This window comes from Jannaschia rubra, from assembly GCF_001403735.1.
Lineage (GTDB): Bacteria > Pseudomonadota > Alphaproteobacteria > Rhodobacterales > Rhodobacteraceae > Jannaschia > Jannaschia rubra.
Window position 1 is genome coordinate 277,894 of sequence record NZ_CXPG01000020.1, and the last position, 222,946, is coordinate 500,839.

The 222,946-nt window shown below is 68.9% G+C and carries 223 protein-coding genes, 2 tRNA genes, 1 pseudogene and 1 riboswitch (2 of these 227 running past the window's edge); of the genes and pseudogenes, 129 read left to right on the top strand and 97 right to left on the bottom strand.

What is annotated here, in order from left to right:
- Nucleotides 1–64, top strand: the end of a protein-coding gene (locus tag JAN5088_RS11005; protein WP_055682856.1) for an error-prone DNA polymerase. 3,254 nt of this gene lie to the left of the window's left edge; only the last 64 of its 3,318 coding nucleotides appear in the window; the start codon falls outside the window, past its left edge; it ends in the stop codon at nt 62–64.
- 174 nt (nt 65–238) lie between these two features.
- Nucleotides 239–367: a hypothetical protein gene (locus JAN5088_RS19445; protein WP_267885378.1), complete on the top strand. Its 129-nt coding sequence runs from the start codon at nt 239–241 to the stop codon at nt 365–367.
- A gap of 21 nt (nt 368–388) precedes the next feature.
- Here the strand turns inward: JAN5088_RS19445 and gyrB are convergent, their stop codons facing one another.
- From gyrB to mutM, 8 genes are all read right to left on the bottom strand, one after another.
- Entirely contained in the window at nt 389–2,803 is a 2,415-nt protein-coding gene (gyrB, locus tag JAN5088_RS11010; protein WP_055682857.1) for a DNA topoisomerase (ATP-hydrolyzing) subunit B, read from the bottom strand.
- Nucleotides 2,804–2,916: 113 nt separating this feature from the next.
- Nucleotides 2,917–4,023 carry a DNA replication/repair protein RecF gene (gene recF / locus JAN5088_RS11015; protein ID WP_233489767.1) on the bottom strand — a complete coding sequence of 369 codons (1,107 nt, stop codon included), beginning with the start codon at nt 4,021–4,023 and terminating at the stop codon, nt 2,917–2,919.
- A complete protein-coding gene (gene dnaN / locus JAN5088_RS11020; RefSeq protein WP_055682859.1) occupies nt 4,016–5,134 on the bottom strand; it encodes a DNA polymerase III subunit beta in 1,119 nt (372 codons plus the stop codon). Before dnaN ends, recF begins: the two co-directional genes overlap by 8 nt.
- A 56-nt stretch (nt 5,135–5,190) precedes the next feature.
- Nucleotides 5,191–6,534 carry a chromosomal replication initiator protein DnaA gene (gene dnaA, locus JAN5088_RS11025; protein WP_055683330.1) on the bottom strand — a complete coding sequence of 448 codons (1,344 nt, stop codon included), beginning with the start codon at nt 6,532–6,534 and terminating at the stop codon, nt 5,191–5,193.
- A gap of 35 nt (nt 6,535–6,569) precedes the next feature.
- The gene (locus JAN5088_RS11030; RefSeq protein ID WP_055682860.1) at nt 6,570–7,016 is read right to left on the bottom strand and encodes a rhodanese-like domain-containing protein; all 447 of its coding nucleotides are present in this window, start codon (nt 7,014–7,016) and stop codon (nt 6,570–6,572) included.
- Between the two features lie 220 nt (nt 7,017–7,236).
- Nucleotides 7,237–7,506 carry a 30S ribosomal protein S20 gene (gene rpsT, locus JAN5088_RS11035; protein ID WP_055682861.1) on the bottom strand — a complete coding sequence of 90 codons (270 nt, stop codon included), beginning with the start codon at nt 7,504–7,506 and terminating at the stop codon, nt 7,237–7,239.
- A gap of 170 nt (nt 7,507–7,676) precedes the next feature.
- On the bottom strand, nt 7,677–8,453 hold the full coding sequence (locus JAN5088_RS11040; protein ID WP_055682862.1) for an enoyl-CoA hydratase-related protein: 777 nt from the start codon (nt 8,451–8,453) through the stop codon (nt 7,677–7,679).
- Nucleotides 8,454–8,523: 70 nt separating this feature from the next.
- Nucleotides 8,524–9,375 (bottom strand): bifunctional DNA-formamidopyrimidine glycosylase/DNA-(apurinic or apyrimidinic site) lyase, encoded by an 852-nt coding sequence (gene mutM, locus JAN5088_RS11045; protein ID WP_055682863.1) that lies wholly within the window; start codon nt 9,373–9,375, stop codon nt 8,524–8,526.
- Between the two features lie 69 nt (nt 9,376–9,444).
- Here mutM and ubiE point away from each other — a divergent pair, with 69 nt between their 5' ends.
- Both ubiE and ubiB read left to right on the top strand, forming a co-directional pair.
- Nucleotides 9,445–10,197, top strand: coding sequence for a bifunctional demethylmenaquinone methyltransferase/2-methoxy-6-polyprenyl-1,4-benzoquinol methylase UbiE (gene ubiE / locus JAN5088_RS11050; protein WP_055682864.1), 753 nt, complete (start codon nt 9,445–9,447; stop codon nt 10,195–10,197).
- 13 nt (nt 10,198–10,210) lie between these two features.
- The gene (gene ubiB / locus JAN5088_RS11055; protein WP_055682865.1) at nt 10,211–11,749 is read left to right on the top strand and encodes a 2-polyprenylphenol 6-hydroxylase; all 1,539 of its coding nucleotides are present in this window, start codon (nt 10,211–10,213) and stop codon (nt 11,747–11,749) included.
- Nucleotides 11,750–11,756: 7 nt separating this feature from the next.
- Here ubiB and JAN5088_RS11060 read toward each other — a convergent pair whose 3' ends face one another.
- Entirely contained in the window at nt 11,757–12,419 is a 663-nt protein-coding gene (locus tag JAN5088_RS11060; RefSeq protein ID WP_055682866.1) for a flagellar hook capping FlgD N-terminal domain-containing protein, read from the bottom strand.
- A 10-nt stretch (nt 12,420–12,429) separates the two neighbouring features.
- The gene (locus JAN5088_RS11065) at nt 12,430–13,233 is read right to left on the bottom strand and encodes a flagellar hook-length control protein FliK (protein ID WP_158448483.1); all 804 of its coding nucleotides are present in this window, start codon (nt 13,231–13,233) and stop codon (nt 12,430–12,432) included.
- A 433-nt stretch (nt 13,234–13,666) separates the two neighbouring features.
- On the opposite strand from JAN5088_RS11065, the gene JAN5088_RS11070 reads away from it, so the two are divergent.
- Nucleotides 13,667–13,924 carry a hypothetical protein gene (locus JAN5088_RS11070; protein WP_055682868.1) on the top strand — a complete coding sequence of 86 codons (258 nt, stop codon included), beginning with the start codon at nt 13,667–13,669 and terminating at the stop codon, nt 13,922–13,924.
- 10 nt (nt 13,925–13,934) lie between these two features.
- Here the strand turns inward: JAN5088_RS11070 and JAN5088_RS11075 are convergent, their stop codons facing one another.
- Nucleotides 13,935–14,513 carry a transglycosylase SLT domain-containing protein gene (locus JAN5088_RS11075; protein ID WP_055682869.1) on the bottom strand — a complete coding sequence of 193 codons (579 nt, stop codon included), beginning with the start codon at nt 14,511–14,513 and terminating at the stop codon, nt 13,935–13,937.
- 283 nt (nt 14,514–14,796) lie between these two features.
- On the opposite strand from JAN5088_RS11075, the gene hspQ reads away from it, so the two are divergent.
- Both hspQ and JAN5088_RS11085 read left to right on the top strand, forming a co-directional pair.
- Entirely contained in the window at nt 14,797–15,123 is a 327-nt protein-coding gene (gene hspQ, locus JAN5088_RS11080; RefSeq protein ID WP_055682870.1) for a heat shock protein HspQ, read from the top strand.
- A gap of 96 nt (nt 15,124–15,219) precedes the next feature.
- A complete protein-coding gene (locus JAN5088_RS11085) occupies nt 15,220–17,289 on the top strand; it encodes an ATP-binding protein (RefSeq protein WP_055682871.1) in 2,070 nt (689 codons plus the stop codon).
- Here the strand turns inward: JAN5088_RS11085 and JAN5088_RS11090 are convergent.
- Nucleotides 17,268–18,263 carry an asparaginase gene (locus JAN5088_RS11090; protein ID WP_055682872.1) on the bottom strand — a complete coding sequence of 332 codons (996 nt, stop codon included), beginning with the start codon at nt 18,261–18,263 and terminating at the stop codon, nt 17,268–17,270. The genes JAN5088_RS11085 and JAN5088_RS11090 overlap by 22 nt on opposite strands.
- Before the next feature lie 161 nt (nt 18,264–18,424).
- On the opposite strand from JAN5088_RS11090, the gene JAN5088_RS11095 reads away from it, so the two are divergent.
- Nucleotides 18,425–18,958, top strand: a complete 534-nt coding sequence (locus JAN5088_RS11095) for an invasion associated locus B family protein (RefSeq protein ID WP_055682873.1) — start codon at nt 18,425–18,427, stop codon at nt 18,956–18,958.
- Nucleotides 18,959–19,041: 83 nt separating this feature from the next.
- Complete coding sequence (gene rlmN / locus JAN5088_RS11100) at nt 19,042–20,241, top strand: dual-specificity RNA methyltransferase RlmN (RefSeq protein ID WP_055682874.1); 1,200 nt, start codon at nt 19,042–19,044, stop codon at nt 20,239–20,241.
- On the opposite strand, the gene JAN5088_RS11105 is transcribed toward rlmN, so the two are convergent.
- On the bottom strand, nt 20,238–20,996 hold the full coding sequence (locus JAN5088_RS11105; protein WP_055682875.1) for a TSUP family transporter: 759 nt from the start codon (nt 20,994–20,996) through the stop codon (nt 20,238–20,240). The genes rlmN and JAN5088_RS11105 overlap by 4 nt on opposite strands.
- Complete coding sequence (gene serB, locus JAN5088_RS11110) at nt 20,989–21,864, bottom strand: phosphoserine phosphatase SerB (protein WP_055682876.1); 876 nt, start codon at nt 21,862–21,864, stop codon at nt 20,989–20,991. The genes JAN5088_RS11105 and serB overlap by 8 nt, the downstream gene beginning before the upstream one ends.
- A 139-nt stretch (nt 21,865–22,003) precedes the next feature.
- Between serB and JAN5088_RS19055 the strand changes: the two are divergent.
- Together JAN5088_RS19055 and serA are read left to right on the top strand one after the other, a co-directional pair.
- A pseudogene (locus JAN5088_RS19055) lies at nt 22,004–23,131 on the top strand (phosphoserine transaminase); the annotation flags it as partial.
- Between the two features lie 60 nt (nt 23,132–23,191).
- Nucleotides 23,192–24,784, top strand: coding sequence for a phosphoglycerate dehydrogenase (gene serA / locus JAN5088_RS19060; RefSeq protein WP_055683331.1), 1,593 nt, complete (start codon nt 23,192–23,194; stop codon nt 24,782–24,784).
- Nucleotides 24,785–24,870: 86 nt separating this feature from the next.
- Here serA and JAN5088_RS11120 read toward each other — a convergent pair whose 3' ends face one another.
- The gene (locus tag JAN5088_RS11120) at nt 24,871–25,317 is read right to left on the bottom strand and encodes an ATP-binding protein (RefSeq protein ID WP_158448484.1); all 447 of its coding nucleotides are present in this window, start codon (nt 25,315–25,317) and stop codon (nt 24,871–24,873) included.
- Between the two features lie 26 nt (nt 25,318–25,343).
- Nucleotides 25,344–25,688, bottom strand: a complete 345-nt coding sequence (locus JAN5088_RS11125) for an STAS domain-containing protein (RefSeq protein ID WP_055682878.1) — start codon at nt 25,686–25,688, stop codon at nt 25,344–25,346.
- Nucleotides 25,689–25,781: 93 nt separating this feature from the next.
- Here JAN5088_RS11125 and msrC point away from each other — a divergent pair, with 93 nt between their 5' ends.
- Genes msrC through pheT form a run of 4 tightly spaced genes read left to right on the top strand, consistent with a single transcriptional unit; the run spans nt 25,782 to nt 29,690 of the window.
- Nucleotides 25,782–26,282, top strand: a complete 501-nt coding sequence (msrC, locus tag JAN5088_RS11130; RefSeq protein WP_055682879.1) for a free L-methionine (R)-S-oxide reductase MsrC — start codon at nt 25,782–25,784, stop codon at nt 26,280–26,282.
- Nucleotides 26,283–26,305: 23 nt separating this feature from the next.
- On the top strand, nt 26,306–26,773 hold the full coding sequence (locus JAN5088_RS11135; protein WP_055682880.1) for an MOSC domain-containing protein: 468 nt from the start codon (nt 26,306–26,308) through the stop codon (nt 26,771–26,773).
- The gene (locus tag JAN5088_RS11140) at nt 26,770–27,270 is read left to right on the top strand and encodes a GNAT family N-acetyltransferase (RefSeq protein WP_055682881.1); all 501 of its coding nucleotides are present in this window, start codon (nt 26,770–26,772) and stop codon (nt 27,268–27,270) included. Before JAN5088_RS11135 ends, JAN5088_RS11140 begins: the two co-directional genes overlap by 4 nt.
- A 29-nt stretch (nt 27,271–27,299) precedes the next feature.
- Nucleotides 27,300–29,690: a phenylalanine--tRNA ligase subunit beta gene (pheT, locus tag JAN5088_RS11145; RefSeq protein ID WP_055682882.1), complete on the top strand. Its 2,391-nt coding sequence runs from the start codon at nt 27,300–27,302 to the stop codon at nt 29,688–29,690.
- A gap of 12 nt (nt 29,691–29,702) precedes the next feature.
- On the opposite strand, the gene JAN5088_RS11150 is transcribed toward pheT, so the two are convergent.
- The 16 genes from JAN5088_RS11150 to JAN5088_RS11220 all read right to left on the bottom strand — a co-directional run bounded on the left by JAN5088_RS11150 (nt 29,703) and on the right by JAN5088_RS11220 (nt 44,299).
- The gene (locus JAN5088_RS11150) at nt 29,703–30,746 is read right to left on the bottom strand and encodes a succinylglutamate desuccinylase/aspartoacylase family protein (protein ID WP_055682883.1); all 1,044 of its coding nucleotides are present in this window, start codon (nt 30,744–30,746) and stop codon (nt 29,703–29,705) included.
- On the bottom strand, nt 30,746–31,651 hold the full coding sequence (rimK, locus tag JAN5088_RS11155; RefSeq protein ID WP_055682884.1) for a 30S ribosomal protein S6--L-glutamate ligase: 906 nt from the start codon (nt 31,649–31,651) through the stop codon (nt 30,746–30,748). The genes JAN5088_RS11150 and rimK overlap by 1 nt, the downstream gene beginning before the upstream one ends.
- Entirely contained in the window at nt 31,648–32,115 is a 468-nt protein-coding gene (locus JAN5088_RS11160) for an ATP-dependent zinc protease family protein (protein WP_233489768.1), read from the bottom strand. Before JAN5088_RS11160 ends, rimK begins: the two co-directional genes overlap by 4 nt.
- A gap of 73 nt (nt 32,116–32,188) precedes the next feature.
- The gene (locus tag JAN5088_RS11165) at nt 32,189–33,346 is read right to left on the bottom strand and encodes a phenylacetate--CoA ligase family protein (RefSeq protein WP_055682886.1); all 1,158 of its coding nucleotides are present in this window, start codon (nt 33,344–33,346) and stop codon (nt 32,189–32,191) included.
- Nucleotides 33,343–34,359: a phosphatase domain-containing protein gene (locus JAN5088_RS11170; protein WP_055682887.1), complete on the bottom strand. Its 1,017-nt coding sequence runs from the start codon at nt 34,357–34,359 to the stop codon at nt 33,343–33,345. Before JAN5088_RS11170 ends, JAN5088_RS11165 begins: the two co-directional genes overlap by 4 nt.
- Before the next feature lie 41 nt (nt 34,360–34,400).
- Entirely contained in the window at nt 34,401–34,946 is a 546-nt protein-coding gene (gene thpR / locus JAN5088_RS11175; protein ID WP_055682888.1) for an RNA 2',3'-cyclic phosphodiesterase, read from the bottom strand.
- A gap of 25 nt (nt 34,947–34,971) precedes the next feature.
- Complete coding sequence (locus JAN5088_RS11180; RefSeq protein WP_055682889.1) at nt 34,972–35,817, bottom strand: ABC transporter ATP-binding protein; 846 nt, start codon at nt 35,815–35,817, stop codon at nt 34,972–34,974.
- 67 nt (nt 35,818–35,884) lie between these two features.
- The gene (locus JAN5088_RS11185; protein WP_055682890.1) at nt 35,885–37,177 is read right to left on the bottom strand and encodes an ABC transporter substrate-binding protein; all 1,293 of its coding nucleotides are present in this window, start codon (nt 37,175–37,177) and stop codon (nt 35,885–35,887) included.
- 85 nt (nt 37,178–37,262) lie between these two features.
- Complete coding sequence (locus JAN5088_RS11190) at nt 37,263–38,339, bottom strand: branched-chain amino acid ABC transporter permease (RefSeq protein ID WP_055682891.1); 1,077 nt, start codon at nt 38,337–38,339, stop codon at nt 37,263–37,265.
- A gap of 64 nt (nt 38,340–38,403) precedes the next feature.
- Complete coding sequence (locus tag JAN5088_RS11195; RefSeq protein ID WP_055682892.1) at nt 38,404–38,712, bottom strand: hypothetical protein; 309 nt, start codon at nt 38,710–38,712, stop codon at nt 38,404–38,406.
- Between the two features lie 107 nt (nt 38,713–38,819).
- Entirely contained in the window at nt 38,820–39,830 is a 1,011-nt protein-coding gene (locus tag JAN5088_RS11200; protein WP_055682893.1) for a branched-chain amino acid ABC transporter permease, read from the bottom strand.
- Nucleotides 39,831–39,887: 57 nt separating this feature from the next.
- On the bottom strand, nt 39,888–40,346 hold the full coding sequence (locus JAN5088_RS11205; protein ID WP_055682894.1) for a hypothetical protein: 459 nt from the start codon (nt 40,344–40,346) through the stop codon (nt 39,888–39,890).
- Between the two features lie 80 nt (nt 40,347–40,426).
- Nucleotides 40,427–41,245, bottom strand: a complete 819-nt coding sequence (locus tag JAN5088_RS11210; protein WP_055682895.1) for an ABC transporter ATP-binding protein — start codon at nt 41,243–41,245, stop codon at nt 40,427–40,429.
- Nucleotides 41,242–41,883 (bottom strand): hypothetical protein, encoded by a 642-nt coding sequence (locus JAN5088_RS11215; protein ID WP_055682896.1) that lies wholly within the window; start codon nt 41,881–41,883, stop codon nt 41,242–41,244. The genes JAN5088_RS11210 and JAN5088_RS11215 overlap by 4 nt, the downstream gene beginning before the upstream one ends.
- Before the next feature lie 95 nt (nt 41,884–41,978).
- Nucleotides 41,979–42,356 (bottom strand): hypothetical protein, encoded by a 378-nt coding sequence (locus JAN5088_RS18665; protein ID WP_143114644.1) that lies wholly within the window; start codon nt 42,354–42,356, stop codon nt 41,979–41,981.
- On the bottom strand, nt 42,353–44,299 hold the full coding sequence (locus JAN5088_RS11220) for an AMP-binding protein (protein WP_055682897.1): 1,947 nt from the start codon (nt 44,297–44,299) through the stop codon (nt 42,353–42,355). The genes JAN5088_RS18665 and JAN5088_RS11220 overlap by 4 nt, the downstream gene beginning before the upstream one ends.
- A 141-nt stretch (nt 44,300–44,440) precedes the next feature.
- Between JAN5088_RS11220 and JAN5088_RS11225 the strand changes: the two genes are divergently transcribed.
- Complete coding sequence (locus JAN5088_RS11225; RefSeq protein ID WP_055682898.1) at nt 44,441–46,339, top strand: hybrid sensor histidine kinase/response regulator; 1,899 nt, start codon at nt 44,441–44,443, stop codon at nt 46,337–46,339.
- The gene (locus tag JAN5088_RS11230) at nt 46,336–47,040 is read left to right on the top strand and encodes a response regulator transcription factor (protein WP_055682899.1); all 705 of its coding nucleotides are present in this window, start codon (nt 46,336–46,338) and stop codon (nt 47,038–47,040) included. Before JAN5088_RS11225 ends, JAN5088_RS11230 begins: the two co-directional genes overlap by 4 nt.
- A gap of 6 nt (nt 47,041–47,046) precedes the next feature.
- Here JAN5088_RS11230 and JAN5088_RS11235 read toward each other — a convergent pair whose 3' ends face one another.
- From JAN5088_RS11235 to dnaE, 5 genes are all read right to left on the bottom strand, one after another.
- Nucleotides 47,047–47,604 carry a DUF6151 family protein gene (locus tag JAN5088_RS11235; protein ID WP_055682900.1) on the bottom strand — a complete coding sequence of 186 codons (558 nt, stop codon included), beginning with the start codon at nt 47,602–47,604 and terminating at the stop codon, nt 47,047–47,049.
- Nucleotides 47,605–47,819: 215 nt separating this feature from the next.
- Nucleotides 47,820–48,149, bottom strand: coding sequence for a CopM family metallochaperone (copM, locus tag JAN5088_RS11240; RefSeq protein WP_055682901.1), 330 nt, complete (start codon nt 48,147–48,149; stop codon nt 47,820–47,822).
- Between the two features lie 74 nt (nt 48,150–48,223).
- A complete protein-coding gene (locus tag JAN5088_RS11245) occupies nt 48,224–49,396 on the bottom strand; it encodes a hydantoinase/carbamoylase family amidase (RefSeq protein WP_055682902.1) in 1,173 nt (390 codons plus the stop codon).
- Nucleotides 49,383–50,261 (bottom strand): HNH endonuclease, encoded by an 879-nt coding sequence (locus JAN5088_RS11250; RefSeq protein ID WP_055682903.1) that lies wholly within the window; start codon nt 50,259–50,261, stop codon nt 49,383–49,385. Before JAN5088_RS11250 ends, JAN5088_RS11245 begins: the two co-directional genes overlap by 14 nt.
- Nucleotides 50,262–50,333: 72 nt before the next feature.
- Nucleotides 50,334–53,852, bottom strand: coding sequence for a DNA polymerase III subunit alpha (gene dnaE / locus JAN5088_RS11255; protein WP_055682904.1), 3,519 nt, complete (start codon nt 53,850–53,852; stop codon nt 50,334–50,336).
- Between the two features lie 184 nt (nt 53,853–54,036).
- Between dnaE and xdhA the strand changes: the two genes are divergently transcribed.
- The 12 genes from xdhA (at nt 54,037) to JAN5088_RS11315 (ending at nt 66,791) form a co-directional block, all read left to right on the top strand.
- Complete coding sequence (gene xdhA, locus JAN5088_RS11260; protein ID WP_055682905.1) at nt 54,037–55,413, top strand: xanthine dehydrogenase small subunit; 1,377 nt, start codon at nt 54,037–54,039, stop codon at nt 55,411–55,413.
- Complete coding sequence (gene xdhB, locus JAN5088_RS11265) at nt 55,410–57,695, top strand: xanthine dehydrogenase molybdopterin binding subunit (protein ID WP_055682906.1); 2,286 nt, start codon at nt 55,410–55,412, stop codon at nt 57,693–57,695. The genes xdhA and xdhB overlap by 4 nt, the downstream gene beginning before the upstream one ends.
- Nucleotides 57,692–58,576 (top strand): xanthine dehydrogenase accessory protein XdhC, encoded by an 885-nt coding sequence (xdhC, locus tag JAN5088_RS11270; RefSeq protein ID WP_055682907.1) that lies wholly within the window; start codon nt 57,692–57,694, stop codon nt 58,574–58,576. Before xdhB ends, xdhC begins: the two co-directional genes overlap by 4 nt.
- The gene (locus JAN5088_RS11275; RefSeq protein WP_055682908.1) at nt 58,573–60,105 is read left to right on the top strand and encodes an ABC transporter ATP-binding protein; all 1,533 of its coding nucleotides are present in this window, start codon (nt 58,573–58,575) and stop codon (nt 60,103–60,105) included. The genes xdhC and JAN5088_RS11275 overlap by 4 nt, the downstream gene beginning before the upstream one ends.
- Nucleotides 60,106–60,138: 33 nt before the next feature.
- The gene (locus JAN5088_RS11280) at nt 60,139–61,224 is read left to right on the top strand and encodes an ABC transporter permease (protein ID WP_055682909.1); all 1,086 of its coding nucleotides are present in this window, start codon (nt 60,139–60,141) and stop codon (nt 61,222–61,224) included.
- Nucleotides 61,221–61,478 carry a hypothetical protein gene (locus JAN5088_RS11285; RefSeq protein ID WP_055682910.1) on the top strand — a complete coding sequence of 86 codons (258 nt, stop codon included), beginning with the start codon at nt 61,221–61,223 and terminating at the stop codon, nt 61,476–61,478. Before JAN5088_RS11280 ends, JAN5088_RS11285 begins: the two co-directional genes overlap by 4 nt.
- A complete protein-coding gene (locus JAN5088_RS11290) occupies nt 61,478–62,407 on the top strand; it encodes an ABC transporter permease (RefSeq protein WP_055682911.1) in 930 nt (309 codons plus the stop codon). Before JAN5088_RS11285 ends, JAN5088_RS11290 begins: the two co-directional genes overlap by 1 nt.
- Nucleotides 62,408–62,437: 30 nt before the next feature.
- Nucleotides 62,438–63,526, top strand: coding sequence for a BMP family ABC transporter substrate-binding protein (locus JAN5088_RS11295; protein ID WP_055682912.1), 1,089 nt, complete (start codon nt 62,438–62,440; stop codon nt 63,524–63,526).
- 83 nt (nt 63,527–63,609) lie between these two features.
- Complete coding sequence (locus JAN5088_RS11300; protein WP_055682913.1) at nt 63,610–64,542, top strand: aldo/keto reductase; 933 nt, start codon at nt 63,610–63,612, stop codon at nt 64,540–64,542.
- Between the two features lie 3 nt (nt 64,543–64,545).
- Nucleotides 64,546–65,007, top strand: coding sequence for an OsmC family protein (locus JAN5088_RS11305; protein ID WP_055682914.1), 462 nt, complete (start codon nt 64,546–64,548; stop codon nt 65,005–65,007).
- A 69-nt stretch (nt 65,008–65,076) separates the two neighbouring features.
- Nucleotides 65,077–66,141: an NAD(P)/FAD-dependent oxidoreductase gene (locus JAN5088_RS11310; protein ID WP_055683332.1), complete on the top strand. Its 1,065-nt coding sequence runs from the start codon at nt 65,077–65,079 to the stop codon at nt 66,139–66,141.
- Entirely contained in the window at nt 66,138–66,791 is a 654-nt protein-coding gene (locus tag JAN5088_RS11315) for a DUF938 domain-containing protein (RefSeq protein WP_055682915.1), read from the top strand. Before JAN5088_RS11310 ends, JAN5088_RS11315 begins: the two co-directional genes overlap by 4 nt.
- On the opposite strand, the gene hisG is transcribed toward JAN5088_RS11315, so the two are convergent.
- The 3 genes from hisG to hisS are packed head-to-tail and all read right to left on the bottom strand — an operon-like array spanning nt 66,788 to nt 70,049.
- The gene (hisG, locus tag JAN5088_RS11320; protein ID WP_055682916.1) at nt 66,788–67,474 is read right to left on the bottom strand and encodes an ATP phosphoribosyltransferase; all 687 of its coding nucleotides are present in this window, start codon (nt 67,472–67,474) and stop codon (nt 66,788–66,790) included. The two genes, JAN5088_RS11315 and hisG, sit on opposite strands and share 4 nt — an antisense overlap.
- Nucleotides 67,471–68,559: an ATP phosphoribosyltransferase regulatory subunit gene (locus JAN5088_RS11325; RefSeq protein ID WP_055682917.1), complete on the bottom strand. Its 1,089-nt coding sequence runs from the start codon at nt 68,557–68,559 to the stop codon at nt 67,471–67,473. Before JAN5088_RS11325 ends, hisG begins: the two co-directional genes overlap by 4 nt.
- Nucleotides 68,556–70,049 (bottom strand): histidine--tRNA ligase, encoded by a 1,494-nt coding sequence (gene hisS, locus JAN5088_RS11330; protein ID WP_055682918.1) that lies wholly within the window; start codon nt 70,047–70,049, stop codon nt 68,556–68,558. The genes JAN5088_RS11325 and hisS overlap by 4 nt, the downstream gene beginning before the upstream one ends.
- A gap of 67 nt (nt 70,050–70,116) precedes the next feature.
- Here hisS and JAN5088_RS11335 point away from each other — a divergent pair, with 67 nt between their 5' ends.
- The gene (locus JAN5088_RS11335) at nt 70,117–70,311 is read left to right on the top strand and encodes a SlyX family protein (RefSeq protein WP_055682919.1); all 195 of its coding nucleotides are present in this window, start codon (nt 70,117–70,119) and stop codon (nt 70,309–70,311) included.
- Nucleotides 70,312–70,378: 67 nt separating this feature from the next.
- On the opposite strand, the gene JAN5088_RS11340 is transcribed toward JAN5088_RS11335, so the two are convergent.
- Both JAN5088_RS11340 and nth read right to left on the bottom strand, forming a co-directional pair.
- On the bottom strand, nt 70,379–71,365 hold the full coding sequence (locus tag JAN5088_RS11340; protein ID WP_055682920.1) for an adenosine kinase: 987 nt from the start codon (nt 71,363–71,365) through the stop codon (nt 70,379–70,381).
- Nucleotides 71,362–72,042, bottom strand: a complete 681-nt coding sequence (gene nth, locus JAN5088_RS11345) for an endonuclease III (RefSeq protein ID WP_055682921.1) — start codon at nt 72,040–72,042, stop codon at nt 71,362–71,364. The genes JAN5088_RS11340 and nth overlap by 4 nt, the downstream gene beginning before the upstream one ends.
- Before the next feature lie 111 nt (nt 72,043–72,153).
- Here nth and JAN5088_RS11350 point away from each other — a divergent pair, with 111 nt between their 5' ends.
- From JAN5088_RS11350 to rsgA, 3 genes are all read left to right on the top strand, one after another.
- Complete coding sequence (locus JAN5088_RS11350; protein ID WP_055682922.1) at nt 72,154–73,017, top strand: methylated-DNA--[protein]-cysteine S-methyltransferase; 864 nt, start codon at nt 72,154–72,156, stop codon at nt 73,015–73,017.
- A 151-nt stretch (nt 73,018–73,168) separates the two neighbouring features.
- Nucleotides 73,169–73,819, top strand: a complete 651-nt coding sequence (locus JAN5088_RS11355; protein ID WP_055682923.1) for a YiaD family glycine zipper/OmpA-like lipoprotein — start codon at nt 73,169–73,171, stop codon at nt 73,817–73,819.
- Nucleotides 73,820–73,991: 172 nt separating this feature from the next.
- Complete coding sequence (rsgA, locus tag JAN5088_RS11360) at nt 73,992–75,014, top strand: ribosome small subunit-dependent GTPase A (protein ID WP_055682924.1); 1,023 nt, start codon at nt 73,992–73,994, stop codon at nt 75,012–75,014.
- A 4-nt stretch (nt 75,015–75,018) separates the two neighbouring features.
- Here rsgA and JAN5088_RS11365 read toward each other — a convergent pair whose 3' ends face one another.
- Together JAN5088_RS11365 and JAN5088_RS11370 are read right to left on the bottom strand one after the other, a co-directional pair.
- A complete protein-coding gene (locus JAN5088_RS11365; protein ID WP_055682925.1) occupies nt 75,019–77,250 on the bottom strand; it encodes a putative PEP-binding protein in 2,232 nt (743 codons plus the stop codon).
- A gap of 122 nt (nt 77,251–77,372) precedes the next feature.
- The gene (locus JAN5088_RS11370) at nt 77,373–78,620 is read right to left on the bottom strand and encodes an aspartate kinase (RefSeq protein WP_055682926.1); all 1,248 of its coding nucleotides are present in this window, start codon (nt 78,618–78,620) and stop codon (nt 77,373–77,375) included.
- A 172-nt stretch (nt 78,621–78,792) separates the two neighbouring features.
- On the opposite strand from JAN5088_RS11370, the gene JAN5088_RS11375 reads away from it, so the two are divergent.
- Both JAN5088_RS11375 and JAN5088_RS11380 read left to right on the top strand, forming a co-directional pair.
- Complete coding sequence (locus JAN5088_RS11375) at nt 78,793–79,569, top strand: DUF2189 domain-containing protein (protein ID WP_055682927.1); 777 nt, start codon at nt 78,793–78,795, stop codon at nt 79,567–79,569.
- A 70-nt stretch (nt 79,570–79,639) separates the two neighbouring features.
- Nucleotides 79,640–80,110: a nucleoside deaminase gene (locus tag JAN5088_RS11380; RefSeq protein ID WP_055682928.1), complete on the top strand. Its 471-nt coding sequence runs from the start codon at nt 79,640–79,642 to the stop codon at nt 80,108–80,110.
- An 8-nt stretch (nt 80,111–80,118) separates the two neighbouring features.
- Here the strand turns inward: JAN5088_RS11380 and JAN5088_RS11385 are convergent, their stop codons facing one another.
- From JAN5088_RS11385 to glmU, 3 genes are read right to left on the bottom strand one after another with little or no spacing between them, the layout of a single operon-like run.
- Nucleotides 80,119–80,772 (bottom strand): DNA alkylation repair protein, encoded by a 654-nt coding sequence (locus JAN5088_RS11385; protein ID WP_158448485.1) that lies wholly within the window; start codon nt 80,770–80,772, stop codon nt 80,119–80,121.
- On the bottom strand, nt 80,769–82,574 hold the full coding sequence (glmS, locus tag JAN5088_RS11390) for a glutamine--fructose-6-phosphate transaminase (isomerizing) (RefSeq protein WP_055682929.1): 1,806 nt from the start codon (nt 82,572–82,574) through the stop codon (nt 80,769–80,771). The genes JAN5088_RS11385 and glmS overlap by 4 nt, the downstream gene beginning before the upstream one ends.
- Complete coding sequence (glmU, locus tag JAN5088_RS11395; protein WP_055682930.1) at nt 82,574–83,923, bottom strand: bifunctional UDP-N-acetylglucosamine diphosphorylase/glucosamine-1-phosphate N-acetyltransferase GlmU; 1,350 nt, start codon at nt 83,921–83,923, stop codon at nt 82,574–82,576. The genes glmS and glmU overlap by 1 nt, the downstream gene beginning before the upstream one ends.
- A gap of 82 nt (nt 83,924–84,005) precedes the next feature.
- Here glmU and JAN5088_RS11400 point away from each other — a divergent pair, with 82 nt between their 5' ends.
- The 3 genes from JAN5088_RS11400 to JAN5088_RS11410 all read left to right on the top strand — a co-directional run bounded on the left by JAN5088_RS11400 (nt 84,006) and on the right by JAN5088_RS11410 (nt 86,523).
- Nucleotides 84,006–84,677, top strand: a complete 672-nt coding sequence (locus JAN5088_RS11400; protein ID WP_306455472.1) for an HAD family hydrolase — start codon at nt 84,006–84,008, stop codon at nt 84,675–84,677.
- Between the two features lie 73 nt (nt 84,678–84,750).
- Nucleotides 84,751–85,305, top strand: coding sequence for a hypothetical protein (locus JAN5088_RS11405; protein ID WP_055682932.1), 555 nt, complete (start codon nt 84,751–84,753; stop codon nt 85,303–85,305).
- Nucleotides 85,306–85,353: 48 nt separating this feature from the next.
- Nucleotides 85,354–86,523, top strand: a complete 1,170-nt coding sequence (locus tag JAN5088_RS11410) for a DegT/DnrJ/EryC1/StrS family aminotransferase (protein WP_055682933.1) — start codon at nt 85,354–85,356, stop codon at nt 86,521–86,523.
- Here the strand turns inward: JAN5088_RS11410 and JAN5088_RS11415 are convergent, their stop codons facing one another.
- The 9 genes from JAN5088_RS11415 to JAN5088_RS11455 all read right to left on the bottom strand — a co-directional run bounded on the left by JAN5088_RS11415 (nt 86,524) and on the right by JAN5088_RS11455 (nt 97,393).
- Entirely contained in the window at nt 86,524–87,024 is a 501-nt protein-coding gene (locus tag JAN5088_RS11415; protein WP_055682934.1) for a hypothetical protein, read from the bottom strand. It lies immediately after the preceding gene.
- A 1,857-nt stretch (nt 87,025–88,881) separates the two neighbouring features.
- On the bottom strand, nt 88,882–89,619 hold the full coding sequence (locus JAN5088_RS11420) for an SDR family NAD(P)-dependent oxidoreductase (protein ID WP_055682935.1): 738 nt from the start codon (nt 89,617–89,619) through the stop codon (nt 88,882–88,884).
- Between the two features lie 80 nt (nt 89,620–89,699).
- Nucleotides 89,700–90,944 (bottom strand): amidohydrolase family protein, encoded by a 1,245-nt coding sequence (locus tag JAN5088_RS11425; protein ID WP_055682936.1) that lies wholly within the window; start codon nt 90,942–90,944, stop codon nt 89,700–89,702.
- A 56-nt stretch (nt 90,945–91,000) separates the two neighbouring features.
- Complete coding sequence (locus JAN5088_RS11430) at nt 91,001–92,194, bottom strand: MFS transporter (protein WP_055682937.1); 1,194 nt, start codon at nt 92,192–92,194, stop codon at nt 91,001–91,003.
- A 145-nt stretch (nt 92,195–92,339) separates the two neighbouring features.
- Entirely contained in the window at nt 92,340–92,645 is a 306-nt protein-coding gene (locus JAN5088_RS11435; RefSeq protein ID WP_055682938.1) for a type II toxin-antitoxin system RelE/ParE family toxin, read from the bottom strand.
- Nucleotides 92,646–93,029: 384 nt separating this feature from the next.
- Complete coding sequence (locus tag JAN5088_RS11440) at nt 93,030–93,986, bottom strand: MBL fold metallo-hydrolase (RefSeq protein WP_055682939.1); 957 nt, start codon at nt 93,984–93,986, stop codon at nt 93,030–93,032.
- A gap of 3 nt (nt 93,987–93,989) precedes the next feature.
- The gene (locus tag JAN5088_RS11445; protein ID WP_055682940.1) at nt 93,990–95,234 is read right to left on the bottom strand and encodes an alpha-hydroxy-acid oxidizing protein; all 1,245 of its coding nucleotides are present in this window, start codon (nt 95,232–95,234) and stop codon (nt 93,990–93,992) included.
- 66 nt (nt 95,235–95,300) lie between these two features.
- Nucleotides 95,301–96,458, bottom strand: a complete 1,158-nt coding sequence (locus JAN5088_RS11450; RefSeq protein WP_055682941.1) for an N-acetylneuraminate epimerase — start codon at nt 96,456–96,458, stop codon at nt 95,301–95,303.
- A gap of 38 nt (nt 96,459–96,496) precedes the next feature.
- Nucleotides 96,497–97,393, bottom strand: a complete 897-nt coding sequence (locus tag JAN5088_RS11455; RefSeq protein WP_055682942.1) for a dihydrodipicolinate synthase family protein — start codon at nt 97,391–97,393, stop codon at nt 96,497–96,499.
- 151 nt (nt 97,394–97,544) lie between these two features.
- Here JAN5088_RS11455 and JAN5088_RS11460 point away from each other — a divergent pair, with 151 nt between their 5' ends.
- The 45 genes from JAN5088_RS11460 to JAN5088_RS11680 all read left to right on the top strand — a co-directional run bounded on the left by JAN5088_RS11460 (nt 97,545) and on the right by JAN5088_RS11680 (nt 140,136).
- Nucleotides 97,545–98,306, top strand: coding sequence for an FCD domain-containing protein (locus JAN5088_RS11460; protein ID WP_233489769.1), 762 nt, complete (start codon nt 97,545–97,547; stop codon nt 98,304–98,306).
- 2 nt (nt 98,307–98,308) lie between these two features.
- Nucleotides 98,309–99,268: a sialic acid TRAP transporter substrate-binding protein SiaP gene (locus tag JAN5088_RS11465; RefSeq protein ID WP_055682943.1), complete on the top strand. Its 960-nt coding sequence runs from the start codon at nt 98,309–98,311 to the stop codon at nt 99,266–99,268.
- A gap of 58 nt (nt 99,269–99,326) precedes the next feature.
- Entirely contained in the window at nt 99,327–99,806 is a 480-nt protein-coding gene (locus JAN5088_RS11470) for a TRAP transporter small permease (RefSeq protein WP_055682944.1), read from the top strand.
- Nucleotides 99,803–101,077: a TRAP transporter large permease gene (locus tag JAN5088_RS11475; protein ID WP_055682945.1), complete on the top strand. Its 1,275-nt coding sequence runs from the start codon at nt 99,803–99,805 to the stop codon at nt 101,075–101,077. The genes JAN5088_RS11470 and JAN5088_RS11475 overlap by 4 nt, the downstream gene beginning before the upstream one ends.
- Nucleotides 101,077–101,769 carry an N-acetylmannosamine-6-phosphate 2-epimerase gene (locus tag JAN5088_RS11480; RefSeq protein ID WP_233489770.1) on the top strand — a complete coding sequence of 231 codons (693 nt, stop codon included), beginning with the start codon at nt 101,077–101,079 and terminating at the stop codon, nt 101,767–101,769. The genes JAN5088_RS11475 and JAN5088_RS11480 overlap by 1 nt, the downstream gene beginning before the upstream one ends.
- Nucleotides 101,766–102,674: an ROK family protein gene (locus JAN5088_RS11485; protein WP_055682946.1), complete on the top strand. Its 909-nt coding sequence runs from the start codon at nt 101,766–101,768 to the stop codon at nt 102,672–102,674. Before JAN5088_RS11480 ends, JAN5088_RS11485 begins: the two co-directional genes overlap by 4 nt.
- On the top strand, nt 102,671–103,453 hold the full coding sequence (gene nagB, locus JAN5088_RS11490) for a glucosamine-6-phosphate deaminase (RefSeq protein WP_055682947.1): 783 nt from the start codon (nt 102,671–102,673) through the stop codon (nt 103,451–103,453). The genes JAN5088_RS11485 and nagB overlap by 4 nt, the downstream gene beginning before the upstream one ends.
- Nucleotides 103,440–104,627 carry an N-acetylglucosamine-6-phosphate deacetylase gene (gene nagA, locus JAN5088_RS11495; protein WP_055682948.1) on the top strand — a complete coding sequence of 396 codons (1,188 nt, stop codon included), beginning with the start codon at nt 103,440–103,442 and terminating at the stop codon, nt 104,625–104,627. Before nagB ends, nagA begins: the two co-directional genes overlap by 14 nt.
- Nucleotides 104,628–106,324: 1,697 nt before the next feature.
- Entirely contained in the window at nt 106,325–107,488 is a 1,164-nt protein-coding gene (locus JAN5088_RS11500) for an isovaleryl-CoA dehydrogenase (RefSeq protein ID WP_055682949.1), read from the top strand.
- Nucleotides 107,489–107,525: 37 nt separating this feature from the next.
- Nucleotides 107,526–107,939: a DUF1622 domain-containing protein gene (locus JAN5088_RS11505; protein WP_055682950.1), complete on the top strand. Its 414-nt coding sequence runs from the start codon at nt 107,526–107,528 to the stop codon at nt 107,937–107,939.
- Complete coding sequence (locus JAN5088_RS11510) at nt 107,936–108,448, top strand: lysozyme inhibitor LprI family protein (RefSeq protein WP_055682951.1); 513 nt, start codon at nt 107,936–107,938, stop codon at nt 108,446–108,448. Before JAN5088_RS11505 ends, JAN5088_RS11510 begins: the two co-directional genes overlap by 4 nt.
- A 37-nt stretch (nt 108,449–108,485) precedes the next feature.
- The gene (locus JAN5088_RS11515) at nt 108,486–110,084 is read left to right on the top strand and encodes a carboxyl transferase domain-containing protein (RefSeq protein ID WP_055682952.1); all 1,599 of its coding nucleotides are present in this window, start codon (nt 108,486–108,488) and stop codon (nt 110,082–110,084) included.
- A gap of 58 nt (nt 110,085–110,142) precedes the next feature.
- A complete protein-coding gene (locus tag JAN5088_RS11520) occupies nt 110,143–110,568 on the top strand; it encodes an ASCH domain-containing protein (RefSeq protein ID WP_055682953.1) in 426 nt (141 codons plus the stop codon).
- On the top strand, nt 110,568–112,499 hold the full coding sequence (locus JAN5088_RS11525; protein WP_055682954.1) for an acetyl-CoA carboxylase biotin carboxylase subunit: 1,932 nt from the start codon (nt 110,568–110,570) through the stop codon (nt 112,497–112,499). Before JAN5088_RS11520 ends, JAN5088_RS11525 begins: the two co-directional genes overlap by 1 nt.
- A complete protein-coding gene (locus JAN5088_RS11530) occupies nt 112,496–113,140 on the top strand; it encodes a glutathione S-transferase family protein (RefSeq protein ID WP_055682955.1) in 645 nt (214 codons plus the stop codon). The genes JAN5088_RS11525 and JAN5088_RS11530 overlap by 4 nt, the downstream gene beginning before the upstream one ends.
- Complete coding sequence (locus JAN5088_RS11535) at nt 113,133–113,987, top strand: hydroxymethylglutaryl-CoA lyase (protein ID WP_055682956.1); 855 nt, start codon at nt 113,133–113,135, stop codon at nt 113,985–113,987. The genes JAN5088_RS11530 and JAN5088_RS11535 overlap by 8 nt, the downstream gene beginning before the upstream one ends.
- Nucleotides 113,987–114,472 carry a DUF6653 family protein gene (locus tag JAN5088_RS11540; RefSeq protein WP_055682957.1) on the top strand — a complete coding sequence of 162 codons (486 nt, stop codon included), beginning with the start codon at nt 113,987–113,989 and terminating at the stop codon, nt 114,470–114,472. Before JAN5088_RS11535 ends, JAN5088_RS11540 begins: the two co-directional genes overlap by 1 nt.
- Nucleotides 114,469–115,251: a crotonase/enoyl-CoA hydratase family protein gene (locus JAN5088_RS11545; protein WP_055682958.1), complete on the top strand. Its 783-nt coding sequence runs from the start codon at nt 114,469–114,471 to the stop codon at nt 115,249–115,251. The genes JAN5088_RS11540 and JAN5088_RS11545 overlap by 4 nt, the downstream gene beginning before the upstream one ends.
- 106 nt (nt 115,252–115,357) lie before the next feature.
- Nucleotides 115,358–116,479, top strand: a complete 1,122-nt coding sequence (locus JAN5088_RS11550) for a lytic murein transglycosylase (protein WP_055682959.1) — start codon at nt 115,358–115,360, stop codon at nt 116,477–116,479.
- A 93-nt stretch (nt 116,480–116,572) separates the two neighbouring features.
- Nucleotides 116,573–117,232 carry an SH3 domain-containing protein gene (locus tag JAN5088_RS11555; protein WP_055682960.1) on the top strand — a complete coding sequence of 220 codons (660 nt, stop codon included), beginning with the start codon at nt 116,573–116,575 and terminating at the stop codon, nt 117,230–117,232.
- Between the two features lie 33 nt (nt 117,233–117,265).
- Entirely contained in the window at nt 117,266–117,631 is a 366-nt protein-coding gene (locus JAN5088_RS11560; RefSeq protein ID WP_055682961.1) for an NADH-quinone oxidoreductase subunit A, read from the top strand.
- 441 nt (nt 117,632–118,072) lie between these two features.
- Nucleotides 118,073–118,606 carry a NuoB/complex I 20 kDa subunit family protein gene (locus JAN5088_RS11565; protein ID WP_055682962.1) on the top strand — a complete coding sequence of 178 codons (534 nt, stop codon included), beginning with the start codon at nt 118,073–118,075 and terminating at the stop codon, nt 118,604–118,606.
- Complete coding sequence (locus JAN5088_RS11570; RefSeq protein ID WP_055682963.1) at nt 118,606–119,211, top strand: NADH-quinone oxidoreductase subunit C; 606 nt, start codon at nt 118,606–118,608, stop codon at nt 119,209–119,211. The genes JAN5088_RS11565 and JAN5088_RS11570 overlap by 1 nt, the downstream gene beginning before the upstream one ends.
- Nucleotides 119,212–119,386: 175 nt before the next feature.
- The gene (locus JAN5088_RS11575) at nt 119,387–120,628 is read left to right on the top strand and encodes an NADH-quinone oxidoreductase subunit D (RefSeq protein ID WP_082429969.1); all 1,242 of its coding nucleotides are present in this window, start codon (nt 119,387–119,389) and stop codon (nt 120,626–120,628) included.
- A 31-nt stretch (nt 120,629–120,659) separates the two neighbouring features.
- Nucleotides 120,660–120,845: a hypothetical protein gene (locus tag JAN5088_RS11580; protein ID WP_055682965.1), complete on the top strand. Its 186-nt coding sequence runs from the start codon at nt 120,660–120,662 to the stop codon at nt 120,843–120,845.
- Between the two features lie 28 nt (nt 120,846–120,873).
- A complete protein-coding gene (locus JAN5088_RS11585) occupies nt 120,874–122,205 on the top strand; it encodes an NADH-quinone oxidoreductase subunit E (protein ID WP_055682966.1) in 1,332 nt (443 codons plus the stop codon).
- 49 nt (nt 122,206–122,254) lie between these two features.
- On the top strand, nt 122,255–123,103 hold the full coding sequence (locus JAN5088_RS19065; RefSeq protein ID WP_177220049.1) for a helix-hairpin-helix domain-containing protein: 849 nt from the start codon (nt 122,255–122,257) through the stop codon (nt 123,101–123,103).
- 60 nt (nt 123,104–123,163) lie between these two features.
- Nucleotides 123,164–123,391 carry a DUF5337 family protein gene (locus tag JAN5088_RS11595; RefSeq protein WP_055682968.1) on the top strand — a complete coding sequence of 76 codons (228 nt, stop codon included), beginning with the start codon at nt 123,164–123,166 and terminating at the stop codon, nt 123,389–123,391.
- Between the two features lie 5 nt (nt 123,392–123,396).
- Nucleotides 123,397–124,692, top strand: coding sequence for an NADH-quinone oxidoreductase subunit NuoF (gene nuoF / locus JAN5088_RS11600; protein WP_055682969.1), 1,296 nt, complete (start codon nt 123,397–123,399; stop codon nt 124,690–124,692).
- On the top strand, nt 124,689–125,180 hold the full coding sequence (locus JAN5088_RS11605) for an MAPEG family protein (RefSeq protein WP_233489771.1): 492 nt from the start codon (nt 124,689–124,691) through the stop codon (nt 125,178–125,180). The genes nuoF and JAN5088_RS11605 overlap by 4 nt, the downstream gene beginning before the upstream one ends.
- A gap of 46 nt (nt 125,181–125,226) precedes the next feature.
- Nucleotides 125,227–125,610 carry a hypothetical protein gene (locus tag JAN5088_RS11610; protein ID WP_055682970.1) on the top strand — a complete coding sequence of 128 codons (384 nt, stop codon included), beginning with the start codon at nt 125,227–125,229 and terminating at the stop codon, nt 125,608–125,610.
- A gap of 102 nt (nt 125,611–125,712) precedes the next feature.
- Nucleotides 125,713–126,105: a DUF5333 domain-containing protein gene (locus JAN5088_RS11615; protein ID WP_055682971.1), complete on the top strand. Its 393-nt coding sequence runs from the start codon at nt 125,713–125,715 to the stop codon at nt 126,103–126,105.
- Between the two features lie 100 nt (nt 126,106–126,205).
- Nucleotides 126,206–128,218, top strand: a complete 2,013-nt coding sequence (gene nuoG, locus JAN5088_RS11620; RefSeq protein ID WP_055683337.1) for an NADH-quinone oxidoreductase subunit NuoG — start codon at nt 126,206–126,208, stop codon at nt 128,216–128,218.
- Between the two features lie 2 nt (nt 128,219–128,220).
- Nucleotides 128,221–128,616: a YNQ4 family lipoprotein gene (locus JAN5088_RS11625; RefSeq protein ID WP_055682972.1), complete on the top strand. Its 396-nt coding sequence runs from the start codon at nt 128,221–128,223 to the stop codon at nt 128,614–128,616.
- Between the two features lie 9 nt (nt 128,617–128,625).
- Entirely contained in the window at nt 128,626–129,675 is a 1,050-nt protein-coding gene (gene nuoH / locus JAN5088_RS11630; protein WP_055682973.1) for an NADH-quinone oxidoreductase subunit NuoH, read from the top strand.
- Nucleotides 129,676–129,745: 70 nt separating this feature from the next.
- Nucleotides 129,746–130,243, top strand: coding sequence for an NADH-quinone oxidoreductase subunit NuoI (gene nuoI / locus JAN5088_RS11635; RefSeq protein ID WP_055682974.1), 498 nt, complete (start codon nt 129,746–129,748; stop codon nt 130,241–130,243).
- Nucleotides 130,240–130,635: a carboxymuconolactone decarboxylase family protein gene (locus JAN5088_RS11640; RefSeq protein WP_055682975.1), complete on the top strand. Its 396-nt coding sequence runs from the start codon at nt 130,240–130,242 to the stop codon at nt 130,633–130,635. Before nuoI ends, JAN5088_RS11640 begins: the two co-directional genes overlap by 4 nt.
- Nucleotides 130,632–131,246 (top strand): NADH-quinone oxidoreductase subunit J, encoded by a 615-nt coding sequence (locus JAN5088_RS11645; RefSeq protein ID WP_055682976.1) that lies wholly within the window; start codon nt 130,632–130,634, stop codon nt 131,244–131,246. Before JAN5088_RS11640 ends, JAN5088_RS11645 begins: the two co-directional genes overlap by 4 nt.
- A gap of 102 nt (nt 131,247–131,348) precedes the next feature.
- Complete coding sequence (gene nuoK, locus JAN5088_RS11650) at nt 131,349–131,654, top strand: NADH-quinone oxidoreductase subunit NuoK (RefSeq protein WP_055682977.1); 306 nt, start codon at nt 131,349–131,351, stop codon at nt 131,652–131,654.
- Nucleotides 131,655–131,870: 216 nt separating this feature from the next.
- The gene (gene nuoL / locus JAN5088_RS11655; protein WP_055682978.1) at nt 131,871–133,955 is read left to right on the top strand and encodes an NADH-quinone oxidoreductase subunit L; all 2,085 of its coding nucleotides are present in this window, start codon (nt 131,871–131,873) and stop codon (nt 133,953–133,955) included.
- 3 nt (nt 133,956–133,958) lie between these two features.
- Nucleotides 133,959–135,506 (top strand): NADH-quinone oxidoreductase subunit M, encoded by a 1,548-nt coding sequence (locus JAN5088_RS11660; RefSeq protein ID WP_055682979.1) that lies wholly within the window; start codon nt 133,959–133,961, stop codon nt 135,504–135,506.
- A 9-nt stretch (nt 135,507–135,515) separates the two neighbouring features.
- A complete protein-coding gene (nuoN, locus tag JAN5088_RS11665) occupies nt 135,516–136,949 on the top strand; it encodes an NADH-quinone oxidoreductase subunit NuoN (RefSeq protein ID WP_055682980.1) in 1,434 nt (477 codons plus the stop codon).
- Between the two features lie 27 nt (nt 136,950–136,976).
- The gene (locus tag JAN5088_RS11670) at nt 136,977–137,699 is read left to right on the top strand and encodes a biotin--[acetyl-CoA-carboxylase] ligase (protein WP_233489772.1); all 723 of its coding nucleotides are present in this window, start codon (nt 136,977–136,979) and stop codon (nt 137,697–137,699) included.
- Nucleotides 137,690–138,463, top strand: coding sequence for a type III pantothenate kinase (locus JAN5088_RS11675; RefSeq protein WP_055682982.1), 774 nt, complete (start codon nt 137,690–137,692; stop codon nt 138,461–138,463). The genes JAN5088_RS11670 and JAN5088_RS11675 overlap by 10 nt, the downstream gene beginning before the upstream one ends.
- Nucleotides 138,460–140,136, top strand: coding sequence for a ribonuclease J (locus tag JAN5088_RS11680; RefSeq protein ID WP_055682983.1), 1,677 nt, complete (start codon nt 138,460–138,462; stop codon nt 140,134–140,136). Before JAN5088_RS11675 ends, JAN5088_RS11680 begins: the two co-directional genes overlap by 4 nt.
- 92 nt (nt 140,137–140,228) lie before the next feature.
- Here the strand turns inward: JAN5088_RS11680 and fdhF are convergent, their stop codons facing one another.
- The 5 genes from fdhF to JAN5088_RS11705 all read right to left on the bottom strand — a co-directional run bounded on the left by fdhF (nt 140,229) and on the right by JAN5088_RS11705 (nt 146,465).
- Nucleotides 140,229–142,997, bottom strand: coding sequence for a formate dehydrogenase subunit alpha (fdhF, locus tag JAN5088_RS11685; protein ID WP_055682984.1), 2,769 nt, complete (start codon nt 142,995–142,997; stop codon nt 140,229–140,231).
- A 94-nt stretch (nt 142,998–143,091) separates the two neighbouring features.
- Nucleotides 143,092–143,829: an SDR family NAD(P)-dependent oxidoreductase gene (locus JAN5088_RS11690; RefSeq protein ID WP_055682985.1), complete on the bottom strand. Its 738-nt coding sequence runs from the start codon at nt 143,827–143,829 to the stop codon at nt 143,092–143,094.
- 42 nt (nt 143,830–143,871) lie between these two features.
- A complete protein-coding gene (locus tag JAN5088_RS11695; RefSeq protein WP_055682986.1) occupies nt 143,872–144,234 on the bottom strand; it encodes a hypothetical protein in 363 nt (120 codons plus the stop codon).
- Nucleotides 144,235–144,411: 177 nt separating this feature from the next.
- Nucleotides 144,412–145,176, bottom strand: coding sequence for a DUF1365 domain-containing protein (locus tag JAN5088_RS11700; protein WP_055682987.1), 765 nt, complete (start codon nt 145,174–145,176; stop codon nt 144,412–144,414).
- Nucleotides 145,173–146,465, bottom strand: a complete 1,293-nt coding sequence (locus JAN5088_RS11705; RefSeq protein ID WP_055682988.1) for an NAD(P)/FAD-dependent oxidoreductase — start codon at nt 146,463–146,465, stop codon at nt 145,173–145,175. The genes JAN5088_RS11700 and JAN5088_RS11705 overlap by 4 nt, the downstream gene beginning before the upstream one ends.
- Nucleotides 146,466–146,685: 220 nt before the next feature.
- Here JAN5088_RS11705 and JAN5088_RS11710 point away from each other — a divergent pair, with 220 nt between their 5' ends.
- Both JAN5088_RS11710 and JAN5088_RS11715 read left to right on the top strand, forming a co-directional pair.
- The gene (locus tag JAN5088_RS11710) at nt 146,686–147,267 is read left to right on the top strand and encodes a sigma-70 family RNA polymerase sigma factor (protein ID WP_370736414.1); all 582 of its coding nucleotides are present in this window, start codon (nt 146,686–146,688) and stop codon (nt 147,265–147,267) included.
- A 4-nt stretch (nt 147,268–147,271) separates the two neighbouring features.
- Entirely contained in the window at nt 147,272–147,913 is a 642-nt protein-coding gene (locus tag JAN5088_RS11715) for a ChrR family anti-sigma-E factor (RefSeq protein WP_055682990.1), read from the top strand.
- A 3-nt stretch (nt 147,914–147,916) separates the two neighbouring features.
- Here JAN5088_RS11715 and JAN5088_RS11720 read toward each other — a convergent pair whose 3' ends face one another.
- Nucleotides 147,917–148,369 (bottom strand): CreA family protein, encoded by a 453-nt coding sequence (locus JAN5088_RS11720; protein WP_055682991.1) that lies wholly within the window; start codon nt 148,367–148,369, stop codon nt 147,917–147,919.
- Between the two features lie 91 nt (nt 148,370–148,460).
- On the opposite strand from JAN5088_RS11720, the gene JAN5088_RS11725 reads away from it, so the two are divergent.
- From JAN5088_RS11725 to JAN5088_RS11740, 4 genes are all read left to right on the top strand, one after another.
- Nucleotides 148,461–148,703, top strand: a complete 243-nt coding sequence (locus JAN5088_RS11725; RefSeq protein ID WP_143114649.1) for a hypothetical protein — start codon at nt 148,461–148,463, stop codon at nt 148,701–148,703.
- A gap of 38 nt (nt 148,704–148,741) precedes the next feature.
- Nucleotides 148,742–149,398 carry an RluA family pseudouridine synthase gene (locus tag JAN5088_RS11730; protein ID WP_055682993.1) on the top strand — a complete coding sequence of 219 codons (657 nt, stop codon included), beginning with the start codon at nt 148,742–148,744 and terminating at the stop codon, nt 149,396–149,398.
- 72 nt (nt 149,399–149,470) lie between these two features.
- Nucleotides 149,471–150,127, top strand: coding sequence for a peroxiredoxin (locus JAN5088_RS11735; protein WP_055682994.1), 657 nt, complete (start codon nt 149,471–149,473; stop codon nt 150,125–150,127).
- Nucleotides 150,128–150,137: 10 nt separating this feature from the next.
- Complete coding sequence (locus JAN5088_RS11740; protein WP_055682995.1) at nt 150,138–150,812, top strand: class I SAM-dependent methyltransferase; 675 nt, start codon at nt 150,138–150,140, stop codon at nt 150,810–150,812.
- A gap of 55 nt (nt 150,813–150,867) precedes the next feature.
- Here the strand turns inward: JAN5088_RS11740 and ykgO are convergent, their stop codons facing one another.
- Together ykgO and JAN5088_RS11750 are read right to left on the bottom strand one after the other, a co-directional pair.
- Nucleotides 150,868–150,993, bottom strand: a complete 126-nt coding sequence (gene ykgO / locus JAN5088_RS11745) for a type B 50S ribosomal protein L36 (protein WP_005850168.1) — start codon at nt 150,991–150,993, stop codon at nt 150,868–150,870.
- Nucleotides 150,994–151,067: 74 nt separating this feature from the next.
- A tRNA-Val gene (locus tag JAN5088_RS11750) sits at nt 151,068–151,142 on the bottom strand.
- A gap of 143 nt (nt 151,143–151,285) precedes the next feature.
- Here JAN5088_RS11750 and JAN5088_RS11755 point away from each other — a divergent pair.
- Nucleotides 151,286–152,143 (top strand): N-formylglutamate amidohydrolase, encoded by an 858-nt coding sequence (locus tag JAN5088_RS11755; protein WP_055682996.1) that lies wholly within the window; start codon nt 151,286–151,288, stop codon nt 152,141–152,143.
- A gap of 3 nt (nt 152,144–152,146) precedes the next feature.
- Here the strand turns inward: JAN5088_RS11755 and JAN5088_RS11760 are convergent, their stop codons facing one another.
- On the bottom strand, nt 152,147–153,400 hold the full coding sequence (locus JAN5088_RS11760) for a DNA polymerase IV (protein ID WP_055682997.1): 1,254 nt from the start codon (nt 153,398–153,400) through the stop codon (nt 152,147–152,149).
- A gap of 93 nt (nt 153,401–153,493) precedes the next feature.
- Here JAN5088_RS11760 and JAN5088_RS11765 point away from each other — a divergent pair, with 93 nt between their 5' ends.
- The 4 genes from JAN5088_RS11765 to JAN5088_RS11780 all read left to right on the top strand — a co-directional run bounded on the left by JAN5088_RS11765 (nt 153,494) and on the right by JAN5088_RS11780 (nt 155,333).
- A complete protein-coding gene (locus JAN5088_RS11765; protein WP_055682998.1) occupies nt 153,494–153,760 on the top strand; it encodes a hypothetical protein in 267 nt (88 codons plus the stop codon).
- A 74-nt stretch (nt 153,761–153,834) separates the two neighbouring features.
- Complete coding sequence (locus tag JAN5088_RS11770; protein ID WP_055682999.1) at nt 153,835–154,728, top strand: SPFH domain-containing protein; 894 nt, start codon at nt 153,835–153,837, stop codon at nt 154,726–154,728.
- Nucleotides 154,728–155,012 (top strand): NfeD family protein, encoded by a 285-nt coding sequence (locus tag JAN5088_RS11775; RefSeq protein ID WP_055683000.1) that lies wholly within the window; start codon nt 154,728–154,730, stop codon nt 155,010–155,012. Before JAN5088_RS11770 ends, JAN5088_RS11775 begins: the two co-directional genes overlap by 1 nt.
- Nucleotides 155,013–155,096: 84 nt before the next feature.
- Complete coding sequence (locus JAN5088_RS11780) at nt 155,097–155,333, top strand: hypothetical protein (RefSeq protein WP_055683001.1); 237 nt, start codon at nt 155,097–155,099, stop codon at nt 155,331–155,333.
- 9 nt (nt 155,334–155,342) lie between these two features.
- On the opposite strand, the gene pyrF is transcribed toward JAN5088_RS11780, so the two are convergent.
- The 6 genes from pyrF to tsaD form a co-directional block, all read right to left on the bottom strand.
- Nucleotides 155,343–156,044: an orotidine-5'-phosphate decarboxylase gene (gene pyrF, locus JAN5088_RS11785; RefSeq protein WP_055683002.1), complete on the bottom strand. Its 702-nt coding sequence runs from the start codon at nt 156,042–156,044 to the stop codon at nt 155,343–155,345.
- 61 nt (nt 156,045–156,105) lie between these two features.
- Nucleotides 156,106–156,294 carry a hypothetical protein gene (locus tag JAN5088_RS11790; RefSeq protein ID WP_055683003.1) on the bottom strand — a complete coding sequence of 63 codons (189 nt, stop codon included), beginning with the start codon at nt 156,292–156,294 and terminating at the stop codon, nt 156,106–156,108.
- A 53-nt stretch (nt 156,295–156,347) separates the two neighbouring features.
- The gene (locus JAN5088_RS11795) at nt 156,348–156,767 is read right to left on the bottom strand and encodes an EVE domain-containing protein (RefSeq protein ID WP_055683004.1); all 420 of its coding nucleotides are present in this window, start codon (nt 156,765–156,767) and stop codon (nt 156,348–156,350) included.
- Nucleotides 156,764–157,039 (bottom strand): YciI family protein, encoded by a 276-nt coding sequence (locus tag JAN5088_RS11800; protein ID WP_055683005.1) that lies wholly within the window; start codon nt 157,037–157,039, stop codon nt 156,764–156,766. The genes JAN5088_RS11795 and JAN5088_RS11800 overlap by 4 nt, the downstream gene beginning before the upstream one ends.
- A gap of 2 nt (nt 157,040–157,041) precedes the next feature.
- Entirely contained in the window at nt 157,042–157,992 is a 951-nt protein-coding gene (locus tag JAN5088_RS11805) for an NAD(P)H-dependent glycerol-3-phosphate dehydrogenase (RefSeq protein ID WP_055683006.1), read from the bottom strand.
- Nucleotides 157,989–159,068 (bottom strand): tRNA (adenosine(37)-N6)-threonylcarbamoyltransferase complex transferase subunit TsaD, encoded by a 1,080-nt coding sequence (gene tsaD / locus JAN5088_RS11810; protein WP_055683007.1) that lies wholly within the window; start codon nt 159,066–159,068, stop codon nt 157,989–157,991. Before tsaD ends, JAN5088_RS11805 begins: the two co-directional genes overlap by 4 nt.
- Before the next feature lie 98 nt (nt 159,069–159,166).
- Here tsaD and JAN5088_RS11815 point away from each other — a divergent pair, with 98 nt between their 5' ends.
- The 4 genes from JAN5088_RS11815 (at nt 159,167) to JAN5088_RS11830 (ending at nt 163,143) form a co-directional block, all read left to right on the top strand.
- Entirely contained in the window at nt 159,167–159,853 is a 687-nt protein-coding gene (locus tag JAN5088_RS11815) for a uroporphyrinogen-III synthase (protein WP_055683008.1), read from the top strand.
- An 83-nt stretch (nt 159,854–159,936) separates the two neighbouring features.
- Nucleotides 159,937–161,409, top strand: coding sequence for a COG4223 family protein (locus tag JAN5088_RS11820; protein ID WP_055683009.1), 1,473 nt, complete (start codon nt 159,937–159,939; stop codon nt 161,407–161,409).
- Between the two features lie 9 nt (nt 161,410–161,418).
- Complete coding sequence (locus tag JAN5088_RS11825) at nt 161,419–162,990, top strand: heme biosynthesis protein HemY (protein WP_074962470.1); 1,572 nt, start codon at nt 161,419–161,421, stop codon at nt 162,988–162,990.
- 77 nt (nt 162,991–163,067) lie between these two features.
- Nucleotides 163,068–163,143, top strand: a tRNA-Thr gene (locus JAN5088_RS11830).
- 235 nt (nt 163,144–163,378) lie between these two features.
- Here JAN5088_RS11830 and JAN5088_RS11835 read toward each other — a convergent pair.
- The 6 genes from JAN5088_RS11835 to JAN5088_RS11860 are packed head-to-tail and all read right to left on the bottom strand — an operon-like array spanning nt 163,379 to nt 173,644.
- Nucleotides 163,379–163,924 carry a PqiC family protein gene (locus JAN5088_RS11835; RefSeq protein ID WP_055683010.1) on the bottom strand — a complete coding sequence of 182 codons (546 nt, stop codon included), beginning with the start codon at nt 163,922–163,924 and terminating at the stop codon, nt 163,379–163,381.
- A gap of 4 nt (nt 163,925–163,928) precedes the next feature.
- The gene (locus JAN5088_RS11840) at nt 163,929–166,061 is read right to left on the bottom strand and encodes a PqiB family protein (RefSeq protein ID WP_055683011.1); all 2,133 of its coding nucleotides are present in this window, start codon (nt 166,059–166,061) and stop codon (nt 163,929–163,931) included.
- A complete protein-coding gene (locus JAN5088_RS11845; RefSeq protein WP_055683012.1) occupies nt 166,058–166,714 on the bottom strand; it encodes a paraquat-inducible protein A in 657 nt (218 codons plus the stop codon). The genes JAN5088_RS11840 and JAN5088_RS11845 overlap by 4 nt, the downstream gene beginning before the upstream one ends.
- Nucleotides 166,672–167,316, bottom strand: coding sequence for a paraquat-inducible protein A (locus JAN5088_RS11850; protein ID WP_055683013.1), 645 nt, complete (start codon nt 167,314–167,316; stop codon nt 166,672–166,674). Before JAN5088_RS11850 ends, JAN5088_RS11845 begins: the two co-directional genes overlap by 43 nt.
- Nucleotides 167,316–171,866 carry a translocation/assembly module TamB domain-containing protein gene (locus JAN5088_RS11855; RefSeq protein WP_055683014.1) on the bottom strand — a complete coding sequence of 1,517 codons (4,551 nt, stop codon included), beginning with the start codon at nt 171,864–171,866 and terminating at the stop codon, nt 167,316–167,318. The genes JAN5088_RS11850 and JAN5088_RS11855 overlap by 1 nt, the downstream gene beginning before the upstream one ends.
- The gene (locus JAN5088_RS11860) at nt 171,866–173,644 is read right to left on the bottom strand and encodes an autotransporter assembly complex protein TamA (protein ID WP_082429977.1); all 1,779 of its coding nucleotides are present in this window, start codon (nt 173,642–173,644) and stop codon (nt 171,866–171,868) included. The genes JAN5088_RS11855 and JAN5088_RS11860 overlap by 1 nt, the downstream gene beginning before the upstream one ends.
- A 310-nt stretch (nt 173,645–173,954) precedes the next feature.
- On the opposite strand from JAN5088_RS11860, the gene JAN5088_RS11865 reads away from it, so the two are divergent.
- The 20 genes from JAN5088_RS11865 (at nt 173,955) to JAN5088_RS11965 (ending at nt 195,014) form a co-directional block, all read left to right on the top strand.
- Nucleotides 173,955–175,382, top strand: coding sequence for a circularly permuted type 2 ATP-grasp protein (locus JAN5088_RS11865; RefSeq protein WP_055683016.1), 1,428 nt, complete (start codon nt 173,955–173,957; stop codon nt 175,380–175,382).
- Entirely contained in the window at nt 175,382–176,323 is a 942-nt protein-coding gene (locus tag JAN5088_RS11870) for an alpha-E domain-containing protein (protein WP_055683017.1), read from the top strand. Before JAN5088_RS11865 ends, JAN5088_RS11870 begins: the two co-directional genes overlap by 1 nt.
- On the top strand, nt 176,320–177,132 hold the full coding sequence (locus JAN5088_RS11875) for a transglutaminase family protein (RefSeq protein ID WP_055683018.1): 813 nt from the start codon (nt 176,320–176,322) through the stop codon (nt 177,130–177,132). The genes JAN5088_RS11870 and JAN5088_RS11875 overlap by 4 nt, the downstream gene beginning before the upstream one ends.
- 86 nt (nt 177,133–177,218) lie before the next feature.
- The gene (locus JAN5088_RS11880) at nt 177,219–177,950 is read left to right on the top strand and encodes a proteasome-type protease (protein WP_055683019.1); all 732 of its coding nucleotides are present in this window, start codon (nt 177,219–177,221) and stop codon (nt 177,948–177,950) included.
- Nucleotides 177,951–178,002: 52 nt separating this feature from the next.
- A complete protein-coding gene (locus tag JAN5088_RS11885) occupies nt 178,003–178,656 on the top strand; it encodes an ABC transporter ATP-binding protein (protein ID WP_055683020.1) in 654 nt (217 codons plus the stop codon).
- Nucleotides 178,653–181,028 carry an FtsX-like permease family protein gene (locus tag JAN5088_RS11890; RefSeq protein ID WP_055683021.1) on the top strand — a complete coding sequence of 792 codons (2,376 nt, stop codon included), beginning with the start codon at nt 178,653–178,655 and terminating at the stop codon, nt 181,026–181,028. The genes JAN5088_RS11885 and JAN5088_RS11890 overlap by 4 nt, the downstream gene beginning before the upstream one ends.
- Entirely contained in the window at nt 181,018–182,034 is a 1,017-nt protein-coding gene (locus tag JAN5088_RS11895; RefSeq protein WP_055683022.1) for a lipocalin-like domain-containing protein, read from the top strand. The genes JAN5088_RS11890 and JAN5088_RS11895 overlap by 11 nt, the downstream gene beginning before the upstream one ends.
- On the top strand, nt 182,027–182,569 hold the full coding sequence (locus JAN5088_RS11900) for a PNPOx family protein (protein WP_055683023.1): 543 nt from the start codon (nt 182,027–182,029) through the stop codon (nt 182,567–182,569). The genes JAN5088_RS11895 and JAN5088_RS11900 overlap by 8 nt, the downstream gene beginning before the upstream one ends.
- 54 nt (nt 182,570–182,623) lie before the next feature.
- The gene (locus JAN5088_RS11905; RefSeq protein ID WP_055683024.1) at nt 182,624–183,430 is read left to right on the top strand and encodes a flagellar motor protein MotB; all 807 of its coding nucleotides are present in this window, start codon (nt 182,624–182,626) and stop codon (nt 183,428–183,430) included.
- A 108-nt stretch (nt 183,431–183,538) separates the two neighbouring features.
- Nucleotides 183,539–184,840, top strand: a complete 1,302-nt coding sequence (locus JAN5088_RS11910) for a flagellar hook protein FlgE (RefSeq protein WP_055683025.1) — start codon at nt 183,539–183,541, stop codon at nt 184,838–184,840.
- Between the two features lie 25 nt (nt 184,841–184,865).
- Entirely contained in the window at nt 184,866–186,305 is a 1,440-nt protein-coding gene (locus JAN5088_RS11915; RefSeq protein WP_055683026.1) for a FlgK family flagellar hook-associated protein, read from the top strand.
- A 1-nt stretch (nt 186,306) separates the two neighbouring features.
- A complete protein-coding gene (locus tag JAN5088_RS11920) occupies nt 186,307–187,308 on the top strand; it encodes a flagellin (RefSeq protein WP_055683027.1) in 1,002 nt (333 codons plus the stop codon).
- A gap of 68 nt (nt 187,309–187,376) precedes the next feature.
- Nucleotides 187,377–188,435, top strand: a complete 1,059-nt coding sequence (locus JAN5088_RS11925; protein ID WP_233489786.1) for a flagellar basal body P-ring protein FlgI — start codon at nt 187,377–187,379, stop codon at nt 188,433–188,435.
- 352 nt (nt 188,436–188,787) lie between these two features.
- Nucleotides 188,788–189,543, top strand: coding sequence for a S49 family peptidase (locus JAN5088_RS11930; protein WP_055683338.1), 756 nt, complete (start codon nt 188,788–188,790; stop codon nt 189,541–189,543).
- A gap of 181 nt (nt 189,544–189,724) precedes the next feature.
- Entirely contained in the window at nt 189,725–190,651 is a 927-nt protein-coding gene (locus JAN5088_RS11940; protein ID WP_055683030.1) for a calcium/sodium antiporter, read from the top strand.
- Nucleotides 190,648–191,424: an SDR family oxidoreductase gene (locus tag JAN5088_RS11945; protein ID WP_055683031.1), complete on the top strand. Its 777-nt coding sequence runs from the start codon at nt 190,648–190,650 to the stop codon at nt 191,422–191,424. Before JAN5088_RS11940 ends, JAN5088_RS11945 begins: the two co-directional genes overlap by 4 nt.
- A gap of 305 nt (nt 191,425–191,729) precedes the next feature.
- On the top strand, nt 191,730–193,598 hold the full coding sequence (gene uvrC, locus JAN5088_RS11950; RefSeq protein WP_055683339.1) for an excinuclease ABC subunit UvrC: 1,869 nt from the start codon (nt 191,730–191,732) through the stop codon (nt 193,596–193,598).
- 33 nt (nt 193,599–193,631) lie between these two features.
- A complete protein-coding gene (gene pgsA, locus JAN5088_RS11955) occupies nt 193,632–194,300 on the top strand; it encodes a CDP-diacylglycerol--glycerol-3-phosphate 3-phosphatidyltransferase (protein ID WP_055683032.1) in 669 nt (222 codons plus the stop codon).
- On the top strand, nt 194,297–194,548 hold the full coding sequence (gene moaD, locus JAN5088_RS11960; RefSeq protein WP_055683033.1) for a molybdopterin converting factor subunit 1: 252 nt from the start codon (nt 194,297–194,299) through the stop codon (nt 194,546–194,548). The genes pgsA and moaD overlap by 4 nt, the downstream gene beginning before the upstream one ends.
- Nucleotides 194,541–195,014: a molybdenum cofactor biosynthesis protein MoaE gene (locus JAN5088_RS11965; protein WP_055683034.1), complete on the top strand. Its 474-nt coding sequence runs from the start codon at nt 194,541–194,543 to the stop codon at nt 195,012–195,014. The genes moaD and JAN5088_RS11965 overlap by 8 nt, the downstream gene beginning before the upstream one ends.
- Before the next feature lie 7 nt (nt 195,015–195,021).
- Here JAN5088_RS11965 and JAN5088_RS11970 read toward each other — a convergent pair whose 3' ends face one another.
- Nucleotides 195,022–196,098, bottom strand: coding sequence for a Hint domain-containing protein (locus JAN5088_RS11970; protein WP_082429979.1), 1,077 nt, complete (start codon nt 196,096–196,098; stop codon nt 195,022–195,024).
- Nucleotides 196,099–196,158: 60 nt separating this feature from the next.
- Here JAN5088_RS11970 and JAN5088_RS11975 point away from each other — a divergent pair, with 60 nt between their 5' ends.
- Nucleotides 196,159–196,938 (top strand): SDR family oxidoreductase, encoded by a 780-nt coding sequence (locus JAN5088_RS11975; RefSeq protein WP_055683036.1) that lies wholly within the window; start codon nt 196,159–196,161, stop codon nt 196,936–196,938.
- On the opposite strand, the gene JAN5088_RS11980 is transcribed toward JAN5088_RS11975, so the two are convergent.
- From JAN5088_RS11980 to JAN5088_RS12000, 5 genes are all read right to left on the bottom strand, one after another.
- Nucleotides 196,883–197,623: a TspO-related membrane protein gene (locus tag JAN5088_RS11980; RefSeq protein ID WP_055683037.1), complete on the bottom strand. Its 741-nt coding sequence runs from the start codon at nt 197,621–197,623 to the stop codon at nt 196,883–196,885. The two genes, JAN5088_RS11975 and JAN5088_RS11980, sit on opposite strands and share 56 nt — an antisense overlap.
- A gap of 62 nt (nt 197,624–197,685) precedes the next feature.
- Nucleotides 197,686–199,143, bottom strand: coding sequence for an ABC transporter substrate-binding protein (locus JAN5088_RS11985; RefSeq protein ID WP_055683038.1), 1,458 nt, complete (start codon nt 199,141–199,143; stop codon nt 197,686–197,688).
- A gap of 69 nt (nt 199,144–199,212) precedes the next feature.
- Nucleotides 199,213–199,857: an endonuclease III domain-containing protein gene (locus JAN5088_RS11990; protein ID WP_055683039.1), complete on the bottom strand. Its 645-nt coding sequence runs from the start codon at nt 199,855–199,857 to the stop codon at nt 199,213–199,215.
- Between the two features lie 6 nt (nt 199,858–199,863).
- Nucleotides 199,864–200,226 (bottom strand): YigZ family protein, encoded by a 363-nt coding sequence (locus tag JAN5088_RS11995; RefSeq protein WP_055683040.1) that lies wholly within the window; start codon nt 200,224–200,226, stop codon nt 199,864–199,866.
- A gap of 3 nt (nt 200,227–200,229) precedes the next feature.
- Complete coding sequence (locus tag JAN5088_RS12000) at nt 200,230–201,501, bottom strand: acetylornithine deacetylase/succinyl-diaminopimelate desuccinylase family protein (RefSeq protein WP_055683041.1); 1,272 nt, start codon at nt 201,499–201,501, stop codon at nt 200,230–200,232.
- 219 nt (nt 201,502–201,720) lie between these two features.
- On the opposite strand from JAN5088_RS12000, the gene JAN5088_RS12005 reads away from it, so the two are divergent.
- Both JAN5088_RS12005 and JAN5088_RS12010 read left to right on the top strand, forming a co-directional pair.
- A complete protein-coding gene (locus JAN5088_RS12005) occupies nt 201,721–202,026 on the top strand; it encodes a hypothetical protein (protein ID WP_233489774.1) in 306 nt (101 codons plus the stop codon).
- Between the two features lie 80 nt (nt 202,027–202,106).
- Entirely contained in the window at nt 202,107–202,370 is a 264-nt protein-coding gene (locus JAN5088_RS12010) for a hypothetical protein (RefSeq protein WP_055683043.1), read from the top strand.
- A gap of 8 nt (nt 202,371–202,378) precedes the next feature.
- On the opposite strand, the gene mnhG is transcribed toward JAN5088_RS12010, so the two are convergent.
- From mnhG to JAN5088_RS12045, 7 genes are read right to left on the bottom strand one after another with little or no spacing between them, the layout of a single operon-like run.
- Nucleotides 202,379–202,741, bottom strand: a complete 363-nt coding sequence (gene mnhG, locus JAN5088_RS12015; protein ID WP_055683044.1) for a monovalent cation/H(+) antiporter subunit G — start codon at nt 202,739–202,741, stop codon at nt 202,379–202,381.
- Entirely contained in the window at nt 202,738–203,088 is a 351-nt protein-coding gene (locus JAN5088_RS12020; protein ID WP_233489775.1) for an MrpF/PhaF family protein, read from the bottom strand. Before JAN5088_RS12020 ends, mnhG begins: the two co-directional genes overlap by 4 nt.
- Entirely contained in the window at nt 203,085–203,564 is a 480-nt protein-coding gene (locus tag JAN5088_RS12025) for a Na+/H+ antiporter subunit E (RefSeq protein ID WP_055683045.1), read from the bottom strand. The genes JAN5088_RS12020 and JAN5088_RS12025 overlap by 4 nt, the downstream gene beginning before the upstream one ends.
- Nucleotides 203,561–205,060, bottom strand: coding sequence for a Na+/H+ antiporter subunit D (locus JAN5088_RS12030; protein ID WP_055683046.1), 1,500 nt, complete (start codon nt 205,058–205,060; stop codon nt 203,561–203,563). Before JAN5088_RS12030 ends, JAN5088_RS12025 begins: the two co-directional genes overlap by 4 nt.
- Entirely contained in the window at nt 205,057–205,416 is a 360-nt protein-coding gene (locus JAN5088_RS12035) for a Na+/H+ antiporter subunit C (protein WP_055683047.1), read from the bottom strand. Before JAN5088_RS12035 ends, JAN5088_RS12030 begins: the two co-directional genes overlap by 4 nt.
- A 1-nt stretch (nt 205,417) precedes the next feature.
- Entirely contained in the window at nt 205,418–205,837 is a 420-nt protein-coding gene (locus tag JAN5088_RS12040; protein ID WP_055683341.1) for a Na+/H+ antiporter subunit B, read from the bottom strand.
- A complete protein-coding gene (locus JAN5088_RS12045; protein WP_055683048.1) occupies nt 205,834–208,074 on the bottom strand; it encodes a putative monovalent cation/H+ antiporter subunit A in 2,241 nt (746 codons plus the stop codon). The genes JAN5088_RS12040 and JAN5088_RS12045 overlap by 4 nt, the downstream gene beginning before the upstream one ends.
- 101 nt (nt 208,075–208,175) lie before the next feature.
- On the opposite strand from JAN5088_RS12045, the gene JAN5088_RS12050 reads away from it, so the two are divergent.
- Complete coding sequence (locus JAN5088_RS12050) at nt 208,176–209,102, top strand: LysR substrate-binding domain-containing protein (protein ID WP_055683049.1); 927 nt, start codon at nt 208,176–208,178, stop codon at nt 209,100–209,102.
- An 8-nt stretch (nt 209,103–209,110) separates the two neighbouring features.
- Here the strand turns inward: JAN5088_RS12050 and JAN5088_RS12055 are convergent, their stop codons facing one another.
- The 4 genes from JAN5088_RS12055 to JAN5088_RS12070 all read right to left on the bottom strand — a co-directional run bounded on the left by JAN5088_RS12055 (nt 209,111) and on the right by JAN5088_RS12070 (nt 213,616).
- Nucleotides 209,111–211,420 (bottom strand): aldehyde dehydrogenase family protein, encoded by a 2,310-nt coding sequence (locus tag JAN5088_RS12055; protein WP_055683050.1) that lies wholly within the window; start codon nt 211,418–211,420, stop codon nt 209,111–209,113.
- Nucleotides 211,421–211,486: 66 nt separating this feature from the next.
- Entirely contained in the window at nt 211,487–212,440 is a 954-nt protein-coding gene (deoC, locus tag JAN5088_RS12060; protein ID WP_055683051.1) for a deoxyribose-phosphate aldolase, read from the bottom strand.
- Nucleotides 212,441–212,559: 119 nt separating this feature from the next.
- On the bottom strand, nt 212,560–212,775 hold the full coding sequence (locus tag JAN5088_RS12065; RefSeq protein WP_055683052.1) for a hypothetical protein: 216 nt from the start codon (nt 212,773–212,775) through the stop codon (nt 212,560–212,562).
- 46 nt (nt 212,776–212,821) lie between these two features.
- Nucleotides 212,822–213,616 carry an inositol monophosphatase family protein gene (locus JAN5088_RS12070; RefSeq protein ID WP_055683053.1) on the bottom strand — a complete coding sequence of 265 codons (795 nt, stop codon included), beginning with the start codon at nt 213,614–213,616 and terminating at the stop codon, nt 212,822–212,824.
- 334 nt (nt 213,617–213,950) lie between these two features.
- Here JAN5088_RS12070 and radC point away from each other — a divergent pair, with 334 nt between their 5' ends.
- Nucleotides 213,951–214,751 carry a RadC family protein gene (gene radC, locus JAN5088_RS12075; RefSeq protein ID WP_082430012.1) on the top strand — a complete coding sequence of 267 codons (801 nt, stop codon included), beginning with the start codon at nt 213,951–213,953 and terminating at the stop codon, nt 214,749–214,751.
- A gap of 9 nt (nt 214,752–214,760) precedes the next feature.
- Here the strand turns inward: radC and JAN5088_RS12080 are convergent, their stop codons facing one another.
- Nucleotides 214,761–215,678 carry a LysR family transcriptional regulator gene (locus JAN5088_RS12080; RefSeq protein WP_055683343.1) on the bottom strand — a complete coding sequence of 306 codons (918 nt, stop codon included), beginning with the start codon at nt 215,676–215,678 and terminating at the stop codon, nt 214,761–214,763.
- A 110-nt stretch (nt 215,679–215,788) separates the two neighbouring features.
- On the opposite strand from JAN5088_RS12080, the gene metF reads away from it, so the two are divergent.
- Nucleotides 215,789–216,658 carry a methylenetetrahydrofolate reductase [NAD(P)H] gene (metF, locus tag JAN5088_RS12085; protein WP_055683054.1) on the top strand — a complete coding sequence of 290 codons (870 nt, stop codon included), beginning with the start codon at nt 215,789–215,791 and terminating at the stop codon, nt 216,656–216,658.
- A gap of 63 nt (nt 216,659–216,721) precedes the next feature.
- Nucleotides 216,722–217,126 (top strand): PaaI family thioesterase, encoded by a 405-nt coding sequence (locus JAN5088_RS12090; RefSeq protein ID WP_055683055.1) that lies wholly within the window; start codon nt 216,722–216,724, stop codon nt 217,124–217,126.
- 9 nt (nt 217,127–217,135) lie between these two features.
- Here the strand turns inward: JAN5088_RS12090 and JAN5088_RS12095 are convergent, their stop codons facing one another.
- A complete protein-coding gene (locus JAN5088_RS12095) occupies nt 217,136–217,864 on the bottom strand; it encodes a DsbA family protein (protein ID WP_055683056.1) in 729 nt (242 codons plus the stop codon).
- Between the two features lie 139 nt (nt 217,865–218,003).
- On the opposite strand from JAN5088_RS12095, the gene JAN5088_RS12100 reads away from it, so the two are divergent.
- Nucleotides 218,004–220,016, top strand: coding sequence for a protein-disulfide reductase DsbD family protein (locus tag JAN5088_RS12100; RefSeq protein ID WP_055683057.1), 2,013 nt, complete (start codon nt 218,004–218,006; stop codon nt 220,014–220,016).
- Here JAN5088_RS12100 and JAN5088_RS12105 read toward each other — a convergent pair.
- Nucleotides 220,013–220,588: a gamma-glutamylcyclotransferase family protein gene (locus JAN5088_RS12105; RefSeq protein ID WP_055683058.1), complete on the bottom strand. Its 576-nt coding sequence runs from the start codon at nt 220,586–220,588 to the stop codon at nt 220,013–220,015. The two genes, JAN5088_RS12100 and JAN5088_RS12105, sit on opposite strands and share 4 nt — an antisense overlap.
- A 28-nt stretch (nt 220,589–220,616) precedes the next feature.
- Nucleotides 220,617–220,704: riboswitch (glycine riboswitch) on the top strand.
- A gap of 107 nt (nt 220,705–220,811) precedes the next feature.
- On the opposite strand from JAN5088_RS12105, the gene gcvT reads away from it, so the two are divergent.
- The 3 genes in view from gcvT to gcvP are tightly spaced (at most 54 nt apart) and all read left to right on the top strand, a layout consistent with a single transcriptional unit that may run on beyond the window.
- On the top strand, nt 220,812–221,921 hold the full coding sequence (gene gcvT, locus JAN5088_RS12110) for a glycine cleavage system aminomethyltransferase GcvT (RefSeq protein WP_055683344.1): 1,110 nt from the start codon (nt 220,812–220,814) through the stop codon (nt 221,919–221,921).
- A 15-nt stretch (nt 221,922–221,936) separates the two neighbouring features.
- A complete protein-coding gene (gene gcvH, locus JAN5088_RS12115) occupies nt 221,937–222,293 on the top strand; it encodes a glycine cleavage system protein GcvH (RefSeq protein WP_055683059.1) in 357 nt (118 codons plus the stop codon).
- A gap of 54 nt (nt 222,294–222,347) precedes the next feature.
- On the top strand, nt 222,348–222,946 hold the beginning of the coding sequence (gene gcvP / locus JAN5088_RS12120; RefSeq protein WP_055683060.1) for an aminomethyl-transferring glycine dehydrogenase. The gene runs 2,236 nt beyond the window's last position; 599 of the gene's 2,835 nt are visible here — the first part of the coding sequence; it begins with the start codon at nt 222,348–222,350; the stop codon falls past the right edge of the window.

The following is a 222,946-nucleotide window of genomic DNA, read 5'->3' on the forward strand; positions in this document are numbered from 1 at the left end:
CGGCCATGTGATCCGCCATCCGCGGGACGTTCAGGTCATCCCGAAATCGCGGGACTTTCACTGAGATGAGTCGAGCACCGATTCTGCCGCAATTCGCGTCTCGTGCGGGCCTATTGTGCGCCGTCCGTATCCAAATCGTCGCACGACCATCCATTCCAGCGACTCGAAAAACGATCTTGACATATTCCTGCCGCGAACGTCGGGCAATTGAGGCAGAATGAAGTTGGAGACCTGAACAATGCCGATCATCGACGCAGTCATCCTGGCCGCCTGCCTTGCCGGACTGGCCGGCATCATCCGCCTTTCGGTCCTGATCTTCATACCGGACAGCGCCGCCGCGCGCCTGCTGTCGCGGACGGTCCGCTAGGCAGCGCGCAGCGCGTGGTGGTCAGAAATCCAGATGTTCGACCGACAGGGCGTTGTCCTGGATGAACTCACGCCGGGGTTCGACCACATCGCCCATCAGCTTGGTGAAGACGTCATCGGCCTCGGTCACATCCTCGATCCTGACCTGCAGCAGGGTCCGCGCCTCGGGGTCGAGCGTCGTTTCCCACAACTGCTCGGGGTTCATTTCGCCCAGACCCTTGTAGCGTTGCAGCGTCAAGCCCTTCTCCCCTTCGGCCAGCACGGCGTCCAAAAGGTCCGTGGGGCCGTGGACGACGTTTTCGCGATCCTTGCGGACAAGCCGCGCCGGGTCGGCATAGACGTCGCGCGTCTCGGCCGACACCTGCGCCAGCTTGCGTGCCTCGCCTGACCGCAGGACGGCGCCGTCCAGCGTTCGCACCTCCTCGACCCCGCGCAGGACGCGCGCGAGGCGAATGCCGTGATCCTGCGTGATGCGCCCGGTCCAGCCACGCTCGTATTCCGCAGCCACCTGGTCCAGCCGCCGTGCGACGGCGTCCGCCACCCCCTGAAGGTCGGCATCGGCCTGCCCAGCCTCGAAGGCGCCGGCCAGCGCGGCCTGTTCCAGGATGTGGCGCGGATAATGGGTCGGAAAGGCATCGAGGATGCGCTTGAACGTCCGTGCCGCCTGAACCACGCGGTCTAGGTCACGACCGGCCAGTTCCTCGCCGCCCGGCAGGCGCAGGACCGCGCCTTCGGTTCCCTGCTGGATCAGGTAATCCTCCATCGCGGTCTGGTCCTTGAGATAGACCTCGGACTTGCCGCGACCGACCTTGAAGAGCGGCGGTTGCGCGATATAGAGATGCCCGCCCTCGATGATCTGGGGCATCTGGCGATAGAAGAACGTCAGCAGCAGCGTACGGATATGCGCGCCGTCGACGTCGGCGTCGGTCATGATGACGATCTTGTGGTAGCGCAGCTTGGCCAGGTCGAATTCGTCGCGCCCGATGCCGGTGCCCATCGCGGTGATGAGCGTGCCGATCTCCTGGCTGGCGAGCATGCGGTCGAAACGCGCGCGCTCCACGTTCAGGATCTTGCCCTTGAGCGGCAGGATCGCCTGGTTCTGGCGGGAGCGGCCCTGCTTGGCCGAACCGCCGGCGCTGTCGCCCTCCACCAGGAACAGCTCGGCCTTCGACGGATCCTTCTCCTGGCAGTCGGCCAGCTTGCCGGGCAGGGAGGCCACGTCCATCGCCGTCTTGCGCCGCGTCAGTTCTCGCGCCTTGCGGGCGGCTTCGCGCGCGAAGGCCGCCTCGATGATCTTGCCGACGATCTGGCGGGCCTGCTGGGGGTTTTCCTCGAACCACTCCGCCAGCTTCTCGTTCACCAGGTTCTCGACCGCCGGACGCACCTCGGAAGACACCAGCTTGTCCTTGGTCTGACTGGAGAATTTCGGGTCTGGCACCTTGACCGACAGCACACAAGTCAGTCCCTCGCGCGCGTCGTCTCCGGTGAAGCTGACCTTCTCCTTCCGCGCGATGCCGCTGGACTGGGCATAGAGGTTGATCGTCCGCGTCAGCGCGCCGCGCAGGCCCGCCAGATGCGTGCCGCCGTCGCGCTGCGGGATGTTGTTGGTGAAAGGCAGCACCATTTCGTTGTAGCTGTCGTTCCACCACATCGCGACCTCGACGCCAATGCCGTCGCGCTCACCCTCCATGTAGATCGGGTCTGGCATCACCGCGGTCTTGGAGCGGTCGATGTAGCGCACGAATTCCCGTACGCCGCCTTCGTAGAACAACTCGGTCCGCAGGGCCTCGACCGGACGCTCGTCCTCGAGCACGATGCGGACGCCGGAGTTCAGAAAGGCCAGCTCGCGCAGCCGGTTCTCCAGCGTCTTGAAGCTGTAGTCGCGGTTCGAGAAGGTGTTGAGCGAGGCCATGAACCGAACCTCGGTTCCCGTCCGGTCGGTGTCGCCGACCACTTTCAGATGTTCCACCGTGTCGCCGTGCTCGAAGCGGGCGACATGTTCCTTGCCGTCGCGCCAGATCCGAAGCTCCAGCCAGTCGGACAGGGCGTTGACCACCGAGACGCCCACGCCGTGCAGGCCGCCTGAGACCTTGTAGGAGTTCTGGTCGAATTTTCCGCCGGCGTGCAGCTGTGTCATGATGACCTCGGCCGCGGACACGCCCTCCTCCTCGTGGATGCCCACGGGAATGCCACGGCCGTTGTCGCGGACCGATACGCTGGAATCCGCGTGAATCTTGACGCCGACCTCGGTCGCGTGGCCGGCCAGAGCCTCGTCGATGCCGTTGTCCACGACCTCGTAGACCATATGGTGCAGGCCAGACCCGTCGTCGGTGTCGCCGATGTACATCCCAGGACGCTTGCGAACCGCCTCCAGACCTTTGAGAACCTTGATGGAATCAGCGCCGTAGTCGCTGGACTTCGCGTCTTGCTCGGACATGTGTGCTTCTTTCGGTATCGTTGCCCCAGATATATCCATCCGGGGGGGCATTGTCACGGCGATAGCCCCATATTTTGTGGGTCAGCGCGATGTGGCGCGGCCCGGGATGCAGGTCATGGATCGACCTCCTCCGTCCGGCTCTCGCCCGCCCCGTCGGTCACGCGCAGGTGGCGGGCGGCATCGCCGAGTTCGCGGAACAGCCGGGGGTCGGTCCCCGTGAGGAACGCCTGCCCCCCGATCCCAAGCAATTCGCCGTAGAGCGCGGCGCGGCGGTCGGCGTCGAGATGCGCCGCGACCTCGTCGAGCAGAAGGATGGGGGCGGTCCCATCCTCGGCCCGGAGCGCGCGCGCGTTGGCGAGGATCAGCGAGATCAGCAGGGCCTTCTGCTCGCCGGTGGAGCAGAGCCGCGCCTCCATCCCCTTCGCGGCATAGACGGCAGTCAGGTCGGCGCGGTGCGGCCCCGTCAGCGTGCGTCCCGCCGCCATGTCGCGGCCCCGACCGGTGGCCAGCGCCTCGCGCAGCGTATCCTCCGTTGTCGCATCGTCGGGGCCGGTCAGGGTCAGGTCGGCGGTGGGAAAGGGGCCATCGCCGTCCTGCGCGGCGGTAAGCCGGGCCAAGGCGTCTGTCCGGCGGGCGTGGATGGCGGCGCCGTGCCGGGCCATCAGCACCTCCAGTGCCTCGAACCATCGGGCATCGCGCACGCCGTCCTTCAGCAGGCGGTTGCGGTCGCGCATGGCCTTCTCATAGGTCAGGACTCCTTCCGCATGGTCAGGCAGGAAGCTGAGCGTCATGCGGTCGAGAAACCGCCGGCGACCCTCCGCTCCCTCCAGCCAGAGCCGATCCATCGACGGCACCAGCCACAGGATGCGGGCGATCCGGGCCAGTGCCACCTGCGGCGCGGGCTTGCCGTCGATTGCCGTGGTGCGCGGCGCGCCGGGTTCGGCGCGAAGCTCGACCTCGTGCCCGCCCAGCGTGGCGGAGACCTTCCAGCCGATGCCTTCGGGACGGCGGATGATTTCCTCGGCCCCCGCACGGCGCATCCCCCGGCCGGGCGAGAGGAGCGATACGGCCTCCAGCAGGTTGGTCTTGCCGGCACCGTTGTCGCCATGGATCGCCACAGGCCTCGTGTCCAAGGTGAGCCGGGTCCGGCGATGCGACCGGAAATGCGACAGCGCCAGTTCGGTCAGGCGGACCGGATCCGGAGCCCTGTCGTCAGACACGCATCGGCATGACGACATAGATCGCCGAATGATCGTCGCCTTCGCGCATCAACGTCGGATCGCCCGCGTTGTTGAACAGGAAGGTGGCCATTTCCAGATCGACCTGTGCCGCGATTTCCTGAAGATACTTGGCGTTGAACCCGATCTCGAGCTTTTCGTCGCCATAGGCCACGGCGAGTTCCTCCTCGGCGGCGCCGGCATCGGGGGCGTTCACCGACAGGGTCAGGCGATCCTCGTCCAGCGTCAGCTTGACGGCGCGGGAGCGTTCGGACGACACGGTCGCCACGCGGTCCACGGCCTTGGCGAAATCCTTGGCGTCGACCTTGAGCTCGCGCGTGTTGCCCGTGGGAATGACGCGCGCATAGTCTGGAAAGGTGCCGTCGATGACCTTGGAGGTCAGCGTGATCTGCGGCGTGACGAAGCGGATCTTGGTTTCCGAGACCGATACGGCGATCTGCATGTCGTCGTCCGACAGGAGCTTGCGGACTTGATCGACCGTCTTGCGCGGGACGATGACGCCGGGCATGTCCTCCGCGCCTTCGGGCAGGGGCGCATCGACGCGGGCCAGGCGGTGCCCGTCGGTGGCGACGGCGCGCAGCGTGCGGCCGCCCTCGGCTTCGGCCACATGCATGTAGACGCCGTTCAGGTAGTAGCGCGTCTCCTCGGTCGAGATGGCGAAGCGGGTCTTGTCGAACAGGCGCCTCAACACCTTGGCCGGGCAGCTGAAGTTCGCGGCATAATCCGAACTTGCCATCACGGGGAAATCCTCGCGCGCGAGCGTCGCCAGCGAGAAATGCGACCGCCCGGCGGTGACTTCCAGCCGGCCCTGCGCCTGATCCTCGACCAGTTGAACCAGCGCGCCGTCGGGCAGCTTTCGGACGATCTCATGCAGCAGGACGGCCGAGACGGTACTCCCGCCCGGACGTTCGACCTGGGCCTCGGCCTTGTCGATCACCTCGATGTCGAGGTCCGTCGCCTTGAAGCTGACGCCCTCGGGCGTCGCTTCCATCAGGACGTTGGCCAGGATCGGAATGGTGTTGCGCCGTTCGACCACGGCCTGCGCCTGGCTGACGGCATCAAGAAGCGCGGCGCGCTCGATCGAAAACTTCATGGGGCGAACCTCGGGCGGTGGAAGCGGCACAATAACGACGCGCCGCCCTGTTGCAACTAGCCTTCGAGCTTGCGCTGCAGCAGCTGCGCGTCCTCTGCGATCTGGGTGTCCTGGGCGATCAGCTCCTCGATCTTGCGCACGGCATAGAGAACCGTGGTGTGATCGCGGCCGCCGAACTTGCGTCCGATCTCGGGATAGCTGCGTGGCGTCAGGCGCTTGGCGAGGAACATCGCCATCTGCCGGGGCCGTGCCACCGTGCGCGACCGCCGCGCCGAGGTCATGTCGGACATCCGCAGGGCATAATGCTCGCAGGTGACCTTCATGATCTCGTCGATGGTCAGCTTCTTCTCGGAGGCGCGCAGCAGGTCCGACAGCGCATCCTGCGCCTGCTCCAGCGTCACCACCTGCTTGATGAGGTCGGCATAGGCGAAAAGCCGCATCACCGCGCCTTCGAGCACTCGGATCGACGCCGTGATCCGGCTGGCCAGGTATTCGAGCACGCCGTCCTCGATCTGGAACTCGGGGTTCTGGGCGGCGAACATGTCGACCCGGTGCTGCAGGACGCCCAAACGCAACTCATAGTCGGCAGGATGCAAATCGACCACCAGCCCGGACTGGAGTCGCGAGGTGATCCGTTCCTCCAGATCCGAGATGTCGGCGGGGCTGCGGTCGGCGGAAATGACCACCTGCTTGCCCTGGTCGACCAACGCATTGAAGGTGTGGAAGAACTCCTCCTGCGTGGACTCCTTGCCGGCGATGAACTGCACGTCGTCCACCAGCAGGACGTCGACGGTGCGGAACAGCTGCTTGAAATCCATCGTGGCCTTTTCGCGCAGCGACTGCACGAAGCGGTACATGAACTGCTCGGCGGACAGGTACATCACGCGCTTTTCCGGATGCGCTTCCTGAATCTCCCAGGCGATGGCCTGCATCAGGTGCGTCTTTCCAAGGCCCACGCGGCCATGCAGGAACAGCGGGTTGAAGCTGACCGTGCCGTCGCTGGCGACCCGCCGGGCGGCGGCATGGGCCATCTCGTTCGACTTGCCGACGATGAAGCTGTCGAAGGTGAACCGCTTGTCGAGCGTGTTCTCCTGCCGCGCCCGCGACCGGGGGGTCGATTCGTCGGGCGTCTCGCGCGGGGACGGGCGGGCGGACGAATGGGCCTGCGCGCCGCAGACGAGGCGCGAGGCGGCATGGCCGTTGCCGGCGACATGACGCAGGATCACGTCCTGGAAGTTCTGCATCACCCACTTGCCGATGAACTCGGTGGGCGACGAGAGGCTCAGCGTGCCATCCTCGAGCGAGCGGAACGACAAGGGCTCGATCCATGTGGTGTAGTTGTGGGCACCGATATCCTTGCGGATATGTCCACGGGCCAGATCCCATGCGTCGTTCGTCATTCTTTCGGCCCCATCCGCTTGCTCGTTCGTTGCGTTCAGGACTGGCGCCATGCCAGCCCCCGGGCCTTCCATCCGTTGAGGCCCCCCCGGTGATCGTCCGCGTCCAGATCGCCTTCGAACCCTTCGGCCACGTTGATGCAGGGCACCGCTTCCCCCCTGGCAGAGAGGGCATCGGCGACGGCCTCGGCCGCATGCATCGAGCGTGCGCCGGAGCGGCAGATGAACAGGAAACGGGATGGCAAACCCCCTGTCCGGTCCATCAGCGCCCCGACGAAAGCCGGGTTCGGGGACATGTCGGGCCAGGACTTCCATTCGATCCGAATGACATCCTTGCCGAGGTCCGACAGATCGGCCCCGCCCACGAACGACCATTCGGGCCCGGTCCTGACGTCGACGAGAACGGCATCCTTGTCGCCAGACAATATGTTCCACGCCTCCCGAGGCCCCACCTCGGAAATCAGCGGATTGTGATCCGTCTTCATCGATGTCCCCACAAGAGCGATATGACTCGCAGGACATGGGATAGCGCCGGGGCCGCGGGGGCTTCAACTGATCTTCTGCCTTGACTTCGGGCGGGGGCTAAAAGAATCCGCCGAAAGGGCACAAGGTCTTGATCTAAAATGGCAAAAAAGCCCGCCAGGGGCGGGCTTCCGAATCTCTTGACCTGTGGCCGGGCAAATTGGCAGCCCCGCCGGGAATCGCTCAGGCGGTCTCGAGCGCCTTCACGCGAGCCGACAGCCGCGACATCTTCCGCGCGGCGGTGTTCTTGTGAAAGACGCCCTTGGTGACACCGCGCATCAGCTCGGGCTGGGCGGCGCGCAGCGCCTCCGTCGCCTGCTCCCGGTCACCGGAGGCGATGGCCTCCTCGACCTTGCGAAGATAGGTGCGGATGCGCGAGCGGCGGGCCTTGTTGACGGCGAATCGACGCTCATTCTGGCGGGCGCGTTTCAGGGCTTGGGGTGAATTGGCCATTGTAATCCGGTCCTTACGGGTCAGCTCATGTTTCGACTGCGCCCGAGGGCCGACCGGTGGACCCCGCACTGAGCGGGATCGGGTCAATTCCGGCCAAAGCGGGCCTCACACGCATGATCGGCGCGATCTAGACGAGACGTCGCACGGCGTCAACAGGCGCTGACCGACCCTCAGCGGTCGCGGAACTGCGGCTCGCGCTTCTCGACGAAGGCCTTCATGCCCTCGACCCGGTCCTCGGTGTTGAACAGCGCGTGGAACATCCGCTTCTCGAACAGCAGGCCATCGGACAGCCCGACCTCCTGGCTCTGGTTGACGGCTTCCTTGATGGCCGTGACGGTGACCATGGATTTCTCGGCGATCTTTCCGGCCGCGCCCATCGCTTCGTCCATCAGCTTCTTCGCCGGCACGACCCGCGACACGAGGCCCGCCTTCTCGGCCTCGGCCGCATCCATGAAACGGCCGGTCAGATGCATGTCCATCGACTTGGCCTTGCCCACGGCGCGCGTCAGGCGCTGGGTGCCGCCGATGCCGGCGATCACGCCCAGGTTGATCTCGGGCTGGCCGAACTTCGCGGTGTCGGCGGCGATGATGATGTCGCACATCATCGCCAGCTCGCATCCGCCCCCCAGGGCATAGCCGGCAACGGCAGCGATGATCGGCTTGCGGATCCGCAGGAACTGGTCGACCTCGTCACCGAACAGGTCGCCCATGAAGACGTCCACGAAGGATTTTTCCGACATCTCGCGGATGTCGGCACCGGCGGCGAAGGCTTTCTCGGACCCGGTCAGCACGATGCAGCGGACCTTGTCGTTGGCCTGCGCGGCCTTCAGCGCCTTGGCAAGCTCGCCCAGAAGGGTCGAACTGATCGCATTGAGCGCTTCGGGGCGGTCCAGCCGGATGACGGCAACGTGGTTCGACGTCTCGACGTTCAGTGTCTCGTATCCCATGGGCCGCTCCGCTGGTTGTCCGCTGATTGACAGAAGATCAGGCCTGCCCCGAACCGGGATGGGTTTCAAGTCACCTCTGACAGGCCGGGCAGTGGAATGTGGACCTTCCCGACTGGACGATGCGGCGGATGTTGCCGCTGCAATCCGGGGTAGGGCAGGGGCGTCCCTCGCGGTCGTAGACGCGGAAGCTGTGCTGGAAATACCCCAGTTCCCCGTCGGCCTGCCGGTGATCGCGCAGCGACGATCCGCCCGCCGCGATCGCCTCGGTCAGCACGTCGCGGATCGCCGGCACCAGCGCCGCGACCCGCGGCCGCGCGATGCGACCGGCCTTGCGGGTGGGGGCGATGCCCGCCCGGTGCAGCGCCTCCGAGACGTAGATGTTGCCCAGACCGGCGACCACCCTCTGATCCAGAAGCGCAGCCTTCACGGAGGTCTTCCGGCCCCCGAAGGCCTGCACCAGATGATCGCCGTGGAAAGCATTGCCCAAAGGCTCCGGACCCAGCTTCGCGATCAGCCAGTGGTTCTCGATGTCGTCTGTGGGCCACAGATCCATCGCGCCAAATCGTCGCGCATCGTTGAAGACGACCCGCGCCCCGGCTTCGGTGTGAAAGACGACGTGGTCATGCTGCGGCAACCAGCCCGCCGGATGATGAAAGGCGCCCGGCGTCCGGTCGTCCACCACCATGCGGCCCGACATCCCCAGATGCACGATCAGGGTCTCGCCCGTGTCGAGATGCATCAACAGGTACTTGGATCTGCGCCCAAGCCCCGTGATCGCCGTGCCCGTCAGTCGCGCGGCCATGTCCTCTGGAAAGGGCCAACGCAGATCGGGGCGATTCACCTCGACCCGCGACAGGCGCGCACCGGCGAGCGCGGGGGTCAGGCCGCGGCGGACCGTCTCGACTTCGGGAAGCTCCGGCATGGATGCCCTTCATTGCAGGCGGGCGCGACCGCCCTATAAGTCAGCCCGACACATGAGGAGCCAAGGCCGATGACGCAAGACACCGGACGCACCACACATTTCGGCTTCGAGACCGTCCCCGAGGAGGAGAAGGCCGCCCGCGTCCACGGCGTCTTCACCAACGTCGCCTCGAAGTACGACGTGATGAACGACGCGATGTCGATGGGGGTCCACAGGCTCTGGAAGGATGCGATGATGGACTGGCTCGCGCCTCGGTCCGGCCAGCGCCTGCTCGATGTCGCAGGCGGCACGGGCGACATCGCCTTCCGCTTTCTCGACCGCGCGCCGGGGGCAACAGCCGTGGTCTGCGATATGACCGAAGGGATGCTCGTCGCCGGGCGCCAGCGGGCGGAGGCTGCCGACATGGCGGACCGTCTCGACTGGGTCACGGGCGACGCGATGGCGCTGCCCTTCGCCGACGGCAGCTTCGACGTCTACACCATCAGCTTCGGCATCCGGAACGTCACGCGGATCATCGACGCCCTGCGCGAGGCGCACCGCGTCCTGCGGCCCGGTGGTCGTCTCATGGTGCTCGAGTTCAGCCAGCTGCCGAACCCGCTGATGCAGAAGGCCTACGACCTCTACTCGTTCAACGTGATCCCGCGCATGGGGCAGGCCATAGCGGGCGACCGCGAATCCTATCAGTATCTGGTCGAGAGCATCCGCCGCTTTCCGGATCAGGATCGGTTCGCCGGGATGATCGTGGATGCGGGGTTCGCCAACGTGAAGTACCGCAACCTGTCCATGGGGATCGCCGCGCTGCATTCGGGATGGAAGATTTGACGGGCCGGCGATCGTGAGGGGCCCCCACAACATCTGGCGGTTGATCCGCACCGCCGGCACCTTCGAGAAGACGGGTGCGATGGACGTCGTGCTCGAACAGGCCAGTGCGCCGCGCGAGCTGCGGATCGCGGCGCGGGTGCTGGGCTGGCCGTTCAAGTGGCTGGGCTATTCCGGCGATCCGGCCTTGCCGCCGGTCACGCGTGCGCTGACGGCGCTTGGCCCTAGCTACATCAAGCTGGGCCAGATCCTGTCGACGCGGCCGGACTTCGTGGGCAGCGACCTCGCCATGCAGCTCCGCGTCCTGCAGGACAAGCTGCCGCCGTTTCCCACCGCGCAGGCGCGCGCCATGGTCGAGGTCGACCTGGAGATGCCGGTCGACGTCCTGTTCTCGGAGTTTTCGGAACCTGTGGCTGCCGCGTCCATCGCTCAGGTGCATCAGGCCCGGCTGGCGACCGACGGGCGCAAGGTCGCAGTCAAGGTCCTGCGACCCGGCATCGCCCGCGCGTTCCGGCGCGATATCGACGCCTTCTATCTGGCCGCCAGGCTGATCGAATGGCTGTCACCGCAGGCCCGGCGCCTTCGGCCGATGGACGTGATCGCCCATTTCGACGAAACCGTGCAGCAGGAACTGGACCTGCGGACCGAGGCCGCCGCGGCGGGCGAATTCGCCGCCAATACCGCGCGGGACGAAGGTTTTTCGGTGCCGGCGGTGGAATGGTCCCTGTCGGGGCGCGCTGTGATGACGCTCGACTGGGCCGAGGGGATCGCGATGGGCGACGTCGACGCCCTGGACGCGGCGGGCCATGATCGCGCCGCACTGGCCGACCGGGTGATGCGGATGTTCCTGCGTCACGCGCTGCGTGACGGATATTTCCACGCCGACATGCATCAGGGAAACTTGAAGGTCGCTCCCAACGGCGACATCGTGGCGCTCGACTTCGGCATCATGGGTCGCCTCGACGAATACACCCGCCGGGTCTACGCCGAGATCCTGATGGGCTTCATCCGCAAGGACTACCGCCGCGTGGCCGAAGTGCACTTCGAGGCCGGTTATGTGCCCCCGGACCGCGACATCGACCTGTTCGCGCAGGCGCTCCGCTCGGTGGGCGAACCGATCTTCGGGATGGATTCCTCGCGCATCTCGATGGGGCGGCTCCTGTCCTATCTGTTCGAGGTGACGGAGAGGTTCGGCATGGAGACGCGGACCGAACTGATCCTGCTGCAACGCACGATGGTGGTGGTCGAAGGCGTGGCACGCACGCTCAACCCGCACATGAACATCTGGCAGGCCGCACGCCCCGAGGTCGAAAGCTACATCCGCGGAAACCTCGGGCCTCAGGCCTTCGCTCGCGATCTGGCTCGGACGGTCCGCGTCATGGCACGCTTCGGTCCCCACCTGCCCCGCGCGGTGGAGGCGGCCCTGGTGCGCCATCGCCCCGACCGCGCGCCGCTGGATGGGGCCGACCGGAAGCCCCGTGTGCAGGGCGGCATCTGGTTCGCCGCCGGCGCGTTTACCGTGGCGCTCGTCTGGGGGCTGGTCGCCCTGGCGTGACCGAAGCTCAGGTGGCGGGCCGCCGGATCGACTGCATGTCACCCGCGGGCAGGCGCACGCCGCCGGGCAGGATCATTTCGGCGCCGCCGTTGGCCAGGACGACTTCGGTGACGCGCGCGTAGTGGTCCACGGTCGTGGGCTCGAGCTGCCGGTCCCCCGCCCAGGCATCGACGTGCAGACGATATTGACCGGCCGGCACTGTCCCGCCCTGTCCGCTGGCGGGCCAGCGGAGCGTTTCGGCCTTGGGGTCGATTGGGTGGCGCGCGACCTCCTTGCCGTCGATGCCCATGATGACCAGTTCCGCGCGGTCGGCAACCGGGTTGACCTTCGCATGCAGGACGGTGGAGCCGCCATCGTGCGCGACCGGCCCCGCGTGCCGCACTTCCATCCCGATCCAGCCGGCCGCGCCGCTGACCTGCTGGCTGTCGAGCCGCTGGATCATCTGAGACAGCAGGTCGTTCGTCTTCACCGACTGCTCCACGTTCGAAAAAGTGGCGAGCTGTGCCGTGTAGGCGGTGGAGTCCGCAGGCTCCAGCGGGTCCTGATTGCGGATCTGCGCCGTCAGCAGACGCAGGAAAGTGTCGAAGTCCGACGTGGGCGACGTCCCCGATGCGGGAGCGGCGATCGAGGCGGTGGCGGCGGACCCGAGGGTCGGTGCGGTGACATCCATGAAGGTGCTCCTAGAGGCTGAGGTCGAGACGGCCGTCGGCGACGGGTCTTCGCAGGCGAATGTCGGCGGGCGGCGGCGGAGGGCCGTCTTCATCGGGGCTGCCGATGCGCCCTGGCGCTTCATGGCCAGGGACCGTCCGTTCGCCGCCCCGGCCGTGGTTTTCCGCCCCGATGTCGATGCCGTCCAGCGTGACGCCGTCCGCGAGGAGCGATCGATGCAAGCCGTCCAGGTGCCGTCTCACGGCATCAAGCGATTCCGGTCGTTCCACCGCGACCGTCAGGTGCAGGCCCCGTTCGCCGGTCTGCAGGACGATGCGCAGCTTGCCGAGTTCCGCAGGCGCAAGTTCCAGTTCCGTGGACAGGCTTCCATCGGCCCCCCGCGTGGTCGAGGCTTCGGCGGCGAGCGCCTGCACCTGCCGGGCGAGGACGTCGCGCAGGCCCGAGAGTGGGACCGAGGGTGGAGGCGAAGCGCCCTCGGCTGACAAGGCGGGCAGACTGGCAAGGGCCTGAGGGCCGATCTCCGACAGGCTGTCCGGGATTGTCGAGGCGGACAAGGCAGGGGCGGCGGACGGGTCGGACGCGGCGAACGTGGCAAGCAGATCGGCGATCCGGTTGGTGGCGTTCCCCTCGCCGACGTTCTTCGTCGGCGAGGGGACAGGGTCGTCGGACTGTATCGATGGGCCGTCGCCTTCCGCCGAGAGCATCGCCGGCAGGGCGTCCAGCGCCTCCTCCCCGCTCGAGATACCGGCAGGGGGCATGTGATGCGAAGCGGTGCCGAAAGCCTTCACGCCCGCGTTTCCCGCGAGTGGGACCACGACTTCCCCTGCCTCTGCAGAGCCTGACGCGGTCGTCGCGCCGGGGCGCGGTCCTGCCAGGGCCTGGACGAACCATTCGGGCAGCTCGCCGTCTCCGGTAGTGCCCGCCATCAATTCGGCCAGCGGATCCGTCGCGGCGTCTTCCGTATCCTCATCCGACGTTTCGTCCCGGAGGCTGGGCTCCCCGGGAGAGCGGTCCTCCACGAGAAAGCGGAACGCTGACGGATCGGACGTCCGTCCATCGGAGGGACCGGTCGCCGACGGCGATGCGCTTGCCGGACGGGCGGGGCCGGACATCGGCAGGAAATCTGGCGTCATCGCCCCTCCGGCGGTCGGGAATCATCTCTCCCCACCGGACCTAAAGCCTTCGCGTTACCGAATCCTTTACCCCGCCATGATCAATTCCGAATCGACCGGATCGAAAGGACCTCCGATGCAGATCGACGCATTGCCTGCCGCCAGACCCCCCGACCCGCGTGAGGACCCGCTCCGCGCCCAGGCCGTCGAACTGGAGGCGTTCCTGTTCGCGGAATTGTTGCGGGTATCGGGCACGGGATCCCCTTCGCCCGCGGGGGGTGGGGCGACGCAGTTCGACAGCTTCCTGCGGCAAGCCCAGGCCGAATCAGTCGCGTCCAGCGGTCAGACGGGTCTGGCGGAGACGATCTGGCGGTCCCTTTCCAAGGGCGAATGACCCTGCGGACTCAGCGGCAGCGGGGAAGCTGCTGCTGGTACATCGCCGCGCGCGTCTCGATCTCGCCCGCGATGCGGACAAGCCAGGGCTTGGAGTTATAGGTGCCCCGGCGGTAGCCATTCCGCCCATCGTGATAGGCCAGGTATTGATTGCGCGCATCGGCGAGCGAGATGCCCAGCGTCCGCTGCGTCTCGGCCATGTACCAGCCCATGAAGTCGGTCGCATCGTTGATGTTGTCGCGCTTCTTGCGACGACCGCCGTGCTTTTCCTGATACTCCTTCCAGGTTCCATCGAGCGCCTGGGAATAGCCGAAGGCGCTGCTCTGCCGACCGACGGGAATGACGCCGAGGGAGTAACGCAGCGGGGTCCGCGCGTCCGATATGAACTTCGACTCCTGATAGATGGTCGCCATCTGCACGTGGACAGGAACGCCCCACTTGCGCTCCGTCGCGCGGAAAGCCCGCAGGTAGCCCGGACGTTGCGACAGGATGGCGCAGGCATCGTCGAGGTTACGAGGAGCACTGCCGCTTCCGCCTCCGCCACAGGCGGCCAGAACGAGCAGACAGGAGATCTGCAGAAGTCTTTTCATGAATCACTGCCCGGTCGTTCGTTGCCGATTTTGATCGTAGCCTACACCAGATCAGACCCGCGTGCCAATCGGATCAGACGAAGAACACCGCAAACCGGTGAAGACCGCCCATTCGATCCCGTCCGCGGTCGGGAACATTCACGACGGACCCATCCCACCGGCACGTCCCCCAGGGCCGACTGTGTGGGGCGGATTCACACAGTGTTTCCACCGAATCAGGCGGGCGCCGATTTACAATCCGGAGGTTGCGAGGGTAGTATCGAACAGGGAAAAGGGCAGTCCGATGCTGAAAAACGAAGCGAAATACGCGCTGGGCGAAGTCGTGCGCCACAGGAAGCATCCGTTCCGCGGCGTCATCTTCGACGTCGATGCCGTCTTTTCCAACAGCGAGGAATGGTACGACGCCATCCCCCGCGACAGCCGGCCCCGGCGGGATCAGCCGTTCTATCACCTGCTCGCGGAAAACGACGAGAGCTATTATGTGGCCTACGTCTCGGAGCAGAACCTCGTGCCCGACCGCACTGGCGAGCCGGTGACTCATCCCGACATCGACGACCTGTTCGGCGCTTTCGACGGGCGGCAATACCCCTTGCAGGTCGACCTGAACTGACCGGCGCCCCGTCCGTTTAATTCGATCTTCACCTTCACCTGCAAGGCAGGACGCCGGTTGCCCCACGGGGCGCAGGTGGCGAGGGCGAGTTCCGGGATGGATGGTGCGGTTCCCGATGCGATGTATCTCGATGAACGACGTCGCAGGTTGGCGGCGGAACGAACGCTCGACCATACGCGTCGGGAGCTCGCGCGAGCGCATTCCGCGCTGGTGGCGAACGCCGATCGCCTGTCGCGGCGCTATCTCGCGGAACGCGACCAGAACCTGTCCCTGACGGAGCGTCAGCACGCTCTCCTGGCCCAGCGCAAGGAGGCGGCGGACCGCGCCGACCGCGCGCGGCGAAGGCTCTGGCACGCGCTCGAGACGATGCGCGACGGTTTTGCGCTGTTCGATGTCAGGGGGCACCTCGTCGCGGCCAACAGCGTCTACCTCGACCTGTTCGACGCGACGTCCGAGATCGGCCCGGGGGCTCATGCGACCGAGATATTCGAGATGGCGGCGGACGAGGGCGCATTCGACATCGGCGACCTGAGCCCCGCCGAATGGGCCGCCGAACAGGTCGCCCGCTGGGACGCCCCCGTGATCGAGCCGCTGGTGCTGCATCACTACGATGGCCGTGTGCTGAGGTTTCAGGACCGCCGCGCCCCGGATGGAGATCTGGTGTCACTGGCGCTCGACATCACGGAACACCGGCAGCGCGAGAGCTCGCTCACCGCCGCCCGCGACACCGCCGAACAGACCGCTCGCGCCAAGGCGGAGTTCCTGGCGCGGATGAGCCATGAGATCCGAACGCCGATGAACGGCGTCCTGGGTCTGTCCCGGATGCTGGTCGATCGGGCAGAGGATGCGGAAACGGTGCTCTACGCGCGGACGATCCGCGATTCGGCCGAGGCGCTTCTGGTGATCGTCAACGATACACTCGATGTCTCGCGGATCGAGGCGGGGCGGCTCGATCTGCGGATCGCGCCGCTCGACCTGGAAGCACTGCTGACCGACTGCCTGAGGCTCGCCATGGCGTCCGCGGCGCCGGATGTGCAAATGGCCATGGATTACCCGCTCGGGGCGCGGACGATGTTCGCGGGCGACGCGGGACGGCTGCGTCAGATCGTGATGAACCTGCTTGGGAATGCGCTCAAGTTCACGGACTCGGGCTCGGTCACGGTCACAGTGGACGTGGGTGAAGGCGAGCCGGCGCAGGTCGCCATCGCCGTCCGCGACACCGGGCCGGGCATCCCGGCGGAAAGCCATGAGACCATCTTCGGAGTCTTCGAGCAGATGGCCGAAGCCGACCGCCCGGCCCGCGAAGGCACGGGGCTGGGGTTGACGATCTCGCGCGGGTTGGCCCAGCGGATGGGCGGGACGCTGACCATCGACAGCAGGGAAGGGGACGGCGCCACGTTCATCCTGTCCGTTCCGCTGCCCCACGCGGGCACCTCCGATCCCGACCCGTTCCTGCCGTCCCGCGTGGCCCTGCCAGAGGGTGGCGGTGCGCAGGCGGAAATGGCCGCTGCCGCCCTTTCAGCCGCCGGGGTGGACGTCGCGCGCACCGTCTCGACGGAGGAGGCCGTCGTGATCCTGCCGCTGTCCCTGACGCCGCAGGCGCAGTCCGATGTCATGGAACGAACGGGAGCATCCACCCGCCTTGTCCTGCTGGGTCCCATTGCGGATGCTGTGCCGCAGGTCGCTGAACGCGCCGATGCCGTGGTCGCCGTACCTTTCGCCGGACGCGAGCTTCTGGCGGCCCTGGCTGCGGACGACCCGCTCCCCGCAATCCGGCGGCCCCGGCTGCTTCTGGCGGACGACAACGGGACGAACCGGCTGCTTCTGGACCGGATGCTGCGCGACGGGGCGTATGATCTCGACCTCGTGGCGGACGGCTTGCAGGCGGTCGAGGCTTACGGGCGCCACCGGCCCGATGCCGTCGTCCTCGACATCTCCATGCCGGGCCTCGACGGGTTCGGCGCCGCCCGGGCCATGCGCGCCCTCGATGCCGAACAGGGGCGCAACCCGGTGCCGATGCTCGCGCTGACCGCCCATGCGGGCGAGGACATGGGGGCGCGGCTGCGCGACACGGGCTTCGTGGCGCATCTGACCAAACCGGTGGACAAGGGGGATCTGCTGACCGCCCTGACCGCCGCGCTGGATCAGGCCAGCCGCACCTCGTAGCCGCCGGTCACCTTGCCCCGCGCATTGGTGATCGGGCCTTGCGTCAGACGGCGGGCCACCGGCGCCTCCGCCGGCAAGACACCCAGCCTGACCAGAAGCGTGGCAATCACCGCTTCCGACGCGCGGGTGCCACCGTCCACGATCTTGACGGCGATGCCGCGGTCCAGTTCCGGAATGATGGCGATGAACACGGCTTCGGCACCCGTCTTGACGGCTGCCTTGCCCCCCATCGCGCGCATGAGGTCCGTGCAGGCGCGGCCTTCGCCCGCCACCAGAACCGGCTCGGCCGCCATGGCCGCCGTCAGCCGGGCCATCGCATCCTCGCGCGGGTTGCCGCCTTCGCGGGCGCGGGCGAACCGGCCCATGGCCGCGCCCAGAGCGTCGAGCCGGGTGGCGAAGTTCGGGGCCGAACAGCCGTCGATGCCGTATCCGGGGCTTTCCATCCCCGTCACCTCCTCGAAGGCGCGGCGGACGGCAAGCTGCACGGGATGGTCCGGCTCGACATAATCCGGGCCCGCTCCCAGATGGCGCGACAGGGTCAGGAACCCCGCATGCTTGCCGGAGCAGTTGTTGTGCAACTGGCAGGCAGCCTCGCCCGCGCGGATCAGGTCGGCCTTCGCATCGTCGGAATAGGGCATATGCGCCCCGCATCGCAGATCGCTCTCGCCCAGTCCCAGATCGTGCAGCCAGGCCGCGACGGTACTCGTATGCACCGCGGCCCCCTGATGCGACGCGCAGGCCAAGGCGAGCTGCCGCTGCGTCAGGTCGCGTCCCGCTCCCGATTCGAGCAGCGGCAGCGCCTGCATCATCTTGCAGGACGACCGCGGATAGATGATGACCGACGGATCGCCCCAGGCTTCGACGATTTCGCCGGCTCCGTCGCAGATCACCGCATGTCCCCGATGCACGGATTCGACACGCCCGCCCCGGATCATCTCCACGAGATCGACGGCACCTTCGTTCACTTCGGTCATGATCGTGCCTCCTGCGCGGAAAGTTGCCGGTCGGGGTTTCGACCGGTACCTTGCTGCGCTACCATCTCGCCGCAATATTGGGAACCACGTGCGTCCGGGGTTTCAAGTCCGGGCCAACCGGGCAGCCGGGTCCGCAGATGATGAGACAGAGGCAGACACAGATGACATTCAAGGCGATCGGCCGATTCCTTTCCCTCGGCGCGCTTCTTGCCGTGACGGCGCTTCCGGCTGCGGCCCAGGACAGCGCCAACCGCGTCAACACCGAGACGGACTGGTCCGTCTTCGTCGAGGACAATCCCACCCAGTGCTGGATCGTCTCGGCACCCAAATCCATCCGCAACAGCCGCGATGGTCGCGAAGTCGCCGCGCAGCGGGGCGACATCCGCCTGTTCGTCAGCTACTGGCCCGGCGCGGAGAAGAAGGGCGAGGTTTCGGCGACCGGCGGATATCCCTATGCCGAGGGATCGACCGTGACGATCGAGGTGGGATCCGACAGGTTCGAGATGTTCACCGACGGCGAACTGGCCTGGGCTGCATCCCCCGCCGATGACGAGCGGATCATCAACGCGATGAAGCGCGGGTCCGACGCCAAGGTGACGGGCCGCTCCGGCCGGGGCACCCAGACCGAGGACACCTTCAGCCTCTTGGGCTTCACCGCCGCGGTCGCCGACGCGGAGAAGCGTTGCGGCGGCTGATCCGTTCCTGTTGGTAATTCGGCACGGGCGCCTCTATATGGGGCGCCCGTACCCGTTTCAGACCCCGCGCTCCGGAGGACGCCATGACCGATGCGCCACGACAGCCCGTCACCGCGCCCGTGACGCAGGACGTGATGACCCTTCCGCGCAAGCAGGCGGAGGGCGCGCGCCCGAACCTGATCGGCATGACCCGCGAGGCGATGCGCGATGCGCTGATCGCCATGGGCACGCCCGAGCGGCAGGCGAAGATGCGGGTCAACCAGGTTTGGCAGTGGCTTTATCACTGGGGGGTGCGGGACTTTGCGCAGATGACCAACCTCGCCAAGGAGTTCCGCGCGAAGCTGGCCGAGACCTTCGTGATCGAACTGCCCGAGGTCGTGACGCGCCAGGTGTCGGAGGACGGCACACGCAAGTACCTCGTCCGGATCAACGGCGGCCATGAGGTCGAGGTCGTCTACATCCCCGAGGAGGGCCGCGGAACGCTCTGCGTGTCGAGCCAGGTGGGCTGCACCCTGACGTGCAGCTTCTGCCACACCGGCACGCAGAAGCTGGTGCGGAACCTGACGTCTGCGGAGATTGTCGGCCAGGTGATGCTGGCGCGTGACGATCTGGGCGAATGGCCCGAGAAGGGCGCGCCGAACGACCCGACGGGGCGGCTTCTGTCGAACATCGTCCTGATGGGCATGGGTGAGCCGCTCTACAATTTCGAGAACGTCCGCGATGCCATGAAGATCGTGATGGACGGCGAGGGGATCGCGCTGGGCCGCCGCCGGATCACGCTGTCCACCTCCGGCGTCGTGCCCAAGATCGCCCGCACCGCGCGCGAGATCGGCTGCCTTCTGGCCGTCAGCTTCCATGCGACGACGGACGAGGTGCGCGACGCTCTGGTGCCGATAAACAAGCGGTGGAACATCGCGACTCTCCTGGATGCGCTGCGCGACTATCCCAAGGTGTCCAATTCGGAGCGGATCACCTTCGAATACGTCATGCTCGATGGGGTGAACGACAGCGACGAGGATGCGCGCCGCCTTGTGGGCCTGCTCGAGGGGATTCCGGCCAAGGTGAACCTGATCCCCTTCAACGAATGGCCCGGCGCGCCCTACCGGCGCAGTTCGAACAACCGCATCAGGGCTTTCGCGACGATCCTGATGCAGGCGGGCTATGCCTCGCCGATCCGCACGCCGCGGGGCGAGGACATCATGGCCGCCTGCGGCCAGCTCAAGTCTGCCACCGAACGGGAGCGCAAGTCACGCGCCCGGATCGAGGCCGAGGCCGGTCTCTAGAGCCAGTCCCACATCATGCGCAGCGCCATGGCGGTCGTGACGACGACCAGGAGCGGCTTGATGATGCGCGCGCCCCGCCCGGCCGCCAGCCGGGCACCCAGTTGCGCGCCAAGGATCTGTCCCGCGCCCATGCAGAGCCCCGTGACCCACCAGGGCGACGCGATGAGCGCGAAGGCACAAAGGCCGCCCGCATTGCTTGCCGCGTTCAGGAGCTTCGTGTGCGCCGTGGCCTTGAGGACCCCGCGCCCCGACAGCATCACGAAGGCCAGCATGTAGAACGCCCCCGCGCCCGGCCCCAGCAGCCCGTCGTAGGCCGCGATGGCGGGTACGGCGGTGATGTTGAACACGAATGGTCGCATGCGCTCCGCCCGGTCCAGGTCGTCGATGCCGGGCTTGAGCGCGAAGAACACCGCGACCGCGATCAACAGGATCGGAAGCCCCAGCCGCAGCGTGTCCGTCGGCAACAACGACACGCAGAGCGCGCCGCCGATGCTGGCCACGAAGGCGATCGCAGCGGGAAGCACCTGTCTGCGCGGATCGACCAGCCCGCGGCGGGCATAGGCCACGGCCGCGCTGACGGCGCCGAAGACCCCCTGCACCTTGTTCGTGGCGATCGCCGTGACCGGCGGTGCGCCTGCAAGGACCAGCGCGGGCAGGGTGATGAGCCCTCCGCCACCCGCAATGGAATCGACGAAACCCGCGAAGACCGCGGCCATGACCAAAAGGCCCAGCAGGTCGAAGGTGACTTCAGGCAACGAAATCGTCCTCGTGATAGCCCTGCAGATACAGCAGCGCTGTCAGGTCGCCATGGTTGATCCGACATCCGGCCTGCGCCTGCACGGCCGGCTTTGCGTGCAGCGCGACGCCCAGACCGGCGCGGCCAAGCATGCCCAGATCGTTGGCCCCGTCGCCCACGGCGATCGCGTCCTCCTCGGCGATCCGCAGGTCCGCGCAAAGCTGCACCAGCGCGTCGACCTTGGCCTGCCGTCCGAGGATCGGCTCGGCAACCGCGCCGGTCAGGACACCGTCCTCGACCAGGAGGGTGTTGGCGCGGCTCCAGTCGAAGCCCAGCTTCGCCGCGACGGCATCGGTGAAGGCGGTGAAGCCCCCGGACACCAGCGCTGCCGTGGCGCCCTGCGCCTTCATCGTGGCGACAAGAGTCCGGCCGCCAGGCATCAGTGTGATGCGGTCCTGCAACACCCGGTCGATCACCGTCGCATTCAACCCGGCCAGCAGCGCGACCCGTTCGCGCAGCGCGCCCTCGAAGTCGACCTCGCCGTTCATGGCCCGCGCCGTGATCGCGGCCACATGGGCACCCACGCCCGCCTCGTCCGCCAGTTCGTCGATGCACTCCTGACGGATCATCGTGCTGTCCATGTCCGCCAGCAACAGGCGCTTGCGCCGCTCCTGCGTAGCCAAGACGTTCAGGTCCACGCCCATCGCATCCATGTCGGCGCGCGTGGCTTCCAGCGTGTCGGGCAAGCGGTCCATGTCGAACTCCGCCGCCACTCCGCGCGCCAGCCACCGCGCCGATCCGCCGCCCCAGCCGTTGCACAATGCCTCCATCAGGGTGGCGTCGATCCGGGGCCTATCCGGCGAACAGGTCAGGACGGTCGTGAACATAGGCTTTCCCAAGTTGGACGTCGCGCGGCATTTGCGGCGCCTTAGCCGCATTATCCGGCTTGCGCGACCCCCCGACCGGCATTAGCCATGTCGGCGGGACACCCTTCCCCAACGAAGGGCGCTTATCTGGAAGGATAGCATGAGCGATCTGACGACCCCGGCCACGCGGCCGGTCAATCCGCGTTTCTCGTCCGGCCCCTGCGCCAAGCATCCGGGCTTTTCCCTGACCGATCTGTCCGACGCGCCGCTGGGCCGCAGCCACCGCGCCGCCGCGGGCAAGGCAAAGCTGCAATCCGCCATCGACCGCACCCGCGTTCTGCTGGGCGTGCCCGAGGACTACCGTATCGGCATCGTGCCGGCGTCCGACACCGGCGCCTATGAAATGGCGATGTGGACGATGCTGGGCGCGCGCCCCGTCACCATGCTGGCGTGGGAATCCTTCGGCTCGGGCTGGGTCACGGATGCGGTGAAGCAACTCCACCTCGACGTCGAGGTGCGGACCGCCGACTACGGCCATCTACCCGACCTCTCCATCGATTCCGACCGCGACATCTGCTTCACCTGGAATGGCACCACGTCTGGCGTCCGCGTGCCGGATGCGGACTGGATCGCGGACGACCGGGGCGGTCTGACCCTTTGCGATGCGACCAGCGCCGCCTTTGCGATGGACCTGCCCTGGGACAAGCTCGATGTGACGACCTTCAGCTGGCAGAAGGTGCTTGGCGGCGAAGGCGCGCATGGCATGCTGATCCTGTCGCCCCGTGCGGTGGAGCGGCTCGAATCCTACACGCCGGCCTGGCCCCTGCCCAAGATCTTCCGCCTGACCAAGGGCGGCAAGCTGATCGAGGGGATCTTCCGCGGCGAGACGATCAACACCCCCTCCATGCTCTGCGTGGAGGACTATCTGCGCGCGCTCGACTGGGCCGAAACGCTGGGTCTTCGGGGGCTGGTCGCCCGTGCCGATGCCTCCGCCCACCACATCTGGGACTTCTGCGACAGCCACGACTGGATCGCGAACCTTGCCGTCGATCCGGCCACGCGGTCCACCACTTCGGTCTGCCTGCGGTTCACCGACGACAGCCTGCCGGAGGATTTCGCCAAGCGCGTGGCCAGGCGGCTGGAGGCGGAGGGCGTGGCCTTCGACGTTGCCAACTACCGCGACGCGCCCGCGGGCTTGCGGATCTGGTGCGGCTCGACGGTCGAGCCCGCGGACGTCGCGGCCCTCCTGCCCTGGGTCGAATGGGCATACCGCGCCGAGCGCGCCGCCTGGTCCACGGGGCCGGCCGTGCCGCCCCACCGTCCTTTTCCGATTTCAAAGGAGCCCACCATGGCCCCCAAGGTTCTCATTTCCGACAGCCTGTCGGACGCCGCCGTCCAGATCTTCCGCGACCGCAGCATCGACGTCACCTTCGACCCCTCGCTGGGCAAGGACAAGGACAGGCTGGCGCAGGTCATAGGCGACTATGACGGTCTGGCGATCCGTTCCGCCACCAAGGTCACCGAAAAGCTGCTCGCAGCCGCGCCCAACCTCAAGGTCGTCGGACGTGCCGGGATCGGCACCGACAACATCGACAAGGATGCCGCCAGCCGGCGCGGCGTGATCGTGATGAACACGCCCTACGGCAACATGATCACGACCGCAGAACACGCCATCGCCATGATGTTCGCCGTCGCCCGGCAGATCCCCGAGGCGAACGCCTCGACCCATGCCGGAAAGTGGGAGAAGTCGCGCTTCATGGGGGTTGAGCTGTCCGGCAAGACCCTGGGCGTAATCGGCGCCGGCAACATCGGCGGCATCGTCTGCGACCGGGCGCGCGCGCTTCGCATGAAGGTGGTGGCCTACGATCCCTTCCTGTCGGAGGAGCGGGCGACGCAGTTGCAGGTCGAGAAGGTCGAACTGGACGACCTGCTGAAGCGCGCAGATTTCATCACCCTGCACGTCCCGCTGACCGACCAGACGAAGAACATCCTGTCGGCCGAGAACATCGCGAAGACGAAGCCCGGCGTTCGCATCGTCAACTGCGCGCGCGGCGGGCTGGTGGACGAGGAGGCGCTGGCCGAGGCGTTGAAATCCGGCCATGTGGCGGGCGCGGCCTTCGACGTCTTCGCCACCGAGCCCGCGACCGCATCTCCGTTGTTCAACCTGCCCAACGTCGTCGTGACACCCCATCTGGGCGCCGCGACCACCGAGGCCCAGGAGAACGTGGCCCTTCAGGTGGCCGAGCAGATGTCGGACTACCTGCTCACGGGTGCGGTGACGAACGCGCTCAACATGCCGTCGGTCACCGCGGAGGAGGCCAAGGTGATGGGCCCCTGGCTGAAGGTCGCGGAGCACTTGGGCGCCTTCGTCGGGCAGATGACGGACGAGCCGATCCAGGCGATCGAGGTCATCTATAACGGGTCGGTGGCCGCGATGAACCTCGACGCGCTGAACTGTTCGGCGATAGCAGGGGTGATGAAGGCCACCAACCCGGACGTGAACATGGTGTCCGCTCCCCTCGTCGCGCGCGAGCGGGGGGTCGAGATCAGCACGACGCGGCAGGACAAGACAGGGGCCTTCGACGGCTATATCAAGCTGGTGGTCCGGACGGACCGGCGCGAACGGTCCGTCGCCGGAACCGTCTTTTCGGACGGCAAGCCGCGATTCATCCAGATCAAGGGCATCAACATCGACGCCGAAGTGGGCGAGCACATGCTCTATACCACCAACCATGACGAGCCCGGCATCATCGGTGCGCTTGGGGTGACCATGGGCAAGAACGGCGTGAACATCGCGAACTTCACCCTGGGCCGGTCGGACAGGGACAAGGATGCGATCGCGCTTCTCTATCTCGACGAACAGCCGTCCGCCGGCGTGCTCGACCAGCTTCGCCAGACAGGCCTGTTCCGGAACATTTCGCCCTTGCGCTTCAACGTCTGAGACAAGGGGGGAAGCCGCGACCGGCTTCCCCTTCAGGGAGAGGGCCCCCGACGAAGGCGCGGACCCGGTCCACAATCTGTCCAGGCTCAGTGAATGACGGCCCCGGCCGGCGGTCTGTCCGTCTGCCCGCAGAGCGAAAAGCTCAGCCGGTTCTGTCCCTCCGCGCGTTCATAGACCATGTCGTCGGTCAGGCTGTGGATGATGAACCAACCGAAGCCGCCCTCGGGCAGATCTTCCGTCGTGGTTCCATGCCGCGGCAGGTCGCCCGAGGTCAGCAGGCCGGGCGGCAGGGGACGCCCCTCGTCCCGCGTCTCGACATGCAGGCAGCCGGCATGGCGCCGCACCTTCAACGCGATCCAGGCATCGTCCCGCCCGGCAAGCGCATGTTCCACGATGTTGTTGAGGATCTCGCCCAGGACGATTGCGACGTTCGCGCCCAGCGCCGCATCGAAGCCCCGCGCCGAAAGGAGGCCACGAAGCCGGTCGAGTTCCGTGCTGACGCCGTCCGGGGTCGCCCGAAGACGGAGTCGCACCACCTCCTCCGACATCGCAGGCCCCATCAGGCCGCCGTCCGGCCCCGGTGCGGCCCCGGGGGCAGCGTGTCGTGCAGTACGAAGACACCGTCCATGCGCGTCAGCATCAGCACCTTGCGGACGATGGCCCCGCAGTTCGCAAGCTCCAGCCGCCGGCCGCCGCCCAGCATCTTCATCACCGCGACAAGGGCGCCGAGGCCGCTGCTGTCGAGAAAGTCGACCTCCGCCATGTCGATCACCACGCGCTCCGCATCCGCTCGCAGCAGGCTGTGCACGCATTCCTTGAACGTTACCGCCCGCGCCGCGTCGAGGCGCGGCGACCGGACGGTCAGCACGAGCATCCCGTCCTCGACCCGACTGTCGATATCCATGTCCACCTCCGCCCGTTGCAGCGCCCACTGGAATCCCGGGCGATCGGCTGGCAGGGTACGGCCGAGGTCTTACCAGAAGGTGAACAGGGTCAGATGACACGACTCGACAGCGAAACGGCGCATCCCCGCTCGGCGGTCATGGTGGATTACCCCACACTCCACGCGGCCGTCGCTTCGCTCACCGAAGGCGAGGACGACCCTGTCGCCCTCATGGCCACCGTCGCCTGCGAGGTGCACCACGCCGACGACCGTTTCGACTGGACGGGGTTCTACCGCGTCGTGGCGCCGGACCTTCTGAAGATCGGCCCGTATCAGGGCGGGCACGGCTGTCTGGTCATCCCTTTCGACCGGGGCGTCTGCGGGGCCGCGGCGCGAACCGGTCAGGTTCAACTCGTCCCCGACGTCGATGCCTTTCCGGGCCACATCGCCTGCGCGTCCTCCACCCGGTCGGAACTGGTGCTTCCGGTGTTCGATGCGACGGGTCGGATGATCGGCGTTTTCGACATCGACAGCAACCGACCGGATGCCTTCACCCGGACCGACGCCGAGGAACTCGCGCGGCTTCTGGCGCAGGTCTTCGGTCGACTGGGCTGACGTCCGTTGCGAAAGGCGCCTTCATGCGAACCCTGAGGGATCTGATGGCCACGCATACGCGCGACGGTCGCCTCGACTGGATCGGCCTGCGTCCCGCGCGCCGCGAACCGATGGTCCCGGTCGACCGTGCCGAGGTGGAGGAGCGGGGCCTTTCCGCCGACCGGCATCCCAGCCCCGGCAAGCGCGCCGTGACGCTGATCCAGTCCGAACACCTGCCGGTGATCGGCGCGCTCTGCGCCGGGCCTGTTACACCGGAAAACCTCCGCCGCAACCTTGTCGTCTCGGGCATCAACCTCGCGGCGTTGCGCGGCGGCGACATCCGCATCGGCACCTGTGTCCTGCATCTGGAAGGCCCCTGCGCGCCCTGTTCGCGGATGGAGGAGACACTGGGCGGGGGCGGGTATTCCGCCGTTCGCCACCATGGCGGCTGGTGCGCGTCGGTCGTGCGTCCGGGCACCGTTGCGCTGGGCGATCCGGTGGTCCCGGCATGATCCGGCGAGCGACCCCCGCCGACCGGCAGGCGATCCGCGACCTGCATCTGGCGTCCTGGCGCGATAGTTACGGGGCGGAACTGCCGGCGGACTACATGGCGGACGGGCTGGCGCGCGACATGGACGCGAAGTGGGCGGCGCGCAGTTTCGACAGACCGGAGCTGACGCTGGTGGCCTATACCGACACCGAACTCACCGGCTTCGCCTGCGCGATTCTCGACCGCGATCCGCCGCTGATCGACAACCTGCACATCCGGCCGGAGCTTCGGGGCGGCGGGACGGGCGGCAAGCTGCTTCTGGCGATGAAGGTCGCGCTGCGGCAAGCGGGGTTCGACCGCGCCTATCTGACCGTGCTGGAATCGAACCCGCGGGCACGGGCCTTCTATCTGTCGCACGGAGGCATCGACGAAGGCCCGGTCGAGGACGTGATGGTGGGCCGCAGGGTGCGCGCCCGGCGCATCGGCTTCGATCTTCAAACCCGCGACGGGATGGGGTAGGCGGGCGCGACACTTCCGATAGGCGCGACATGAAATTCACCCTCTCCTGGCTCAAACGGCATCTCGACACCTCCGCCTCGGTCGATGAGATCGCCGAGACGCTGACCGACCTCGGGCTGGAGGTCGAGGGCGTGGAGGATCGCGCCGCCCGGCTGCGGGACTTTACCATCGGCAAGGTCCTGTCGGACGAGAAGCATCCCGATGCCGACCGCCTGAAGGTCTGCCAGGTCGAGACGTCGGACGGGGTCCAGCAGATCATCTGCGGCGCGCCCAACGCGCGCGCGGGCATAACCGTCGTCGTGGCGAAGCCAGGCGTCTATGTGCCCGGCATCGACACCACCATCGGCGTGGGCCGCATCCGGGGCATCGAGAGCTTCGGCATGATGGCGTCCGAGCGGGAACTGGAACTGTCGGACGAACACGACGGCATCATCGAACTGCCCTCGGGCAAGGTGGGCCAGCGGTTCACCGACTGGCTGGCCGAGAACGACCCCGCCAAGGTCGATCCGGTGATCGAGATCGCCATCACCCCCAACCGCCCCGATGCCCTGGGCGTGCGCGGTATCGCGCGCGATCTGGCCGCGCGCGGTTTGGGCACGCTGAAGCCGCTGCCCGCGCCCAAGGTGGACGGCACCTTCGACAGCCCCGTCACCGTGACAATCGACGACGATACCAAGGACGGCTGCCCCGTCTTCGCGCTGCGGATGATCCGGGGCGTCAGAAACGGCCCGAGCCCGCGGTGGTTGCAGGACTACCTGCGCGCCATCGGGCTGCGGCCGATCAGCTTCCTCGTGGATGTCACCAACTGGTTCACCCATGACCTGAACCGCCCGCTGCACGTCTTCGACGCCGACGCGGTGCGGGGCAACCTGCGTGTCCACCGCGCGGCGGGGGGCGAGACGATCGCGGCGCTTGACGACAGGACCTACACCTTCCCCGAAGGCGCCATGGTGATTTCCGACGCGACCGGTCCCGAGAGCATCGCAGGCATCATGGGCGGCGCCGGGACGGGCGTGACCGAAGACACCGTGAACGTGTTGGTGGAAAGCGCCTGGTGGGACCCTGTGCAGATCGCGCTGACCGGGCGGGCGCTGAAGATCAACTCCGACGCGCGCTACCGCTTCGAGCGCGGGGCCGATCCGGCCTTCACGCCGGAGGGGCTGGACCATGCGACCGCCATGATCCTGGAGCATGCGGGCGGCGAGGCGTCGCACGCCGTCATCGCCGGCGCGGTGCCCGACACGTCGCGGGCGTACCGCCTCGACACCGACCGGATCGAAAGCCTGGTGGGCATGTCCATCCCGGCCGAGACGCAGCGCGCCACGCTGACCGCGCTGGGCTTCACGCTCGACGGCGACATGGCGCAGGTTCCGTCCTGGCGGCCCGACGTGCAGGGAGAGGCCGACCTGGTCGAGGAGGTGGCGCGCATTGCCTCGCTCACCCGGCTGGAGGGGCGGCCGATGACGCGGGCGCCGGGTGTCCTGCGCCCCGTCCTGACGCCGGCGCAGGACCGCGAGCGGATCGCGCGGCGCACGGCGGCCAGCCTCGGCTACGACGAATGCGTGACCTATTCCTTCATCGACAGCGCTTCCGCCGCGCTGTTCGACGGGGGCACCGACGCGACGCGGCTGGAAAACCCGATTTCGACCGACATGAGCCACCTGCGCCCCGCGCTGCTGCCCGGCCTGTTGCAGGCGGCGGCCCGGAACCAGGCGCGGGGGATGGCCGATCTGGCGCTGTTCGAACTGGGCGCCGCCTTCCATGGGGGGGAACCGGGCGAGCAGCGGCAGATGCTGTCGGGCATCTTGACCGGCCACTCCGGCCCCCGGTCCGTCCACGGCGACCGGCGAGCGGTCGATGTCTTCGACGCCAAGGCCGATGCCGAAGCGGTGCTCGCGGCCATCGGCGCGCCCGCCTCGGCGCAGGTCCTGCGCGGGGCGGCGGACTGGTGGCATCCCGGGCGGTCGGGCCGCATCTGCCTAGGCCCGAAGAAGGTGCTGGCCGTCTTCGGTGAGTTGCACCCCCGCGTGCTTCGGGCGATGGGCGTGAAGGGCACGGTCGTTGGCTTTACCGTCTTTCCGGGCGAGGTGCCCCTGCCGCGCAGCACCGGCAGCGCCCGCGGGCCGCTTGCGCTGTCGGGCTTTCAGGCGGTGGAACGGGATTTTGCCTTCGTCGTTGCCCCCGAGGTCGAGGCGCAGACGCTGGTGAACGCCGCGCGGGGGGTCGACAAGGCGCTGATCGCGGATGTGCGGGTGTTCGACCAGTTCGTCGGCGGATCGCTGGGCGAGGCGAAGTCGCTGGCATTGACGGTGCGTTTGCAACCTACGCAGGCCACCCTGACCGACAAGGAAATCGAGGCGGTCAGCACCCGCATCGTGGACAAGGTTGTTCAGGCGACGGGCGGCAGGCTGCGGGGCTGACGGCACGGCGGCTCAGATGATCTCATCCTCGTCGAACATCGGGTCGTCGGCGATCTGCGCGCTCAGGTCGTCGACGGCGGTCTCCGCCCGCGCGACCGAGGCGACGCGCGCCAGGTGAAACACCGCGTCGCCCTCGTTGACGACGGGCATGACCGCGCGGCCCACGATGATGCCGTCGAAGGGGGCCGTGATTTCGCGCTCCTGACGGCCGAAGGGGTCGGATACGGCGGCGAGCGCCGCGCCCTGGCTCACCACGTCTCCGTCGCCGCGCCAGGTCCGCAAAAGGCCGCCGGCGGGCGCGCGCAGCCATCTCGACGAGGTGCAGACCTGCGACGGTGTCTTTGCCGCGGCGATCCCGCGTCCGCCGATCATGCCCTTGTAGCGGAGCACGCGCAGGATGCCCGCGACCCCGGCCCTGACCGAGTATTCGTCGAACCGCAGCCCTTCGCCCGCCTCGTAGAGCAGGACGTCGCGCCCCATGTCGCGCGCCGCGCCGCGCAGGCTGCCGTCGCGGAGGGGGGACTTCAGGATGACGGGCGCGCCGAAGACCTGTGCCAGATCCATCGTCACCGCATTGTCGGGCGAGATGCGGATCTGCGGCAGGTTGGTGCGGTGGACCGCCGCCGAATGAAGGTCGATGCCCAGATCGCTGCGCGCCACGATTTCGGTCAGGAACAGATGCGCCAACCGCGCGGCAAGCGACCCGCCGGGCGAGCCGGGAAACGAACGGTTCAGGTCGCGCCGGTCGGGCAGATAGCGCGAGTGGTTCATGAAACCGAAGGCGTTGACGATTGGAATGACCAGAAGGGTGCCCCGCAGCCCGCGCAACTGCGACGCGCGCAGCAGGCGTCGCACGATCTCCACGCCGATCACCTCGTCCCCGTGGATGCCCGCGCTGACGAAGACGGTGGGGCCGTCGCGGCGGCCATGGATGACCTCGACCGACATCGACACCGGCGTGTGGTCCGACAGGTGGCTGACCGGCAGGTCGACCGTCCCCCGCGTGCCCGCGGGCACGACAGCCGGGCCCAGCGTGAAGTCCTGCCGTGCGGGCATCAGCCCTTGCCCTTGGTCTTGGTCGCGCCGGGTTTCGCATTCTTTTCCAGATGCTCGATGATGCGTCCCGCGACGTCGAGGCCGGTGGCCTTCTCGACCCCTTCGAGACCGGGCGAGGAGTTGACCTCCATCACCACGGGCCCATGGTTCGACCGCAGCATGTCCACCCCGCAGACGGCAAGCCCCATGGATTTCGCCGCCCGGATCGCGGTCGAGCGTTCCTCCGGCGACAGCTTGATCACCTGCGCCGATCCGCCCCGGTGCAGGTTCGACCGGAAATCGCCTTCGGCCCCCGTCCGCTTCATCGCGGCGATGACCTTGCCCCCCACCACGATGGCGCGGATGTCGGTGCCGCCCGATTCCTTGATGAACTCCTGCAACAGGATGTTGACGCCTGCGCCGCGGAACGCCTCCACGACCGACTTGGCCGACCGCTTGGTGTCGGCCAGCACCACGCCGATGCCCTGCGTCCCCTCCAGGAGCTTGATGACCACCGGCGCGCCGCCCGCAAGCTCCAGCACCTCCTCGGTCTGCTTCGGGTCATGGGCGAAGGTCGTCACCGGCAGGCCGATCCCGTCGCGCGCCAGAAGCTGCATCGACCGCAGCTTGTCCCGCGACCGGCCGATGGCGACGCTTTCGTTGAGGGGATAGACGCCCATCATCTCGAACTGGCGCAGCACGGCGAGGCCGTAGAACGTCACCGACGCGCCGATGCGGGGGATGACGGCGTCGAAGCCTTCGAGTTTCTCGCCGTTGTAGTAGATTTCGGGACGCCGGCTGGCGATGTTCATGTAGCAGCGCAGCGTGTTGACGATATGCAGTTCATGCCCCCGCGCCTCGGCCGCTTCCTTCAGGCGCCGGTGAGAGTAGAGACCCGCGTTCCGGGCCAGCATCGCGATCTTCATGAAAGGTCCCTTTCCCGCCCGGCGGGCGGCGTTGCCGGCTTCTGCCGGAGCTTGACGCGGCGGGTATGGACCGCGACGTTATGTGCGCTGAGCGCGGTGCGGCCCACGATCATGGCGCTTCGCATATTCGCGCGGTCGGCCAGCGACAGGTCGATGCGCCAGCGGTGTCCCGCGATCAGAAGATCCGTCCGGATCACGATGCGGTCCTCGGGAACGCCGCTGGTGTTCTTGATCGACCGGATGTCGTGGACCGGATGTTCGGTCACGACGCGGCCCTTCGTGCCGTCGTGCTGGACGCGGAACCGGACCCATCGGGCACCGTCCCGCTCGAACGTCTCGATCCGGTCGGCATGCAGTGCCGAGGTGCGCGCCCCGGTGTCCACCTTGGCCTTGATGTCGTGCAGCCCGAGCCCCGGCAGGCTCACCCGCTCCATCCAGCCGACGACGATCAGTTCCTTCGGCACGTCCCGTCCCCCTGCTGGCGCCTCGCGCGCCCGGCCCATCTAGCCGATGCGCCGGGTCCGGGGGAAGGGAGGTTCAGCCATAGTCGCGGCGGTCGTCGATGACCTTGCCGTCATTGGGCAGGTCGTCGACCCGCTCGACCCGTCCCTTGAGCTTCAGCAGATCCGCGATCGAGGCGGCCCAAGCGCCCTCGTCGCCCCCCTCCGCCGTGACCTGGACGGTCATCGCGTCCATCTCGCCCTCGCGGTCCACGACGACGCGGGCGGCGCGGATCTCGGGGTGACGGGCGACCAGCGCCGCCACCTGCTCGGGACGCACGAACATGCCCTTGATCTTGGCGGTCTGGTCGGCCCGCCCCATCCATCCCCGGATGCGCCCGTTGGTCCGGCCGCAGGGCGAGACGCCGGGCATCATCGCCGAAAGGTCGCCCGTCGCGAAACGGATCAGCGGGTAGTCGGGGTTCAGCGTGGTGACGACGACCTCGCCCACCTCGCCCTCGGGCAGGGGGTCGCCGGTTCCGGGGCGCACGATCTCGACGATGACACCCTCGTCGAGGATCATTCCCTCCATCGCCGGGGATTCGTAGGCGACGTTGCCGAGGTCGGCAGTGGCATAGCATTGCAGCGTGGCGATGCCCCGGTCCGCGTATTCCTTGCGCAGGCTGGGAAACAGCGCGCCGCCGCCCACGGCCGCGCGGGTGAACGACAGGTCCACCCCCGACTCGTCGGCGCGGTCGAGGATCACCTTCAGGTAGTCCGGCGTCCCCGCATAGGCCGTGCAGCCGATGTCGCGCGCGGCGCGCACCTGCAGGTCGGTCTGACCGGTTCCGGCCGGCAAAACGCGCGCGCCCACCGCCCGCGCGCCGTTCTCGAAGATATGGCCCGCCGGGGTCAGGTGATAGCCGAAGCAGTTCTGCACAACGTCCGAAGGGCCGATGCCGCAGGCGTGCAGGAACCGCCCCATGCGCCACCAGTCATGGGTGGTCCCGCCGGGTTCATAGATCGGACCGGGGGACTGGAACACATGGGCCACGGGGCCGACGTGCATGCCCCCGAAGGGCGGGTTCGCCGCCTGTCGCGCCGACAGGTCGGATTTCCGCAGCACCGGCAGGCGCGACAGGTCCGACAGGTCGCGCAGGTCGGCCGTGACCCCGCCGAGCGCCCGAAGCGCCGCGAGCTGCGCCGCGTGACGCTCGTCGGAGGAGCGGGTTTCCAGGTCGTCGAAATGGCTCATGTCGCGTCTCCGTCCTGCAGGTTCAGATAGTCCGCCGCCCCGTCGAAGGTCGGACCGTGGAAGCACGGAACGCCCGCCGCCTCGATCGCGGCGATGGCTTCCGCGTCGTCGTCGCTCGCGCCGGGCACCGGCTCCCGCAGGGCCACGCCCAGCACCCGGCCGGGGTGGCGCAGCACCGCGTCGCGATAGACGGTCGCGTCGTGCTGGCCCGTGTCGCCCAGAAGCCAGCAGGACAGGCCGGGGTTCGCGGCCAGGATCGCGTCGATGGCCGCGCCCTTGTGGTCGTGGTGGCTGTCGCCGATCCCATCGTCGCCCACGCCCAGGTCGCGCAGGAACATCGGCCCGCGCGGAACGCAGTTGAGCGCGAAGATCCCCTCCAGGAACCGGTGCAGGTTCCAGGGGCTGGACGAGACGTAGAAGACCGGGTTGACGTCGCCCCGCGTCAGCTGCCGCATCAGGGTCGCGGCATCCTCATGCACGCGACGGGTCAGGGCCGATCCGGTGAAGGTGGTCCAGAGGTTGCGGATCAGCGACTGCGCCCCCGTCTCGATCATCGTGTCGTCGACGTCTGATATCACGATCCATTCCGCCCGCGCCGGGGTCAGCCGCACGGGAAAGGCGATCTCGGTTCCGGGGTCGTCGTCGATGCGCACGGGGACGCCGGCCCAGGGGGCGCCGGCGGCGAAGTCGGCCGCTCCGGCCGCGACGGTCAGGGTGACATAGCCCTCGGCGTCGCTGACCGCACGCGTGCCGCCACCGGTGACGGTGACCTCCGCGACCTCGTCGGTCAGGAACAGCGACAGCATCTGGCGCAGGTTCACCCATTTCGACTGGCGCGGATCGGGCTGCACCCCGCGCAGGTGCGTCAGGACCCGGCCGCGCAGGATCAGGCCATCGGGCGTGGAGTAGCCGCAATAGGCCTCCAGCACGGGTGCAGCACCGGGCCGCGCGCCGATCCGCTCCAGCAGGTGTTCGACCCGCCGGGCAAGGCGCAGGGCAAGGGATCTGGGCATCGACGGCTCCGGCTGCGTCGGTGGGAGGCGAACCGCGACGGTCACGCAGCCACCAGCGGGTAGGTGGCCACCTGATCGTAGATCGGGCCGGAGGGCGTCAAGCGCGAAGTCCACATCGCCACGGCGGGCGCGGGAGCCGGCGTGATCGCGGGCGCCCCGAGGCCCGTCAAGGCACGCATCAGCCGGTCGCCCTCGGGTGGGGCGGAGGCGGGATAGCGCAGCAGCGTCACATGGGGGCGGAACCTCTCACGCGGGAGGTCGATGCCCGCCCGGCGCACCGCGTTCCGCACGCCGTCGCGCAGTGCCGAGAGGTCGGGCGTCGCGCGGAGGTCCAGCGCCACCAGCCGCGCACGTCCGGCCCCGAAGACGGCGAAGGCCAGCGGTTCCAGCACGGCGGCCCTGTCGCGGCGCGCGTCCAGAAGGTCGTGCAGCGCCTCCAGCTTGTCCTCCGTCTGATCGTCGAGGAAGGCGAGCGTCAGGTGCAGGTCGTCCTCGGGCACCGGACGTCCGCCGGGGAGGCGCGACTGCGCGCGCAACAGCGGATCGATCCAGGGTTCGGGCAGGGGAAGGCCCACGAAGGCCCTCATGCCCGCCGGTCCCGTGGCTCCCCCGTCACGACAGCCACCGCTTGCGTCGGCGATAGCTGCGGACGTCGCGGAACGACTTGCGGCCTTCTTCGGACATGCCGAGGTAGAACTCCTTGACGTCGGGGTTCTCGCGCAGGGCGGCGGCGGGGCCGTCCATGACCACGCGGCCCGATTCAAGGATGTAGCCGTAGTGCGCGAAGCGCAGCGCCACGTTGGTGTTCTGCTCGGCCAGCAGGAAGGTCACGCCCTGTTCCTCGTTCAGACGCTTCACGATGTCAAAGATCTGCTCGACCAGTTGCGGGGCAAGGCCCATCGACGGCTCGTCCAGCAGGATCATCTCCGGGCGCGCCATCATCGCGCGGCCGATGGCGCACATCTGCTGTTCCCCGCCCGAGGTATAGCCCGCCTGGCTTTTGCGTCGCTCGCGCAGGCGGGGGAAGTAGTCGTAGACCATTTCCAGATCGTCGGCCGTGGCCTTGCTGCCGTCGCGGCGGGTATAGGCGCCGGTCAGCAGGTTTTCCTCGATCGTCAGATGCTCGAAGCAGTGGCGGCCCTCCATCACCTGCACGACGCCGCGCCCCACGAGGTCGGCGGGCGACAGATCCTGGATGCGCTCGCCTCGATAGGTGATCGAGCCCTTGGTGACATGGCCCCGCTCCGACCCGAGCAGGTTGGAGATCGCCTTGAGTGTCGTGGTCTTGCCGGCCCCGTTGCCGCCCAGGAGCGCGGTGATCCCGCCCTGCGGCACGGTCAGGCTGACGCCCTTCAGCACGAGGATGACGTGATTGTAGATCACCTCGATGTTGTTCACCTCGAGCAGGGTGTCCTGCGCGTCGGTGCGGTCTCGGGTCTCCGGGCGTGCATCCAGCATGACTTGTCTCCGTCGTGGCGGCCTCTGGCGGGGGTGTCCCGGCCCCCCGCGGGGCCGGGACGGTGGATCACTCGGCGCAGCCGGGCTCGATCCCGGACTCGGCGGCATAGGCCGCGGAATCCTCCGCGATGAGCGCGTCGATGACCTCGTTGTCGGGCGCGATGAAACCCGTCACAGGCTCGAACACACCGTCGGCGGCATTCCACCGCTGGACCAGCCCTTCGCCCGATCCGCCGTGGTTCTGGCACGAGATGGAGAACTCCGGCCCGATCTCCGGGGCGCCCAGTTCCTCCATCCGGGCGTTGGTCATCTCCAGCGCCTCCATCCCGTCGCGCATCTGTGCGGCGGTGATCTCCGTGACGCCGTGGATCTCCTGCGCCTTGGCGATGGCTTCGGCGGCCAGCATCGCGGCGTACATGCCCCGCGTATAGAGCACATTGCCCACGTTCGACCCGTCGCCCGCGCCCTTGCCCTTGTCGATCACGTTGGTGCGGATCTCGTCGAAGATCGGCGCCTCCGGGTTGATCGTGTTCATGTTGAGCGACAGGTAGCCATCGGCGGCCGCGCCCGCGGGGGCCACGTCATGTTCGGCCCCGGCCCACCAGTTGCCGATGAACTGGTCCATGGGATAGCGCACGTTCGCCGCTTCCTGGATGGCGGCCTGGTTCATCACGCCCCAGCCCCACATGATGACGTAATCGGGACGCTCGCGCCGGATTTGCAGCCATTGGGATTTCTGCTCCTGTCCCGGAGGCTCGACGGCGAGGGTGGTCAGGGTGAACCCGTGCTTCTCCGACAGCTCCTCGAGCGTGCGGATCGGCTCCTTGCCGTAGGCTGAGTTGTGATAGAGCAGCGCGATGGTCTTGCCTTCGAGCGATCCGCCGTTCTGCTCCAGCAGGTGATTGATCGCCACCGATGCCGCATCCCAGTAGTTCGCGGGATAGTTGAAGACGTTGTTGAACACTTCACCGTTCGACGCGGAGGTCCGGCCATAGCCCATGGTGTGCAGGGGGATGCCGTCGGCGGCCGTCTTGGGGATCAGCTGATAGGTGATGCCCGTGGACAGCGGCTGATAGACCAGCGCGCCTTCGCCCTTGGTCGACTCGTAGCACTCGACGCCCTTCTCGGTGTTGTAGCCGGTCTCGCACTCGATCAGGCGGATCGGTTCGCCCCCGATGCCGCCGTCGCGTTCGTTGAGCAGCGTGAAGTAGTCCTGATAGCCGTCCGAGAACGGGATGCCGCCCGCCGCATAGGGTCCGGTGCGATAGCTGAGGTCGGGGATCACCAGCTCGGCCATCGCCGGGCCGGCCAGCGTCGCGGCGCAGAGCGCGGCCGCGGCGAGGGGTCTGTGTTTCGTCATGGTCGTATCCTCCCTGGATATGATGCGGCCTTGTGCGGCCTGTCGTTCGCGCCCTTTCGGGAACGCGTTTGGATTGGTGGCCCCGTCAGTGCGGAAAGGGCCACAGGCGGAGCTTCTCCTTGGTCAGCCGCCAGAGCTGCGCCAGCCCGTGCGGCTCGACCACGAGGAAGAAGATGATGAGCGCGCCCACGATCACGAGGTTCAGGTGGGCGACCACGTCCGTGGGCCAGCCCAGGAGGTCGACGCCAACGGCCTTGAGCGCGACCGGCAGCAGCACCAGGAGTGCCGCGCCCGCGAAGCTGCCGAAGATGGAACCGAGGCCGCCGATGATGACCATGAACAGGATCAGGAACGACTTGTTGATGCCGAACGCCTCGTTCACCTCGACCGCGCCGAGATAGAGCGTGAAGAACAGTGCCCCGGCGATGCCGATGAAGAACGACGACACCGCAAACGCCGACAGCTTGGCTCGCAGCGGGTTCACCCCGATGATCTCGGCCGCGATGTCCATGTCGCGGATCGCCATCCATTTGCGCCCCACCGTCCCCCGCGTCAGGTTGCGGGCCACCCAGGCCAGCGCCACGACGAAGACCAGGCAGAAGAGGTATTGCGCCCAGGCCTCGGTGTTCGGGCCGGTGACGGTGATGCCGAAGACCGATCGCTCCGGCGCCGTGATCTGCCCCGAGGCAGAATAGTTGTAGAACCACGGCACCTTGTTGAAGAGCCAGGTCAGGAAGAACTGCGCGGCCAGCGTCGCCACGGCGAGGTAGAACCCCTTGATCCGCAGGCTGGGCAGGCCGAAGAGCGCGCCGACGGCCGCCGTGATGAGCCCCGACAGCAGCGTGATCGAGATCATGTCGAGCCAGGGGAACGCGGTCATCAGCTTGTAGGAGGAGTAGGCACCCACAGCCATGAACCCGCCCGTGCCGAGACTGACCTGCCCGCAGTAGCCCGTCAGGATGTTCAGCCCGAGCGCCGCGATCGCATAGATCAGGAAGGGCACGAGAAGCGAGCTGGCCCAGTAGTCGTTGATGACGAAGGGGATGACAAGGAAGGCCACCCCGAGCAGCACCCAATAGGCCCAGCGGTCGAAGCGGATCGGAAAGGTCTGGTTGTCGGCGCCGTAGGACGTCTTGAAGTCACCGGCTTCACGATAGAGCATCAGTTGGACTCCTTGAAGTTCGGGCCAATGCAAACGGCTGAGAAAGCGTGCTGGGGCCCCTTCGTCAGGCAGCCCGGTCGCGTTGCAGTTTCGGCTCGGATCGCCCGGTAAGGTCTCCGGTTCCGCGACCGGCAATCCGATCGATCACCTCCCGCTGGCTCATCCGGATTTCTTCCAGAACAAAGGCCACCCACGCGGAGAACATCGAACCGATAAAGGAGCCGACATAAAGTCCGATGACCGCCGCCGTGAGTTCCTGTCCGAACGGCATGAACATCACGCCCGTCCGCCGCAGCCATACGAGATCCGATATCAGGAACAGAAGAGACAGCCCGGCGCAGACCATGAAGAAACATCCGATCGGTCGTCCCATGAGCCCGGACCCTTCCGTATCGCGCAGAGCGTATGAAACGGGTCGCCTTGGATTGAGCCTTCGCCATGACGAGACCGCGCCAATTCGGGGGCACCGCGTCGCAGAAATCAAACCCGCTCAATGATCTTCTCCCCGAACAGGCCCTGCGGGCGGAACACCAGGAAACCGAGCGCCAGCACGTAGGCGAACCAGGTCTCGGTGGCGCCGCCAAGGTCGATGATGCCGCCGAAGCACTGCCCGTTGCCGAAGCAGAACTCGAACAGCTTCTCGCCCACCCCGATGATGAGGCCACCGACGATGGCGCCGGGGATCGAGGTGAAGCCCCCCAGCATCAGGACCGGCAGCGCCTTGAGCGCGATGAGCGACAGGCTGAACTGCACGCCCGACTTCGCCCCCCACATGATGCCCGCGACCAGCGCCACGAAGCCCGCGATGGACCAGACCAGCACCCAGATGAAGTTGAGCGAGATGCCCACCGACAGCGCTGCCTGATGGTCGTCGGCCACGGCGCGTAGGGCCCGGCCCTGTTTGGTGTACTGCGAGAACATCACCAGCCCCGCGACCAGCAGCCCCGCGATCACGGTCGCCACGATGTCGAGGTTGTCGATGAAGAAGCCATAGCCGAACAGGTCGAACGTCGCCGTATCGACCCAGTCGTTGATCCCCTGCGGCAGGCCCACGTCCAGCGTCTTGATCTCGGACCCCCACATCAGGTCGGCCACCCCTTCGAGGAAATAGGCCAGACCGATGGTCGCCATGAACAGGATGATCGGCTCCTGGTTGACGAGGTGGCGGAAGACGAAACGGTTCACGGCCCAGGCCAGACCGACCATGACCACCACGGTCAGCGCGATGGCCGCGAGCGCCGGAACCGACCAGCCGAAATGGTGGATGTCGGTGCCCAGGGCCGCGTTGATCATGTGGCTGAACGGCACCTGGCCGTTCTGGATGCCCACCAGCGTCATCGCGGCGAACAGCGCCATGACGCCCTGGGCGTAATTGAAGATGCCCGACGCCTTGAAGATCAGGACGAACCCCAGGGCCACGAGCGAATACATCACCCCCGCCATCAGGCCGTTGAGCGCGACCTCCATCGCATAGAGAAGCTGGTCAGGCATCGCATCCTCCGGTCACGGCAAAGGGCCCGCGACCGCGGAATGCGGTGCCGGGCAGCGTCAGTAGGGCAAGGGATCGTCCGGTGTGGTCGGATCGGACCTGTCGAGCGCCGATTCCACCGGTCTGCGGGCCGACGATCCGCCGTCGATCCCGGGGTTGGGTCCGACAGCCGCGGGGCAGGTGCATTCCGACAGAAGCTGCGTGGCCTTCTGCGACCGCTCGCCCGCAGGAATGGCCTCCAGCGCCGCCTTGGCCGCCCGCAGGCCCCAGTCCATGTCGCCATCCACATAGGCGGGCCGGTCCTCGCCCTCGCCCAACTCTCCACCGCGCGCATCGCGCGACTGATGGGCGACGCGGCGGAAGGCATCCCACACCGCCTGCCTCTCGTTCGTTCGCAACTCCGACAGGTCGTCGGGCCGGAACTTCCGCATCCGGTCGATCATGTAGTCGGGAATCCCCCGATCCTCGCCCAGGATGTCGGCGAGCGTCTTCTTCAGCCAGGTTTCGTGTTCGGACATGGTTGGATCTCCTCTTGCAGGAAAGACCCAACAGGCTGGTGCGGCCGATGTTCCCCTCGGCCCTTGCGGCGTGGCAGAGATCAATCATGCGCGACCCCCAGATAGGCGTCGATCACGTCCTGGTTGCCGCGCACCTCGTCCGGGGTGCCGTCGCCGATCTTGCGGCCGTAGTCCATGACGACCACCCGGTCCGACAGGTCCATGACCACGCCCATGTCGTGTTCGATGAGCGCGATGGTCGTGCCGAACTCGTCGTTCACGTCCAGGATGAAGCGGGACATGTCCTCCTTCTCTTCCACGTTCATGCCGGCCATCGGCTCGTCCAGCAGCAGGAGGCTCGGCTCGGCGGCCAGCGCGCGGGCAAGCTCCACCCGTTTCTTCAGGCCGTAAGGCAACCGCCCCACCGGCGTCTTGCGGATCGCCTGGATCTCCAGGAAGTCGATCACCCGCTCCACCGCCGCGCGGTTCTCCTCCTCCTCGCGGGCGGCGGCCCCCCACCACAGCGCCTGCGTCAGGATGTTCGTCTTCATATGGGCCAGCCGCCCGGTCATGACGTTGTCGAGAACGCTCATCCCCTCGAACAGGGCGATGTTCTGGAAGGTCCGCGCGATGCCCTGCTGCGCCACCTCGTAGGGCTTCATCGCCGGACGCGGCTTGCCGCGGAACCAGACCTCGCCTTCCTGCGGGACATAGAAGCCCGAGATGACGTTCAGCATCGACGACTTGCCCGCGCCGTTCGGCCCGATGATCGCGCGGATCTCGCCCTCGCGGATGTCGAACGAGATGTCCTTGATCGCCTCGACACCCCCGAACCGCAGCGTGATGTTGCGAAGGTCGAGGACGGTGGGCCCGATGGTGCGGCCGTCCTCGGTGACGAAGCTCTGGGATTGCGCGTTCATTCTGTCGCCTTCCTCTGAAGGGCGCGGCGGCCCGTTAAAAGCGACTGCCCACCGCAGCCGGGATCGCCCGCCGCCTCGGCCACGGACGACCGGAAATAGCCGTCTGCCGGATCGACGGTCATGCTGGCCGTCACGATGCAGCCGCGCGAGTTGGGTGCGGCAAGCTGCATCCCCGTCCTCGTCGTGCCGACGCCTGCATCGAGATCGAGTTCCTGCCAATCGCCGTCCGCGAGGCGGTCGCCGACCAGATCGTCGAATGCCACGAGAAGTGCCTCCGCCTCCGCATCGTCCAGCGCGGAGGCGTCATGCGCCACGACCACCTCGCAGATGGCGCGGGTTCCGTTGCGTGCGGGATACTCCAGAAGCTCAACTTCGAAGCGTCCGCCCTCCACGCCCCAGATCGCGGGAACGATCCGGCCCGAGGTGGCGAGCGTCCGGTAGTCGATCCGGTCGCGGAACGGCGCCTGCTCCACCACTTCGCCGACGACCGGGGGAGGGCGGGACGCGAGGCCGGTCGCGTCGAACGGCATGTCTGCGACGACGGCCGTCTCGCAACGCTCATACAGGTCGCGCCACTCTGGCACGGCGTCGGCGGCGGCCGCGTTGGCAAGGAGGAGGGTGAAGGTGAGGATTTTCACGCCGGGGCCTGCGGGAGCGCGAGGTTGCGCAGGCCCATGACTGTGCCGCTGATGGTGCGACCATTGCGGGTGGTGAATGGGGTGGTATCGAGCATCTACTTCATCCGAGAATGGAAAAGTTGAAAGAGTTCGGCTTCCACACCGACGATAAAATCTCCGCGGCGGACACCTTCCAAGTACCGCCGAAGATGTTGGGAAAACGTTCTGTCAAACAAAAAGGCTGCTTGTGCTTCCAGTTCCGAAGGCGCTCGGAGTACAAAGTTCTCGCTCTTTCCGCCTTCTGGATTAGAAGTAAACTGAGCGAAGTACTGAGCGTCTTGGAACAACGCATATCGTCGATCAAAAAGATCGTCAGCGCGCCGCTTTATGCCAAGCCACAGGTTTGCGCAGGCGATAACGAGGCCACCGAAGGCAATCGCAGGAACGGCCAAAGCCCGAAGCCATTCGATCCAAACGGGAAGCTCCTCACTCACTCCGCCGCCTCCAGCGTCGTCGTCTCGACGGGGACGACCTCCGCGTCGCACATCTTGACCGTCGCCTTGATCTTGCCCTTTCGCCCGTCCTCGTAGGTCACGTCGGTCTCGGTGTAGACCTCCTCCGCGCCGCCATAGAGCCCCTCGATCAGGTCGGCGTATTTCGTCTCGATCAGACCACGCTTGACCTTCTGCGTCCGCGTCATCTCGTCGTCGTCGGGGTCGAGTTGCTTGTGAAGCACCAGGAAGCGATGGATCTGGCAGCCCGACAGCATGCCGTCGCGGGCGACCAGCTTGTTCACCGCGTTGACGTGGTCGGTGATCGTCGCCAGCACGCGGGGGTGCTGCGCCAGTTCCTGATAGGAGGCATAGGCGATGTTGTTGCGTTCGGCCCAGTTGCCCACGGCCGTCAGGTCGATGTTGACGAAGGCCACGCAGCGATCGCGGTTGTTGCCGAAGACGACGGCCTCGTGAATGTCGGGGTAGAACTTCAGCTTGTTCTCGACGAACTTGGGCGCGAACAGGGCGCCCGAAGCCATCTTGCCGACGTCCTTTGCCCGGTCGATGATGCGCAGGTGGCCGGTGCCTTCCTCGATGAACCCGGCGTCGCCGGTGGCGACCCAGCCCTCCGGGTCCTTGGTCGAGGCGGTGCTTTCGGGGTTGTTGTAGTATTCGACGAAGCTGCCGGGCGAGCGGTAGAACACTTCCCCGTTCTCCGCGATCCGCAGCTCGACCCCCGGCGTGGGCGTGCCCACGGTGTCGGAGCGGACCTCGTTGTCCTTCTGCTGGGTGATGAAGACCGACGCCTCGGTCTGGCCGTAGAGCTGCTTCAGGTTGATCCCGATGGAGCGGTAGAAATCGAACAGTTCCGGCCCGATGGCCTCGCCCGCGGTATAGCCGACGCGCACCCGGCTCAGGCCCAGCGTGTTCTTGAGCGGCCCGAAGACCAGCGCTTCGCCCAGCCGGTATTTCAGGCGGTCGAAGGTTCCCACCGGCTCGCCGTCCAGAAGGCGCGGACCGACGCCCTTCGCATGGTCCATGAAGTGACGGAACATCGCCTTCTTCACCCGCCCCGCATCCTCCATGCGGATCATCACCGACGTCAGTTGCGTCTCGAACACGCGGGGGGGCGCGAAGTAGTAGGTCGGCCCGATCTCGCGCAGGTCCTGCAGGATGGTATCCGCACTCTCGGGGCAGTTGACGCAGAAGCCCGTCACCATGGCCTGCCCGATGGAAAAGATGAAATCGCCGACCCAGGCCATCGGCAGATAGGCCAGCACCTCGTCGCCTTGCCGCAACCGGTCGAATTCGGACGAGGCCTTCGACGTGGCGACGATGTTGTCGTGGCTCAGCACCACGCCCTTGGGCTTGCCCGTGGTGCCCGAGGTATAGAGCATGACGCAGGTCGTCGCCCCGGTCTGCTGCGCGCGCCGGCGGTCCATCTCGTCGCGGGGGGTGTCGCGGCCGGCCTTGCGGATCGTCTCCATCGACGACATCGCGGAGTGGTCGTATTTCCGCAGGCCCCGTCCGTCGAGATAGACGATGTGGCGCAGCCCCTCGATCCGGTCCTGCACCTCCAGCACCTTGTCGACCTGCTCCTGATCGCCCGCGATCACGAACTTGGCGGAGCAATGGCCCAGCACATAGGCGATCTCCTCGCCCACGGCATCCTGGTAGAGCGGCACCGGGATCCCGCCCGCGCATTGAACGGCCACCATCGCCATGTAAAGCTGCGGCCGGTTGCGACCGATGACGGCGACATGCTCCCCGATCTCCAGCCCGCCCGCGATCAGGCCGAGCGCCATCTCCGCGATCTCCTCGCGGGCCTGCGCCCAGGTCCACTCCTGCCAGATGCCGAACTCCTTTTCGCGATAGGCGGGCGCCCCGGCGAAGCGGTCGGCGTTGCGATCCAGGAAATCCGGGATGGTCCGCAGGTCGGTCATCGGCTGGTCCTCCGCCGCGCCCCTCCCCGGACGCGGCCTCTGCGGGAACCCTCGGCCCCGATTCCTGCACTGGTGTTTCCCAATTCCAACGAATTGTAACCGCTTGCCCGGACGCCCGCCCGTGATACCGTCACGGGCGACATGACCGACCGCCGTGCCTCCACGCCGCCCCTGACGCAGGCCGGGCTGAACCTGATCGGTCAGGCGCTGTCGATCTATGACGCCGACCTGCGGCTCGCGGTCAGCAACCGCATGTATCAGGCGATGTTCGACCTGCCCCCGCGCCTGACCCGCCCCGGCGTCACCTTCGCCGAGACGATCCGCTTCCTGGTCGAGCGCGGCGAATACGGACCGCCCGACGACCCCGACCGCATGGTGGCCGAACGCGTCGAACAGGCCATGGCGTTCGAGCCGCATTACCTGGAGCGCACCCGTCCCGGCGGGCAGGTCATCGCGGTCGAAGGCTCGCCCCTGCCGCAGGGCGGCTGGGTCACCGTCTATACCGACATCACCGCCACCCGCGCGCAGGAACGGCTGCTGCGGGCCCGGTCCGAGGTGCTGTCCGAGCAGCTTCTGACCCGGCACGAGGAACTCGCCCAGACCAACCGCAAGCTCGCGGCCACCAACGCCGCGCTGGAGGAGGCCCGGCGCGAGGCGACCGAGATGGCCGCCCGCATCCGGCTGACGACCGAGATGCTGCCCGCGCATATCGCGCGCCTCGGGCCGGACCGGCGCTATACCTTCTCGAACCGCAGGCTGGGGGCGGTCATGCCCGACGCCCCCTCGGACATCGTCGGCCTGACGATGGAACAGGCGCTCGACCCCCGCACCTATGCCCAGATCGCACCGCATCTCGACCGCGCGCTCGGCGGCGAGCCGTCGGTCTTCGAGATCACGCACCACCCTTCCAGCCGCCGCATCCGCGTCAGCTTCACGCCCGATACGAAAGGCGACGGCGGGCTTTATGCCCTGTCGGTCGACATCACCGAGGAGGCGCAGGCCCGCGCCGCCGTGGCGCAGGCCGCCGGGCGGCAGGTCGCGGCTCAGCTGACGTCGGGCATGGCGCATGACTTCGCCAACCTCCTCACCGTCATCATGGGCCTCAAGGAGAAGCTGGGGCAGATGGATCTGCCGGCGGCGGCCGTCGACGCGGTGCAGGCCATCGGCATCGCGGCCGCCCGCGGGGGGATGCTGATCGACCAGATCGCGGGCCTGTCCGGTCCGCGCGACCTGCGCCCCCGCGCGACCGATCTGCGCGCGTTCCTCGCCGAGGTGACGATGCTGGGCGGCGCCTCGCTGCCCGAGGGGACCACACTCGACTGGCAGGTGCACGGGCTGGAGGCGCCGGTCCTCCTCGACCCCGAGGCGCTGCGCGACGCGATGCTGAACCTCGTCATCAACGCGCGCGACGCCATCGGGTCCGGGCCGGGGACCATCACCATCACCGCGCGCGCGCTCCGCGACACATGGGTCGAGATCGACTTCGACGACAGCGGTCCCGGCTTCAGCGCCGAGGCGCTGGACAAGGCGCTGGAGCCCTTCTTCACCGAAAAGGGCGGAGACGGGACGGGGCTGGGCCTGTCCATGGTCTATGACGTGGTGAAGCTCGCCGGCGGACGCACCCGGCTGGGCCGGGCCCCCGGCGGCGGGGCACGGGTATCGCTGCGCCTGCCGCTGCGGCAACCGCCCCCCGGTCCGCCCCCCACGACGATCCTGCTGGTCGAGGATGCCGTCCACATCCGCGAGGCCGTCCGCGATACGCTGGTCGCCGCGGGCCATTCCGTGCTCGAGGCGGCGACGGTGGCCGAAGCGCGCGACCTTCTGGCCATCGACGGGATCGGCCTTCTGCTGTCGGACATCATGCTCAAGTCCGACGAGACCGGGCTCGACCTCGCCCGGCAGGCGCAGGCGCGCGCCATGCCCGTGGCCCTGATGACCTCGCTGCCGCCCGATGCGCCGCTCCACCGCGAGGCGGCGGCGCTCTGGCCGGTGATCCGCAAGCCGTTCAGCGTGGAGAAACTCGCGGCGGCACTGGCATGACCGCGCGCGTGGCCATCCTCGACGACGACCCGGCGATCCGCACCCTCCTCGCGGATGCCATCGCAGCCGCCGGGATGGAGGTTGCGACCTACGCCCGGGCCGATGCCTTCGAGGCGGCGCTGCGGCAGTCACTGCCCGACGTCTGCCTCGTGGACCTGGGCCTGCCCGACCGCGACGGGCTGGCGGTCGTGTCGCGGCTGGCGCTGGAAGGCGGGGCGGCGATCATCATCATCTCGGGTCGCGGACAGGTGCAGGACCGCATCACCGGTCTGGAACTGGGCGCCGACGACTACGTCGTCAAACCCTTCGAGCCGGCGGAGATCGTCGCACGTATCCGCGCCCGTCTGCGCAAGGCCGCGCCCCCCGCGCGCAGCATCGCCCGCTTCGGACCCTTCATCGCCGATTTCGACCGCTTCACCCTGACCGGACCGCCCGACCGCGTGAAGGATGGCGAAGTCGCCTTCAGCCAGGCGGAAGCCGAGATCCTGCGTCTGTTCCTCGACCGCCCCCGCCGCCTTCTCAGCCGCCCCGAGATGCAGGAGGCACTGGGCGGTGCCTCGTCGGAAAGCTTCGACCGCGCGATGGACGTCCGTATCAGCCGCCTGCGCGCCAAGCTGGGCGAAGATCCCCGGAACCCCGCGCTGATCAGGACGATCTATGGCGCGGGCTATATTTTCCTCGGCGACGTGGACTGGTCCTGACGCGCCTCACAGCGGTCGGGGCGGCACGATCGGCGTCACGTTGTCGGGTTCAAAGAAGGGCGAGTGCCTTTGCTTGCCGCCGATGAAGCCCCGGATCACGAAAGGCAGCACCGCCAGCATATCCTTGACGCCCAGCCTGCCGGAGATCGGAAAGGGCGGTTCACCCTTGGCGTCGCGACCGTATATGCGGCTACGCACGGGCCCGAGACGGCCGAGGCACTCCGGGTCCGCGGCACGATAGGCGCTGTGAAGGATGCCGAACCACGGGAATCCGGCGCGGGTATTGCCCACCGGCGAGTTGCAGCAACCTGTTGACCAGCGAAGCAGTCCTTCGGGAGCGAGCTGATTGCAGACAAGGAGATCCTTTCCCCTCAGGATGCGGATCTCGCTCGGGTATGCGGGGACGATCTCGGTGCCGCCATGGGGGTCGAGCAGGTCTTCACGGCCCAGCCGTTCCAGAAAGCGCTGGCAGTCGGCACAATAGCACATCAGACGACCGGGTGAATGCGCCGGAAAATGCGTCAATTCCGCCTGAAAGGCCCCGCAATCGCATTGGATCCGCATGCCCGGGACTCCTGCTGCATGGCTCCGGGTCCCACGACGGGAACAGGACCACCCGCAGGATAGCTTGCCGGCGACCTTCTACAAAGCGCTCGTTCCACGATCTCGCAGCGATCCGCACGCAGGGGATCACTGCCGCCATGCCTTTCATCCGGGTTCCGTCCATGACGCGAAGGTCAGGTCACCGTCTTCACCCTGCCGATCCGGCACGCCGGGCGTCAGTCCTGGCGGGCGAGCCAGTCCTGCATGAAGGCGATCTCCTGCTCCTGCGCGGCGATGACCTCCTCGGCCATTGCCCGCATCTCCGGATCGTCGCCGGATTCGAGCAGGATGCGCGCCATGGCGACCGCTCCTTCGTGGTGCGCGATCATCCCGCGCGCGAAATCGACATCCGCGTCACCTGTCGGTTCCAGCATCATGCCTTCCATCATGATCTCCATCGCCGGAGCGTAGATATCGGGCGTGCCGTGATCCATTCCGGAATGGTCCTGGGCGGCCACCGGCGCGGCAAGGAAGGCAAGGGCGAACGACATCGGTCGGAGTATCATGACGGGAGAGCCTCTTGCAGGAATGTGCCTGTCGATCTGGGGCCGCTTCCGCCGCGGTGCAAGGGCCTGTGCCATCATGCCGTCAGACGCGCTGCCGCATCCGCCAGGATACGCAGGCAGGCGGTCAGATCCGCTTCGTCCGTGTCTTCGGCGAAGTCGTGGCTGATCCCGCCGATCGAGGGGGCGAACAGCATCGCGACCGGCATCAGGCGGGCCACGTTGCTCGCGTCGTGGATGGCCCCCGACGGCAGGTCGCGCCAGCGCCCGGGCGCGACTCCCTCGGCCGCATGGGACAGCGCGCGTCGCATGTCGCCGTCCATCTCCACCGGGGCGAGGGCGACAGGGTCGGAAACCTCGATCTGAAAGCCGGCCCTGGCCGCAACCTGTTCCAGAGCCTGCGCGATCGCCGCCTCCATCGCATCGAGGCGCGGCACCTCGGCGTCGCGCCACTGCACCGTGAACCGCACACGCCCCGGCACGGCCGACGGCGCGTTCGGATGCAGCGCGACATGGCCGATGGTCCAGACCGACGCCGGGGTCACGATGTCGCGCAACGCCGTGCGGATCGCGTGGTCCGCATCCGACAGCCCGCGCAGGGCATCAGCCCGCAGCGCCATGGGCGTCGTGCCCGCGTGGTTCTGCCGCCCCTGCAGCGTCACGGTGACCTGGCGCATCCCCACGATGGCGGTGACGACGCCCGCGACCAGCCCCTCCGTATCCAGCACCGGGCCCTGTTCGATGTGATGTTCGAGAAAGCCCGTGAACCGGGACGGGTTGGGGAAATCCCCGGTCGCGAGAAGGGCGCGGCGTGCGGCGCCGAAGGTCAGCCCATCCAGATCGGTCAGCGCGTCCGCCTGCGCAGGTGTCAGGGCGCCCGACCAGAGTTCGGAGCCGGTGGTCGCTCCGAAACGGCCTTCCTCGTCCTGGAACGACACGACGCTCACACCGGGGTTGCCGCGTGCCACCTCCAGTGCCGCAATGACGCCCAGGGCGCCGTCGAGCCATCCGCCTTCCGGCTGCGTATCGCTGTGACTGCCCATCAGAAGCGGGCCGCGCAGGCCCCAGACGTTGCCCGCCGGGTCGATCCGCGCCTCGAGCCCCGCCTCGGCGAAGCGGCCGGCGAGCCACCGGCGGGCGCGCACATCCTCGGCGTCGAAGGCCCGGCGCACGACCCCCGTGCCCCGCGCCCCGATGGCGCGCAGGGCTTGGAGGTCGGACAGGAAGCGGTCGGTGTCAGGCACGGCCATAAATTTCCTCGCGGTGGTATCGCAGATAGTCGGGGTGCGGATGGTGTCGTGGATCGGCCGGCAGCATCAGGCGCCGGTCGGGGTGGATCAGGCGGGCCACCGTCTCAAGATCGACCTTGTTATGCGATACCATGATGGAATGATCCTCGGCCACGGCGATCAGCCCCCGGTCGAACATCCAGTGCAAGGTCCCCGACAGGGCCAGCCCGTTGCGCACCGCGTCGGGGCCGCCGTGGGCGACGGGGCGGATGTGCGCGGCCTGAACCTCGGCCCGCCCGCCGCCGTTTCGCAGCCGCAGTCCCGAAATCGCGCAGCGCCCGCCGTAGGCCCGGCGCACCATCCGACCGAAGGCCGCGTCCCGCGCCGCGCGCGACGTCAGCACCACGCGGCGGTCGATGGTGAAGGCGGCCTGATCCTCGGCCAGATCGTGGAGCGGCCCCGTGCGCGGATGGGCCTCGATGTCGGGCACCTCGCGCAGGCCTTCGTTCACGATGGCGGCGAAGTCCGCCTGGGACAGGGGGCGCACGCTGTCCTGATTGTTTCCGCCCATCGGGGCGAGCGTCGACTCGTAAAGCTGCCCGGAATGTTTCGCGCGCGAAACAAATCGCTCGAAGTCGAGGGCGGACCCCGGGTCCAGTTCGGCGAAGGAATGGGTCGGGTCATTTGGATCGGGCCGAACCGCGATCACTTTCCGGACGCAAGAATAGCCCATCCCGCCGCCGCTGCGCCGACCCTGATAGAAGACGACCCAGTCCCCGACCGTTTCAAGAACGCGCGGCAGAAGCTTCCTGTTGGGGAAGTGATACCGTTCCCCGCGCGTGTCGCGGTAGATCGACTTCGGGTTCTGGATGAAGACGGCGTGCATGGGGCGATCAGGTCATCGCCGGTCGGGGCCGGCAAAGGGCTTCCGTCGGCCGGATGACTGCTTGCACCGTCATCACACTTCCTCGACCGCCTCGATGCCGGCCAGGGACCGCAGGGCGCTCTTGACCTGCGGGTTCACGGGATACTCGCCGGGCAGGCTGATATCGACCTCGCCCGGTAGATCGTCGCTTCTCAGGCAAACGAGAAGCGGGCCGCGTCCGCGCGCGCCCGACTCGCCTGCTAACCGGCCCAGCAGCCCCTTGAGGCGCCCCACCGCCTCGCTGTCGTCGACGAAGATCCGCAACCCGACCTGCGGCGCGCCGTCCACGGCCTCATCCATGGGCGTCACGGTCCGGCAGAGCAGCTTGAGCTGGTCGGCCTCCTGCGTCGCCTCGACCTGCAGGATCACGCGGCAGCCCGCTTCCAGATGCTGACGCGAGGCGTCGAGCGTGTCGGAGAAGACCATCGCCTCATAGGCGCCGGTCGGGTCGCTGGCCTGCACGAAGGCGAAGCGATTGCCGCGCGCCGACTTGCGTTCCTGCCGCGACGAGACGATGCCCGCCATCTTGGCCACCATCGGCCCGTTCATCGTCCGGGCCTGGACGTCGGCCAGCGTCATTACCTGCTGGCGCTTCAGCGCGACCATGTAATCGTCGAGCGGATGGCCGGACAGGTAGAAGCCGATGGCCTTGAACTCCTCCGCCAGACGCTCCGCCGGCAGCCAGTCGTCGCGGAAGGGCAGGCGGGGTTCCGGCAGGTCCTCGCCCGCCTCGCCGAACAGCGACACCTGGTTCGACGCGCGCTGGTCGTGGATCGCCGCAGAGTATCCGACCAGCGCATCGAGCGCTTCCAGCACGCGGGCGCGGTTGCCGTCGATGCCGTCGAAGGCACCCGCGCGCGCCAGCATCTCGAGCGGGCGCTTGCCCACCCGTTTCAGGTCGACGCGGCGGGCGAAGTCGAACAGCGTGGCGAAGGGCCGGTCGCCGCGCCCGTCCACCACGAGGCGCATCGCCTCGACGCCGACGTTCTTGAGCGCGCCGAGGCCGTAGACCAGCTTGCCGTCGGACACGGTGAACCGCGCGCGCGACCGGTTCACGCAGGGCGGCACGATCTCGAGGCCCAGGCCGCCGCGGTCGGTCGCCTTGCGGACCTCCTCGGCATAGACGGCGAGCTTGTCGGTCAGGTGGATGTCGGAGTTCATGATCCCGGCCATGAACTCGACCGGGTGGTTCGCCTTGAGCCAGGCCGTCTGGTAGCTGACCACGGCATAGGCGGCAGCGTGGGACTTGTTGAAGCCGTAGTTGGCGAACTTGTCGAGGAGGTTCCAGACTTCGAGCGCCTTCTCCTTGCCGACGCCGTTCTTCGCCGCGCCGTCAAGGAACAGCGGCCGCTGGGCATCCATCTCGGCCTGGATCTTCTTGCCCATGGCGCGGCGCAGCAGGTCGGCGCCGCCGAGCGAATAGCCCGCCATCTCCTGCGCGATCTGCATCACCTGTTCCTGATAGACGATGATGCCCTGCGTCTCGTCGAGGATGTGGTCGATGCTGGGATGCAGCTTGTCGCGCTGCGACAGGCCGTTCTTGACCTCGCAGTACTTCGGGATGTTCTCCATCGGGCCGGGCCGGTAGAGCGCGACCAGCGCCACGATATCCTCGATGCAGGTGGGTTTCATGCGGCGCAGCGCGTCCATCATGCCCGTCGATTCCACCTGGAACACCGCCACGGTCCGCGCCGCGGAATAGAGCGCATAGGCCCCCTCGTCGTCGAGGGGGATGGCGTTGATGTCGTTCTCGGTGCCGGGGGCGGGGGCATAGATGGCGCGCCCGTCGGCGGCGGTGTGGATGTCGCGACCCTGCGCGCGGATAAGCTCGACCGCGTTCTGCACCTGCGTCAGGGTCTTGAGACCGAGGAAGTCGAACTTCACCAGCCCGGCCTTCTCGACCCATTTCATGTTGAACTGGGTCGCGGGCATGTCGGACCGGGGGTCCTTGTAGAGCGGCACGAGACGGTCGAGCGGCCGGTCCCCGATCACCACGCCCGCCGCATGGGTCGAGGCGTTCCGCAGCAGACCCTCCAGCTTTTCCGCGTAATCCAGCAGGCGCTTGACGGGGTTCGTGCGTCCGTCCCGCCGGTCCTGCTCGGACTCGCGCGCGGCCTCGCGCAGGCGGGGCTCATCCGTCAGGGCCTTGGTGATGCTGACCGGCTTGACCCCCTCCACCGGGATCATCTTGGAGAGCTGATCGCACTGGCCGTAGGGCATGCCCAGCACCCGGCCCACGTCCCGCACGGCGGCCTTGGACAGCATCGCGCCGAAGGTGATGATCTGTCCCACCCGGTCGCGGCCATAGCGGTCCTGGACGTAGTGGATGACCTCCTCCCGCCGGTCCATGCAGAAGTCGATATCGAAGTCCGGCATCGAAACCCGCTCCGGGTTCAGGAACCGTTCGAACAGCAGGCCGTAGCGCAGCGGGTCGAGGTCGGTGATCGTCAGCGCATAGGCCACAAGGCTGCCGGCCCCCGACCCCCGCCCCGGACCCACGGGGATTTGCTGATCCTTGGCCCATTTGATGAAATCGGCGACGATCAGGAAGTAACCGGGGAACCCCATCCCCTCGATCACGCCCAATTCGTAGTCGAGCCGTTTCTCGTAGTCCTCCACCGGGGCGGCATGGGGGATGACGGCCAGACGCGCGCGCAGACCCTCGACCGACTGACGGCGCAACTCCTCCACTTCGTCCTCGGCGAAGCGCGGCAGGATCGGATCGCGGCCATAGGCGCGGAAGGCGCAGCGGCGCGCGATCTCGACGGTGTTCTCCAGCGCTTCGGGCAGGTCGGCGAAAAGCGCGGCCATCTCGGCTTGCGTCGCGAAGTTGTGGCGGGGCGTCACCCGGCGGCGGGGGGCCTGCTGATCGACATAGGCCCCCTCGGCAATGCAGAGGAACGCGTCGTGCGCCTCGTGCATGGCGGCATCGTCGAAATAGACGTCGTTCGTGGCGACCAGCGGGATGCCCCGCGCATAGGCCTGCTCGACGTGGAACCGCTCGGTCGGCTCGGGCACGCGGTGGCGCTGAAGCTCCATGTAGAGACGGTCGCCGTAGATCGCGTGCAGGTGGCCCAGCACCGCCTCGGCCTTGGCCTCCTGCCCGTCGGCCACCAGCCGTCCGATGGCGCCGTCCGGGCCGCCGCTGAGGCAGATCAGCCCCTCGCCATGGGCCGCCAGTTCCTCCAGCGTCACTTGGGGCACCATCTCGGGCCGCGCGAGGTAAAGGCAGGAGTTCAGCTTCATCAGGTTTCCGTATCCCGTCTCGTCCTTGGCGAGCAGGACGATGGGCGCGGGGCGGCGGGGCTTTTCACCAGGAGCGGCCGGGTCGTGCATCACGTCGATCTGGCAGCCCATGATGGGCTGGATGCCCCGCCCGGCCAGCGAGGTCGCCGCCTCCAGCGCGGCGAACATGTTGTTGGTGTCGGTGACGGCCACGGCGGGCATCCCCGCCCGCGCCACGAGGTCGGGCAGGGTCTTGAGCCGCACCGCGCCTTCGAGCAGCGAATATTCGGTGTGGACACGCAGGTGGATGAATCGGGGATCGGCCATGCCAGAGGTCTAGACGCGCCGGGCCCGCGCCGGAAGGGCCTGCGCGCACGCCCTGCCGGAAAGCCCGCCGGGGGCTTGCCAAAGACCCCCTCCGGCCTTTCTACTGAAGGAACGGCCCGCCCCTTCTACGCCGCATCGAAGGGGGTTTCGCGGGCGCATCCGTACCGCGGCGGGCTGACCTTCGATGGAGATCCCCTTTCGCCTGAACGGCGAGGACGTCACCGCAACCACCGACGACCCGACCGCCACGCTGCTCGACTGGCTGCGCGGCAGGCATGGTCTGACCGGCACCAAGGAGGGCTGCAACGAAGGCGATTGCGGCGCCTGTTCGGTGATCGTGACCGGGGCCGACGGCGCGCCGCGTGCGCTCAATGCCTGCATCCTGTTCCTGCCGCAACTCGCCGGCCGTGCCGTTCGCACGGTCGAGGGGCTGGCGGAGCCCGACGGCACGCTGCACCCCGTGCAGCAGGCGATGGTCGACCTGCACGGATCGCAATGCGGCTTCTGCACGCCGGGTTTCGTCACCACGATGGCGGCGGCCCATGCGCGCGGCGACACCGACGATGCCGACCAGATCGCGGGCAACCTGTGCCGCTGCACCGGGTATGCGCCCATCCTGCGCGCGGCCCGCGCGGCCCGCGACGCACCCGTGCCCGACCTGATGCACGAACCGGCGCTGCCCGCGTCCCCCGTGCGCGGATCGGACCATTTCCACCCGCAAAGCGGCGATGAGCTGGCCGAATGGTATGCCGCCCACCCCGATGCGACGCTGGTGGCGGGGGCGACGGACGTCGGCCTCTGGGTGACAAAGCAGTTCCGGCCGCTGGGCCGCCTCGCGTTCCTTGCGGGCTGCGATGACCTGCGCGGCGTGACGGTGGCCGAGGACGCAATCGAGATCGGCGCGATGTGCGACATGGAAACGCTGCGCCATGCCATCGCGCCGCATTTCCCGGCCTTCGCGGAACTGCTGCGCCGCTATGGCAGCGTGCAGGTCCGCAACGCCGCCACCATCGGCGGCAACATCGCCAACGGCTCGCCCATCGGCGACAGCCCCCCGCCGCTGATCGCGCTGGGGGCGACGCTGCACCTGCGCCGGGCTGACGACCGCCGGTCGATGCCGCTGGAGGATTTCTTCCTCGACTACGGCAAGCAGGACCGCGCGCCGGGCGAATTCGTGGAGCGTGTGACCATTCCCCGCCAACCCGATACCCTGCGGTGCCACAAGCTGTCCAAGCGGTTCGATCAGGATATTTCTGCCGTCTGCGGGGCGTTCAATCTGCCCCTGGTCGACGGCAGGTTCGCCACGCCCCGCGTGGCCTTCGGCGGCATGGCCGGCACGCCGAAACGCGCGCCGTCGGCCGAAGTTGCCCTGGCCGGGCAAGCGCCTTCGGCCGACACCTTCCGCCGCGCGGCGGAGGCGCTGGCGCAGGACTTCGAGCCCCTGACCGACATGCGCGCCAGCGCGGACTACCGCATGCGGGCGGCGCAGGGGATGCTGCTGCGGCTGGCCTACGACGGCGACGACACGGTCGCCCACGACCTGATAGGGGTGCGGGCATGAGCGTCGCCAAACCCCTGCCGCACGAATCCGCGCGCCTCCATGTCACCGGCACGGCGCGCTATACCGACGACATCCCGGCTCCCGCCGGATGTCTGCACCTGGCTTTCGGCCTGTCCGAGGTGGCACATGGCACGCTCGATGCGCTGGACGTCTCGGCGGTGCGCGCGGCGCCGGGCGTGGTGGCGGTGCTGACGGCCGAGGATCTCGACCCGATGCCCGACTGCTCGCCCTCGCTGCACGACGAGCCGCTGCTCTGCACCGGCGAGATCCACTATGCGGGCCAGCCGCTGTATCTGGTGGTGGCCGACAGCCACCTCGCCGCCCGCCGCGCCGCCCGCCTGCACCGCGCCGAGGTGACGGAGCGTGATCCGGTACTTACCATCGAACAGGCCCTGGCCGCCGAGGCGTGGTTCGACGGCGGCCCGCGTGTCTGGGTCGACGGCGACGTGGATGCCGCGCTCACGGCCGCGCCGCATCGCCTGTCGGGGCAGATCGAGATGGGCGGGCAGGAGCATTTCTACCTGGAGGGTCAGGCGGCGCTGGCCCTGCCGTCCGAGGCGGGCGAGATGCATGTCCTGACCTCGACCCAGCATCCGACCGAGATCCAGCACAAGGTGGCCGATGCCCTGGGCCTGCCGATGCATGCCGTCCGGTCCGAGGTGCGGCGCATGGGCGGGGGCTTCGGCGGCAAGGAAAGCCAGGGCAATGCGCTGGCCGTCGCCTGTGCCGTCGCCGCGCGGCTGACCGGGCGGGCCTGCCGGATGCGCTACGACCGCGACGACGACTTCGTGGTGACGGGCAAGCGCCACGACTTCCGCATCGCCTACGACGTGGGCCACGACGACCGGGGCCGCGTCCTCGCCGTGACCTTCCGCCACTGGACGCGCTGCGGCTGGTCGCAGGACCTGTCGCTGCCGGTCGCGGACCGGGCGATGCTGCATGCCGACAACGCCTATGACATCCCCGTCATGCGGATCGAAAGCTGGCGGCTGCGCACCAACACCCAGTCCGCCACCGCCTTCCGCGGTTTCGGCGGGCCGCAGGGGATGCTGGGGATCGAGCGGGTGATGGACCATGTGGCCCATGCCGTCGGTCGCGACCCGCTGGAGGTGCGGCGCTTGAACTTCTATGCGGACGCGCGGGACGCATCGAAGGGGGGGCGCACCCACTACGGCCAGCAGGTCACCGACTTCTGCCTGAACGCGATGGTCGGGAAGCTGGCCGAAACCTGCGACTATGACGCCCGGCGCAAGGCGATCGCCGACTGGAACGCCGCCAATCCGCTGCTCAAACGGGGCATCGCGCTGACGCCGGTGAAGTTCGGGATCAGCTTCACGCTCACCCATCTGAACCAGGCGGGGGCGCTGGTGCATGTCTATGCCGACGGGTCGATCCACCTGAACCACGGCGGCACCGAGATGGGGCAGGGGCTTCATTCCAAGGTAGTGCAGGTCGCGGCGGACCGCTTCGGCTGCGACGTCGCGCGGGTGAAGATCACGGCGACGGATACCGGCAAGGTGCCCAACACCTCGGCCACGGCGGCGTCCTCGGGGGCCGATCTGAACGGGATGGCGGTCAAGGCAGCCTGCGACACGATCCGCGCGCGGATGGCCGACCATCTGGCCGCAATCCATCAGGCCGACCCTGCCGACGTGGTCTTCGCGGAGGACGCCGTGCGCGTGGCCGGGGCGGAATACCCCTTCGAGAAGGCGGCGGCCATGGCCTATGTCGCGCGCGTGCCGCTGTCGTCGACGGGGTTCTACGCGACCCCCGACATCAGTTGGGACCGCGAGGCGGGGCAGGGACGGCCATTCTTCTATTTCGCCTATGGCGCGGCTTGTTCCGAGGTGGTGATCGACCGCCTGACGGGCGAGAACCGCATCCTGCGGACCGACATCCTGCACGACGCCGGCGCCTCGCTGAACCCGGCGCTGGACATGGGGCAGGTGGAGGGCGGGTTCGTCCAGGGGGCGGGCTGGCTCACGACCGAGGAGCTGGTCTGGGACCACGCGGGCCGCCTGCGGACGCACGCCCCCTCGACCTACAAGATCCCCTGCGCGTCTGACGTGCCGCCGGTGTTCAACGTGACGCTGTGGGACGATCCGAACCGGGAGGAGACGATCTATCGCTCCAAGGCCGTGGGCGAGCCGCCGTTCATGCACGGCATCAGCGTCTTCCTCGCGCTCTCGGACGCGGTGACGGCCTGCGGGGAGGGTTATCCCGCGCTCGACGCTCCGGCGACGGCGGAACGGGTGCTGGGCGCGGTGCACCGTCTGGAATGACGCTGGACGTCGCCCGCCTGTCCGCGCTGATCGCCGCCCACGGCCCCGTGGCCCGCGTCGTGCTGGCCCGGACGCGCGGGTCGGTGCCACGCGGGGCGGGCACCTCGATGACGGTCTGGAGCGACGGCTTCGACGGCACCATCGGGGGCGGGGCTCTCGAATGGCGGGCGCTTTCCGTGGCGCGCGAGGTGCTGGCCAGCGGCGCGCCGCGGGTCGAGAAGATGCCGCTCGGCCCCGCGCTCGGCCAGTGCTGCGGCGGGTCGGTGACGATGGTGATCGAACGGCTGGACGCCACGCCCCCGTCGCCCTGGCTGCGGCGCGTCGAAGGCGCGGCAGCCCCGCCCGACCTGACCGGCTTCGCCTTCCGCGACGGCTGGCTGAGGGAGGAGGAGGCGACCCCCGCCCGCGCGATCTGGATCTGGGGCGCGGGGCACGTGGGGGCGGCGCTGGTGTCGGTCCTCTCGCCTTTGCCGGACATTGCGCTCACTTGGGTGGACACGGCTGCCGACAGGTTTCCGGCGGTGCCCGAGGGCGTCACGGGGCTGGTGGCCGCGGATTCGGCAGCGGCCATGCTGCATGCGCCGATCGCCGCCGAACACATCATCCTCACCTACAGCCACGACATCGACCTCGCGCTCTGTCACGCGGCGCTCGGGCGCGGGTTCCGGTCGGTCGGGCTGATCGGATCGGCGACGAAATGGGCGCGCTTCCGGTCGCGTCTGGCGGCGCTCGGCCACGCACCCGCGCAGATCGACCGCATCCGTTGCCCGATAGGCGATCCGGCCCTGGGCAAGCACCCGCAGGCCATTGCCGTGGGCGTCGCCGCCGCGCTACTGTCGCAGGGATCGTCCGCAGAGGCGACGGGAGGACGAACCGCTTGACCGCACTTCTGGAGCTTCGGGGCCTGACCAAGGCCTATCCCGGCGTGGTCGCCAACGACGGCGTGTCCTTCACGGTGGAAAAAGGCGGTGTCCATGCGCTGCTGGGGGAAAACGGCGCGGGGAAATCCACGCTGGTCAAGACGATCTACGGGTTGGTCCGGCCCGACGCCGGCACGATGCGGCTCGACGGCCAACCCTATGCCCCGGCCGAGCCGCGCGCCGCGCGAGCCGCGGGCGTGGCGATGGTGTTCCAGCATTTCAGCCTGTTCGATGCGCTCTCTGTAGCCGAGAACGTGGCTTTGGGGATGGAAAACCCGCCCGGCCTGCGCGACCTGAGCCGGCGCATTCGCGAGGTGTCGGATGCCTATGGCCTGCCGCTCGACCCTCTGCGCCGGGTGGGCGACCTCTCGGCGGGGGAGCGCCAGCGGGTCGAGATCGTGCGCTGCCTGCTGCAGGACCCGCGCCTTCTCATCATGGACGAGCCCACGAGCGTCCTGACCCCCCAGGAGGTGGAGATCCTGTTCGCGACACTTCGGCAGTTGTCGCAGGAGGGGGCGTCGATCCTCTATATTTCGCACAAGCTGGAGGAGATCCGGACGCTGTGCGATGCGGCGACGGTGCTGCGCGGCGGCAAGGTGGTGGGTGACGCCGACCCCCGGCAGGCCACGGCATCCGAGCTGGCCGAGCAGATGGTCGGCGCGAAGCTGACCGCCCCCAGGGCGCGCGCCCATGAACCGGGCGCGGCGATGCTGACCATGAAGGCACTCTCCATGCCGCCCGCCTCGCAATTCGGCACGCCCCTGCACGACCTGTCGTTCGAGTTGCGCGCGGGCGAGGTGCTGGGCATCGGCGGCGTCGCCGGCAATGGTCAGGACGAATTGCTGGCGGCCCTGTCCGGCGAGCGGCCGTCCGCCGCCGGAACCCTGTGGCTGGAAGGGCGCGACATCTCGCGCCTGCGGCCGACCCCACGGCGGGCCGCGGGCCTTCTGACCGCGCCGGAGGAACGGCTGGGCCATGCCGCCGCCCCGGACATGTCGCTCACGGAAAACGCGGCTATGACCGGTGCGGCCCGGCGCGGGATGCTGCGGCACGGATTTCTCGACTGGGGCCGCGCGCGGGCCTTCGCAACCGACATCATCGGCGCCTTCGACGTCCGCACGCCCGGCCCCCATGTGGCGGCGCGCGCACTGTCCGGGGGAAACCTGCAGAAGTTCGTGATCGGCCGCGAGGTCTTGCAGGACCCGCGCGTCCTCGTGGTGAACCAGCCGACCTGGGGCGTGGACGCGGCTGCCGCCAACGCCATCCGTCAGGCGCTGTTGGACCTTGCGGCCGACGGCGCGGGGGTCATCGTCATAAGTCAGGATCTCGATGAACTTCTGGAGGTGTCGGACCGCTTTGCCGCGCTGAACGCTGGTCGCCTCGGCGCGCCCGTCCCGGCCGCCACCCTGACGATGGAGCGGATCGGTCTGATGCTGGGCGGGGCGCACGACCTGAAGGGGTCGCGGGGAGAGGACGTGGCGCATGTCTGACCGGGTCGGAGCGGCGGCGGGCGCGGTGTGCCGATGATCCGGCTGGAGCGTCGCCCTACCCCGTCGCGTTTCTGGAGCGCGGCCGCGCCCATCCTTGCCGTGGCGCTGACGCTGGTGGTGGGCGCGCTGATGTTCGCGGCCTTGGGAAAGGACCCGTTCGAGGCGCTGCGCGCGATCTTCTGGGACCCGGTCTTCGGAGAGTTCGCCTTCTACTTCCGCGGCCAGCTGCTGGTGAAGGCCGGGCCGCTGATCCTGATCGCCGTGGGGCTGGCCCTGGGGTTCCGGGCGGGCATCTGGAATATCGGGGCGGAGGGGCAGTACATCGTCGGCGCGCTGGCCGGAGCGGCGGCGGGGCTGGCGTTCTACCCCTCCGACTCCTGGCTGATCTTTCCGCTGATGGTGGCCTGCGGCGCGCTCGGCGGGTTCCTCTGGGCGATGATCCCGGCGCTTCTGAAGGTGACGCTGGGGGTGAACGAGATCCTCGTGTCGCTGATGCTGGTCTATGTGGCCGAACGCAGCCTGCTGGCCTCGGCCGCCGTGGGATGGCTGCGGAACCCGGATACGGTGGGCTTTCCCGGCTCGCGCAACCTGTCGCGGTGGGAGGCGTCGGCCAACCCCGAGCTGATCGCGGGCACGGGCGCGCACTGGGGGGTGGCCGCGGCGCTGATCGCGGTGATCTTCGCGCATGTCCTGCTGACGCGGCACCTGACCGGGTTCCACATCCGCCTGACCGGCGCGGCCCCCCGCGCGGCGCGTTTCGCGGGCGTCGTGCCCGGCCGGCTGGTGATCTTCTGCATGGGCTTCTCCGGCGCGCTCGCGGGGCTGGCTGGCCTCTTCGAGGCGACGGGCCCAGCGGGCCAGATCAGCATCGACTTCGCCTCGGGCTATGGCTTCACGGCGATCATCGTGGCCTTTCTCGGGCGGCTCAACCCGCTGGGCATCGTGGCGGCGGGCCTTCTCATGGCGGTGACCTACGTGGGCGGCGACAATGCGGCGACGAATCTCGGGTTGCCCGCCGCCGCGATCAGCGCCTTCCAGGGGATGCTGCTGTTCTTCCTGCTGGCGGTCGACGTGTTGACGAACTTCCGCCTGCGGGCGGGGAAAGGGGTGACGGCATGAAGGGATCCACGGTCTTCACGATCTGCCTGCTGGCGGGGGCGGTGATCGGGTTTCTGGTCTGGCCTGCGGCGGCCGACACGGTCACGCTGCTGGTGGCGCCGCCGGTGGCCTTCGCGCTCGTCGTGCTGGTGTCGGTCGTGGCAGGGGTCCTGGGTCAGATCCTGCGCCAGCCGCTTCTCGGGCCCGCGGGTTTCGGCGTCGCCGCGGGGTTGAGCGTCGGCGCGGCCCTGTCGGTCTTCGTGGTGGCGGCCTGATGGACCTCTCCTCGATCTCCCCCACGCTCCTCATCGCGTCGCTCATGGTGGCGGCGACGCCGATCCTGCTCGCCGCAATCGGCGAGATGGTGGTCGAGAAATCCGGCGTCCTGAATCTCGGCGTCGAAGGCATGATGATCATGGGCGCCGTCACCGGCTTCATCGCCGCGATCGAGACGGGGTCGCCCTGGGCCGGGTTCCTCGCGGCGGCCGCCGGGGGCGCGGTCGTGGCGCTGCTGTTCGGTTTCCTCACGCAGGTCCTGCTGTCGAACCAGGTGGCGACGGGGCTGGCGCTGACGCTGTTCGGGCTGGGGGTGTCGTCCCTGATCGGGCAGGGATACGTGGGCATCAAGGCCAACGGTCTGCGGCGCATCGATCTGGGCTGGCTGACGGACCTGCCCTTCGTCGGGCGTGTGATCTTCGGGCACGACCCGATGGTCTACCTGAGCCTCCTCCTCGTGGCGCTGGTCTGGGGTTTCCTGAAATACACCCGCGCGGGCCTGATCCTGCGCGCGGTCGGCGAAAGCCACGATGCGGCCCATGCGCTCGGCTACCACGTCCGCCGTGTGCGCCTGATGGCGATTGCCTTCGGCGGCGCCTGCGCGGGTCTGGGCGGAGCGTATCTCTCGCTCGTCCGGGTCCCGCAATGGACCGATGGCATGACGGCGGGGGCGGGCTGGATCGCGCTGGCCATCGTCGTCTTCGCAAGCTGGCGGGCCGGGCGCGTTCTGGTGGGGGCGTATCTGTTCGGCGGCATCACGGTGCTGCAACTCAACCTGCAGACGGCGGGTGCCAAGGTCTCGGTCGAGCTTCTGTCGGCGGCTCCCTATCTTGTCACCATCCTCGTCCTCGTGCTCATATCGTTCCGCGCTGGACGGGGGGGCGACGCGCCCGCCGATCTGGCCCGGCCATTCCACGCATCCGGCTAGGGCTGCGGGATCACCAAGGGGGAGAACCACATGAAACTCAGGACACTTCTTGCGGGCGCCATGGCGCTCGGCCTCGCCACGGGCGCACAGGCGCAGGACGACCCGGTGAAGGTCGGGTTCATCTACGTCGGTCCCGTGGGCGACGGCGGCTGGACCTATCAGCACGACCAGGGCCGTCTCGCCGTGGAGGAGGAGTTCGGCGACAAGGTCGAGACCGTCTATCAGGAATCGGTGCCCGAAGGCGCCGACGCCGAACGCGCGATCACGCAGATGGCGCTGCAGGGCGCGGACATCATCTTCACCACCAGCTTCGGCTTCATGGAGGCGACGAACGCCGTCGCCGCCAAGTTCCCGGACGTGAAGTTCGAGCATGCCACCGGCTTCATGCGCGAGCATCCCAATGTCTCGACCTACGACGCCCGCTTCTACGAAGGCCGCGCGGTGCTGGGCACCATCGCGGGCCATCTGACCGAGACGAACAAGATCGGCTACATCGGCTCCTTCCCAATCCCCGAGAACATCCAGGGGATCAACGCTGCCTATCTCCACGCCAGGAAGGTCAACCCGGAGGTGGAGATGGTCGTGACCTGGGCCTATACCTGGTTCGACCCCGCCAAGGAGGCCGACGCGGCGCGCGCCATGATCGACCAGGGTGTCGACGTCATCCTTCAGCACACCGATTCCACCGCGCCCCAGGCGGCCGCGCAGGAGGCCAACGAGAACGGCGGCCGCGTCTTCACCTTCGGCCAGGCGTCGGACATGGAAGCGTTCAAGCCCCTGCCCCGCGTCGCCTCGATCATCGACAACTGGGCGCCCTACTACATCGAACGTGTGGGGGCGGTGATGGACGGCACCTGGGAACAGCAGGCCACCTGGGCCGGCATCGCGGGGGGCGAGGTCGAGATCGGCGAGATCACCGACGCCGTGCCCGCCGACGTCAAGGCCGAGGCGGAGGAGCTGATCGCCGCCATGGCCGACGGCAACTATCACCCGTTCACCGGTCCCATCAACAAGCAGGACGGCTCGGTCTGGCTGGAGGAGGGCGAGACGCCCGACGATGGCGAACTGGCCAGCATGGACTTCTACGTCGAGGGGATCTCGGGCGGCATTCCGAACTGATTTCGCGGCAACCGGCGCCCGGCGGAGCGATCCGCCGGGCGTTCGCCGTTGTGCGGCGCGCCCGATGCGGGCATCGTGACGCCATGACAACCCTCACAGCCATCGACGGCACCCCCGCGTCCTCCCTCTGCTTCGGCTGCATGCAGTTCGGCGGCACCGCGGACGAGACCGCCAGCCGCGCCATGTTCGACGCCTGCCGCGCGGCGGGCGTGACCTTCTTCGATACCGCGCATGTCTATACCGACGGCCGGTCCGAGACGATGCTGGGCACCTTCGCGGAGCCCGAGCGCGACGGCCTCGTGATCGCGACGAAGGCGAACTACGCGCGGGGAGCCGGGCGCGAGAATATCCTGGGAAGTCTCGACGACAGCCGCAAGCGGCTCGGGACAGAGGTCATCGACCTTCTCTACCTGCACCGCTGGGACGCGGAGACGCCGCTGGAGGAGAGTTTCGAGGCGCTGGCCAGGCTCAGGGATCAGGGCACGATCCGGTACGTGGGCGTCAGCAACTTCGCCGCCTGGCAGGTGATGAAGGCACAGGCTGTGGCCGCGACCTTCGGCATCCGCATCGACGCGATCCAGCCGATGTACAACCTCGTCAAGCGGCAGGCCGAGGTCGAGATCCTGCTCATGGCGCGCGATCAGGATATCGCCGTCGTTCCCTATTCGCCCTTGGGCGGGGGACTTCTATCGGGCAAATACGCCCGCGGCGGCAGCGGGCGCCTGACGCGGGACGACCGCTATGCCGCGCGCTATGCGCCCGACTGGATGCACGACGCCGCGCGGGGTCTTGCCGATCTGGCCGATGAGGTGGGGATGCATCCCGCGACGCTCGCCGTGGCCTGGGTCGCGGCGAACCCGGCCGTCACGGCTCCGATCGTCAGCGCCCGCGATACGGATCAGTTGGGCCCATCCCTGGCCGCCGCCGACGTGGCGCTGGACGACGATCTGCTGGCGCGGATCACCGCCCTGTCGCCCGCCCCGCCGCCCGCGACCGACCGGCTGGAAGAAGCCTGAGACGTGGCGCACGGGGCGACGGTCGAGTGGGACCGCGGCGGAGCCCCGTTCACCGACAACCGCTATTCCCGCGCGCATCGCTGGACGTTCGACGGCGGCACCGTGATCGCGGCCTCGTCCTCTCCGGCCGTGGTGCCGCTGCCCATGTCCGACGCAGGCGCCGTGGACCCGGAGGAAGCCTTCGTCGCCAGCATCGCCGCCTGCCACATGCTCTGGTTTCTCGATCTCGCACGGCAGGCCGGCCGCGTGGTCGACAGCTACCGCGATGCGGCGCGGGGCACGATGGCGCGGCGCGGGGACGGCATGCTCTGGCTCGCGCACGTCGATCTGCATCCGGCCGTGACCTGGGCCGGACCCGCCCCCGGGGCCACGGCCCTGCGCGACCTGCACGATACCGCCCACCGGCACTGCTTCATCGCCAATTCCGTGCGGACCGAGATCCGGCTTCACGCGCGGAACGGCTGACGGCCGGAAACGATGCGTTCGTTCCATCCCGCTTGAGGGGGGTGGGCTTGCTGTGACAATGTGGGCGTCGTGGATTGCGACTTTCTCATCATCGGCGGCGGAATCGCCGGAAGTGCCGCAGGGGCAGCACTGGCGGACCACGGACGCGTCGTCCTGTGGGAGGCCGAGGATGCCTTTGCGTATCACGCATCCGGCCGGTCCGCTGCGCTCTTCGAGGAAAGCTATGGCCTGGCCCCCGTCGTAGCTCTCAACCGCGCGTCGCGGCCCGCGCACGAGGCGGGGGGCTGGATGTCGCCGCGGGGGTTCCTGCTGGTCGCCACCAAGGGGCAGGAGGAGGCCTTCGACCGCGATTGCGACCAGATGTGCCTCGGCGCCATGCCGCCGGACGAGGCGCGCGCCATGGTGCCGATCCTGTCCGATGCGGTGGTCCGGGCGGCGCATGATCCGTCGGCCATGGACCTCGACACCGATGCGATGGTGCAGGCGGGCTTGCGGGCGATCCGGGCCGGCGGTGCGGCGCAGACGGGCAGGCGAGTGACAGCCATCGACCGTCTGCCCGGCGGGTGGCGGGTGCGGGCGGGGGAAGCCGAGATCACGGCGCGCCAGATCGTCGATGCCGCCGGACCCTGGGCCGACGCGGTGGCGCGGCTGGCGGGCGTCGCCCCGCTGGGCCTGACGCCCTTCCGTCGCTCCATGGCCCGGCTCGCCGCGCCGGGCGGGCATGACGTGCGGCACTGGCCCATGCTGATGGGGCCGGGCGAGGCCTGGTACGCGAAGCCCGACGCCGGTGCCTGGATCGTCTCGCCTGCCGAGGAGGAGGCCTTCGAGGCTTCCGACGCCTTCGCCGACGACATGGTGCTGGCCGAGGGGCTCGACCGCTACCAGCAGGCCGTCACGGTGCCGGTCACACGCCCGCTGGCGACCTGGGCCGGGCTTCGGACCTTTGCGCCGGATCGCTGCCTCGTCATCGGGCCGTCCGGAGTCGACGGGTTCTGGTGGTGCGCGGGGCAGGGCGGCTATGGCTTCCAGACGGCGCCCGCCGCCGCGCGCCTGCTGGCCGACCGTGTGGCGGGACGGGTGCCGGAGCTGGCCCCGGACGTGGTCGCCGCGCTCGACCCGCGGCGGTTCCATTGATCCGCCGGATCGTGACGACGGGCGCGGCGGCGACCCCGGATGCGGAGGGGCGGCTGGTCGCGCCCGCCGCCGCCCGGAACCTCGACCCGATCCTGTCGGTCCTGCTGCCCCGGATGCCCCGTGCGGGCGACGTGCTGGAACTGGCCTCGGGCACCGGCCAGCACATCGCCGCGCTGGCCGCGCACCGGCCCGACCTGCGCTTTCACCCCACCGACCCGGACCCGTCGCGGCGCGCGTCGATCGACGCCTATTGCCGGGGCCTGGGCAACGTGTCCGATGCGGGCGACATCGACGCGGCGCAGCCCGGTTGGGCGGTCGAGGCGGCGTCGGACATGGTGCTCATCGTGAACCTTCTGCACCTGATCTCGGACGCGGAACTGGCCGTCGTGCTGGACGAGGCCCGCCGCACGCTGGCGCCCGGCGGCCTGCTGGCGATCTACGGCCCTTTCCTGCGCGACGGGCAACCCGCAGGGGACGGCGACAGGGCCTTCGATGCCGACCTCCGCCGTCAGGACCCGGCCATCGGCCTCAAGGACCTGGGCATGGTCGAGACGGTGCTGACGGTGCTGGGCCTCAAGGTCGAGCGCGTCGAGATGCCCGTGGGCAACCTGATGATCCTCGGTCGCGCCGGTGCGGTGCCGGGTCTCTAGGCCAGCCGCTCCCTCAGATCCTCCAGCACGGCCTTCGCCGCCTTGTCCCAGGGCGCGTCCAGCGCGCGGAACAGGGTGGCCTGGCTCGCGTGGATCAGGCCGTCGTCCAGGACCTTGAGGTGGTTGGCCCGCATCGTCTCGCCGGTCGAGGTGATGTCCGCGATCGCCTCGGCCGTATGGTTCAGTACCGTCCCCTCGGTGGCGCCCTGGCTGTCGACCAGTTGATAGTCGGCCACGCCGTTCTGGCGCAGGAAATCGCGCACGAGCCGGTGATACTTGGTCGCGATCCGCAGGCGGTGGCCGTGGGTCGCGCGGAACTGCGCGCAGGCGGCGTCGAGGTCGTCGAGCGTGTCCACGTCGATCCAGACCTTCGGCACGGCCAGGATGAGGTCGGCGTGGCCGAACCCCATGGGCGCCAGAGCCTTGACCCTGGTGTCCCAGCGGGTCAGGCGCTCCCGGACCAGGTCGCTGCCGGTGACGCCGAGGTGGATGCGGCCGGCGGCCAGCTCACGCGGGATTTCCCCCGCCGACAGCATGACCAGCGCGATGTCCGCGCCTTCCACATGGCCCGCGTATTCCCGGTCGGACCCGCTGCGCGTCAGGGTCAGCCCGCGCTTTCCGAACCAGTCGAAGGTCTTGTCCATCAGCCGCCCCTTGGACGGCACGCCCAGACGCAGCATCAGAGCCTCCCCAGAAGGCCGGGGCGCACCACGCCGCCCACCGCGGGGATCGAGCGGCCGCGCCCCAGCACCGCCGTCAGCGCGTCATAGCGCCCGCCCGTTGCCAACGGCGGCAGGTCGGGCCGGCCGGGGGCCGACAGGGTGAAGACGAAGCCATCGTAATATTCCATCGCCGTGCGCCCCCGTGCGGGCGCGAAGGACAGGGCAGCCGGGTCATGGCCGCGCCGCGCCAGCGCCTCGGCCCGCGCCTCCAGCCGGTCGGCGGCCGGACCGAGGCCCGGCAGGTCCACTCCCATGTCGCGCAGCGGCGGGATCGCCAGCGTCATCGTCGTGTCGAGCGACAGGAGGCTGTCGATCACGTCGGCCTCGGTCCGGGTGATCGGCTCCGTCGCGGCGTCCTCCGCCAGGGCGTTCAGCCGGGCCGCGATTTCCGCCCTGTCGCGCAGGCCCACGGCGGGGCCGGCGGCGGCGATCAGCGTCTCGGCCGGCGTGTCCGCCAGTTGCGCCAGCAGCGTCGCGCGGGTCGCGGGGGTCGGCGTGGTGCCGGTGAAGCGGTCGATCAGGCGGCGGAACCGGGTCGGCCGCCAAATGTGCCGGCGCAGCGCCGCGCGCCGGCGGTCCGATGTCGTCAGCGCATCGACGGCGGCGATCAGCACGCCCAGGTCGCCCGTCGCCGCCACCGGAGCGGCGGCGGAGACCGCCTGCGACAACAGGTCGAAGACCTCCGCATCGGCCCCGGCCGGGTCGTCGCGGTCGAAGGCCTCATAGCCCACCTGAAGGTATTCGCGGGGGCGGCCCTCGTCGACCTCCTGGCGCCGGAAGACCTCGCCCGCGTAGCAGTAGCGCGCGGGTTCGGCGCCGTTTTCCATGTGGGCCTGCACCACGGGAACGGTGAAGTCGGGGCGCAGCATCATCTCCCCCGCGAGCGGATCCTGCGTGGTGAAGGCGCGGGCACGGATATCCTCGCCATAGAGGTCGAGAAGCGCCCCCGCCGGTTGCAGGATCGGAGTCTCGACCATCTGCGCGCCCGCCGCGCGGAACCGCGCCAGAAGGTCGGCCGCCCGCGCCCGGTCCTCGGCCGAGATCATCCGAGCAGCTTCCGCAGGAAAGGCACCAGATCGTCCAGCGCCACCTCGGTCTGCGAGGGGTTCTCCTTCCACTCGTCCAAGGTGGCATCCTGCGCCAGCCTGGCTCCCAGGATCAGGTCCTTGACCTGCACGACGCCGCGCGCGGCCTCGTCGGTACCCTGGATGACCGCCGCCGGGCTGCCGCGCCGGTCGGCGTATTTGAGCTGGTTGCCGAAGTTCTTCGGGTTGCCCAGATAGACCTCCGCCCGGATGCCGGCCTGCCGCAGCGTGGCGCAGATCGACTGGTAGTCTGCCATGCGGTCCCGGTCCATCACCGTCACGACGACGGGCCCCACGGCCGTTCGGTCGACGCGCCCCTTGGCGATCAGGGCGGCCAGCAGGCGGTCCACCCCGATGCTGACGCCGGTGGCGGGCACCGCCTGCCCCGTGAACCGCGTCACCAGGTCGTCGTAGCGCCCCCCGCCCGCGACCGATCCGAACTGCCGCGGGCCGCCCTTCTCATCGGTGATCTCGAAGGTCAGATCGGCTTCGTAGACAGGGCCCGTGTAATAGCCGAGGCCCCGCACGACCGAAGGGTCGATGACGATGCGGTCGGGGCCGTAGCCCTGGGCTTCGAGGAGGGAAGCGATCTGTTCGAGTTCGCTGACGCCTTCAAGGCCTGTCGCGCTGTCGGTCACGATGTCTCTCAGTCGTCCGCAGGTGGCCGCTCCGGTGTCGCGGCGGGCGTCCATGAAGGCCATGACCGCATCCGCCTGCGCCTCGTCCAGCCCCGCTCCCTCGGTGAAGTCCCCGCTCTCGTCCTTCCGTCCCTTGCCCAGCAGCGCCCGGACCCCTTCGACCCCGAGGCGGTCCAGCTTGTCGATGGCGCGCAGGACGATCCCGCGTTCGGCTTCCTTGTCGTCGCCGGACAGCCCCGCGACCTCCATCACGCCGTTCAGGACCTTCCGGTTGTTGACCCGGACAACGTAGTCGCCGCGCTCGATCCCGACCGCCTCCAGCGTGTCGGCCAGCATTGCGCAGATTTCCGCGTCGGCGGCCACGCTCGCTGTGCCGACCGTATCCGCATCGCATTGATAGAATTGCCGGAACCGTCCCGGTCCGGGCTTTTCGTTGCGCCAGACGGGCCCCATGGCATAGCGGCGGTAGGGGGTGGGAAGGTCGTTGCGGTGCTGGGCATAGACGCGGGCCAGCGGGGCGGTCAGGTCATAGCGGAGCGCCAGCCAGTCGCCGTCGGCCTCCGTCTCCTCCGGACCCGCTTCCCGGAACGCAAAGACGCCCGCGTTGGGTCGGTCCACGTCGGGGAGGAACTTGCCAAGCGCCTCGACCGTCTCGACGGCCGAGGATTCGAGCGCCTCGAACCCGTAAAGGTGGTAGACATGCGCGATCGCATCCAGCATGGCCTTGCGCTGCGTCACCTCGGCGCCGAAATAGTCGCGGAAGCCCTTGGGCGTCTCGGCGCGAGGGCGGCGAACCTTGTCTTTCCTGGCCATGTCGAACGGTCCTTTCGTCGGCTCGCCTCTTACGTCCCGCGCCCCGCGCGCACAACCGGGAAGCCCCATGCAGCACCTCGAAGAACGCATCGCTCACCTGACCCGCGCGGTCGAAGACCTGTCGGACGTCGTGGCCCGCCAGTCCGCCGAGATCGCGATGCTGGAACGGCGTGTCGGGATGCTGATGCAGCGGGCGGGCGATGCCGACGCGGCGTCTGGGACGTCGATCCCGCTGGCCGACCAACGACCGCCGCACTGGTGAGGGCGGGGCGCCTGCGGCCGGAGGCTTCCGGCCTTTCCACAGGCACGGTCGCCCGAAACGGAACGCGTCAGATCAGCCCTTCGGCCCGGAACAGGTCCGCCACGTCCACGGCGGGGCGCGGGCCGATGTGGCCGATGACCTCCCGCGCACAGACGACGCCCATGCGGCCGGAAGTGGCCGCGTCACGCCCGGAGGCGAGGCCGAACAGGAAGCCCGCCGCGAACTGGTCGCCCGCGCCGGTGGCGTCGACCACGCGCACCTGCCGCACCGGCACGTCGATCCGCTCTCCCTCCGTACGGATCCAGACCGACTGGCCGGACCGGGTGCAGACGACCGTCCGGCAATGTTCCGCCGCCCGGTCCAGCGCCTGTTCGATATCGTCGGTCTGATAGAGCGTCGTCCATTCGGCGGCATTGCCGATGGCGATGTCCATGTCCTCGCGGATGAGGCGCTGGAAATCGTCCCGGTGGCGGTCGGCGCAGAAGGGGTCGCTGATGGTGATGGCGGAGCGCCCGCCCGCCTCCTTCATGCGGCTCGCGGCACGGGCGAAGGCGGTCTTGCCCTCGTCCTTGTCGAACAGATAGCCCTCGAGGAACAGGATGCCGCCGCCGCCGAAGACATCCGGCACATCCTGCGACCCGAGGTCCGCCCCGGCGCCCAGATAGGTGTTCATCGACCGCTCGCCGTCGGGCGAGACGAAGATCATGCTGCGCGACGTGGGCAGGTCCGCGGCCTTGGGCGGATTGGGGAAGGCAGTGCCCGCGCCTTCCATCGTGCGGGCATAAAACTGGCCCAGGGCGTCGTCCCGGACCTTGCCGATGAAGGCCGTCGACAGGCCCAGGGCGCCGATGCCGGCAAGCGTATTCGCGACCGATCCGCCCGGCGCCTCGACCCGTTCCGACATCGCCTCGTAGAGGGTCTCGGCCCGGTCGCGCTCGATGAGCTGCATGATGCCCCTCTCGATGCCCATCTCCTCCAGGAACCCTTCCGGGGCCGGGGCGATCACGTCGACGATGGCATTGCCGATGCCGATGACGTCGTAGCTGGCGGTCATGGGGCGGATCTTCCTTCGGTCCTGGGTGTGGGTTCCAAGGTCTTGTCGTCGTAGGGGCAAAGATCGCGGATCAGGCAGGCGGGGCACTTCGGCTTGCGCGCGACGCAGGTATAGCGCCCGTGCAGGATAAGCCAGTGATGCGCGTGGCGCTGGTAGCGGGCGGGGACGTTGTCCTCGACCGCGCGCTCCACCGCCTCGACCGTCTTGCCGGGCGCGATGCCGGTGCGGTTGCCGACGCGGAAGATGTGGGTGTCGACGGCCTGCGCCGGATGCCCGAACCACATGTTCAGGACCACGTTGGCGGTCTTGCGCCCCACGCCGGGCAGCGATTGCAGCGCCGCACGGCTGTCGGGCACCTCGCCGCCGTAGTCGTCCACCAGGATCCGGCTCAGCCGAATGACGTTCTTCGCCTTCTGCCGGAACAGACCGATGGTGCGGATGTGGTCGGTCACGCCCTCCAGCCCCAGGTCGAGCATCTTCTGCGGCGTGTCGGCCACGGCGAACAGGGCGCGCGTCGCCCTGTTGACGCCCGCGTCCGTGGCCTGCGCCGACATGGCCACGGCGACGACGAGGGTAAAGGCGTTGACGTGCTCGAGCTCGCCCCGCGGCTCGGGCTCTGCTGCCTCGAAGCGGGCGAAGACCTCGCGCATCGTGGAATAGGGAAGCTGCTTCGCCATGCCCCGCTTTTGGCCCGCGCCCCCGCCGACGACAAGCAGGTTCCCGCAAGAAGCGGGTCGCGGCGGGACGCGCCCTGTCCTAGCGTGAGGCGCAGAAGACGAGGTGCCGCCATGACCCATGCCCAGCCCATCCCCGATGTCGAAGGCAGCTATCACTATGCCCTGATGCGCCGGGCCATCGAGCTGATCGACGCGCGCGCCGACGCGCCCCCCTCGCTGGAGGAGCTGTCGCGGGCCATGAACATGTCGCCCGCGCATTTCCAACGCATCTTCTCGGCCTGGGCCGGGGTCAGCCCCAAGCGCTTCCAGCAGTATCTGACGCTGGGGCACGCCAAGGCCCTGCTGCGTGACCGCTGCACCCTGCTCGACACGGCGATGGGGGCGGGGCTGTCGGGCACCGGGCGGTTGCACGACCTGTTCCTGCGGTGGGAGGCGATGTCGCCCGGCGATTACGCGCGGGGCGGCGAGGGACTGACGATCCGCCATGCCACCGCTTCCGGCCCCTTCGGCGAAATGCTGGTGATGGTGACGGAACGCGGCATCTGCGGGCTGGCACTCGTCGCCGAGACGGGGCTTGCGGCGGCGATGGAGGACATGACGGCCCGCTGGCCCCGCGCGACCTTCGTCGAGGACCAGGCCGCCGTCGCCCCGCACCTCTGCGCCCTGGCCGAAATGCGGGGTGAGGCGCGGCTGCACCTGATCGGCGCTCCGTTCCAGATCAAGGTGTGGGAGGCGCTGATGCATGTCCCCTCCGGCCACGTCACGACCTATTCCGGCATCGCCGCCGCCATCGGAAATCCGCGCGCGGTGCGGGCGGTCGGCACGGCGGTGGGGCGCAATCCGGTCGCCTGGCTCATCCCCTGTCACCGGGCGCTGCGGAAGTCGGGCGGGATGGGGGGCTATCACTGGGGCCTTCCGATGAAACGCGCGATGCTGGCCTGGGAAGGCGCGCGGAGCGAGGCGCAGGACGCCTGATCCCGACATGCTATTGCCTATCCCGCCGCCGCACGCCCAATAGCGGCGGAGCCCCGCGCATTCGCCCGTCGAGTCGCGGCCGGGGTGGAACAGACGGACCAGCCGTGTGTTGTGACACGGCACAATCACGGACCATTTTGGGAAGACAGACATGACACTCATCAAATCCCCTCTCGCGATCGCCCTCGCCGGAAGCCTCGTTCTCGCCGGATGCGTCGACGCCACCACGGGTGAGCCGAACCGCACCCGCAGCGGCGTCCTGATCGGCGCGGGCCTCGGCGCCGCGACCGGCGCGCTGGCCGGCAGCGGCAGCCGCGCGGACGAGATCGCGGCCGGCGCCGTCGCGGGCGGCCTGATCGGCGGGGCCGTGGGATCGCGTCTCGACCGGCAGGCGGCTGACCTCCGCAACCAGCTGGGCGACGACCGCATCACCATCAACAACACCGGCAGCCAGCTCATCGTGACGATGCCGCAGGACATCCTGTTCGCCACCGACAGCGCCAACCTGCGCCCCGACCTTCAGGGCGACATCCGCGCGCTGGCGGGCAACCTGCAGCAGTATCCCGACACCACGGTCCAGGTCATCGGCCATACCGACAGCGACGGCTCCGCTGCCTACAACCAGGACCTGTCCGAGCGGCGCGCCCGCGCCGTTGCCGGCGTCTTGCTGGAGCAGGGCGTGAGCAGCGCCCGCATCGTGCCGATCGGACGCGGCGAATCGCAGCCCATCGCGTCGAACCAGACGGCCCAGGGCAAGCAGCAGAACCGTCGCGTGGAAATCGTCATCACGCCGAACCGCTGATCGCCGCAGATCGCGGCAAGCGCCCGTCGGAGCATCTCCGGCGGGCGTTTCGCGTTGGCATCGCCGGGTGCCGCGCCTATTCTGTCGCCAGTCGCGGCGGAACCGACATGCACCAGCACCAGACCATCCACCAAGGCGCGAGCCCCGGTCATCGACCCGCGGAGCCTGTCCATTGAGCAACGGCGACCGACTGGCGGCGCTCGGCTGGCGCGCGTTCTTCGCCGATCAGGTCGATCCGGAGGTCCTGGCCGCCACGCCGCCCGCGCGTGTCGTTCGCGTGGACCGGACCTCGGTCCGTGTGACAGGGTCCGATTTCGACGCGGCGCTGCCTTTCGGGCCCGACATCGCCGTCGGCGACTGGGTGCTGGTGGACCGCGGGGCGGGCACGGTGGCCTGCGTGCTCGACCGTCACACCGTGATCAGCCGCCGGGCCGCGGGGCTGGACCGGCAGGTGGTCACGCAACTCATCGCCGCCAACATCGACACGGCCTTCATCGTCACCTCCTGCAACCGCGATTTCAACGTGGCGCGGCTGGAGCGGTATCTGGTGCTGACGATGGATGCGGGGATGGAGGCAGTCATCGTGCTGACCAAGGCCGATCTTTGCGACGACCCGGAGGCCTATGCGCGGCAGGCAGGCGCGATTTCCGACCGGGTGCCCGTCGTCATCCTCGATGCGCGGGACGAAGGCGCGATGACGACGCTTGCGCCCTGGTGCGGCGCGGCGCGGACGGTCGCGTTCCTCGGCTCTTCCGGCGTCGGGAAATCCACGCTGGTCAACGCGCTCTCCGGCGGGCTGGTCGGGGCCGAGACCGGTGCCATCCGCGAAAGCGACGCGCGCGGCCGCCATACGACGACGCGGCGGGAGCTGCATCCGCTGCCGCAGGGGTTCTCCGTCCTCGACACGCCGGGGATGCGGGAGTTGCAGCTGACCGACGTGGCGGGCGGCATCGACGACCTGTTCCCCGACCTCGCGGAACTGGCGCAGGCCTGCCGGTTCTCGGACTGCGCGCACCTGGCCGAGCCGGGATGCGCACTCCGCGCCGCCGTCGACGCCGGAGAGGTGGACCCGGACCGCCTGGCCCGCTGGCAGAAGCTGGCGGCGGAGGATCGCGGAAACACCGAACGCCAGACGGCCCGGCGCAAGCCGTCGGGCCGGCGCCCGCAGGGCGGCCCCCGTCGCAAGGGTCGCTGAGGCGTCAGCGGCTGCGAAGGTACTCCATCACCGCCTCGCGCACGGTCTGGTCGCCCGCTTCGCGTGTTTCGTCGATGATCCGCCGGACCGCTCCCAGATCGGCGCGCAGCAGGATGTGCTTGACCGGCCCGATGCTTGCCGGCCGCATCGACAGGCAGCGCAGTCCCATGGCCGCGAAGCACAGGGCCTCGACCGGGCGGCCGGCATCCTCGCCGCAGAAGGACACGGGCGTCGCCGTCTCGGCGCAGCGGCCGACGATCTGTTCGATCAGCGACAGGAAGCTGACGTTGAGCGTGTCGTAACGCCGCCTGACCCGCTCGTTCTCGCGGTCGGCGGCGAAGAAGAACTGCTTGAGGTCGTTGCCGCCGATGGAGATGAAATCCGCTTCCTCGAAGAAGCGGCGCGGCGCGAAGGCCATGGACGGCGTCTCCAGCATGGCGCCTACGCGCAGCGTCTCGGGCAGGCGGTGGCCCAGCGACTTCTCGCGGTGGATCTCGCGCAGCAGGTGGGCGCGGGCCTCCAGAAACTCCTCTACCTGAGCGATGAAGGGGAACATGATCTGCAAGGGCCGTCCATCCGCGGCCCGCAGCAGGGCCTGAAGCTGCATCCGCATCACGCCCTTCTTGTCGAGACCGACCCGGATCGCGCGCCAGCCCATCGCGGGGTTCGGCTCGTCCTCCGCCTTCATGTAAGGCAGCACCTTGTCGGACCCGATGTCGAGGGTGCGGAAGACCACCGGCTTGTCGCCCGCCGCCCCCATCACCCGCGCATAGAGGTCGGCCAACTCCCCCCGCTTCGGTACCTTGTTGCGCGTCAGGAACTGCAATTCCGTGCGGAACAGGCCCACCCCCTCCGCGCCCGAGGTGGGCAGCGACGGCAGGTCCGCCATCAGCCCCGCGTTCATCATCAACTCGATCCGCTGGCCGTCCTGCGTGACGCAGGCGGTGTCGCGGATCGTGGCATAGCGGCTCTGCGCCTCGGCCGCCATGGCGAGCTTCTCGCGGAAGGCGCCGCGCACGCGGTCGTCGGGGCGCAGGTGGACGATCCCCTGGTCGCCGTCCACCAGGATCGGATCGCCCGACAGCGCCTCGGTCGTGATGCCGCGCGCCTGAAGGACCAGCGGCACGGCCCAGGCGCGCGCCACCACGGCCGCATGCGACCCGACGGACCCCTCCTCCAGCACCACGCCGCGCAGCTTGCGCCCGTATTCCAGCAGCTCTCCCGGCCCGATGTTGCGCGCGACCAGCACGGCGTTGTCGGGCAGGGGGCCGCCCTCGCGCCCCTGGCCCGTCAGCAGGCGCAGGAGGCGGTTCGACAGGTCGTCCAGATCGGCGAGCCGGTCGCGCAGATAGGCGTCGGCACCGTCCATCCGGGTCCGCGCGGCGGTCTGTTCCTTTTCCACGGCGGCCTCGGCGGTCAGGCCCGCGTTGATGTCCTCCTCCATCCGGCGCAGCCACGATCGGGAATAGGCGAACATGCGGAACGCCTGGATCACCTCGGTCTGGGCGCGATCGCCCGACACCTGCGACAGCATCCGGTCCACCGTCCCGCGCAGCTTCTCGACCGCGGCGTTCAGGCGGCGGCATTCGCCTTCGGGGTCGTCGCTCACCGGATTGGTGATGACGACGCGGGGGTTGTGCAGGTGGACGACGCCCTCGGTCGCCCCTTCCTGCCCGGTGATGCCGCGGAACATGACCTGCTGCTGGTGACGGGGCTTCAGCGCTTCGCCCTCGCCGGTGAAGGCGCCCAGTTCGGCCATCTCGGCCAGGACCATCGCGACGACCTCCAGCGCGTAGACCTCGTCCTCGGAATATTCCCGCGCCTCGCGCGACTGCACCACCAGGACGCCCAGCCGTTCGCCAAGCCGTTGCACCGGCACGCCGAGAAAGCTGGAGAACACCTCCTCGCCCGTCTCGGGCATGTAGCGGAAGCCCTTGGTCGACGGCGCGTCGGCGGCGTTGACGGGGGTCCGCCCGCGCGCCACCCGGCCCACCAGCCCCTCGCCCACCCTCAGGCGCGTGACGTGGACCGACTCGGGCTTCAGCCCGTGCGTCGCGCAAAGCTCCAGCGTCTGCTCGTCGCGGTGCAGGTAGATCGAGCAGACCTCCGCCTCCATCGAGGACGCCACGAGGCTCACGACGCGGTTCAGCCGCTCCTGCCCGTCGCCGGCCTCGGCCAGCACATCCTTCAGCCGTCGCAGAAGCTTGCGGCTGTCGCTGTCCTTCGACGCTGACATCTGCTGGGCGATCCTCCCTGATCGGCGCCTTTCTAGCGGAGGCCCGCAGGAAAGGGGAGGGGGATGCGCGGCGAATTGCGTCCCTGTCCTCCGCCGCAAGCCATCCCCCGCCGGGGCGGGCGCTAGGCCTTCTCCAGCCCGAACTCGTCGTGCAGGGCCTGGACCGCCAGCTCCATGTACTTGCGGTCGATCAGCACGCTGATCTTGATCTCGGAGGTGGTGATGACGCGGATGTTGATGCCCTCGTTCGACAGCGCGCGGAACATGCGCGCGGCGACGCCCGCGTGGCTCCGCATGCCGATGCCCACGACCGACACCTTGCTCACGTCGCGGTCGGCGATCAGGTCGCGGAACTCGATCTGGCCGGCCGCCATCGCGTCGCGCACGGCCCTGTCGGCGCGGGCCACCTGATCGACGGGCAGCGAGAACGTCATGTCGGTGCGCCCGTCCTCGGCGATGTTCTGGACGATCATGTCCACGTTCACCCCCGACTCGGCCAGAGGGCCGAAGATCGCGGCGGAGACACCCGGCCGGTCGGCGACCGACACCAGCGTCATCTTGGCCTCGTCGCGCACGAAGGCGACCCCGGCGACCACATTCGATTCCATGATGTCCTCCTCGGCGCAGACGAGCGTTCCCGCGTCGTCGGATGGTTCCTCGAAACTCGACAGCACCCGCAGCTTCACCTTGTAGCGCATGGCCAGCTCGACCGAGCGGGTCTGCAGGACCTTGGCGCCCAGCGAGGCGAGCTCCAGCATCTCCTCGAAGGCGATGCGATCCAGCTTGCGGGCCTTCGACGTGATCCGTGGATCGGTGGTATAGACGCCGTCCACATCGGTATAGATGTCGCAGCGTTCGGCCTCATGGGCCGCGGCGAAGGCCACGGCGGTGGTATCGCTGCCGCCGCGGCCCAGCGTGGTGATCCGGCCCTCGGCGCTGATCCCCTGGAAGCCCGCGACGACGGCGACCTGCATCCCCTTGTCGAAGCGGTCGTCGAAATTGGCGGTGGGAATGTCCTCGATCCGCGCGCTCGAATGGGCGGACGAGGTCAGGACCGGCACCTGCCAGCCCTGCCACGACCGCGCCTCGACGCCGTTCTCCTGCAGGATCAGCGCCAGAAGGCCCGCGGTCACGTTTTCGCCGGAACTCACGACCGCATCGTATTCGCGCGCATCGTAGAGCGGCGATGTCTCGCCCACCCAGCCCACCAGCTCATTGGTCTTGCCCGCCATGGCCGAGACGACGACGATCACGTCGTAGCCCTTGGCCACCTCGACGCCCACGCGCTTGGCCACGCGCCGGATCCGTTCGAGGTTCGCGACGGAGGTGCCGCCGAATTTCATGACGAGGCGTGGCTTCTGGCGGGTCATCGGCGTTCCCGGTGGTTCGGATGCGCCGTGGAATAGGCAAGGCGGTTCGCGGGGGCAAGACCGCGCCGCCGAATCGTCCGCCCGGCGCCCGCCGCCATGACGCAGATCATTGCGCGGCCAGGCCCGACCGGGCAATCATCGCGCGACCGCCCCGACCGGAAGGACCGCGCCCATGACAGCGACCCCCGATCTCGCCGCCTCGCCGCTGCCCGATGTGCCGCGTCTCGACCGGGGCGACCTGGCCGCCGCATTGCGCGCGGGCTGGGCCGACTATCGCGCCGCGCCGCTCTATGGGCTGTTCTTCAGCGCGGTCTATGTGCTGGGCGGGCTGATCCTGACGCAGGTGGGCGCGGGGCTGTTCCTCTGGACGCTGACGCTGTCGCTCGGCTTTCCGCTCCTCGCGCCCTTCCTCGCCGTGGGCCTCTACGAGGCGAGCCGGCGGCTCCACACCGGCGAGCCGCTGTCGTTTTCCGCCGTCCTCGGCGTCGTCTGGCGGGAACGCGCGCGGCAGATCCCCTGGGCCGGCGCGGTCATGGTGCTGTTTTTCCTGTTCTGGAGCTTCCTCGCCCACATGCTCTTCGCGCTTTTCATGGGGCCCTCGGCCCTGCTCGGGCCACCCGACGACCTGCAAAGCTACCTGACCGGCGCGGGCATCGCGATGATGGCCACCGAACTGGTCGTAGGCGGCATCTTCGCCTTCCTTCTCTTCTCGCTCACCGCGATCAGCCTGCCCATGCTGGTGGACCTGGAGATCGACTTCGTCACCGCCATGGGCTTCAGCCTGCGCACCGTGCGCGCCAATCCCGGCGTGATGCTTGCCTGGGCCGCGACCATCGCGGTGCTGACCCTTCTGGCGCTGGTGCCCTGGTTTCTGGGCCTGTTCGTGGTGCTGCCGGTGCTGGGCCACGCAAGCTGGCACCTGTACCGCCGCGCGGCGGGCATGGCGTGACGGCTGGACGGACGGGCGCGGGAAGCTAGGACATGGGGTGACGCGAACGCTTCCGGAAAGGACGGCACTCATGACCGACGACCGCACCCACATGGACGAGGCCATCGCCATCGCCCTTCGCAACATCGACGAGGGCGGGCGCCCCTTCGGCGCCGTGCTGACCCGCGACGGCAAGGTCGTCGCCCGAGCCGCCAACACCATCCACCTCGATCACGATCCGACGGCCCATGCCGAACTGATGGCGCTGCGCGCCGCCGGGCGCGAACTGGGGACGCCGCGTCTCGACGGCTGCACCGTCTATGCCAGCGGCCAGCCGTGTCCGATGTGCATGGCGGCGATGCGACTGGCCGGCATTTCCCGCGTCGTCTACGCCTATTCCAACGCCGACGGCGAACCCTACGGCCTGTCCAGCGCCGAGGCCGCCGAAGACCTGTCGGCCCCCTTCGGCGCGCAGGACTGGGCCAGGATCGAACGGATGACGCCCGACACGGCCAGCGACGACAACCCCTACTCCCGCTGGGCCGCGCATCACCGGATGTAGGGCGCGGCTCAGCCGCTCCCGCGCAATGCCGCCGCCCGCTCCGGATCGCGCCGGGCCAGGTCGCGCAGCCAGCCGTCCACCGCCTGACGGATGACCGGGCGCGGATCGTCGGCCATGGCGGCGACCCAGCCCGACACGCGCTCCCGCGCGGCCAGGTCCCCCGCCGACGGATGGACGGCGCGCGCCAGCGGGACCGTCGCCGCAAGGGCGGTGCGCCTGGTCCAGACGTTGGCCGCCCGCGTCCAGTCCTCCGCCGCATCGAGCCGCGCGAGATCGGCCATGAGCCGTCGCTGGATCGCGGCCGCCCCCGCGTCGGCGATGGCGCGGCAGTCGAAGTGGAACACCCAGCGCGAGAGCAGGTCCCAAGCCCCGTGGTCGGACCGGATGCGCGCCTGCGTCAGAACCTTGCACGCCAGCATCCGCGCATCGAAAACCTCCGTCCGCCAGAGCGCATCGGCCAGCAGGACGCGGCGGTCCACGGTCACCGCCTGCCGCAGGTCCGCGGCCAGCGTGTTCAGATCGTCCGGCGCCACGCCCCATGTCTCGCGCGCGGTGCGGTTCGCGGCCCGCTGCTTCGCGGCGCGCGCCTCGTCGCCCACGGCCTGCAACCGCGCCAGCAGGTCGTCGGGCGCCGCATCGGCCAGCGGCACCTCCGCGCTCACTCGACCGTCACCGATTTCGCCAGGTTGCGCGGCTGGTCCACATCGGTGCCCTTGTGGACGGCGGTATGATAGGCCAGCAATTGCGCCGGCACCGCATAGACCAGCGGGGCGAAGACCGGATCGACGCGGGGCATCACCAGCACTTCCCACACCCCGTCGGAGGCCTGCGCGGCCCCGTCCGCGTCGGTGACGAGCAGCACCTGTCCCTCCCGCGCCATGACCTCCTGCATGTTCGACACGGTCTTCTCGAAAAGCGCGTCCATGGGCGCGAAGACCACCACCGGCAGCGTCCGGTCCACCAGCGCGATCGGCCCGTGCTTCAACTCGCCCGAGGCATAGGCCTCGGCATGGATATAACTGATTTCCTTGAGCTTCAGCGCCCCTTCATGCGCCATCGGATACATCGTGCCGCGCCCTAGGAACAGGATGTCCGACGCCTCCGCCAGCCGCGCGGCCAGTTCCTCCGCACGCGGCTCGGTCGCCAGCGCCTGCGCCAGGATGCCCGGCAGCAGGCGGAACGTCGCGACCAGGTCCGCCTCGCGCGCGGCGTCGATCTCGCCCCGCTGCCGCGCCGCATGGATGGCCAGCGCCAGCAGGACGCCCAGCTGGTTCACGAAGGCCTTGGTCGAGGCCACGCCGATCTCGACCCCGGCAAGGATCGGAAAGGCCACGTCGCTGTCGCGCGCGATGGAGGATTCGGCCACGTTCACCACCGACACGACCGCCCGCGCCTTTCCCTTGGCATAGCGCAGCGCGGCCAGCGTGTCCGCCGTCTCGCCCGACTGGCTGACGAACAGGGCGGTGGTCTCGGCGCCCACCGGCCCTTCGCGGTAGCGGTACTCGGAGGCGATATCGACCTCGACCGGCAGCCGGGCCAACTGCTCGAACCAGTATTTCGCGACCTGGCAGGCGATATGCGCGGTGCCGCAGGCGACCATCTGGATGCGGTCGGTGGCGGCGAAATCATAAGCTACCGGCGGCGCGATGCGGTCGCCGTCGACATAGGCCGCGATCACGTCGGACAGGGTCTGGGGCTGCTCGTGGATTTCCTTGGCCATGAAGTGCCGGTGGCCGGCCTTCTCGATCCGGGCGGCGTCGATCCGGATGCGGCGCATCTCGCGGTGGGTCTGCCGCCCCTCGGCGTCGAAGACCTGCGCGCCCGCACGGGTGACGACGGCGCGGTCGCCCTCCTCCAGATAGGTCAGCCGGTCGGTCAGCGGCCCGAGCGCGATGGCGTCGGAGCCGACGTACATCTGGCCCTCCCCATGCCCGATGGCGAGCGGCGACCCCGCCCGCGCCGCGATCAGCAGGTCCGGCTCCCCGTCGAACAGGAAGCACAGCGCATAGGCCCCGCGCAGCCGGTCGATGGTGGCGAAGGCTGCCTCCTTCGGGTCCATCCCGCAGTCGAGGAACCCCTCGCAAAGGCGCGCGACGGTTTCCGTATCGGTCTCGCTCTCCCACTCGCCGCCCAGTTCGGCGCGCAGTTCGCGGAAGTTCTCGATGATGCCGTTGTGGACGACGGCGACGCGGCCCGCCTTCTGCGGATGGGCATTGGCGACGCTGGGCACGCCGTGGGTGGCCCAGCGGGTGTGGCCGATTCCCGCGAACCCCGGCAGCGGGTCCGTCACCAGAAGGTCCGCCAGGTTCACCAGCTTGCCCACCGCGCGCCGCCGGTCCAGCACGCCGCCGTCGATCGTGGCGATGCCCGCGCTGTCATAGCCGCGGTATTCCAGCCGGCGCAGCGCGTCGACCATGATGGGTGCCGCCTGATGGTCGCCCAGTATTCCAATGATCCCGCACATCAGTTCGTCTTCCTTGCCCGGGCCGCCCGCAGCCGCGCCATCAGGCGGGCGGCAAAGCCGTCCTTGTTGACCTGTTTCGCCCGACCCAATGCCAGCGCACCGTCGGGCACGTCCATCGTCACCACGCTGCCCGACCCGGTCATCGCGCCCGCCCCCACCGTCACCGGCGCCACCAGCGCGGTGTTCGAGCCGATGAAGGCCCCCGCACCGATCACGGTGCGGTGCTTGAACACGCCGTCATAGTTGCAGGTGATGGTCCCCGCGCCGATATTGGCGCCCGCGCCTACCTCTGCGTCACCCACATAGGACAGGTGGTTGATCTTGGCGCCCTCCTGCACGGTGGCGGCCTTGACCTCGACGAAGTTGCCGACGCGGACTCCGCGGTCGAGTTCCGCGCCGGGCCGCAGGCGGGCATAGGGGCCGATCACGCAGGCGTCGCTGACGTGGCAGCCCTCCAGATGGCTGAAGGCGCGGATCGTGGCGCCGGATTCGACGGTGACGCCGGGGCCGAAGATCACATGCGGTTCGATCGTCACGTCGCGGCCGATGGCGGTGTCATGGGCGAAGAACACCGTGTCGGGCGCGGTCAGCGTGGCGCCGGTGGCCATCACCTCGAGCCGCGTGGCCGCCTGGAACGCGGCCTCGGCCATGGCGAGGTCGGTGCGGGTGTTCACGCCCATGGTCTCGGCCTCGGGGCAGGTGACGACGCGGGTGGTCAGCCCGTCCGCGCGCGCGAGGCCGGGCAGGTCGGTCAGGTAGTATTCGCCCGCCGCATTGTCGCGACCCACCCGGTCCAGGAGGTCGAACATCAGACCGGCATCGGCGCACATCACCCCCGAATTGCACAGGCGCACCCCGAGTTCTTCGGCAGTGGCGTCCCGCGCCTCGACGATGCGGTCCAGCCGGTCGCCCTCGACGACGAGGCGGCCATAGCGGCCGGGATCCTCCGCTTCGAACCCAAGCACCACGATGTCCGCGCCGTTCCGACGGGCGTCCAGCATCGCCTCCAGCGTTTCCGCCCGGATGAAGGGCGTATCGCCGTAGAGCACGATCACGTCGCCCGAAAACCCCTCCAGCGCGGCCCGCGCCCGAAGGACCGCGTGCCCGGTGCCGAGCTGTTCCTCCTGCCGCACCACGACCAGCCCCTCGTCATGGTCGCGCGCCGCGGCCTCCACCGCGTCGCCGCCATGACCCGCGACGATTACGGTGCGCTCTGGCGACAGGCCTTCCGCGCCGCGCAGCGCATGGATCAGCAGGGGCGCATGGGCCACGCGGTGCAGCACCTTGGGCAGGTCGGACTGCATCCGGCTGCCCTGTCCCGCGGCCAGGACGATCAATGCTGTGGGCATGTGGGGCCTTTCGCTTGGTTGCCCGCCGTTCTACCCGTCCCATGTATTGCCGCAACCCCGACCCCAACAGGAGATGACCCCGATGAAACGATGCGTGATCTTCGATCTGGACGGAACGCTCTGCGATACCGCCGGCGATCTGCTGGCCGCCGCCAACGCGGCCTTCGCCCATCTGGGCCATGACATCCGCCTCGACCCCGGCGCGGCGGAGGACCGGGCCGTGGCGCTCCGCGGCGGCCGCGCCATGCTGCGGCTCGGGTTTTCGCGCGTGGGTCCGGTCGACGATGATGAGGTCGACGCCGGCTATGCCCCCCTTCTCGACGCGTACGGGCGCGACATCGCGCGGCACACGGTCTTCTATCCGGGCGCGGTGGACGCGGTGCGGCGCCTGCGGGACCGGGGGGATGCCGTCGGCATCTGCACCAACAAGCCCGAGGAGCTGGCCGTGCGCCTGATGGCGGAGCTCGGTGCCACCGACCTCTTCGACAGCCTCGTGGGCGCCGACACGCTCGCCGTCCGCAAGCCGCACCCCGAACATCTGGTGGAAAGCATCCGTCGCGCGGGGGGCGACCTGTCGCGCAGCGTCATGATCGGCGATACGGAAACCGACCGCGAGACTGCAACGGCCGCGAAGGTGCCCTGTGTCCTCGTGACCTTCGCGCCGGCAGGCGGGTCCGTGGCCGACCTGCGACCCGATGCCCTCCTCCACGACTACGCCGAACTGGAAGCGGCGCTTCACGTCGTAGGTCTCTGAACTGTGCTGGGAACCTTCCCCCCCGGGTTCCGCATTGGGCTGTCTCGACCTGCAAACCCGGAGGATTTTCCCCATGAAGAACATCGCCTTGCTCGCCGCGCTCGCCCTGAGCGCAAGCCCCGCTCTCGCGCAGGACGGCGCCCTGTCCGCCGACGACGCCCGCGCCTTTCTCGAACCCCTGTCGGAGCAGGCACAGGAGGCCGTCGCCAACGGCAACTGGCAGGGCATCCAGTCGTGGATGGCCGAACACGTCGCCGACGAGGCGCCGATCTACATGTCGGGCGAATTCGTCAGTTCCAAGGGTCCCTCCATGACCTTCACCGGCTCGATGAAAGGCGAGGACCTTCAGGCCTTCGCCTCCAGGGGAATGGGCGGGCCGCAGAACGGCGGAATGAATACGGTCGAGGATTACACGCTCGAACTCCGCATCATGGACATCTGGGAGCTTGCGGACGGCCAGGTCGCCGCGGCCGTTGCCTTCTATGAGCACGGGCTGATCCCCGAAGGGGCCGACGCGCCGATGACGGGCGCCTTCTCCTCGGCCACCGAATGCGCGCTGCGCATGAGCGGCGGCGGCGATGACGTGAAGATCGAACTGGCGAACTGCACGATCGACGCCAACCTCTGAGCGACATCCACGATTGACGCACCCGTCCCGCCGGCCCTAGCTGGCGGGATGGACCGTTTCACCAAGCCCTTCATCCGGCAGGAACCCATCCCCGAGGCCGCGATCGACGCCGCCGTCGCCGTCCTGCGCTCGGGCGCGCTGCACCGATACGGCGCCGACCCCTCGCAGGCCGCGCTCCTCGAGGAGGAGTTCGCCGCCCTGACCGGCGCCCCCCACGCCCTCGCCGTGGCCTCGGGCGGCTATGCCATGGGCTGCGCCCTGCGCGCTCTCGGTGTGGGGCCGGGCGACCCGGTGCTGACGAACGGCTGGACGCTCGCCCCCGTGCCCGGCGCCATCGCCGCCGTGGGCGCACGCCCCGTGCTGGTCGAAGTGACCGAAGATCTGGTGATCGACCTCGACGACCTCGCCGCCAAGGCGGATCGCGCCACGGTCCTGATGCTCAGCCACATGCGCGGCCATATCGTCGACATGGGACGGCTCATGGAAATCTGCGACCGGCACGGCATCGCCGTGGTCGAGGATTGCGCGCATACCATGGGCGCCCATTGGGACGGTACGCCCTCGGGCCGCTTCGGGCGCATCGGCTGCTATTCCACGCAGACCTACAAGCACGTCAACTCGGGCGAGGGCGGGCTGATCGTCACCGACGACGCCGACCTCGCCGCGCGGATGATCCTGCTCTCGGGCAGCTACATGCTCTACGCCCGCCACGGCACCGCGCCGGACGACGCCGTCTTCGCCCGCCATCGGGGTCAGATGCCCAACGTATCGGGGCGGATGGACGAATTGCGCGCCGCCATCCTGCGTCCGCAACTCGCCGACCTGCCGCGGCAGGTGGACCGCTGGAACGCCCTCTACCGGGTGCTGGAGGATGGGTTCCGCAACCGGCCGGGCCTGCGTGTGATCGACCGCCCCGCAGCCGAAGGCTTCGTCGGATCGTCCATCCAGGCCATCGCGGCGGACCCCGCCCGCGTACCCGTCTTCACCGCCGCCTGCGCCGCGCGGGGGGTCGAATGGAAATGGTTCGGCGCGCCCGCAGCCCAAGGCTTCACCTCGGCCCACCGCCACTGGGAATACGTCGCGTCCCAGAGCCTGCCCCGCTCGGATGCTGTCCTCGCCGGCCTCCTGGACATGCGCGTGCCGCTGACCTTCGACGCGGACGACTGCGCCTTGATCGCCCGCATCGTGGGCGAGGAGGCGCATCGTCATCTGGCGTGATCAGCCGATCAGGCCGTCGGGCTCCCCGTCCGCGAAGGACGCCCGCGCGTCGTTCCAGGTGTCGGTGTGGTCCCGGATCGCGCGCAGCAGGTCGCCCGGTGCATAGAAATGCGGCATGTCGAGCCGCAGGGCATGGGCCACGAGTTCCGAACAGAACCACCGTCCCCGCGCCTGCCGCCGGAAGTTGAACAGCTGCGACAGGACCATGGACCACAGCTCATAGGGCTCCCCCAGCCGCGCCTCCGCCCGCTCCCAGGTCCCGCGCGGCGCCCATGTCACCTCGTAGATGCACCACTTGTCGGGCGTGAGCTCGATGTCCTTGATCCGTACGCCCCCATCCCGCCCGGAGGCCGACAGGCAGGTCGCCACCTCGCCCAGACGCGGCGGCGTGGCGGCCCGGATCAACTCGCAATGCGAAAACGGCGACCGCGTGGCATACTGCACGATACGGTCGGCCAGGGTGCCGCGTCCGCGATAGAAGGCAACGAAATGGCGCTGCATGGCGACCCCTCCCCTCGGAATATCGGAGTTGTCCCATGGTGGGCGGCAGGTGACGAGGCGTCAAGCAGGGAAAACCCGACCCCTTTGCGCGATGTCCGGCAGCCGTCACGCCCGGCCTCTTCGCTATCTCGACATGGGCTTCCAGCGCAGCGTCGCCCATGAATTCGAGGCTTCGCGCGCGGCCATGTCCCGATGGCGGCGGCCTCGATGCGCGGACGGGGCATGTCTCCTACGTCTCGGACGTGCCGCAGGACGATCCTGCGGAAGCTGTCGCGCCGATTGCGGAGGGTTCGCCCGGTGCGACGCCCCTCACGGAGTTGATCGACGAGATGGAGGAGGTCGGGCACCGTGACGATGAGGTGGCTGGAGACGATGTCGCATCCGCCCGGAAGCGAGCGATGGCCGTCCGCCATCACGCGGCGTTCGCTGCGGTTCAGCCGTTCGGTGTCGTAGGGGTCTCGGCCCCTGTCGCCAGAGCCGGCGGCCGTCACGTCCTGAGGCTCGGAACAGATCGGCTTGCGGTCCGGCCGCGTCCGGTTTTCCGGCGCGCTGTGCCCGATCATGTGCAGCAGCGCCATCATGATCGACGCCCCTGGCCCGATATGGCTTCCGGCTTCGCGGAAAATCGGTTCGACGATGGAGCGGTGGTGGCCCTGCAAAAGGGTCGGGAGGGTCTCGTCTGGTACCATCGGTTCGTCCTTGCTCTTGTGGGTGAGGCGTCGGCGGACATGATACATCCGGTCGCACAGATGGTGTTTTCTCTTGCCTGCCATGTCGGGGAGCTTTGGAACCGGTCCTTGACCAGCCGGCATGTATGGGCGCCAGTTCCTGTTCCATTTCCCCCTCGCCTGGGTCACGTCTAATCGGGGGTCGCTTCTCCGGGGGTTTGCTCTCTCGTTCGATCCTTTATGGACCGTCGAGAATTTTGTTCTGCGGGCCAGGGGAGCGGAGCAGTGATTCACGGGTCCCGCCCGTGCTGCGCGTCAGTAAACGACCCGTTCCAAACCGTAATTGCCCGCGTAGTCGCGGCAGTCCGCGCAGACGGCCCGCATCGAGATACCGGGGCAATCGTCGCCCCATCGGAAGGGACGCCGTACGCCGTCGGCAAGGCGGCCATGGAGCAGGTCGACCAACGGTAGTCGTTTTGCAGACGATGGTTTCCGAGAGGCGGACAGTGGACGTGCGGTTGCACGCCTCGTTACCGTCGTTGCCGCTCTTACACTGATGACCGAGGATCATGTAGACCCGGCTCGACTGGACAACGCTGAACTCGGGCACGCTGATGTCGATGTCGGCCGGTCCGTCCCGGTCGATGTAGTCCTGAGCGCGCTGAAGGCTGCATCCTTCCGGTAAGGGCATCGCAGTACCGCCGCTCGCATGACGAAAAACGGCAGCCTGCGGCGCGAACGTGGGATCGTCGCATGGGAGTGGTGCGCTTGGGCAGGATCGGATCGGAATCTCGATGCCATCCATAAGGGCGTCCCAGATGCTCAGGGGGGAACTGGCCGGGTCCGCCTCGAAGGACGCTCCCATGGGGCCCCGCCAGATTTGCAGCGGCGGATCGACCGGCTTGGGTGATCCGTCGGATCAGCCCGTCACGGCGCGGGCGCTGGGGACCGATGCGGGTCGGACGCCGCACGAATACAGCGGAGTCGCGCAGTCAACCGGATAGCTCCGGGCCTCCGCCTTCTGCGGACCGGCAGCCATTTTCGATGCGGCGGTGCCTACGGCCGACGCGGTTGATCTTAGGCATTCCATCGGCGGCCATACCCAGTCCTGGTCCCGTTTCGGAACGCCGTCGCCAACCCGTGCGGCACGCTTGAATCGCCCTATCGCGGTACGCCGACAGCCCGAAGCCTATCGCAACATCGTTCCGCCGCCATCGGCCATCACCGTCTGCCCGGTCATGTAGCGGCTGTCTTTGCCCAAAAGGAACGCGACGACCGGCGCGATGTCCTCTTGCGGGTCGCCCAACCGGCCGAGGGGGACCTTGGCCGCGACCTCTTCATATTGGTCTGGATGCGCCTCCTTCCATTTGGCCACACCTTCCGTCAGCGCGAGCGGGCAGACGACGTTGACGCGGATGCCGTCCTCTGCCCATTCGTTGGCCGCCACGCGGCTCAGGCCGCGGATCGCCTCCTTGGCGGCGGCATAGGCGGCCTGGTTCGGTTGCCCGTTCAGCGCCGCGCCGGAGCCGAAGTTGACGATGGCGCCCCCGGTCCGCGCCAGTTCGGGGTGTGCCGCCTTCATGAAGTTCAGCGTTCCCCAGAACCCCGTGTCGAAAGACAGGGCCCAGTCCCTGGCCGTATGTTCGAGCAGCGGCTTTTGCCGCGAGGCATGCGCGTTGTTGACGAGGCCGGTCAGCTTGCCGAACCGCGATACCGCCATCTGCACGGCCTCCCGCGCCACGGCCTCTTTCGAGATATCGCCCTCCATGAATGCGATCCGTTCCGGGTCCGCGGCGGAAATCTCCCGGCCCGCATCCGCATCCAGATCGACGGCAAGGACATGCGCCCCCCGCCGAACGAGTTCGACGGTGATGGCCCCGCCGATGCCCGCTGCACCCCCGGTGACGATAACGACATGGTCTTTCATTGGATGCTCCTTTGGTCGACTGGTCGGGAACAGCCCCTCGCGATGCGCGGGGGGTCAGGACATGTTGCGGCGCTCGCCGGTTACAGGTCGAGGTCGATCTCGAAACTCGGGTCCGGGCGCTTGAAGAGGTACTCGCCCCGCCGGATGGAGGCGAGGACACCGGCGCGCGTGCGCACCGCCTCGAAGGGGGTCTCGGCGTCGAGCACGAGGAAGTTCGCGGGCTTGCCCGTCTCGACCCCGTAGGCGTCTTCGACATTCATCGTTTTCGCACCGTTATGGGTGATGAGGTCGAGGCAGCGGTCGAGCTGATCCATGGACATCGTCTGGGCAAGGTGGATGCCGTTGTCGAGGATGTTCATCAGGTTGCCGTTGCCCACCGGATACCACGGGTCGTTGATCGAATCCTGTCCGAAGCAGACGTTGATGCCGCTTTCCCAGAATTCCTTGACGCGGGTCAGGCCGCGGCGCTTCGGGTAGCTGTCCTGACGGCCTTGCAGATAGGCGTTTTCGGTCGGCAGCGAGATGAAGTTCATCCCCGATTTCTCGAAGAGGCCCATCATGCGGAACGCATAGGCATCGTCGGCGGACCCGAACGAACAGGTATGGCTCGCCGCGGTCCGGGTTCCGAGGCCTTCCTTCATCACCAGCGCATTGAGAAGCTGCACGTGCCGGCTCTGCGGGTCGTCGGTCTCGTCGCAATGCACGTCGATCAGCTTGTCGTGCTTCATCGCCAGCTCGATCGTGCGGTGGACGGATTTCTGACCGATCTCGTAGGCCCATTCGAAATGCGGGATGGAACCGACGCAATCCGCGCCCATCCTGAGGCCCTCCTCAACCATCTCGTCGCCGCCCTCATAGGCGTACATCCCCTCCTGCGGGAAGGCGACGATCTGGATCGTGACCTTGTCGGCAAGCTCCTCGCGCAGCTCCAGCATGGCCTTCAACCCGGTCAGCTCCGGGTCGCAGACGTCGATATGTGTGCGAATGAACTGGACGCCGTGGGACATCTCCTCGCGGATGCCCCTGAGGGCGCGCTCACGGGCGTCCTCCTTGGTCTGGCTCTTCTTGACGTCATGCCAGCGGGCGATGCCTTCGAACAGCGTCCCGCTCTCGTTCGCCGCGCCCGGCCCGCTGCCGGTGTAGACATAGTCGAGATGGAGATGCGGATCGACGTAGGGAGGCACCACGAGGCGGCCCTTGAGGTCGATGGTCTCATCGGCCTCTGCCAGGCTCGCGCCGATCTCCTTGATGAGGCCGTCATCGACGAGGATCTCGTTCGTCTCGTCGTGGCGGCCGTAGATGCGGGCGTTGGTGAACTTTTTCATGGAAGGTCTCCTTTGCAGGTCGGAAAGAGGGGCAGGGTCGAGGAACGGACGGTGGCTCAGGCCGGGCGCAGGGTCCGTCTCGACAGGAAGGCGACGATGGTGGCGAGGACGAAGCAGCCGAGCGACAGCCAGACGATGCCCGTGACGTCGGACGACCCTAGAAGCCCGTCGAGGAGCATCCCGCCGATCCAGGTGCCGACCATGATCGAGAGGTTGAACACGCTCGACTGGACCGAGGTGGCGACGTCCTTGGCTTCGTCGATCTGCCGGCTGACGGCAGTCTGGTACATCGTGACCAGCGGCCCGAAGGCGAGGCCCCAGAGCAGGAAGCCCGCGATCGAGACCGTGGTGCTGGAAGGAAAGGCCAAAAACAGCGCCATCGCCGCGCCGCCCGCGGCCAGCGCCGTGACGATGAGCGGTCGAAGGTAGGCGTCGATGTAGCGCGCCGACAGCACCACCGAGATCACGGAGCCGATGCCGAAGATGAGCAGCGCCAGCCCGATGCCGCCGGGCAGGTCCAACCGCGCCACCAGCAGCGTGATGTAGGTGTAGATGCCGTAATGGGCGACGACCGACAGGAACGTGAGCAGGAGCACGATCAGGATCGTGGGCATGCGGATGATGGCGAGCGGAGAGTTGGTCTTGCTCATCCGTTCGCCGTCGACGGAGGGCAGGAAGAACTGCACCAGCACGCCGATCGCCACGACGATAAGCCCCAGCACAACGAAGGCCGATCGCCAGCCGAAGGTCACGCCGATCGTCGTCATGACGGGCAGGCCGATGCTGATGCCCAGCGTGTTGCCGGCCATGATGACGGTGATCGCCCGGCCGTGGAGGTGTTCGGGGACGAGGCGCGTGCCATAGGCCGCGATCATCGGCCACATCACGCCCGCGCAGATACCGCCGAGGATCCGGCTGGCGACGATGAGGTAATAGGAGGATGCAAAGGCGACCACGATGTTCGATATCGCGAACCCCGCGAGCAGGATCTGCAACAGCAGCTTGCGGTTGACGGCCAGCGTCGCGCTGACGAGCGGAATCGCGAAGACGGCGGAGGCCAGAGCATAGACGCCGACGAGGAACCCCACGTCGCCCTCGTCGATGGCAAGGCTGGCGGCCATCTGCGGCAGGATGCCCGAGGGCACCAGTTCGGACAGGATGCCGACGAAGGTGACGCTCGACATCAGGCCGAACATGAACCACGAAAAGGTCTGCCTTGCGCCGGGCGAGGTGGTGGTAGTCGCGGACATGGGTGAGGCTCCCGAGCGCGCCGGCGCGCTGTTCATCGCAGAGGATTAACCGTCTCAACGGCGCCGGCAGCAAAGGGTTCCCTCCGTCGCGTCCCGGCCGGCGCGATCGCGTCCTCGACCAGCGTTTAGCCAGGGACCGAAGAGCCTACAGCCGGTCTGACCACCCCGAAACGAGGTCCCGCTTCGGGGTGTTCTGCGTCTTCCTCGCCAACGCGTGGAATACCATCGCCGCATCCGCCATCAGCGTGACGTAGAGCGGACGAAACACGCCGCCGCCCCTGCGGAAGCGGATTTTCCGAACGCCGGTGCCCTGCGCGCGACGGAGTAGCCGATCGACACGTCCTCGCCGGCGGCCAAGGCGTTTCTCGACATGCAGGGCGTATTCGTCGAATTCGGGCTCGATGTCCGCAGGGAGCGGCGTATGGAGGGGATCGGAAAGGCGAAAGCCCATACCGTTCATCTGGGTTGAAAGGCGTCCATCGACCCGAATTGCGCCCACCGGCCGATCGCCGGCGGCATCCGATCAAGCGCGGTCACTCGCCTACATGACACCAACCGGATGGGCGTGTGACAGCTGGCTCTCGGCTACTCGGCGACAAGCCACCATAGCGGCGATCCGGGGAGTCGACGAAGATGTCTCGGGACCGTTCCACCGAGGTCGGGCCCCGGCCTGTCATGCGATGAGACTCAAGCGAAACAGGTCCGAACGTGCCGCGACGGCGCAGGCCAATGGAAAACAGCCGGACGCGGTAACGGGCACCACACACGTCCCTTTTCCCGAACGAGGCCCGCGCCCACGGGGCTCCGGACCGACCCGTTTGCCCCGCGGCGGATCCTACCAGAGACCGCGCCGATGGTTGTCGACCCAGCGGAACATGCCTTGGATGTTGGCGAAGCGCATGAGCTCGTAGCCGAACCAGTCGTCCTTGTACACGCTCGCGGCGTCGACGTTGCGATAGAGCTGGTCCCAGATCATCCCCTCGCGCGAGAGCGCGAGCACCTGGTCGTGCAGGTCGGTCATGTAGTCGCGCAACGCGACCTGGTCCTCGGTGGTGGCCGGTGCGTAGTGGCCCACGTCGATCACGTCCGGGTCCTTCTCGATCACCCAGTCCAGCGTCTCGATCCATCCGGGATAGTAGAAGTCGAGGAAGTCCATGTAGGGATATGTCTGCGATTGGCAGACATCCGTGCACTGCATCGCACTCAACTCGGGAAAATAGACCTGGATCATGCTGTTGGAGTGATTGCCCGCCGGCTCATGGTGGAGCAGGATCTCGTGGTCGCCGAAGGTGACTGTCATCTCCTCGTCGAAGGTGATGGTCGGGTCGGCGACGGGCATCTTCTCGCCGATGATCGGTTCGAAGGCGTTTCGCTGGGCGATGATCTCGGCGCCCGCGTCTGCGTAGACGGTCGATCCCGCAAGGTGGTCGAAATGTGCGTGGGTCAGGATGGCGAGCGTGATCTCCCTGTCGAAACGCTCCCGGATCTCGTCGCGCAGCCATTCGGCCGCGCAGTGGTTGCCCGCGTCGATGACCAGCGCTCCCTCGTCCTGTATCAGCACCAGCCCCGAATGGGTCGATGGGAAGGTCGCATTGGTGTGCCGGAAGAGGTTCTCCTTGCCCTCGATGGGCACGAGGCTGCGCTCCACGTCGCAATCGTCGATCCATGGGTCGGGCAGGATCTCGCGGCCTTCGAAGATCGACGGGTCGACCTCCTCCCCGGTATGGGTGAAGGCCGCGGCGGGCAGGGCGGTGCCCAGAAGCGCCGCGGTCAGGGTGATCTTGCGAAGCATCGCTCAGCCTTCCTGCATCGTGGCGCTGGGGCCGGTGACGGAGATATAGGACGGGTCGAGATCGGCCACCGACCGCGCACCCGTCAGCAGCATGTCGGAGCGCAGCTCGGAGGCCAGCGCCTCGAGCACCGACTGCACGCCCGGTGCGCCGCCAAGGCCCAGACCGTACATCACCGGCCGGCCGACCGCGACGCAGTCGGCGCCCATCGACAGCGCGCGGATCACGTCGATGCCGCGCCGGATGCCGCTGTCCATGATGACCGGCACGCGGCCGTTCACGGCGCGCGCCACCAGCGGCAGCGCGCTGATCGCGCCGGGAACGCCATCGATCTGGCGCCCGCCATGGTTCGAGACCTGGATCGCGTCCGCGCCGCCGGCGATGATCGGATCGACATCCTCGGGGCGCAGGATGCCCTTGACGATCACCGGCAGGCCGGTCTCGTCCTTGATCAGCTTGATATCCTCCGGCGTCAGATCGACCTTCTGCGCGAAGAAATCGCCGCTGCCGCCCTTGGCGGGGTCGTGGTTGCCGAAGGTCATGTCGGAACGGAACGGCATGCCCATGGCGAGGAAATCGTCGGGCGTGCCCGGCCCGAGCGCGTCGGCCGTCAGCACGATGGCGGAGTAGCCAGCGGCCTTCGCGCGCCGGAGCAGCGACCGGGTCACGTCCTCGTCCCGGTTGAAATAGAGCTGGAACCACTTCGAGCCCGTGGTCGCCTCCGCGATCTCCTCGAGCGTCCGGTTGGAGGCGCCCGACGAGCAGTAGAGCGCGCCAGCCATGCCCGCGCCGCGCGCGGTGGCGACCTCGCCCTCCTCGTGGGTCATGCGGTGCGCGCCCATCGGGGCCACGAAGAACGGGAACGGCATCCGCTCGCCCAGGATCTCCACGGAGAGGTCCACATCGCCGGAGCTGACGCCGGTCAGCCGGTGGGTCATGATGCGGAAATCCTCCATCGCCCGACGGTTCTCGCGCAGGGTCCATTCGTCCCCCTTGGCGCCGGTGACGAAGACGTAGCCTGCCTCCGGGATGGCCTCGCGGAACGGCTCCCTGAGCCTCGGCAGGCTGATGACGTCGATGTGGGAGCTGGCCGTCGAGGCGCCGTAGCCCGACGGGGGAGATACGGCGTCCGAGGCGACTCCGGCGGTCGCCTCGGACCCGGTGTCGGCCTGCGCCATGGCGGTGCCGGCAAAGGGCATCGTGCCGATGGCGGTCGCGGCGGTTCCAAGAAAGGCTCTTCGGCTGGTCATGTCGGGTCTCCGGTCCTGGGTTGGCCGCGCAGGTCGCGACGGGGCAATGTCGGCTTTCGCCAGTGTCTAGTCCGTGACGGTGATCGTCCCGTCCTCGGCGGCGATCAGGAACACGTCCGTCCGCGCCGCCCGTTCGCCATCCTCACCGCCCACGATGAGCAGGCCGCCATCGACAGCGAAGGATGCGCCATAGGCGAGACCCTCGGGCAACTCGCCGGGCTGGGACCAGGTTCCGTCTTCCAGAAGGAAGACTTCGCCGGCCCAATGCTTGTCGAGACCGTCGTGGGCGTACCACCGCCCCGCATCGGCGGCTGCGCGCGCGCCCTGGAAGTTCGCGCCACCCGCGACAAGGAGCCCGGCATCGGTCGCGCCCGCATAGGCGCCGGCCAGCCCTTCCTGGACGTCGCTACCCTCAGGCGCGGGAATCGGCGCGTCGTCGGCCCAGTCCGCCGTGTCGCCGTCGATGCTGACGGTCCGGACGGCGTCGGTGCGCAGGCCCGGCTTGATCTCGCCGTTCACGAGGGTGAAGGTCTGCGGCCCGGTGGCGACGATGGCCGCGCCGGTGTTCGGATCGGAGGGATCCCGGCCCAGGTCGCCCCATTCGTTCGCAGCGGGATCGTAGGTCAGGATCAGGTCGTTCCAGCGGTAATCGGTCGGCTCCATCCCCATGTAGGCGTCCACCACGGCGTTCCAGGCGTCGGGGTCGGTGTCCTTGTCGATGGAGGTGATGTCGGCCAGGTAGGTGTCGAACAGCTCCTTGTTGTAGCCGCCGAAGACGGCGATGCGCCCGTCGTCCAGCGTCACGGCCCCCGCGCCGAGCAGGCCCGCGGGCGTGGTCGTATCGAGCGCGGACCAAGCGTCGGCATCGGGGTCGTAGCGCCAGACAGTGTCGAAGACGATCGGCGAGGCCGCGTCCTCGGTCGCCTTGCCGGAGCCGCCGAAGACGTAGATCGCACCGTCCACTACGGTGGCGGCGGGTTGCGAGGGGGCGGGACCGGTGAAATCGGCGCGCTCCGTCCAGCCAGCGGCGCGGTCATTCAGGTCGAGGGCGTAGAGCGCGGTTCCCGCCGAGCCGAGGCCCACATAGATCGTGTCGTCCACCCGGACGCCGATGCCGTTCTTCACGCCTTCGGGAAGGTCGGGCCAGTCCTCGGCTGTGGCAGCGGTCGCTGTGACCACGACTGCGAGCGCGAGTGCCGCGGAGAGGGGAATGGATTTCGTCATGGTCGTCTCCCTTGGTTGGATCATCGATCGCATATGGCTCAGGCAAGCCACGGCTTGACGTCGTCTCGCGCGAGGACGGCTCGCATCCGGTCCTCGGCGTCCTCCACGCGCAGGGCCATGGGCGCCCGGGTCGGGCCGCAATCGATGCCGATGGTGCGGAAGGCGGCCTTCATGCCGGGCAGGACGCCGATGTCGAGGAGCGCCTCGACGAAGATCTGCGACACGTCCTGCAACTCCTGCGCGCGGGTCAGGTCGCGGGCGGCGATGGCCGCGTCGAGCGCGACGTAGAGCTTGCCCAGAAGATTGTAGGTCGTGCCGATGCCGCCATCCGCGCCAAGCGCCGCGCCGGCGAGGTAGATCTCGTCGAAGCCGAAGAAATAGGTGGCGTCGGGACGGCGGCGGCGCAGCATCGAGAACTTGAAGAGGTCGGTGGAGGTGAACTTGATCCCCGCGACGTTCGGAAGATCGAGGATGCGGACCAGCGTGTCGAGCCCGATGGGCCGGCCGGTGCGGATCGGCACCTCGTAGACGATCAACGGCAGGTCGGTCGCTGCCGCGAGGTCGCGGTAGTAGCCTTCGATCTCGGCATCCGAGAAGGGATAGGAATGGGGCGGCAGGGCGGAAAGGCCGTGGTAGCCGAGTTTCTTCGCCTGCTTCGCCAGACGGATCGAATCGCGCAGGCTGGGCATGCCGACATGGGCGATGAGGCGGGCGCCGGAGGCGCGGGCAAGGTCGGCCACCACCTCCTGCTGGGCGGCAAGTTCGTCGGCGTCGAGCAGGCCCGATTCGCCGCTGCTGCCGCCGACGTAGAGACCCGCAAGGCCCTGGCGCAGGACGTAGTCCGTCAGCGCACGCTGGCGGTCGGGGTCGAAATCCCCCGCGTCGGTGAGCCCCGTCATCAACGCCGCATACATTCCGGCCAGTCGTTCGGTCATCTGTGTCGTTCCTTCGTTTTCCGGCCGCGGTGCGCTCACACGGGGCGATTTCGATTTTCGTAATACCATCGCAGTTTGGGTTTACAAAGAAGGTTTTTGGTAATACCAAATCAGGAAACGCAACGGAGCCGGGACGGGAGGGTGCCGCGACGTGACGAGCGAGATCGACACCGACCGCCCGACCGAGGCCGCGGACCGCCAGCGCAGCGTGTCTTCGACCATCGCCGGCGTGCTGGTCGAGGAAATCCGCGACGGAACCTTTCCCGAAGACAGCCCCCTGCCCACGGAACGCGCGCTCTGCGAGCGGTTCGGCGCCTCGCGCCCCACGGTACGGGAGGCGCTGGCGCAGGTGCAGATGCGCGGCTTCGCGCGGGGCGGGGCGGGGCGGCGCCCGCGCGCGGCTTTGCCGTCGATGGATTCGGCGCTGCGTGCGGCGGCGGGCCATGTGCGCGACGTGCTGGGCGACGCGGAAAGCGGCGCGCACCTGGAGCAGATGCGGCAGTTCATCGAGACGGGGGCGGCGCGCACGGCCGCCGCGCGGGCCGACAGTCTGCAGATCGCCAAGCTGCGGTCCGCGCTCGCCGCCAATGCGGAGGCCATCGGCACGGCGGAGTTCGCGGCCACCGACATCGCCTTCCACCGCGCGCTGGTCGCGGTCGTGGGCAACCCGGTGATCCTGACGCTGCACGACATGTTCGTCAGCACCATGATCGCGCACCGCCCCCCCACCGAGGACGCCGCGCGCTACGACAGCATCGCCCATGGCGAGCACCGCGAGATCTATGAGGCGGTGGTGGCGCGCGACGTGCTGCGCGCGACCGACGTGATGGACCGCCATCTGGAGCGGTCCTGGCGCGCGCGGCTGGCCGCGCCGCGGGGTCCGGAAAAGAACGATCGATCAACAGGAGGATGATCATGAACATCAAGGCCACATTGCTTGCCGGGACGGCGGCGCTGACCCTTGCCGCGACCGCCGACGCGCGGGAGCTGACGCTGGGGATGCAGGACAACGAGGCATCCAACGTCTATGCCGGCGCGCAGGAATTCGCCGCCAGGCTGGAGGAGCTTTCGGGCGGGGAGCTGACCGTCAACATGTTCCCCTCGTCCACGCTGGGCGATTTCAAGGCGATGGTCGCGCAGGTGCAGGCGGGCGAGCTGGACATGGTCATCACCGGCTATCCCGACATGAGCTACATCATCCCCGAGCTGAACCTGATCGGCGCGCCCTATGTGGCAACCGATTTCGAGAACCTGCAGGCCATCATCGCGGGCGACTGGGGGCAGGAGATGGCCGCGAAGTTCGAGGAGCAGGGCGTCCACCTGATCGACGTGTGGTACTACGGCACGCGCCAGACCACGTCGAACCGCCCCATCGAATCGATCGACGACATGGCAGGCCTGCGCCTTCGGACGCCCAACGTGCCCTTCCTGATCGCCTATGCCGAGGCCGTGGGCGCGACCCCCGCCCCGGTGGCCTTCGCGGAGGTCTACCTTGCGCTCCAGACCAACCAGGTCGATGCCGAGGAGAACCCGCTGCCGACCATCGAGGCGCAGAAGTTCTATGAGGTCCAAAGCCATGTGGCGCTGACCAACCATTTCGTCGCCTCCGCCGCGGTGCAGGTGTCGAACGACCTGTGGCAGGGTCTGAGCGAGGAGGAGCGCGGCTGGATCCAGGAGGCCGTCGAGGCGGGGGGCGAGGTCAACGACAACGCGACTGTGCAGGCCGAAAAAGACCTGATCGCCACCTTCGAGGAGCGCGGCCTGACCATCACGCGCCCCGACCTCGCGCCCTTCCGCGCGGCGATGCAGCCTTATTACGACACGCTCGAGGCCGAGTTCGGCGAAGGGTCCATCGCGCGCCTGACCGGCGAGTGACGCTTCGGTCCGCGGGGGCCTCCGGGCGCCCCGCGGACGCATGACGGAAGGACACGGGATGGACGGCAAGCGCAGATACAGCCCCGAAGGCATCGTCGCCTCGGTCCTGTTCATCGTATTGATCGGCATGGTGCTTGTGCAGGTCTTCGGGCGGACGCCGCTGTTCCGCGGGCCGGTCTGGACGGAGGAGGCGGCGCGCTGGCTCTGGGTCTGGATGGCCTTCATCGCCATCGCCGAGGTGGAGCGGCAGGACGGGCAGCTTCGCATGGCGTTCCTGGCAGACATGCTGCCCCAGGGCGCGCGGTGCGTCCTCTATACCGTCATCGACCTCGTCTATCTCGGGATCATGGGGCACCTTTGCTGGATCGGCTGGAAGACCGTGCAGCGGACGTGGAACAACGTCTCGGTCACGCTGCCGACGACGGATGCGCTGCTTTATGCCTCGGCCTTCGTGGCCTCGTTCCTCATCGTCTACCGGATCGTCCGCCGCCTGTTCGGCCGGCGCGACCTCTCAACGCAGAAGGAGCCGACGCTGTGATCCTCGGAACCGTCGGCATCCTCTGGCTCGTCTTCGTGCTGCTGGGCGTTCCCATCGGGATCGCCATGATCTTCGTCTCGATGGGCTATTTCTACTGGACGGGCATGGGGATCAGCTTCGCGGTGCAACGGATGGTGGACCAGCTCAACAGCTTTCCTCTGCTCGCCGTGCCGCTGTTCATCCTGGCCGCGGGGGTGCTGAATTCCGCCGGGATCACCAACCACCTGTTCGGCTTCGCCCGCAGCCTCGTGGGCCACATCACCGGCGGGCTGGGCCACGTCAACGTCCTGGCCTCGCTGTTCTTCTCGGGCATGTCGGGCTCGGCCCTGGCCGATGCGGGGGGTCTCGGCAAGATGGAGATCGAGGCGATGAGGGAGGCGGGCTACGACGACGAATTCGCCGGCGCCGTCACCGCCGCCTCCTCGATGATCGGGCCGCTGGTGCCGCCGTCGATCACGATGGTCCTTTACGGCGTGATCGCCAACGTCTCGATCGGCAAGCTCTTTCTCGGGGGCATCGTGCCGGGCGTGCTCTGTGCCGTGGCGCTTATGGTGATGGTCTGGTTCATCGCCAAGAAACGCGACTATCCCCGCGACCCGATCCGCAGCGGGGGCGAGATCGGGACGCTCTTCGTCAAGTCGCTGCCCGCGCTGCTGACGCCCGCCGTGATCGTCGGCGGCATCTTCTCGGGCCTGTTCTCGCCCACGGAAGCGGCGGCGGTGACGGTGCTCTATGCCATCCTCATCGATCTGCTGTTCTACCGCGAGCTGACGCTGCGCCGCCTTTGGGACGCGATCTACGACACGACCGTCACCTCGGCCTCCATCGCCACCATCGTCGCGGGCGTGGGGCTGCTCAGCTTCATCATGGCGCGCGAACAGGCGCCCCAGCAGATCGCGTCGTTCTTCCTCGATATCGCCAGCGGACCGATCACCTTCCTGATCGCCGTCAACCTGATGGTCTTCGTCCTGGGCTGCTTCATCGAGAGCCTCGTGATCCTGCTCGTCGTCGTGCCGATTCTGGTGCCGGTGGCCATGGGGTTCGGCATCGATCCGGTGCATTTCGGCATCATCGTGGTGCTGAACCTGATGATTTCGATCCTGACCCCGCCCATGGGCATGGCGCTGTTCGTCGTCGCACAGGTGGGGAACATTCCCTATCAGCGGCTGGCGCGCGCGATCCTGCCCTGGCTCATCCCGCCCTTCGTGGTGCTGTTCCTCGTCTGCGCCTTCCCGATCCTGGCGACCGGCCTGCCGAGCCTGATGGACTGATGCCCATGGATGTCCTGCAAACCCTGCGCGGCGGTCTCGTCGTGTCCTGCCAGCCGGTCGACGACGGCCCGATGGACCGGCCCGACATCGTCGCTGCCATGGCCGCGGCGGCGGTCGCGGGGGGCGCGGCGGGACTGAGGATCGAAGGGGTCGAGAACCTCGCCGCCGCCCGCGCGGCCGTGCGCGTGCCGATCATCGCGATCCTGAAGCGCGACCTGCCGGACAGCCCCGTCCGCATCACGCCTTTCGCCGACGACGTCCGCGCGCTCGCGGCCGCCGGGGCCGACATCGTGGCCTATGACGCGACCGACCGCATCCGGCCGGAACCCGCCGCCGACCTGGTCGCCGCGATCCGGGCAAGCGGGCGCCTCGCCATGGCGGATTGCGCCATGTTGGACGACGGTCGCCGCGCGCTGGTCGACGGCGCGTCGATCCTCGGGACGACCCTGTCCGGCTATACCGAGGCGACGGCGGGGCGGAGCGACGGGGTCGACCTGGCCCTGATCGGCGCCTTCCGCGATCTGGGCGCCTTCGTCATGGCCGAAGGGCGCGTGAATACGCCCGACCTCGCGGCGCAGACCATCGCGGCGGGGGCGGATGCCGTGACGGTGGGCACCGCGCTGACCCGGCTGGAAATCATGACGGACTGGTTTCAGAAGGCCGTCGTCGACGGCGTTCGGCGTCGCGAATGACCGGGGGCGACAGAAGGGACCTCGACGGCTTCGCGGTCGATCTGGGCGGCACGAAACTCGCGGCTGCGCGGATCGCGCGCGGTATCGTGGTCGAGCGGCTGCAGGCTCCGACCGATGGCGCCGCGCGCCCCGAGACGCAGGTCGCGGCGATCGGGGGGCTGCTCGACCGATTGGGTCACGATCCGGGCGCGCATCTCGGCGTGGCCGTGGCCGGCCGCATCGACGACGCCGGTCGCTGGCACGCGGTCAATTCCGGCACGCTCAGGACCATCGCCGGCTTTCCGCTGGCCGAAGCGCTTCGACGCGACGTGGGCCCGGCCACCTGCCTCAACGACGCTTCCGCGGCCGCCCTCGCCGAGGCGCGTTTCGGAGCCGGCCGCGACAGCGCGAGTTTCGCCTATCTGACCGTTTCCACGGGGATCGGCGGCGGGCTCGTCGTGGGTGGCCGTCTCCTCGAGAGCGCGAACGGCCTCGCCGGCCATGTCGGCTTCGTCTCGAGCCGTCGGGCGGAGGGTCTTTGCGGCAGCGGGCGGACGGCCACGGTGGAGGCGGTCGCCGGAGGACGGGCGATCGCGGCCGCCGCGTTGCGGGACGGACATCCCGCGGCAGATGCGCGGGCGGTCTTCGACGCCGCATCGGCGGGGGCGGACTGGGCCGAGCGGATCGTCGCCCGCTCGGCCGAAGCGGTGGCTTTGCTGATCGGCGACCTGACCACGATACTCGGGCTCGACACGGTCGCGATCGGCGGCAGCATCGGGCTGGCCCCGGGCTATCTCGATCGTCTCGCGTCGGCGCTGGCGCGCGAGCCCACCCTGTTCCGACCCCGCATCGCCGCCGCCGAACTCGGTCACGACGCACCGCTGATCGGCGCCCTCGCGGCCCATCTCGATAGGAGCATCCGGTGAAAGTCCTGATTCTGAACGATCCCGAAGCCGCGATCGAGCGCGCGGGCGACATCGTCTCCGGAGCCGTGCGCGCACGGCCCCGGACCGTGCTCGGCCTCGCCACGGGTGGAACGATGCTGCCCCTCTACGACGATCTCGTCGCACGGCACGACGCGGGCTTGCTGTCCTTCGCGGGGGCGACCACGTTCAACCTCGACGAATATGTCGGTCTCGCGCCTGATCATCCCTGCTCCTATCACCGCTACATGCGCCAGGCGTTCTTCGACCGGGTCGATCTGGATCGCGCCCGAACCCACCTTCCGCGCGGCGACGTCGCGGATCCGCAGGGCGAAGCCGAGGATTACGAGCGGCGGATCACGGAGGCGGGGGGGATCGACCTGCAAATTCTTGGGATAGGCCGGAACGGGCATATCGGCTTCAACGAACCTACTGCCAGCCTCGGCTCGCGGACCCGGATCAAGACGCTGACCGACGACACGCGGCGCGCGAACCAGCGATACTTCTCGTCCTTCGAGGAGACGCCGCGCTACGCCATCACGATCGGCGTGGCGACGATCCTCGACGCGCGGGCGACGCTCCTTCTGGCGACGGGGGAGGCCAAGGCGGAGGCGGTCGCGCGCATGGTGGAGGGGCCGCTGAGCGCGGCCTGTCCCGCGTCGGCGCTGCAACTCCATCCCAACGCCACGATCGTCCTCGACGCCGGGGCCGCGTCATCGCTCACCCTGCGATCCTATTACGAGACCGTCCATCCGGGAGGGCAAGACAGTGCCTTCGACTGACGCCGCGACGAGATCGTACCGGATCCTCGCCCGCAGGTGCTACGACGGGATCGGCGACGCGCTGCGGTCCGACACCGTGATCGAAGTCGAGACGGGGCGCATCGTCGAAATCCGTCCGGCCACCGGGCAGGACGCCGGCGATCGCGACCTCGTCGCGCACGATCTGGTCGCACCGGGCTTCATCGATCTGCAAATCAACGGTGCGGCGGACACCCAGTTCAACTTCGACCCCACGCCGGACGCCCTCGCGCGGATCGCGCGGGGCGCGCGTATGGGCGGCACGGCCGGCATTCTCCCCACATTCATCACCGCGCCCGGCCGGGACTATGTCCGCGCGATCGGCGCGGTCCGGACAGCGATCGCCGAGGGCGTTCCGGGGATTCTCGGCGTCCATCTCGAAGGTCCGTTCCTGTCGCCCGACCGGCCCGGTATCCACGATCCGGACGCGATCAGGGCGCTGGAACCGGCTGATCTCGACCATCTGATCGCCGCGAAGGCGGGGACGATCCTGTTGACGGTCGCGCCCGAGGAGTTGCCCGATGGCATGATGGCGCGGCTCGCGGCGGCCGGCCTTCGCGTCTTCGCCGGGCACACGGCCGCCAGCGCGGATCAGATCGCGCGTGCGGAGGCGGAGGGGCTCGTCGGCGTCACGCATCTCTTCAACGCGATGACCCAGATGACAGGGCGCGAGCCGGGCGTCGTCGGCGCGGCCTTCGCCTCTCGCGGGCTCTTCGTCGGATTGATCGCGGACGGGCATCACGTCGATTGGCGCAACGTCGCGACGGCCATACGCCTGATGCCGGACCGCGCCTGCCTTGTGACGGATGCGATGCTCACGCTTGCCGGCACCGCCACGTCCTTCGACCTCCACGGCCGCCGGATCGAACTCGGCGACGGACGGCTGACGGATGCAACCGGCCGGCTCGCCGGGGCGCACATCAGCTTGATCGAGAGCCTTCGGAATGTGCTGGAGCATGTCGGGATTGGCTTGCCCGCGGCCCTCCGGCTGCTGACGCGAAACCCCGGGCGGGCGCTTGGGCTCGAAGATGGCACAGGGACGATCGCTCCAGGCGGGCCTGCCACCCTGACCTGTCTGACGAATGGGATGGAAGTCGCCGAAGTCGTCATCGACGGCACACGGTTCGGGGCGCGCGATGGATCACCCCTCCGGTAGCAAATCCTGAGGCTTCCTGCGCGAGAGGGGCGCCCGCCCGCGGAAGCGGGACGAGGAAGATGCCCGGTCTGATCGAAGGCAGGTTCCGAGTGGCCCGGACCCGCGGGACGTCCCTGACCACAGAACCCTCAATTCCGATCAAACAAGTCCCATAGCCGATCGATAACGGTCATGGTCGATCGGCGTTATGGCCGTGCCCCATCATGCGATACGTCGATGAAGTCACCCGGTCCGGGATGGGCCGGGGCGTTTGTGACCTCATGGCCCGCTCCGCATGCGGAACAACCCCTGATCCGGTTTCGTACGATCTTGCAGGGACGTCCTCGCTCTCGATCCGTGCAAGGCTCTGCGCCATGCCGATCCGTACCTTGCAGCGATACGTCGAGCCGGTCGACTGGCCGCAATTGTCGCAAGTGATCCCCTTCGGCCGGGCCAACGGGTGGTGCGGACGGCCAGATGGAGCATATGTCCGACGTCGGAGCCGCCATGCTGTCGCCGGGCGGCGTGGCTTCCGATGGGTCGCGGTCGCTGGCGCCGCGCCGCAGGCCCTTTCCCGACCGCCTCCTGCCCCCGCCCGGGATCGTGCCGGGGCTTCCCTCGACGCGCGCAACGTGGCCACGCAGGAGAGCATCCTGTTCGTGATCGACGACTACGGGAATTTGCGGCGTGCGCGGCGGGTCGCGACGGCGACGGCGTTGGAACATGCGGCCGAGCGCGCGGACGCAGCCGTCAATACGCTGCACACGGTCGAGCCAGCCGCGGCGGTATCCGCTCTGACGGGACGGTCCCGGTCCGAATGTCCGGCGGTCGGCAAGGTCGGAGTGCCTGGAACTCCTCGCTCTGGAAGGCGAAGGCTTCGAACAATTCCTCGACATCCCGCAATAGCTCAGCGTCCGAATGTAATGACGTCAGGCCAAACCGCACCACCGCGCGTGACCCACCTGTCATCGCGATCGTTCCTTGCCAGGGTCTCCTCACCGCCGCCACGCATACCGTGTCTCCCTTCAGCCAGACGTTCTCAGGTCTGGAGAAGGCCAACCAGGCTACCCACAAGGTTCGGTGCGCCCTTTTCGGCGGCTGTCGGTCATCGCGCGTCGTGTTCCACCCTGATTCCGCACGGGCTTTCGCGGATGCCCGCGTTCCATGTCCTCGCTGGTACAGGCTTGCCCGCGCTTCGCTGGATCCATGCGCGCATCACGGGTTGCAGGATGAAGCTCCCGGTTGTCCGCTTGTAGATGACATCAGCGCAAATCTTCCAGCGTGGCGGACGACTCGTGACGTCCGTCATCGAGTGCATCGAGCGCCTCACCCGGACAATGAGGATGCTCGTCCTCCGGACCCCTCCCGAAGCTGCTCATGGCTTGCGTCCTGGCCCTGTCCGCCTGCACGTCCGGCGCGAACGACACTGTACGCCAAGGGCTTCATCGGCGGCAGGCCCACGGGTCCGGCACGGGTCGAAGGCGCCGTCGGCACCCTCCATGCCGAAGTCCCGGTCGCGGTTTCCGTCTTGCGGCGCGGCGGGGCCGTCATCCGGTCCGGGACCGCGACGCTCAGGCGGCGCAACGACGTTCCTGGATGCTCCCGCGCCGGACGCCGCTGGCGCCTGTCGGCGATGTCGCCGTCCCTTCTGGACGGATCGCCCCCGGCGCGCTAGGATTTGAACAAGCGTTCAATTCCCGACGGGAGGGATTCGGAGAATGTTCACCGCGACGATGCAGTTCGACCTGGGCGAGGATGTGGGCGCCCTGCGCGAGATGGTCCACCGCTGGGCGCAGGAGCGTGTGGCCCCGATGGCCGCGCAGATCGACGCCGACAACGCCTTCCCGCCCGAGCTCTGGACCGAAATGGGCGACCTCGGCCTTCTCGGCATCACCGTCCCGGAGGAGGACGGCGGCGCCGGCATGGGTTACCTCGCCCATGTCATCGCGGTCGAGGAGATCGCCCGCGCCTCGGCTTCCGTCTCGCTCAGCTACGGCGCCCATTCCAACCTCTGCGTCAACCAGATCGCGCTGAACGGCACGGCCGGGCAGAAGGCGAAATACCTGCCGGGGCTGATCTCGGGCCGGAACGTCGGCGCGCTCGCCATGTCCGAGGCCGGGTCCGGCTCCGACGTCGTGTCGATGCGCCTGCGCGCCGAGAAGCGCAACGACCGCTTCATCCTGAACGGCACGAAATACTGGATCACGAACGGCCCCGACGCCGACACGCTGGTGGTCTATGCCAAGACCGATCCCGACGCCGGATCGCGCGGCATCACCGCCTTCCTGATCGAGAAGTCGATGGCCGGATTCTCCACCAGCCCGCATTTCGACAAGATGGGGATGCGCGGGTCCAACACGGCGGAGCTCGTGTTCGAGGATGTCGAGGTGCCCTTCGACAACATCCTGGGGCAGGAGGGCGGCGGCGTCCGGGTGCTGATGTCGGGGCTCGACTACGAACGCGTGGTGCTTTCGGGCATCGGCACGGGCATCATGGCGGCCTGTCTCGACGCGATCATGCCCTACCTCGCGGAGCGCAGGCAGTTCGGCCAGCCCATCGGGAACTTCCAGCTCATGCAGGGCAAGATCGCGGACATGTACACCGCGATGAACTCCGCCCGCGCCTATGTGTACGAAGTCGCCCGCGCCTGCGACCGGGGGCAGGTCACGCGGCAGGACGCGGCGGCCTGCGTCCTCTATGCCTCCGAACAGGCGATGGTGCAGGCCCACCAGGCGGTGCAGGCCATGGGCGGCGCGGGTTTCATGGCTGACAGCCCCGCGGCCCGCCTGTTCCGCGACGCCAAGCTGATGGAGATCGGCGCCGGCACCTCCGAGATCCGCCGCATGCTCATCGGGCGGGAACTGATGGGGGCGATGGGGTGATGGCGGCGCCCACCGACCCCACGGGAGCGCGCGCCTGATGGAGCGGACCGCGAACCCCACCTTCCTCGGCTACGTCCGCGAGGGATCGGTCCTGCACGAAGAACTGGGCTGGCTGGTGCATGGGCTCGAATACCTCGTCGTCGCCATAGACATCGTGGGCTGCCTGATCCTGCTGCTGGGCGCCGCGCGGTTCGTGATCGGGTTCCTGCGGGCCGAGGTCGCGCGCGAGGCGAAGGCACGGGTGCGGGGGGTGAACGCCGAACGGGTGGAACTCGGCCGCTATATCCTTGCGGGGCTCGAACTGCTGATCGTGTCGGACATCGTGCACACGGCGCTCAGCCTCGCCATGGCGGACCTCGTGTTCCTGGGTCTTCTGGTCATCATCCGCTCGCTCATCTCCTTCTTCCTCGACCGGGAGCTTGAGCAGGTGAAGAAGGAGTTGATGGAATGAGATGGCCGCGTTTCACCCTCCTGATGGCGGCGTTCGCCGCGACCCCGGCCATGGCGCAGCAGCCGGTGTTCGACGCCGCATCGGTGCGGGCCTGCTTCGAGGGCGCGGCCGATCCCGCCGCGCCCTGCATCGGAGAGGCCGCCACCGCCTGCATGGAAGCGAGCGACAACGGCTATACCACCATGGGAATGGCCGAATGCACCAACCTCGAGACGGCGGAATGGGACCGGCTGCTCAACATCGAATACCGCCGGCTGCGCGACCAGTGGGAGGCCCTCGACGTGGAGGCCGCGGGAACGAGTATCGGCGCGGGCATCGACCGGAGCGATGCGTTGCGCGACGCGCAGCGGGCCTGGATCGCCTTTCGCGATGCCGATTGCGCCGCGCGATACGCGCAGTATCAGGACGGGACGATCCGCACCACGATCGCCACCGGATGCCATCTGTCGCACACCGCGCGGCGCACGCTCGAACTCGCGGCCATGGGGCGCGGCCTGGACGGCGAATGATGACTGCCGCCCGCGCGCGCCCTGAAAAGGACCGGACATGAAACTCACCTCATCCCTCATTGCCGGCTCCGAGCAGGCCCGCGCCAACCGCGCCGCGCATGAGGCCGCGCTGGCCGAGGTGCGGGACGCCGCCGAGCGGGCCGCGGCGGGCGGCGGCGACCGCGCCCGCGACCGGCACCTGTCGCGCGGCAAGATGCTGCCCCGCGACCGGGTGGCGGGCCTGCTCGACCCCGGCTCCCCGTTCCTCGAGATCGGCGCCTTCGCGGGCCACGGGATGTACGACGACGCCTCGCCCGGCGGCGGCGCCATCGCGGGCGTGGGCCGGGTCCACGGGCGCGACGTGATGGTGGTCTGCAACGACGCCACGGTGAAGGGCGGCACCTACTATCCCGTCACGGTGAAGAAGCACCTCCGCGCGCAGGAGATCGCGGAGGAATGTCGCCTGCCTTGCGTCTATCTGGTCGACTCGGGCGGGGCGAACCTGCCCAACCAGGACGAGGTCTTCCCCGACCGCGACCATTTCGGCCGCATCTTCTACAACCAGGCGCGCATGTCCGCCAAGGGCATCGCGCAGATCGCCGTCGTCATGGGCTCCTGCACGGCGGGCGGGGCTTATGTTCCGGCCATGTCCGACGTGTCGATCATCGTGCGCGAGCAGGGCACGATCTTCCTCGCCGGCCCGCCGCTGGTGAAGGCCGCCACGGGCGAGGTGGTCACGGCCGAAGATCTGGGCGGCGGCGACGTGCACACCCGCCTCTCGGGTGTCGCGGACTATCTGGCCGAGGACGACGCCCATGCGCTGGCCCTGGCGCGGCAGGCTTTACTTTCTGTTAACACGTTGACGGCATTCAACTTTCCGGCCGGTGAGCCCCCGGCCTATGACCCCGAGGAGCTGTTCGACGTGGTGCCCGGCGACCTGCGCACCCCCTACGACATCCGCGAGGTCATCATGCGGCTGGTCGACGGCAGCCGCTTCGACGAGTTCAAGGCCCGCTTCGGCGACACGCTGGTCACGGGCTTCGCCGAGGTCGAGGGCATGACCGTCGGCCTCGTCGCCAACAACGGCGTGCTGTTTTCGGAGGCCGCGCAGAAGGGCGCGCATTTCATCGAGCTCTGTTCGCAGCGGAACATCCCGCTGGTGTTCCTGCAGAACATCACCGGCTTCATGGTCGGCCGCAAATACGAGAACGAGGGGATCGCCCGCCACGGTGCCAAGATGGTCACGGCCGTGGCCACCACCGCCGTGCCCAAGATCACCATGCTGGTCGGCGGCAGCTTCGGGGCGGGGAACTACGGCATGGCGGGCCGCGCCTATCAGCCGCGGTTCCTCTGGACATGGCCCAATTCGCGCATCTCGGTCATGGGCGGCGCGCAGGCGGCGGGGGTGCTGGCCACCGTGAAACGCGACGCGATGGAGCGGGCGGGCGAGGAGTGGTCCGCCGAGGCGGAAGCCGCCTTCCGCCGCCCGACGGAGGAGATGTTCGCGCGCCAGTCGCACCCCCTTTACGCCTCCGCCCGGCTCTGGGACGACGGCATCATCGACCCACGCAAGTCGCGGCAGGTGCTGGCCCTGTCGCTGCGCGCCGCGCTCAATGCGCCTGTCGGGGAGACACGCTTCGGCGTGTTCCGCATGTGACCGGGGTCGGGTGCCTCCGGCGGGCATATTCGGAAAGCAGGGACGGGAGCGTGCCACGATGACGAGCCTGCAGGAGATCGTGGACGCGAACCCCGAAGCCGAGACCTTCCGCTTCGGCGACGACGCGGCCCGCTGCGACGCGATCCTGGCACTGGTGCGGTCGGGGCGGAAGACCGCGACCTGCGAGGCGGCGCGCCACTACGGCCCCCGCGGCGATGCCTGGCCCGAGGTCGGGCGGCGCGACGTGGCGTTGGACTGGGACGGAACGCCCGCCCTGATGGTCGAGACCGTCGCCGTCGAGACGCGCCGCTGGTCTGAGATGGACGAGGCCTTCGTGGCCGCACAGGGCGAGTTCCGCGACCTGGCCCACTGGCAAAAGGTCTACCGCCCCTATTTCGCCGCCACGGGGGGCTGGTCGGACGACATGAAGATCATGTGCGAGACCTTCCGCATGGTCGAGGATTACGCGGGAAAGGCCCCCTGATGTTCGCCACCATCCTGATCGCCAACCGGGGCGAGATCGCCTGCCGCGTCATCGACACCTGCCGCAGGCTGGGAGTGCGGACGGTCGCCGTCCATTCCGACGTCGACCGCGGCGCGCGGCATGTCGCCATGGCGGACGAGGCCGTGTCGCTGGGCGGTGCCGCCCCCGCCGACAGCTATCTGCGCGGCGACGCCATCATCGAAGCCGCGCGGGCCACGGGGGCGGAGGCGATCCACCCCGGCTACGGCTTCCTGTCCGAGAACCCCGCTTTCGTCGAGGCGGTGGAGGCGGCGGGGCTGGTGTTCATCGGCCCGTCCGCCAGCGCGATCCGGGCGATGGGCCTCAAGGACGCGGCGAAGGACCTGATGGAGAAGGCCGGTGTGCCGGTCGTGCCCGGCTATCGCGGCGAGAACCAGGACCCCGCGCATCTGGCGCGGCAGGCCGGGGACATCGGCTATCCGGTCCTCATCAAGGCTGTCGCGGGGGGCGGCGGCAAGGGGATGCGGCGGGTGGAGGCCCCCGACGCCTTCGCCGACGCGCTGGAGGCGGCGAAGTCCGAGGCCGCCAAGGCCTTCGGCAACGACCATGTGCTGATCGAGAAATGGATCGCCTCGCCCCGCCACATCGAGGTGCAGGTCTTCGGCGACGGCACCCGCGCGCTGCACCTGTTCGAACGCGATTGCTCGCTGCAACGCCGCCACCAGAAGGTGATCGAGGAGGCCCCGGCCCCCGGCATGACGCCCGAAATGCGCGCCGCCATGGGCGACGCCGCCGTCCGCGCGGCCGAGGCCATCGGCTATTCCGGCGCGGGCACGGTCGAGTTCATCGTCGACGGATCGGACGGCCTGCGCCCCGACGGCTTCTGGTTCATGGAGATGAACACCCGGCTTCAGGTGGAACACCCCGTGACCGAGGCCATCACCGGCGTCGATCTGGTGGAATGGCAGCTCCGCGTCGCCTCGGGCGAGCCGCTGCCCGCCGCGCAGGAGGACCTGACGATCGAGGGTCACGCCTTCGAGGCGCGGCTCTACGCCGAGGATGCGGAAAACGGCTTCCTTCCGCAGACGGGCCGCCTGACCCACCTGCGCTTCCCGCCGGGCGTGCGCGCCGAGACGGGGGTGCGGGCGGGCGATACGATCTCGCCCTGGTACGACCCGATGATCGCCAAGGTGGTGGTCCACGGGCCGACGCGGGCCACGGCGCTTCTGTCGCTGGAACGCGCGCTGGCGGGGACGCGGGTGGCGGGGACGGTCACGAACCTCGCCTTCCTGCGCCGCCTCGCGCGGCACGAGGGGTTCCGGGCGGGGGACGTGGATACCGGGTTGATCGATCGGGATATCGCGGCCCTGTCCGCGCGGCCGGAGCCTTCGTCGCAGGTGCGCGCGCTCGCGGCGTTGGCGGCGCTCGGGCTCGACCGGCCGCAATGGCAGGAAGGCGCGCACCTCTGGACGCCGCTCGCCTGGACGGCGCGGCTGGTCTCGCGGGGCGACGAAATGACGGCGCGGGTCGAGGCACGGGGCGGCGGCAGCTGTCGCGTGACGCTGGAGGACGCCGCGCACGAGGTGACGCGCGACGGCGGCTGGCGCATCGACGGCGCGCCCGTTGCGGCCGAGGTGGCGCATGGGCCCGGCGTCGTCCATGTCTTCGACGACGACGCGCACAGCTTCGATGTGCCCGACCCCCTGGCCGTCGATGCGGCGGGCGGGGCCGCGTCGGGGCTGGTCGAGGCGCCGATGCCCGGCCTCGTCAAGGCGGTCTTCGTCGAGACGGGCGCGACCGTGGCGCAGGGCGACCGGCTGGCCGTGCTGGAGGCCATGAAGATGGAGCATGTGCTGACCGCCCCCCGCGACGGCACCGTGGCCGAGGTCCTGGCGACCGCCGGCACCCAGGTCGAGGCGGGCGCGCCCCTGATCCGGATGGAGGAGGAATGAGCAAGATCACCCTCCACCACGTCCCCGGCACGCGGTCCGACCGCGTGCTGTGGCTGCTGCGCGAGATGGGGCTGGAGGCGGAGGTCCGCGTCTGGCCCTTCGACAAGGCGCTGCGCGGGCCGGAGTTCCTGGCGCTGAACCCTGCCGGACGGGTGCCCGCGCTGGAGATGGGGGGCCGGTCGCTGTGGGAAAGCGGCGCCATCATCGAGATGCTCTGCGAGACCCATCCCGAGACGGGCCTCGGCCGCGCGCCGGGTGAGGCGGAGCGGGCGGACTGGCTGATCCTGCTGCATTTCGCGGAGACGATCAGCCAGCACTCCGCCGCGCTGACGCAGCAGCACATCGCGCTGCGCGAGGACTGGATGCGCTCGCCCGTGGTGATGAAGCTGGAGGCGGCGCGCGTGGGCAAGTGCTTCGACGCCATCGAGGCGCGGCTCGCGGGCGACTGGCTTCTCTCGTCGTTCTCGGCCGCCGATGTGGCGGTGGGGCAGGCGGTGATGATGGCGCGGCATTTCCACCGCATCGGCGACCGGCCCCAGCTTGCCGCTTGGCTGGCACGTTGCGAATCCCGCCCCGCCTGTCCGGTCGAGCCGGTGAACGCGCTGCACGCCCGGGACTTCTACGAGGTGCCCGATGCCTGAGGCCGTCGAGATCTTCGAGGTCGGCCCCCGCGACGGGTTGCAGACCGAAAAGCGCCCGATCCCCACCGCCGACAAGATCGCGCTGGTCGACCTTCTGTCGCGCGCGGGGTTCCGGCGGATCGAGGTGGCGAGCTTCGTGAGCCCCAGGTGGGTGCCGCAGATGGCCGACGGGGCCGAGGTTCTGGCCGGCATCGCGCGCGCGCCGGGCGTGGGTTATGCGGCGCTGACGCCCAACCTGCGCGGATACGAGGGCGCGCGGGCGGCGGGCGCGGACGAGGTGGCGATCTTCGCTTCGGCCTCCGAAGGGTTCTCGCGCGCGAACCTGAACGCGACCATCGCGGAAAGCCTCGCGCGGTTCGCTCCGGTGGCGGCGGCTGCACGGTCCGACGGCGTGCCGGTGCGGGGCTATGTCTCCTGCGTGACCGACTGCCCCTTCGACGGGCCGACCGCGCCGGGCGATGTGGCGCGCGTTGTGGCCGCGCTGCGCGACCTAGGCTGCCACGAGGTGAGCCTGGGCGACACCATCGGACGCGGCACGCCCGAGGCGGTGGACGCCATGCTGGACGCCGTTTCGGGCGAGATCGAGGCGGCGGCGCTCGCCGGACATTTCCACGACACGGCCGGTCGGGCGCTGGCCAATATCGACGTGGCGCTGGCGCGGGGCCTGCGCGTGTTCGACGCCGCCGTGGGGGGGCTCGGCGGCTGCCCCTATGCGCCGGGGGCGGCGGGCAACGTGGCGACCGAGGCGGTGCTGGCGCATCTGGAGGCGGCGGGCTTCGATACCGGACTGGACGCGCAGGTGGTGGCGCAGGCGGCGGCGCTGGCGCGGGGCATGCGGTCGGGCTGATGGATGTGTTCCGGGGGGCCGAACGCCTTATGGCGATGGACGACGCGGCCTGGGCGCGGCACGGCAACCCCCGGTCGGTGGCGACGCGGTTCACCGTGCTGCCGCTGATCGCGCTGGCCATCTGGTCGCGCGTCTGGCTGGGCTGGTGGGCGCTGGTCCCGCTGGCCGGGGCGCTCGGCTGGAACTGGCTGAACCCGCGCCTCTTTTCCGCGGAGTACGACCCCGACAACTGGGCCACCCGCGCGGTGGAGGGCGAGCGCATCTTCCTGCGCCACCGCGCCGACATCGCGCCCCGTCACCGGCGGATGGCCGTCTGGCTGAGCATGGGCAGCCTGCCCGGCCTCGCGGTCATGGGTTGGGGGCTCTGGGCGCTCTGGTGGGACTGGGCGGTGTTCGGCGTGGCGCTCGCGATCCTGCCGAAGCTGTGGTTCTGCGACCGGATGGTCTGGATCCATGCCGATTGGACGAAAGGGAGGGCAACATGACCCACGAGACGCTTGAGGTCGCCCGCGACGCGCGCGGCGTCGTGACGGTGACGCTGGACCTGCCGGAGACGCACAACGCGCTGTCGGCGGCGATGATGGACGAGTTGACCGGCCTGGCGGGCACGCTCGGCGCCGACGACAGCCGGGTGGTCGTGCTGACCGGGCGGGGCGCGTCCTTCTGCGCGGGGGGCGACCTGCGGTGGATGCGGGCGCAGTTCGATGCGGATGCCGCGGCGCGGGCCGTCGAAGGGCGGCGGCTGGCGGGGATGTTGCAGGCGTTGAATACCCTGCCCAAGCCCCTGATCGCGCGGGTGCAGGGCAATGCTTTCGGCGGTGGCGTGGGGCTTTGCTGCGTGGCCGATGTGGCGGTGGCGGCCGACAGCGCGCTGTTCGGCCTGACCGAGACGCGGCTGGGCCTGATCCCCGCGACCATCGGCCCCTATGTCATCGCGCGGCTGGGCGAGGGGCCGGCGCGGCGCGTCTTCATGAACGGCCGCCGCTTCGGCGCGGCCGAGGCGCGGGACCTGGGCGTGGTGGCGCGCGTGGTCGCCCCGGACGATCTGGACGCCGCGGTCGAGGCCGAGGTCGCGCCCTATCTGTCCTGCGCGCCGGGGGCCGTGGCCGATGCCAAGCGGCTGGCCCGCAGCCTGGGACCCGTGATCGACGAGGACACGATCGCGGCCACCATCGACGCGCTCGCCGCCCGGTGGGAGGGGGAGGAGGCGGCCGAAGGCGTGGGCGCCTTCTTCGACCGGCGCAAGCCGCGCTGGGCCGACTGACCCGCCGTCACCTTGCCGAAGGGGCGGGGGCGCGATCTGACGTCTTGCCGTCGGGACCGGTATCGCTAGGCTCGGGCGAAACCCTCGCCAGAAGGATCACAGGCCCATGCTCACCCGTCGTGCGTTCACCCTCGCCGCCTCCGCTGTCCTGGTCACGGGCTGTTCGGGCAGGCCCCCCGGCGCGGGCGTGGCCGCCCGGCGGCAGGACCCCGCGCTGCTGCCGCAGCCGAACCCGGGCTGGGATGCCTGGGTCGCGTCGTTCAAGGGGCGGGCTGCGGCGCAGGGCATCCGGCAGGACGTCATCGACGGTGCCTTTCGGGGCGCGGGCTTCCTGCCCGGCGTGGTCGAGCGCGATCGCAACCAGACCGAGTTCAAGCGCAGCTTCGAGGATTACATCGCCATCGTGGCGCCTGAACGGAAGGTTGCCGAGGGCCGCGCGGCCTTTGCGCGCAACCGCGCGACGCTGACCGCGATCGAGGGGCGATACGGCGTTCCCGCCGAGATCGTCGCGGCGATCTGGGGCGTCGAGAGCAATTTCGGCCAGCGGCGCGGCGATATCGGCACGGTCTCGGCCCTGTCGACGTTGGCCTATGACGGCCGCCGCGGCGCCTTCTTCGAGGCGCAGTTGATCGCGGCGCTGAAGATCCTCCAGGCGGGCGACGTGACACCCGATCGGATGGTCGGAAGCTGGGCCGGGGCCATGGGCCACACGCAGTTCATCCCCACGTCCTATCTGCAATCGGCGGTGGATTTCACCGGCGACGGGCGCCGCGACATCTGGGGCGAGGACCCGACGGATGCGCTTGCCTCGGCCGCGGCCTATCTGGCGGGGGCGGGCTGGCAGCGGGGCGCCTCCTGGGCGGTCGAGGACCCGAACGGCAACCTGACGCCCGACGCGGGCGGGCCGTCGTTCCGGACGGGGCCGAACTTCCGCGTCATCAAGCGCTACAACAACTCCGACAGCTATGCCCTGGGGGTGGGCCACCTGGCGGACCGCATCGCGGGCGGCGGGCCGCTACGGCAACCCTTCGGGCCCGACCGATACGGCTTGACCATCGACCAGCGGCAGGACCTGCAACGGCGGCTGACGGCGGCGGGATTCGACACCGACGGCAGCGACGGGGTGATCGGCCCGAAAAGCCGCACGGCCATCGCCGCCTATCAGCGGTCGCGCGGCCTGCCCGCCACGGGCGACCCGTCGGCGGCCCTGCTGGCAAGCCTCGGATAGCCGATAACACCGGCCCGTCCTTGCGGCCGCCGTCACGCCATGCGACCGGCGAGGGGCGGGTGCCGGACCCCGCGGTGCCGCCCGGAGGCTTTGATGAAACGGATCGTCGCGATCATCCTTGTCGCCCTGTTCTGCGCGCAACCTGGCGTGGCACAGACGATCCGCAACGCGAACGCCTATCCTGTCTTTTTGCGCGAGGGGCCTGGACTGTTCTATCCCGAGACCGACCGCCTCGACCCGGGCGAGGTGGCGGACCTGGGCCATTGCGACGAACGGGGCCTGTGGTGCATCGTCTCGACGAACGCGAAATGGGGCTGGATCAACGTGTCGGTCCTGGGCGCACGGGGTGGCACGGCGGCGGCACCGCTCGACCCCATGGACGTGGCGCCACAGCCGGTGCCCATGTATCCCGTGTTCGTCGACCCCCTGCCCGATGCGCCGGACCGAGCGTCGCCTGAGGCGCCCCGGGTGGCGGACGGGGTGCCGCCGCTGATCTTTTCGGTGACCGAGCCGTTCGGCAACGTCACGGCCGGGCTGGTGAACATGCGGGCGGGGCCGGGGACGGAGAACGCCGTCGTCGGGCGGTTGCGCCCCGGCGAGGGTGGCCGGATCGACGTCTGCAACCCGGCGCAGGACTGGTGCCGCATCGCCGCGCCGGGCGTGGGGCCCGCCTGGGTCAAGATGACGCTGATGGGCGCGCCCCGGCCCCGGTCGGCCGCCGGGCGCGTTGACGTCGCCCCGACCCGGCCTTAGAGCGGGGGAACCCGAGACGCCCGGAGGCTGCCCATGGACTTTTTGCTTCGCGAATACCTGCCGATTTTGGTCTTCCTCGTCGTGGCGGTGGGGCTGGGGCTGGTGCTGGTTCTGGCGGCCGTGGTGCTGGCTGTCCGCAACCCCGATCCCGAGAAGGTCTCGGCCTACGAATGCGGCTTCAACGCCTTCGACGACGCGCGGATGAAGTTCGACGTGCGTTTCTACCTCGTGGCGATCCTGTTCATCATCTTCGACCTCGAGATCGCGTTCCTGTTTCCCTGGGCCGTGTCGTTCGCGGGCCTGACGGAGGCCGCGTTCTGGTCGATGATGGTCTTCCTGGGCGTCCTGACGGTGGGGTTCGCCTACGAATGGAAGAAGGGCGCTCTCGACTGGGAGTGATCCTGTCCCCCGGCCGCGTCCCGGGCGGACGCGGCGCCGGTGAGTATTTCCGACAGGAAGAAGCCTCGTTCACCCGATCTTAACCCGCCCGCGGCAGGCTGACCCCTGCGGAACAGGCTGGAGAGCCGATGGCCGTACAGGGAGAAGCCTGGCTTCCCCGCCCCCGGATGGCCTTACGCCTGGCGATCTGTCCGCCGGGGGCGACCTGCCCCTTTCTTCCTGCCCTAAATACTCCCGCCGGAGGCTCCTGCCCGGTGGACACGCGCGAGGGTGGCTTGGGGGCGGGACGCCATGTCGCGGGCGGGGGCCTGCAATTCCGTCGCCGTCCGTTCTATGTAACGTATCGCGGTGCGCGCGTTGACCCCCAATGGGGCGCGGGCTACACCGCAGACCGACCGGGGGCCCCGCGCCCCCGCCGAGATTCCCGAAGGAGCGGCGACGATGGGCGTGCAGACCGGACTGAACACCGCGGGCGGCGACAAAGAACACGCCACCCAGCTTCTGAACCGAGAGCTTCAGGACAAGGGGTTCCTGCTGACATCGACCGAGGACATCATCAACTGGGCGCGCACCGGCAGCCTGCACTGGATGACCTTCGGCCTTGCCTGCTGCGCGGTCGAGATGATGCACACGGCCATGCCCCGCTACGACATGGAGCGGTTCGGCATGGCGCCCCGCGCCTCTCCGCGCCAGTCGGACCTGATGATCGTCTCGGGCACGCTGACCAACAAGATGGCGCCGGCGCTGCGCAAGGTCTACGACCAGATGCCCGAGCCGCGGTACGTGCTGTCCATGGGGTCCTGCGCCAATGGCGGCGGATACTATCACTACAGCTATTCGGTGGTGCGGGGCTGTGACCGGATCGTGCCGGTCGACCTCTACGTGCCGGGCTGTCCGCCCACGGCCGAGGCGCTGCTCTACGGTCTCCTGCAACTCCAGCGGAAGATCCGCCGGACCGGAACGCTGGTGCGCTGATGGAAGAACAACTTCGGGAACTGGCGGCGCATATCGAGCTGCGGCAGGGCGATCTGGTGTCGTCCCATTCCATCGCCACGGACGAGCTGACGCTGGAGGCCACGGCGTCGGACGTGCCGGCCCTGGTGGACTTCCTGCGGAGCGACGAACAGTGCCGGTTCGCGTCGCTCGTGGACATCACCGCGATCGACTATCCGGGCGACGACCGGCGGTTCTGCATCGTCTATCACTTCCTGTCGATGTACCGGAACCAGCGCATCCGCGTGAAGGCCCGCGTGCGCGCCGAGGAGATCGTGCCCTCGATCACCGGCATCCATCCCTCCGCCAACTGGTTCGAGCGGGAGGTGTTCGACATGTTCGGCGTGCTGTTCTCGGGCCATCCGGACCTGCGCCGCATCCTGACCGACTACGGCTTTCGCGGTCATCCGCTGCGCAAGGATTTCCCGACCACGGGCTATACCGAGGTGCGGTACGACGAGGTCACCAAGCGCGTGATCTACGAGCCTGTGAACCTGACGCAGGAATACCGGCAGTTCGATTTCATGTCGCCGTGGGAGGGTGCGGAATACGTGCTGCCCGGCGACGAGAAGGGGGAGGCGAAGTGAGCATCTTTTACCTTCTTGCGACTACTGGTGGTGGCCTTGTAGCTTTTGCCGTGGGAGTGCTGACCTTGTCTGATAGACTATCGATCTGGTTGAGCGCAAAGAAGCAAAAGCGGAACATGAATCGCTATTTCTGCGACTTAGAGGATCGCTATTTACGTAAAAAAGGGGGCAGGTGATGGACGGCGACATTCGCAGGAACACCTACGACGACGGCTCCCAGGATATGCTGACGGGTGAGCAGCGGATCCGGAACTTCAACATCAACTTCGGGCCGCAGCATCCGGCGGCGCATGGCGTGCTGCGGCTGGTGCTGGAACTCGACGGCGAGATCGTGGAGCGCTGCGACCCCCACATCGGGCTGCTGCATCGCGGCACCGAGAAGCTGATGGAGAGCCGGACCTATCTGCAGAACCTGCCATATCTCGACCGGCTGGATTACGTGGCGCCGATGAACCAGGAACACGCCTGGTGCCTCGCCATCGAGCGGCTGACCGGGACGGAGGTGCCGCGCCGGGCGAGCCTGATCCGCGTCCTCTATTGCGAGATCGGGCGCATCCTGTCGCATCTGCTCAACGTCACGACGCAGGCGCTGGACGTGGGCGCGCTGACGCCGCCGCTCTGGGGGTTCAACGAGCGCGAGAAGCTCATGGAGTTCTACGAGCGGGCGAGCGGCGCGCGGCTCCACGCGGCCTACTTCCGGCCCGGGGGCGTGCACCAGGACCTGACGCCCAGCCTTCTGGACGACATCGAGACGTGGTGCGGCACGTTCCCCGCCGTGCTCGACGACATCGACGGGCTGCTGTCGGAGAACCGCATCTTCAAGCAGCGCAACGTCGACATCGCCATCATTTCCGAGCAGGAGGTGATGGACTGGGGCTTCTCCGGCGTCATGGCGCGGGGGTCCGGCCTGACTTGGGACCTGCGTCGCGCGCAGCCCTATGAGTGCTACGACGAGTTCGACTTCCTGATCCCCACGGGGCGGAACGGCGACTGCTTCGACCGGTTCCTGGTGCGCATGGAGGAGATGCGGCAATCGGTCCGCATCATGCTCCAGGCCATCGAAAAGCTGCGGGCCCCCGAGGGGCAGGGCGACATCCTGGCGCGGGGCAAGGTGACGCCGCCGAAGCGGGGCGACATGAAGACCTCGATGGAGAGCCTGATCCACCACTTCAAGCTCTACACCGAAGGGTTCCACGTGCCGGCGGGCGAGGTCTATGCCGCGGTCGAGGCGCCCAAGGGCGAGTTCGGCGTCTACATGGTGTCGGACGGGTCGAACAAACCCTACCGCGCCAAACTGCGCGCGCCGGGCTACCTGCATCTTCAGGCGATGGACCATATCTCGAAGGGGCACCAGCTTGCCGACGTGGCCGCCATCATCGGCACGCTGGACGTGGTGTTCGGGGAGATCGACCGTTGAGGCCGCGTCCCGCGTGCAGGGAGGAATCGGCATGATGACGATGATCGCGGTCGCCCTGCTTCAGGTCACGTCCGTCAGCCTTGCCATCTTCGCGGCGCGCAGGTTCCGTGATCCCGGCCCGGCCTATCTGCTCGGGAACGTGATCGGCCTGTCCCTTCTCGCCCTTGGGGGCGCGGGGGTGATCTTCGGATCCTCGTTCCTTCTTCTCGCCCAATGATTTGACCTAGCCGACCGGATTCCACGCCATGCTCCGCCGCCTTTCCCCCGACCAGCCCGAGACCTTCGCCTTCACCCCCGCCAACCGGGAGTGGGCCGAGGCGCAGATGACGAAATACCCCGAGGGGCGGCAGGCCAGCGCGATCATCGCGCTGCTCTGGCGCGCGCAGGAGCAGGAGGGCTGGCTGACGCGGCCGGCGATCGAGCATGTGGCCGACATGCTGGGCCTCGCCTATATCCGCGCGCTGGAGGTGGCGACCTTCTACTTCATGTTCCAGCTTCAGCCTGTGGGGAAGACCGCGCATATCCAGATCTGCGGCACCACCTCCTGCATGATCTGCGGGGCCGAGGATCTGGTCGCCGTCTGCCGCGAGAAGATCGCGCCGCGTCCCCATGAGGTCAGCGCCGACGGGCAACTGTCATGGGAGGAGGTCGAGTGCCTGGGCGCCTGCTCCAACGCGCCGATGGCGCAGATCGGCAAGGACTACTACGAGGATCTGACCGCCGCGCGGCTGGGCGAGATCCTGGACGAGTTGCGTCAGGGCGCGGTGCCGGTGCCCGGACCGCAGAACGGACGCTTCGCCTCGGAACCCTTGGGCGGCGCGACGACGCTCACGGATCACGCCGAAGACAAGGACCATGAGCACAACGTCTCGGTCGCGCAGGCGCTGGCCATCGGCGACACGATCCGGCGCATCGACGGGACCGAGGTGCCGCTCCGCACGCCGTGGCATCGCGCCGAAGCCGCCGACCTCGATCCGAAGACTGCCGCCCGTGACCCGATGCTGGGCCCTTCGGGACCAGACGGCAAGCAGGCCGGCAAGGTGCGCGGCGAAGACGACGCCAACCGCGAGCGCGGCGACGCCAGCGATGCGGTGGCCAATGTGCGCGGCTCGGACGCCGAGGCCAAGGGCCGCCCGGACGAGGGTGAGGTCGCACCCGGCCTGCCCGGCGACGCGGCCGAAGGCATCGGCGAAGGCGCGCGCCCGGTCGTCACCGGCGGGTCGGTCGATGCCGACGGCCAGCCGGACGGCCAGAGGACCGCGACCGAGGTGCGGGCCACGAGCGAATCGGTCGGCGCTGGCGCGGGCACTCGCCCGGCCGGCCTGGCGCAACCCCGCGCCGGACGGGGCGACGACCTGAAGCGCCTACGGGGCGTCGGACCTAGACTGGAAAACATGCTCAATTCCATGGGGTTCTGGCATTTCGACCAGATCGCGGCCTGGTCCGACGCGGAAATCGCCTGGGTGGATTCCAACCTCGAAGGGTTCAAGGGTCGCGTGACGCGTGACGAATGGGTCAAACAGGCTAAGGTATTGGCGGACGGAGGAGAGACCGACACCTCCGCGCGCGACACGTAACTGGGGGCGTCGACCGGGATGATCCCCCGACCATCTGGGGAGATGCACAATGGACGACACCGGAGCCACCGTTCACAGGAACCGGATGCCCATCGCGGCGGCCAGCGGGGTCGTCGCGTGGCTTCTGTTCTGGCTGGCCGCCGACTGGGGATTCTTCTGGTCGCTGATCGCCGGCCTGATCGTGTTCGGGATCGTGCTGCTGCTCCTGGGCCTGATCGGGCGGGACGATGCGGCCTCCGCACCGCCGTCGTCGGCCTCGTCCCGTCCGCAGGACGCACCGCAGAGCGCCGTGCCTCCGACCGTCGCGGGCGGCGGGGCGGCTGCGGGGGGCGGGGCCCCTGCCGCGACATCCCCCGCGATGACGGGCACGCCCTTGGGCGAAGGTGCGCGCGCCGGCGGCACGGCGCCGGCCGCGGAGGCCGAAGCTCCCCCGGCCGAGGCGAGCGCCAATCAGGCGGGCGTCGTGCTGACGCCCGAGCCCGCGCCGCAACCCACCAACCGGCCTGCCCCCGGCGCCCCCGACGATGCACTGCCCGCCTCGGCCCGGAAGGCGGTGGAGACGCCGTCCACTCCCACCGTGCCCGTGCCCGACGCGATGAACGAGGGCGGCGCGTCGAAGCCCGCAACGCTCGACGCACCGCGCGACGGCAAGGGGGACGACCTGAAGAAGATCAAGGGCGTGGGCCCGAAGCTGGAGCGCCAGTGCAACGAGCTCGGCTTCTGGCACTTCGACCAGATCGCCGCCTGGACCGATGCCGAGGTCGCCTGGGTCGACAGCCACCTGGAAGGGTTCCGGGGCCGGGTGAGCCGCGACGACTGGGTATCGCAGGCCAAGACGCTGGCGCTTGGCGGCGCGACGGAGTTCTCGCGGCGGGGGAGCGCCGACGGCGCGCGGTGATACCTGCGACCCCGCGGTCGCTTGACGCCGCCCATACCGACCTGTTCAAGAGGCGCCGAAATGACCGGACCCTCGGATCTCGACGTGGCGATCGCCAAACGCTCCGCCCGGGTGGCCATCGTCATCCTGGCGGTCTTTCTCGGCTGGGCGCTGCTGCAGTTTCTCGGCGCGCAATTCGACCTGTCGCGGCGGGTCATGGGCCTGGGCGATTCCGTGGCACTGGTCGGCATGGCCTGGGCGATATATGACACCGTGATGATCTGGCGGATGCGCCGGATGAAGGAGTGACGACGATGCTGAAAGACCAGGACCGGATCTTCACCAACATCTACGGGATGGCGGACCGTTCGCTCAAGGGCGCCCGGGCGCGGGGCCACTGGGACGGGACCGGCGACCTGATCGCCATGGGCCGCGACAAGATCGTCGAGGTGATGAAGGCCAGCGGGTTGCGCGGGCGCGGCGGCGCGGGGTTCCCCACCGGCCTCAAGTGGTCGTTCATGCCCAAGGAAAGCGACGGACGCCCGGCCTACTTGGTCATCAACGCCGACGAGTCGGAGCCCGGAACCTGCAAGGACCGGGAGATCATGCGCCATGATCCCCACACCCTGATCGAGGGCGCGCTGATCGCCTCCTTCGCCATGGGCGCGCATGCCTGCTACATCTACATCCGCGGCGAATACATCCGCGAGCGCGAGGCGCTTCAGACCGCCATCGACGAGGCCTATGACGCCGGGCTGATCGGCCCCGACGCCTGCAAGTCGGGCTGGGACTTCGACCTCTATGTGGCGCATGGCGCCGGCGCCTACATCTGCGGCGAGGAGACGGCGCTGCTCGAATCGCTGGAAGGCAAGAAGGGGATGCCGCGGATGAAGCCGCCGTTCCCGGCGGGCGCGGGCCTCTACGGTTGCCCCACGACGGTGAACAACGTCGAGTCCATCGCGGTCGTGCCCACCATCCTGCGGCGCGGGGCCGAATGGTTCGCGGGCTTCGGCCGGCCCAACAATGCGGGCACCAAGCTTTTCGCCATCTCGGGCCACGTCAACCGCCCCTGCGTCGTCGAGGAGGCCATGTCCATCGGCTTCGAGGAGCTGATCGACAAGCACTGCGGCGGCATCCGGGGCGGCTGGGACAACCTCAAGGCGGTGATCCCCGGCGGCGCCTCGGTGCCGCTCCTGCCGGGCAGCGAGATGCGGGAGGCGATCATGGATTTCGACTACCTGCGGGAGCAGAAGTCGGGCCTGGGCACCGCCGCCGTGATCGTGATGGACAACTCCACCGACGTCATAAAGGCGATCTGGCGGCTCTCGGCCTTCTACAAGCACGAAAGCTGCGGCCAGTGCACGCCCTGCCGCGAGGGCACGGGCTGGATGATGCGGGTGATGGACCGGCTGGTGCGCGGCGATGCGGAGGTCGAGGAGATCGACATGCTGCTCGACGTGACCAAGCAGGTCGAGGGACACACGATCTGCGCCTTGGGCGACGCGGCCGCCTGGCCGATCCAGGGCCTGATCCGGCACTTCCGGGACGAGATCGAGGACCGCATCAAGCACAAGCGCAGCGGTCGCGTGAGCGCGGTGGCCGCGGAGTGATCCGCGCCCTGCCAGCCGCGCTGCCGTTCCTGGCGGCCGGTCCGGCGCTGGCGCAGGTCGCGCCCGCGGACGTCGTGACGCCGCTTTTTGCGCCCTATTCGCACGCACTGGCCGCGCTGGCGCTCTGGGCGCTGCTGCTGATCGTGCTGACCGGCCTGTCGGGACACGGCACGTCGCGCCGTCGGACCGACAGCGGGCATCCGGCGCGGGACTATTCCGACCCCGCCTATCGCCGGTCACGCGCGCATCTGAACGCGGTCGAGACGTCGGGCGTGTTCGTCGCGGCCACGGTCGCGGCCATCCTCGCGGGCGGGCCGCCGTTCTGGGTGAACCTGTTCGCCGCGCTGTTCATGGTGGCGCGCATCGCAATGGCCGCCGTCCACATCGGGACCGAGAACCAGATGCTGCGCTCGGCCTGCTATGTGGCGGGCGTGGTCTGCACGCTGACGCTGGCGGTGATGGCGCTCATCGGGGCCTTCGTGTCGTGACGCAGGCCCCGCGCCATACCCCAACCCACCGACGGGAGGTCGCCGCATGAGGCTGACGGTTCTTCTTCTGGGCGCGATGGCGCTCGCATCCTGCGGCACGCTCGACAGCCTGGGCTCCGCGGCCTCGGGGCCGTTCAGCGGGGCAGGGGGGCTGCGCGGCAGCCAGACCGAGATCGGGGGCGTGCGGTTCCGCACCCGCGTGACGCCCGCCACCGCCGACGGCCGCGGTTTCGCCACCGCGACGCGGGGCGAGGGGCGCAACATGGCCGCCGCGCTGGAGGCCGGCCGGGCCGAGGCGGTGGCCTATTGCCTGCGGACCTTCGGCGGATCCGAGATCGCCTGGTCGCAGGGGCCGGACCGTGCGCCCGAACAGGTCGCGGTGGACGAAACCGGCGCCGTCCTGCTGGCCGGAACCTGCATTTCGCGCTGACCTGCGCGCGATCCGGCCCCCGGGGCGGGGGCGATATTGAATAGCATCGCCCTTGCCCCAAGTTCTGTCCTCTCCCCCAGCTTGCGACCCGAGGACGGACCCATGCGCTTTCTTCCCATCCTGCTGTCGGCCGCGATCCTCGCCGCCCCCGCTTCCGCCGCCCTCAAGGACGAGGCGGGGATCACCGAAGGGCTGATCGTCGTCGGCATCGCCTACGAGATCTCGCGCGTGTGCCCCGACATCGACGCGCGGCGGCTGCGCGGCCTGAGCTACCTTCTGTCGCTCAAGTCGGCGGCGCGGCAGATGGGCTACTCCCCGGCCGAGATCGAGGCGTTCATCGACGACAAGGCCGAGAAGCGGAAGCTGGAGGCCGTGGCCCGCGACAGGCTGGCCGGGATGGGGGCCGTACGCGGCGACGTCGCCGGCCATTGCGCGGTCGGCCGGACCGAGGTGGCGCGCGACACCAACATCGGGCGGCTTCTGGCGCCGCGCTGATCGGTCGCCCCGATTTGGCACCTTGACGCACTGGCCTCCGCCGCGCGGCCGGTCTAGAACCACCTCCGAAACGCGCTGCTAGCAGACCGGAGCGATGGGCATGGCCGACCTCAAGAAAATCGTCATCGACGGGACCGAAATCGAGGCTCCGGCCGAGATGACCCTGATCCAGGCCTGCGAGATGGCGGGCGTGGAGATCCCCCGCTTCTGCTATCACGAGCGTCTGTCCATCGCCGGCAACTGCCGGATGTGCCTGGTCGAGGTCGTGGGCGGCCCGCCCAAGCCCGCCGCGAGCTGCGCCATGCAGGTGCGCGACCTGCGCCCCGGCAAGGACGGCGAGCCGCCGCAGGTCCGCACCAACAGCCCCATGGTCAAGAAGGCGCGCGAGGGGGTGATGGAGTTCCTCCTCATCAACCATCCGCTCGACTGCCCGATCTGCGACCAGGGCGGCGAATGCGACCTTCAGGATCAGGCGATGGCCTACGGCGTCGACTTCAGCCGCTACCGCGAACCCAAGCGCGCGGCCGTCGACATGGATCTCGGCCCGCTGGTCGAGACGCATATGACGCGCTGCATCTCCTGCACCCGCTGCGTGCGGTTCATCACCGAAGTCGCCGGCACCTCGGCCCTCGGCCAGACCGGGCGCGGCGAGGATTCGGAGATCACCTCCTATCTGGGCGAGACGCTGAAATCGAACCTTCAGGGCAACATCATCGACCTTTGCCCCGTGGGCGCGCTGGTCTCCAAGCCCTATGCCTTCACCGCCCGGCCTTGGGAGCTGACCAAGACCGAGACGATCGACGTCATGGACGCCCTGGGCAGCAGCATCCGGGTCGACACCAAGGGGCGCGAGGTCATGCGCATCCTGCCGCGCAACCACGACGGCACCAACGAGGAATGGATCAGCGACAAGACCCGCTTCGTCTGGGACGGCCTGCGGCGCCAGCGGCTCGACACGCCCTATGTGCGCGTGGACGGCAAGCTGACGCGGGCCACCTGGCCCGAGGCGCTGGCGGCGGCGGCCGCGGCGATGAAGGACCGGCGGGTCGCGGGCATCGTGGGCGACCTTGCGCCCACCGAAGCGGCCTTCGCCCTGCGCAGCCTGATGGACGCGATGGGCGGCGTCACCGAATGCCGGACCGACGGGGCGAAGCTGGGCACGGACCGCGCGGAATACGCGGGGACCGCGGCGGTCGAGGATATCGACACCGCGAAGGACGTCCTGCTGATCGGGACGAACCCGGCGGTCGAGGCGCCGGTGCTGAACGCGCGCATCCGCAAGGCCTGGCTGCACGGTGCCGACGTGCGGCTGATCGGTCAGCCGGCCGAACTCACCTACGAGCATGAGCATCTGGGAACCGGGCGCGATGCGCTGGCGCGGATCTCGGCGGAGGACGAGGCGAGTCGCGACAAGCCCTCGATCGTTATCCTCGGCAATGCCGCGCTGACCGGCGACGACGGCGCGGCCGTTCTGGCGCACGCCCGGCAGATCGCCGAAGCGCGGGGCGCGGGCCTTCTGATCCTGCACACGGCCGCCGGGCGGGTCGGGGCGATGGATGCCGGATGCCATACCGAGGGCGGGATCGACGCCGCGTTGTCGGCCGACGTGGTCTACAACCTGGGCGCGGACGAGATCGACGTGCCCCCCGGACCCTTCGTGATCTACCAGGGCTCGCACGGGGACCGGGGCGCGCACCGCGCCGACATCATCCTGCCGGGCGCCGCCTGGACCGAGGAGCAGGGGCTTTTCGTCAACACCGAAGGGCGGCCGCAACTGGCGCTGCGCTCGGGCTTCGCACCGGGCGAGGCCAAGGAGAACTGGGCCATCCTGCGCGCGCTTTCTGCCGAAGTGGGGTTCCAGCTGCCTTTCGACAGCATCGCGCAACTGCGCCGGGCCCTGGTGGAGGCCGCGCCGCAACTGGCCGAACTCGACGAGGTTCCCGTCAACGACTTCGCGCCCGCCGGCCCCCTTCCCGACCTGGGGCAGGGCGATTTCGGATCGGCGGTCCGCGACTTCTATCTGACGAACCCCGTCGCGCGGGCGAGCGAGCTCATGGCCGAACTGTCGCGCCTGGCGCGCGAGCGCGAGACGGCGCCGATCGCGGCGGAGTGACGATGGTGCCGCGGATCGGCCCGGTTCTGGCGGCGGTCGCGGCGCTGGCCGGCTGCGCGACGGAGGACCGGCCGGAGGGGGAGGTCTTCCGCCCCGAATACCTCGGGGTCGAGACGCGTCTGCTGGCCGACGATCTGGTCAACCTCCTCGTCACGATGGGGGGCGCGCGCGACCTGCAGGACGTTGTGGACTATGCGGAATGCGCGGCCGCGCAATATGCGCTGATCCGGGGCTACGGATTCGCGCGGCAGGTGCGGACAAACGTTGTGGAAGAGGGTGGCCTTTGGCGCGGAGATGCGGTTTACACCGTTTCGCCGACGCTTCCCAAGGGACTGCGAACGATCGATGCCGAAGTGGCGGTGGAAGATTGCCGCGCGAAGGGCATCCAGACCGTATGAGGAACTGAAATGGTCGAATTCCTGGCATCACCTTTGGGCATCGGCCTGACGATTCTGGCGCAGATCCTGCTGCTGGTGGTGCTCCTGCTCATGAGTCTCGCCGTCCTCCTCTATGCGGACCGCAAGATCTGGGCGGCGGTGCAGATGCGCAAGGGGCCGAACGTGGTCGGGCCGTTCGGCCTTCTCCAGTCGTTCGCGGACTTCTTCAAATACGCCCTGAAGGAGATCGTGATTCCCGCGGGCGCGGACCGGGCCATCTTCCTGATGGCGCCGATGATCACCTTTACCCTGTCGATGATCGCCTGGGCGGTGATCCCCTTCGGCGACGGCTGGGCGATCGCCGAACTCAACGTGGCCATCCTCTACGTCTTCGCCGTCTCCTCGCTCGAGGTCTACGGCATCATCATGGGCGGCTGGGCCTCGAACTCGAAGTATCCCTTCCTCGGCTCGCTCCGTTCGGCGGCGCAGATGATTTCCTACGAGGTGTCGATCGGCCTCATCCTGATCGGCGTCATCATCTCGACCGGATCGCTCAACCTGACCGACATCGTGCGCGCACAGCATGGCGACCTCGGGTTCCTGAACTGGTACTGGCTGCCGCACCTGCCCATGGTGTTCCTGTTCTTCATCTCGGCCCTGGCCGAGACCAACCGCCCGCCCTTCGACCTGCCGGAGGCCGAGTCGGAACTGGTGGCGGGCTATCAGGTCGAATATTCCTCCACGCCCTTCCTTCTGTTCATGATCGGCGAATACGCCACCATCGTGCTGATGACGGCCCTCATCTCGCTGATCTTCTTCGGCGGCTGGCTGTCGCCCGTCCCGTTCCTGCCGGACGGGGCGTTGTGGATGGTGGGCAAGATGCTCGTCATCTTCTTCCTGATCTCCATGGTGAAGGCCATCGTGCCGCGTTACCGCTACGACCAGTTGATGCGGCTCGGCTGGAAGGTGTTCCTGCCCTTCTCGCTCGCCTGGGTCGTGCTGGTCGCCTTTCTTGCCCGCTACGAGGTGCTGGGCGGGTTCTGGGCGCGGTGGCCCGAAGTCCTCGTGGTGATCCAGTGATGCGCGGCCGGACGATCATATCCACGGTCCCGGGTGGCCATTCGGCCCCCGACCGCATGAGGAGAGTGCCATGACTCAGCAGATCGACTGGACCCGTTCGGTCAAGTATTTCCTGCTCGCGGACATGTGGGCCGGGATGCGGATCGGGCTGAAGTATTTCTTCGCGCCCAAGGCCACGGTGAACTATCCGCACGAGAAGGGCCCCCTCAGTCCGCGGTTCCGGGGCGAGCACGCGCTGCGCCGCTATCCCAACGGCGAGGAACGCTGCATCGCCTGCAAGCTCTGCGAGGCGGTCTGCCCCGCGCAGGCCATCACCATCGACGCCGAACCGCGCGACGACGGCAGCCGCCGCACCACGCGCTATGACATCGACATGACGAAGTGCATCTACTGCGGTTTCTGCGAGGAGGCCTGTCCGGTGGATGCCATCGTCGAGGGCCCCAACTTCGAGTTCGCCACCGAGACCCGCGAGGAGCTGTTCTACGACAAGGCGAAGCTGCTCGAGAACGGGGAGCGGTGGGAGCCGATCCTCGCCCGCAACCTGGAACTGGATGCGCCGTACCGATGACCGACCAGAACCCCTTCACGGCCTGGATGGGCCACATGCAGGGCATGGCCAAAGCCATGAACCCCGCGCTGGAATCCTTCACCCCGCAGGGGTTCGAGAAGCTGTGGCCCACGATGCCGCGCGACCTCATGGAGCAGTTCATGGGCAAGGGGCTCAACCCCGATGGCCTGGACGCCAAGACCAAGATGCTGCTGACGCTCGCCGGTCTGACCGTGCTGGGCGCCCAGGCCGAGGCGCAGGTGCGCCTGACCGTGCGCCAGGCGGCCGAGCAGGGCGCGTCGAAGCAGGAGATCGCCGAGACGATCGGCCTCATGGGTCTGTTCGGCGGCCTGCCGGCGATGAACAAGGCCATGACCCTCGCCAACGAGGTTCTGGAGGGGGACGCGGAATGACGATTCTCGACCTGTCGTTCTACCTCTTCGCCTTCGTCACCGTCGGGTCGGGGCTGTTCGTGGTGGTCGCGCGCAACCCGGTCCATTCGGTGCTGTGGCTCATTGCCTGCTTTCTGTCGACGGCGGGGCTGTTCGTCCTGCTCGGCGCCGAATTCGTCGCCATGCTCCTCATCATCGTCTATGTGGGCGCGGTCGCGGTGCTGTTTTTGTTCGTGGTCATGATGCTCGACGTCGATTTCGCCGAACTCAAGGCCGAGATGGCACGCTACGTGCCGCTCGCCGCGCTGATCGGGCTGATCCTGCTGATGCAGCTGGTGATCGCCTACGGCGTCTGGGGCGCGGCCGAGGGCGTCGTCGTGGCCGAGGGGCTGGCCGACATCGCGGTCCCGCCCGCACTCAACACGACCTCGCTGGGCCTGATCCTCTACGACCGCTATTTCCTGATGTTCCAGCTTGCGGGGCTGATCCTGCTGGTCGCCATGATCGGCGCGATCACCCTGACGCTGCGCCACCGCAAGGACGTCAAGCGCCAGAACGTGCTGCATCAGATGTGGCGCGATCCGGCCACCGCGATGGACGTCCACGACGTGAAGCCGGGGCAGGGGCTCTGACCTGCCGCCCCGCCGCGACCGGCGGACGAGACTGACAAGGCCCGGACCCGTCCGGGCGACACGAAAAAGGGCACGGGCCGCCACAAGGCCCGGAGGGACGAGATGATCGGACTTGAACACTACCTGACCGTTGCGGCCACGCTTTTCGTGATCGGCATCTTCGGCATCTTCCTGAACCGCAAGAACGTCATCATCATCCTGATGTCGATCGAGCTGATGCTGCTGGCGGTGAACATCAACTTCGTCGCCTTCTCGGGCTTTCTGGGCGACCTCACGGGGCAGGTGTTCACGCTGTTCGTCCTGACCGTCGCCGCCGCCGAGGCCGCCATCGGCCTCGCCATCCTGGTCTGCTTCTTCCGCAACCGTGGCACCATCGACGTCGAAGACGTCAACGTGATGAAAGGCTGAGGGGATGAGCATGGGCACGACCGAGACAGGCTATGAGAACGCGAACGGCCAGAAGGTTCTGGGTCCGTCCGATCTGACTTCAAACCACCACAATCAACGGCTTTTCGAAATGAGCTGTACGCACTGCGGCTGCGGCTACAATGCGAACGGCTGCGACATCCATATTCGCCGTTGTCCCTCCTGCCAGAATGGCAAGCCAAGTTCTGAGGCGCTCTAATGGTGACGATCATTCTCTTCGCGCCCCTGCTGGGCGCGATCATCTGCGGCTTCGGCTGGAAGTTCATCGGCGAGACGGCGGCGACCGTGGTTGCGACCGCCTTCCTGTTCCTCGCGGCGGTCCTGTCTTGGGTCGTCTTCCTCGGGCATGACGGCGACACCCTGATCGTGCAGCTGTTCCGCTGGATTGAGAGCGGCACCCTGATGGCCGACTGGTCGATCCGTCTGGACCGGCTGACGGCGATCATGCTGATCGTGGTGACGACGGTCTCGGCGCTCGTCCACCTCTATTCCTTCGGCTACATGGACCACGACCCGCAGTTCCGCGAGGGCGAGATCTACAAGCCCCGGTTCTTCGCCTACCTGTCGTTCTTCACCTTCGCGATGCTCGCGCTGGTGACGTCGGACAACCTTCTGCAGATGTTCTTCGGATGGGAGGGCGTGGGCCTCGCCTCCTACCTGCTGATCGGGTTCTACTGGCGCAAGCCCTCGGCCGGGGCGGCGGCGATGAAGGCGTTCATCGTCAACCGCGTGGGCGACTTCGGCTTCATGCTGGGCATCCTCGCGCTGTTCCTCCTGACAGATTCGATCAACTTCACCGACGTCTTCGCCGCCACGCCCGAACTGGCCGAGACGCAGATCAGCTTCCTCTGGACCGATTGGAACGCCGCGAACCTGATCGCCTTCCTTCTGTTCATCGGCGCCATGGGAAAATCGGCGCAGCTCGGCCTGCACACGTGGCTGCCCGATGCGATGGAAGGCCCGACGCCGGTCTCGGCGCTCATCCACGCGGCGACCATGGTGACGGCGGGGGTGTTCCTCGTCTGCCGGATGTCGCCGCTGATGGAATACGCCGATCAGGCCATGGCCTTCGTCGTCGTCGTCGGCGCGGCCACGGCCTTCATGGCGGCGACCGTGGGCCTCGTGCAGAACGACATCAAGCGCGTCATTGCCTATTCGACCATGTCGCAGCTGGGCTACATGTTCGTCGCGGCGGGGCTGGGCGCCTATTCCGTGGCCATGTTCCACCTGCTGACGCACGCCTTCTTCAAGGCGATGCTGTTCCTCGGCGCGGGCTCGGTCATCCATGCCATGCACCACGAGCAGGACATGCGGAACTACGGCGGGCTGCGCAAGAAGATCCCCTATACCTTCTGGGCGATGATGATCGGCACGCTGGCCATCACCGGCGTCGGCATCCCGCTCACGCACATCGGCTTCGCGGGCTTCCTGTCCAAGGACGCGGTGATCGAGGTGGCCTTCGCCGGCAACACGGGCGCCTTCTGGGCGCTGGTCGTGGCGGCCCTGTTCACCAGCTTCTACTCCTGGCGGCTGATGTTCCTGACGTTCTACGGCAAGCCGCGGGGCGACATGCACACCCATGAGCACGCTCACGAAAGCCCGGCGGTAATGACCGTGCCGCTGGCCGTGCTGGCCGTGGGCTCGGTCCTGGCCGGGATGGTGTTCTACGGGCCCTTCTTCGGCTCGCAGGAGCAGGTGGACCGCTTCATGGGCGTGCCGGTCGAGCCGGTGGCCGCGCCGGTGGAGGAAGGCCTCGTGACGGAGGCGCCAGCGCATGGCGAGGCCCCCGCGGGCGAGGCCGGCGCCCTCCACGTCCGCGCGCCGCAGGTGCCGGGCCAGGGCGCGATCTTCGCAGGCCCCGAGAACCACATCATCCACGACGCGCATGAGGTTCCCGCTTGGGTCAAGGTCTCGCCTTTCGTGGCGATGCTGCTGGGGTTCCTCGCGGCCTGGGTCGGCTACATCGCGCGGCCGTCCCTGCCGGGCCAGTGGGCCGCGAACCTCGCGCCGCTGCACCGGTTCCTGTTCCGCAAATGGTATTTCGACGAGATCTACGACGTCCTCTTCGTGCGCCCGGCCAAATGGCTCGGCCGTTTCCTGTGGAAGCGGGGCGACGGCGACGTGATCGACGGGTCGATCAACGGGATCGCCATGGGCATCGTGCCGATGGCGACCCGCTGGCTGGGCCGGATGCAGTCGGGATACGTCTTCACCTACGCCTTCGCGATGGTCATCGGGATCGTGATCCTGATCACCTGGACGACCATCGCAGCAGGGAACTGAGACATGGACAACCTTCTCTCCATCGTCACCTTCACGCCGCTGGTGGCCGCCGCGATCCTCGCCCTGTTCCTGCGCGGCAACGACGAGGCGGCGCAGCGCAACGCCAAGTGGCTGGCGCTCGGGGCCACGGGCTTCACCTTCTTCGTGTCGATCTTCGTGCTGGCGGGTTTCGAGCCGAACGCCCCCGGCTTCCAGTTCCTGGAAGACCGCGAATGGCTGTTCGGCCTGCACTACCGCATGGGGGTCGACGGCATCTCGGTGCTGTTCGTGATGCTGACCACGGTGCTGATGCCCCTCGTGGTCGCCGCCTGCTGGGACGTGACCACGCGGGTCAAGGACTACATGGTCGCGCTTCTGGTCCTCGAAGGGCTGATGATCGGCGTGTTCTGCGCGCTCGACCTGATCCTGTTCTATGCCTTCTTCGAGGCGGGGCTGATCCCGATGTTCCTCATCATCGGCATCTGGGGCGGGGCGAACCGCATCTATGCGGCGTTCAAGTTCTTCCTCTACACGCTCCTGGGGTCCGTCCTGATGCTGGTGGCGATGATCGCCATGTATGTCGACGCGGGCACGACGGACATCACCCTGCTTCTCTCGCATGATTTCAGCCACGCGCCCCTGAACGTTCTGGGCCTGAACGTGGTGGGCGGGATGCAGACGCTGCTCTGGCTCGCCTTCTTCGCCAGCTTCGCGGTCAAGATGCCCATGTGGCCGGTCCACACCTGGCTGCCCGACGCCCACGTGCAGGCGCCCACGGCGGGGTCGGTCGTGCTGGCGGCGATCCTGCTCAAGATGGGGGGCTACGGCTTTCTGCGCTTCTCGCTGCCGATGTTCCCCGTGGGGTCCGAGATCATGGGTCCGCTGGTCCTGTGGCTCTCGGCCATCGCCATCGTCTACACCTCGCTCGTGGCGCTGATGCAGGACGACATGAAGAAGCTCATCGCCTATTCGTCGGTCGCGCACATGGGCTATGTCACCATGGGCATCTTCGCCGCCAACCAGCAGGGGGTCGACGGCGCCATCTTCCAGATGATCAGCCACGGCTTCGTCTCGGGCGCGCTGTTCCTTCTGGTCGGCGTCATCTACGACCGGATGCACACGCGCGAGATTTCGGCCTATGGCGGCCTCGTCAACCGGATGCCCGCCTATGCGCTGGTCTTCATGTTCTTCACCATGGCGAACGTCGGCCTGCCGGGCACCTCGGGCTTCGTGGGCGAATTCCTGACGCTCGTCGGTGTGTTCCAGGTCAACACCTGGGTGGCCGTGGTGGCGGCGACCGGCGTGATCCTCTCGGCGGCCTATGCCCTCTGGCTCTACCGCCGGGTCGTCTTCGGCGACCTCATCAAGGAATCGCTGCGGTCGATCACCGACATGACGGGGCGGGAGCGCGCGATCTTCGCGCCCCTCGTGGTGGCCACGCTGGTGCTGGGCGTCTACCCCGCACTGGTCCTCGACATCATCGGCCCCGCGGTGGCGAACCTCGTGGAAAACTATGACGTCGCGACCGCCGACTTCGTGCCCGGGCACGTCGTCGCCGCAACCGGACACTGAGAGGCTGATATGCTGAGCGCGGACCTGAAGATCATCCTGCCCGAGATCCTGCTCGCCCTCTACGCGATGGGCGCGCTGCTCGGCGCGGTCTACACCCGGCAGGACGCGCTGGCGCGGCCGCTGGTCTGGCTGACGGCCGCGGTGCTGACGGCCGTGGGCCTCGGCGTCGCCTTCTCGTCGGGCAGCGGCGCGGCCTTCGACGGCATGATCCTGCGCGACGGCTTCGCCCGCTTCGCGCAGGTGGCGATCCTTTTGTCGGCGGCGGCGGTCCTCGTCATCGGACAGGACGCCATGGCCCGCGCGGGCCTGCTCAAGTTCGAATACCCGATCCTCGTCATCCTCGCGGTGATCGGCATGATGGTCATGGTCTCGGCCGGCAACCTGCTCACCGTCTACATGGGGCTGGAGCTTCAGTCCCTCGCGCTCTACGTCGTCGCCGCCATGCGCCGCGACAACGTCAAGTCGACCGAGGCGGGGCTCAAGTATTTCGTGCTGGGCGCGCTGTCCTCGGGGATGCTGCTCTACGGCATCTCGCTGACCTACGGCTATGCCGGCACGCTCGACTTCGCGGGCGTCATCCTCGCCACGGCGGGCGAGGCGCCGCTGGGCCTGCTGTTCGGGCTGGTGTTCATGATCTCGGGGATGGCCTTCAAGATCTCGGCCGTGCCCTTCCACATGTGGACGCCCGACGTCTACGAAGGCTCGCCCACCCCCGTCACCGCCTTCTTCGCCACCGCGCCCAAGTTCGCCGCCATGGGCATGTTCACCCGCGTGGTCTACGACGCCTTCGGCGGCATCGTCTCCGACTGGCAGCAGATCATCGTGGTGCTGTCGGTGCTGTCGATGTTCCTCGGCTCCATCGCCGCCATCGGCCAGCGCGACATCAAGCGGCTGATGGCCTATTCGTCGATCGCGCACATGGGCTACGCGCTCATGGGGCTCGCGGCGGGCACGGCGCAGGGGGTGGCGTCGATGCTCCTCTACATGGCGATCTACGTCGTCATGAACATCGGCACCTTCGCCTTCATCCTCGCCATGCGCCGCGACGGGCGCGAGGTGACGGACATCGCATCCCTCAACCTGCTGTCGCGCTCGCGGCCCGGGGTGGCGCTGGCGCTTCTCGTCCTGATGTTCAGCCTCGCCGGCATCCCGCCGACGCTGGGGTTCTTCGCCAAGTACGGCGTGGTGCAGGCGGCGGTCGCGGCGGACCTGATCTGGCTTGCGGTGCTCGGCATGATCTCGACGGTGATCGGCGCCTTCTACTACTTGCGGATCGTCTACCTGATGTACTTCGGCGAGGCGGACGAGCCGTTCCGCCCCGAGGTTCCGATGGTACAGATGGTTGCCCTCGTGGTGTCGGCCATCCTCATGGTCGCCCTCCTGCCGCAGCTTCTGGGGCTGGAGCCGCTGGCCGCCGCCGCCGCCGCCGCGCTGGTCAACTAGGTGCCGTCCGCCCCTTGGCCACAGGGGGTGGACCGCGTCGTCCTGCCCGAGGTCGACAGCACTTCGGCCGAGGCCGCGCGCCGCGCGCTCGCGACCCCCACCTGGATCATGGCGCATCGCCAGACGGCGGGCCGTGGCAGGCGGGGCCGGGCATGGGCCATGCCCGAAGGCAACTTCGCCGCCTCGCTCGTCTGGCGGCCGGGGGGCGATCCGGCGGCGATGGCGCTGCGCAGCTTCGTCGCGGCGCTGGCGCTGCGGGATGCCCTGGTGTCGCTCGGCGTCGCGGGGCTGACGCTCAAGTGGCCCAATGACGTGTTGCTCGACGACGGCAAGCTCGCGGGCATCCTCCTCGAATCGCCGGCGCCCGGCCTTCTGGTGCTGGGCGTGGGCGTGAACCTGATCGCCGTGCCCGAGGCTACGTCCCTTGAACCCGGTGCCGTGCCGCCCATATCGCTCCTGTCCGCATCGGGCCTGCGCGTCGAGCCGGCCGTGATGCTCGACGCCCTCGCTCCCGCCTTCGCCGCGCGCGACGCGCAGTTCCTGACCTGGGGCTTTGCGCCGATCCGCACGGCCTGGCTCGACCACGCGGCCCGTCTGGGGCGCGGCATCACCGTCCGCCTGCCGGGCGAGACCCTCACCGGCATCTTCCGCGATCTCGACACGGACGGCTGCCTCGTCCTCGAGACCGGCCACGGCCTGCGCCGCATCGCCGCGGGCGACGTGTTCTTCGGAGAACCGCAATGCTCCTGACCATCGACTGCGGCAACACCAACACCGGCTTCGCCATCTGGGACGGCACGTCCTTCCTCGCCTCCTGGCGCTGCGCGACGCAGCACCAGCGCACGGCCGACGAATACTACGTCTGGCTCCAGACCCTGATGCACCTGCACCGGATCGACGTGACCATAACCGACGTCATCATCTCCTCCACCGTGCCGCGCGTCGTGCTGAACCTGCGGGTGCTCTGCGACCGCTATTTCGACACGCGGCCCTATGTGGTGGGCAAGCCCGACACCCTTCTGCCCGTGGACGTGCGCGTCGACGCGGGCACGCAGGTCGGGCCGGACCGCCTCGTGAACACCGTCGCGGGCTGGGACAGGCACGGCGGCGACCTCATCCTGGTCGATTTCGGCACGGCCACCACCTTCGACGTGGTGGACACCGACGGCGCCTATATCGGCGGCGTGATCGCGCCCGGCGTGAACCTGTCGCTCGAGGCGCTGCACATGGCCGCCGCCGCCCTGCCGCACGTCGACATCACCCAGCCGCAGCGGGTCATCGGAACCAATACCGTAGCCTGCATGCAGTCGGGCATATTCTGGGGCTATGTCGGCCTCATCAAGGAAACCTCAGCCCGCATCCGGGCCGAACGTGGCCGCGCCATGAAGACGGTGGCCACCGGGGGCCTCGCCCCCCTGTTCCAGCAGGCCGAAGACCTGTTCGATTCATATGAAGAAGACCTGACGATGCACGGCCTGACCGTGATCCACCGATTCAACAAGGAAAACACATGAGCGCCAAGCGCGAACGACTGATCTATCTCCCCCTGGGCGGGGCCGGCGAAATCGGCATGAACGCCTACGTCTACGGCTATGGCCCCGAGGGGAAGGAACGCCTGATCCTCGTCGATCTGGGCATCGCCTTTCCCGACATGGACACCACCCCCGGCGTCGACGTCATCCTGCCCGACATCGCCTGGCTGAAGGACCGGCTCGACCGCCTGGAGGCGGTATTCGTCACCCACGGTCACGAAGACCACCTGGGCGGCGTCGGGCACCTTTATCCGCAACTGAAGAAACCCGTCTACGCCCGCAAGTTCACCGCGAACCTCGCCCGCCGCAAGCTGGCCGAAAAGGGCCAGGACCAGAACGCCGTGACCACGGTGGGCCCCTGGCCCGAGACGGTCGAGGCGGGGCCCTTCACCGTGGGCTTCCTGCCGGTATCCCATTCCATTCCGGAATCGGCCGCACTGGTGATCGACACGCCCGCGGGGCGGATCATCCACTCGGGCGACTTCAAGCTCGACGCCGCCCCCATCGTGGGCGAGGCCTTCGACCCCGACCTCTGGGCCGAGGCGGCGAAGCCCGGCGTTCTGGCGCTGGTCTGCGATTCCACGAACGTCTTCTCGCGCCATCCCGGCCGGTCGGAATCGCAGGTCGCGCCGAACCTCGTGCCGCTGGTGAAGGACGCCACCGGCATGTTCGTCGCCACCACCTTCGCGTCGAACGTGGCGCGGCTCAAGTCGCTGGCCGACGCGGGCGTCGCGGCGGGTCGGTCGATCTGCCTCATGGGGCGCGCCATGCGCCGCATGACCGAAGCGGCGAGCGAGGAGGGGCTGCTCAATGACTTCCCCCGGACCGTCAGCCCGGAGGACGCGGCCAGCCTGCCGCGCGAGAACCTGATGCTGATCGTCACCGGATCGCAGGGCGAACGCCGCGCGGCCTCAGCGCAGCTGTCGCGGGGCAAGTATTTCGGGATGGAGATGAAGGAGGGCGACACCTTCCTCTTCAGCTCCAAGACCATTCCGGGCAACGAAAAGGAAGTCGCCCGCATCATGAACAACTTCTCCGAGATGGGGGTGGACGTGGTGACGGACGACGACGGGCTCTACCACGTCTCGGGCCACGCCAACCGGCCCGATCTGGAGACGGTCCACGGCATCGTGAACCCGCAGACCGTGATCCCCATGCACGGCGAGCACCGCCACCTGCGCGAACATGCCAAGCTGGCCGAATCGCTCGGCCGCACCGGCGTCGTGGCGCCCAACGGCACCATGCTGGAACTGTCGGGCAACGCTCCCCGCGTCGTCGACCATGTCGAGACGGGGCGCACCTATCTCGACGGGATGGCGCTGGTGGGCCAGTTCGACGGCGTGGTCCGCGACCGCCTCCGCATGGCGCTGAACGGCCATGTGGTCGTGGCGCTGATGATCGATGACGACGATGCGGTGATGGAGGACACCTGGGTCGACATCCGCGGCCTGCCCGACGCGGCCAACGGCGCACCGCTCGCCGACCTGATGGAGCAGCACCTGGCCGGCGTCCTGTCGCGGGTCGACAGCCGCACGGCGGGCGACGACGAGAAGCTCGAGGACCTCATCACCAAGGGCGTGCGCAAGGTGGCACAGGACGAGGTCGGCAAGCGGCCGGAGGTGACGGTCCTAATCACCCGGCTGACGGCGGACTAACCATCTGTTAACAAACGATTAAAGCAGGACAAGCCCTTGATGCGGCTGGCGAAAGGGGGCAATTGCCAATTGGCAATTCGCCCCCTTTTCCGTCATTCCGCAGGCACGGCCTCGGCGGCCTCGGCGGCCTCGACCCGGACGGCGCTGAACTTGAACTCCGGGATCTTGCCATAGGGGTCCAGCGCCGGATTGGTCAGCAGGTTCGCCGCCGCCTCGACATAGGCGAAGGGCAGGAACACCATGTCGGGCGCGATGGCCCGATCCTCCCGCGCCATGAGCGTGACCGTCCCCCGCCGCGTCGTCAGCCGCACATGCCCGCCCGCGGGCACCCCCAGCCGCCGCAGGGTGGAGGGATGAAGCGAGCAGTTGGCCTCCGGCTCCATCGCGTCGAGCACCTTCGACCGCCGTGTCATCGACCCGGTGTGCCAATGCTCCAGCTGCCGACCCGTGGTCAGCACCATGGGATATTCGGCGTCGGGCACCTCGTCGGGCGGAATGATCGACGCGGGCGTGAACCGCGCGCGGCCTTCGGGGCGGGGGAAGCCGTCGGCGAAGACGATGGCCTGCCCCGGATCGTCGGGCGACAGCGACGGATAGGTGACGGCCCCTTCCGCTTCCAGCCGGTCCCAGGTGATGTTGTCGAGCGACGGCATCACCCGCTTCATCTCGGCGAAGACGTCGCGCGGATGGGTATAGGCCCAGTCGAGCCCGCACCGCCGCGCCAGTTCCTGCGTGATGGTCCAGTCCTCGCGCGCCTCGCCCGGCGGGGGCGTCGCGGGCCGGCCCATCTGCACCTGCCGGTTGGTGTTGGTCACGGTCCCGGTCTTCTCGGCGAAGGCCGAGGCGGGCAGGATCACGTCGGCGTAGTTCGCCGTCTCGGTCAGGAAGATGTCCTGCACCACCAGGTGATCCAGCTTGGCCAATGCCGCGCGCGCATGGTCCAGATTGGGGTCCGACATGGCCGGGTTCTCGCCCAGGATGTACATTGCGCGGATGTCGCCCGCATGGACCGCATCCAGGATCTCCGTCACCGTCAGCCCCTTCTCGGCCAGCGGCTCCTCTCCCCAGAGGTCGGCATAACGCTGCCGCACCTCGGCCGATCCGACGGGGGCATAGTCGGGCAGGAACATCGGGATCATGCCGGCATCGCTCGCTCCCTGCACGTTGTTCTGGCCGCGCAGCGGGTGCAGCCCCGACCCCGGCCGCCCGACCTGCCCGCACATGAGCGCGAGGCTGATGAGGCAGCGCGAATTGTCGGTGCCGTGGATGTGCTGGCTGACGCCCATCCCCCAGAAGATCATCGCCGACCGCGCGCCGGCGAAGGTGCGCGCGACGTCGCGGATGGTGTCCGCGTCGATGCCGGTCAGGCCCTCCAGCCCCTCGGGGGCGAAGCCCTTCAGATGTTCGCGTTCCGCCTCCCAGTTCTCGGTCATGGCGGCGATGTACTGGCGGTCGACCAGCCCCTCGTCCGCGATGACATGCATGATGGAGTTGAGCAGCGCCACATCCGCGCCGGGCCGGAACTGGAGCATGTGCGACGCATGCCGCTTCAGCGCCTGACCCCGCGGGTCCATCACGATCAGCTTGCCGCCGCGCTTGGCGAACTGCTTGAAATAGGTGGCGGCGACGGGGTGGTTCTCGACCGGGTTGGCGCCGATGACGATGGCCACGTCGGCGTTCTCGATCTCGTTGAAGGTTGCGGTGACGGCGCCCGACCCGACGTTCTCGATCAGCGCGGCGACCGACGACGCATGGCAAAGGCGCGTGCAATGGTCGACGTTGTTGTGCCCGAAACCCTGCCGGATGAACTTCTGGAACAGATAGGCTTCCTCGTTGGAGCATTTGGCGGAGCCGAAGCCCGCCACCTGCTGCCCCCGTCCGCGCAGGCCGTCCGCCGCGCGGTCCAGCGCCTCCTCCCAGGTCGCCTCGCGGAAGACGCCGCTCCAGTCGCCCGGATCGACGTTCAGCCCCTTCGCGGGCGCGTCGTCGCGGCGGATCAGCGGCCGGGTCAGGCGGTGGGGGTGGTGGATGTAGTCGAAGCCGAACCGCCCCTTGACGCAGAGCCGCCCCTCGTTCGCGGGGCCGTTCACGCCGTCGACCTTGACCACCCGGTCGCCCCGCACCTTGAGCGAGATCTGACAGCCGACGCCGCAGAAGGGGCAGACCGATTGCACCTCGCGGTCGAAGGCCGCGCTGTCGCCTTCCTGAGCCGCATCGACCATCGTCGCGGGCATCAGCGCACCCGTGGGGCAGGCCTGCACGCATTCGCCGCAGGCCACGCAGGTGCTCTCGCCCATGGGGTCGTCGAAATCGAACACCGGCCAGGCGTCGTGCCCGCGCCCGGCCATGCCGATCACGTCGTTGACCTGCACCTCGCGGCAGGCGCGGACGCAAAGCCCGCACTGGATGCAGGCGTCGAGGTTGACGCGCATGGCGACATGGCTGTCGTCGAGCAGGGGGATCCGCTCCGCCTCCAGCGTGGGCAGGCGGCTTTGGGTGACGCCCGTGGCCTCCGCCGTGGCCCAGAGGTGCGAGGAGCGGTCGTGGGCGGCGGCGCGCTCGGGCTGGTCGGCCATCAGCATCTCGACCACCATGCGGCGCGCGGCCTTCGCGCGGGCATTGTCGGTGGTGACGACCATGCCGGGCAAAGGCTCCCGGATGCAGGAGGCGGCGAGCACCCGCTCCCCCTCGATCTCGACCATGCAGGCGCGGCAGTTGCCGTCGGGGCGGTAGCCGGGCGCGGGCTTGTGGCACAGGTGCGGGATCACCAGGCCGCGGCCGTTCGCCACCTCCCAGATGGTCATGCCGGGCGCGGCCTCGACCGTTTCGCCGTCGAGCGTGAAGCGGATCGTCTCTGACATGGCCAGCCCTCCCTTGCGCCCGATCCTAGGGGCAGGGAGGCGCCGCCGAAAGCCCCCGCGCGACCGCGCCGCGCCGGGATGCGACGCCCCGCCGTCAGCGACGGCCGAACAGCCGATACCACAGCCAGTCGGGCAGGATCTGCCCGCCCCGGAACAGCCAGGAGAAGGGCGAGGGAAAGCTGCGCTTGAAGTCGTCGGTGCACATCATCTCGAACATCCGCTGCGCGGCATCCTCGGGCGACATGAGGAAGGGCATGGAAAAGTCGTTCCTGTCGGTCAGGCGGGTGCGGATGAACCCCGGATTGGCGATCTGCACGGTGACGCCGGTGCGCCGCAGGTCGGCGTGCATCCCCTCGGCCAGCGCCATGACGCCGGCCTTCGACGCGCCGTATCCCGTGGCCCCCGGCAGGCCGCGGAAGCCCGCCAGCGACCCGGTCAGGACGATATGGCCCGCGTCACGCTCCACCATGTCGCCGATGACGGCGCCCACGACGCGGGCCGCGCCGGTGAAGTTGATGTCGCACATCGCCGCGACCTGATCGGGCACCCAGTCCTGCGCCGCCTGCGGCCAGTAGACGCCGGCGGTGAACACCAGCCCGTCCAGTCGCCCCGCCCGCGCCGCCGCCTCGCGCACGCTGGCGCCGTCGGACACGTCGCAGGGGACGACGCTGCTGCGGCCGGGCAGGGTGGCCGCGACCTCGTGCAACCGGTCCTCCGACCGGGCCGACAGGATCACCTCCGCCCCCGCGCTCGACAGTTTGGCCGCCAGTGCCGCGCCCAGCCCTTCGGAGGCGCCGACCATCCAGTATCGCTTGCCCGTCCAGTCACGCATCGTCGTCACCCTTCTTTGTCAACAAAAGCCGCGCCACTGCCTTCAGGCCCGGCGGCACCCCAGCATGGAAGAGCGAGAGCATCCAGAGCGCCTCCGCCCCGTTCGGCGCGGCCCCGATACGGCGCGGCGATGGCGGCCGACAGCAAAATGAGCAAAAGCAGCGGGCCCTGCCCCCCCGGGTGCGCGCAGATGGTCGGCCATGTGGACGAGAAACAGGGTCGCGGTGACGGCCACCGGCGTCGCGTCGACGAGCACGATGAGCAGCAGACGCCGTGCGGGGCCATCGCGCAGCACGGCGTCGAGCCCGCTGACGGGCGCCCCGTCGCCGCGCGACGACCATTCGACCGCCATCACCCGTCGCGCGAGCAGGACCGCCATGGCGAAGATCGCCGCATACCAAGCCAAGGACGCCCCGGTTTTGGCCAGTGCCGGGGGGGTCGCGGCGGCGACCACGAGCTGGCGACAGCGGGGCGAGCGTGACGCCATGGCCTTCGACGCAGAAGCGGGGCGCGTAATCGTAGTCGGGAAGCCCCGACGCCGCCAGCATCGCCGCGAAGGAAGCCGGACGGGGCAGACCGGTGCTCACCGTGAGACGCCGGAAGACGGCGGATCGGGCCGGTCGCGGAACGGCGCCCCCCGCCACCAGAGCCGCAGCGCCTGCCAGTGGATCAGCGCGAGCACCCGCCGGCTGCCGAAGGGCCGACGCAGCGCCGCGCGGAGCAGCGCGCCGTCGGTCAGGGGACGGCGCGGGCCGGTCAGCGTGGCGAGAAGCCTTCCGCCGGGCATCCGGTAGTCGATCCAGACGCCCACGCGGCTGTCCGAGATGTCGAAGCGGAACGTGTATCGCCCCTCGACCGGCTGGAAGGGCGAGACATGCAGCACCTTCTGCACCGTGATCCGCATGTCGGGCGCGATGGGGGCGAGGTCGTCGGCGTGGCAGAGATAGGAATGGCGGTCGCCATAGGTGTTCGTCACCTCGGCGATCACGGCGCGCAGCCCGTCGCCACCGTCGTGGATCAGCCAGAAGCTGACCGGGTTGAAGGTGTGGCCCAGCACGCGCGGCTGCGCCAGAAGCAGGATGCGGCCCGGCGCGAAGTCCGGCAGGTGACACGCCAGCACGTCGCGCGCCCAGGGCAGGCCGCGCCCCTCGCCCGGCGGGCCGCCGTGGTCGCGGTCGCGCAGCGAGACGAGGTTGGCCCGGTCGCGCGAGAAGAACCGCGGCAGCGGGCCGGTGTCGGCGGGGTCGAGAAGGACGTAGTCGACGCCGTAGCGGAAGGTGTTGGCCACGCCGTCGGCCCAGCGACCGTGGAAGGTCGTGCCGGGCACATGGTCGAGGACGCGCCTCATTCGGCGGCGACCTGCACCGGGTCGCGCGCGGCCAAGGCGTCGGCCACGTCAAGCGCGCTGACGAAGCCGTCCTCGTGAAAGCCGTTCCGCATCCAGGCGCCGCAGAACCAGGTGCGATCGGTGCCGTTCGCCGCGCGCAGCCCCTCGACCGCCTGCATCATCGGCAGATCGTAGACCGGGTGACGGAAGGTGGTGACGTCGTGGATCAGATCCTCGCGGATGGGGCGCTGGGGGTTGAGGGTCGAGAAGAGCGGGTCGTCCTGGGGAATGGGCTGGAGCCGGTTCATCCAGTAGGTCAGCCCGATCCGGTCGGGGCGCGCGGCCTGCTCGGCGTAGTTCCAGGCGGCCCAGACCTTGCGCCGGCGCGGCATGACCGAGGGGTCGGCATGCAGCACCGCCTCGTTGTCCTGAAAGCGCACGCGGGAGAGGAGCGCGGTCTCGTGCGGGCGCGGATCGGCGAGAAGGCGCAGGGAGTCGTCGGCGTGGGTGGCGAGGACCACATCGTCGAACCGCTCCGGCCCCTGGCCTGCCAGAACCTCGACCCCCGGGGCATCGCGGCGGATGGCGCGAACCGGGGTGCCGAGCCGCTGCTCCACCCCCATGCGGGCCAGCCGGGCCGTCAGGCGGGCGACATATTCCGCCGAGCCGCCGCGCACCGTGTACCACTGGTGCTGGCCCTTGTGGCTGAGCAGGTTGTGGTTGCGGAAGAAGCGCATCATGGCCTGCGCCGGAAACTCCATGACCTGCCGGGTTGGCGTGGACCAGATCGCCCCCGAAATCGGGGCGAGATACCAGTCGCGGAACTCCTGCCCCATGCCCAGCCGGTCGAGGAAGGCCCCGAGCGGCAGGTCCGGGTCGCAGGCCGCATCGGCCGCATGGGCGTTGAACCGGAAGATGTCGCGCACCATCCGCAGGAACCGCGGCGACAGAAGGTTGCGGCGCTGGGCGAACATCGTGTCGGCGGTGCGGAGCGAATATTCCACGCGCCCCCCGTCGAGCGAGGCGGCGAAGGACATGTCGCTTTCCGCGACAGGCACGCCCAGGTCGTCGAACAGCGCGACGAGGTTGGGATAATTCGCGCGGTTCCAGACGATGAAGCCGGTATCGACGGGCCGGTCGCCGTTGCGCCCGGCGAGGATCGTGCGGGCATGGCCGCCGGCGCGGGACTCGGCCTCGAACAGGGTGACGCGGTGGCGGGGGGCGAGGGCATGGGCCGCGATCATGCCGCCGATGCCCGCACCGACGATCGCGATGCGGCGCGGCGGGTGGTCGTGAAAGGCGGGGGGCAAGTGCGGCGGTGTCCGTCCTGTTGTGTTGTATTCCGGCATCCATGCCGGGGGAATTCGTCCGGATCATCACGGCGCGCGGACCCAATGGTGCGACCATCGCATGAAAACTGATCCGCGCAACAGCCCGCGCCGTAGTCAGGATGAACTTGAAGCCCGCGCCGATGTTCCCGATAACGCGACCACGGCAGGCATGTCCGCCCGCCCGGAGCCGGAGACGCATGTGGCGGAGACCGAAAAGGACGATGCCCATTGGACAGCGCAGATGATTGCCGTCGGAGCGGCCCGCGACCGCGCGGCCTTCGAGGATCTGTTCCGCCACTATGCCCCGCGCATCAAGGCGTTCCTGATCCGCACCGGGCTTGCGCCCCCGGTGGCGGAGGACTGCATGCAGGATGTGATGGTCACGCTCTGGCGCAAGGCGCATCTCTACGATCCCGCGCGGGCGAGCGTGGCGACATGGGTGTTCACCATCGCGCGCAACCGCAAGATCGACATGATCCGCAAGACGCGCCGGCCGGAGCCGGAGGACCTGACCTGGGGGCCGGAGGCCGAGCCGTCGCAGGCGGACGTGGTCGCCATGCGCCAGGAGAGCGCGCGGCTGGCGCAGGCGGTGGCCGAGCTGCCGGAGCGGCAGCGCGACCTGGTGCAGCGCGCCTTCTTCGGCGAGGCGACGCACAGCGAGATCGCCGCCGCGACGGGCCTGCCCATGGGCACCATCAAGTCGCGCATCCGGCTGGCGATCACGCGGCTGCGCGAGGCCATGCCGGAGGGTACGGCCGACAGGGACAGGGACGGGACGTGACGACATGAGCATCCGGCATCCCATCGGGGACGACCTTCTGCTGGGCTTCGCGGCCGGAACGCTGCCCGCGGCGCACGATCTGGTGGTGGCGACGGCGGTGTCGCTGGACGACGACGCACGCGCGCGGCTGGGCGGGTTCGAGACGCTGGGCGGCGCGCTTTTGGAGCAGGCCGATGCCGCGCCGGTGGGGGACGACGCGCTGACGGCGGTTCTGGGCCGGCTCGACGAGGAGGAGGACATGGCGCCCCCGCGCCGTATCTGCGGCGGGATCTTTCCGGCACCTTTGCAGGACGCGGTGGGCGGCGATCTGGCGGCGGTGCGCTGGCGGCCCGTGGGGATGGGCGCGCGGCAGGCGGTGCTGCACCGGAGCCCGCGCGGGACCGCGCGTCTGCTTTCGATTCCGGCCGGTCAGGCGATGCCCGACCACAGCCATCGTGGAACCGAGCTGACGCTGGTGCTCACGGGCGCGTTCCGCGATGGCGACCTGCGGTTCGCGCGGGGCGACCTCCAGGTTGCGGACGCCAGCACCGAGCATCGCCCCACGGCGGAGCCTGCGGAGGACTGCATCTGCCTTGTCGTCACCGACGCGCCGCTGCGCTTCGCGGGGCTGTTGCCGCGCCTGTTCCAGCGGTTTCTCGGGATCTGAGGGTCAGGGGGCCACGGGCACGTAGAGCGGCACGGTCGAGATCGCCATCTTGGCCGACCCCTCGGTCAGTTCGGCGGCATGGGCCAGATAGACGAGGGTCTGGCGTTCCTGATCGAAGATCCGCTTCACCCGCAGCGACTTGAGGACGATGGACCGGCTTTCGCGGAACACCTCCTCGCCGCTCTCCGAGGTGTCGATGTCGCCCAGCGTGATCGGCCCGGTCTGGCGGCAGGAGATGGAGGCGTTGGAGGGGTCCTCGAACCAGTTGCCCTGCGACAGACGGTCGATGATCGAGCGGTCGAAATAGGCGATGTGGCAGGTGACGCCCTCGACCTTGGGGTCGTCGATGGCATCGATGACGATGTCGTTGCCGACCCAGTCGACCCCCACCTCGCCGATCTTTTCGGCGGCGGCGGGCGTGGCGAGGAGGGCGGCGATCAGTGCGATGTATTTCATGCGGGCGAACGCGCCGCCCGGTTCCGGGTTCCGCCCGCCGTCGCGTCATGGCAGGGTCGGGCTCGTCCGCCCCGAACCCGGAGAAGATACCGTGCTTGTCCTTCTGACGCTCCAGAGCCTCGTTCTCGCGGGATGGGTGGTGACGACGCTGGGCCTTTTGTCGGGCATGGGGTGGCGGGCGGTGGCCGACCGTCGCGCGGTGCCCGACATGGCGCCCCGCCCGCCCTATCTCCGCGATCCCGGGACGCGGGTCAGGCGCATCGTCTGGTGCGTGCTGACGGCGGCGCTGGCGGTGCTTGCGGCGATCACGACGGTGACGCTGGCCTCGGCCTGACGCTTCCGTTCGCGCCCTGTCCGCGCTAGGGCGCGGGGATGACCGGCCCCTCCACTCCCTATCGCCCGCCGCATGGCCCCATCGCGGTGATCCACCGGGACGATCACCTGCTGGTGGTGGACAAGCCGCAGGGCCTTCTGTCGGTGCCGGGGCGGGGTCCGGACCTGACCGATTGCCTGCTAGCGCGGCTGGCGGCGATCTGGCCCGAGGTGCTGCTGTGCCACAGGCTCGACCGCGACACGTCGGGGATCATGGTCTTCGCGCTGACCAAGGAAGGCCAGCGCAAGATGGGCCGCATGTTCGAGGTGCGCCGCGTCCGCAAGCGGTACATCGCGCGGGTCGCGGGCCGGGTGGCGGCGCCGTCGGGGACGATCGACCTGCCGCTGATCGTCGACTGGCCGAACCGTCCCCTTCAGCATGTGAACCACGAGACCGGCAAGCCCGCCGTCACCGACTGGACGCGCGTCGCGCATGAGGGCGACACGACGCGGATGCGCCTGATGCCGCGCACCGGGCGCAGCCACCAGTTGCGCGTGCACATGCGCGAACTGGGCCACCCGATCCTGGGCGATCCGTTCTATGCCACGGGGGCGGCGCTGGATCATCCGCGGATGATGCTGCACGCCGAGGGCCTGAAGTTCGAGCATCCGGTGACGGGCAAGGTCATGCGGCTGGAGGCGCCGGTGCCGTTCTGACGCGCCGCTCTGGTCTGGCGCGGCGGAGATGACTAGGTATCGGGCGAGCCATTCAACCCGAGGAGACATGCCATGAGCCTGCGCATCAACCAGACCGTTCCCGATTTCGAGGCCGAGACCAGCGAGGGGCACATCCGCTTCCACGACTGGATCGGCGACGACTGGGCCATCCTGTTCAGCCATCCCAAGGATTTCACCCCGGTCTGCACCACCGAGTTCGGCGCCGTCGCGCAGCTCGACGCCGAATGGAAGAAGCGCGGCGTCAAGGTGATCGGCATTTCCGTCGACGGGGCGGAGGAGCATCGCAAGTGGAAGTCCGACATCTCGGAGTTCGCAGGCGCGGAGGCGGGGTTCCCCATCATCGCCGACGAATCGCTGGAGGTGTCCAAGGCCTATGACATGCTGCCCGACGACGCCTATCTGCCCGACGGCCGCACGCCCGACGACACCGCGACGGTGCGCGCCGTCTACATCATCGGGCCGGACAAGAAGCTGAAGCTGTCGATGACCTATCCGATGAACGTGGGCCGCAACTTCGCCGAGATCCTGCGCGCCGTGGACGGGTTGCAGACCGCCGCCAGGCACGGCGTGGCGACGCCCGCCAACTGGGAGCAGGGCAAGGACGTGGTGATCCCCACGTCGCTGTCAAACGAGGATGCGACGGCGAAGTTCGGCGACTTCAAGACGCATTTCCCCTATCTGCGGATGACGCGCGACCCCTCGCAGTGATCCGGCGCGCGTGAGCGACGGGCGGCCCGTCTCGCCCTATCTGGTGCCCGGTTTCTACGACCGGGCGCTGTCGCAGGGGCGCCACCGCGAGATCGTCGGCGGCCGCTGGGACGAGACGGGGCGCGCGCAGATGGATGTCCTGCGCGCGGCGGGGCTCCGGCCGGATCACCGGCTTCTGGACGTGGGCGCGGGGGCATTGCGCCTAGGGTGCCGGGCGGTGCCCTGGCTCGACCCCGGCAACTACTGGGCGACGGATGCCTCGGGCGGGCTGATGCGGCGGGGGCGGGAGGTGGAGCTGGCCGACCCGGCCCGCCTGCCGGTGGAGCAGCTGATCGAGGATGCGGAGTTCGCCTATCCGGGCGTGACGCCCCGGATCGACGTCGCCATCGCCTTCGCCGTCTTCACCCATCTGCCCCATGACCGGCTGGCCGCTGCGCTGGGCCGGGCGCGGGTGCGGTTTCCGGGCCTGCGGGCGTTCCTGTTCACGGTGTTCCTGGTGCCCGAAGACCGCTTCGCCGGGGCCTTCCGACAGGCCGACGGCGTCGTGACGCATCCGGCGCGGCCGCCCTGGCACATGACGGAGGCGGTGCTGCACGCGCTGACGGAGGCGGCGGGGTTCGGGATGGACCTGCGCGACACCGTGCTGCCGCGCGGACAGCGGCTGGTCGAGGCGCGGCCGAAGTAGCCCACGAAAAAGGCCACCCGAGGGTGGCCCATCCGTCACGGTCTCGTGCCGATCCTCAGCCCTGGCGGGCCTTGAAGCGGCGCTGGGTCTTGTTGATCACATAGACCCGGCCCTTGCGGCGCACGACGCGGCAATCGCGGTGCCGGTTCTTGAGCGACCGGAGGGAATTGCGAACCTTCATGGCTGCGTCTCCTATCATCGCGGCGCGCTGTGACGCCGTGGGTTGAACCTCATGCCCCCGGGACGGGAGCGGCGTGGTGGGCGATACTGGGATCGAACCAGTGACCCCTTCGATGTCAACGAAGTGCTCTACCGCTGAGCTAATCACCCCCTCACGACGAAACCACGGAACGGAATCCGTGGCCCCTTCGATTGGTGGCCGGTGGATAGATGCTTTCAACGGGTCGTGCAAGAGGGGTTTGTCAGAGTTTCCCCGCCGCCCTATCTTGCCCGCCAAGGAGGGGCCGCAGCCCGTGACGACCGCACCGTTCAACCTGATCCGGCCCGACGTCCCGGCAGCCCCCGTGGTGGTGGCGAGCCCCCATTCGGGCCGCTTCTACGACGCCGGATTCCTGCGGGCCAGCGTGCTGGACGCCGCGCGCATCCGCTCGTCGGAGGATGCCTATGTCGACCTCCTGCTCGACGGCATCCCCGCGCTGGGCGTGCCGGTCCTGTCGGCGGTGATGCCGCGCGCCTTCGTCGACCTGAACCGCGCGCCGGAGGAGCTGGACCCCGCCGTCGTCCACGGGGTCCCGCGCGGCCGGACCACGCCGCGCATCAGTTCGGGGCTGGGCGTCATTCCCCGCGTGGTGGCGCAGGGGCGGGCGATCTATCGCGGGAAGATCGGGCTGGAGGAGGCCCGGGCGCGCATCGACACCTGGTGGCGGCCCTATCACGCGACGCTGGAGGGCCTCATGGCGGAGGCGGAGGGCCGGTTCGGCCGCGCGATCCTGCTCGACATCCATTCCATGCCGCACGAGGCGATTGAGGGGGCGGGCGCGCCGGGGCAGGAGCCGCAGATCGTGCTGGGCGACCGGTTCGGCGCCGCCGCCGCGCCGGCGCTGATGGATGCGGCCGAGGCGGTGTTCACGGACCTGGGCCTGCGGGTCGCGCGCAACGCGCCTTTCGCCGGGGCCTATGTCACCCAGGCCTACGGCCAGCCCGAACGCGGGCGCCATGCCATCCAGATCGAGATCGACCGCGCGCTCTACCTCGACGAGGCGACGACCGAGCCCGGTCCGGAGTTCCAAGCGGTGCAGGCGATGATGACCGAGGCCATCGCGCGGTTCTGCGCGCAGGTCGCGCCCGCCCGGGACCTGGCCGCCGAATAGACCTCAGCGCAGCGCGCGGCCCTTGGCGATGGCCGCTGCGCCGAACCGTGCGCGGATCGCGTCGGTGGCCCGCTCGGCGGCGGCCCGGCGCGCGGCGCCCGGATCCAGCAGGTCCCCGCCCCGGTCGGCCGCATCGGCCGCGCAGAGGTCCGCCAGCCCCACCCCGATCAGCCGCGCGGGGCCGGGGCCGCCCAGCGCGTCGAACAGCGCCCGCCCCTCGCGGTAGATGCGGTCGGCCATCTGCGTGGGCTCGGACAGGGCATGGCGGCGGGTGATCGTGGTGAAGTTTGCGCGCTTGAGTTTCAGCGTGACGACCCGGCCCGCCAGATCACGCGCCTTGGCACGGGCCGAGACCTGTTCGGCAAGACGCCAGATGTGGCCGTCGAGGATGTCGGGGTCGGCGGTATCCTCATCGAAGGTCGTCTCCTTCGAGATGGATTTGACGGGGCGGTGGGCGCGGACGGGGCGCATGTCCTCGCCCCGCGCCAGATGCCAGAGGCGGTCGCCCATCGAGCCGAAGCGCCGCGCGAGGTCGGCGCGATCCCAGCGCCTGAGGTCCGCGATGGTGTCGATGCCCGCGCGCCGCAGCGATTCCTGCCCCACGGCGCCGATGCCGAAGACGATGCCCACGGGCTTCGGCGCAAGGAACGCCTCGGTCTCGGCTCGGCCGATGACGGAAAAGCCGCGTGGCTTGTCGAGGTCGCTGGCGATCTTTGCCAAAAACTTGTTGTGGCTGAGGCCGATTGAGCCGGTGATCCCGATCTCGTCGCTGATCCGCCGGGTCAGGCGGGCGAGCATCACCGCGGGCGGCGCGCCGTGCAGGCGGGCGGTGCCGGTGAGGTCGAGGAACGCCTCGTCGAGCGAGAGGGGTTCGATGGCGGGGGTCAGCTCCTCCATCATCGCGCGGATCTGGCGGCTGACCTCGACATAGAGGTCCATGCGGCCCTTGATGATGACCGCGTCGGGGCAGAGTTTGAGCGCCTTGAACATCGGCATGGCGGAGCGCACGCCGCGGATGCGCGCGATATAGCAGCAGGTCGTCACCACGCCCCGCCGCCCGCCTCCGACGATCACGGGCTTGTCGGCCAGTTCGGGCCGGTCGCGCTTTTCCACGCTGGCGTAGAACGCGTCGCAATCCATGTGCGCGATGGAGAGGTCGAAAAGCTCCGGATGGGCGGTGACGCGCGGTGACCGGCAGGCGGGGCAACGCGTCCCGTCGTCGAAGGTGGTCAGGCAGTGGCGGCAGAGCGCGGGCATCGGTGCAGTCTAGCCGGAGACGCAGGCAACGGGAACTGTCGCCGCGCCGGCGGGTTGGCTTCGTGCCGCATGACCTTGCGAAAGGACGGACCGATGCCCGACGTTACCCGCCCGCAGGATTCCCGCCGCAAGCGCCCCGCGCCCGGGGGGCCGGTGCCGGGTGGCGAAGACCTGACCCCTTCGGACGTGGCGCCGCACCGCTCGCGCGCGACATTCGGATGGGTGCTGGTCGCCGTGGTGATCGTGGTGGCCGCCGTCCTGATCGTCGTCTTCGCCGGACGCGCGCCCGACCTGTCCGACGGCGCGCCCGAAGCCGAGATCGTGGGCGAGGACGCCGTTGTCATCGTGCCCGAGGACTGACCCCGCGAACCCGTCGTTGCATCGCGGCCCCCGCTGACCCAGAGTGCCGCGACAACGGATCGCAGGGACGGATCATGGACGGGCAGGACGAGGTATTGGCTTTCGCGGGCGAGAACGCGGTGTTGATCGGCGTGGCGATCCTGGTGGTCGTCTGCATTCTCCTTGCGGTCCGGATCGTGCCACAGTCGGAGAAGTTCGTGGTCGAGCGGTTCGGCCGGCTGCGGTCGGTTCTGGGGCCGGGCATCAATCTGATCGTGCCGTTCCTCGACCGCGTGGCGCATCGCATCAGCATCCTGGAGCGGCAGCTTCCCAATGCCCATCAGGACGCCATCACCCGCGACAACGTGCTGGTCCAGGTCGAGACCTCGGTCTTCTATCGCATCCTGCATCCCGAAAAGACGGTTTACCGCATCCGCGACGTGGATGCGGCCATCGCCACGACGGTCGCGGGGATCGTGCGCGCCGAGATCGGGATGATGGAGTTGGACGAGGTGCAGTCCAACCGCTCCGAGGTGATCGCGAAGATCAAGGCGCAGGTGGCGGATGCGGTGGACGACTGGGGGATCGAGGTGACGCGCGCCGAGATCCTGGACGTGAACCTCGACGCGCAGACGCGGGACGCGATGCTGCAGCAGCTCAACGCCGAGCGGGCCCGCCGGGCGCAGGTGACGGAGGCGGAGGGCAGGCGCCGCGCCGTCGAGCTGGCCGCCGATGCGGAGCTTTACGCCGCCGAGCAGACCGCCAAGGCCCGCCGGATCGCCGCCGATGCGGAAGCCTATGCCACAAGCGTCGTGGCCAAGGCCATCGCCGAGAACGGGCTGGAGGCGGCGCAGTATCAGGTCGCGCTGAAGCAGGTGGAGGCGCTGACCGCACTGGGGCGCGGGACCGGGTCGCAGACCGTGGTCGTACCGGCCTCGGCGCTCGATGCCTTCGGCGAGGCGTTCCGCATGCTCAAGGGTCGCGGCTGATGCTGTCGGAATGGTGGGCCTGGGCGCTGGCGGCCGTCGTTTTCGGCATCCTTGAGGTGGTGGCGCCTACCCATATCCTGCTGGGGTTCGCGGTGGGCGCGGGCCTCGTGTCGCTGGGCCTCGCCTTCGGCCTGCTCGGGGCGCTGGCGGCGACGGGCAGCGGGGCGGCCTGGCTGCTTCTGGTTTTCGCGGTGCTGTCGCTCGGCGCCTGGCTCGTGCTGCGGCGCCTGTTCGAGAGGCCGGACGAGACGCCCCGGACGTTCGACCGCGACATCAACGACTGAACCGCTATCGGCACCAATCCATCCGGGCACGGAACGCCCCCGCCCGGATCGACGTTCCCCCTGCGACAACGAAGGAGGATCGACATGGTCAGGGAACCCGAGGACGCCCCCGTGCCCGAACGGTCGAAAGGCATTTTCTACGTCGGACTGGTGGTCGCCGTGGTGTTGGGCGCCGTCCTGCTCTTCATCATTCTGCCGAACATGATGACAGCCGCCGACGACGGACCGGCCGAAGGGGTGGACGGCATCGTCATGCCGTCGGACGACGGGTTGGTGGAAGGCGACGGCGACGAGATCGTGGACAACCCCGCGCTGGAGTGAGCGGCGCCGTCAGGCCCGCAGGTCGGCCAGGATCGCGCGGGCGGCGGCGGCCGGGTCGTCGGTCGCATGGATCGGCCGGCCCACGACGATGTGGTCGGCGCCCGCATCCACGGCCGCGCGCGGCGTGGTGACGCGCTTCTGGTCGCCCATGGCCGCGCCCTCGGGGCGGACGCCGGGCGTGACGATGAGCCTGCCCTCGGCCTGCGGCAGGGCGCGGATCAGTGCCGCTTCCTGCGGGGAGGCGATGACGCCGTCGGCGCCCGCCTCGAAGGCACGGGCGGCGCGGGCGGCCACGAGGTCGGGGATGTCGCCCGGCACGATCAGCGCCGCGTCGAGGTCGGAGCGGTCGAGCGAGGTGAGCACCGTCACGGCAAGGATCTTCATGGACCCCTTGGCCTGCGCCGCCGCCGCGACGACGGTCGGATCGCCGTGGACCGTCAGGAAGTCGAGGTCGAACCGCGAAAGGCCCCGCACGGCGGCTTCCACCGTGGCGCCGATGTCGAAGAGCTTGAGGTCGAGGAAGATGCGCTTGCCGTGTTCGTCCTTGAGCTCGTTGGCCAGCGCCAGCCCGCCCCCGGTCAGCATCCCCAGCCCGATCTTGTAGAACGACACCGCATCGCCCAGCCGTTCGGCCATGGCGAGGCCCGAGAGCGCGTCGGGCAGGTCGAGCGCCACGATCAGGCGGTCGTCGGAACGGGTGGTGTCGGTCATGCTGCCTCCGCCGGTCGGGTCGGTCGGGGCCTAGGTCAGGGCGCGGCCGCTGTCCAGCCGGTCAGGCCTGCGACCGGGCGGTCAGGGCGCGCACGGCATCGGCATGCGTCCAGAGCGGATGGGCGGGAATGGAGAGGTGCTGGCGCAGGACCCGGCCGCTGCGGTTGCGGCGAATGGCGACGCCATCGACGCGCCCGGTCAGCGGGTCGAACCTTATGTCGGCGATCCGTATCAGACGGTGTGCGGTCATCCCGGTCCTCCTTTACCCAGGGGCAACGCCGGCCGAGACGAGATGGTTGCGATTCAGTTACGAAGGCCGGCCATCCGTCGGACAAGGCGCCATTCTTCGGGCGTCACGGGCTGCACCGACAGGCGGCTGTTGCGGACCAGCGCCATGTCCGAAAGCTCCGGCGTGTCCTTGATGCGCGCCAGCGTGACGGGGCTGGGCAGGGGTTCGACCGCGCGCAGGTCGACGCATTCCCACCGGGGGTCGTCGGTGGTGCTGTCGGGATGGACCGCCGCGCAGACCTCGACGATGCCGACGACGGCCTTCTCGTCCTGGCTGTGGTAGAAGAAGCCGAGATCGCCCACGGCCATGTCGCGCATGAAGTTGCGGGCCTGATAATTGCGGACGCCGTCCCATTCCTCGCCCGCGTCGCCGCGCGCCACCTGGTCGTCCCAGGACCAGACGCCGGGTTCCGACTTGAACAGCCAGTGATTCACCGCGACAGGACCCGGTTCCAGGTCACGATCCGCACTTCGGCGAACAGGCCGGCGGTGGCATAGGGGTCGGCGGCGACGAAAGCCTCGACATGGGCGCGGCTGTCGGTGTCGAAGACGATGAGGGAGCCGCACATCTCGCCCGTCGCGTCGAGCAGCGGCCCGGCCTGCACGATGCGCTCGTCGGCCTTGACGCGGGCCAGGTGGGCGTCGCGGTTCGCCTTGCGGACGTGCAGGTGGTTGGGCTTGTCGGTGCAGATCAGGGCGTGGAGCATGGTCATTCCTCGGTCAGGTCACGGTCCAGAAGGGCCTTCATCGCATCCTTGACCGTGACGCGCCCGGCGACAAGGGCCGCCGTGGCTTGGGTGACGGGCATGTCGACGCCGTGGGTTTCCGCCAGCCGCAGGGCGGCCGTGGCGGTGGCGGTGCCTTCGGTCGTGGCGTCGGGCGGGGCGTCGCCGTGGCCGATCGCATGCCCCAGGGCGAAGTTGCGCGACTGCGGCGACGCGCAGGTCAGCGCGAGGTCGCCCAGCCCCGAAAGGCCCATCAGCGTCTCGCGCCGGGCGCCCATGGCGGTGGCGAGGCGCATCATCTCGGCCATGCCCCGCGTCATCAGGGCCGCGCGGGCCGAATCGCCCAGGCCCGCGCCGATGGCCGCGCCGCAGGCGATGGCGACGACGTTCTTCAGCGCGCCGCCGAGTTCGACGCCCGCCACGTCCGTGGTGCGGTAGAGGCGCAGCGTCGGTGTGGAGAGGAGGGTCTGGAGCGCGGCACCCGCCGCTTCGTCGATGCACCCGAGCGAGAGGGCGGTGGGCAGGCCGCGCGCGATGTCGGTGGCGAAGCTGGGCCCCGAGAGGATGGCGGGAACGGCACCGGGAAGCGCCGCGCGCAGGATGGCGGTGGGTCCTTGCAGGGTGGTCAGGTCGACCCCCTTGCAGGCCGCGACCGCATGGCGCGGGGTCAGGCCGAGAGTGGGCAGCGTGGCGCCCAGCCTCTGCATCGGGATCGCCAGCAGCAGCGTGTCGCACTCGCGCAGGTCGGCGGGGTCGGCGGTGGGGTGGATGCCGGCCGGAAGAATCACGCCGGGCAGGCGCGGCAGGGTGCGGGTGCCGCGGGCCGCCGCCATCGTCCCCGCGTCGCGCCCCCAGAGCCGCACCTGCCGACCCGCGCGGGCCAGCGTGACGGCCAGGGCCGTCCCGAAGGCACCGGCACCCACGACGCCGATCACGCCTTGGCCCCGCGCTTGCCCGACCCCAGCATCGGCGTCGCGCCCTCGTCGAGCGGCCACCGCGGGCGGGCAGCCAGGGTCAGGTCGTCGCGGTGGCCCAGCACGAGCCTTTCCGCCCCCGCCCAGGCGATCATCGCGGCATTGTCGGTGCAAAGCGCCAGGGGGGGTGCCACGAAAGGCACGCCCGCCGCCCGGGCCACGTCGCGCAGTGCCGCGCGCAGGACGCCGTTCGCCGCCACCCCGCCCGCGACGGCGAAGGCGGTGACGGGCGCCCGTGCCAGCGCACGGCGGGATTTCTCGGCCAGGACGTCGCGCACGGCGTCCTGGAACCCGGCGCAGATGTTCGCGCGGACGGCGCGCGGCAGGCCGCCGTGGTTCGACACCGCCGCATCGCGAGCGCGCAAAACGGCGGTCTTCAGGCCCGAGAACGACATGTCGCAGCCCGGCCGGTCAAGGAGCGGGCGGGGCAGGCGCAGGGGGGCCTCGGCCGTCATCGCGCAGGCTTCGACCGCGGGGCCGCCGGGCTGCGGCAGGGCCAGAAGGCGGGCGACCTTGTCGAAGGCCTCGCCCGGGGCGTCGTCGATGGTGCCGCCGAGGCGGGTGAAGGCATCCGGCCCCTCGACGCGCAGGAACTGGCAATGGCCGCCCGAGACGAGGAGCATCAGGTAGGGGAAGGCGAGCCCGTCGGTCAGCCGCGGCGTCAGCGCGTGGCCCGCAAGATGGTTCACCCCGATCAGCGGCAGGCCTGATGCCGCGGCCAGCCCCTTGGCGCACATCACCCCCGCCAGCACCCCGCCGATCAGGCCCGGCCCGGCCGTCACGGCGATGGCGTCGCAGTCGCGCAGGGCGAGGCCCGCTTCGGCAAGGGCCTGACGGACAGCGAGGTCGATCTTCTCGGCATGGGCGCGGGCGGCAATCTCGGGGACGACCCCGCCGAAGGCCGCGTGCAGCGCGTCCTGCCGCAGCACCACGTCCGACAGGATCGTGCCGCGCCCGCCCGCCCCGCGCCGCACCACGGCCGCCGCCGTGTCGTCGCAGGAGCTTTCGAGCCCCAGAACGGTCAGATCTTGTGCCAAGGGGCGTCCCGGTCCAGTGTCGCGGCCCGCGGGGAGCGGGGCGCATCGCCGACCCGTCTAGCGCGGGGCCCGTCCCGTCACAACGCCGGAGGCCCGCCATGCCCGACCTGCCCGTCCTGCTGACCCGCCCGCAAGCCGACAGCGAGCGTCTGGCCGGATCCCTGCGTGCGGCGGGCGTCGGGCGCGTGGTCGTGTCGCCCCTGTTGCGGATCGTGCCGGAGGGGACGCTGCCGGAGTTCTCGGGGGGCGTCCTCCTCACCTCGGCCAACGCGGTGGCGGCCTTCCGGGCGCTGGACGGGCCGCGAGGCCTGCCGGCCTGGGTCGTGGGGCCGCGCACGGCCGAGATGGCGCGCAGGGCCGGCTTCGACGTGCGGCTGGAGGCGCCCGATGCCGCGACGCTGCTGCCGCAGGTGCCGCAGGATGCGCCGCCGCTGGTGCATCTGCGGGGCGCGGTGGCTCGGGTCGATCTGGCGGCGGCGCTGCGGAAGCGGGGGATCGCGGCGACGGATGCGGTGCTATACCGGCAGGACGCGCTTGATCTGAGCAGCGAGGCGCGGGGGCTCCTGCGGGCGGGGCCGGTGCTGGTGCCGCTCTACTCCCCCCGCAGCGCGGCGCTGTTCGCGGCGGCCTGTCCGCCGGAGGCATGGCCGTCGGTACGCCTCGTCGCGCTGAGCCCCGCCGTGGCCGAAGCCGGGCCGGTGCCCCCCGTTGCGGTGGCGGATCGGCCGGACGGCGAGGCGATGATGCGCGCGATCCTCGCGAATTTGGCTGCGATGGAAGGTTGAGGGGCGCGGGGGGACGGTCTAGGTATCGTTCCTATCGGTCTGATGCGGCAGTCGCGTCGGGTCAGCCAGCCGGGAGGGGTGCCGTGGCGCGCAAAACCAGACGATCCACGTCAGCGGACGAGACCGGCACGCCCGAGACCGGAAACCTGACCGAGGACAAGGCGGCCGACCGGGCGCTGCCCGACGACGTGCCCCCGCCCGACCCGCGAAAGGACGAGGCGCGGACCGAGGACGAGGATGCGACCGCCGAGGGGAAGCCCGACCTGCCCGACGACGTGCCCCCGCCGGACCCGCGACAGGACGAGGCGCGGCCCGAGGACGGGGAGGTGACCGCCGAGGGGAAGCCCGACCTGCCCGACGACGTGCCGCCGCCCGACCCGCGACAGGACGAGGCGCGGGCCGAGGACGGGGAGGCGACCGTCGAGGGGAAGCCCGACCTGCCCGACGATGTGCCCCCGCCGGACCCGCGACAGGACGAGGGGCGCCCAGAGAACGGGAATACGACCGCCGGCCAGGACGCGAAGGCGGACCGCCCGGCGGGCACGCTGCCTGCGCCGGTTCCGCCGACGGATGACGCGCGGCGCGGCCCGGGGTTCGTGCCTCTGGTCTTGGGCGGTCTCGTGGCGGGCGCCATCGGATATGCCGTCTCGGCCTTCGTCGTGCATCAGGACGAGGGGTTGGACCCCGCGCGGATCGACGCGTTGACGGCGGAAGTCGCCGCCCTGCAGGCGGTCGAGCCGCCGGAGCCGGTGGACCTGTCGCCGCTGAAGCAGGGGCAGACCGACCTGTCGTCGCGTCTGGATGCATTGTCCGATCGCGTCGGCGCCCTGGAAGACCTGCCGGAGCCGCGCACCGAGGCGGAGGCCACGTCGACGGCCGAGGCAGTGGTCGACCCGCTCGAATCGACCCTGGACGACCTGTCGTCGCAGGTGGCGGACCTGTCGGACCGGCTGGACGAGCGTGTCTCGACGCTGGAGACGGATCTGGGGGAGGCCACCTCCGGTCTGGACGACGTCCGGGCGCGTCTGTCCGAGGTCGAGGCCGGGCTGGAGGAAGCGCGGACGAATGCCGCCGCCGTGCGCGACCAGTCGCAGGCCCGCGCGGAGGAGACGGCGCGCAACCAGATCCGGCTCGCGCTGCAATCGGGCGCCCCCTATGTCGAGCCGCTGACCATGCTGGAGGGCGAGGCGCCCGCCGCGCTGGCCGGACCCGCCGAGACCGGGGTGGAGACGCAGGCGGCGCTGGCGCAGGCCTTTCCGCCGCTCGCGCGCGATGCCCTGCGCGTGGCGCGCCGTGCGCAGGAGGCGACCGGGGTGGGGTCGCTGTTCCGCAACACCTTCAACCCCCGCAGCCTCGAGCCGCGCGAGGGCGACGATCCGGACGCCGTGCTGAGCCGGGCCGAGGCCGACGTGCGCGCGGGCGACCTGGACGCGGCGCTGGCCGAGGTCGAGACATTGCCGCCGGATGCCCAGGCCGTCCTCGAGGGATGGATGGAACGTGTTCGGACGCGGGCGGCGGCATTGTCGGCCGCCGACGATTACCTTCAGGACGGGTGAGGATTTCAGATGCTGTGGTCGCTTTTCAAGATCCTCCTGTTCGTGGCGCTGGTCGCGGCGCTGGCCTTCGGGGTGCAATGGGTATTGTCCGTCTCGGGCGAGGTCATCCTGACCTTCGACGGGTCGGAATACGTTTTGCCCCCGCTCGTCGTCGTGATCGGCGTGCTGGTGCTGATGCTGACGCTCTGGGTGGTGTTCAAGCTGGCCGGCCTGCTGCTGGCGACGCTGCGGTTCATCAACGGCGACGACACCGCGCTCAGCGCCTATTTCGACCGCCATCGGGAGCGGAAGGGCTATGCCGCGCTGTCCGACAGCCTGATCGCGCTGGCCTCGGGCGAGGCCCGGGAGGCCGCGGCCAAGGCGGAGAAGGCCGAGAAATACCTGCAGAATCCCGAGGTCACGACGCTGGTCGTGGCGCAGGCGGCCGAGGCCGCGGGCGAGAAGGACCGCGCGCGCGAGGCGTGGAAGACGCTCGTCACGCATGAGCGCACGCGCTTCGTCGGCGTGCGCGGCCTGATGCGCCAGAAGCTGGAGGAAGGCGATACCACGACTGCCATGAAGCTGGCCGAGAAGGCCTTTGCCCTGAAGCCTCGGCACGTCGAGACGCAGGACACGCTGCTGCGGTTGCAGGCCCAGGACGAGAACTGGGACGGCGCGCGGCGCGTCCTGACGGCCAAGCTGAAATCCGGGGCGCTGCCCAAGGATGTCTACAAACGGCGCGAGGCGGTGCTGTCGCTGGCCGACGCGCGCGACCAGCTCGCGTCGGGCAACGCCGAAAAGGCCCGCGCCGAGGTGCTGGAGGCGAACCGCCTGTCGCCGGAACTGGTCCCGGCCGCAGTGCTTGCGGCGCGGATGCACATCGAGGCGGGCGAGTTGCGCCGCGCGTCCAAGGTGCTGCGGGCCGCACGCGCGACAACGCGGCATCCGGACCTGGCTGCGGCCTTTGCCGACATCCAGCCCGACGAGACGCCGGAGGCGCGCATCAAGCGGTTCCAGCCGTTCCTGAAGGTCGCGCCGGATGCGCCGGAGACCAAGATGCTGGAGACTGAACTCTACCTCGCGGCGGAGGATTTCCCCGGCGCGCGGCGTGCCCTGGGACAGCTTTACGAGACGCATCCGACGACCCGGTCGCTCAGCCTGATGGCCGCGATCGAGCGGGGCGAAGGCGCGTCGGAAGCGGTGGTGCGCGGCTGGCTGGCCAAGGCGCTGAGCGCGTCGCGGGGGCCGCAGTGGGTCTGCGACGTCTGCGGCACGGTCCATGGCGACTGGATCCCGGTCTGCACGAACTGCGAGGCCTTCGACAGCCTGACCTGGAAGGAGCCGCCGACGGGTGCCGCGTCGCGGACGGTGACGTCGGACATGCTGCCGCTGCTCATGGGCCCGCAGGCGGGGCCGCCCGCCCCGGCCGCGGCAGGTTCGGATGACGCGGCCGTGCCACAGGTCACGGAGCCCGAGGTTCCGGACGCGGAGGAGGTGGCCGAGGGACCGCCCGAGCCCGTCGTGACCTCGCCCCCCGTCAACCCGGCCGTCGTGGGCACGACCCGCGACGTGGACGAGCCGGTGACGCTGCCCCGCCGCTGAGCCCGCGATTTCGCGCGCGGTCTGTGCATTTCGGGGCTGGAAACGGCCCCGGACCCCTGCTAGGGACGCGCCACGGCGCCGCAGTAGCTCAGCTGGTAGAGCACCTCATTCGTAATGAGGGGGTCGGGGGTTCGAGTCCCTTCTGCGGCACCATCTGTCATCTGGATGATCCCTCGGTTTCGGGCATATGTCCTGACGTTGCGTGGCAGAGTGCCGGTGCTACGGACGGAGGCTGTTGTTCCGGGAGGAACAGCGGTCCCTGACGGAAGCAGCCCCTGCGATCTGTTGCAGCGGCGCCAATGGACCCCGATCAGTACCCGCGCCATCCGCGCATCGAAGGTCGTGCCGGGTCGGGTATCCGCAGAGGGATCCCGTCCGGCCCGGCGTCCTACAGATCCCGCGCGATCCGTTCCGCCAGCCTCAGCCAGGCGGCTTCGTGGGCGGCGATGATGGCGGGGTAGCTGGCGATGTCGGCGACGGGAACGGTGATGGCGAAGTTGCCGACGCGGTCGCGGCCGACCTCGGACTTTACGGCAAAGGTTCCGTTCAGGCGCAGTTGGCTGTTCGAGGAGACTATCATGTCGTCCACGAAGACCGACACCTCGGCTTCGGGAAAGCCCGACAGGGGCCAGGGTTCGGTGGCCACGCGGGCGTCGGTCATCGTGTTCAGGTGACGGGTCAGGGCGCCCTGCATCGCGCGGTCGGGCAGGTCGGCCCAGAGGCGCGACGTGTCCGTCAGCAGGCTTCCGTCGGGCTGCTGGATCGGGATTTCCTGGTTCAGCGCGTATTCCGGCACCGACACGCGATTCATCTGCACCGTCTGGGCGGCCACGTTGACGCGGATGTCCGTGATCACGGGCGGCGGCGTGAAATACTGCGTCTGGCCGCAGGCGGCGAGCAGAAGGGGAAGGGCAAGGGGCAGCATCTTCGACATGGCATCACCGTCCGAGCAAGAGGGAGTTGGGGTTGCGTTCGATCGTCCGCGAGAGGGAGCTTACGTCTTCGGCCGCCCGGACCGCGGCGCGAAGGGCGGAATAGAGTTCCGTGTTGATCCGGCTGCCCTGCCCGTAGGCTTCGAGCATGCCGCCGGCCTGATCGCCCAAGGCCGTGAAGCGCGCGACGAGGGCGGGAAGGTCGCCCGAGGCCACACGCAGGCTGTCGGCGGCAGAGGCGGTGGACCGCAGGGTGGAGTTGAGGTTGTCGAGCGTGCCGCCCGTGCGGATCGTCTCGAGCGTCAGGCGCATCTCCTCGAGCGTCTGGGCCAGCACGACGGGGACGTCGTCCGCCTCGTCCGAGGAAAGGAAGGCGTCGGCGGTCGTCATGAGCTGCGTCGTCGAATTGACGAGCCGGTCGAGCGCCAGGTCATTGGCCTTGACGGACAGGCGGTTGAGGTTCGCGCCCAGGGTCTCGGCCTCGGCCATGACCCGTTCGGCAGAGGCGGCGAGGGTGGGCAGGTTGGCGGTACCGTCGGCCAGGGACGCGGCCGCGGCGCCCGCCGTCTCGATCGTCTCCGCGAGGCTTGCGGCGACCCCGCTTTCGGTCAGGGTCTGCGTCAGGTCTCGCAGGTCGCCGGTGATCGTCTCGATGTCGAGAAGGACGGAGGCCACCTGCGGCGAAGCGACGATGGCGCGCCCGTCGCGGACGAGACCCAGCACCTCGGAGGGGATCTCGCGCGTGGCTTCGTCGGATGCGATGCGGTTCGCGCTGTCGAGGAGGTTGGTGGCGGAGGCCAGCAGTTCCTCGATCGGCAGGTCGTTGATCCGTTCCAGCACGGATTCCGCGCTGGCGGTCAGGCCCTGGATGTCGGCGGGAACGGTGGGAATGAGCGGGTTGGCGGCCACGCCGATCTCCAGCCCGGGGGCGGCCGCGACCTCCGGGTCGTCGACGAGCTCGATGGCAAGGTCGCCCCCGAGAAGCGACGTCGAGACCAGCTTGGCGCGCATCCCTTCGGCCACGAGGCCGTCGATGAAGTCGATGCCGTCCAGGTCGTTGCTCATCATCTCGAGGCCCATCTGCGCGGGCTGCAGCGCCAGGACGGCCAGAAGCTGCACCTGCCCGTCGGGATCGTCGGGACGGATGAAGCCGGTGATGGACGTGACCCGTCCCACGGTCACGCCCTGGTAGCGCACCGCCGCCCCGTCGGTCAGCCCCGAGGCCGCAGAGGGGAAGACAGCGCCCAGGAGGATGGACTTGCGGTCCGGCGTCTCGAACGTCGAGGCGCGGGCGGCGGTCTCGTCCTCGTAGATGTCGTAGACATGGCCCGGACGGATCGGCTCGCCCCCGGAGATGAGCGTGTCGAAGTTGACGCCGCCTTCGAGGATGGAGGCGATGGAGCCGATCCGCAGTTCGACCCCGCCCGCGCCCAGGGTGGCCGTCACGCCGGATGCGTCCCAGAAGCGGGTCGCGGTGGAAAGCTGCCGGTCGTAGGGCGCACGGATGAAGGCGTCGACGCGCACTTCGCTGCCGTCCGCGGTCAGGCGGGGGGCCGCGACCTCGCCCACCTCGATCCCGCGATAGAGGATCGGGGCGCCCGAGCCGAGGCGGGAGCTGTCCTGGGCCCGGAGCGTGATGGCCGTTCCGCGCACGCCCGGGGGGACGATCGGCGCGCGTTCGTCGCCGATGAAGGCGGTCTTGGCCTCATCCATGGTGCTGTCCCAGGTGCCCTGGATGTAGGTGCCCGACAGGATGGTGTTCAGGCCCTGCACGCCCCTGGCGCTGACCTCGGGCTGGACGACCCAGAAGCTCGCGTCGTCGTCGAGGTAGGGGGCGATGCTGTTGTTGACGCGGATGAAGACGTTGACCTGGCTCAGGTCGGCGGTGAAGCCCACGTCTTCGACCACGCCCACCGTCACGTCGCGATAGCGCAGCGTCGTCTGCCCCGCCGTGACGCCCGAGGCATCCGGAAAGGCCACCGATATAAGCACGCCCCGGTCGGACCAGGATTGCCAGGCGATGGCGAGCGCCACGAGGATCGCCACGATCGGCACGAGCCAGACGGCCGAGACCATGCCGCCGCGGCGTCCGGTCCGTTCGGCGACGGGGGTGGCGGGGCGGTCGGAGGGGTCAGTCATGAAGCGCTTTCATCGGATATGATCTCGATCTCGTCCCAGATGCGGCGGCTGTCGAAGCTGAGCGCCGAAAGCATGGTGAAGACGACCGACAGGGCGAAGCAGACGGCCGCGATGCCGGGGTTGATCGTCGCGATCAGGTTGAATTGCACCAGCGCGACCAGGATGGCCACGACGAAGACGTCGATCATGGACCAGCGGCCGATGAACTCGACGATCTCGAACAGGTGGAGCATGTGGCGCGGGCGATACCCACGGGAGCGGCGGACCATCACGGCGAGATAGCCGATGGCGATGAACTTGCCCACGGGGATCATCACCGAGGCGAAGAAGACGATGCCCGCGACCGCATAGGCCCCGTGGTGCATGAGCTCGATCACGCCGCCGACGATGGTGGCGTCGGAGGCGAGGCCGACGGTCCGGGTAATGAGCATGGGATAGAGGTTCGCGGGAATGTAGAACAGCAGGCCCACCAGCCACCATGCCCAGACCCGTTGCAGCGACGTGGGGTCGCGGCTTTGCAGCCCGCCGCCGCAGCGGGGGCAGACCTCCGTATCGGCGGGCCAGACGCGAGTGCAATGGCGGCATCCCACCAGTCCCGCGTCCAGCGCCGTCAACGCGGCGAGTTTTTCGCTGCCGTGTCGAGCGCCGTCCATATCGAATGCTTGCTCATCTGCGTGTCCTGAAGCGCCGTTATGAAGACGATGGCGGCGAAAGACCAGAACGCAGGTCCCATCGACAGGGTGGCCAGATCGGCCAGCTTGACCAGCGCCACGGCCACGCCGACCATGAAGATCTCGGCCATGGCCCAGGGTTTCACCGTCTCGGACAGGCGCAGCATGAGGGCGGCGCAGGGCAGGGGCGCGCGCTCGATGGCGAGGGGGCCGAGCGCCCAGAGGATGGCGGCGAGGCGCCCGACGGGCAGGATGATGACGAAGAAGGCCACGGCGATCGACAGGGGCGCCATGATCCCTTCGGAAAAGCTCATGACCGTCTCGAAGACCGAGGCCCGGCTGGTGAAGACGCCGTTTCGCAGTTGCAGGAACGGGTAGAAGATCACGATGGTCATGAGCACCAGAGAAGTGGCGGCCAGCGTGACGATGCGGAGGATGGCCTCCGGCCGGCCGACGGCGATCACCGTCCGGCAACGGACGCAGCGCAGCCGGATGCCGTCGGGGATCTCGTCCACCACATGCAGCGCGTCGCAGACCGGGCAGCAGATCAGGTCTTCCAGCGCAGCGGGGTCTGCCCCGTCCATCAGTAGTCCCGTTCGTAGAACAGGCCGAGCGCCGTTCCGCCCGCGGCGCCGGCCGACCCACGCACCGTCAGGTTCGGCGAGACGTCGAGGTTCAGCGAAATCGCAGCCTCGCCGTTCTGGTCGACCTGCACGTCCGTATAGACGTTGTCCGACAGGTACTTGCCTGCCCTCAGCGCCACGTTCCCGTCGTCGTCCGTGGTGATGTCGAGATCGTCGAGCCCCGCACTGCCGCGCAGGTTATCGAGCAGGCCGCCGCTGCTGCGTCCGGCGAGGACCGCGATGGAGTTGGCCAGTTGCAGGGCCTGCAACGGCGACAACTGGTCGAGCCCGCGACCGAAGAAGATCTGGGCCACGACTTCTTCCTGCGGGACTTCGGGCACCGACTCGAAGGTCACGCCGATGTCGTCCGCCGGCCCTTCGATCACGATGGATGCGGTGATCGTGTCCGTCTGCGTCGTCGCCACGAGGCGGATGTAGGGCACGAGGCTGCCCTGAAAGCTGATCCGACCTTCGTCGAGATCGAACCGCTGTTCCAGGATATCGAGGCGTCCGCGGACCAGCTCGAACCCGCCCGAGGTGATCGGGTTCTTCGTCGTTCCCATGAGGCGCAGCGTGCCCCCGAGTTCGGCGTCGAGTCCCCGGCCGCGCACGAAGATGCGGCCCGGCGCGTTGATCGTGAGGTCGAGGCCGTAGGCCGGCCCCGCACTTTCCGCACGGGCGGCCTCGGCGCGGGCTTCCTCGGTCTGGCCCGCGCGGGCGAGCGTGCGCTGGACGGGACGCGGCGTGCTCAGGTGCCGGATCTCGGGCAGATCGCCCACCGCCGTCAGGCCGGAGGATGGGACCGCGATTTCCGCGCCGTCGATATTGATGACCCCGCCGATCGTCGCCCCGCCGGTGAGCGGGCCGGTGACGGTCACGCGACCGTCGAGGTCGGCGGTATAAAGCGACGGATCCTCCAGCGTGATGTCGAAATCCGCCACCAGGTTGGCGTCGAACGGCGGCGACAGCGTGACCGGGCCGGTGACGGACAGGCGCCCCCCGGATTGGGGCGATGCGCTCAGGTCCACCTGGGCCCGACCCCCGGTCAGCGTCACCGTGGCGTCGATGGCCTCGAGGCCGTTGCGCAGCGTCGGCAACGACAGGGCCGCGCCCGAGGTGGTGATGCGCCCCGAGACGCTGTCGAGCGAGGGCGGGCCGTTCAGCGTCAGGTCGAAATTCGCGGTTCCGGCCAGCCGGCGCGGGGCCAGCGCCGCATTGGCGAGGCCGAGCGGCGCGGAGCCGTCGACCGACAGGTTCAGCGTTCCGTCGGTGCCGATGGTGCCGTCCACCGCCGCCTGCGTGCCGGAGGGACCTTGCAGGTCGATGTCGATGGCATAGGCATCGCCCTGGCCGCGCGCGGTGCCCGAAACGCGCAGCGGCCCGGAGATGCCGGTCAGCGGCCCGATGTCGGGCACGGCCAGCGTGAACTGCGCCTGCGGAGCCTGGCCGGTCAGCGTGCCGCTGGCCGTCAGGGTTGAACGGAGAGGGCCGGAAGCGTCGAGGTCGACCGCCCACTGTCCGTCCTGCTGGAACAGGCGGCCCGAGGCGGAGAGCGCGCCGTTCAGACCTGGAACGAAGGGCGAGACGTCAGCGGCCGACAGGCGGAAATCGAGCGCGGCATCCGGCCCCGTGGCAATGCCGTCCACGGCCGCCGACAGGCCCTGCGCGCCGTCGACCGTCGCATCGACCTGCCACTGGCCGTCGGTCTGGCTGGCGGTGACGGCATAGGTCAGCGGCCCGCGAAGCTGCGGCGCGAGCGCGGAGCTTTCGGGGATCCGGCCGCTGGCCTCGATCGCCGGCGCGTCGCCGGTCAGGTCGACCGTCGCATCCACCGTGGCCGCATAGGGGCCGGTGCCGTCCAGGTCGATGAGAAAGCCGTCGTCCGTCTGCACCGCCTGACCCGTGACCGACAGGCCGCCGGGCACGGGGGCAAGTTCGCTCAGGTCGGGCACGTCGGCGGTGAAGTCGACGACGAGGGGCGAGGCCGTCAACACGGTCTCCGCCGTCACGACAGCGCCGAACGGCCCGCGTGCCGTGACCTGGGCCATCCAGTCGTCGGCCGTCTTCGCCACGCGGCCGTCGACATCGAGCCTGCCTTCGACGGCGGGCACGAAGTCGGAGATCTCGGGCACGGTGCCTGCGAACTCCACCTGCGCGGACTCGCCCGTCACCGGGCCTTCGGCGCGCAGCGTGATGCCGGAGGGGGCCTCGGCGCGCGTATCCAGCACCCAGGCGCCGTCTTGCTGCGCCAGCGTCCCGTCGAGCGTGACCGCGCCCCGAAGGGCCTCGATCGTCTCGACGGCGGGGACGGGTCCGCTCAGGTCGGGCAGGTTGGCCGAGAAGGCGATGCGCGCCGCCTCGCCCGTGACGGGGCCTTCGACGGTGGCGGTGGCGTTCCAGGGGCCGGTGGCGTCGGCGTCGAGCGACCAGATGCCATCCCGTGCGAAGGCCCGGCCTTCGAGGGTGACACCGCCCGGAACGCCCGGCGCGAAGGGTTCGAGATCGGGCACGGTGGCCGAGAACTCCACATCGGGGGCCTCGCCCGTCAGGGTGCCGGAGGCGCTGAGGGCGATGCCCTGAGGGGCCCGTCCCTCGACCGTGCCCTGCCAGACGCCTGCCGCATCCTGCGTCAGGTCCGCCGACAGGTCGACCGGGCCGTCGAGCCGCGGGTCGATCGCGGTCCCGTCGGCCAGACGGGCCGACAGGGTCGCGCGGCTGGTCTGTCCGTCCTGCCGCTGGGCGGCTTCCTCGGCAAGGAGGGCGGCACTGCCTTCGACGCTCAGTTGGGCGTTGGAGAGGTTCAGATCGTCGACGAAGGTTCCGTCCACCGTCCGCCGGGTTTCGAGCGCGAGCGTCGTCTCGCCCGACAGCACCGCGTCGGCTTGCGGGATCCCCAGGCCCAGATCCCGGGTCCGCGCCCCGAGGGTCAGGTCGAACGTTCCGGCCAGCGGGGAAAAGTCGCCCGTCACCGTCGCGTCGGCCGAGCCGGACAGGTCGCGGCCCGCGACGCCGGAAAGGCGGGCAAGGTCGTCGACCATGACGGAGAGGTCCATGCCGATGTTCAGCGGATGCTCCGGATCGGCACCGGCGATGGTGACGCTGCCGTCGAGCCCGTAGCCCGCGCCGTCGAGCGACAGGTCGCCGAGCCGCACCGGCTGGCCCCTGTCCCACGCGAGATCGGTGGAGAGCGTGACGGCGTCTCCCACGGCGCGGGCCAGATCGGGGTCGGCGAAGTCGAGCCCGTCGAGCGCCGCCTGGATCGCGGCGGTCGCGCCGGTGACGGCGCTGTCGGCACGTTCCAGCGTGCCCGTCGCGGTCAGGTTGGCGGTCTCCAGCGACAGCGCGGGGCTGTCGTAGTCCTGGAGCGAAAGATCGAACCGCCAGTCGTCGGAAACGCTTGCGTCCTGACGGACGGTAAGGCTGGCCTGACGTATGCGCGCGTCGGAGGAGGTCGGAAGCAGCACGGGCGTCCCGTCGTCGGAGGCGATGCTGCCGGTCAGGTCGATGTATTCGGGCCAGCCGTCCGCGCCGATCCGCGCTTCGCCCGAGAGGTCGAGCGCCTGCGTGTCCACCTGCAGCCAGTCGAGATCGATGCCGCCGCCGTCGCGTTGCAGGCCCTGCGCCACAAGCTGCACGTTCTCGCCGAAGAAGGGCTTGTAGCGCGGCGCGAAAAGCTCGGTCACGTCGCCGCCCAGATCGACGTCGAAGCGGCGGCCGTCCTCCGTGCCGGTCAGCGTGACCTGCCCGGCCAGCCGGTCCTGTCCGTCGGAGGCCAGCGCGATGTCGGCCGAGAAATCGTCGAGCGGCCCGTTTCCCTTGACCGTCAGGTCGATGGCCGGGTCGCCCGGCAGTTGCAGCAGGGTGGCCGCGACGCCTCCTTCGGGTTCGCTGATGTCGAGGTCGATGGACAGCGGCTGGCCCTCGCCACCGTAGGACGCCTGGATGGAGTAGCGGCCGGCGGTCTCGTCGATGCGCTGCGCCTCGATGCTGATCGATCCGGCGCCGTCGGCCAGTTGCGCCGTCGCGTCGAGCGTCAGGGCGAGATCCTGCCCCAGAAGCGGTGCGCCCAGTTCGATGCGGTCGGCATGGAGTGCCTCGATATCGACCGCGACCGGGAGTTCGGGCAGCGAGAAGCCCGAGGCGCCCGCGTCGGGCAGGCGGTCCACCCCCTCGGGCGGCAGGGGCGTGCGTTCGACCACGATGCGCGCGGCGGAGAGTTCCTCCACCTCCAGCCGCCCACGCAGGAGGGCCGAGCGGTTCCAGTCGAGGACCACGTCCTCCATCCGCAGCCAGGCGCCTTCCTCGTCGGAGATCTGCAAAAGGTCGATGGAAGCGCGGGACGACAGCGCCCCTTCGAACCCGTCGATGCGGATCTGCAGGCCCGGCGACGACAGGTTGTCCTCGATCAGGCCGGCGATGAACCCGCGGTCGCGATCCTCCTCGCTGTCCTGCGCGAGGGCCGGATGCGGGAGGGCGAGGGCGAGAGCCATGGAAAGCGTGCGTGTCTTCATTAGAATGCCTGCCCTATGCCGATGTAGACCTGCACGCCGGACGGATCGTCCGGCCCCGAGACGGGAAAGGCCACGTCGAAGCGGATCGGGCCGATGCCCGTGTCGTAGCGGATGCCGAGGCCCGCGCCCGACTGCGTGTCGCCGCCCGAAAAGTCGCTGTCGGGGCTGACGAGGCCGAAATCGGCGAAGCCCACGACACCGATCTTCTCGGTCACCTGCTGGCGCACCTCGGCCGAGAGGCCGGCGAAGGACTTGCCGCCGACGACCTCTCCACTGGGAAGCGTCACGCCGAGGGACTGGAACTCCTGCCCGCGCACGGTGCCGCCGCCGCCCGAGAAAAACAATGTGTTCGCCGGCACTTCGTCGAGATCGGGGCCCACGACGCTGCCCAGTTGCAGCCTGGCGGCCAGGACGGTGCCGTTCTCGGCCCCGAACCCCTGATAGCCGCGCAGGTCGCCCCTGAAGACCGCGCCGCTGCCGCCCGTCTGGAACCCCGCGAAGGGGCGCAGCCCGGCCTCGACGTAGTAGCCGTCGGCCGGGTTCAGAAGGTCGTCGCGCCGGTCGTAAGTCGCGGTCAGGGGCAGCGAAAGGATCGAGAACTCCCGCTCGCCGAAGGCATCGGTGTCGCGGCTGTATTCGTAGCCCACGCCGTAGGAATACTGGAACTCGTCGGACACGATGCGACGGGCGCCCGCCTCGATATAGGCGCGGTCGGTGGTGAACTTCGGCTCGTCCAGGCTTTCGACGCCCCCGTTCACGAAGAGGTCCGTTTCGGGATTGAAGGTCGCCGGGCGGTTGTAGGCGAAGTTGATGCCATAGTCGGCGCCGCCCTCGTCGGCGCCGATGTCGTTCACTCCGCCCTCGATCCGCAGGCTGTCGGCATAGCCGGTCAGGTTGCGGTGCAGCCAGTAGGCGGTGGTCGAGATCCCCTCGTTCGAGGAAACCTCGGCCCCGAACCCGAAGCGGCGGGGCAGGCGCTCGACCACCTGGACGGTCATGGGCAGGGTATCGCCGGGCCCGATATCGTCGGCTTCCGTGATCGAGACGGAGCTGAAGGCGCCGGTGCGTTGCAGGCGGCGGGCGGATTCCGCGACTTCCTCCGGGTCGAAGACGTGGCCCTGCCGCAGGTCGGCCAGGCGGGAAATCTGACGGGTGTAGACATCCTCGTTGCCCGTCACGGCGACGTTGCCATAGACGAGCCGCGGCCCGGGGGCGACCGTCAGCCGCGCGTCGAGGACGTCGGCTGCGTGGTCCGCGACGATGTCCTGGCCGGCAATCTCGGCCTTGGCGTGGCCGATGGCGCGCCACGCCTCGACCCCGGTGCGTGCGGTCCGCCGCAGGATGTCCGTGCCGGCGGGCTGGCCTGTCGCGAAGCCTTCGGGAAGTTCCGTGCCGGGCGCCAGGGGGGCGATCTGCGTGGTGCGGAACAGGAACCGCGGCCCTTCCTGCACGCTGATCGTGACGGTGCCGACGGGATCGGTCGATCCGATGGTCGGCAGGTTCGCGGCCTCTACCCCGTCCACCTGAATCGAGATGACAGGGCCGAAATGCCCGGCCTCGAACAACACGGCCAGCAATCGGCGGTAATCCGCCTGCGCGGCCGCGACCAGGTCGCGCCGCTCGGTCTGGCCGTCTTCGACGGCGCCGACGACGAGCGACGCATTCCGCAGGCTGTCCCGCAGGTCATCGTCTTCGGGGAAGGCAAGATTGACGGTCGCAGCCCGAAGGGGCACCGCAAGCAGCAGCAGGGCAAGCCCGGTGGCAGTCACAAATCTCACGATGGTCTCGTCCCGTTAGCTTGCCGGCACTTGCGCCCGGTCAGGGTGTGCAATGCCTGCGCATCCTCGCAGGTTCCCTATCATCCTGAAAGACGCAGTGAAAGTTCGGCGCAGGTCCGCAATGTTGCAAACGTGCACGGACGGGAACCCGATGGCCCACCCGGTGTTTCGCAGCCACGACGTCCCGGCCGTCGGACATACCGCGCAAGGAGGCGCGCGTCCGGCGGAACGGGACGTCGGATCGCCGCGCCTGTCCTGCCAGACTTACGCAACGGTTGCGCGTTGGCCTTTCAATCGACATCGTGTGCCGATGGACGATACTTCCCCCTTCGACGAGATGCTGCGCCCGGACGGATCGGTGCGCGACGCCTATCGCGCCTTCGAGGCGTGGTTCTCCTCCGAACGACCGGGCGATCTGCGCGCCAAGGCCCGCGAGGCCGAGGCCGTGTTCCGCCTGACCGGGATCACCTTCAACGTCTACGGCCAGGCCGAAGCGGGCGAGCGCCTGATCCCCTTCGACATCGTGCCGCGCATCATCGCCGCCCGCGAGTGGGCACGCCTCTCGAAAGGGATCGAGCAGCGGGTGCGCGCGCTGAATGCCTTCCTCCACGACATCTACCACCGTCAGGAAATCGTGCGCGCCGGGCGCCTGCCGGTCGGGATGATCGCGCGCAACGACGCCTATCTGAGCGGGATGATCGGGGTGGAGCCGCCGGGCGGCATCTATACCCACATCGTCGGCATCGACCTGGTGCGGACGGGGCCGGACCAGTTCTACGTGCTCGAAGACAACGCACGCTGCCCCTCGGGCGTCAGCTACATGCTCGAAAACCGCGAGACGATGCTGCACATGTTCCCCGAGCTGTTCTCGGCCAACAGGGTGCAGCGCGTCAGCCGCTATCCCGAGACGCTGCACGCAAGCCTTGCCGCCTGCGCGCCGAGGATGTGCGAGGGTGACCCGACGGTCGCGGTGCTGACGCCCGGCATCCACAATTCCGCCTATTACGAGCACAGCTTCCTGGCCGACCAGATGGGCGTCGAACTGGTCGAGGGGCACGACCTGCGGGTCGTGGACGGCCGCATCGCCATGCGGACGACGCAGGGGTATCGCGCGATCGACGTGCTCTATCGCCGGGTCGACGACGATTTCCTCGACCCGCTGAACTTCCGCCCCGACAGCCAGCTGGGCGTGCCGGGCATCTTCGACGTCTACCGCGCGGGCGGCATCACGATCGCGAACGCGCCGGGAACCGGGGTGTCCGACGACAAGGCGATCTACAGTTACATGCCCGAGATCGTGGAGTTCTACACCGGCGAGAAGCCCCTGCTGGAGAACGTGCCGACGTGGCGCTGCTCCGACCCCGACAGCCTGGCCCATGTCCTCGACAACCTGGAGGAGCTTGTGGTCAAGGAGGTGCATGGATCGGGCGGCTACGGCATGCTGATCGGCCCCACCGCGTCGAAGAAGGACATTCGGGAGTTCCGTCGCAAGCTGGAGGCGCGGCCCGGCAACTACATCGCGCAGCCGACGCTGGCCCTGTCGACGACGCCCATCTTCACTAGGGCCGGTCTGGCGCCCCGGCATGTGGACCTGCGGCCCTTCGTGCTCGTCAATCCGAACGGTATCGAGATCACGCCGGGCGGGCTGACGCGCGTGGCGCTGAAAAAGGGGTCGCTGGTCGTCAACTCCTCGCAGGGGGGAGGCACCAAGGACACCTGGGTGCTGGAGGACGAATGATGCTGGGCAAGACCGCAGGCGGGCTCACCTGGCTGTTCCGCTACATGGAGCGGTGCGAAAACCTCGCCCGGCTGGTCGAGACCGGCCAGAGGATCGCGCTGACCCGGCCCGACCGGGCCGAGAGCGAATGGGCCGGCGTGCTGAAGACCGCCTGGGCCAAGCCCGGCTTCGACGCCCACAACGATGCCGTGACGGGCGAGGCGGCGGTGGACTGGCTGCTGCGAAGCCCCGACAACCCCTCCTCGGTGCTCAGCTGCATCGAGAACGCGCGCATGAACGCCCGGCTGGTCCGCACGGCCCTGACGCGAGAGGTCTGGGAGGCGGTCAACGAATGCTGGATGACCCTGCGCCGCGAGTTGCAGCGCAAGGTCGCGCCCCGCGACCTGCCCCGCGTGCTCGGCGTCATCCGGCAGCGGTCGGCCTTCGTTCGCGGATCGCTGACCGGGACGATGCTGCGCAATGACATTTATAACTTCGCACGGCTCGGCACCTTTCTGGAACGCGCCGATGCGACGGCCCGGCTGCTCGACGTGAAATACTACGTTTTGCTGCCCTCGGCCGCCGGCGTGGGCTCGACCCTCGACAACGCGCAGTGGGAGATGATCCTGCGGTCCGTCTCGGCGGAGGGGGCGTTCCGCATGATCCACGGGCGTACCCGCCGGCCCGCGGCCATCGCGCGGTTCCTCATCCTCGACGGACGGCAACCGCGCGGGTTGTCGTTCTGCTATTCCAAGATCGGAAGCAATTTGAACCATCTGGAACGGGACTACGGGGCCCGGTTGCCAAGTCACGACATGGCAGACGCCATGTGCGAGGATCTGGAGCGCGCGACGATCGAGGACATCTTCGATACCGGCCTGCACGAATTCCTGCAGGACTTTCTGAAACGCAACGCCGAACTGGGCGCGCAGATCGAGCGCGACTACAGGTTCTTCGCATGACCGCGCGCCTGTCCATCCGCCACACCACTACCTATCGCTGGTCGGAGCCGGTGACCTATGCGCTGCAACAGCTTCGCCTGACGCCGAAAAGCCGGGCAGGCCAGACCGTGCTGGACTGGACCACCGAGGTCGAGGGCGGCCGGGTCGAGGCGACCTTCGATGACGCCCATGCCAACCAGACCCAGCTCGTGTCCGTCGATGCCGGCCAGCGCGAGGTGACCATCACGGCGCGCGGCACAGTCGAGGTCGAAGCCCGCAACGGCGTGGTCGGCGCGCAGAAGGGGTTCATGCCGCTGTGGATGTTCCTGCGACCCACCGATCTGACGCGGCGGGGGCCGGGGACCATGGCGCTGGCGCGCGAGGTGCGCGACGTGGCCGACCCGCTCGAGCGGATGCACGCGCTCTCGGCGGCGATCCGCGACCGGGTGGCCTTCGACACCACGGCCGCCGAAGTGACGCGTACGGCCGAGGATGCCGTCGCGGCCGGCGCCGGCGTCTGCCAGGACCATGCCCACATCTTCCTGACCTGCGCGCGCCTTCTCGAGGTGCCGGCGCGCTATGTCTCGGGCTACCTCAAGATGGACGACCGCGACGAGCAGGACGCCACCCACGCCTGGGCCGAGGCGCATCTGGAGGGTCTCGGCTGGACCGGGTTCGACGTCTCGAACGTGATCGCGCCCGACGACCGCTACGTTCGCGTGGCGACGGGGTCGGACTATTCGGACGCGGCCCCCGTGACGGGCGTCCGCCAGGGCGCGGGGGAAGAGACGCTGGACGTCCACCTGTCCGTCCGCCAGGCCCAGCAATAGCGTCGCCTGTTCCCGAGTCCCCGGCCGGACATTGACACGGCGCCGTGCGGGGCAGACATCGGGCCTTCACATCAGCGGAACCCCCAATGACCTATTGCGTCGGCATGCAACTTCGCCAAGGCCTCGTCTTTCTGTCTGACACGCGGACGAATGCCGGGCTCGACAACATCTCCAGCTATTGCAAGATGACCACCTGGGAGGTTCCCGGCGACCGGGTGATGATGCTCATGACGGCGGGCAACCTCGCCACCACACAGGCCGTCGTCAGCCTGCTGGAGGAGCGCAATCTCGCCCCTTCGGACCGCGATCCCACCCTGCTGGGGGTGCCGTCGATGTTCCAGGCCGCGCGCCTGATCGGACAGACGCTTCGCGACGTGATCGCCGAACAGGCGCGGACGGGGCCGACCGCCGCGTCGACCTTCAACGCGACGATGATCTTCGGTGGGCAGGTCAAGGGCGGGCCGCCGCGTCTCTACATGATCTATCCCGAAGGCAACTTCGTCGAGGCGCAGTCGGATACGCCTTTCTTCCAGATCGGCGAGACGAAATACGGCCGCCCCATCCTCGTGCGCGCCTACGACCCGGACATGGATTTCGCGCGGGCCGTCAAGCTTCTGATGGTGAGCTTCGATTCCACCATCCGCGCGAACCTGTCGGTCGGCACCCCGCTCGACCTGCGGATCTACGAGGCCGACAGCATGAAGATCGGCTACTCGCGCCGGATCGAGGATACGGACGCCGACTGGCGCGCGGTATCCGACGGCTGGTCCGATGCCCTGCGACAGGCTTTCGACAGCTTGCCGGACGTGACGCTCTGACGCGGTCGGGCGGGGCATTGAATGTCGTGGGGGTCCGCCTAGGCTCTGCCCCATGCTGCTGACCGTTCGCGATGTCGAGAAGAGCTTTGAGACGGCGGACGGCCCCCAGCCGGTCCTGCGCGGAGTATCGCTGTCGCTCGGGACGGGGCGGACGCTGGCGCTGACGGGGGAAAGCGGCTCGGGGAAATCCACGCTTATGCACCTCATTGCCGGGCTCGACACGCCCGACGCAGGCCGGATCGAGATCGACGGGCAGGACATCGGCGCCATGGGCGATGCCGCGCGGGCGGCGATGCGGCGCGATGCCGTGGGCCTGATCTTCCAGCAGTTCAACCTGATCCCCTCGCTGAACGTGGCCGACAACCTGACCTTCCACGCCCGTCTGGCCGGCCGCGATCCGGGCGAGGTTGGCGATCTGGCCGCGCGCCTGGGCCTGTCCGATCATCTGCATCGCTATCCCGAACAGCTGTCGGGCGGGCAGCAGCAGCGGGTCGCCATCGGCCGCACCCTGGCCGCGCGGCCCCGGCTGGTGCTGGCGGATGAACCGACGGGCAACCTCGACGAGGCGACGGGCGACGCCATGATGGCCCTGATGCGCGACCTCGCGCGCGACACGGGGGCGGGGCTGCTCATGGTGACCCATTCGACGCGACTGGCCGACATGCTCGACGAACGCCTGCACCTGCGGGCGGGGCGGATCGCGTGAACCGGGCGGCCCTCAAGGCCCTGACGGCCCATTGGTGGCGCCACCCCCTGCAACTCGTGACGCTGGTCGTGGGGCTGGCGCTGGCGACCGGGCTCTGGACCGGGGTGCAGGCGATCAACGCGCAGGCGCGGCTGAGCTACGACCGCGCGGCGGCGACGCTCGGGCAATCCGACCTGCCGCGCCTCGAAGGGGCGCTGACGCTCGCCGATTTCGCCACAGCCCGGCGCGCTGGCTGGCGCGTCACGCCGGTGCTGGAGGGGCGCTTGCCGGACAGCACGCTGCGGATCCTCGGCATCGACCCCTTTACCGCGCCGCCGTCGGGCGGGACGCCCGATCTGTCGCAGGGCGACGACCTGACGGGGTTCCTCGCCGGCAACGTCATCTTCGCTGCGCCGGATGCGCGCCTTCCCGACGGCCTGCCGCCCGCGCGCGTGTCGGAGGCGCTCGCCCCCGGCATCGTTCTGGCCGACATCGCAGCGGCGCAGGGCATCCTCGGCACTGACACCGTGACACGCCTGCTGGTCCTGCCGGACCAGCGCACGGGCCTTCCGCCGCTGACCGAGCTTCTGCCCGGCACGCGCCTGGTCGAGCCGCAAATGGGCGCCAACATCGCCCGGCTGACCGACAGCTTCCACCTGAACCTGACGGCTTTCGGCCTGCTCGCCTTCGTCGTCGGCCTGTTCATCGTACACGCGGCCATCGGCCTCGCCTTCGAACAGCGCCGCCCCCTGTTCCGAACCCTGCGCGCCCTGGGCCTGCCCGCATCGCGGCTGACGCTGCTGCTTGCGGTGGAGCTGCTGGGGTTCACGCTGGTGTCGGGGGCGCTGGGCATCCTGCTGGGGTACGTCGTGGCGGCGCTGCTGCTGCCCGGTGTCGCGGCGACGCTGGCCGGGCTTTACGGCGCGGGCGTCGCCGGCAGCCTGTCGCTGTCGCCGGTGTGGTGGCTGTCGGGCTTCGCGATGGCCGGCGCGGGGCTGGCGCTCGCGGGAGGGCAGAGCCTCTGGCAACTGGCGCATCTTCCGGTGCTGGCGCCCGCCATGCCGCGCGCCTGGGCCCGCGCCCGTGCCGCGACCCTGCGGCGGCAGGCGGTGGGCGGCGGTGTTCTTCTGCTGTTGGCAGGCGCGATCGCGGTTCTGGGCGACGGTCTGGTTGCCGGTTTCGCCTGCCTTGGGGCGCTGCTTCTGGGCGCGGCCCTGCTGCTGCCGCCGCTGCTGTCGATTGTGCTCGATCTCGGCACGGGCCGGGCGAAGGGAGCCGTGGCGCAATGGCTCTGGGCCGATGCCCGCCAGCAGGTCCCGGGGCTCAGCCTCGCGCTTATGGCGCTGCTCCTGGCGCTGGCGGCCAATATCGGTGTAGGCACCATGGTCGGCAGCTTCCGCGCCACCTTCACCGGCTTTCTCGACCAGCGCCTTGCGGCGGAACTCTATGTCTACGCCGCCGATCCCGGCGAAGCGCAGGCGATCCGCGCCTTCGTCGCCCCGCGGGTCGACGCCGTGCTGCCGGTGGTCTCGGTCGACTCCACGCTCGAGGGGGCTCCGGGGCAGATCTACGGTCAGGCCGACCATGCGACCTTCCGCGACAACTGGCCGCTGCTCGACGCGGCGCCCGGCGTTTGGGACCGCCTGGCCGCAGGCGAGGGTGCGCTGATCAACGAGCAGCTGGCCCGCCGGACCGACCTCTGGTCCGGCGAACGCGTCGATCTGGGCAGCGGAGGAATGCGGGACATTCTGGGTGTCTATTCGGACTACGGCAATCCCCTGGGACAGGCGATCCTGACCGACGCTCTGTTCCGAGAGGTCTTCCCCGGCATTCCGACATTGCGGTTCGGCCTGCGTCTCGACCCCGCCGACGTGCCTGCCCTGTCGCGCGACCTGACCGAGCGGTTCGACCTGCCGTCCGATCGTGTGGTCGATCAGGCACGCATCAAGGCCTTCTCGCTCGGGGTGTTCGAGCAGACCTTCGCGGTGACCGCCGCGCTGAACGTGCTGACGCTGGGGGTCGCGGCCTTTGCGCTCTGGGCTTCGCTCACGACATTGGGCACGATGCGGGTGCCGCAGGTGGCGCCGGTCTGGGCGCTGGGTCTGACACGGGCGCGGCTGGCAGTGGCCGATCTTGTCCGCGCGTTGCTGCTCGCGGCGTTCACCGCGGCGCTGGCCGTGCCTACCGGCATCGCGCTGGCCTGGGTTCTTCTCGCGGTGGTCAACGTGCAGGCCTTCGGCTGGCGCCTGCCGCTGCTGCCGGACCCGGCGGGGTGGGCAGGCCTCGTCCTCTGGTCGCTGATGGCGGCGGGGCTTGCGGCGGCCTTCCCGGCCTGGCGTCTCTGGCGCATGGCCCCCGCCGATCTGGTCAAGGTGTTCGTCAATGAACGTTAGGGCGCTCCTCATCCTTCTCTGGCTCGCCTTTCCGGCGCAGGGCCAGGGTTTCGCCGGGCTGGGCCAGGGGGGCGAGGGGTTCGCGCTGCCGCGGCCCGATCCCACCTTCGCCTTTCCCGCCGACCACGGCCCCCATCCCGACTACCGCATCGAATGGTGGTACCTGACGGCGACGCTGACGGGCGATGACGGCCGTCCTTATGGCATCCAGTGGACGCTGTTTCGCTCGGCCCTGACGCCCGCGGGGCCGCAGGTCTGGATGGGGCATTTCGGCCTTACCACCCCCGACGCGCATTTCTCGGGCGAGCGTCTGGCCCGTGGCGGGGTCGGGCAGGCCGGCGTGACCCCGGACCCCTTCGCGGCCTGGATCGACGACTGGTCGCTGGCGGGCCCTGACATCGACACCCTGACCCTGCAGGCGCGGACGGGGGAAGCGGGCTACGACCTGACGCTCCGCGCCGAGGGGCCGCTCGTCCTGCACGGTGACGGGGGGTTCTCGCGCAAGTCGGCGGCGGGGCAGGCGAGCTATTACTATTCGCAGCCTTTCTACCGCGTTTCCGGGACGTTGCACCTGCCTGACGGGCCGGTGGAGGTGACGGGCAGCGGATGGCTCGACCGCGAATGGTCGTCGCAGCCCCTGCAGGACGACCAGGATGGCTGGGATTGGTTCTCGCTCCATCTGGACGATGGCAGCCGGGTGATGGCCTTCTCGCTGCGCGGCGGATCGCCTTTTCACTACGCAAGCTGGATCGAACCGGACGGAACGCTTCGACCCTACTACGGCGATGCGCTGACCGTCGCGCCGCTGGCCGTGACGGAGGTCGCCGGCCGTGAGGTGCCCGTGCGCTGGCGCGTGGCCCTGCCGGCGGAGGGGCTGGACGTCACGGTCGCGGCGATGAACCCGCATAGCTGGCAGCCGACGCTCTTTCCCTATTGGGAAGGCCCGGTGACGGCATCGGGCAGTCACGCGGGCGCGGGCTATCTGGAGATGACCGGCTATGAGTGATCCTTTCGCCGATCTGGGCTGGCTGCTCGACCATGTCTGGACGCGGCTCGAACGCGGGGCACGCGACGCCTCCGACCCGTTCCGCCTGGTGACGCTGGCGACGACAGGCCCGCATGGCGCCGAGGCGCGGATGGTCGGTCTGCGCGTGGCCGACCGGATGGCGCGCACCGTCGAGGTCCATACCGACCTGCGGACGGCCAAGGTGCGGGCGGCGATGCACGACCCGCGCGCGGCGCTGTTGGCCTGGGACACCGGGGCGCAGGTGCAACTGCGCCTGTCGGTAATGCTTGAGGTGATTGCCGCGGATGCCGATCGCTGGTCGCGGATCCCGGCGGAGGCGCGGCTCAACTACGGCACCGATCCCGCCCCCGGGGCGCCGGTCGATGCACCGCGCCAGGTCACGCGGACACCGGACATGGCCCGGTTCGCCGCGCTTCAGGGCAAGGTTTTCGCGATCGACATCCTGTCGCTCGCGCACGATCCCCACCGGCGCGCACGGTTCGACGGGACCGGGGGGCGCTGGATCGCGCCCTGACGCTAACGGATTCTTCACCTCCGCCTCCTAGACCCGCGGGGCGGAGGGCCGGACATGGCAGGCAAGAAAGACAACCAGCGTCCCATCATCATCAAGCGCAAGAAGGTGGTCGAAGGGGGGCATCACGGCGGCGCCTGGAAAGTCGCCTATGCCGACTTCGTCACCGCGATGATGGCGTTCTTCATGCTGATGTGGCTGCTCAACGCGACCACGGAGAAACAGCGAAAGGGTCTCGCGGACTACTTCAGCCCTACCATCGCCGTCAGTCGCGCGTCCGGCGGCGGCGACGGCGCCCTGGGCGGACGCTCCATGAGCACCGATGCAAGTCAGGTCCAGCTCGGGCGCGGCGGCATCACCCCGTCCGAAGCCAACGGAACCGCGGCGGAGGATGCCACGCTGGCCGCGATCGAAGCGGCGATCATGGGCAAGGGCGGCGACAGCCTGGTGGACGAGGAGCTGTTGCGCCACGTTACGGTCCGCCTGACGGACGAGGGTCTGGTCATCGAGTTCTTCGACCTGCCCGGATCCCCCCTGTTCGAGGGAGAAGAGCCGACGCACCTCATGAGCCGCCTTCTCGCCTCGGTGGCGCCGGCCCTGCGCGAACATCCCAACGCCCTGGCCATCGAGGCCTATACCGCGGCCGAACCCGTGGTTACCCGCGAACCCATGGTCTGGCCCCTGTCGTCTGCGCGCGCCGACGCGATCCGGCGCGCCCTGCCCGAGGCCGACGTGGTGGACGGCCGGGTGGTGCGCGTCACCGGTCATGCGGACCGGCGGCCCGCCGCATCGGACCCCTTGTCGTCGCGCAACAACCGCATCGAGATCGTGGTGATCCGCGACCGCGTGGCGCCCCGCCGATGACCGTCGCCCCAAAAGAACCGCCGCGTTAGGCCGCTCTTAACCCCCGTGCCCCATGGTCGGCACAGACGACTCGCGTCGCTTCATGATGAGATCCCGAAAGGACCGCCGATGACGATTTCTTCTTCCCTCAATGCCGGCGTCACGGGCCTCAATGTGAATGCCAGCAAGCTTGCCACGATCTCCGACAACATCGCGAACTCGGCGACCTTCGGCTACAAGCGGTCGGTGGCCGACTTCCACTCCCTGGTCCTCGACCAGACTCGGGGCGCCTATTCGGCGGGGGGCGTCCGTGTGACCACCGGCCGGGCGGTGGAGCAGCGGGGCACCCTGATCACCACGAACAATCCCACCGACCTGTCGGTCACCGGCCGTGGCATGCTGCCGGTCACGTCCGTCACCGCCGTCAACAGCACCTCCGGCGAGCTTCCGCTGCGTCTGACGTCCACAGGCTCCTTCCGGGCCGACGCGAACGGCATCCTCCGCACCTCCAGCGGCCAGGCTCTGCTCGGCTGGCCGGCCAACCAGGACGGCACGATCCCCGGCTATCCCCGCGACGCGGTCGGCGGCCTCGTTCCCGTGCGCGTGGACGCCAACCAGTTCGAGGGCGACGCGACCACGCGCATGTCGCTGGGACTGAACCTGCCTGCGACCGATACCGCCGCCGGGGCGTCCGGGGCGCCGCGCAACCTGACGCTCGAATATTTCGGCAACCTGGGCCAGGCGGAAAACCTCGACATCACCTTCACGCCGACGGTCCCGGCCGCGGGGGCGAGCAACGAGTGGACCGTCCGGATCGCCGATCAGGCCCAGGCCGGCGCCCTCGTCGGGGAATTCACCGTGGTCTTCGACGACTCGCGCGATGCCGGCGGCACCATCGCCAGCGTGACACCGCTTTCAGCCGGAACCTACGATCCTGCGACCGGCATGATCGGCATCGCCGCGCAGAGCGGCCCCATCTCCATCGAGGTCGGGCGCGAACGCGTGCCCGGCGGCCTGTCGCAGCTTTCGGACACCTTCGCACCGCTCGCCATTACCAAGAACGGGTCGCCCGTGGGCACGCTCGCCTCGATCGAGGTGGATGCGCTCGGCATGCTCACCGCGATCTACGACAGCGGTTTCACCAAGACGCTCTACCAGATTCCGATCGTCGACGTCCCCAACGCGAATGGGCTCAAGCCTTTGGCGAACCAGACCTATCAGGTCTCCGCCGAGAGCGGTCCCTTCTATCTGTGGAACGCGGGCGAGGGGCCGGTGGGCGACATCATCGGTTTCTCGCGGGAGGAAAGTGCGACCGACGTGGCCTCCGAACTCACGCAGCTGATCCAGACGCAACGCGCCTACAACTCGAACGCGAAGGTCATCCAGACCGTCGACGAGATGTTGCAGGAAACCACGAACATCAAGCGCTGATCGCGCCAGAACGCCGGAGCCCGACATGAGCCTCACCTCATCCCTAAATTTCGCCGTCGCGGGGCTGGATCTCGCCTCGCGCCGGGCCGAAGTCGTCTCGCGGAACGTCGCGAACGCGGACCGCGCGGGTTACGCCACTCGCAATGTGGAGACGGGCGGTGTCGGGCAGCCCGGAGCGGTCGCAACGATCGCCCGCGGCACGGATCCGCAACTCGTCCTGCTCCGCCGCGACGCGCAATCACGGTTGGGCGGCAACGAAGTCTTGCAGTCATTCCATACCGCCCTCGATGCAGCGATCGGCGACCCGGACACGCCGGGCGGGCTTCAGGACCGTCTCGCGCGCCTCGACGCGGCCTTCGTCTCGGCAGCAGCCGATCCGTCGTCCAGTCAGGGGCTGGCCGGTATCTCTCGGGCGGCGAGCGATCTCGCGACCGCGTTCAACGGATTGGGCGACCTCGTCGACCGGCACAGGCAGGACGCCGACGGCGCCATCGGCAAGGCCGTAACGCAGATCAACCAGGATCTGGAAGATGTGGCACGTCTCAACACCGACATCCGCAGGCTCCATTCGTCGGGTCACGATACCGCGGACCTGCTCGATCAGCGGGGCGTCCTCATCGACCGGATTTCCGGACAGATCCCCCTGCGCGAGATGCCGCGCGACGGTGGCGCGGTCGCGCTCGTGTCCCGGGGCGGGGTGATGCTGCTCGACGGCAAACCCGCCACGCTCGGATTCGCGGCGCGCGCGCCGATCACTGCCGCGATGACCTTTCCGACCCATCTGTCGGGTCTCGAGGTCAATGGCCGGCCAGTCAATGTGACAGAGGGGTCCGGCGGGATCCCCGGCGGCAAGCTCGAGGCGCTCTTCGCGCTGCGCGACGATACCGCGCCTGAAGCCATGCGCCGTCTAGACGGTCTGGCAGGCGATCTCATCGCCCGGTTCGAGGCGGGCGGACTCGACGCCACGAGACCTGTCGGCGCCCCGGGTCTGTTCACCGATGCCGGGAACGCGTCATCGCCCACGGCACCGTCAGGTCTGGCCGGGCGGATCTCGATCAACGCGCTGGTCGCTCCGGACAATTCCGCCAATCTCTGGCGGCTGCGCGACGGGCTGGGCGCGACGGCGCCCGGGACGGGGGCCGACGGCAATCTCCTGCTCCGCTACGGTGCGGCGCTGGCCGAGCGACGGACACCGGCGGTACCGGGCCTGCCCGATGTTCCCGAAGACGTCGCCGGCCATGCCGCGACCCTGCGTTCGCTCGTCTCCGGCGCCCGTGTGCGCTTCGACGATGCGGTCGCCTTCGGGACGACGGAAGCCCAAGCGCTGGTCGAGGGCCGCGACGGCGGCAAGGTCGACGTAGATGGCGAGATGCGCCGCCTGATCGAGATCGAACAGGCCTATGCCGCGAACGCCCGGATCGTACAGGCGGTGAGCGACATGATGAACCGACTGACGGAGATTTGACATGCTGACCAAGCCTCCCCTCCTGCCGATGATCACCCCCCGCGACCATTCGGCCGAAACCCGCGCCCGTCTCGACGTCCTCACGGAAGAACTCTCGAGCGGCAGGGTTGCGGATGCCGGCCGCGCGGTCGGCAGCGAATTCTCGACGGTATCGCGCGTCTCGCACCTGCTGCGAACGCATGACGCGCGCGCCGCGGCTCTCGGGCAGGCTTCGACGTGGCTGGAGGTGGCGCAGAGCGCCTTGGCCGTGGTGAGCGAAGCCGGGGATCGGGTATCCTCCGAACTCGTAAGCGCGCTCACCCCCGGAAGCAGGGCTCAGATCGACGGTATCGCCCGGACGGCGCTCGGGGCCCTGTCCGACATCGCCTCGACGTTGGGACAGACGATGAACGGCCGTGCGGTCTTCGGCAACGGCGATCCGTCAGGCGAACCCCTGATCGACGTCGACCGGATGATCGCGGAGACTTCGGCGCTGGCCGCCACGGCTACGGATGTCGCCAGCCTGACGCAGGCTTTCGACGCATATTTCGCATCCGGTGGTGGCATCGATGCGGGCGTCTTGCGGTCTTATCCGGCCGACCCTGTCCGGTTCCCCCTGGGTGACGGCACCGCGGTGGAGGTGCCGGTTTCGGTGGGCGACGCATCGATTCGCCATGCGCTCCGACAGGCGGCGCTCGTCGCCGCCCTGCCGGACGTGGGATTCCCGATCGACGCGGATGTGCGCGGCCGCCTGACGAGCGATCTGGTCGGTCGGGCGGGAACGGCGGCCGCCGGACTGGTCGCGACGCGTGCGGATCTCGGTAGCACGGAGGAACGCGTTTCCGCTCTCTCCGACCAGCTTGCGGATGAGCGGATGCGCCTCGAAGCTCGCCGGTCGGACGCCCTTGCCGCCGATCCTTTCGAGACTGCGACGCGCCTGAAGGATGAGATGAGCCGGTTGGAGACGATCTATACGGTCACCGCCCGGCGGTCGCGGTTGCGGCTGACGGATTTTCTCCGTTGAGGCTGGTCCGTCGCGTCATGACCGCGCTGCGAAGCGGATTGATCGCGCTGGCGCTGGCGGGCATTGCCATGTCCGCTTCGGCGCAGACCATCCGGATCAAGGATCTGGTGGAGTTCGACGGCGTCCGGGGCAACGACCTGGTCGGCTACGGGCTCGTGGTCGGCCTGAACGGCACCGGTGACGGATTGCGGAACGCGCCCTTCACCGAAGAGATCATGTCGAACATCCTGGAGCGTCTCGGCGTCAACGTCACAGGAGAGCAGTTTCGACCGCGAAACGTCGCCGCGGTGATCGTCACGGCCGCCCTTCCGCCCTTTTCCCGGAGCGGGGCGCGGATCGACGTGACCGTGTCCGCCATCGGAGATGCCAACAGCCTGCTCGGAGGAACGCTGGTGATGACCCCGCTGACCGCAGCGGACGGGGAAATCTACGCCGTGGCCCAGGGGACGATCATCGCGGGTGGCGTGTCTGCGACGGGTGATGCGGCGACAGTGGTGGAGGGGGTTCCGACCTCTGGCGTCGTCCCGGCCGGGGCGCGGGTGGAGCGGGAAGTCGACTTCGACTTTTCCTCCATGACGCAGATCCGGCTGGCGTTGCGTGATCCGGATTTCACCACGGCCTCCCGCGTTGAAGGGGCCATCAACCGCGAGATCGGAAGCGGCGTCGCGCGCATGCTCGACGCGGGAACGGTCCTTCTGGACATCTCTCGCACGGGAACCTCCTCGCCGGCGCATGCCCTGAGCGCCATCGAGAACGTCACCATCACGCCGGAGCAGCGCGCGAGGGTGGTCGTGGATCAGGCCTCCGGAACCATCGTGATGGGGAGCAACGTCCGAATTTCCGAAGTCGCGGTATCGCAGAACAATCTGACGCTGCGAATCGAGGAAGCACCGCTGGTCGTCCAGCCAAACCCGTTCACCGAGGGCCAGACCGTCGTGGTGCCCCGGACCGGCGTGGCCCTTCAGGAGGACGCGGGTCCAGGTCTTGCGCTGGTGCAGGGAGGGACGACGCTGTCGGATGTGATTGCGGGACTGAACGCACTCGGGGTGTCGGCCCGCGACATGATCGACATTCTCAAGAGCATCAAGGCTGCAGGTGCCCTCCATGCGGAATTCGTCGTGCGATAGTGTGGCGACGGGCGCTGTCTCGCTGGCGGCAGACGCGTCCGGCGGAGGTCCGGTGGCGACTGCGCCGGCAGGCGGGGCACGGATTGTCGGGGGGAGCGGACAACGGATTGGCCGCGCCGTCCGATCCGACCGATGACCTCCGGCGATCCATGCGGCCTATCGGCGTGGGGCCCGATCACGGTTACGGTCCGCGACGCTTTGACAATGCCCGGCCAGCGCCAGCGGCATGCGTCCCTCGTTCGGACCGCGAAGATTGCGGCCTTGGCTTGTTCCCGGTGGGGGAGGGCTATACATCCCCCCCATGGCGCGCCGCTTTCCCATTCCGTTCCGTCCGAAGGGCGCCCGCGTCTGCATGTTGCGTCTTCAAGGCGTGATCAGCGCCGGCGGAGGGCGCGGAACGCTCGGCCACGCGACGCTCGCCCCGTTGATCGAGCGGGCGTTCCGCAAGGGAAAGCCGGACGCCGTTGCTCTGGCCATCAACTCGCCCGGTGGATCGCCGGTGCAGTCTGCATTGATCGGCGCGCACGTCCGGCGGCTGGCCGAGGATCTGAAGGTGCCGGTCCACGCCTTCGTCGAGGATGTGGCAGCCTCCGGCGGCTACTGGCTGGCCGCGGCCGCCGATGATGTCTGGGTCGATGCCAGTTCGATCACGGGCAGCATCGGGGTCATTTCCGCGGGTTTCGGATTTCAGGACTTCATCGCACGCTACGGAATCGAACGCAGGGTGCATACTGCGGGGACCGACAAGTCCATGCTCGACCCATTCAGGCAGGAGCGTCCCGAGGACGTCGAGCGGCTCAAGGCGATCCAGTCGCGCATCCACGACCATTTCATCGCGCATGTGACCGAGCGTCGGGGCGCGCGGCTCGACACGGCGCGCGACCTGTTCAGCGGGGACGTGTTCGTCGGAGCGGAGGCGGTGGAGGCGGGCCTTGCCGACGGTCTGGCTCACGCAGGGCCCAAGCTGCGCGAGCTTTACGGCGACAAGGTCCGGATCACCCAGCTGGGCCAGCGAAAGCCTTTGTTGCAGCGTCTCGTGCCCGGTATCCTCGATGCGGCACTGACCTCGCTCGAAGAGCGGGCGAGTTGGGCACGCTATGGCCTCTGAGTTGGGAGGCGTTCAATGATCGTCAAGATCGTCACGCTTTTCCTGATCGGCATGGCCGTTCTGGCCATGTTCGGCCGCCTGCGATTTCCGGGTCGGGCGCGGCTTGCCCGGGCCAGATGCGCGCATTGCGGCGCGGTCTGTGCCGGACGCGGTCCATGCCCCTGCGGAAAGTCCTGATCCGATGACCGTCGATTTCCTGATGGTGGCCATTGGTCTCCTCATTCTGATCTTCGCGGGTGACGCGCTGGTCAAGGGAGCGGTGAACCTTGCGCTGCGCCTTGGCATTCCCGCCCTCGTGGTCAGCCTGACGGTGGTGGCCTTCGGCACCTCGGCGCCGGAACTTCTGGTCAGCGTGCAGGCCATCCTGAACGGGGCGCCCGGCCTGGCGCTGGGCAACGTCGTCGGATCGAACACCGCGAACGTCCTTCTCGTGCTGGGCATTCCCGCGCTGATCGCCACGCTGCACACGTCGGGGTGCGATACGCGGCGGGACTTTTTCTACATGCTCGGGGCGACGGTCCTGTTCATCGGCCTTTGCCTGACAGGTGAGCTGGTCTGGTGGAACGGGCTGATCCTGCTCGCGGTGTTGGGGGGGGTCCTGGTCGCCACTTTCCTGAGTAGTCGCGGCGAGAAGGTCGAGGTCGAAGGCGCCCAGCCGGGGCTTCCGGGCTGGAGGGTCACGGTCTATCTGCTGATCGGCCTTATCGGCCTGCCGCTCGGGGCGAACTTGCTGGTGAACGGGGCGACGTCGATCGCGCGGTCGGTGGGGGTGAGCGAGACGGTGATCGGCCTGACGCTGGTGGCGGTCGGCACCTCGCTGCCGGAACTCGCGACGACCGTGATGGCTGCGATCCGGCGCCACGCGGACGTGGCACTGGGCAACGTCATCGGGTCGAACCTCTTCAACCTGCTCGGGATCATGGGCGTTGCCGTACTCGTCGGCCCGGTCCCGGTCGAGGCGACGTTCCTGTCCAAGGATCTCTGGGTCATGCTGGCGGCGACGCTCATGCTGGTGCCCTTCGTGTTCTGGGGGCGCGACATCACGCGTCTTTGGGGGGTCGCGCTGTCGGCTCTCTATTGCGGGTATCTCTGGTGGGCGCTCGCATGACGGGACGGGCGCTTGTCACCGGGGGCGGCGCGCGTCTGGGAGCCGCGATGGCGGTCGAGCTTGCCCGGATGGGGCACGACGTCGCGATCCATTATGCCCACAGCCGGGACGGCGCCGAGGCGGTGGCGGAGGCCGTGCGCGCCGAGGGCCGGAGGGCAGCGACCCTTCGTGCGGATCTGCTGGACCTCGACGCCTGCGACGGGTTGGTGCCGGCGGCGGCCGAGGCGCTCGGCGGGCCGCTGAACGTCCTCGTCAACAACGCGTCCATCTTCGAGCATGACGACATCGCCACGGCCACGCGCGAAAGCTGGGACCGGCACGTCGGGTCGAACCTGCGGGCGCCCTTCATCCTGACGCAGGCCTTCGCGTCTCAGGCTCCCCCGGTGGCAAGCGACGGCGAGCCGCTGAGCACCGGCGTCATCGTCAACATGATCGACCAGCGTGTTCGCAAGCTGACGCCCGAGTTCATGACCTACACTTTGGCCAAGGCCGGATTGTGGACGCTGACGCAGACCGCGGCGCAGGCGTTGGCGCCCGCGATCCGGGTCAACGCGATCGCGCCCGGCCCCACGCTGCGCGGCAGCCGGCAATCGGTCCGCCACTTCGACGCGCAGCGGGCCGCGACGATCCTTGAACGCGGCGCGGACGCGGACGATATCTGCGGGGCGCTGCGCTATATCCTGACGGCCAAGGCGGTGACGGGGCAGCTTTTCTGCGTCGACGGCGGCCAGCATCTGGGCTGGCGCACGCCCGATGTGCAGGGCGTCGAATAGACGGTCCGCCACTGACCCTGGGTCAGGTCGGCGGAATTTCTCCACCAGCAGTCCAAGGGAAACGCAAGTTCAGGATTTCGTGTGAAATATTCGGTTCGATTGAAAAAATCGCTTTTGGAATCATATAGTTGAAATTAACCCATCCCGACGTTGCGATGGGTCCGGGGTCGAGATTTCCCCTTATGGAGCAAGCCGATGGCAAATCCACTCCCAAGTTTATCCACATCGGGATCGCCGGCATGCGTCATCGTGCGGCCCTTGATCCGCCTTCGCATCCGAGGCAGCGCATCGGAGAATCGCGCGAGATGACCGAACCGACGATCCGGACGCCGCGGCAGACCGGCCCGGAGGTCATAAAGCGCTTCCTGCGCACCCTCGACGGATCGCCCGGCGTCTATCGGATGCTGGATGCGGAAAACCGCGTTCTCTACGTCGGGAAGGCGCGCAACCTGAAGAACAGGGTTGCGAACTACACCCGCTTGCAGGGCCATTCTGCCCGGATCGCCCGCATGATCCGCGAGACGGCATCGATGATGGTGCTGACGACCGGCACGGAGCTTGAGGCGCTGCTGCTGGAGCAGAACCTCATCAAGCAGCTCAAGCCGCGCTACAACGTGCTGCTGCGCGACGACAAATCGTTTCCGAACATCGAGGTCACGACCTCCCACGCCTTTCCGCAGATCCGCAAGCATCGCGGTCGCAAGGGGGACGGGCTGTACTTCGGGCCGTTCGCCAGCGCCGGGGCGGTCAACCGCGTCCTCAACCAGTTGCAGCGGGTCTTCCTGCTGCGCAACTGCTCCGACAGCGACTTCGAGGCGCGGACGCGGCCCTGTCTCAACTATCAGATCAAGCGGTGCAGCGGCCCCTGCGTCGGCCTGATCGACGCCGCAGCCTATGGGGCCAGCGTCCGGGACGCGGAGCGGTTCCTGCGGGGCGAGACAACCAGCATTCAGGAAAAGCTGGCCGCCGAAATGGAAAAGGCCAGCGAGGACATGGAGTTCGAGCGGGCCGCGGCGCTGCGCGACCGCATCAAGGCCCTGACCAACGTGCAGGCGGTGCAGGGGGTGAACCCGAAGGGCGTGCCGGAGGCCGATGTGATCGGCCTGCACATGGAGGGCGGGCAGGCCTGCATCCAGGTGTTCTTCATCCGCGCCAACCAGAACTGGGGCAACCGCGACTTCTATCCCCGCGTGGCCGAGGACATGTCGCCCGCCGAGGTGATGGAAGGCTTCATCGGCCAGTTCTACGACGGCAAGGAGCCGCCGCGGACCCTTCTTCTGTCGCATGGCGTCGAGGAGGGCGACCTGATGACGGCGGCGCTGTCCGACCGCGCCGGGCGCAAGGTGCAGATCCTGGTCCCGCAGAAGGGCGAGAAGTTCGATCTGGTGCAGGGTGCGGTGCGGAACGCCCGCGAAAGCCTGGGGCGCCGGATGTCGGAGACGGCCACGCAGACACGGCTTCTGGCCGGGCTGGCCGAGGCGTTCGAGCTGCCCGCCCCGCCGAAACGGATCGAGGTCTACGACAACTCCCACATCCAGGGCAGCTATGCGGTCGGCGCGATGATCGTCAGCGGGCCGGAGGGGCTGGAGAAATCCCAGTACCGCAAGTTCAACATCCGGGGCGACGACCTGACGCCGGGCGACGACTTCGGCATGATGTCCGAGGTGCTGACGCGGCGGTTCAAGAGGCTGCTGAAGGAAGACCCCGACCGGACCTCCGGCCTCTGGCCCGACCTTCTGCTGATCGACGGCGGCGCGGGACAAGTCAGCGCGGTCCGCAAGATCATGACCGACATGGGCGTGGGCGACATCGCGATGGTCGGTGTGGCCAAGGGCGTCGACCGCGACCATGGCAAGGAGGAGTTCCACCGCACGGGCCATCGCCCCATGGCTCTGCGGCGCAACGATCCGGTGCTTTATTTCATTCAGCGTCTGCGGGACGAGGCGCACCGCTTCGCCATCGGGACCCACCGGGCCAAGCGCGCGAAGGCCTTCGTGTCGAACCCGCTCGACGACATCGCGGGCGTGGGACCGGGCCGCAAACGCGCGCTGCTGGCACATTTCGGCAGCGCGAAGGCCGTGTCGCGGGCAGGGCTCGTCGATCTGAAGGCGGTGGACGGTATTTCCGATGCCCTTGCCGAGACCATTCACCGGCACTTTCATGAACGCGGCTAGCGGGTCCGGGCAACCCGCGCTAGAACCGCCTGCATGACCTGGACGGTACCGAACATCCTGACGGTGATCCGACTGCTCGCCGCGCCCGGCGTGGCGGTGATGTTCCTGTTCTTCGCGCGTCCCTGGGCCGACTGGTTCGCGCTCGTGCTGTTCGTCACGGCCGCCGTCACCGACTGGTTCGACGGCTATCTGGCGCGCGAATGGCAACAGGAGACGCGGTTCGGCGCCATGCTCGACCCGATCGCGGACAAGGCGATGGTGGTCATCGCGCTTCTGGTGATCACCGGCTTTTCGGGCATGAACCCCTGGATCCTGCTGCCGGCGACGATCATCCTGTTCCGCGAGGTCTTCGTCAGCGGGCTGCGGGAGTTCCTGGGCAATACTGCCGGGCTCCTGAAGGTCACGAAACTCGCCAAGTGGAAGACGACGGCGCAGATGATCGCCATCGCCGTCCTTTTCGCGCAGGGCGTATTCGAGCATTACCTGATCCTGCAATCCACCGGCATGGGCGACGACGTGCTGGACCGGGTCCTGCGGGGCGACATTCCCGACCAGCTCGGTCTCAAGTGGAAGTACATCGGAATGCAGGCGAGCTTCGTCCTCGGCACCGTCATCCTGTGGTTGGCGGCGGCGTTGACCGCGCTCACCGGCTGGGACTATTTCGTCAAGGCCAAGCCCTATCTCAAGGATCGACCGTCATGACGCTGGACGTCCTCTATTTCGCCTGGCTGCGCGAACGCATCGGTCTGGGCCGCGAGGTGATCGAGACCGAGGCGGCGACGGTGGCCGACCTCGTGGCGGAGCTTCGCACGCGCGAGGAACGCTATGCCCTCGCCTTTTCGGACATGACGACGGTGCGCTGCGCCGTCGATCAGGATCTTGTCCCCCTCGACACGCCTCTGACCGGCGCGCGGGAGGTGGCCTTTTTTCCCCCGATGACAGGTGGCTGAGGGCCCGACCCCGCGTATCGTCGTGGCCGAGGCGGATTTCGACCTCGGGACCGAGGCCGGGCGGCTCGAGGACGGCCCCGACACGGGCGCCGTCGTGACCTTCACCGGCCGGGTGCGCGACGTGCCGGGCGACGCGGACGCATCGCTCGACCACATGCTGATCGAGCATTATCCCGGCATGACCGAACGTGCCCTGACCGATATGGCCCGTCAGGCGGCCGAACGCTGGCCCCTGTCGGGCGTGACGATCATCCACCGGCACGGGCGCCTGGCCCCCGGCGACCGCATCATGATGGTCGCCACGGCGTCGCGGCACCGAGATGCCGCCTTCGACGCGGCGGCCTTCCTGATGGACTATCTCAAGTCGCGCGCCCCTTTCTGGAAAAAGGAAGTGACGGCCGACGGCGCCATCTGGGTCGACGCACGCGAAACCGACGAGGCGGCGCTGGATCGCTGGATCGACTGACCGCGCGTCAGCGGGCCGAGGCGCGGCGCAGGATCTCGGCCGCGTTCAGCCCGTCCAGATCGGCGGCATTCGGTTCCACCCCATGATGATGTCTGTGCGTGCGTCCGCGCATGCTGCGGGTCAGGTCGCGGGCCAGATCCTCACCCATCCCGGCGAGGTTCTCGGGCGAGACCAGCAGGCTCTCGGCCGGGATGCCTTCGACATAGATGATCTCATGGGCGTCGAACAGCAGATGGAAATAGTCGACGTGCCCATCCTCGTCGCGGACGATGGTGTCGCCGTTGACCAGATGCCGGGCCCGCAGCAAAACCTCCGCCCGGCCCGCCCCGATGGCATCGTGCCGCTGATAGATGAACAGCCGGTGGTCGGGCGACAGCCGCAGGTCGTTCGTGTTGTTGAGCGCGCCGGCCGCGATCACCACCGGCGCGTTGGAGCCTTCGGCCCGCACGGTCTGCGTGCCGATCCAGCGGACCGGCTGCGCCCCGTTGTCGCGGGTCAGGACGCGGTCGCCCGGCGCCAGATCCTCGACCCGGACCTGAAGCCCGTTCGCCATCGTGACCCGCGTGCCGCGCGCGAAACTGACCTGCGAGACATGTCCCAATTCGCCCGCGACCGGTTTGGACGCGATGAGTGTGTACTCGTCCGACGATGACAACGGACCCAGCGGCAGGGCCAGTCGCGCCCCGCCCACGTCGAGCACCAGAACCTCGACCGTGGCCCCCCGCTCGCCCATGATCTGGTGACGCGCGAGCGGCAGGACGGCCTGCCCGGGGACGCCAACCGATGACCCGCCGGTCACCGCCATACCCGCGCCTTGTCGGGCGATCACGAGTTCCCGCGACACCGATCCGGGACGGAGGACATAGACGTCGCCTGCCACGACATCCCCCATCCCACCCATGGGGTCGCCCATCAGCGCGCCGGTTTCAACGCGGAGCGCATCGGCCGGGTAGACCATGCAGCGGCTGAGGCCGGTGCGGGGGGACGCGGAACTTGCCATACGCGCAGTATGCGCCCGAAAGCCGGGCGAAAACAGGGCAGGCGCGGTCCCGTGGCGGCCATAGTTCGCCCACGCGCGGATCATTGCCGGTGATCCCCGCGTCGCCCGGTGCTAGGTCTGCGGGGACAATCAGGGGAGGTAGCGATGGATCTGGGAATCAGGGGCAAACGGGCGCTGGTCTGCGCTTCGTCCAAGGGGCTGGGGCTGGGCTGTGCCGCCGGCTTGGCCGAAGCGGGGGTGGATCTGGTGATGAACGCGCGCGGGGCCGATGCGCTGGAATCCGCTGCCGAAGACCTGCGGGCGCGTCACGGCGTCCGCATCGTCACCGTCGCCGCCGACATCACCACGGCCGATGGCCGGGCCGAGGTGCTGGAGGCCGCAGCCTCGCCCGACATCCTGATCACCAATGCGGGCGGCCCGCCGCCGGGCAACTGGTCCGACTGGGACCGCGACGATTTCATCGCGGCGCTGGATGCCAACATGTTGACGCCCATCGCGCTGATGAAAGCCTGCCTGCCCGCGATGATGGACCGGGGCTGGGGCAGGGTGGTCAATATCACCTCGCAATCGGTCAAGGCGCCGATCGCCGCACTGGGCCTGTCGAACACGGCGCGCACGGGTCTCACCGGTTATGTCGCGGGGACCGCGCGGCAGGTGGCGCCGTCGGGGGTGACGATCAACAACCTGCTGCCGGGCATTCACGCGACCAGCCGGGCCGACAGCCTGGACCGGGGCGTGGCCGAGGCGCAGGGATTGTCGCTGGAAGATGCGCGGGCACAGCGCGAGAAGACGATCCCCGCGCGGCGCTACGGCACGCCGGAGGAGTTCGGCGCGGCCTGCGCGTTCCTCTGCTCCCGGCACGCAGGGTTTATCGTGGGGCAGAACGTCCTGCTGGACGGGGGCGCGACGAACGCAACGATCTGAGGCGGAGAAGCGTCAGGGCGGCCACGAGAACGGCCGCACCCACGGCCAGCATCCCTACGAGGGTCGCCCCGTCGCGCACCGTCACGGCGATCAGCGCCCAGACCACCGCCGCTCCGTACATCAGCGACGGCCGGGCACGCAGCAGGACGACGGTGATGGCGAGGGCCAGGGCCAGCATGGCGACCGACCAGCCCACCGGACCGAAGGGTGGAATCGCGAAACCGATAAGCAGCGTGCCGAGCGACACGCAGGACGCCGCCGTCAGCCATCCGGCGTAGAGGCCGACCGGCGCGCGAAGCAGCCAGAGGTCGCGCTGCGGCGTGCGGATCAGCCCGGCCAGCGCCGCGGCCAGCATCGCCCAGATAAGCACCGTTGCCCAGAGCGGCGACACCAGCGCCACCGGCAGCCAGACCGAGCCGATGCCGATGCTGATGATGAGTGGCAGGCGTGTCGCGTCCCACTCCGCGTCGAGATCGCGCCGGATGAGCCCGAACCCCGCCATCACGATGAGCCAGAGATAGATCACCCCCCACAGCGCAAAGGCGTAGCCCGCGGGCAGGATCGGGGGGTCCTGTTCCAGGGCCGGGAACTGCGACGGCTCGTAGCCGCCGAAGCCGGGGACCATGAGGGGCGAGGCCGCGAAGGCCAGCGCCACGACGAGGAGGAGGACGGCTTTGATCTTCATCCCCCGGACCTAGGCCGGCCGTTCGTCGGGCCAAGGGGCGCCGCGCGGGCGCCTCCGCCGCGTCATTCGGTCCAGCGGACTTCCGACAGGTCGTTCGCCTGCGTCGGCGCATTCTCCCAAAGCCCTTCCAGACGTGCATCGGCCACGCCGGTCTTGGCAAGCTGGAACAGGAAGGCGTTGACGTGGTCGTCCGCGATCATCTCCTGCGCCTGCTGCAGGAGGGCGCTGCGCTCGGCCGGGTCGGTGGCGGTCTCGGCGTTCTCCATCAGGGCCTGGAACTCCGGGTTGTCGTACTGGAAATAATAATCCGGCCGGGCATAGATGTTGATGTCCATGGGTTCGGTGTGGCTGACAATGGTCAGGTCGAAGTCCTTCCCCTTGAAAACCTGCTCCAGCCATTGCGCCCATTCGAGGTTCGTCACCTCGGTCTCGATCCCGACCTCGCGCAGCTGGCTCGCCACGATCTCGCCGCCCCGACGGGCATAGCTGGGCGGCGGCAGGGCCAGGCGCAGCTTCAGGTCGCTCGCCCCCGCCTCCTCCAGCAGGGCGCGGGCCCTGTCGGGGTCATGGGGCGCCCGGCCGGTCAGATCGACGTAGTCGGGGTTGTGGGGGGCGAAATGGCTGCCGATGGGGGTGCCATAGCCGAACATGGCGCCGTCGATTATTTCCTGCCGGTCGACGGCGCGGGCGATGGCCTCGCGGATGCGCGGATCGGTGACGACGGCGTTGTTGATGGCCAGGATCGTCTCGCCCTCGGTCGATCCGACGATGACGGTGAAGCGCGGATCCGCTGCAAAGCTGCTCAGCGTCTCGGGGGCGGGAAAGTTCGGAAAGGCATCGATGTCGCCTGCCATCATCGCCGAAAAGGCCGCATTGGGATCGGAGATGAACCGGAACACCGCGCTCTCCAGCGCCGGTGCCTCGCCCCAGTAGTCGTCGTAGCGCGTCAGTTCCACCCGGTCGCCCTGCACCCAGTTGGCAAAGCGGAACGGGCCGGTGCCCACGGGATCGGTCGCGTTCGTCTCTGCGCTTTCGGGCGCCACGATCACCGCATCGCCCCACGCCAGGTTGAAGCCAAGGTTTCCGTTGGGCGCGCCGAGTGTGATGCGGACGGTCTGGGGGTCGACGGCCTCGACCGTCTCGATCCCCTCGAACAGGGCCTTCTGCGCGTTGACGGAGTCCTCCGCCCGCGCCCGGCCGAGCGAGAAGACCACGTCGTCGGCGTCCATGGAGGTGCCGTCATGGAACGTCACGCCCTCGCGGAGGTGAAATGTCCAGACGGTGCCGTCTTCGGACACGTCCCAGCTTTCGGCGAGGCCGGGCTGGATCGAGCCGTCGGGGCCGAAGCGGGTCAGCCCCTCGAACACGTTGGCATAGACGACCTCGTCGATGGCGGCGGCGGCGCCTGCCGTGGGGTCGAGGTTCGGCGGCTCCAGCACCATGCCGATGGCGATGTCCGTCTGTTGGGCCATCGCGGTTGTGGTCATCAGCGCAAGCGCCGCGGCGGTTCTGAGCAGCATGTCGGTATCCTCCCCCGTTGTCGGCGCCACGTTAGGCGCGGGGACGGGCGGGGGGCAAGCGTCCGATCCTCAATCGAGGATTGCGGGAAAGGCTTCGCACAGGTCGCGCAGCACGCAGGTCGGGCAGAGCGGCGCCCGCGCGCGGCAGGTCCGCTTGCCATGGGTCAGGAGGAGCAGGTGCCCGTCCGACAGAAATCCGTCCGGGATGCGCGCTTCGAGCGATGCGGCCGTCTGCGCCTCGGTCTTGCCATGGGCCAGGCCCGTGCGGTTGCAGACGCGGTGAACGTGCGTGTCGACGGCCACGGTGTCCTGACCGAAGGTGAAGTGCAGCACGATGTCCGCGCATTTCCGGCCCACGCCCGGCAGCGACATCAGCCCCTTGCGCGTCTGCGGAACGGTCCCGCCGTGCTCGTCGATCAGCGCACGGCACATCCGGCGCAGGTTGCGCGCCTTGACGTTATAAAGCCCGGCGGGACGGATCGCGTCGACGATCCGCTCCTCAGGCAGGTCGAGGATGCCTTGCGGCGTATCGGCCAGCGCGAACAGCGCCTTCGAGGCGGCCGCCGTGTTGCGGTCGAGGCTCTGCGCCGACAGCAGGCAGGACACGACCGACCGGAACGCGTCGCGACCGCCCTTGGCCTGCGGTTTGGGCGCATCGGGCAGTTCGGCGCGCAGCCGTTTCATCAACTCGAACCGTTGGTCTTCGTCCAGCATCCCGCCTCAGCTAGCACCGTGGCCTATCGCGTCGAGATAGGTCCGAACGGCGGTCTGGACATGGCGAAACCGGTCGCCGCCCAGATGCTTGCCGCCGAACCATCGCGTCACCACGACGACATGATTGCGCAGCCCCTCGCGCTCCAGCATCCGCAGGATCACCATGCCGGCACCCGCCTCGCCGTCGTCGGCCTTGACCGGGCCGTTCGCGCCGATAAGCGCCCAGGTATTGTGCGTGGCGCGCGCGAACTTCTTGTCGCCGCAGAGGTCGCGCACCAGATCGCGGGCCGCATCGGCGTCGTGAGCCGGGCCGCCCGTCACGGCATAGCGGCTGCCCCGGTCGTTGATGTCGAGGTGGATCGTCCGCACACCTCAGCCCAGCAGGTCGTGCAGCGCCAGCGCCATGACCTGCCCCGACTGCACCATGTCCCGCACCCCGATCCATTCGTCCGGCTGATGGGCGAGGTCGAGGATGCCCGGCCCGTAGGCGATGCAGTTCCTGAGCCGCCCGATCCGGTCGATGTGCTTCTGGTCGTAGGTTCCGGGGCTGACGACGAATTCGGCCGACTTGCCCAGGACGCGATGCACCGCGTCCTGCACCGTGCGGACGACGGGGGCGTCCTGCGCGGTCATGGTGGGCAATACCTCGAACAGATCACGGATCTCGTAGCGGAAATCGGGCCGGACCGCGCGGATACGCTCCATCATCGCCACGACCTCGGCCTTCACCTCGGCGATGTCCTCCTCGATCAGGAAGCGGCGGTCGATAGTCAGGATGCAGCGATCGGGCACGCAGGCGGAGGGCAGGCCGGTGTAGTCGGCCTCCTGCACCGGCTCGCCGCCATGTATCGAATTGAGGTTCATCGTCGAGGACCGCGCGCCTTCGGGCACGACGGGCATGTCGGTACGTCGCCCGGCGAGCACCGGAAACAGCGTCCGCGCCATCTCGTCCAGCACGGCGCCCATGTGACGCACCGCGCAGTCGCCGAGAAACGGCATGGAGCCGTGGGCGATGTGGCCCTTCGTCTCGATCTCGGCCCACCAGACGCCCCGGTGGCCCAGGCATATGCGATCCTTGTTGAGCGGCTCGGGAATGATGACATGCTGCACGCGGTCCGGGTCGAAGAAGCCCTTCTCGGCCAGATAGGCCACGCCGCCGAAGCCGCCCGATTCCTCGTCGGCGGTTGCGGAAATCTCGATGGCGCCGCGGAACCCGGGGGTCAGGGCGGCGAAGGCCTCGGCCGCGACGATGGAGGTGGCGATGCCGCCCTTCATGTCGCAGGCGCCGCGCCCGTAGACCCGGCCTCCGGCCAGTTCGCCGCCGAAGGGATCGCGCGTCCAGCCGTCGCCCACGGTGACGACGTCGTGGTGCCCGTTGAAGTGGACGCAGTCGCCGGGGCCGCCACGCCCCTCCAGCCGGCAGACGACGTTCCAGCGCGGATGGCTTTCGCTGTCTCCGATGGCGCCTTCGGCCCGGATCAGGCGCACGTCCCAGCCCTGCGCCTTCATCCGGGCGCCCACCAGATCGCAGATGTCGCGGTAATGCAGGCCCGGCGGGTTCAGCGTCGGAATGCGGATCAGCTCCTGCGTGAGCGACACGAGATCGCCTTCGCGCCGTTCGATTTCCGCAAGCAACGCATCCATGGCCGTCCCCTTTTTCACGCTTAGGTCCTTCGGGGAGGCACCATGGTCCGAAACCGCGCCGGACGCCAGTTGGCCGGCCGCGGCCTCCGGAGCCGACGGCGCTTGATCTTGCCCCTCGGATCGGCCCCTATCGCACCGTCGAACGGGGAACGGGGGAGCCGACATGGGACGTGTTGGCAAAGGGGATGGAATGGCCAGCCCGTCGGTCAGGGCATGGGGTTGAGCGTCTGGGCGCCCGTCATCGGCCTCGCGCTGGTTTCCTGGGTGGTGCCATGGCTCTGGTCGAGGATCCTGCCCGAAGGGGTGGGCTGGCTCCTGGTCATCGGCCTTCTGTCCACCGCGGTGCTCGCACTGGTTTCGGCGGTGGGCTTCTATGTCCTCTACGGCGAGGCGGGGGCGACCGTCCTGCGCGGCGCGCCGCTGCACTTCGCCCTGCTGTCCGCCAAGTCGGGCCTGCTCTGGGGGCCGGTGATGGTGCTGTCGCTGGCGAACCTGCCGCGTGGCTGGAAGACGATGAAGTGGTGAGGTCGCCGTCCGACGGCTCGTCTCCGGACCCGATGCGGGGTATGATCCCCCAGGGTCGGGTATTCGGTCAAGGGGACGCGATGGCACTGCTCAAGCTGACGATTCCGGTGCTGGCGGGACTGACCGTGATCTACTGGTGCCTGACCATGTGGTTCCGCGCCGGCGAGCGGCAGCGGCTGGAAGCCCGGTGGGAGCGCGACCGCCCGCCCCTGCCGCAGCACACCTATGTGCGGAACGGCATCCGCGACTATGACGCGGGGCTGCGGCGCCGGCTGGTGCTGGGGGTCTATGTGGTGCCGATCGCCTGCCTCGCCGTGCTGATCTATGCGATCAACGCGACCTGACGGGACGCTCAGGGCCGGTCGTTTTCCGGTGGTTTTTTTACCCCGAGCTTGATGTGCGCATCCGGGTCGATGCGGGTCGGCGGCCAGAGCGGCACGCCCGAGCGGAAAGCCGCGCGCCCGATCATGTGCGCGCCGACGGGCGCCGTCAGCAAAAGGAAGACCACGATGGCCACCGCCCGCGCGACGGTGGAGGCATCGCCGAACCCCGCCGCCACCGCCAGCATGATGAGGCCCGAGGCCAGCGTGCCGGCCTTGGCCGTCGCGTGCATGCGGATCAGCACGTCCGGCAGGCGCAGGATGCCAAGGCCCGCCACGAAGGCGAAGAACCCGCCCGACAGGACGCAGACCGACATGAAGATCTCCAAGATCACGGCCCCTCCTCCGGCGGGTGGTCCGCGCGAAGCAGATCCTCCGGCGCGGGCCTGCGCCGCTTGCGCTCCACGAACCGGGCCAGCGCGACCGTGGCCAGAAACCCGATGAGCGCCAGCACGACCGCCACGTCGAGGAACGCGGTCGACCCCGCGTCGATGGCGAACAACCCGCAGAAGGCCACGATCAGCACCGTCATCGTATCGAGCGCGACCACCCGGTCGGGCAGCGACGGCCCCTTGATGAGGCGGACCATCGCCAGAAGGACCCCCGCCATCACCATGACGAAGGCGATCTGGACGCAGATGTTCAGGATCGGCATTTGCTCGGTCAGGGTCGGGGACATCATTCCAGCGCCTCCCGCACGCGGCGCTCGATTCCGTTCTCGATCTGGCGGGCGATGGCCTTGGGGTCGTCGGCGAACATGGCGTGGACCACCAGGGTGTTGCAATCCTCGGTCACGTCGAGGCTGAGCGTGCCGGGGGTCAGCGAGATCAGGTTCGTGACCAGCAGCACCTCCGCCTCGCCCCGCGCCTTGAGCGGGATGCAGATGATACCCGGCCGGGCGCGGTGACGAGGGGTCAGGACGTCGCGGGCGACCTGGAACGAGGAGACGACCAGTTCGTAGTGAAACAGGACGAGGAGCCTGATCCAACGGTAGACCCGCACGAAATAGCCCCCGCCCCGGTTCTCGAACAGGGGCTGCACCAGCCAGAGCGCGCCGAACCCCACGGCAAAGCCGATGGCGAGGCCCGGCAGGGTGAACTGCCCCGTGAGCGCCGCCCAGGCCAACGCGAGCAGGAGGTTCAGCAGGAACAGGCTCATGACCTCTCTCCCAGAACGGCGGTCAGATAGGCGGTCGGGTCAAACAGTTCCTCGGCTGCGCGAGTGGCTATCCGCAGGAACGGCTCGGGGAACAGGCCGATCGCCACGGTCAGCGCCGCCAGCCCCGCGATGGGGACGAGCAGCGCGACCCGATCCCCCGGCGGCAGCGACGACAGGCGCGGCACGACGGCGCCCGGATGCGGCGCCCAGAACGCGCGGCCCCAGATCTTGGTCATCGAATAGATCGTCATCAGCCCGACGGCCAGCGCGATGCCCGCGACGACCCACATCCGCAGATCCATCGCAGCGGCCACGAGGACGTATTTCGCCCAGAACCCCGACAGCGGCGGAAATCCGGCGAGCGAGAACGCCGGGATCAGGAACAGGAACGCCAGAACCGGCGCCCCGCGATAGAGGCCCCCGATCCGGTCGATCTCGGTATCGCCGGCGATCCGCTTGACCACGCCCGCGACGAGGAAAAGGTTGGCCTTCACGATGATGTGGTGGACGAGGTAGAAGACCGCCCCCGCCAGCGCCAGGGGCGTCAGAAGCGCGAGCCCCAGCACCATGTATCCGATCTGGCTGACGATGTGGAACGACAGGATGCGGCGGAAGTCCGATTGTGCCGCCGCACCCAGGACCCCCGTCACCATGGTGGCGCAGGCGACCCAGAGCAGGAGCCCGTGGGTGAAGCCCGTGTCCTGCGTGAAGACCAGCGTGAACATCCGCATCATCGCGTAGACCCCCACCTTGGTCAGCAGGCCCGCGAAGACCGCCGAAACCGAGAAGGCCGGGGTATGATAGGCGGCGGGCAGCCAGAAGAACAACGGGAAGACCGCGGCCTTTACCCCGAAGCCCACGAGGAACATGCAGGCGATCACGGTCACGAGGCCCTCGTCGGCCCCGGCCACGGCATAATGCAGGTCCGCGAGGTTGAGCGTGCCCGTGACCCCGTAAAGGAGCCCGATGCCCGACAGGAACAGCACCGTCGAGATGAGGTTCAGGGTCACGTACTTGATGCCCGCGTCCATCTGCACCCGCCGTCCGCCCATGACCAGCAGGCCGAACGAGGAGATCAGCATGACCTCGAACCAGACGTAGAGGTTGAACAGGTCCCCCGTCAGGAACGCCCCCGTGACCCCCGCGATCAGGACCTGGAACAGGGTGTGATAGCCCAGGTCCTCCATCTCGGCCGTGATGTCCGACAGGGCGTAGACGCTGACCGCCAGTGCGGTGATGCCGGTGATGACGACCATGACGGCCGAGAGCGTGTCGGCCACCAGCGTGATGCCGAAGGGCGCGGGCCAATTGCCCATCTGCGCGGCCTGCGGCCCCTCGGCCAGCACGCGCACCAGCAGGATCGACCCCGCGACCAGCATGACAGCGGAGCCCGCGACCGAGATCCAGCGTCCTTCGCGCCCGCCGCGGAACAGGAACGCGAGGATCGCCGTGGCGAAGGCGATCAGGATGGGGGCCGGCAGCAGAAGGGCGGTCAATCGCGACCCTCCGGCTCGGCCAGGCGCATCCGGTCGGAGTCGAGCGTGCCCATCGTCTGATAGCTGCGGTAGATCAGGATCAACGCGAAGGCGAACAGGCCGAAGCCGATGACGATGGCCGTCAGCACCAGCGCCTGCGGCAGCGCGTTCGCCACGTCGGGCGGCGGTGCCTTGAGCCCCTCGGGGACGAGCGGCGGCGCCTCGGGCGTCAGCCCGCCGGAGGCGAAGATCAGCAGGTTCGCCGCGTTCGAGACCAGCACGAGACCGAAGAGGAAGCGCAGCACGTCGCGCGCCAGCATCAGGTAGACCGCCGCCGAGACCAGCGCGCCGACCATGAGGGCCATCAGGAACTCCATGTCAGACCTCCTCCTCCAACGCGAAGACGATGGTCAGAACGGCGCCGAGCACCACGAGGTAGACCCCCAGGTCGAACAGCAGGATCGTCGACAGCGGCAGGCCCTTCTCGCCCTCCGCCCCGCCGAGGAACAGCCACTGCCCGGTAAAGATCGCATCGCCGGCCAGAAGGCCCGCCACCCCCGCCAGAAGCGCCACGCCCAGCCCCGCGACCGCGATGGACCGGGGATCGGCCCGCAGCGCGCCCCGCGCGGCCGCGCAGCCATGGGCGATGGCATAGAGGATGAACCCCGTCGCGCCGATCAGCCCGCCGATGAAGCCGCCGCCCGGTTCGTTGTGCCCGCGCAGCAGCATGAAGATCGAGAACACCAGCAAGAGGCCTACGAGAACCCGCGTCGCCGCCCGGACGATGAGAGACGTCATGGCCGTGCCCCCCGCGTGCCACGCAGCACCGCCCATGCGCCGAGGGCGGCGACGGCGACCACCGCGATCTCGCCGAAGGTATCGAGCGCGCGGAAGTCGACCAGGATCACGTTCACGATGTTGCGCCCATGGGCGAGGGGCACCGAGGCCGCTTCGAAGAAGGCGGTGAGGCGCAGGTCCAGCGGCGTCGCCATGACCGCGATCAGGATCGTCGCGGTCAGCCCGCCGATGGCGAGCGCCAGCACCGCATCCCAGGCCCGCGGCCGGGTGTTCATGTCCCGCCCGAGGTGCGGCAGCTTGAGCATGGCGACCGCGAACAGGACGACCTGGAGAACCTCGATCAGAAGCTGGGTGATGGCGACGTCGGGTGCGCCGAACATGATGAAGATCAGCGCGACCCCGATGCCCACCACCCCGAGCGCGGCCACCGCGGTCATACGCGATCTGGTGAAGGCGGTCAGCAGGGCGCCGGCCATGATGAAGATCAGGACGGACCAGTGCTTGGCCCTCAGGTCGTCGAAATCGGGCGCGGCCAGCGTGACTTCCGCCCGCCAGAGCGCGACGGAGAGGACCGCCGCGAGGGTCGCGAAGGTCACGAAGATGTAGCGCCGGAGCCGTCCCGTCTGGATCGCGCCCGTCAGCGCAGTCGACCCCGCCGCCACCAGGTCCATGAGCCGATCCCACCCCGGATCGAACAGCTTGGGCGTGCGCGAGAGCCCGGCCCGGAGCCGCGCGTGGGACAGATAGAGCGCAAACCCCGCCGCGAAGGTCAGAAGCGACAGGACGAAGGCCGCATTGACCGTTCGGAACAGGTAGAGGTCCACCTTGGCCGCCACGCCGAGGACGGCCGCCGTTGCCGGGCGCACGAGCGGTTCGGCCAGGTCCGGCATGATGCCCAGGGCAAGCCCCAGGAGCGCCAGCACAAGCGGCCCGGCCAGCATGGGCCAGGGTCCTTCGTGCGGGGCCGTGGGCGTGTCCGCGGGCTTGCCCATGAAAGGTCGCCAGGCCACGATCCCCGCGGCCGCGAACATCAGGGCCGAGGCCGCGAAAGCGCATCCCGTGACCCAGAGCCGTCCGACGTCGAGGTCGAGCGCGGCCTTGTAGAGGAACTCCTTGCCGACGAACCCGAACAGGGGCGGCACCCCCGCCATGGACAGGGCCGCCAGCATCGCGGCGACCATCGTCACCGGCATCGCCCGGCCGAGGCCGCGCAAAACCCGCGCATCCCGCGTGCCCGTGCCGTGGTCCACGACCCCGATCATCAGGAACAGCGCAGCCTTGTAGAGGCTGTGGACCACGAGGAAAGCCATCGCCGCCTGGACGGCGTATTCGGTACCGACACCTATGAACATGATGAGCGTGCCGAGAGCCATGAGCGTCGTGTAGGCCAGCACCTGCTTGATGTCGGTCTGCCGCAGCGCCATGACCGAGGCGAAGACGGCGGTGACGCCCCCGAACAGGACCAGCGTCCAGAACCACGGGTCGGTCCCGCCCAGCGACGGGTTCATCCGCGCCAGAAGGTAGACGCCACCCTTCACCATCGTGGCCGAGTGGAGATAGGCGCTGACCGGGGTGGGGGCGGCCATGGCGTTGGGCAGCCAGAAGTGGAACGGCACCTGCGCCGACTTGGTGAAGGCGCCGGCCACCACCAGCAGGAAGATCGGCAGGTACAGGGGATGCGAGGCCAGCGGCTCTCCGATGCCCGAGATGTCGAAGGTGCCGGCCGCCATGCCGATGAGGATGATGCCCGCGAGGAACGCCAGACCCCCCGTGGCGGTGACGAGCAGCGCCTGAAGCGCGTTGCGCCGCGCCGTGCCGCGGTCGGCGTCGAAGCCGATCAGCAGGTAGCTGGAGATCGTGGTGACTTCCCAGAAGACGAACAGCGACAGCAGGTTGTCCGACAGCACGAGCCCCAGCATCCCGCCCATGAAGGCGAGGATGTAGCAGACGAACCGGCCATAGTCGCGATGCCCGCCGAGATAGGACGTGGAATAGAGCGTGACCAGCGCCCCGATCCCCGTGATGAGGAGCGCGAAGGTCAGCGACAGCCCGTCGAGCAGGACGCCGAGCCCAACTTCAAGCGAGGGGACCCAGTCGATGCGGTAGACGACCGTGCCGCCCGCCGCGATCTCGGGCAGGAATTGCAGGAACCAGCCGAACAGCGCCAGCGGCACGGCGACCGAGATCAGCCCCGCGGGCCGGGTCAGAGCGCGGCTGTCTGTCTGTGTCGCGGCCATCGGCCCCCCTTTGGAGTTCGGTGAGAGACATAACAGGGCGGGTTGATTGTTCAATACATCCGTTGTCATATATTCGATAGTCAACACCTATCGGAACCGCCATGCCGACCCTGCAACAATTCCGCTATCTCGTGGCGGTCGCGGAAACGCTCCACTTCCGCAAGGCCGCCGAGAGCGTCCACGTCACCCAACCCACCCTGAGCACCCAACTGCGCGAGCTGGAGGAGAAGCTGGGCGTCCAGCTTGTCGAGCGGTCGCGCTCCGGCGTGACGCTGACCCCTGTGGGGTCGCAGGTCGCCGCCCGCGCGCGGGGCGTGCTGCGTGACGTGGCCGATATCGCGGCGCTGGCGCGCAGCGGGTCCGACCCGTTGGCGGCGACGGTGCGGGTGGGGGTCGTGGGTTCGCTCGGCAGCTACTTCCTGCCGCTGGTCATCCCGGCGCTGCACGCCCGCTTTCCCGACCTGAAGTTCTATGTGCGCGAGGGCACCGCCACCGACCTGCTGGGGCGGCTGCGGGACGGGACGCTCGACCTTTTGTTCTTCCCCACGCCCGTCGAAGGCGCCGACCTGCATGTCGAGCCGCTGTTCCACGAGCCGCTTCTGGTTGTCCTGCCGGTGGACCATCCGCTGTCGGCGCACGATGTCGTCGACCGCGCCGCGTTGAGGGGCGAGACGGTGATGACGCTGGAAGCCGGGCACCGGCTGCACGATACGGTCGCCGCCCTTTGCGAGGAGACGGGCGCGCGGCTGTCGCTCGATTACGAGGGGACGTCGCTCGATACGCTGCGGCAGATGGTGGCGACGGGGCTCGCGCTGTCGGTACTGCCTGCGCTCTACGTCCGCTCGGAGGTCGCGCGCGAGGCGCTGGTGACGGCGCGGCCCCTGTCGGACCCGGCGCCGGGGCGTGACATCGGCATCGTGTCGCGCAAGACGGCGGCGCAACGGGCCGCCTTCGGCAGGCTTGCCGCGACCATCCGCGACACGCTTGCCGCGACGGCGCCGGAAGTGCGGGTCATCGACCCGGACTGATCGGGGCGTCAGGTGCCGAAGGGGATCCAGATCGTCTGCGTCTCGGTCGCATGGGCGAGCCAGGGACCGGGATCGTGCGCCGCCCAGTCGCGGCCGCGACCGTGGTTCACCCAGGTCCGTTTCAGGTCGTGCGCCGCCTCGCGCTCAATCGTGCCCGAGATGTCGACCGAGGAAAACGACCAGACCGCATCGACGTTCGCGTGCCCGGCCATCTGCGCGGCAAGATCCTCGTGGCCGCCGGTCAGGATGTTGACCACCCCGCTGGGCACGTCGGACGTGTCGAGCAGTTGGTAGAAGTCGGTGGCCGTCAGCGGCGCCCCCTCCGGTGCGACCAGCACAAGGCGATTGCCCATGGCCAGCGCCGCGCCGACGATCTGCGCCAGACCCGAGAGCGGCGCCTCCTCCGGTGCGAAGGCCCCGATGACGCCGACCGGCGTGTTGAGCGCCAGCGCCAGCCCCCCGATGGGCACGCCAAGCGTCCGCCCGTCGTGCTTGTCGGCCCAGGCGGCCCAGCGGAACAGGTTGCGGACGGCTCGTTCGGCCTCGCCCTTGCCGCCGGTCTGGGCGGTAAGCCGGGCGTCGAACTCCGCCGCGCGGGCCGACAGGTTCTCGGCCAGGTAATAGAGGATCTGCGCGCGCATGTGTCCCGTGCTGCGCGACCAGGAGGCGGCGCCGGCGGCCGCCTCGACCGCGTTGCGAAGGTCCTTGCGGTTGGCGATGCCCACCTCGCCCACTGGCCCCTTCGGGCCCGCCACGAGGCGGGTATAGCCGCCGTCGGGGCGCGCCTGCTTGCCGCCGATGTACATCTTGGCGGTGCGGTCGATGGCATCGGAAGGCGCGACGTCCGCGTCGAAGGTGCGCCGGGGGCCGAGCTTCGCAGCCGCCGCAGGCCGCACATAGGCGCGTAGGCCAGCAATGCCGCCTTCGCGGCCGAAGCCCGATTCCTTCATGCCCCCGAAGGGTGCGGCGGCATCCAGCATGTTGGCGCCGTTGACCCAGACGACCCCCGCCCGGATCTTCGGCGCGGTGTCCAGCGCCACGTCGATGTCCTGCGACCAGACCGATCCGGCGAGGCCGTAGCGCGTGTCGTTGGCAAGTTGCACCGCCTCGGCCGGGGTGCGGAAGGTGGTCATGGCGAGGACGGGGCCGAACACCTCCTCCTGCATCAGGGGGTCGGCGCCGTGCAGGTCCGTCACCAGCGTCGGCGGCAGGAAGCAGCCCTCCGGTGCCGATCCGCGGTGGACGGTGCCCGAGGTGCGCGCCAGCAACGCCTCGACCCGCGCCTTGTGCTCGGGATGGACGAGGGCGCCCATGTCCACCGCCTTGTCGAGCGGATCGCCCACGCGGATGCGCGCCATGCGGTCCTTCAGCCGCGCCGTGAAATCGTCGGCGATCCCCTCCTGCACCAGAAGGCGCGCACCGGCGCAGCAGACCTGCCCGCCGTTGAACCAGATCGCGTCGATCAACCCCTCGATCGCGCCGTCGATGTCGGCATCCTCGAAGACGACGTAGGGGGACTTGCCGCCCAGCTCCAGCGTCAGGCCCATGCCGCGCCCTGCCGTCGCGCGCCGCAGGATGCGCCCCACCTCGGTCGAGCCGGTGAAGGCCAGCTTGTCGATCTCGGCCGCGACCAGCGCGGCGCCTGTGTCGCCGTCACCCGTGACGATGTTGACCACGCCCGGCGGCACGCCGGCCGCGTCGCAGACGTCGGCGAAGGCCAGCGCGGTGAGCGGCGTCCATTCGGCGGGTTTCAGGACCACCGTGTTGCCCATCGCCAGCGCCGGCGCGATCTTCCACGACAGCATCAGGAGCGGAAAGTTCCACGGCACGATCTGGCCGCAGACGCCCCAGGGCTCCGCATCCGGCAAGGTCTCGGCGCGCAATTCGGCGTGGCCCGCATGGTGATAGAAATGCCGCGCGGCCAGCGCCACGTCGATGTCGCGCGACTCGCGGATGGGCTTGCCGGTGTCCAGCGTTTCCAGCACCGCGAAAAGGCGCGCATGTTTCTGCAAGCCCCGCGCGATGGCATAGAGGACGCGCGCGCGGTCATGGTCCGGCGTCGCCGCCCAGCCCTTCGCGGCCTTGCGCGCCGCCTTGACCGCGGCCTCCACGTCGGCCGGCGTCCCCTGTGTCACCCGCGCCAGTTCCGCGCCGGTGGCCGGGTTCATTGTGGCGAAGGTGTCGCCCGGTGACAGCCGCTTGCCGCCGATGAAATGGCCGAAGGTCCGGCCATGGGCGTCGAGCCAGGCATCCGCTTCGGCGCGGCTTTCGGGGGCGGGGCCCCAGTCCATGCTCTCGAATATCTCGGCCACGGTCATTTTGCGCCTTCTTTGCTTGTCCAGTTTCCCAAGGAGCGCGAGGGGCCGGCCCCTGACCCCCGCCCGTCAGCCGACCGCATGCCGGTAGGCGGCCGAATACCGCCCCGTCACATGATGTTCCAACTGCCGCTCGATATCCCCCAAAAGGGACGAGGCGCCGAAGCGGAACAAGTCGGGGCGCAACCAGCGGTCCCCCAACTCGTCCTTCAGAAGCGCCAGATAGGTGATCGCATCCTTCGCCTTGCTCACGCCGCCCGCGGGCTTGTAGCCCACCTTGAAGCCGCTCATCGCCTCATAGGCCCGGATCGCCCGCATCATGGTGAGCGAGACGGGCAGGGTGGCGTTCACCGCCTCCTTCCCTGTGGAGGTCTTGATGAAGTCCGATCCCGCCATCATAGCGACGAGGCTGGCCTTCATCACGTTCTTGAGCGTCCCCAGCTCCCCCGTCGCGAGGATCGCCTTCATGTGCGCGTCGCCGCAGGCCGCTCGCATCTGCGCCGTCTCGTCATAAAGTGCCGCCCAGTCGCCGGTCAGGACGTGGCGGCGCGAGATGACGATGTCGATCTCGTTGGCCCCGGCCGCGACCGACCGCTCGATTTCCCGCAGGCGGAGGTCGAAGGGCGACAGTCCGGCGGGGAAGCCGGTCGAGACGGCCGCGACGGGCAGCCGCCCGTCCAGCGCCTCGACCGCCACGGGCACCATCTCGTGATAGACGCAGACCGCGCCCACCGTCAGGTCGGGCAGGCCGATTGCTTCCAGGATGTCGGGGCGTACCGGCGACAGTGCCTTGGCGCAGAGCCTGCGGACCCGGCCCGGGGTGTCGTCCCCCGACAGCGTGGTCAGGTCGATCATGCTGATCGCGCGGGCGAGCCAGGCCGCCTGCCACTCCTTCTTGAGCGACCGCCGTGCCGGGATCGTGGCGGCCCGGCGCAGGGTCGCGGGCGTGTTCACGCGGACGGCTGCGACCAAGGCGGGGTCGAAGGGCAGGCCGGCGTTCCGGGGCAGGGCGTGTGAAGTCACAGGCGGTCCGTTGCTGGAAGGAGGACATCGGCAAAAACCGTGACATGGGGTCCGGCCGAGTGCAACCGTGCCCATGCGGCGCCTCCGGCCTCGGGGAGCGGTCCGGCCGCGCCGATGGGTCAGCGATAACGGTCGAAGTCGGAAAAGCTGCCGGTCACGCGGATCTCGCCCAGCGTATCGCTCAGGTCCTGCGCCAGATGGCGGGTGGCGGCGGCCACTTCCTCGAACAGGAAGTTCCCGGTGACGATGACGGCGACGGTCAGGATCGCCCAGTCGACGAGGACGGCGCCGCGCTCATCGGCGAGGAAGGACCCAATCGGGATGCGGTGAGCCATACTGGCACCGCCTGTCCCGGCCAAATCCGACCGGATTGTGGTTCCCTCAGTCGGAAGTGCGGATGATTTTGGCGAACTTTTCGAAGATCGCGCTGGACCCGGCGACGACGTGCCCGTCTTCGAGCAGGGTCTGACCCTCGCGGATCGGCTCGCAGAAACCGCCTGCCTCGCGTACGAGCAGGATGCCGGCGGCAATGTCCCAAGGCTTGAGCCCGCGTTCCCAATAGCCGTCGTAGCGCCCGGCCGCGACATAGGCGAGGTCGAGCGATGCCGCCCCCCACCGGCGCACCCCCGCGCAGACCGGCAGGATGCGGCCAAGGTCGCGCAGGGCCGCCGGAAGATACTTGTTACCCGCGAACGGCAGGCCGGTGGCATGCACCGTCTCGATCATCGACGTGCGGCCCGACACACGCAGCCGCACCCGTCCGTCGAGCCAGGCGCCGGTGCCCTTCTCGGCCCAGAACAGCTCGTCCTTGACCGGGTCGTAGACGACCGCCGACGTCACCTCGCCCTTGTGTTCGAGCGCGATGGACACGGCCCAATGCGGCATTCCGTGGAGGAAATTCGTCGTCCCGTCCAGCGGATCGACGATCCAGCGGCGGGTGGGGTCCTTGCCTTCCACGGGCTCCGACTCCTCGGCCAGCCAGCCGTAGTTCGGGCGCGCCTCGGTCAGTTCCTCGCGGATGATCTCCTCGGCCTTGCGGTCGGCGCGGCTGACGAAGTCGCCGGGGCCCTTGGAGGAGACCTGAAGGTTCTCGACCTCGCCGAAATCCTTGACCAGCGACCGGCCGGCCTTGCGCGCGGCCTTGATCATCACGTTGAGGTTGGCACTGCCTTGCATCGGTCCGCTCCATTCGGTCAGGCCGGGCGTCTAGCGCGGGATGGCGCGCGGGTGAAGGGGAAAGACAGGGGCCCGCCGCTTCGGCCTTTGCGTTAACCGTCCGTTTACCACTGGCTGGCTAGCTGGATGCGACATCGAACGGCAGGGCGGACAGGCAGTGAAGACACCATCCCTCGACCTGGCAAGGCTGCGCGACCGGGTGCTGGAGCGTCTGCCGGGAAAATCCGCGCCGCCCGAGATTCCCGTCTATGCGGCGCCGGAGCCGACCGCCGCGCGCGGGTTCGCCGAAGCGGCGCAGGGCGGGTTGGCGGACCTTGAGGCGCGGATACCGCCGATGGGCACCCCTACGGAGCCCGCTTTCGCCCCCCGCTGGCAGAAGACCGACCGCCTGTCGCCCGAGGCGAGCGCGGGCGGCGGTCTGGTGCGCGGCGCCGATGGCAATGCGCGGCCCCACTACTGGGGGCACCGCGAACGGCTGCGGGCGCGGTTCCTGACCGGGGGGCACAAGCCCATGCCGGAGTACGAGTTGCTGGAGCTTCTGCTGTTCAACGCGATCCCCCGCATCGACGTGAAGCCCCTGGCCAAGCGTCTGCTGGCGGCCTTCGGCGACCTGAACGGCGTCGTCGCCGCCTCCGAGCGCAACATCCTGCGGATCGACGGGGCGACCGACAAGGTCTGGCTGCAACTCCGGATAGCCGAGGCCTTCGCCCATCGCATGGGCCAGGCCAAGGTGCTGAACCGCGAGGTGCTGTCGTCCTGGTCAGACGTGGTTTCATACTGCCGTACCACCATGGCCCACCGCGACACGGAGCAGTTCCGCATCCTGTTCCTCGACCGCAAGAACGTCGTCATCGCCGACGAGGAGCAGGCGACAGGCACCGTCGATCATGTGCCCGTCTACCCGCGTGAGGTGGCGCGCCGGGCGCTGGAGCTGAATGCAAGCGCTCTCATCCTGATTCACAACCATCCGTCGGGCGATCCGACTCCCAGCGGCGCGGACCTCGACATGACGCGGCGCATCGTCGCGTCCTGCGGCGCGCTCGACATCGTGATCCACGACCACATGATCATCGGTAAGGATCAGGAGGTGTCGTTCCGGGCGCTTGGCCTTATCGACGACCCTGTCGCGGGCTGACCGGACCGATCAGGCGGACGCGTCCTGACGCTGAAGTTTCAGCGGCTCGGTCCGCATCAGACGCAGGACATGGGCCATGAAGGGCCGCGCCGCATCCGTCTCGCGCACCGCCGCATAGAGCCTGCGGGTCAGCCCGCCGGCGGTCAGCGGACGGGTGACGTAGTCGGCGTTGTATCGCACCTCGCGCACCACCCAGTCGGGCAGGACCGAGACACCCCGGTTCGACGCCACCAGCAGCAGGATGACGGCCGTCAACTCCACCTGCCGGATCGCGGCGGGTTCCACCCCAGCGGGCGTCAGGAGCTGGCTGAAGACGTCGAGCCGGGCGCGGTCGACGGGATAGGTGATGAGGGTCTCGCCCGCGAAATCCTGCGCCTCGATATGGTCGCGGGCCGCGAGGGGATGGCTGGCGGAGGCGAGGAAGACCGGCTCGTAGTCGAAGAGCGGCGCGAACTCGACGCCCGGCAGCTTCTCGGGGTCGGAGGAGACGACGAGGTCGATCTCCTCCTTCTGCAATGCCGGCAAGGCCTGGAACTGGAGACCGGGGCGAATATCCACGTCGACGTCCGGCCAGGCGCGGCGGAACTGTTCCAGCACGGGAAACAGCCATTCGAAGCAGGCGTGACACTCGATGGCGATGTGCAGCCGCCCGGTCTTGCCGGTCTTGATGCCGGCGAAATCCTGCTCGACCGCCTCGACCTGCGGCAGAACCTGTTCGGCCAGCCGGAGCAGGCGCTGACCGGCGGCAGAAAGGGTCATGGGGCGCGAGCGACGGACGAACAGCTCGACCCCGATCTGATCCTCGAGGTTCTTGACCTGATGCGACAGGGCCGACTGGGTGATGTTCAGCCGATCCGCCGCGCGCGCGAGCCCGCCGCATTCGCTGATGGCACGGATTGTCCGCAGGTGTCGGAATTCGAGATGCAGCTTCGGGGCCATGTCTTTCGCAACCTGCCTCATGTTGATCTTGAAGATTATGAGCCTGTCTCACGAAACCCGATTGCGGCACAAGGGTTCAACGCCAGAGGAATCGCATCATGCCCAGCCGCAAGCCCACCGTCTCGTTCGAGTTCTTTCCGCCCAAGTCGCTGGAAGGCAGCTTCCGCCTGTGGGACTGCGTCAGCACGCTGGCCCCGCTGGGGCCCGAGTGGGTGTCGGTCACCTACGGCGCCGGCGGCAGCACGCGGGAGTTGACGCGCGAGGCGGTCGCAACGCTGGGTCGACAGTTCGACCTGCGGGTGGCGGGGCACCTGACCTGCGTCGATGCCAGCCGCGAGGAGACGATGGAGGTCGCGCGCGGCTTCCGCGAGGCGGGCGTCACCGACATCGTGGCATTGCGGGGCGATGCGCCGAAGGGATCCGAAGGCTTCGTCGCCCACCCCGACGGCTTCGCGGATTCGGTCGAGCTGATCACCGCGCTGGCAGGCAACGGCTTCAACGTGCGCGTGGGATGCTATCCGGACGTGCACCCGGAGGCCGCGTCGGCAAAGGCGGACATCGACTGGCTGAAGCGCAAGATCGACGCGGGCGCGTCCGAGGCGATCACGCAGTTCTTCTTCGACGCCGAGACCTTCCTGCGGTTCCGCGACCGCTGCGTGGCCGCCGGGATCGACGCGCCGATCGTGCCCGGCATCCTGCCGATCGAGAACTGGAAGAACGCGTCGCGCTTCGCCGCCAGTTGCGGCGCCGTCATCCCCGACGATCTGGCGGCAGCGTTCGAGGTGGCGACCCGTGACGACCGCGCCGACCTTCTGGCCATCGCGCAGGCCGCCGAACTGGCCGATACGCTGATCGGCGAGGGCTGCGGACACCTGCACTTCTATACGCTGAACCGGCCCGAGTTGACGCGTGACGTCTGCGTGGCGCTGGGTCTGGCCGCCCGACCGGCGCTGAGCCAGGTCGCCTGACGGGGCTTTCGGAGCGGAGGAGTCGGCTCTAGGGTCGACGCCGACCGCTGCGAGAGATTGCCCATGACGCCGACCGCCAGCCGCATTGCCGACAGTTTCGCCCTTCAAGGCATGATGCGGACCTTCGGCGCCGTGCTGGAGCATGTGGGCGATGGCGTCGTGCGGATCGCCTGCGACGTGACCCCCGCGACGAGCCAGCAGCACGGGCACGGCCATGCCGGCTTGACGTTCAGCCTGGCGGATTCGGCCGCTGGTTACGCGGCGCTGACGCTGATCGACCCGGAGTTCGAGGTGGTGACCTCCGAATTCCGCATATCGCTGCTCGCCCCCGCGCGGGGCCGGCTGGTGGCGGAGGGGCGGGTGATCCGGCCCGGACGGCGTCTGATCGCGGTGGCGGCAGACGTATTGGGGCCGGACGGCACCCATGTCGCCACCGCGCTCGGCACGATGGTGCCCGTCCGGTCCTGACCGGAGCCGTCAGCCGCCGTCGCGGACCGCCTCGACCATCTCCTGCAGCTGGTCCGCATCGACCAGTCCCGGCGCACGCATGTCGCCGATGACGAAGCTGGGCGTGCCCGAAAAGCCGAGGGACTGGGCCAGCTCCATCGAGGTGTCGATATGGGCCTGCACCTCGGGCGCCTCCATGTCGGCGCGCAGCCTGTCGGTGTCGAGGCCGATCCCGTCCGCGATCGCCATGACGGATGCTTCGTCCAGACGCCCGGTCGCGCCCATCAACGCCTCGTGGAACTCCGCGTAGCGATCCTGTTCCCGCGAAGCGAGGGCCGCCTTGGTGGCGAAGACGGAGGCTTCGCCCAGGATCGGCCATTCGCGGTAGACGACGCGAACCTGATCGTCGGCATCGAGCAGCCTGGCGACCTCGCCGCCCGCGCGACGGCAATAGGGGCAGTTGTAGTCGAAGAACTCCACCACGGTGACATCGCCGTCGGGGTTGCCAAGCACGGGGGCGTTCGGGTCGCGCTCCAGCCTGTCGCGGCTGTTGCCCAGCGTGGCCTGCGCCTGTGCCTCGGCTTCTTCGGCGTCGCGCTGCTGCAGGATTGCGACGGCCTCCATCACGACCTGGGGGTTCTCCAGGATGGCCTCGAGCGCAAGTTCCTTGATCCGGGCGTCCGAAACGTCCTGGGCCGCTGCGGGCAGGACCGTCAGGGCCAGGGTCGAGGACAGCAGAAGGGGGGTGAGGGCACGCATTCGGGGCTCCTGATCGTCGCGGGTCGGCGGCAGGGTGACGTGCCGCGCCGCCCGGCGCAAGGCAGGGCGGCAGTCACGTTCGCGTCAAGGGGTCGCGGGGGTCTCGCCCAAGGCGCGCGGCTGGCTTAAAGGGTGGCCCATGTCGCGGATCCTGACCCTCCTGTTCTGTCTGTTGGCCACGCCGCTGGCGGCGGCCGTCTCGGACCCGGCCTCGGGAAGCGCGCTGACCGCACGGCTCCTGTCGGCTGAGGACGGCATCGGGCCGGGGGGGGAGACGGTCTCGGCCGGGTTGCAGGTCGATCTGCAGGATGGCTGGAAGACCTACTGGCGTTCGCCGGGCGAGGTGGGTCTGCCCCCCGAGATCTCGTGGGAGGGCAGCGACAACATCGCCTCGGTCGAGCTGTCCTATCCCGCGCCGTCGCGGTTCGATGCCTTCGACATCCAGAATTTCGGCTATTCGCACCGGGTCGTCTATCCACTGACCGTGCTGCTGCGCGACGCGGGGGCGCCCGCGACGTTGCGGCTGCGGGCCGACCTTCTGGTCTGCGCCGAGATCTGCGTGCCCGAGACGGTGGAGATGGCGCTGGACCTGCCACGCGGCGGGGGGCTCGACGCGGACTCCGCCGCGACCCTGGCCGAGTGGATCGGCCGGGTGCCGGGCAACGCGGAGGACGCGGGGGTCACGCTGGAGCAGGTGCATCTGGACGAGACCGCGCTGACGCTGACGGCCCGCGCCGACATGCCGTTCGAGGCGCCGGATGTCTTTCCCGAACACGGCGACCGGGGCGCCTTCGATGCGCCGGAGATCGTGCTGTCGGACGGAGGGCGGAGCCTCTGGGCGCGGCTTCCCGTCGTGGGCGCGGGGGAGGGGCCGCTCGACCTGACGCTGGTGGACGGCGCCCGCGCGGCCACCGTCCGCGCCGATCTGGCCGATGCGCCACCGTCCGCGCCGCGCGGCGGGGGCGCGGGTGGCGGGCTTCTGGCCATGCTTCTGGTCGCGGTGCTGGGGGGGCTGATCCTCAACGTGATGCCCTGCGTCCTGCCGGTGCTGTCGATCAAGCTCGCCGCTGCGCTGCAGGCGGGAGAGCAATCGGCGACGCGGGTCCGGGCGGGGTTCCTCGCCTCGGCCGCGGGGGTGATGGCGTTCTTTCTGGGCCTTGCCGCCGTGATCGTGGCGCTGCGTGCCGCCGGGGTCGCCGTGGGCTGGGGCATCCAGTTCCAGAGTCCGGTGTTCCTCGCCCTGATGATCGGGCTGATCGCCGTCTTCGCAGCGAACATGATGGGGTTCTTCTCGCTCTCGCTCGGGCAGGGAGCGATGACCGGGATGGCCCGCGCCGGATCGCGCGGGGGCTGGGGCGGCGATTTCGCGACCGGCGCCTTTGCCGCCGTCATGGCCACGCCCTGCTCGGCGCCCTTCATCGGGACGGCCGTGACCTATGCGCTGACCTCCGGACCCGCGCAGATCGTGGCGGTCTTTGCGGCGATGGGGCTCGGGCTCGCCACGCCCTATCTGGCGGTGGCGGCGCGGCCCGGCATCGTCCGGCGGCTGCCCCGTCCGGGACGCTGGATGCGGACCGTGCAGATGGTGCTGGGGGGGCTTCTCCTCCTGACGGCGGTGTGGCTCCTCACGGTGCTGGCGGCCAGCGCGGGCGCGCGGGTGGCCGTTCTGGTGGCAGTGCTGACCGGGGCGATGCTGGTGGCGCTGGCGGCGCGGCGCCGCACCGCAGTCGTCATCGCGGCGGGACTGGCCTGCGTCGTGGCCGGGGCCGCGGTCATGCCCGCACCGCCTGCGGCGCCCGCTGCTGTCGCGCAGGGGTGGGAAGCGTTCGAGCGGGAGCGCATCGCCATCGAAGTCGCGGCGGGCAACACGGTCTTCGTCGACGTCACCGCCGACTGGTGCCTGACCTGCAAGGCCAACAAGCGGCTGGTGCTGGAGCGGGGCGCGGTGCCAGATGCGCTGGCCGGGCTGGTCGCGCTGCAGGCGGACTGGACGCGGCCGGATGACCGGATCGCGACGTTCCTGTCGGACAACGGGCGTTTCGGCATTCCCTTTGACGCGGTTTATGGACCGGCCGCGCCCGAGGGGATCGTCCTGCCGGAACTGCTGACCGAATCGATGGTGCTGGAGGCGATCGACCGGGCGGGGGGCTAGCCCCCGATGCCCCCCGAAGTATTTTCGACAGGAAGAAGGGGGGCCTCGTGGAGTTGACGCAGCCAGTCGTCCACGAGCCCCGTCTCCTGCAAGGTCAGGGTCTGGGCACGGGGATAGACGGGGGCCGCGCGGTCGTCGCGGATCGGGGCGTCCCAGCCGTCGGTGGTCCGGAAGAAGCGCTCGACACCCTGCTCGCCGTATTCGGCCAAATATCCCTGCACCACCACGTCCAGATAGCTGAGCAGGATCGGATGCGCCGCGTCGGGCGCGGGATGCAGGTCTTCGGGGATGTGGTAGATCGAGGGTCCCTCCGGCAGGGGTTGGCGAAGGTATCCCGCCTCGCGCCGGTCGAGCGCGACCCAGTCGCCGCCGGGCACCTCGGCCGACAGACCGTCGATGCGACCGGTCGGGTCGGGCACGGCGGTCAGGAAGGGCGCGGGATGGAAGGTCGTGTGCCGCCACGCGCGCCGCCAGCCGGCGACCGTGACCCGCTCGCCCTGCGGATAGGCATGGGTCTTGCGGTTCACGAGGCTGCCGTAGCCGAAGAAGCGGTGCCTCTTTTCCCCTTGCATGATCCCCCCCGGCTTTCCTATGCCAGTCCTGCACGGCACGGGAGACTCTGTCGCAGGACAGGGCCGAAGGAGCAACCGCCCCGGTAAACTCTCAGGCGAACGGACCTGGCGTGCGACGGACTCTGGAGAGTGGTGCGAAGGCACCCGCCGAAGGGATAGCGATCTCAGGCGACAGGACAGAGGGGGCATCTGACGCGGGCCGCATGGCCCCATGGAGGTGCGTGTGAGTGATCTTGAAACCTTGCCGCTCGCGGCGCTGCATGCCGAACTGGGCGCGAAGATGGTTCCCTTCGCGGGCTACTCCATGCCGGTGCAATATCCGGCGGGTGTGATGGCGGAGCATCTGCATGTGCGCGCCAGGGCGGGTCTGTTCGACGTGTCGCACATGGGGCAGGTGATCCTGCGCGGGCCGGACGCCGCGCTCGCGCTGGAACGGCTGGTGCCCGCGGACGTGGCCGGCCTGGCCGAGGGGCGGCAACGCTACGGGATGCTGACGCTGCCGGACGGGGGCGTGGCCGACGATCTGATGTTCGCCAACCGGGGCGATCACCTGCTGCTGGTGGTCAACGGCGCGATGAAGCATCTCGACATGGAGATCCTGACGGCCGGCCTGCCGAAACAGTCGGTCACGCTGCTGGACGACCGTGCCTTGCTGGCGCTGCAGGGCCCATCGGCGGAGGCGGTGCTGGAGGCGATGGTTCCGGGGGCGGCGGCGATGCGGTTCATGGACCTGCGCGGCTTCGACTGGCAGGGTGCGGACCTCTGGATCAGCCGGTCGGGATATACCGGCGAGGACGGGTTCGAGATCAGCGTGCCGATTGAGCAGGCCGAGGAGTTCGCCCGTGCCGTGCTGGACCACGGCGACGTGATGCCCATCGGGCTTGGCGCGCGGGACAGCCTGCGCCTGGAGGCGGGGTTGCCGCTTTACGGCCAGGACGTGACGGCCGAGACGTCGCCGATGGAGGCGGGGCTGACTTGGGCCATCCAGAAGGTCCGGCGCGCAGGCGCCGACCGGGCAGGCGGGTTTCCGGGCGCCGACGTCATCCTGCGCCAGCTCGACCAGGGGACGGACCGTCGCCGGACGGGACTGTTGCCCGAGGGCCGCGCACCGATGCGGATGGGTGTCATGCTGTATGACAGTCCGGAGGCCACCGCCCCCTGCGGCACCGTGACCAGCGGCGGCTTCGGCCCGACCGTGGGCGCGCCCATCGCGATGGGCTATGTTCCCGCTGGCGTCGTCGCGGGCACCACGCTTTATGGTGACGTCCGGGGCAAGCGCTTGCCCGTCACCGTGACCGACCTGCCCTTTTACAAGCCGCGCTACAGGCGCTGAGACCGGAGACCCGAGATGAAATACACCGAAGACCACGAATGGCTGGACGACAACGACGGGATCATCACCGTGGGCATCACCGAACATGCTGCGACGCAACTGGGTGACGTGGTGTTCGTGGAACTGCCCGAGGTGGGCCGGACCGTGACCAAGGGCGAGGAGATCGTGGTGATCGAATCGGTCAAGGCCGCCTCCGACATCCTGGCCCCCCTGGACGGCGAGATCACCGAGGTGAACACGGCGCTGGCCGATACGCCGGGCCTCGTGAACGAGGACGCCGAGGCCGCATGGTTCTTCCGCATGACCACCACCACGCCGGAGGAAATGGACACGATGATGGACGAGGACGGCTATCGCGACTTCGTGGAATGACGACTGACCCCTCCCATTGACGTGCCATCCATTCCGCCTGACCCGGAGCCCACCATGCCCCTGACCGACTACGACACCTACGATTTCGCCAACCGTCGCCATATCGGCCCCTCGCCCGACGAGATGGACGAGATGCTGAAGGTCGTGGGATGCGACACGCTCGACGCCCTGATCGACGAGACGGTGCCGAAGTCGATCCGGCAGGCTGACCCGCTGCCCTGGCCGCAGATGACCGAGCACGCGATCCTGAACCGGATGCGCGACTTGGCGGCGAAGAACCGCGTCACGGTCAGCATGATCGGACAGGGCTATTCCGACACGGTCACGCCCCCGGCGATCCAGCGCAACATCCTTGAGAACCCGGCCTGGTACACGGCCTATACCCCCTATCAGCCCGAGATCGCGCAGGGCCGGCTGGAAGCGCTGCTGAACTTCCAGACGATGGTGTCGGACCTGACGGGGCTGCCGGTGGCGAACGCGTCGCTTCTCGACGAGGCGACGGCCTGCGCCGAGGCGATGGTGATGGCGCAGCGGGTGGCGAAGTCGAAGGCCGGGGCGTTCTTCGTCGACGTCCGCTGCCATCCCCAGAACATCGCCGTCATGCGGACGCGGGCCGAGCCTTTGGGGATCGAGCTGATCGTGGACGAGGTCGA

What these genes read in the sequence shown, in the direction of transcription:
- JAN5088_RS19445 (WP_267885378.1), top strand. Translation starts at nt 239, where the DNA reads ATGCCGATCATCGACGCAGTCATCCTGGCCGCCTGCCTTGCCGGACTG.
- gyrB (WP_055682857.1), bottom strand. Translation starts at nt 2,803, where the DNA reads ATGTCCGAGCAAGACGCGAAGTCCAGCGACTACGGCGCTGATTCCATC.
- dnaN (WP_055682859.1), bottom strand. Translation starts at nt 5,134, where the DNA reads ATGAAGTTTTCGATCGAGCGCGCCGCGCTTCTTGATGCCGTCAGCCAG.
- dnaA (WP_055683330.1), bottom strand. Translation starts at nt 6,534, where the DNA reads ATGACGAACGACGCATGGGATCTGGCCCGTGGACATATCCGCAAGGAT.
- JAN5088_RS11030 (WP_055682860.1), bottom strand. Translation starts at nt 7,016, where the DNA reads ATGAAGACGGATCACAATCCGCTGATTTCCGAGGTGGGGCCTCGGGAG.
- rpsT (WP_055682861.1), bottom strand. Translation starts at nt 7,506, where the DNA reads ATGGCCAATTCACCCCAAGCCCTGAAACGCGCCCGCCAGAATGAGCGT.
- JAN5088_RS11040 (WP_055682862.1), bottom strand. Translation starts at nt 8,453, where the DNA reads ATGGGATACGAGACACTGAACGTCGAGACGTCGAACCACGTTGCCGTC.
- mutM (WP_055682863.1), bottom strand. Translation starts at nt 9,375, where the DNA reads ATGCCGGAGCTTCCCGAAGTCGAGACGGTCCGCCGCGGCCTGACCCCC.
- ubiE (WP_055682864.1), top strand. Translation starts at nt 9,445, where the DNA reads ATGACGCAAGACACCGGACGCACCACACATTTCGGCTTCGAGACCGTC.
- JAN5088_RS11060 (WP_055682866.1), bottom strand. Translation starts at nt 12,419, where the DNA reads ATGGATGTCACCGCACCGACCCTCGGGTCCGCCGCCACCGCCTCGATC.
- JAN5088_RS11070 (WP_055682868.1), top strand. Translation starts at nt 13,667, where the DNA reads ATGCAGATCGACGCATTGCCTGCCGCCAGACCCCCCGACCCGCGTGAG.
- JAN5088_RS11075 (WP_055682869.1), bottom strand. Translation starts at nt 14,513, where the DNA reads ATGAAAAGACTTCTGCAGATCTCCTGTCTGCTCGTTCTGGCCGCCTGT.
- hspQ (WP_055682870.1), top strand. Translation starts at nt 14,797, where the DNA reads ATGCTGAAAAACGAAGCGAAATACGCGCTGGGCGAAGTCGTGCGCCAC.
- JAN5088_RS11085 (WP_055682871.1), top strand. Translation starts at nt 15,220, where the DNA reads ATGGATGGTGCGGTTCCCGATGCGATGTATCTCGATGAACGACGTCGC.
- JAN5088_RS11090 (WP_055682872.1), bottom strand. Translation starts at nt 18,263, where the DNA reads ATGACCGAAGTGAACGAAGGTGCCGTCGATCTCGTGGAGATGATCCGG.
- JAN5088_RS11095 (WP_055682873.1), top strand. Translation starts at nt 18,425, where the DNA reads ATGACATTCAAGGCGATCGGCCGATTCCTTTCCCTCGGCGCGCTTCTT.
- rlmN (WP_055682874.1), top strand. Translation starts at nt 19,042, where the DNA reads ATGACCGATGCGCCACGACAGCCCGTCACCGCGCCCGTGACGCAGGAC.
- serB (WP_055682876.1), bottom strand. Translation starts at nt 21,864, where the DNA reads ATGTTCACGACCGTCCTGACCTGTTCGCCGGATAGGCCCCGGATCGAC.
- serA (WP_055683331.1), top strand. Translation starts at nt 23,192, where the DNA reads ATGGCCCCCAAGGTTCTCATTTCCGACAGCCTGTCGGACGCCGCCGTC.
- JAN5088_RS11125 (WP_055682878.1), bottom strand. Translation starts at nt 25,688, where the DNA reads ATGGATATCGACAGTCGGGTCGAGGACGGGATGCTCGTGCTGACCGTC.
- msrC (WP_055682879.1), top strand. Translation starts at nt 25,782, where the DNA reads ATGACACGACTCGACAGCGAAACGGCGCATCCCCGCTCGGCGGTCATG.
- JAN5088_RS11135 (WP_055682880.1), top strand. Translation starts at nt 26,306, where the DNA reads ATGCGAACCCTGAGGGATCTGATGGCCACGCATACGCGCGACGGTCGC.
- JAN5088_RS11140 (WP_055682881.1), top strand. Translation starts at nt 26,770, where the DNA reads ATGATCCGGCGAGCGACCCCCGCCGACCGGCAGGCGATCCGCGACCTG.
- pheT (WP_055682882.1), top strand. Translation starts at nt 27,300, where the DNA reads ATGAAATTCACCCTCTCCTGGCTCAAACGGCATCTCGACACCTCCGCC.
- JAN5088_RS11150 (WP_055682883.1), bottom strand. Translation starts at nt 30,746, where the DNA reads ATGCCCGCACGGCAGGACTTCACGCTGGGCCCGGCTGTCGTGCCCGCG.
- rimK (WP_055682884.1), bottom strand. Translation starts at nt 31,651, where the DNA reads ATGAAGATCGCGATGCTGGCCCGGAACGCGGGTCTCTACTCTCACCGG.
- JAN5088_RS11165 (WP_055682886.1), bottom strand. Translation starts at nt 33,346, where the DNA reads ATGAGCCATTTCGACGACCTGGAAACCCGCTCCTCCGACGAGCGTCAC.
- JAN5088_RS11170 (WP_055682887.1), bottom strand. Translation starts at nt 34,359, where the DNA reads ATGCCCAGATCCCTTGCCCTGCGCCTTGCCCGGCGGGTCGAACACCTG.
- thpR (WP_055682888.1), bottom strand. Translation starts at nt 34,946, where the DNA reads ATGAGGGCCTTCGTGGGCCTTCCCCTGCCCGAACCCTGGATCGATCCG.
- JAN5088_RS11180 (WP_055682889.1), bottom strand. Translation starts at nt 35,817, where the DNA reads ATGCTGGATGCACGCCCGGAGACCCGAGACCGCACCGACGCGCAGGAC.
- JAN5088_RS11185 (WP_055682890.1), bottom strand. Translation starts at nt 37,177, where the DNA reads ATGACGAAACACAGACCCCTCGCCGCGGCCGCGCTCTGCGCCGCGACG.
- JAN5088_RS11190 (WP_055682891.1), bottom strand. Translation starts at nt 38,339, where the DNA reads ATGCTCTATCGTGAAGCCGGTGACTTCAAGACGTCCTACGGCGCCGAC.
- JAN5088_RS11195 (WP_055682892.1), bottom strand. Translation starts at nt 38,712, where the DNA reads ATGGGACGACCGATCGGATGTTTCTTCATGGTCTGCGCCGGGCTGTCT.
- JAN5088_RS11200 (WP_055682893.1), bottom strand. Translation starts at nt 39,830, where the DNA reads ATGCCTGACCAGCTTCTCTATGCGATGGAGGTCGCGCTCAACGGCCTG.
- JAN5088_RS11205 (WP_055682894.1), bottom strand. Translation starts at nt 40,346, where the DNA reads ATGTCCGAACACGAAACCTGGCTGAAGAAGACGCTCGCCGACATCCTG.
- JAN5088_RS11210 (WP_055682895.1), bottom strand. Translation starts at nt 41,245, where the DNA reads ATGAACGCGCAATCCCAGAGCTTCGTCACCGAGGACGGCCGCACCATC.
- JAN5088_RS11220 (WP_055682897.1), bottom strand. Translation starts at nt 44,299, where the DNA reads ATGACCGACCTGCGGACCATCCCGGATTTCCTGGATCGCAACGCCGAC.
- JAN5088_RS11225 (WP_055682898.1), top strand. Translation starts at nt 44,441, where the DNA reads ATGACCGACCGCCGTGCCTCCACGCCGCCCCTGACGCAGGCCGGGCTG.
- JAN5088_RS11230 (WP_055682899.1), top strand. Translation starts at nt 46,336, where the DNA reads ATGACCGCGCGCGTGGCCATCCTCGACGACGACCCGGCGATCCGCACC.
- JAN5088_RS11235 (WP_055682900.1), bottom strand. Translation starts at nt 47,604, where the DNA reads ATGCGGATCCAATGCGATTGCGGGGCCTTTCAGGCGGAATTGACGCAT.
- copM (WP_055682901.1), bottom strand. Translation starts at nt 48,149, where the DNA reads ATGATACTCCGACCGATGTCGTTCGCCCTTGCCTTCCTTGCCGCGCCG.
- JAN5088_RS11245 (WP_055682902.1), bottom strand. Translation starts at nt 49,396, where the DNA reads ATGGCCGTGCCTGACACCGACCGCTTCCTGTCCGACCTCCAAGCCCTG.
- JAN5088_RS11250 (WP_055682903.1), bottom strand. Translation starts at nt 50,261, where the DNA reads ATGCACGCCGTCTTCATCCAGAACCCGAAGTCGATCTACCGCGACACG.
- dnaE (WP_055682904.1), bottom strand. Translation starts at nt 53,852, where the DNA reads ATGGCCGATCCCCGATTCATCCACCTGCGTGTCCACACCGAATATTCG.
- xdhA (WP_055682905.1), top strand. Translation starts at nt 54,037, where the DNA reads ATGGAGATCCCCTTTCGCCTGAACGGCGAGGACGTCACCGCAACCACC.
- xdhB (WP_055682906.1), top strand. Translation starts at nt 55,410, where the DNA reads ATGAGCGTCGCCAAACCCCTGCCGCACGAATCCGCGCGCCTCCATGTC.
- xdhC (WP_055682907.1), top strand. Translation starts at nt 57,692, where the DNA reads ATGACGCTGGACGTCGCCCGCCTGTCCGCGCTGATCGCCGCCCACGGC.
- JAN5088_RS11280 (WP_055682909.1), top strand. Translation starts at nt 60,139, where the DNA reads ATGATCCGGCTGGAGCGTCGCCCTACCCCGTCGCGTTTCTGGAGCGCG.
- JAN5088_RS11285 (WP_055682910.1), top strand. Translation starts at nt 61,221, where the DNA reads ATGAAGGGATCCACGGTCTTCACGATCTGCCTGCTGGCGGGGGCGGTG.
- JAN5088_RS11290 (WP_055682911.1), top strand. Translation starts at nt 61,478, where the DNA reads ATGGACCTCTCCTCGATCTCCCCCACGCTCCTCATCGCGTCGCTCATG.
- JAN5088_RS11295 (WP_055682912.1), top strand. Translation starts at nt 62,438, where the DNA reads ATGAAACTCAGGACACTTCTTGCGGGCGCCATGGCGCTCGGCCTCGCC.
- JAN5088_RS11300 (WP_055682913.1), top strand. Translation starts at nt 63,610, where the DNA reads ATGACAACCCTCACAGCCATCGACGGCACCCCCGCGTCCTCCCTCTGC.
- JAN5088_RS11325 (WP_055682917.1), bottom strand. Translation starts at nt 68,559, where the DNA reads ATGATCTCGGCCGAGGACCGGGCGCGGGCGGCCGACCTTCTGGCGCGG.
- hisS (WP_055682918.1), bottom strand. Translation starts at nt 70,049, where the DNA reads ATGGCCAGGAAAGACAAGGTTCGCCGCCCTCGCGCCGAGACGCCCAAG.
- JAN5088_RS11335 (WP_055682919.1), top strand. Translation starts at nt 70,117, where the DNA reads ATGCAGCACCTCGAAGAACGCATCGCTCACCTGACCCGCGCGGTCGAA.
- JAN5088_RS11340 (WP_055682920.1), bottom strand. Translation starts at nt 71,365, where the DNA reads ATGACCGCCAGCTACGACGTCATCGGCATCGGCAATGCCATCGTCGAC.
- nth (WP_055682921.1), bottom strand. Translation starts at nt 72,042, where the DNA reads ATGGCGAAGCAGCTTCCCTATTCCACGATGCGCGAGGTCTTCGCCCGC.
- JAN5088_RS11350 (WP_055682922.1), top strand. Translation starts at nt 72,154, where the DNA reads ATGACCCATGCCCAGCCCATCCCCGATGTCGAAGGCAGCTATCACTAT.
- JAN5088_RS11355 (WP_055682923.1), top strand. Translation starts at nt 73,169, where the DNA reads ATGACACTCATCAAATCCCCTCTCGCGATCGCCCTCGCCGGAAGCCTC.
- JAN5088_RS11365 (WP_055682925.1), bottom strand. Translation starts at nt 77,250, where the DNA reads ATGTCAGCGTCGAAGGACAGCGACAGCCGCAAGCTTCTGCGACGGCTG.
- JAN5088_RS11370 (WP_055682926.1), bottom strand. Translation starts at nt 78,620, where the DNA reads ATGACCCGCCAGAAGCCACGCCTCGTCATGAAATTCGGCGGCACCTCC.
- JAN5088_RS11375 (WP_055682927.1), top strand. Translation starts at nt 78,793, where the DNA reads ATGACAGCGACCCCCGATCTCGCCGCCTCGCCGCTGCCCGATGTGCCG.
- JAN5088_RS11380 (WP_055682928.1), top strand. Translation starts at nt 79,640, where the DNA reads ATGACCGACGACCGCACCCACATGGACGAGGCCATCGCCATCGCCCTT.
- glmS (WP_055682929.1), bottom strand. Translation starts at nt 82,574, where the DNA reads ATGTGCGGGATCATTGGAATACTGGGCGACCATCAGGCGGCACCCATC.
- glmU (WP_055682930.1), bottom strand. Translation starts at nt 83,923, where the DNA reads ATGCCCACAGCATTGATCGTCCTGGCCGCGGGACAGGGCAGCCGGATG.
- JAN5088_RS11400 (WP_306455472.1), top strand. Translation starts at nt 84,006, where the DNA reads ATGAAACGATGCGTGATCTTCGATCTGGACGGAACGCTCTGCGATACC.
- JAN5088_RS11405 (WP_055682932.1), top strand. Translation starts at nt 84,751, where the DNA reads ATGAAGAACATCGCCTTGCTCGCCGCGCTCGCCCTGAGCGCAAGCCCC.
- JAN5088_RS11410 (WP_055682933.1), top strand. Translation starts at nt 85,354, where the DNA reads ATGGACCGTTTCACCAAGCCCTTCATCCGGCAGGAACCCATCCCCGAG.
- JAN5088_RS11415 (WP_055682934.1), bottom strand. Translation starts at nt 87,024, where the DNA reads ATGCAGCGCCATTTCGTTGCCTTCTATCGCGGACGCGGCACCCTGGCC.
- JAN5088_RS11420 (WP_055682935.1), bottom strand. Translation starts at nt 89,619, where the DNA reads ATGAAAGACCATGTCGTTATCGTCACCGGGGGTGCAGCGGGCATCGGC.
- JAN5088_RS11425 (WP_055682936.1), bottom strand. Translation starts at nt 90,944, where the DNA reads ATGAAAAAGTTCACCAACGCCCGCATCTACGGCCGCCACGACGAGACG.
- JAN5088_RS11430 (WP_055682937.1), bottom strand. Translation starts at nt 92,194, where the DNA reads ATGTCCGCGACTACCACCACCTCGCCCGGCGCAAGGCAGACCTTTTCG.
- JAN5088_RS11435 (WP_055682938.1), bottom strand. Translation starts at nt 92,645, where the DNA reads ATGGGCTTTCGCCTTTCCGATCCCCTCCATACGCCGCTCCCTGCGGAC.
- JAN5088_RS11440 (WP_055682939.1), bottom strand. Translation starts at nt 93,986, where the DNA reads ATGCTTCGCAAGATCACCCTGACCGCGGCGCTTCTGGGCACCGCCCTG.
- JAN5088_RS11445 (WP_055682940.1), bottom strand. Translation starts at nt 95,234, where the DNA reads ATGACCAGCCGAAGAGCCTTTCTTGGAACCGCCGCGACCGCCATCGGC.
- JAN5088_RS11450 (WP_055682941.1), bottom strand. Translation starts at nt 96,458, where the DNA reads ATGACGAAATCCATTCCCCTCTCCGCGGCACTCGCGCTCGCAGTCGTG.
- JAN5088_RS11455 (WP_055682942.1), bottom strand. Translation starts at nt 97,393, where the DNA reads ATGACCGAACGACTGGCCGGAATGTATGCGGCGTTGATGACGGGGCTC.
- JAN5088_RS11465 (WP_055682943.1), top strand. Translation starts at nt 98,309, where the DNA reads ATGAACATCAAGGCCACATTGCTTGCCGGGACGGCGGCGCTGACCCTT.
- JAN5088_RS11470 (WP_055682944.1), top strand. Translation starts at nt 99,327, where the DNA reads ATGGACGGCAAGCGCAGATACAGCCCCGAAGGCATCGTCGCCTCGGTC.
- JAN5088_RS11480 (WP_233489770.1), top strand. Translation starts at nt 101,077, where the DNA reads ATGCCCATGGATGTCCTGCAAACCCTGCGCGGCGGTCTCGTCGTGTCC.
- JAN5088_RS11485 (WP_055682946.1), top strand. Translation starts at nt 101,766, where the DNA reads ATGACCGGGGGCGACAGAAGGGACCTCGACGGCTTCGCGGTCGATCTG.
- JAN5088_RS11500 (WP_055682949.1), top strand. Translation starts at nt 106,325, where the DNA reads ATGTTCACCGCGACGATGCAGTTCGACCTGGGCGAGGATGTGGGCGCC.
- JAN5088_RS11505 (WP_055682950.1), top strand. Translation starts at nt 107,526, where the DNA reads ATGGAGCGGACCGCGAACCCCACCTTCCTCGGCTACGTCCGCGAGGGA.
- JAN5088_RS11510 (WP_055682951.1), top strand. Translation starts at nt 107,936, where the DNA reads ATGAGATGGCCGCGTTTCACCCTCCTGATGGCGGCGTTCGCCGCGACC.
- JAN5088_RS11515 (WP_055682952.1), top strand. Translation starts at nt 108,486, where the DNA reads ATGAAACTCACCTCATCCCTCATTGCCGGCTCCGAGCAGGCCCGCGCC.
- JAN5088_RS11520 (WP_055682953.1), top strand. Translation starts at nt 110,143, where the DNA reads ATGACGAGCCTGCAGGAGATCGTGGACGCGAACCCCGAAGCCGAGACC.
- JAN5088_RS11525 (WP_055682954.1), top strand. Translation starts at nt 110,568, where the DNA reads ATGTTCGCCACCATCCTGATCGCCAACCGGGGCGAGATCGCCTGCCGC.
- JAN5088_RS11530 (WP_055682955.1), top strand. Translation starts at nt 112,496, where the DNA reads ATGAGCAAGATCACCCTCCACCACGTCCCCGGCACGCGGTCCGACCGC.
- JAN5088_RS11535 (WP_055682956.1), top strand. Translation starts at nt 113,133, where the DNA reads ATGCCTGAGGCCGTCGAGATCTTCGAGGTCGGCCCCCGCGACGGGTTG.
- JAN5088_RS11540 (WP_055682957.1), top strand. Translation starts at nt 113,987, where the DNA reads ATGGATGTGTTCCGGGGGGCCGAACGCCTTATGGCGATGGACGACGCG.
- JAN5088_RS11545 (WP_055682958.1), top strand. Translation starts at nt 114,469, where the DNA reads ATGACCCACGAGACGCTTGAGGTCGCCCGCGACGCGCGCGGCGTCGTG.
- JAN5088_RS11550 (WP_055682959.1), top strand. Translation starts at nt 115,358, where the DNA reads ATGCTCACCCGTCGTGCGTTCACCCTCGCCGCCTCCGCTGTCCTGGTC.
- JAN5088_RS11555 (WP_055682960.1), top strand. Translation starts at nt 116,573, where the DNA reads ATGAAACGGATCGTCGCGATCATCCTTGTCGCCCTGTTCTGCGCGCAA.
- JAN5088_RS11560 (WP_055682961.1), top strand. Translation starts at nt 117,266, where the DNA reads ATGGACTTTTTGCTTCGCGAATACCTGCCGATTTTGGTCTTCCTCGTC.
- JAN5088_RS11565 (WP_055682962.1), top strand. Translation starts at nt 118,073, where the DNA reads ATGGGCGTGCAGACCGGACTGAACACCGCGGGCGGCGACAAAGAACAC.
- JAN5088_RS11570 (WP_055682963.1), top strand. Translation starts at nt 118,606, where the DNA reads ATGGAAGAACAACTTCGGGAACTGGCGGCGCATATCGAGCTGCGGCAG.
- JAN5088_RS11575 (WP_082429969.1), top strand. Translation starts at nt 119,387, where the DNA reads ATGGACGGCGACATTCGCAGGAACACCTACGACGACGGCTCCCAGGAT.
- JAN5088_RS11580 (WP_055682965.1), top strand. Translation starts at nt 120,660, where the DNA reads ATGATGACGATGATCGCGGTCGCCCTGCTTCAGGTCACGTCCGTCAGC.
- JAN5088_RS11585 (WP_055682966.1), top strand. Translation starts at nt 120,874, where the DNA reads ATGCTCCGCCGCCTTTCCCCCGACCAGCCCGAGACCTTCGCCTTCACC.
- JAN5088_RS19065 (WP_177220049.1), top strand. Translation starts at nt 122,255, where the DNA reads ATGGACGACACCGGAGCCACCGTTCACAGGAACCGGATGCCCATCGCG.
- JAN5088_RS11595 (WP_055682968.1), top strand. Translation starts at nt 123,164, where the DNA reads ATGACCGGACCCTCGGATCTCGACGTGGCGATCGCCAAACGCTCCGCC.
- nuoF (WP_055682969.1), top strand. Translation starts at nt 123,397, where the DNA reads ATGCTGAAAGACCAGGACCGGATCTTCACCAACATCTACGGGATGGCG.
- JAN5088_RS11610 (WP_055682970.1), top strand. Translation starts at nt 125,227, where the DNA reads ATGAGGCTGACGGTTCTTCTTCTGGGCGCGATGGCGCTCGCATCCTGC.
- JAN5088_RS11615 (WP_055682971.1), top strand. Translation starts at nt 125,713, where the DNA reads ATGCGCTTTCTTCCCATCCTGCTGTCGGCCGCGATCCTCGCCGCCCCC.
- nuoG (WP_055683337.1), top strand. Translation starts at nt 126,206, where the DNA reads ATGGCCGACCTCAAGAAAATCGTCATCGACGGGACCGAAATCGAGGCT.
- JAN5088_RS11625 (WP_055682972.1), top strand. Translation starts at nt 128,221, where the DNA reads ATGGTGCCGCGGATCGGCCCGGTTCTGGCGGCGGTCGCGGCGCTGGCC.
- nuoH (WP_055682973.1), top strand. Translation starts at nt 128,626, where the DNA reads ATGGTCGAATTCCTGGCATCACCTTTGGGCATCGGCCTGACGATTCTG.
- nuoI (WP_055682974.1), top strand. Translation starts at nt 129,746, where the DNA reads ATGACTCAGCAGATCGACTGGACCCGTTCGGTCAAGTATTTCCTGCTC.
- JAN5088_RS11640 (WP_055682975.1), top strand. Translation starts at nt 130,240, where the DNA reads ATGACCGACCAGAACCCCTTCACGGCCTGGATGGGCCACATGCAGGGC.
- JAN5088_RS11645 (WP_055682976.1), top strand. Translation starts at nt 130,632, where the DNA reads ATGACGATTCTCGACCTGTCGTTCTACCTCTTCGCCTTCGTCACCGTC.
- nuoK (WP_055682977.1), top strand. Translation starts at nt 131,349, where the DNA reads ATGATCGGACTTGAACACTACCTGACCGTTGCGGCCACGCTTTTCGTG.
- nuoL (WP_055682978.1), top strand. Translation starts at nt 131,871, where the DNA reads ATGGTGACGATCATTCTCTTCGCGCCCCTGCTGGGCGCGATCATCTGC.
- JAN5088_RS11660 (WP_055682979.1), top strand. Translation starts at nt 133,959, where the DNA reads ATGGACAACCTTCTCTCCATCGTCACCTTCACGCCGCTGGTGGCCGCC.
- nuoN (WP_055682980.1), top strand. Translation starts at nt 135,516, where the DNA reads ATGCTGAGCGCGGACCTGAAGATCATCCTGCCCGAGATCCTGCTCGCC.
- JAN5088_RS11675 (WP_055682982.1), top strand. Translation starts at nt 137,690, where the DNA reads ATGCTCCTGACCATCGACTGCGGCAACACCAACACCGGCTTCGCCATC.
- JAN5088_RS11680 (WP_055682983.1), top strand. Translation starts at nt 138,460, where the DNA reads ATGAGCGCCAAGCGCGAACGACTGATCTATCTCCCCCTGGGCGGGGCC.
- fdhF (WP_055682984.1), bottom strand. Translation starts at nt 142,997, where the DNA reads ATGTCAGAGACGATCCGCTTCACGCTCGACGGCGAAACGGTCGAGGCC.
- JAN5088_RS11690 (WP_055682985.1), bottom strand. Translation starts at nt 143,829, where the DNA reads ATGCGTGACTGGACGGGCAAGCGATACTGGATGGTCGGCGCCTCCGAA.
- JAN5088_RS11700 (WP_055682987.1), bottom strand. Translation starts at nt 145,176, where the DNA reads ATGAGGCGCGTCCTCGACCATGTGCCCGGCACGACCTTCCACGGTCGC.
- JAN5088_RS11715 (WP_055682990.1), top strand. Translation starts at nt 147,272, where the DNA reads ATGAGCATCCGGCATCCCATCGGGGACGACCTTCTGCTGGGCTTCGCG.
- JAN5088_RS11720 (WP_055682991.1), bottom strand. Translation starts at nt 148,369, where the DNA reads ATGAAATACATCGCACTGATCGCCGCCCTCCTCGCCACGCCCGCCGCC.
- JAN5088_RS11730 (WP_055682993.1), top strand. Translation starts at nt 148,742, where the DNA reads ATGACCGGCCCCTCCACTCCCTATCGCCCGCCGCATGGCCCCATCGCG.
- JAN5088_RS11735 (WP_055682994.1), top strand. Translation starts at nt 149,471, where the DNA reads ATGAGCCTGCGCATCAACCAGACCGTTCCCGATTTCGAGGCCGAGACC.
- ykgO (WP_005850168.1), bottom strand. Translation starts at nt 150,993, where the DNA reads ATGAAGGTTCGCAATTCCCTCCGGTCGCTCAAGAACCGGCACCGCGAT.
- JAN5088_RS11760 (WP_055682997.1), bottom strand. Translation starts at nt 153,400, where the DNA reads ATGCCCGCGCTCTGCCGCCACTGCCTGACCACCTTCGACGACGGGACG.
- JAN5088_RS11765 (WP_055682998.1), top strand. Translation starts at nt 153,494, where the DNA reads ATGCCCGACGTTACCCGCCCGCAGGATTCCCGCCGCAAGCGCCCCGCG.
- JAN5088_RS11770 (WP_055682999.1), top strand. Translation starts at nt 153,835, where the DNA reads ATGGACGGGCAGGACGAGGTATTGGCTTTCGCGGGCGAGAACGCGGTG.
- JAN5088_RS11775 (WP_055683000.1), top strand. Translation starts at nt 154,728, where the DNA reads ATGCTGTCGGAATGGTGGGCCTGGGCGCTGGCGGCCGTCGTTTTCGGC.
- JAN5088_RS11780 (WP_055683001.1), top strand. Translation starts at nt 155,097, where the DNA reads ATGGTCAGGGAACCCGAGGACGCCCCCGTGCCCGAACGGTCGAAAGGC.
- pyrF (WP_055683002.1), bottom strand. Translation starts at nt 156,044, where the DNA reads ATGACCGACACCACCCGTTCCGACGACCGCCTGATCGTGGCGCTCGAC.
- JAN5088_RS11790 (WP_055683003.1), bottom strand. Translation starts at nt 156,294, where the DNA reads ATGACCGCACACCGTCTGATACGGATCGCCGACATAAGGTTCGACCCG.
- JAN5088_RS11800 (WP_055683005.1), bottom strand. Translation starts at nt 157,039, where the DNA reads ATGCTCCACGCCCTGATCTGCACCGACAAGCCCAACCACCTGCACGTC.
- JAN5088_RS11815 (WP_055683008.1), top strand. Translation starts at nt 159,167, where the DNA reads ATGCCCGACCTGCCCGTCCTGCTGACCCGCCCGCAAGCCGACAGCGAG.
- JAN5088_RS11825 (WP_074962470.1), top strand. Translation starts at nt 161,419, where the DNA reads ATGCTGTGGTCGCTTTTCAAGATCCTCCTGTTCGTGGCGCTGGTCGCG.
- JAN5088_RS11835 (WP_055683010.1), bottom strand. Translation starts at nt 163,924, where the DNA reads ATGTCGAAGATGCTGCCCCTTGCCCTTCCCCTTCTGCTCGCCGCCTGC.
- JAN5088_RS11840 (WP_055683011.1), bottom strand. Translation starts at nt 166,061, where the DNA reads ATGACTGACCCCTCCGACCGCCCCGCCACCCCCGTCGCCGAACGGACC.
- JAN5088_RS11845 (WP_055683012.1), bottom strand. Translation starts at nt 166,714, where the DNA reads ATGGACGGCGCTCGACACGGCAGCGAAAAACTCGCCGCGTTGACGGCG.
- JAN5088_RS11850 (WP_055683013.1), bottom strand. Translation starts at nt 167,316, where the DNA reads ATGGACGGGGCAGACCCCGCTGCGCTGGAAGACCTGATCTGCTGCCCG.
- JAN5088_RS11855 (WP_055683014.1), bottom strand. Translation starts at nt 171,866, where the DNA reads ATGAAGACACGCACGCTTTCCATGGCTCTCGCCCTCGCCCTCCCGCAT.
- JAN5088_RS11865 (WP_055683016.1), top strand. Translation starts at nt 173,955, where the DNA reads ATGGACGATACTTCCCCCTTCGACGAGATGCTGCGCCCGGACGGATCG.
- JAN5088_RS11870 (WP_055683017.1), top strand. Translation starts at nt 175,382, where the DNA reads ATGCTGGGCAAGACCGCAGGCGGGCTCACCTGGCTGTTCCGCTACATG.
- JAN5088_RS11875 (WP_055683018.1), top strand. Translation starts at nt 176,320, where the DNA reads ATGACCGCGCGCCTGTCCATCCGCCACACCACTACCTATCGCTGGTCG.
- JAN5088_RS11880 (WP_055683019.1), top strand. Translation starts at nt 177,219, where the DNA reads ATGACCTATTGCGTCGGCATGCAACTTCGCCAAGGCCTCGTCTTTCTG.
- JAN5088_RS11885 (WP_055683020.1), top strand. Translation starts at nt 178,003, where the DNA reads ATGCTGCTGACCGTTCGCGATGTCGAGAAGAGCTTTGAGACGGCGGAC.
- JAN5088_RS11895 (WP_055683022.1), top strand. Translation starts at nt 181,018, where the DNA reads ATGAACGTTAGGGCGCTCCTCATCCTTCTCTGGCTCGCCTTTCCGGCG.
- JAN5088_RS11900 (WP_055683023.1), top strand. Translation starts at nt 182,027, where the DNA reads ATGAGTGATCCTTTCGCCGATCTGGGCTGGCTGCTCGACCATGTCTGG.
- JAN5088_RS11905 (WP_055683024.1), top strand. Translation starts at nt 182,624, where the DNA reads ATGGCAGGCAAGAAAGACAACCAGCGTCCCATCATCATCAAGCGCAAG.
- JAN5088_RS11910 (WP_055683025.1), top strand. Translation starts at nt 183,539, where the DNA reads ATGACGATTTCTTCTTCCCTCAATGCCGGCGTCACGGGCCTCAATGTG.
- JAN5088_RS11915 (WP_055683026.1), top strand. Translation starts at nt 184,866, where the DNA reads ATGAGCCTCACCTCATCCCTAAATTTCGCCGTCGCGGGGCTGGATCTC.
- JAN5088_RS11920 (WP_055683027.1), top strand. Translation starts at nt 186,307, where the DNA reads ATGCTGACCAAGCCTCCCCTCCTGCCGATGATCACCCCCCGCGACCAT.
- JAN5088_RS11925 (WP_233489786.1), top strand. Translation starts at nt 187,377, where the DNA reads ATGTCCGCTTCGGCGCAGACCATCCGGATCAAGGATCTGGTGGAGTTC.
- JAN5088_RS11930 (WP_055683338.1), top strand. Translation starts at nt 188,788, where the DNA reads ATGTTGCGTCTTCAAGGCGTGATCAGCGCCGGCGGAGGGCGCGGAACG.
- JAN5088_RS11940 (WP_055683030.1), top strand. Translation starts at nt 189,725, where the DNA reads ATGACCGTCGATTTCCTGATGGTGGCCATTGGTCTCCTCATTCTGATC.
- JAN5088_RS11945 (WP_055683031.1), top strand. Translation starts at nt 190,648, where the DNA reads ATGACGGGACGGGCGCTTGTCACCGGGGGCGGCGCGCGTCTGGGAGCC.
- uvrC (WP_055683339.1), top strand. Translation starts at nt 191,730, where the DNA reads ATGACCGAACCGACGATCCGGACGCCGCGGCAGACCGGCCCGGAGGTC.
- pgsA (WP_055683032.1), top strand. Translation starts at nt 193,632, where the DNA reads ATGACCTGGACGGTACCGAACATCCTGACGGTGATCCGACTGCTCGCC.
- moaD (WP_055683033.1), top strand. Translation starts at nt 194,297, where the DNA reads ATGACGCTGGACGTCCTCTATTTCGCCTGGCTGCGCGAACGCATCGGT.
- JAN5088_RS11970 (WP_082429979.1), bottom strand. Translation starts at nt 196,098, where the DNA reads ATGATCCGCGCGTGGGCGAACTATGGCCGCCACGGGACCGCGCCTGCC.
- JAN5088_RS11975 (WP_055683036.1), top strand. Translation starts at nt 196,159, where the DNA reads ATGGATCTGGGAATCAGGGGCAAACGGGCGCTGGTCTGCGCTTCGTCC.
- JAN5088_RS11980 (WP_055683037.1), bottom strand. Translation starts at nt 197,623, where the DNA reads ATGAAGATCAAAGCCGTCCTCCTCCTCGTCGTGGCGCTGGCCTTCGCG.
- JAN5088_RS11985 (WP_055683038.1), bottom strand. Translation starts at nt 199,143, where the DNA reads ATGCTGCTCAGAACCGCCGCGGCGCTTGCGCTGATGACCACAACCGCG.
- JAN5088_RS11990 (WP_055683039.1), bottom strand. Translation starts at nt 199,857, where the DNA reads ATGCTGGACGAAGACCAACGGTTCGAGTTGATGAAACGGCTGCGCGCC.
- JAN5088_RS12000 (WP_055683041.1), bottom strand. Translation starts at nt 201,501, where the DNA reads ATGGATGCGTTGCTTGCGGAAATCGAACGGCGCGAAGGCGATCTCGTG.
- JAN5088_RS12010 (WP_055683043.1), top strand. Translation starts at nt 202,107, where the DNA reads ATGGCACTGCTCAAGCTGACGATTCCGGTGCTGGCGGGACTGACCGTG.
- JAN5088_RS12020 (WP_233489775.1), bottom strand. Translation starts at nt 203,088, where the DNA reads ATGATGTCCCCGACCCTGACCGAGCAAATGCCGATCCTGAACATCTGC.
- JAN5088_RS12025 (WP_055683045.1), bottom strand. Translation starts at nt 203,564, where the DNA reads ATGAGCCTGTTCCTGCTGAACCTCCTGCTCGCGTTGGCCTGGGCGGCG.
- JAN5088_RS12035 (WP_055683047.1), bottom strand. Translation starts at nt 205,416, where the DNA reads ATGGAGTTCCTGATGGCCCTCATGGTCGGCGCGCTGGTCTCGGCGGCG.
- JAN5088_RS12040 (WP_055683341.1), bottom strand. Translation starts at nt 205,837, where the DNA reads ATGACGTCTCTCATCGTCCGGGCGGCGACGCGGGTTCTCGTAGGCCTC.
- JAN5088_RS12045 (WP_055683048.1), bottom strand. Translation starts at nt 208,074, where the DNA reads ATGGCCGCGACACAGACAGACAGCCGCGCTCTGACCCGGCCCGCGGGG.
- JAN5088_RS12050 (WP_055683049.1), top strand. Translation starts at nt 208,176, where the DNA reads ATGCCGACCCTGCAACAATTCCGCTATCTCGTGGCGGTCGCGGAAACG.
- JAN5088_RS12055 (WP_055683050.1), bottom strand. Translation starts at nt 211,420, where the DNA reads ATGACCGTGGCCGAGATATTCGAGAGCATGGACTGGGGCCCCGCCCCC.
- JAN5088_RS12065 (WP_055683052.1), bottom strand. Translation starts at nt 212,775, where the DNA reads ATGGCTCACCGCATCCCGATTGGGTCCTTCCTCGCCGATGAGCGCGGC.
- JAN5088_RS12070 (WP_055683053.1), bottom strand. Translation starts at nt 213,616, where the DNA reads ATGCAAGGCAGTGCCAACCTCAACGTGATGATCAAGGCCGCGCGCAAG.
- radC (WP_082430012.1), top strand. Translation starts at nt 213,951, where the DNA reads ATGGGCACCCCTACGGAGCCCGCTTTCGCCCCCCGCTGGCAGAAGACC.
- metF (WP_055683054.1), top strand. Translation starts at nt 215,789, where the DNA reads ATGCCCAGCCGCAAGCCCACCGTCTCGTTCGAGTTCTTTCCGCCCAAG.
- JAN5088_RS12090 (WP_055683055.1), top strand. Translation starts at nt 216,722, where the DNA reads ATGACGCCGACCGCCAGCCGCATTGCCGACAGTTTCGCCCTTCAAGGC.
- JAN5088_RS12095 (WP_055683056.1), bottom strand. Translation starts at nt 217,864, where the DNA reads ATGCGTGCCCTCACCCCCCTTCTGCTGTCCTCGACCCTGGCCCTGACG.
- JAN5088_RS12100 (WP_055683057.1), top strand. Translation starts at nt 218,004, where the DNA reads ATGTCGCGGATCCTGACCCTCCTGTTCTGTCTGTTGGCCACGCCGCTG.
- JAN5088_RS12105 (WP_055683058.1), bottom strand. Translation starts at nt 220,588, where the DNA reads ATGCAAGGGGAAAAGAGGCACCGCTTCTTCGGCTACGGCAGCCTCGTG.
- gcvH (WP_055683059.1), top strand. Translation starts at nt 221,937, where the DNA reads ATGAAATACACCGAAGACCACGAATGGCTGGACGACAACGACGGGATC.